At 38.9% G+C, this 230,686-nt stretch carries 193 protein-coding genes, 3 tRNA genes and 2 pseudogenes (1 of these 198 cut by a window edge); 126 read left to right on the top strand and 72 right to left on the bottom strand.

Annotated features, from left to right (window positions below; translation table 11 throughout):
- Together EL17_RS09350 and EL17_RS09345 are read right to left on the bottom strand one after the other, a co-directional pair.
- Nucleotides 1-355, bottom strand: partial view of a glycoside hydrolase family 16 protein gene (locus tag EL17_RS09350; RefSeq protein WP_035072943.1) — the 5' portion only. It extends 509 nt beyond the left edge of the window; only the first 355 of its 864 coding nucleotides appear in the window; the start codon lies at nt 353-355; its stop codon lies beyond the left edge, outside the window.
- Nucleotides 356-566: 211 nt separating this feature from the next.
- Nucleotides 567-1,709: a hypothetical protein gene (locus EL17_RS09345; protein ID WP_035072941.1), complete on the bottom strand. Its 1,143-nt coding sequence runs from the start codon at nt 1,707-1,709 to the stop codon at nt 567-569.
- Between the two features lie 243 nt (nt 1,710-1,952).
- Here EL17_RS09345 and EL17_RS09340 point away from each other — a divergent pair, with 243 nt between their 5' ends.
- From EL17_RS09340 to EL17_RS09305, 8 genes are all read left to right on the top strand, one after another.
- On the top strand, nt 1,953-4,916 hold the full coding sequence (locus EL17_RS09340) for a SusC/RagA family TonB-linked outer membrane protein (protein ID WP_035072939.1): 2,964 nt from the start codon (nt 1,953-1,955) through the stop codon (nt 4,914-4,916).
- 13 nt (nt 4,917-4,929) lie between these two features.
- Complete coding sequence (locus EL17_RS09335; protein ID WP_164675022.1) at nt 4,930-6,603, top strand: RagB/SusD family nutrient uptake outer membrane protein; 1,674 nt, start codon at nt 4,930-4,932, stop codon at nt 6,601-6,603.
- A 192-nt stretch (nt 6,604-6,795) separates the two neighbouring features.
- Nucleotides 6,796-8,007, top strand: a complete 1,212-nt coding sequence (locus EL17_RS09330; protein ID WP_035072937.1) for a DUF2264 domain-containing protein — start codon at nt 6,796-6,798, stop codon at nt 8,005-8,007.
- Nucleotide 8,008: 1 nt separating this feature from the next.
- Nucleotides 8,009-9,322, top strand: coding sequence for a BNR repeat-containing protein (locus EL17_RS09325; protein ID WP_035072935.1), 1,314 nt, complete (start codon nt 8,009-8,011; stop codon nt 9,320-9,322).
- Nucleotides 9,323-9,482: 160 nt separating this feature from the next.
- Nucleotides 9,483-10,679, top strand: a complete 1,197-nt coding sequence (locus tag EL17_RS09320) for a glycoside hydrolase family 88 protein (protein ID WP_035073460.1) — start codon at nt 9,483-9,485, stop codon at nt 10,677-10,679.
- Nucleotides 10,680-10,697: 18 nt separating this feature from the next.
- A complete protein-coding gene (locus EL17_RS09315) occupies nt 10,698-11,915 on the top strand; it encodes a DUF4861 domain-containing protein (RefSeq protein ID WP_035072933.1) in 1,218 nt (405 codons plus the stop codon).
- Nucleotides 11,916-11,948: 33 nt separating this feature from the next.
- Nucleotides 11,949-14,027 carry a family 43 glycosylhydrolase gene (locus EL17_RS09310; RefSeq protein ID WP_035072931.1) on the top strand — a complete coding sequence of 693 codons (2,079 nt, stop codon included), beginning with the start codon at nt 11,949-11,951 and terminating at the stop codon, nt 14,025-14,027.
- A 409-nt stretch (nt 14,028-14,436) separates the two neighbouring features.
- Nucleotides 14,437-17,568, top strand: coding sequence for a glycoside hydrolase family 2 TIM barrel-domain containing protein (locus EL17_RS09305; protein WP_035072928.1), 3,132 nt, complete (start codon nt 14,437-14,439; stop codon nt 17,566-17,568).
- A gap of 247 nt (nt 17,569-17,815) precedes the next feature.
- On the opposite strand, the gene EL17_RS09300 is transcribed toward EL17_RS09305, so the two are convergent.
- Complete coding sequence (locus tag EL17_RS09300; RefSeq protein WP_051719904.1) at nt 17,816-18,415, bottom strand: C40 family peptidase; 600 nt, start codon at nt 18,413-18,415, stop codon at nt 17,816-17,818.
- Nucleotides 18,416-18,615: 200 nt separating this feature from the next.
- Here EL17_RS09300 and EL17_RS09295 point away from each other — a divergent pair, with 200 nt between their 5' ends.
- The gene (locus EL17_RS09295; protein ID WP_035072927.1) at nt 18,616-18,849 is read left to right on the top strand and encodes a DUF2905 domain-containing protein; all 234 of its coding nucleotides are present in this window, start codon (nt 18,616-18,618) and stop codon (nt 18,847-18,849) included.
- 16 nt (nt 18,850-18,865) lie between these two features.
- Here the strand turns inward: EL17_RS09295 and proC are convergent, their stop codons facing one another.
- Nucleotides 18,866-19,669 carry a pyrroline-5-carboxylate reductase gene (gene proC, locus EL17_RS09290; RefSeq protein WP_035073456.1) on the bottom strand — a complete coding sequence of 268 codons (804 nt, stop codon included), beginning with the start codon at nt 19,667-19,669 and terminating at the stop codon, nt 18,866-18,868.
- 400 nt (nt 19,670-20,069) lie between these two features.
- On the opposite strand from proC, the gene EL17_RS09285 reads away from it, so the two are divergent.
- Nucleotides 20,070-20,651, top strand: coding sequence for a hypothetical protein (locus tag EL17_RS09285; RefSeq protein ID WP_051719903.1), 582 nt, complete (start codon nt 20,070-20,072; stop codon nt 20,649-20,651).
- Between the two features lie 3 nt (nt 20,652-20,654).
- Here EL17_RS09285 and EL17_RS09280 read toward each other — a convergent pair whose 3' ends face one another.
- Nucleotides 20,655-21,518: a sugar phosphate isomerase/epimerase family protein gene (locus EL17_RS09280; RefSeq protein ID WP_035072924.1), complete on the bottom strand. Its 864-nt coding sequence runs from the start codon at nt 21,516-21,518 to the stop codon at nt 20,655-20,657.
- A gap of 319 nt (nt 21,519-21,837) precedes the next feature.
- On the opposite strand from EL17_RS09280, the gene EL17_RS09275 reads away from it, so the two are divergent.
- The 3 genes from EL17_RS09275 (at nt 21,838) to soxC (ending at nt 24,698) form a co-directional block, all read left to right on the top strand.
- Nucleotides 21,838-22,332: a hypothetical protein gene (locus tag EL17_RS09275; RefSeq protein ID WP_035072922.1), complete on the top strand. Its 495-nt coding sequence runs from the start codon at nt 21,838-21,840 to the stop codon at nt 22,330-22,332.
- A gap of 323 nt (nt 22,333-22,655) precedes the next feature.
- Nucleotides 22,656-23,288, top strand: a complete 633-nt coding sequence (locus EL17_RS09270; protein ID WP_164675021.1) for a c-type cytochrome — start codon at nt 22,656-22,658, stop codon at nt 23,286-23,288.
- A gap of 150 nt (nt 23,289-23,438) precedes the next feature.
- Nucleotides 23,439-24,698 carry a sulfite dehydrogenase gene (soxC, locus tag EL17_RS09265; protein ID WP_035072920.1) on the top strand — a complete coding sequence of 420 codons (1,260 nt, stop codon included), beginning with the start codon at nt 23,439-23,441 and terminating at the stop codon, nt 24,696-24,698.
- A gap of 141 nt (nt 24,699-24,839) precedes the next feature.
- On the opposite strand, the gene EL17_RS09260 is transcribed toward soxC, so the two are convergent.
- The 10 genes from EL17_RS09260 to EL17_RS09215 form a co-directional block, all read right to left on the bottom strand.
- The gene (locus EL17_RS09260) at nt 24,840-25,514 is read right to left on the bottom strand and encodes a LytR/AlgR family response regulator transcription factor (protein WP_035072918.1); all 675 of its coding nucleotides are present in this window, start codon (nt 25,512-25,514) and stop codon (nt 24,840-24,842) included.
- Nucleotides 25,507-26,937 carry a sensor histidine kinase gene (locus EL17_RS09255; protein ID WP_035072915.1) on the bottom strand — a complete coding sequence of 477 codons (1,431 nt, stop codon included), beginning with the start codon at nt 26,935-26,937 and terminating at the stop codon, nt 25,507-25,509. The genes EL17_RS09260 and EL17_RS09255 overlap by 8 nt, the downstream gene beginning before the upstream one ends.
- A gap of 75 nt (nt 26,938-27,012) precedes the next feature.
- Complete coding sequence (locus EL17_RS09250; RefSeq protein ID WP_035072912.1) at nt 27,013-27,207, bottom strand: hypothetical protein; 195 nt, start codon at nt 27,205-27,207, stop codon at nt 27,013-27,015.
- A gap of 140 nt (nt 27,208-27,347) precedes the next feature.
- Nucleotides 27,348-28,160: a cytochrome c oxidase assembly protein gene (locus tag EL17_RS09245; RefSeq protein WP_051719902.1), complete on the bottom strand. Its 813-nt coding sequence runs from the start codon at nt 28,158-28,160 to the stop codon at nt 27,348-27,350.
- A gap of 10 nt (nt 28,161-28,170) precedes the next feature.
- Nucleotides 28,171-28,644, bottom strand: a complete 474-nt coding sequence (locus EL17_RS09240) for a DUF2243 domain-containing protein (RefSeq protein ID WP_035072910.1) — start codon at nt 28,642-28,644, stop codon at nt 28,171-28,173.
- Between the two features lie 368 nt (nt 28,645-29,012).
- Complete coding sequence (locus EL17_RS09235; protein WP_035072907.1) at nt 29,013-30,347, bottom strand: Gfo/Idh/MocA family protein; 1,335 nt, start codon at nt 30,345-30,347, stop codon at nt 29,013-29,015.
- A gap of 24 nt (nt 30,348-30,371) precedes the next feature.
- Nucleotides 30,372-31,133 (bottom strand): 3-keto-disaccharide hydrolase, encoded by a 762-nt coding sequence (locus EL17_RS09230; protein ID WP_164675020.1) that lies wholly within the window; start codon nt 31,131-31,133, stop codon nt 30,372-30,374.
- 171 nt (nt 31,134-31,304) lie between these two features.
- Complete coding sequence (locus tag EL17_RS09225; protein WP_035072905.1) at nt 31,305-31,664, bottom strand: cupin domain-containing protein; 360 nt, start codon at nt 31,662-31,664, stop codon at nt 31,305-31,307.
- A 210-nt stretch (nt 31,665-31,874) separates the two neighbouring features.
- Nucleotides 31,875-32,393: a hypothetical protein gene (locus tag EL17_RS09220; RefSeq protein ID WP_035072903.1), complete on the bottom strand. Its 519-nt coding sequence runs from the start codon at nt 32,391-32,393 to the stop codon at nt 31,875-31,877.
- Between the two features lie 111 nt (nt 32,394-32,504).
- Complete coding sequence (locus EL17_RS09215; protein ID WP_164675019.1) at nt 32,505-32,861, bottom strand: hypothetical protein; 357 nt, start codon at nt 32,859-32,861, stop codon at nt 32,505-32,507.
- A 372-nt stretch (nt 32,862-33,233) separates the two neighbouring features.
- Between EL17_RS09215 and EL17_RS09210 the strand changes: the two genes are divergently transcribed.
- From EL17_RS09210 to EL17_RS09160, 11 genes are all read left to right on the top strand, one after another.
- Nucleotides 33,234-34,397, top strand: coding sequence for a pyridoxal phosphate-dependent aminotransferase (locus EL17_RS09210; protein ID WP_035072899.1), 1,164 nt, complete (start codon nt 33,234-33,236; stop codon nt 34,395-34,397).
- A gap of 14 nt (nt 34,398-34,411) precedes the next feature.
- Nucleotides 34,412-35,545 carry an AEC family transporter gene (locus EL17_RS09205; RefSeq protein ID WP_051719901.1) on the top strand — a complete coding sequence of 378 codons (1,134 nt, stop codon included), beginning with the start codon at nt 34,412-34,414 and terminating at the stop codon, nt 35,543-35,545.
- A 280-nt stretch (nt 35,546-35,825) separates the two neighbouring features.
- Nucleotides 35,826-38,600: a M14 family metallopeptidase gene (locus EL17_RS09200; protein WP_051719900.1), complete on the top strand. Its 2,775-nt coding sequence runs from the start codon at nt 35,826-35,828 to the stop codon at nt 38,598-38,600.
- Nucleotides 38,601-39,441: 841 nt separating this feature from the next.
- Nucleotides 39,442-40,209, top strand: coding sequence for a DUF547 domain-containing protein (locus tag EL17_RS09195; protein ID WP_035072897.1), 768 nt, complete (start codon nt 39,442-39,444; stop codon nt 40,207-40,209).
- A gap of 3 nt (nt 40,210-40,212) precedes the next feature.
- Entirely contained in the window at nt 40,213-40,908 is a 696-nt protein-coding gene (locus EL17_RS09190; RefSeq protein WP_035072895.1) for a glycosyltransferase, read from the top strand.
- 17 nt (nt 40,909-40,925) lie between these two features.
- Nucleotides 40,926-42,287 carry an NAD(P)/FAD-dependent oxidoreductase gene (locus EL17_RS09185; protein WP_240485959.1) on the top strand — a complete coding sequence of 454 codons (1,362 nt, stop codon included), beginning with the start codon at nt 40,926-40,928 and terminating at the stop codon, nt 42,285-42,287.
- Nucleotides 42,288-42,293: 6 nt separating this feature from the next.
- The gene (locus tag EL17_RS09180; protein ID WP_035072892.1) at nt 42,294-43,841 is read left to right on the top strand and encodes a 4Fe-4S binding protein; all 1,548 of its coding nucleotides are present in this window, start codon (nt 42,294-42,296) and stop codon (nt 43,839-43,841) included.
- Nucleotides 43,838-45,310 carry a glycosyltransferase gene (locus EL17_RS09175; RefSeq protein ID WP_035072889.1) on the top strand — a complete coding sequence of 491 codons (1,473 nt, stop codon included), beginning with the start codon at nt 43,838-43,840 and terminating at the stop codon, nt 45,308-45,310. Before EL17_RS09180 ends, EL17_RS09175 begins: the two co-directional genes overlap by 4 nt.
- A gap of 25 nt (nt 45,311-45,335) precedes the next feature.
- The gene (locus tag EL17_RS09170; protein ID WP_035072887.1) at nt 45,336-46,025 is read left to right on the top strand and encodes a glycosyltransferase family 2 protein; all 690 of its coding nucleotides are present in this window, start codon (nt 45,336-45,338) and stop codon (nt 46,023-46,025) included.
- Between the two features lie 191 nt (nt 46,026-46,216).
- Nucleotides 46,217-47,113 (top strand): hypothetical protein, encoded by an 897-nt coding sequence (locus tag EL17_RS09165; RefSeq protein WP_035072885.1) that lies wholly within the window; start codon nt 46,217-46,219, stop codon nt 47,111-47,113.
- Between the two features lie 219 nt (nt 47,114-47,332).
- A complete protein-coding gene (locus tag EL17_RS09160) occupies nt 47,333-48,343 on the top strand; it encodes a succinylglutamate desuccinylase/aspartoacylase family protein (protein WP_051719899.1) in 1,011 nt (336 codons plus the stop codon).
- 399 nt (nt 48,344-48,742) lie between these two features.
- On the opposite strand, the gene EL17_RS09155 is transcribed toward EL17_RS09160, so the two are convergent.
- From EL17_RS09155 to EL17_RS09140, 4 genes are all read right to left on the bottom strand, one after another.
- Nucleotides 48,743-50,008 (bottom strand): DUF3526 domain-containing protein, encoded by a 1,266-nt coding sequence (locus EL17_RS09155; protein ID WP_035073432.1) that lies wholly within the window; start codon nt 50,006-50,008, stop codon nt 48,743-48,745.
- On the bottom strand, nt 50,008-51,438 hold the full coding sequence (locus EL17_RS09150; RefSeq protein WP_035072882.1) for an ABC transporter permease: 1,431 nt from the start codon (nt 51,436-51,438) through the stop codon (nt 50,008-50,010). The genes EL17_RS09155 and EL17_RS09150 overlap by 1 nt, the downstream gene beginning before the upstream one ends.
- Nucleotides 51,439-51,491: 53 nt before the next feature.
- A complete protein-coding gene (locus tag EL17_RS09145) occupies nt 51,492-53,909 on the bottom strand; it encodes a TonB-dependent receptor (RefSeq protein ID WP_164675018.1) in 2,418 nt (805 codons plus the stop codon).
- 67 nt (nt 53,910-53,976) lie between these two features.
- Nucleotides 53,977-54,672, bottom strand: a complete 696-nt coding sequence (locus EL17_RS09140; RefSeq protein WP_035072878.1) for an ABC transporter ATP-binding protein — start codon at nt 54,670-54,672, stop codon at nt 53,977-53,979.
- A 364-nt stretch (nt 54,673-55,036) separates the two neighbouring features.
- On the opposite strand from EL17_RS09140, the gene EL17_RS09135 reads away from it, so the two are divergent.
- From EL17_RS09135 to EL17_RS09090, 10 genes are all read left to right on the top strand, one after another.
- Nucleotides 55,037-56,644 (top strand): beta-N-acetylhexosaminidase, encoded by a 1,608-nt coding sequence (locus EL17_RS09135; protein WP_035072876.1) that lies wholly within the window; start codon nt 55,037-55,039, stop codon nt 56,642-56,644.
- A gap of 213 nt (nt 56,645-56,857) precedes the next feature.
- Entirely contained in the window at nt 56,858-57,511 is a 654-nt protein-coding gene (locus EL17_RS09130; RefSeq protein WP_035072873.1) for an RNA polymerase sigma factor, read from the top strand.
- A gap of 209 nt (nt 57,512-57,720) precedes the next feature.
- A complete protein-coding gene (locus tag EL17_RS22610) occupies nt 57,721-58,797 on the top strand; it encodes a FecR family protein (protein WP_051719898.1) in 1,077 nt (358 codons plus the stop codon).
- A gap of 189 nt (nt 58,798-58,986) precedes the next feature.
- Nucleotides 58,987-62,319 carry a SusC/RagA family TonB-linked outer membrane protein gene (locus EL17_RS09120; protein ID WP_164675017.1) on the top strand — a complete coding sequence of 1,111 codons (3,333 nt, stop codon included), beginning with the start codon at nt 58,987-58,989 and terminating at the stop codon, nt 62,317-62,319.
- An 11-nt stretch (nt 62,320-62,330) separates the two neighbouring features.
- Nucleotides 62,331-63,740, top strand: a complete 1,410-nt coding sequence (locus tag EL17_RS09115; RefSeq protein ID WP_035072869.1) for a RagB/SusD family nutrient uptake outer membrane protein — start codon at nt 62,331-62,333, stop codon at nt 63,738-63,740.
- Nucleotides 63,741-63,872: 132 nt separating this feature from the next.
- Entirely contained in the window at nt 63,873-64,337 is a 465-nt protein-coding gene (locus EL17_RS09110; protein ID WP_035072867.1) for a DUF4843 domain-containing protein, read from the top strand.
- Nucleotides 64,338-64,412: 75 nt separating this feature from the next.
- Complete coding sequence (locus EL17_RS09105) at nt 64,413-65,459, top strand: serine hydrolase domain-containing protein (RefSeq protein ID WP_164675016.1); 1,047 nt, start codon at nt 64,413-64,415, stop codon at nt 65,457-65,459.
- Nucleotides 65,459-67,024, top strand: a complete 1,566-nt coding sequence (locus tag EL17_RS09100; RefSeq protein ID WP_035072862.1) for a glutamate racemase — start codon at nt 65,459-65,461, stop codon at nt 67,022-67,024. Before EL17_RS09105 ends, EL17_RS09100 begins: the two co-directional genes overlap by 1 nt.
- Before the next feature lie 176 nt (nt 67,025-67,200).
- Nucleotides 67,201-68,754, top strand: a complete 1,554-nt coding sequence (locus EL17_RS09095; protein WP_164675015.1) for an N-acyl-D-amino-acid deacylase family protein — start codon at nt 67,201-67,203, stop codon at nt 68,752-68,754.
- A gap of 413 nt (nt 68,755-69,167) precedes the next feature.
- A complete protein-coding gene (locus EL17_RS09090; protein ID WP_035072860.1) occupies nt 69,168-69,854 on the top strand; it encodes an SDR family NAD(P)-dependent oxidoreductase in 687 nt (228 codons plus the stop codon).
- 365 nt (nt 69,855-70,219) lie between these two features.
- On the opposite strand, the gene EL17_RS09085 is transcribed toward EL17_RS09090, so the two are convergent.
- The 7 genes from EL17_RS09085 to EL17_RS09055 all read right to left on the bottom strand — a co-directional run bounded on the left by EL17_RS09085 (nt 70,220) and on the right by EL17_RS09055 (nt 80,844).
- Entirely contained in the window at nt 70,220-70,564 is a 345-nt protein-coding gene (locus EL17_RS09085) for a zinc ribbon domain-containing protein YjdM (RefSeq protein WP_035072858.1), read from the bottom strand.
- 436 nt (nt 70,565-71,000) lie between these two features.
- Complete coding sequence (locus EL17_RS23080) at nt 71,001-72,743, bottom strand: XdhC family protein (RefSeq protein WP_084166162.1); 1,743 nt, start codon at nt 72,741-72,743, stop codon at nt 71,001-71,003.
- Nucleotides 72,744-72,750: 7 nt separating this feature from the next.
- Nucleotides 72,751-73,905: a cysteine desulfurase family protein gene (locus EL17_RS09075; protein ID WP_035072853.1), complete on the bottom strand. Its 1,155-nt coding sequence runs from the start codon at nt 73,903-73,905 to the stop codon at nt 72,751-72,753.
- Between the two features lie 565 nt (nt 73,906-74,470).
- On the bottom strand, nt 74,471-75,541 hold the full coding sequence (locus EL17_RS09070) for an SDR family oxidoreductase (protein WP_035072848.1): 1,071 nt from the start codon (nt 75,539-75,541) through the stop codon (nt 74,471-74,473).
- A 114-nt stretch (nt 75,542-75,655) separates the two neighbouring features.
- Nucleotides 75,656-75,919: a winged helix-turn-helix transcriptional regulator gene (locus EL17_RS09065; protein WP_051719897.1), complete on the bottom strand. Its 264-nt coding sequence runs from the start codon at nt 75,917-75,919 to the stop codon at nt 75,656-75,658.
- A 343-nt stretch (nt 75,920-76,262) separates the two neighbouring features.
- On the bottom strand, nt 76,263-78,065 hold the full coding sequence (locus EL17_RS09060) for a hypothetical protein (protein WP_035072845.1): 1,803 nt from the start codon (nt 78,063-78,065) through the stop codon (nt 76,263-76,265).
- A 1-nt stretch (nt 78,066) separates the two neighbouring features.
- Entirely contained in the window at nt 78,067-80,844 is a 2,778-nt protein-coding gene (locus EL17_RS09055) for a DEAD/DEAH box helicase (protein ID WP_051719896.1), read from the bottom strand.
- Nucleotides 80,845-81,001: 157 nt separating this feature from the next.
- Between EL17_RS09055 and EL17_RS09050 the strand changes: the two genes are divergently transcribed.
- The 4 genes from EL17_RS09050 to EL17_RS09035 all read left to right on the top strand — a co-directional run bounded on the left by EL17_RS09050 (nt 81,002) and on the right by EL17_RS09035 (nt 83,625).
- Nucleotides 81,002-81,427 (top strand): MarR family winged helix-turn-helix transcriptional regulator, encoded by a 426-nt coding sequence (locus tag EL17_RS09050; RefSeq protein ID WP_035072844.1) that lies wholly within the window; start codon nt 81,002-81,004, stop codon nt 81,425-81,427.
- A gap of 36 nt (nt 81,428-81,463) precedes the next feature.
- A complete protein-coding gene (locus EL17_RS09045) occupies nt 81,464-81,901 on the top strand; it encodes an organic hydroperoxide resistance protein (protein ID WP_035072841.1) in 438 nt (145 codons plus the stop codon).
- Nucleotides 81,902-81,986: 85 nt separating this feature from the next.
- Entirely contained in the window at nt 81,987-83,009 is a 1,023-nt protein-coding gene (locus tag EL17_RS09040) for an LLM class flavin-dependent oxidoreductase (RefSeq protein WP_035072838.1), read from the top strand.
- Nucleotides 83,010-83,034: 25 nt separating this feature from the next.
- The gene (locus EL17_RS09035; protein ID WP_035072835.1) at nt 83,035-83,625 is read left to right on the top strand and encodes a glutathione peroxidase; all 591 of its coding nucleotides are present in this window, start codon (nt 83,035-83,037) and stop codon (nt 83,623-83,625) included.
- 549 nt (nt 83,626-84,174) lie between these two features.
- Here EL17_RS09035 and EL17_RS09030 read toward each other — a convergent pair.
- The 3 genes from EL17_RS09030 to EL17_RS09020 form a co-directional block, all read right to left on the bottom strand.
- Nucleotides 84,175-85,920 (bottom strand): M56 family metallopeptidase, encoded by a 1,746-nt coding sequence (locus EL17_RS09030; protein WP_084166161.1) that lies wholly within the window; start codon nt 85,918-85,920, stop codon nt 84,175-84,177.
- A gap of 3 nt (nt 85,921-85,923) precedes the next feature.
- Nucleotides 85,924-86,292: a BlaI/MecI/CopY family transcriptional regulator gene (locus EL17_RS09025; RefSeq protein ID WP_035072833.1), complete on the bottom strand. Its 369-nt coding sequence runs from the start codon at nt 86,290-86,292 to the stop codon at nt 85,924-85,926.
- Nucleotides 86,293-86,482: 190 nt separating this feature from the next.
- The gene (locus EL17_RS09020) at nt 86,483-87,232 is read right to left on the bottom strand and encodes an acyl-CoA desaturase (RefSeq protein WP_035072831.1); all 750 of its coding nucleotides are present in this window, start codon (nt 87,230-87,232) and stop codon (nt 86,483-86,485) included.
- Between the two features lie 186 nt (nt 87,233-87,418).
- Between EL17_RS09020 and EL17_RS23075 the strand changes: the two genes are divergently transcribed.
- Nucleotides 87,419-87,781 carry a phage holin family protein gene (locus tag EL17_RS23075; protein WP_084166160.1) on the top strand — a complete coding sequence of 121 codons (363 nt, stop codon included), beginning with the start codon at nt 87,419-87,421 and terminating at the stop codon, nt 87,779-87,781.
- Here the strand turns inward: EL17_RS23075 and EL17_RS09010 are convergent.
- Entirely contained in the window at nt 87,755-88,228 is a 474-nt protein-coding gene (locus tag EL17_RS09010; RefSeq protein WP_035072827.1) for an AlbA family DNA-binding domain-containing protein, read from the bottom strand. The two genes, EL17_RS23075 and EL17_RS09010, sit on opposite strands and share 27 nt — an antisense overlap.
- Before the next feature lie 148 nt (nt 88,229-88,376).
- Here EL17_RS09010 and EL17_RS09005 point away from each other — a divergent pair, with 148 nt between their 5' ends.
- The 5 genes from EL17_RS09005 to EL17_RS08985 all read left to right on the top strand — a co-directional run bounded on the left by EL17_RS09005 (nt 88,377) and on the right by EL17_RS08985 (nt 93,369).
- Complete coding sequence (locus EL17_RS09005; RefSeq protein WP_035073424.1) at nt 88,377-88,943, top strand: hypothetical protein; 567 nt, start codon at nt 88,377-88,379, stop codon at nt 88,941-88,943.
- 43 nt (nt 88,944-88,986) lie between these two features.
- Nucleotides 88,987-89,889, top strand: a complete 903-nt coding sequence (locus EL17_RS09000; protein ID WP_035072825.1) for a histone deacetylase family protein — start codon at nt 88,987-88,989, stop codon at nt 89,887-89,889.
- A 155-nt stretch (nt 89,890-90,044) separates the two neighbouring features.
- The gene (locus tag EL17_RS08995; protein ID WP_035072822.1) at nt 90,045-90,656 is read left to right on the top strand and encodes an OmpH family outer membrane protein; all 612 of its coding nucleotides are present in this window, start codon (nt 90,045-90,047) and stop codon (nt 90,654-90,656) included.
- 100 nt (nt 90,657-90,756) lie between these two features.
- Nucleotides 90,757-91,728 (top strand): deoxyhypusine synthase family protein, encoded by a 972-nt coding sequence (locus EL17_RS08990; RefSeq protein ID WP_035072821.1) that lies wholly within the window; start codon nt 90,757-90,759, stop codon nt 91,726-91,728.
- Between the two features lie 3 nt (nt 91,729-91,731).
- Complete coding sequence (locus tag EL17_RS08985; protein WP_035072819.1) at nt 91,732-93,369, top strand: OmpA family protein; 1,638 nt, start codon at nt 91,732-91,734, stop codon at nt 93,367-93,369.
- Between the two features lie 105 nt (nt 93,370-93,474).
- Here the strand turns inward: EL17_RS08985 and EL17_RS08980 are convergent, their stop codons facing one another.
- From EL17_RS08980 to EL17_RS08965, 4 genes are all read right to left on the bottom strand, one after another.
- Nucleotides 93,475-94,707: a DEAD/DEAH box helicase gene (locus EL17_RS08980; RefSeq protein WP_084166159.1), complete on the bottom strand. Its 1,233-nt coding sequence runs from the start codon at nt 94,705-94,707 to the stop codon at nt 93,475-93,477.
- A 140-nt stretch (nt 94,708-94,847) separates the two neighbouring features.
- Nucleotides 94,848-96,446: a gamma-glutamyltransferase gene (gene ggt / locus EL17_RS08975; protein WP_240485958.1), complete on the bottom strand. Its 1,599-nt coding sequence runs from the start codon at nt 96,444-96,446 to the stop codon at nt 94,848-94,850.
- Between the two features lie 122 nt (nt 96,447-96,568).
- Nucleotides 96,569-98,929 carry a S9 family peptidase gene (locus EL17_RS08970; protein ID WP_035072817.1) on the bottom strand — a complete coding sequence of 787 codons (2,361 nt, stop codon included), beginning with the start codon at nt 98,927-98,929 and terminating at the stop codon, nt 96,569-96,571.
- 122 nt (nt 98,930-99,051) lie between these two features.
- The gene (locus EL17_RS08965; RefSeq protein WP_035072814.1) at nt 99,052-99,390 is read right to left on the bottom strand and encodes an Hpt domain-containing protein; all 339 of its coding nucleotides are present in this window, start codon (nt 99,388-99,390) and stop codon (nt 99,052-99,054) included.
- Between the two features lie 537 nt (nt 99,391-99,927).
- On the opposite strand from EL17_RS08965, the gene EL17_RS08960 reads away from it, so the two are divergent.
- Both EL17_RS08960 and EL17_RS08955 read left to right on the top strand, forming a co-directional pair.
- Nucleotides 99,928-100,386, top strand: coding sequence for a DUF2452 domain-containing protein (locus EL17_RS08960; protein WP_035072812.1), 459 nt, complete (start codon nt 99,928-99,930; stop codon nt 100,384-100,386).
- A gap of 4 nt (nt 100,387-100,390) precedes the next feature.
- Entirely contained in the window at nt 100,391-101,041 is a 651-nt protein-coding gene (locus EL17_RS08955) for a DUF7255 family protein (protein ID WP_035072809.1), read from the top strand.
- A gap of 9 nt (nt 101,042-101,050) precedes the next feature.
- On the opposite strand, the gene EL17_RS08950 is transcribed toward EL17_RS08955, so the two are convergent.
- A complete protein-coding gene (locus tag EL17_RS08950; RefSeq protein WP_035072807.1) occupies nt 101,051-101,668 on the bottom strand; it encodes a deoxynucleoside kinase in 618 nt (205 codons plus the stop codon).
- A 116-nt stretch (nt 101,669-101,784) separates the two neighbouring features.
- Complete coding sequence (locus EL17_RS08945; protein WP_035072806.1) at nt 101,785-102,675, bottom strand: 3-hydroxyacyl-CoA dehydrogenase family protein; 891 nt, start codon at nt 102,673-102,675, stop codon at nt 101,785-101,787.
- 288 nt (nt 102,676-102,963) lie between these two features.
- On the opposite strand from EL17_RS08945, the gene EL17_RS08940 reads away from it, so the two are divergent.
- Nucleotides 102,964-103,791 (top strand): CvfB family protein, encoded by an 828-nt coding sequence (locus tag EL17_RS08940; RefSeq protein ID WP_035072805.1) that lies wholly within the window; start codon nt 102,964-102,966, stop codon nt 103,789-103,791.
- 277 nt (nt 103,792-104,068) lie between these two features.
- The gene (locus tag EL17_RS08935) at nt 104,069-104,992 is read left to right on the top strand and encodes an ROK family protein (RefSeq protein ID WP_035072803.1); all 924 of its coding nucleotides are present in this window, start codon (nt 104,069-104,071) and stop codon (nt 104,990-104,992) included.
- Here the strand turns inward: EL17_RS08935 and EL17_RS08930 are convergent.
- The gene (locus tag EL17_RS08930) at nt 104,982-105,368 is read right to left on the bottom strand and encodes a hypothetical protein (RefSeq protein ID WP_035072801.1); all 387 of its coding nucleotides are present in this window, start codon (nt 105,366-105,368) and stop codon (nt 104,982-104,984) included. The genes EL17_RS08935 and EL17_RS08930 overlap by 11 nt on opposite strands.
- Before the next feature lie 296 nt (nt 105,369-105,664).
- On the opposite strand from EL17_RS08930, the gene EL17_RS08925 reads away from it, so the two are divergent.
- The 13 genes from EL17_RS08925 (at nt 105,665) to rplT (ending at nt 121,379) form a co-directional block, all read left to right on the top strand.
- On the top strand, nt 105,665-106,153 hold the full coding sequence (locus tag EL17_RS08925) for a hypothetical protein (RefSeq protein WP_035072799.1): 489 nt from the start codon (nt 105,665-105,667) through the stop codon (nt 106,151-106,153).
- 29 nt (nt 106,154-106,182) lie between these two features.
- Nucleotides 106,183-108,078, top strand: a complete 1,896-nt coding sequence (locus tag EL17_RS08920) for a DNA topoisomerase IV subunit B (protein WP_035072797.1) — start codon at nt 106,183-106,185, stop codon at nt 108,076-108,078.
- A gap of 24 nt (nt 108,079-108,102) precedes the next feature.
- Nucleotides 108,103-110,709, top strand: a complete 2,607-nt coding sequence (locus EL17_RS08915) for a DNA gyrase/topoisomerase IV subunit A (RefSeq protein WP_035072789.1) — start codon at nt 108,103-108,105, stop codon at nt 110,707-110,709.
- A gap of 549 nt (nt 110,710-111,258) precedes the next feature.
- Nucleotides 111,259-111,672: a hypothetical protein gene (locus tag EL17_RS08910; protein WP_035072787.1), complete on the top strand. Its 414-nt coding sequence runs from the start codon at nt 111,259-111,261 to the stop codon at nt 111,670-111,672.
- A gap of 44 nt (nt 111,673-111,716) precedes the next feature.
- A complete protein-coding gene (locus tag EL17_RS08905; protein WP_035072785.1) occupies nt 111,717-112,775 on the top strand; it encodes a class I fructose-bisphosphate aldolase in 1,059 nt (352 codons plus the stop codon).
- Between the two features lie 113 nt (nt 112,776-112,888).
- Nucleotides 112,889-113,623 carry an HAD family hydrolase gene (locus tag EL17_RS08900; RefSeq protein ID WP_035072783.1) on the top strand — a complete coding sequence of 245 codons (735 nt, stop codon included), beginning with the start codon at nt 112,889-112,891 and terminating at the stop codon, nt 113,621-113,623.
- Nucleotides 113,624-113,741: 118 nt separating this feature from the next.
- Nucleotides 113,742-114,545, top strand: coding sequence for a trehalose-phosphatase (otsB, locus tag EL17_RS08895; protein WP_035072779.1), 804 nt, complete (start codon nt 113,742-113,744; stop codon nt 114,543-114,545).
- Nucleotides 114,546-114,585: 40 nt separating this feature from the next.
- Nucleotides 114,586-116,994 carry a glycoside hydrolase family 65 protein gene (locus tag EL17_RS08890; RefSeq protein WP_035073418.1) on the top strand — a complete coding sequence of 803 codons (2,409 nt, stop codon included), beginning with the start codon at nt 114,586-114,588 and terminating at the stop codon, nt 116,992-116,994.
- Nucleotides 116,995-117,019: 25 nt separating this feature from the next.
- Entirely contained in the window at nt 117,020-117,976 is a 957-nt protein-coding gene (locus tag EL17_RS08885; RefSeq protein WP_035072776.1) for a 1-phosphofructokinase family hexose kinase, read from the top strand.
- Between the two features lie 145 nt (nt 117,977-118,121).
- Entirely contained in the window at nt 118,122-120,068 is a 1,947-nt protein-coding gene (gene thrS / locus EL17_RS08880; protein ID WP_035072772.1) for a threonine--tRNA ligase, read from the top strand.
- A 91-nt stretch (nt 120,069-120,159) separates the two neighbouring features.
- Nucleotides 120,160-120,711 carry a translation initiation factor IF-3 gene (gene infC, locus EL17_RS08875; RefSeq protein WP_035072765.1) on the top strand — a complete coding sequence of 184 codons (552 nt, stop codon included), beginning with the start codon at nt 120,160-120,162 and terminating at the stop codon, nt 120,709-120,711.
- Between the two features lie 26 nt (nt 120,712-120,737).
- Nucleotides 120,738-120,935 (top strand): 50S ribosomal protein L35, encoded by a 198-nt coding sequence (gene rpmI / locus EL17_RS08870; protein WP_035072756.1) that lies wholly within the window; start codon nt 120,738-120,740, stop codon nt 120,933-120,935.
- 99 nt (nt 120,936-121,034) lie between these two features.
- The gene (gene rplT, locus EL17_RS08865) at nt 121,035-121,379 is read left to right on the top strand and encodes a 50S ribosomal protein L20 (RefSeq protein ID WP_035072754.1); all 345 of its coding nucleotides are present in this window, start codon (nt 121,035-121,037) and stop codon (nt 121,377-121,379) included.
- A 441-nt stretch (nt 121,380-121,820) separates the two neighbouring features.
- Here the strand turns inward: rplT and EL17_RS08860 are convergent.
- Nucleotides 121,821-121,894 (bottom strand) — tRNA-Met (locus tag EL17_RS08860).
- 207 nt (nt 121,895-122,101) lie between these two features.
- On the opposite strand from EL17_RS08860, the gene EL17_RS08855 reads away from it, so the two are divergent.
- The 8 genes from EL17_RS08855 to bshB1 all read left to right on the top strand — a co-directional run bounded on the left by EL17_RS08855 (nt 122,102) and on the right by bshB1 (nt 130,820).
- On the top strand, nt 122,102-122,497 hold the full coding sequence (locus EL17_RS08855; RefSeq protein WP_035072750.1) for an START-like domain-containing protein: 396 nt from the start codon (nt 122,102-122,104) through the stop codon (nt 122,495-122,497).
- Between the two features lie 81 nt (nt 122,498-122,578).
- A complete protein-coding gene (locus EL17_RS08850) occupies nt 122,579-124,348 on the top strand; it encodes an LptF/LptG family permease (RefSeq protein WP_035072749.1) in 1,770 nt (589 codons plus the stop codon).
- Nucleotides 124,349-124,423: 75 nt separating this feature from the next.
- A complete protein-coding gene (gene rpsO, locus EL17_RS08845) occupies nt 124,424-124,699 on the top strand; it encodes a 30S ribosomal protein S15 (RefSeq protein WP_035072748.1) in 276 nt (91 codons plus the stop codon).
- A 113-nt stretch (nt 124,700-124,812) separates the two neighbouring features.
- Nucleotides 124,813-126,954 (top strand): polyribonucleotide nucleotidyltransferase, encoded by a 2,142-nt coding sequence (pnp, locus tag EL17_RS08840; protein WP_035072746.1) that lies wholly within the window; start codon nt 124,813-124,815, stop codon nt 126,952-126,954.
- An 86-nt stretch (nt 126,955-127,040) separates the two neighbouring features.
- A complete protein-coding gene (locus EL17_RS08835; protein ID WP_035072745.1) occupies nt 127,041-127,904 on the top strand; it encodes a sigma-70 family RNA polymerase sigma factor in 864 nt (287 codons plus the stop codon).
- A 190-nt stretch (nt 127,905-128,094) separates the two neighbouring features.
- A complete protein-coding gene (gene trxB / locus EL17_RS08830) occupies nt 128,095-129,039 on the top strand; it encodes a thioredoxin-disulfide reductase (protein ID WP_035072744.1) in 945 nt (314 codons plus the stop codon).
- 9 nt (nt 129,040-129,048) lie between these two features.
- Entirely contained in the window at nt 129,049-130,080 is a 1,032-nt protein-coding gene (locus EL17_RS08825) for a M23 family metallopeptidase (RefSeq protein WP_035072743.1), read from the top strand.
- A gap of 23 nt (nt 130,081-130,103) precedes the next feature.
- Nucleotides 130,104-130,820: a bacillithiol biosynthesis deacetylase BshB1 gene (gene bshB1 / locus EL17_RS08820; RefSeq protein WP_035072741.1), complete on the top strand. Its 717-nt coding sequence runs from the start codon at nt 130,104-130,106 to the stop codon at nt 130,818-130,820.
- A 9-nt stretch (nt 130,821-130,829) separates the two neighbouring features.
- Here bshB1 and pdxH read toward each other — a convergent pair whose 3' ends face one another.
- Nucleotides 130,830-131,465, bottom strand: coding sequence for a pyridoxamine 5'-phosphate oxidase (gene pdxH / locus EL17_RS08815; protein ID WP_035072739.1), 636 nt, complete (start codon nt 131,463-131,465; stop codon nt 130,830-130,832).
- Between the two features lie 99 nt (nt 131,466-131,564).
- Here pdxH and EL17_RS08810 point away from each other — a divergent pair, with 99 nt between their 5' ends.
- From EL17_RS08810 to EL17_RS08770, 9 genes are all read left to right on the top strand, one after another.
- The gene (locus tag EL17_RS08810) at nt 131,565-132,134 is read left to right on the top strand and encodes a YqgE/AlgH family protein (RefSeq protein WP_035072737.1); all 570 of its coding nucleotides are present in this window, start codon (nt 131,565-131,567) and stop codon (nt 132,132-132,134) included.
- Nucleotides 132,135-132,188: 54 nt separating this feature from the next.
- Nucleotides 132,189-134,234 carry a DUF349 domain-containing protein gene (locus tag EL17_RS08805; RefSeq protein WP_084166158.1) on the top strand — a complete coding sequence of 682 codons (2,046 nt, stop codon included), beginning with the start codon at nt 132,189-132,191 and terminating at the stop codon, nt 134,232-134,234.
- A gap of 123 nt (nt 134,235-134,357) precedes the next feature.
- Nucleotides 134,358-134,430: transfer RNA gene (locus EL17_RS08800), tRNA-Thr, on the top strand.
- A gap of 13 nt (nt 134,431-134,443) precedes the next feature.
- A tRNA-Thr gene (locus EL17_RS08795) sits at nt 134,444-134,519 on the top strand.
- A gap of 166 nt (nt 134,520-134,685) precedes the next feature.
- Nucleotides 134,686-137,154, top strand: coding sequence for a PIG-L family deacetylase (locus EL17_RS08790; protein ID WP_164675013.1), 2,469 nt, complete (start codon nt 134,686-134,688; stop codon nt 137,152-137,154).
- Nucleotides 137,155-137,253: 99 nt separating this feature from the next.
- Nucleotides 137,254-138,969 (top strand): sodium:solute symporter, encoded by a 1,716-nt coding sequence (locus tag EL17_RS08785; protein ID WP_035072733.1) that lies wholly within the window; start codon nt 137,254-137,256, stop codon nt 138,967-138,969.
- A 101-nt stretch (nt 138,970-139,070) separates the two neighbouring features.
- Nucleotides 139,071-140,414, top strand: a complete 1,344-nt coding sequence (locus EL17_RS08780) for a porin (RefSeq protein WP_035072732.1) — start codon at nt 139,071-139,073, stop codon at nt 140,412-140,414.
- Between the two features lie 12 nt (nt 140,415-140,426).
- Complete coding sequence (locus EL17_RS08775; RefSeq protein WP_035072730.1) at nt 140,427-142,022, top strand: BCCT family transporter; 1,596 nt, start codon at nt 140,427-140,429, stop codon at nt 142,020-142,022.
- A complete protein-coding gene (locus EL17_RS08770; protein ID WP_035072728.1) occupies nt 142,015-142,875 on the top strand; it encodes a universal stress protein in 861 nt (286 codons plus the stop codon). The genes EL17_RS08775 and EL17_RS08770 overlap by 8 nt, the downstream gene beginning before the upstream one ends.
- Nucleotides 142,876-142,901: 26 nt before the next feature.
- Here EL17_RS08770 and EL17_RS08765 read toward each other — a convergent pair whose 3' ends face one another.
- Nucleotides 142,902-143,714 (bottom strand): DUF2911 domain-containing protein, encoded by an 813-nt coding sequence (locus EL17_RS08765; protein ID WP_394332159.1) that lies wholly within the window; start codon nt 143,712-143,714, stop codon nt 142,902-142,904.
- A gap of 135 nt (nt 143,715-143,849) precedes the next feature.
- Between EL17_RS08765 and EL17_RS08760 the strand changes: the two genes are divergently transcribed.
- Genes EL17_RS08760 through EL17_RS08750 form a run of 3 tightly spaced genes read left to right on the top strand, consistent with a single transcriptional unit; the run spans nt 143,850 to nt 146,229 of the window.
- On the top strand, nt 143,850-144,458 hold the full coding sequence (locus tag EL17_RS08760) for a DNA-3-methyladenine glycosylase (RefSeq protein WP_035072725.1): 609 nt from the start codon (nt 143,850-143,852) through the stop codon (nt 144,456-144,458).
- A complete protein-coding gene (locus tag EL17_RS08755; protein WP_035072723.1) occupies nt 144,455-145,375 on the top strand; it encodes a 2-hydroxyacid dehydrogenase in 921 nt (306 codons plus the stop codon). Before EL17_RS08760 ends, EL17_RS08755 begins: the two co-directional genes overlap by 4 nt.
- A gap of 14 nt (nt 145,376-145,389) precedes the next feature.
- Nucleotides 145,390-146,229, top strand: a complete 840-nt coding sequence (locus EL17_RS08750; RefSeq protein WP_035072721.1) for a universal stress protein — start codon at nt 145,390-145,392, stop codon at nt 146,227-146,229.
- 4 nt (nt 146,230-146,233) lie between these two features.
- Here EL17_RS08750 and EL17_RS08745 read toward each other — a convergent pair whose 3' ends face one another.
- Nucleotides 146,234-146,914, bottom strand: a complete 681-nt coding sequence (locus tag EL17_RS08745; protein ID WP_035072719.1) for a tetratricopeptide repeat protein — start codon at nt 146,912-146,914, stop codon at nt 146,234-146,236.
- A 126-nt stretch (nt 146,915-147,040) separates the two neighbouring features.
- On the opposite strand from EL17_RS08745, the gene holA reads away from it, so the two are divergent.
- The 9 genes from holA (at nt 147,041) to trmB (ending at nt 157,577) form a co-directional block, all read left to right on the top strand.
- Entirely contained in the window at nt 147,041-148,063 is a 1,023-nt protein-coding gene (gene holA / locus EL17_RS08740; protein WP_035072717.1) for a DNA polymerase III subunit delta, read from the top strand.
- Between the two features lie 27 nt (nt 148,064-148,090).
- Complete coding sequence (locus tag EL17_RS08735; protein ID WP_035072715.1) at nt 148,091-151,075, top strand: tetratricopeptide repeat protein; 2,985 nt, start codon at nt 148,091-148,093, stop codon at nt 151,073-151,075.
- 30 nt (nt 151,076-151,105) lie between these two features.
- Complete coding sequence (locus EL17_RS08730; protein WP_035072713.1) at nt 151,106-152,758, top strand: TonB-dependent receptor; 1,653 nt, start codon at nt 151,106-151,108, stop codon at nt 152,756-152,758.
- A 96-nt stretch (nt 152,759-152,854) separates the two neighbouring features.
- A complete protein-coding gene (locus tag EL17_RS08725; protein ID WP_035072710.1) occupies nt 152,855-153,580 on the top strand; it encodes an SPOR domain-containing protein in 726 nt (241 codons plus the stop codon).
- A gap of 1 nt (nt 153,581) precedes the next feature.
- Nucleotides 153,582-154,274 (top strand): MotA/TolQ/ExbB proton channel family protein, encoded by a 693-nt coding sequence (locus EL17_RS08720; RefSeq protein WP_035072708.1) that lies wholly within the window; start codon nt 153,582-153,584, stop codon nt 154,272-154,274.
- A 1-nt stretch (nt 154,275) separates the two neighbouring features.
- Entirely contained in the window at nt 154,276-154,668 is a 393-nt protein-coding gene (locus EL17_RS08715; protein ID WP_035072706.1) for an ExbD/TolR family protein, read from the top strand.
- Between the two features lie 7 nt (nt 154,669-154,675).
- Nucleotides 154,676-155,629 carry a hypothetical protein gene (locus EL17_RS08710; protein WP_035072705.1) on the top strand — a complete coding sequence of 318 codons (954 nt, stop codon included), beginning with the start codon at nt 154,676-154,678 and terminating at the stop codon, nt 155,627-155,629.
- A 3-nt stretch (nt 155,630-155,632) separates the two neighbouring features.
- Nucleotides 155,633-156,910 (top strand): bifunctional folylpolyglutamate synthase/dihydrofolate synthase, encoded by a 1,278-nt coding sequence (locus EL17_RS08705; RefSeq protein WP_035072703.1) that lies wholly within the window; start codon nt 155,633-155,635, stop codon nt 156,908-156,910.
- Nucleotide 156,911: 1 nt separating this feature from the next.
- Nucleotides 156,912-157,577, top strand: coding sequence for a tRNA (guanosine(46)-N7)-methyltransferase TrmB (gene trmB, locus EL17_RS08700; RefSeq protein WP_035072701.1), 666 nt, complete (start codon nt 156,912-156,914; stop codon nt 157,575-157,577).
- A gap of 190 nt (nt 157,578-157,767) precedes the next feature.
- On the opposite strand, the gene EL17_RS08695 is transcribed toward trmB, so the two are convergent.
- Nucleotides 157,768-158,394, bottom strand: coding sequence for a beta/alpha barrel domain-containing protein (locus EL17_RS08695; protein WP_035072699.1), 627 nt, complete (start codon nt 158,392-158,394; stop codon nt 157,768-157,770).
- Between the two features lie 480 nt (nt 158,395-158,874).
- Between EL17_RS08695 and EL17_RS08690 the strand changes: the two genes are divergently transcribed.
- The 10 genes and pseudogenes from EL17_RS08690 to EL17_RS08645 all read left to right on the top strand — a co-directional run bounded on the left by EL17_RS08690 (nt 158,875) and on the right by EL17_RS08645 (nt 171,218).
- Nucleotides 158,875-159,111 (top strand): hypothetical protein, encoded by a 237-nt coding sequence (locus EL17_RS08690; protein WP_164675012.1) that lies wholly within the window; start codon nt 158,875-158,877, stop codon nt 159,109-159,111.
- Complete coding sequence (locus EL17_RS08685; protein ID WP_051719893.1) at nt 159,098-160,525, top strand: S8 family peptidase; 1,428 nt, start codon at nt 159,098-159,100, stop codon at nt 160,523-160,525. Before EL17_RS08690 ends, EL17_RS08685 begins: the two co-directional genes overlap by 14 nt.
- 153 nt (nt 160,526-160,678) lie before the next feature.
- The gene (rpe, locus tag EL17_RS08680; protein ID WP_035072695.1) at nt 160,679-161,332 is read left to right on the top strand and encodes a ribulose-phosphate 3-epimerase; all 654 of its coding nucleotides are present in this window, start codon (nt 160,679-160,681) and stop codon (nt 161,330-161,332) included.
- Nucleotides 161,333-161,472: 140 nt separating this feature from the next.
- Nucleotides 161,473-161,991, top strand: a complete 519-nt coding sequence (locus EL17_RS08675; RefSeq protein ID WP_035072693.1) for a hypothetical protein — start codon at nt 161,473-161,475, stop codon at nt 161,989-161,991.
- 102 nt (nt 161,992-162,093) lie between these two features.
- Entirely contained in the window at nt 162,094-163,080 is a 987-nt protein-coding gene (locus EL17_RS08670) for a hypothetical protein (protein ID WP_051719892.1), read from the top strand.
- Between the two features lie 97 nt (nt 163,081-163,177).
- Nucleotides 163,178-165,754, top strand: coding sequence for a DNA gyrase subunit A (gene gyrA / locus EL17_RS08665; RefSeq protein ID WP_035072691.1), 2,577 nt, complete (start codon nt 163,178-163,180; stop codon nt 165,752-165,754).
- Between the two features lie 8 nt (nt 165,755-165,762).
- A complete protein-coding gene (locus EL17_RS08660; protein ID WP_035072689.1) occupies nt 165,763-166,971 on the top strand; it encodes a tetratricopeptide repeat protein in 1,209 nt (402 codons plus the stop codon).
- A gap of 80 nt (nt 166,972-167,051) precedes the next feature.
- Nucleotides 167,052-168,293: pseudogene (locus EL17_RS08655) on the top strand (alkaline phosphatase family protein).
- 131 nt (nt 168,294-168,424) lie between these two features.
- Entirely contained in the window at nt 168,425-170,359 is a 1,935-nt protein-coding gene (locus tag EL17_RS08650) for a sialate O-acetylesterase (protein WP_084166157.1), read from the top strand.
- Between the two features lie 394 nt (nt 170,360-170,753).
- The gene (locus tag EL17_RS08645; protein WP_035072687.1) at nt 170,754-171,218 is read left to right on the top strand and encodes a DinB family protein; all 465 of its coding nucleotides are present in this window, start codon (nt 170,754-170,756) and stop codon (nt 171,216-171,218) included.
- A 17-nt stretch (nt 171,219-171,235) separates the two neighbouring features.
- Here EL17_RS08645 and EL17_RS08640 read toward each other — a convergent pair whose 3' ends face one another.
- Nucleotides 171,236-171,718 (bottom strand): hypothetical protein, encoded by a 483-nt coding sequence (locus EL17_RS08640; protein WP_035072686.1) that lies wholly within the window; start codon nt 171,716-171,718, stop codon nt 171,236-171,238.
- A gap of 181 nt (nt 171,719-171,899) precedes the next feature.
- On the opposite strand from EL17_RS08640, the gene EL17_RS08635 reads away from it, so the two are divergent.
- Nucleotides 171,900-172,244 carry a hypothetical protein gene (locus EL17_RS08635; RefSeq protein ID WP_035072685.1) on the top strand — a complete coding sequence of 115 codons (345 nt, stop codon included), beginning with the start codon at nt 171,900-171,902 and terminating at the stop codon, nt 172,242-172,244.
- Nucleotides 172,245-172,338: 94 nt separating this feature from the next.
- Here the strand turns inward: EL17_RS08635 and EL17_RS08630 are convergent, their stop codons facing one another.
- Nucleotides 172,339-174,501 (bottom strand): xanthine dehydrogenase family protein molybdopterin-binding subunit, encoded by a 2,163-nt coding sequence (locus EL17_RS08630; RefSeq protein WP_035072683.1) that lies wholly within the window; start codon nt 174,499-174,501, stop codon nt 172,339-172,341.
- A 2-nt stretch (nt 174,502-174,503) separates the two neighbouring features.
- Entirely contained in the window at nt 174,504-174,962 is a 459-nt protein-coding gene (locus EL17_RS08625) for a (2Fe-2S)-binding protein (RefSeq protein WP_035072681.1), read from the bottom strand.
- A gap of 532 nt (nt 174,963-175,494) precedes the next feature.
- Here EL17_RS08625 and EL17_RS08620 point away from each other — a divergent pair.
- From EL17_RS08620 to EL17_RS24010, 5 genes are all read left to right on the top strand, one after another.
- A complete protein-coding gene (locus tag EL17_RS08620; RefSeq protein WP_035072679.1) occupies nt 175,495-176,640 on the top strand; it encodes a Gfo/Idh/MocA family protein in 1,146 nt (381 codons plus the stop codon).
- A 193-nt stretch (nt 176,641-176,833) separates the two neighbouring features.
- Nucleotides 176,834-177,346: a DUF2911 domain-containing protein gene (locus EL17_RS08615; RefSeq protein ID WP_035072677.1), complete on the top strand. Its 513-nt coding sequence runs from the start codon at nt 176,834-176,836 to the stop codon at nt 177,344-177,346.
- Nucleotides 177,347-177,599: 253 nt separating this feature from the next.
- Nucleotides 177,600-178,238 carry a DUF2911 domain-containing protein gene (locus tag EL17_RS08610; RefSeq protein WP_240485957.1) on the top strand — a complete coding sequence of 213 codons (639 nt, stop codon included), beginning with the start codon at nt 177,600-177,602 and terminating at the stop codon, nt 178,236-178,238.
- 117 nt (nt 178,239-178,355) lie between these two features.
- The gene (hrpB, locus tag EL17_RS08605) at nt 178,356-180,833 is read left to right on the top strand and encodes an ATP-dependent helicase HrpB (RefSeq protein WP_035072675.1); all 2,478 of its coding nucleotides are present in this window, start codon (nt 178,356-178,358) and stop codon (nt 180,831-180,833) included.
- A gap of 329 nt (nt 180,834-181,162) precedes the next feature.
- Nucleotides 181,163-181,546: a hypothetical protein gene (locus tag EL17_RS24010; RefSeq protein WP_240485956.1), complete on the top strand. Its 384-nt coding sequence runs from the start codon at nt 181,163-181,165 to the stop codon at nt 181,544-181,546.
- A 227-nt stretch (nt 181,547-181,773) separates the two neighbouring features.
- Here the strand turns inward: EL17_RS24010 and EL17_RS08595 are convergent, their stop codons facing one another.
- From EL17_RS08595 to EL17_RS08585, 3 genes are all read right to left on the bottom strand, one after another.
- Entirely contained in the window at nt 181,774-182,004 is a 231-nt protein-coding gene (locus EL17_RS08595) for a VF530 family protein (RefSeq protein WP_035072673.1), read from the bottom strand.
- A 362-nt stretch (nt 182,005-182,366) separates the two neighbouring features.
- Nucleotides 182,367-182,969, bottom strand: a complete 603-nt coding sequence (locus EL17_RS08590; RefSeq protein WP_035072671.1) for a hypothetical protein — start codon at nt 182,967-182,969, stop codon at nt 182,367-182,369.
- A gap of 85 nt (nt 182,970-183,054) precedes the next feature.
- Nucleotides 183,055-183,579 (bottom strand): HEAT repeat domain-containing protein, encoded by a 525-nt coding sequence (locus EL17_RS08585; protein ID WP_035072669.1) that lies wholly within the window; start codon nt 183,577-183,579, stop codon nt 183,055-183,057.
- Nucleotides 183,580-183,821: 242 nt separating this feature from the next.
- On the opposite strand from EL17_RS08585, the gene EL17_RS08580 reads away from it, so the two are divergent.
- Together EL17_RS08580 and EL17_RS08575 are read left to right on the top strand one after the other, a co-directional pair.
- On the top strand, nt 183,822-184,529 hold the full coding sequence (locus tag EL17_RS08580) for a hypothetical protein (protein ID WP_035072667.1): 708 nt from the start codon (nt 183,822-183,824) through the stop codon (nt 184,527-184,529).
- A 220-nt stretch (nt 184,530-184,749) separates the two neighbouring features.
- Nucleotides 184,750-186,927 carry a B12-binding domain-containing radical SAM protein gene (locus tag EL17_RS08575; RefSeq protein ID WP_035072665.1) on the top strand — a complete coding sequence of 726 codons (2,178 nt, stop codon included), beginning with the start codon at nt 184,750-184,752 and terminating at the stop codon, nt 186,925-186,927.
- 212 nt (nt 186,928-187,139) lie between these two features.
- Here EL17_RS08575 and EL17_RS08570 read toward each other — a convergent pair whose 3' ends face one another.
- Complete coding sequence (locus EL17_RS08570; protein WP_035072663.1) at nt 187,140-188,075, bottom strand: aldo/keto reductase; 936 nt, start codon at nt 188,073-188,075, stop codon at nt 187,140-187,142.
- A gap of 125 nt (nt 188,076-188,200) precedes the next feature.
- Nucleotides 188,201-189,514 carry an NAD(P)/FAD-dependent oxidoreductase gene (locus tag EL17_RS08565; protein WP_051719891.1) on the bottom strand — a complete coding sequence of 438 codons (1,314 nt, stop codon included), beginning with the start codon at nt 189,512-189,514 and terminating at the stop codon, nt 188,201-188,203.
- A 113-nt stretch (nt 189,515-189,627) separates the two neighbouring features.
- Here EL17_RS08565 and EL17_RS08560 point away from each other — a divergent pair, with 113 nt between their 5' ends.
- The gene (locus EL17_RS08560; protein WP_035072661.1) at nt 189,628-190,857 is read left to right on the top strand and encodes a serine hydrolase domain-containing protein; all 1,230 of its coding nucleotides are present in this window, start codon (nt 189,628-189,630) and stop codon (nt 190,855-190,857) included.
- Between the two features lie 165 nt (nt 190,858-191,022).
- Here EL17_RS08560 and EL17_RS08555 read toward each other — a convergent pair whose 3' ends face one another.
- From EL17_RS08555 to EL17_RS08545, 3 genes are all read right to left on the bottom strand, one after another.
- A complete protein-coding gene (locus EL17_RS08555) occupies nt 191,023-192,405 on the bottom strand; it encodes a DEAD/DEAH box helicase (protein ID WP_035072659.1) in 1,383 nt (460 codons plus the stop codon).
- 18 nt (nt 192,406-192,423) lie between these two features.
- Entirely contained in the window at nt 192,424-192,648 is a 225-nt protein-coding gene (locus EL17_RS08550) for a DoxX family protein (RefSeq protein ID WP_316932654.1), read from the bottom strand.
- Nucleotides 192,649-193,077: 429 nt separating this feature from the next.
- Entirely contained in the window at nt 193,078-194,745 is a 1,668-nt protein-coding gene (locus EL17_RS08545) for a DUF6909 family protein (protein WP_035072654.1), read from the bottom strand.
- Between the two features lie 215 nt (nt 194,746-194,960).
- Between EL17_RS08545 and EL17_RS08540 the strand changes: the two genes are divergently transcribed.
- Genes EL17_RS08540 through EL17_RS08530 form a run of 3 tightly spaced genes read left to right on the top strand, consistent with a single transcriptional unit; the run spans nt 194,961 to nt 196,851 of the window.
- Nucleotides 194,961-195,386, top strand: coding sequence for a hypothetical protein (locus EL17_RS08540; RefSeq protein WP_035072652.1), 426 nt, complete (start codon nt 194,961-194,963; stop codon nt 195,384-195,386).
- A gap of 10 nt (nt 195,387-195,396) precedes the next feature.
- A complete protein-coding gene (locus tag EL17_RS08535) occupies nt 195,397-196,152 on the top strand; it encodes a YoaK family protein (protein WP_035072650.1) in 756 nt (251 codons plus the stop codon).
- A gap of 9 nt (nt 196,153-196,161) precedes the next feature.
- Nucleotides 196,162-196,851 (top strand): TetR/AcrR family transcriptional regulator, encoded by a 690-nt coding sequence (locus EL17_RS08530; RefSeq protein WP_035072648.1) that lies wholly within the window; start codon nt 196,162-196,164, stop codon nt 196,849-196,851.
- 27 nt (nt 196,852-196,878) lie between these two features.
- Here EL17_RS08530 and msrA read toward each other — a convergent pair whose 3' ends face one another.
- From msrA to EL17_RS08500, 6 genes are all read right to left on the bottom strand, one after another.
- Nucleotides 196,879-197,535, bottom strand: coding sequence for a peptide-methionine (S)-S-oxide reductase MsrA (gene msrA, locus EL17_RS08525; protein ID WP_035073402.1), 657 nt, complete (start codon nt 197,533-197,535; stop codon nt 196,879-196,881).
- Between the two features lie 44 nt (nt 197,536-197,579).
- Entirely contained in the window at nt 197,580-197,822 is a 243-nt protein-coding gene (locus EL17_RS08520; protein WP_035072646.1) for a DUF3253 domain-containing protein, read from the bottom strand.
- Nucleotides 197,823-197,859: 37 nt separating this feature from the next.
- A complete protein-coding gene (locus EL17_RS08515) occupies nt 197,860-198,921 on the bottom strand; it encodes a PA0069 family radical SAM protein (RefSeq protein ID WP_035072645.1) in 1,062 nt (353 codons plus the stop codon).
- 39 nt (nt 198,922-198,960) lie between these two features.
- Nucleotides 198,961-199,503: a class I SAM-dependent methyltransferase gene (locus EL17_RS08510; protein ID WP_035072643.1), complete on the bottom strand. Its 543-nt coding sequence runs from the start codon at nt 199,501-199,503 to the stop codon at nt 198,961-198,963.
- Nucleotides 199,504-199,916: 413 nt separating this feature from the next.
- Nucleotides 199,917-201,206 (bottom strand): YaiO family outer membrane beta-barrel protein, encoded by a 1,290-nt coding sequence (locus EL17_RS08505; protein WP_240485955.1) that lies wholly within the window; start codon nt 201,204-201,206, stop codon nt 199,917-199,919.
- A gap of 34 nt (nt 201,207-201,240) precedes the next feature.
- Nucleotides 201,241-201,603: a response regulator transcription factor gene (locus EL17_RS08500; protein WP_035073398.1), complete on the bottom strand. Its 363-nt coding sequence runs from the start codon at nt 201,601-201,603 to the stop codon at nt 201,241-201,243.
- Nucleotides 201,604-201,836: 233 nt separating this feature from the next.
- Here EL17_RS08500 and EL17_RS08495 point away from each other — a divergent pair, with 233 nt between their 5' ends.
- The 4 genes from EL17_RS08495 to EL17_RS08480 all read left to right on the top strand — a co-directional run bounded on the left by EL17_RS08495 (nt 201,837) and on the right by EL17_RS08480 (nt 207,520).
- Nucleotides 201,837-203,519, top strand: a complete 1,683-nt coding sequence (locus EL17_RS08495) for an amidohydrolase family protein (protein WP_035072641.1) — start codon at nt 201,837-201,839, stop codon at nt 203,517-203,519.
- Nucleotides 203,520-203,530: 11 nt separating this feature from the next.
- Nucleotides 203,531-204,907 carry an amidohydrolase family protein gene (locus tag EL17_RS08490; RefSeq protein ID WP_035072639.1) on the top strand — a complete coding sequence of 459 codons (1,377 nt, stop codon included), beginning with the start codon at nt 203,531-203,533 and terminating at the stop codon, nt 204,905-204,907.
- Nucleotides 204,908-204,940: 33 nt separating this feature from the next.
- Entirely contained in the window at nt 204,941-206,242 is a 1,302-nt protein-coding gene (locus tag EL17_RS08485; RefSeq protein WP_035072637.1) for an amidohydrolase family protein, read from the top strand.
- Nucleotides 206,243-206,332: 90 nt separating this feature from the next.
- Entirely contained in the window at nt 206,333-207,520 is a 1,188-nt protein-coding gene (locus tag EL17_RS08480) for a C40 family peptidase (protein WP_240485954.1), read from the top strand.
- A gap of 124 nt (nt 207,521-207,644) precedes the next feature.
- Here the strand turns inward: EL17_RS08480 and katG are convergent, their stop codons facing one another.
- Nucleotides 207,645-209,918: a catalase/peroxidase HPI gene (gene katG / locus EL17_RS08475; RefSeq protein WP_035072635.1), complete on the bottom strand. Its 2,274-nt coding sequence runs from the start codon at nt 209,916-209,918 to the stop codon at nt 207,645-207,647.
- A gap of 324 nt (nt 209,919-210,242) precedes the next feature.
- On the opposite strand from katG, the gene EL17_RS08470 reads away from it, so the two are divergent.
- Complete coding sequence (locus EL17_RS08470; RefSeq protein WP_035072633.1) at nt 210,243-212,336, top strand: M28 family metallopeptidase; 2,094 nt, start codon at nt 210,243-210,245, stop codon at nt 212,334-212,336.
- 22 nt (nt 212,337-212,358) lie between these two features.
- Here EL17_RS08470 and EL17_RS08465 read toward each other — a convergent pair whose 3' ends face one another.
- Nucleotides 212,359-213,525, bottom strand: a complete 1,167-nt coding sequence (locus EL17_RS08465; protein ID WP_035072632.1) for a THUMP domain-containing class I SAM-dependent RNA methyltransferase — start codon at nt 213,523-213,525, stop codon at nt 212,359-212,361.
- Between the two features lie 355 nt (nt 213,526-213,880).
- Between EL17_RS08465 and EL17_RS08460 the strand changes: the two genes are divergently transcribed.
- From EL17_RS08460 to rlmF, 5 genes are all read left to right on the top strand, one after another.
- Nucleotides 213,881-214,189 carry a hypothetical protein gene (locus EL17_RS08460; protein WP_035072630.1) on the top strand — a complete coding sequence of 103 codons (309 nt, stop codon included), beginning with the start codon at nt 213,881-213,883 and terminating at the stop codon, nt 214,187-214,189.
- A 417-nt stretch (nt 214,190-214,606) separates the two neighbouring features.
- On the top strand, nt 214,607-215,815 hold the full coding sequence (gene mnmA / locus EL17_RS08455) for a tRNA 2-thiouridine(34) synthase MnmA (protein ID WP_035072628.1): 1,209 nt from the start codon (nt 214,607-214,609) through the stop codon (nt 215,813-215,815).
- A gap of 114 nt (nt 215,816-215,929) precedes the next feature.
- Nucleotides 215,930-216,649, top strand: a complete 720-nt coding sequence (locus EL17_RS08450; RefSeq protein WP_035072626.1) for a pseudouridine synthase — start codon at nt 215,930-215,932, stop codon at nt 216,647-216,649.
- Between the two features lie 236 nt (nt 216,650-216,885).
- A complete protein-coding gene (locus EL17_RS08445; protein ID WP_035072624.1) occupies nt 216,886-218,385 on the top strand; it encodes a M28 family peptidase in 1,500 nt (499 codons plus the stop codon).
- Nucleotides 218,378-219,250, top strand: coding sequence for a 23S rRNA (adenine(1618)-N(6))-methyltransferase RlmF (gene rlmF / locus EL17_RS08440; protein ID WP_051719890.1), 873 nt, complete (start codon nt 218,378-218,380; stop codon nt 219,248-219,250). Before EL17_RS08445 ends, rlmF begins: the two co-directional genes overlap by 8 nt.
- 193 nt (nt 219,251-219,443) lie before the next feature.
- Here the strand turns inward: rlmF and EL17_RS08435 are convergent, their stop codons facing one another.
- From EL17_RS08435 to EL17_RS08420, 4 genes are all read right to left on the bottom strand, one after another.
- The gene (locus EL17_RS08435) at nt 219,444-220,379 is read right to left on the bottom strand and encodes a DUF4097 family beta strand repeat-containing protein (RefSeq protein WP_035072623.1); all 936 of its coding nucleotides are present in this window, start codon (nt 220,377-220,379) and stop codon (nt 219,444-219,446) included.
- Nucleotides 220,372-220,755 (bottom strand): TM2 domain-containing protein, encoded by a 384-nt coding sequence (locus EL17_RS08430; RefSeq protein WP_035072621.1) that lies wholly within the window; start codon nt 220,753-220,755, stop codon nt 220,372-220,374. Before EL17_RS08430 ends, EL17_RS08435 begins: the two co-directional genes overlap by 8 nt.
- Nucleotides 220,748-220,972: a DUF2752 domain-containing protein gene (locus EL17_RS08425; protein WP_240485971.1), complete on the bottom strand. Its 225-nt coding sequence runs from the start codon at nt 220,970-220,972 to the stop codon at nt 220,748-220,750. Before EL17_RS08425 ends, EL17_RS08430 begins: the two co-directional genes overlap by 8 nt.
- Before the next feature lie 185 nt (nt 220,973-221,157).
- Entirely contained in the window at nt 221,158-222,264 is a 1,107-nt protein-coding gene (locus tag EL17_RS08420; protein ID WP_051719889.1) for an oxygenase MpaB family protein, read from the bottom strand.
- Nucleotides 222,265-222,318: 54 nt separating this feature from the next.
- Between EL17_RS08420 and EL17_RS08415 the strand changes: the two genes are divergently transcribed.
- The 4 genes from EL17_RS08415 to EL17_RS08400 all read left to right on the top strand — a co-directional run bounded on the left by EL17_RS08415 (nt 222,319) and on the right by EL17_RS08400 (nt 225,709).
- Nucleotides 222,319-223,215 carry a TolB-like translocation protein gene (locus tag EL17_RS08415; protein WP_035072617.1) on the top strand — a complete coding sequence of 299 codons (897 nt, stop codon included), beginning with the start codon at nt 222,319-222,321 and terminating at the stop codon, nt 223,213-223,215.
- Nucleotides 223,216-223,313: 98 nt separating this feature from the next.
- A complete protein-coding gene (gene tyrS, locus EL17_RS08410; protein WP_035073388.1) occupies nt 223,314-224,606 on the top strand; it encodes a tyrosine--tRNA ligase in 1,293 nt (430 codons plus the stop codon).
- Between the two features lie 78 nt (nt 224,607-224,684).
- Nucleotides 224,685-225,389: a TetR/AcrR family transcriptional regulator gene (locus EL17_RS08405; protein WP_035072616.1), complete on the top strand. Its 705-nt coding sequence runs from the start codon at nt 224,685-224,687 to the stop codon at nt 225,387-225,389.
- A gap of 101 nt (nt 225,390-225,490) precedes the next feature.
- Nucleotides 225,491-225,709 carry a hypothetical protein gene (locus tag EL17_RS08400; RefSeq protein WP_164675011.1) on the top strand — a complete coding sequence of 73 codons (219 nt, stop codon included), beginning with the start codon at nt 225,491-225,493 and terminating at the stop codon, nt 225,707-225,709.
- A gap of 23 nt (nt 225,710-225,732) precedes the next feature.
- Here the strand turns inward: EL17_RS08400 and EL17_RS08395 are convergent, their stop codons facing one another.
- From EL17_RS08395 to EL17_RS08370, 7 genes and pseudogenes are all read right to left on the bottom strand, one after another.
- The gene (locus EL17_RS08395; protein ID WP_084166179.1) at nt 225,733-226,770 is read right to left on the bottom strand and encodes a YihY/virulence factor BrkB family protein; all 1,038 of its coding nucleotides are present in this window, start codon (nt 226,768-226,770) and stop codon (nt 225,733-225,735) included.
- 71 nt (nt 226,771-226,841) lie between these two features.
- Nucleotides 226,842-227,399 (bottom strand): 1-acyl-sn-glycerol-3-phosphate acyltransferase, encoded by a 558-nt coding sequence (locus tag EL17_RS08390; protein WP_035072614.1) that lies wholly within the window; start codon nt 227,397-227,399, stop codon nt 226,842-226,844.
- Nucleotides 227,400-227,412: 13 nt separating this feature from the next.
- Entirely contained in the window at nt 227,413-228,195 is a 783-nt protein-coding gene (locus EL17_RS08385) for a patatin-like phospholipase family protein (protein ID WP_035072613.1), read from the bottom strand.
- Nucleotides 228,185-229,030, bottom strand: coding sequence for an MBL fold metallo-hydrolase (locus EL17_RS08380; RefSeq protein WP_035073384.1), 846 nt, complete (start codon nt 229,028-229,030; stop codon nt 228,185-228,187). Before EL17_RS08380 ends, EL17_RS08385 begins: the two co-directional genes overlap by 11 nt.
- 58 nt (nt 229,031-229,088) lie before the next feature.
- Entirely contained in the window at nt 229,089-230,036 is a 948-nt protein-coding gene (locus EL17_RS08375) for an acetyl-CoA carboxylase carboxyltransferase subunit alpha (RefSeq protein ID WP_035072612.1), read from the bottom strand.
- Nucleotides 230,037-230,343: 307 nt separating this feature from the next.
- Nucleotides 230,344-230,409, bottom strand: a pseudogene (locus tag EL17_RS23465).
- Nucleotides 230,395-230,652 (bottom strand): GIY-YIG nuclease family protein, encoded by a 258-nt coding sequence (locus EL17_RS08370; RefSeq protein ID WP_035073382.1) that lies wholly within the window; start codon nt 230,650-230,652, stop codon nt 230,395-230,397. The pseudogene EL17_RS23465 and the gene EL17_RS08370 overlap by 15 nt, the downstream one beginning before the upstream one ends.
- Between the last annotated feature and the right edge of the window lie 34 nt (nt 230,653-230,686).

Raw genomic sequence — 230,686 nt, 5'->3', positions numbered from 1 at the left:
TGGTCTTCACACATGAAGAAGTATAGGAGGCATATTCACGATTTTGGCGCCAGTCAGGAGAGCCATCTTTATATTGAGGATTCAAAATTTTTTCTCTGCGACCGGTGATGATGAGTTTACCTTCTTTAACCACTGCATTTTCTTCCTGATAATATTGAAGTTCTTCATTGCGCACAAATCCCGTTTCAAAGGACCAGAATTCAGGATTTGGTGGCCCCTCCTCATCAAATTCATCCTGCCATACTAAAGTATACCCCACTGGAGGTGAAATAGAATTATGTTGGGCCATTGCTTTCATATTAAAAAGCATGCCGAGGCTATATAGTATGTATGTTATATAAAGTTGAGATTTCATCTGTTTATATTTTTTTCTAAAGGTCGTCACTTTTTACGGAACGAATATCAGGGTGGAATTTCGCAAAATATGTAATTATCCCAGTGTTTGATCCCGTAGGTACGGGGCCATGCTCGATTTCATATTTATTGTAATGGATGTGTATAACTTGATTGGTTCCATTTCTTTACCATACATTTTTTAATCATATTACCTGGCAAATGATTGCTTCTTACAAAATTTCCATGAACAATAATTCAAGTTCAAAATTGGTCCTGTTTTTACCTTTGACTAAAAAGACACCTGTAAAATAACTATGATTACCTATCTGGGGCAATAACTGAGATTTCATCCAACCAGCGTCGCTGAATTTTTCAGTGGTTGCTTTTACGCCTATGTCATGGTCGGAGAAAAATATAAATTGCTCAGTATCATTAGGGCCTTTAATCCTGCTGACAATAGCATGTTCATAAACAGATCCATCATCTATGCTTAAACTGATCAAAGTGTCACGGCCAGAAAGACTGTTTTTGTAAAACAGAAAGTTGTTTTCTATCCGGAAGTTTGGATTGGCATCATTAAAGAAATCAATAAACAGGTTCTTATTTTTTATAGGTCCAATGTAGATAGAGTTATGTTTAGATACGTCTTTAGCAGTGGTTTGAGAACTGAACTGAATATCAAAATCCTTATTTTTTTGGTGAAATAGCCTCGAAATGTTCATGGTTCCATTAGCGGCCATTCCGGTGACATAGGGATAATTGGCCGGTGTGACTTCGTCTTTTTTTTCAGGATGATCTTCTACAAACTGGTAATAATCAGATAGATTATTAATATCATAGTCACGGTTCCACCCATGGTGACCTGTGACCGTAGTGCCCATAATTCCAAAAAAATCACCTATGAATAAGGTCGTCTGTTTACTATTGGAGAAAAAAGGCTGCCATAAAAGCACACGTTCTTCGCGTCTTACATACCACCCTGTTATTACTAGGAGTATAACTGTTGAGGCTATAATTAATTTGTTATAGTTTTTGGGTTGAGTGGGCGCATCTTTTTTCCGTTCTTCAAAAGTCACTTGGTATTGACCTTTTTTAATATGCATTCTCCACTGATCATCTTTGCCTTCTTCCAGGTAATATTTGTCAAGCTTTTTTCTGAGGTGGTAAACATTCACCCGGATATGTGCATCACTTTTTTCATCAGCATAGTTTTTCCCGAAGAGTTCCATGGAGATGGTGGTTTCTTTAAGATCTTTATTGTTTAGTGTAGCTTCTACTAAAAATTTGAGAAGCACACTTGAAGAGGGGGCCCTGACAAATGTTTTACTGCTAAGAACTTTTTCCAAACTTTCCAACTTCTCTTGCTTTTCCATTTGCACCTCAAAATGTATTGTTTATTATGAAAATAAGCCTGATTTAACAGTTACAAATACCGTTAAATGGTCGTTAAATTTACTATAATATTTTTTAATCTCCATATTGAAATCGATTTAAATACCTGCTTCAGCTTATTTATTAAAATCTAACTGATGCTTTTCTTCTAATTTCAAAAAGTAATAAAAGAAGGAAATACAGGTGCTTAAAATAATTATTTCTAACATTCAAACCCAAAAATTATGAAAGAATGGTTACTAAAATGGCCAGGGACATTTATCCTTCTCTTGCTATGTATCACCCAGGCTATAGGCCAAAATACTCCGAGAACTGTGGAAGGCACCATAGTGGACCAGTCTGAGAATTTACCTCTTCCTGGGGTAAGTGTTTTGGAGAAAGGAACTACCAATGGTACGGTGACAGACCTCGATGGCAGGTTTACCCTTAACCTCCGGACAGCCAATCCAATCCTTGTACTTTCGTTTGTAGGATTTGACACCCAGGAGATAAATGTTGGCAATCAAAATAATTTTGAGATTGTTTTGAGAGAAGATATAAGTCAACTAGATGAGGTGGTGGTAGTAGGTTATGGTACGCAGAAAAGATCAGATATCACCGGATCAGTAGCTTCTGTTCCAAAAGACAGATTATCTAACCTCCCCGTCACTGACATTACTCAAGCTATACAGGGTACCACAGCAGGGCTTAACGTCACCCAAGGATCTTCTGTACCGGGTAGTCCAGGAGGAATGCAAATAAGAGGGGTTAATTCTATTAATGCCAATACAAGTCCGTTTCTGGTAGTGGATGGTTCTCCATTTTTTGGTAGTATCAATGATATAAGCCCCAATGATGTAGAATCCATAGAAATACTTAAAGATGCCTCAGCTGTAGCTATTTATGGTACGAGGGGTGCTAACGGTGTGATTTTGATTACCACCAAAAGAGGAAATGTAGGGGAGGGTAAACCACGAATAAACTATAGCGGGTATACAGGTTTTGAGGGATTTGCGAATATGCTTACTCCTATGGGGCCAGACCAGTATGTTCAAAAATATGAGGATTTCCTTATTGCAAATAACTTGTCCAGAACCCAGGTATTACCAAATGCTGCAGAGGTGGACAATTATAATGCAGGTATTACCACTGACTGGATGGATGTCGCCACGCAGCAGGGAAGAATCACCGAAAATAACCTTAGCATATCCGGAGGAACAGAGAATGTGCAATATTTTGTATCTGGTAGCCACTTGGATCAGCAGGGAGTCATTAAAGGATTTGGTTTTAAGAGAACCAGTATCAGATCTAATATCGATGCCAAAATCAATGATTACATATCTGTAGGAACTTCGGCATTTTTTACTGATAGGAACCAGGACGGAGGTAGGGCTAACCTTTTACAGGCTTCTGCTATGAGTCCTTATTCTGTTCCTTATGATGAAAATGGCAACCTTATTGTTTGGCCGATGGCTCCGGAGCAATTGTTCGTCAATCCATTACTGATGACCACTGCAGATAGACAGGATAGGCAAAAAACACTATCAGGCGGTGGGTATGTGGATATTAAACCAGGCATACCGGGCCTTAATTATAGGCTGAACGGTAATTTCGTCTATAACATCAATAGATTTGCACAATATACCGGAAGGCCCGCCAATGATCTATTTGGGACTGCTAATACAGATAATACAGAAAGACAAAATTGGGTACTGGAAAATATTCTTACCTATTCAAGGGAATTTGATAAACACAGAATAGATTTTACCGGACTTTATAGTGCACAAAAAGTCGATTTTTTTAGAAATAGAGCCCAGTCTAGAGGCTTTACCAATGATGCCCTTTCTTTTTATAGAATGGAGGCAGGTACTACTCAGCAAGCATGGTCAGAAGGCAATAGTTATACACTTCTTTCTCAGATGGGGAGAATGAACTATTCTTATGATAGTAGATACCTGGTCACCGTGACCGCCAGACGTGATGGATATTCTGCCTTTGGTGCCAATACCTCTAAATATGGATTATTCCCTTCTATTGCATTGGGATGGAATATTCACAATGAAGGGTTTATGTCAAATAATAATATAGGAGAATTGAAGCTGAGGATATCCCATGGACAAACTGGCAACCAGGCTATTGACGTAAACCAAACTGCTTCAGTAGCTAATACAGTACTTCAGCCATTTAACGGTACTGCACAAGTAGGGGTGCTTTATGATAATATGGGAAATGCCAACCTCAACTGGGAAACCACTACGGCTACCAATATAGGATTGGATTTTGGGATCGTCGAAAATAAAGTAAGGGGTTCGATTGAAGCCTATAAAACAGTGACCAATGATATCCTTTTACGTAGAAACCTACCTACCACTACCGGATACAATAATGTATGGGCAAATTTAGGCAAGATGCAGAATGTTGGTTTGGAATTTACGCTACATACAGTAAACCTTACAAGAGGGGATTTTGTATGGGAAAGTTCCCTGAATTACTCTCAGTACAGAAATGAGATTTTGGAGCTGTATGGAGACGGTAGAGATGATGTAGGGAACAACTGGTTTATAGGTCATCCACTGAGGGTAATTTTTGATTATGAGAAACTGGGCATCTGGCAGGTAGGTGAAGAAGTGGCAGGCCATGATCCCGTATCAAGACCCGGGGACATCAAATTTAGAGATCAGAACGGGGATGGTGTAATCAATGCAGATGACAGAATTATTCTGGGGCAAAGAGACCCTAGATGGATAGGTGGCCTTACCAATACATTCAGATACAAAAACTTTAATTTATCGATTTTTGTGCAGGCGGTAAGAGGTGGACTTAGAAGTAACAATGTCCTTACTTATGCAGATGAAGCAGGAAGAAGGAATATTCCGGAAGACATAGGATACTGGACACCAGAGAATCCAAGTAATTATTGGCCTTCATTAGGAGCCTTCAGGAATTATAGAGGTTTCCAGTTTGCAGAAGATTTCAGCTTTGTGAGAATAAAAGATATAAGACTGGGGTATAATGTTCCTTCCGTATTGCTTACACGGTTCGGGATACAAAACCTTACCGTCTATATGGCGGGTAGAAACCTTCATACTTTCACCAACTGGGTAGGTTGGGATCCTGAGGCAGAATATATTCAGAGAGGTTCTGATAATTATCAGAATAATTACCCACTAGTAAGAACTGTCTCATTTGGTTTGAATGTCACACTATAATATCCACTAAATCATGAAATTAATATATAAATATATTCTTACGGTTTTGGTAGGCTGTACCCTATTGTTTTCTTGCAGTGATTCTTTCTTGGAAGAAATTGTATTGGATAGGTATGCCCCTGAATCTCTAAATGACAGGTTAGGTTTTGATGCTGCAGCTATAGGTTTGTATCATCACTTTCACTGGATGAGTACTACAGACCAGGATCAGACTCTTATTGGTATTTGGCATCTTGGGACGGATATACTTTGGGCTCCATCAGGCAGATCAAATGGAGATGCAAGGCCGTACTTTGATTATGCCCAGATGAATTCCATGGATCCGGCAGCCCGTAAGGTATGGACTGCTTTATACAGATTAATCAACAATGCCAATATATTGATCCAAAATGCTGAAGGCGGACAGACTACTGGTATGAACCAGGCAGAATTGGATGCTTTCAATGCTGAAGCAAGATTTTTTAGAGCTTATGCGTATAATATGCTGGTTACCTTATATGGAGATGTACCTTTATTGACAGAGGCATTGACTGCACCTAAAACCGATTTTGTAAGAACACCTTCAGCGGAAGTGAATGCAGTGATAGTAGAAGATCTTTTATTTGGTGTGCAAAGTCTTCCTTCTCCGGGTAATGCGAGCTTTGAAAGCCGGGTGAACAAAGCAATGGCACATCAGCTATTGGCGGAAGTATATTTACGAATAGGCCAACCCGTCGAGGCTGAAGCCCAGGCAGACGCTATTATCAACAGCGGAAGATATTCACTCGTCACCGGAAGATATGGAGTAAATGCCAACCAGCCTGGTGACCCCTTTTCTGATATGTTTTTAGAGGGAAATCTAAGAAGAAGCCAGGGCAATACTGAGGCCATCTGGGTAATGGAAGCGGAAAACCCATCTGATGTAACTGGAGGCAGTTCGTCCAATCCTCAACAAAGGAGGCTATGGGTGAGTGGATATTACGACATTCCAGGAATGGAACCTACAGATTCTTTAGGGGGCAGAGGTATTGCACGGGTAAGGTTAAACAATTGGGTGCTTTATGACCTATATGAGGAACAGGATATGAGGAATTCCAAATATAATATCAAAAGGCAATTATACTTCAACCATCCCGGAAGCAATTATAATAATATCAGGGGGCAGGCAGTCCCATATGGTCAGAATTCCGAGTTCACATTAGTAAATGGTAATACCATCCGTATATTCCAAGCGGATACCATATGGAGGATGACTCCTTATAGCACTAAGTGGGGTCATTATGATGATAGGGATCCATTTGGCTTTGGACAGTGGAAGGATCATATGAGAATGAGACTGGCAGAAACTTATCTCCTTAGAGCTGAGGCGAGGTTTCTTCAGGGGGATCTAGGAGGAGCCGCAGCAGATATCAATATGTTAAGGGCCCGAGCCAATGCAAGCCCAGTTTCGGCGGCTGATATTAATCTTGATTTTATATTAGATGAAAGAGCAAGAGAACTTTTGGCAGAGGAAAACAGAAGAATGACCCTTGTCAGGACCGGGACTTTGGTGGATCGTGCAAGAAGACTTACAGGAACTGTGCCTTTGGCAAATGGAGAAATAGAGACTACTAATGGCTTGCAGGATTTTCATATGAAAATGCCTATTCCTCAATTTGAAATAGATTTGAACAGGGATGGTGAATTGACCCAAAACCCAGGTTATTAATATTAAACACCTATCCAGTGGAGTTTACCATCCACTGGATAGTTTAATTTTAAAAATCCAATAAGCGCTACCTAAGCAGAAAATCATCTTAAAACTCAATAAAATAAGCTAAATTCCAGCAGATGTAATTAAATTGTACTATCAATTTTTAAAGCATTGCCTGGCCAGACCAAATCAACCATTAAACCCAAAATGTATAAAATAAAAACATTAGGCTTAGCCTGCCTGCTGATATTTATAAGTTCAGCTACTATAGCCCAATCCGATCCTGACCGTGAGTATTACATATCTGTACTTACTAAGATAGCTGATCCTGTCCTGCAAAATCTCAGCCAGGGTACCCTAAAGCAAAACATGCCCATAGAAACAGCTCCCAATGCCTATGGAGACAGGGATAAAGTAACTTATCTGGAAGCATTTGGCAGACTCCTTTCCGGCATGGCTCCCTGGCTGGAACTAGGTGCCGATGAGTCGGAGGAAGGGCAGTTGAGGGAAGCATACATCATCATGGTTCACCGGTCTTTGAAAAATGCTACTGATCCCAACTCCCCTGATTTCATGAACTTCAGTGAAGGCGGACAGCCTTTGGTAGATGCAGCATTTTTAGCCCAAGGTCTTCTGCGGGCCCCTACACAACTATGGGATAGGCTGGATGCCACTACACAATCCAATATCATCACCGCCTTAAAGTCATCTCGTCAGATTAACCCTTACTATAGTAACTGGCTACTTTTTACAGCTATGGTAGAAGCTGCCCTACTGAAATTCGAAGGTGATGGAGACATGGTAAGGATAGCCTATGCCATGAATAAACATAAAGAATGGTACCTTGGAGACGGGATGTATGGAGACGGTCCGGAGTTTCATTACGACTATTATAACAGCTTTGTGATCCAGCCGATGATGCTGGATATTTCAAAAGTACTGGTAGATTTTGAAAAAGGATCTCTTAAAGACCACGAACTATTTATAAAGAGAGCAAGTAGGTATGCAGCGATACAGGAAAGGTTAATCTCACCTGAAGGTACATATCCTATTATCGGCAGGTCTATGGCGTATCGGTTTGGCGCTTTCCAGTCTTTGGCGCAGATAGCCCTTTGGGAAGAGCTGCCAGAAGATGTGTCTCCTGCACAGGTAAGGGGAGCTTTGGGAGCTATCATAGCCAGACATCTGGAAGCATCAGATATGTTTGATAAAGGGGGATGGCTTACCTTGGGATTTTATGGACACCAGCCTGAGATTGCAGAACCATATATTTCCACCGGCAGTCTTTATTTGTGCTCACAAGTATTTTTGCCTTTGGGCTTATCGCCTGAAGCCCCATTTTGGTCACTTCCTGCAGCGGAGTGGACCCAAAAGAAAATCTGGGGAGGAAAAACACCTATAATAGACAAAGCTATCTGATATGGGCGGCAAAATATACCTGTCTTTACTGATTTGCATTTTGCTGGTCTTCACCTGTAGAGCACAGGGGTTGGAAGATAGTCCTGTTACTTTTTCTACAGTAGGAGAGGGCTGGGCCAACAACTCGATTAACACCGTCATCTTTAGAAGAAATTCTCTGGATTCCGATCATGAATATCAGTTTACTGCTTTTTATGATGGTGATGGGAATCTGGTATTGGGCAAAAGAAAACTTGGGACAGGTGAATGGGAAACGAAAGTCACGCCTTATCACGGCAATGTCAAAGATGCCCACAATACCATCAGTATCACCTTGGACGGTGATGGTTACCTGCATGTATCGTGGGACCATCATGATAATCCACTCCGCTATGCAAAAAGCAAAGATCCTCTCAGCTTAGAACTGGGAGAGAGGATTTCTATGACCGGTAAAGAGGAGGAAAAAGTTACCTATCCGGAATTTCATAAGCTGCCTGATGGTAATCTTATCTTCTTATATAGATCGGGTGCTTCCGGTAGAGGAAATCTGGTGATGAATAAATATGATATAGTAAAGGGAGAATGGTCCCAACTTCACAAAAACCTCATAGATGGAGAAGGGGAAAGAAACGCCTACTGGCAGGCATATATAGATAGTCAGGGCACTATCCATTTGAGCTGGGTGTGGAGAGAAAGCTGGGATGTGGCTACCAATCATGATATGGCCTATGCCAGATCTACTGATGGGGGTATTACCTGGCGTAGATCCTCTGGTGAAGCTTATACACTTCCTATCACAGTGTCCACAGCGGAATATGCCTGGATGATCCCTCAGAAAAGTAGCCTGATCAACCAGACGGCCATGGCTGCCGATGAGGAAGGTAATCCATATATAGTATCCTACTGGGCGGAAGACAGCATACCTCAATACCACATCATCTACCATGGTCAGCAGGGATGGAAGAAAACCAGTCCGGGAAATAGAAAGACCCCATTTTACCTAGGCGGGGGAGGAACCAAAAGGATTCCCATATCCAGACCGCAGCTACTGATCAACAGTGAGGAAAGGCATGTCAAAGCATATATCATTTTCAGAGATGAGGAAAGAGACAATAAAATAACGATGGCTTACTGCAATGATCTTGAAAATGAAGACTGGATAGTAAAAGATCTGACCACAGAAGGGGTAGGCCAGTGGGAACCCACCCACGATATATCGCTCTGGAAGAATTTCAAACAGCTTCATCTTTTTGTCCAGAAAGTAGAACAAAAAGATGGTGAAGGAGTGGCAGAAGGCCTGACCACACCCATTCATATACTTCAATTAGAAAACTAAATCAACAGCAAAAAACACCATTATACAACATGAAATTTAGCCTGCCTTACGGCAATCAGGCATGAGAAAAATCTCATAGACCGGGATGATTATAAACAAGCGAGATCCCACCTGTCTGCCGGTAGGCAGTTCTGATCAACAAAAAACAAAATATAAACTGATGAAAAAGCTTTTTAAAAACCTGTGTATAGCAGGAAGTTTACTATTGTCTGCATGCCAACAGGACCACATGGTGGGCCAGAAGGACGATTTGATTACCAAATTGGATCATGCACTGGAGCGGGGCGAAGTGCAGTACCACCATATGAAGAACCTATTGCCTGAAACCCGTTTCCCAAAAACCTACCATGCCAGCGAGGACAGGCTGGAGACCTCTGGGTCCGGCTGGTGGTGCAGTGGCTTTTATCCCGGTTCCTTACTTTATCTATATGATCAGAACGGTGATGAAGCCTTGCTTTCAGAAGCTGAAAGGATTATGGAAGTATTGGAAAAAGAAAAATACAATACCACTACCCACGATCTGGGATTTATGATGTTCTGCAGCTTTGGCAATGCTTTAGAAATAGCACCAAAGGAAGCATACAGGGATATCCTGGTCCAAAGCGCCCAATCTCTCAGCACCCGTTTTGATGAGACCACAGGTGTGATCAAATCATGGGATTCTAAAGAAGGAGATTACCTGGTGATCATCGATAACATGATGAACCTGGAGCTGCTCTTCTGGGCTACCCAAGAGACGGGCGATAGCACTTATTATAATATTGCCATCACACACGCGGATAATACCATCAAGAATCATTTTAGAGAGGACTACAGCTCTTACCATGTAGTCAATTACAATCCTAAAACAGGAACTGTAAACCAAAAGAGAACTGCCCAGGGATATTCAGATGATTCTGCATGGGCCAGGGGTCAGGCTTGGGGTTTATACGGTTATATAGTAATGTACCGATTTACAAATGACCAAAAGTACCTTGATCAAGCGGTAAATATTGCAGAATTTGTCCTTAATCACCCTAATATGCCGGATGATAAAATTCCATATTGGGACTTTGATGCACCGAACATTCCGGATGCATTAAGAGACTCCTCTGCAGGAGCAATTCTGGCATCGGCACTGCTCGAGCTGTCCCAGTATGTGGGACAGGAAAAATCAGATAGGTACATCAGTGATGCAGAGTCGATGCTCGCTTCTTTGGCCTCTTCCGAATACCTGGCAGAGCCTAATACCAATGGAGGTTTTCTGCTAAAGCACGGTGTCGGCCATATACCTGAAAACACAGAAGTGGACACTCCTTTAACTTATGGTGACTATTATTTTATAGAAGCTATTAAAAGATATAAAGCCTTAAAATAAATTGAATATCAATATATTATGAAAACTTACTTAAATTATAATCTAAGGTCTTACTTATGTTTACTGGTACTGACAATGGTGGTCTTATCCTGTCAGGAATCAGCTGTGGAGGGTAAATACATCAATGTATCCAACACTATGGATATGGAAAGAAAAAGCGAAACAGTAGAGGTAGATTTAAGCAGGACAGGACTTGATTTAAGTAATAATAATGCTGAAGATTTAAAAGTAAAAGACGCAGATAGCGGAGCCATACTGCTCAGTCAACTAATGGATCTAGATGAAGATGGGAACTTTGACCTTTTGTTATTCCAGGTGGATATGCTGCCAAACCAAAACAGACGATTTCTTTTGACTTATGAGGAAGTAGGAGAAGATGTATCACAAATCGGTAAGAGTACCTATTCGAGATTTGTTCCTGAAAGGACTGATGATTATGCGTGGGAAAATGACCGGGTGGCATTCAGAACCTATGGTCCTGATGCGCAGCGGCGGGCAGAAAATAAACTTCCGGAAGGCACACTGTCCAGTGGCGTAGATGCCTGGCTGAAAAAGGTGGACTATCCCATCATAGATAAATGGTATGCCCAACACTTGCAAAGGGACAGCTCTTACCACGTAGACCATGGGGAAGGTTATGATCCATACCATGTTGGCTCGAGTAGAGGAATAGGCGGAGTAGGGATATGGATAGATGATTCCCTACACATCTCCAAAAATTTCATTTCTCACAAAACACTGGTTAACGGACCTATCCGTACAGTCTTTGAATTAACTTATGCCCCCAGGGAAGTGGATGGTGTCCGGTTTAATGAAACCAAACACATATCCCTGGATCTAGGAAGCCATTTGTACAGAAGTGAAGTGTTACTGGATGGCGGTCATATGCTACCAAACCTTACCGTAGGCATAAGCCTGCATGATAAAGAAGGAGAAGTTAAGACATCTCCGGATGAAGGATGGTTCAGGTACTGGGAACCGATGGACGGATCGCAACTTGGTCTGGGGATAGTAGTAGATCCCAAGGTGGTCCAGGCATATAAAGATCATCGGGTGGATTACCGGGATGGCAGCCAGTTACTCGTAATGACAGATGTAAATAACGGAAAAGCTGTTTATTATGCCGGGTTTGCCTGGGATCAGAGTGGACACTTCATTGATGCTAATTCCTGGGACAACTATCTGAAGGAATTCAGTAGAAGATTACAGCAGCCATTGGAAGTGAGCTATGAATAAGAAACGCTTAAAAGCTTCAAAAATATTAATAAAATGAAACAAAAATTAAATAAGATTTCAATTTTACTACTGCTTGGAATTATTTTCTGTACCGGTGCCTGGGCACAGGGAGAGAAGCCGGAGGCCTATCTTTTTTCCTATTTTATAGGAAACGGACCGGGAGAGGAGGCTGTATTTTATGCTATCAGTAAAGATGGGTTTACCTACTATGGATTAAATGACCATAAAGCGGTCATACATCCCGATAGTATCAGCCAGCAGGGAGGAGTGCGCGATCCCCATATTTTAAGAGGAAATGACGGAAAGACCTTTTACATGGTCCTAACGGATCTTTATGTACCTAATGATGGCTGGCAAAACACCGGGATGGTGATGCTGAAGTCCACCGATCTGGTAAACTGGGCCCATTCTAAAGTACAAATTCCGGAAGTTTTCCCCAACAAGTTCGGAGAGGTCAGAAGGGTATGGGCACCACAGACGATCTATGACCCAAAGGTCGATCAATATATGTTATATTGGTCGATGCAGTTCGCAGGTGAGCCGGACATCATTTATTATGCCTATGCAAATGATGACTTTACCGGACTCGCCACAGAACCAAAGCAACTTTTCTATCACCCTGAAATGAAATCGACTATAGACGGAGACATTGTCTACCATGATGGAAAATACCATCTTTTTTTCAAAACTGAAGGCCATGGTGACGGAATAAAGAAAGCTGTGTCGGATCAGCTTACGGAAGGCTATGTGATGCAGGACCGGTATCTTCACCAGACCAAGGAAGCGGTGGAGGGGTCAGGCATATTTAAACTGAATGATTCAGATAAATATATCCTGATGTATGATGTCTACAAAAAAGGTTCTTATCAGTTTACTGAAAGCAACGATCTGGAAAACTTCACCATAGTGGATGATCAGATCAAGATGGATTTTCATCCTCGTCATGGATCGGTATTACCTATAACGCAGTATGAAACTGCCAGGCTTCTAAAAACTTTTGGAATCCCTGAAGGCGCTGCTTTCCTTGCAGCTGCTTCCGGGGAATTGAAAACCCATAAAGTAAAGATAGAAAAAGGAGAAGCAAAACTTCTTGCTAAGGATGGAGCGGATATTTCTTCTTTAGATCCCAAACTGAAAGTTTTGCCAGGCTTGAGCATCAGTCCTCAGGGCCCACAGGATTTTTCCGGCGGGGCTGTTGATTATACTATCCAAGTTCCTGAAGGGATTTCCCGGCAAGTGAAGGTGGGTGTTCAGAGAGAAAACAACCCTGTTTTGCCTGATGTCTACGCAGATCCGCATATAGCTGTCTTTGGAGATACTTATTATATTTATCCTACTACCGATGGATATGAAGGTTGGGCTTCCCATTCCTTTACCACCTGGAGTTCCAAAGATCTTAAAAACTGGAAAAGCGAAGGGGTAATTCTAGATCTAAAGAAAGACATTTCCTGGACAGATGAGCGGGCATGGGCTCCCGCCATCGCCGAAAAAAATGGAAAATACTATTACTATTTCTCTGCAGATGTGAATATAGGAGTAGCAGTAGCTGACAGTCCGACCGGACCTTTTATAGATCCTCTGGGCAGGCCATTGGTATCAAGGGGAGAATTTCCCAATCAGATGATAGACCCCATGGTATTGGTAGAGGATGATGGATCGGCTTATCTCTATTGGGGACAGGGTAAATGTCATATGGTAAAGCTTAACGATGATATGATTTCATTTGATAAATCTAAAGTGATTGTCTTTAAACCGGAAGGATATAATGAAGGTGCTTTTGTATTTAAAAGAAACGGGACATATTATCTGATGTGGTCGGAATATGATACCAGAGATCCGAGATATTCGGTAGCCTATGGCACATCAGATTCTCCTTTGGGTCCATTTACCAAGGCTGCCGATAATCCGGTGCTCAAAGGGAAGGGCATTATAGAAGGTGCAGGCCATCACTCTGTAGTACAGGTGCCAGGTAAGGATGAATGGTACATCGCCTATCACCGATTCAGGGTTCCGGACGGAAATGGCTATAATAGAGAAACCGCTATTTCACCGATGAGGTTTGATGAAGAGGGCAGGATATTGCCGGTAGATGTGTTTGAGAGCGTGGATTAGGCAGTGATATAGCGATAAAAGTCAGAGTTGGACGGAAGGGCCTGCAGACTGTCACATAAGTACGGAAGCTATCGACATAGATGTGAATAATTAATTGGCAAAAGGTGAAAGGTAAGAGGAGGGAAGTTAGACTGATTTGTAGGATGTTGGATGACTGGTGATCTTGATTTAGCTTCGGAACATAGGGTAGAGGGGGTAGCAAAAGGGACCTCATCAAAGCATGATCCTTTAAAATAAATAAAATGTGTAAAATCTAAATGTTTTGGCTAAGGATGGGGGCGGTACAGCCTAGGCTTTCTTTCAAAACAGATAGCTGAAAATTGTTAGATAAAGTACGAGGTAAGAAGAAAATAAATAAGAATGGGGAGTAGATGTCACCGGAATAGATTTTAGTAAAACAATCACACAGATGAAAAAATATATAATAGGTTTATTGATGATGGGTATGACATGGTCTGCTGGTGCTCAAGGACAGAAAAATGAATGGGAAAACCCCACTATCCTTGACCGTAACAAGGAAAAGGGAAGGGCATTTTTTATCAGCTATGATGCTGAAGATAAAGCTATAGATAATGATAAAAACCACAATCATTTATACCAAAGTTTAAATGGGAATTGGAAGTTTAGTCTGGTGAAGAAACCTGCGGATAGACCTGAAGATTTTTATAGGACAGAGTTAAATGACAGTGAATGGGATGAGCTGGAAGTGCCTTCCAACTGGGAACTGAAGGGGTATGATATACCGATTTATACCAATGTAGCCTATCCTTTTCCTGCCAATCCACCTTTTGTGGACAATGAATACAATCCTGTTGGCAGTTACCGAAAAACATTTAGCCTTCCCGATGGCTGGGATGATAAAGCAGTAATGCTACACTTCGGTTCCATATCCGGCTATGCCAAAATCTATGTAAATGGTCAGGAAGTGGGAATGACCAAAGCGGCAAAAACACCCGCAGAATTTGACATCACCTCTTATCTGACGCAGGGTGATAACCTGCTGGCAGTGCAGGTTTTTCGCTGGCATGACGGTAGCTATCTGGAAGACCAGGATTTTTGGAGACTAAGCGGTATTGAAAGGGATGTATTTTTGCAGGCCATGCCGAAGGTAGCTATCTGGGATTTATTCATCAAAGCTGATCTGGATAAAGCCTATAAAAACGGAATTATACAAGGAACAATAACCTTAAGAAATTTTGGCCAAAATGCGGGTGCTGGCAGTCTTTCATTTGACGTTTACGACAAAGCCGGAAGTAAAGTCTTCAGCCAAAAGCAAAAAATATCCGGTGCTGATCAGGAGGTGAAATTCAATGGTGAGGTAAAAGGGGTACAAAAGTGGACTGCAGAAACCCCCAACCTTTACAGATATGTACTGACGCTGACGGATGATAAAGGTGAGGTCCTGAATGTGGTTACCAATAAGACAGGATTCAGGAAAGTCGAGATCAAGGATGCCCAGCTGATGGTAAACGGTGTGCCCCTTATCGTAAAGGGAGTAAACCGCCATGAGCACCATGAGACGCTTGGCCATGTACCAGATATGGATATCATGATCAGGGACATTCAGCTGATGAAACAAAACAATATCAATGCTGTGCGGATGAGCCACTATCCCCATGATACCAGGTGGTATGAGCTGTGTGACGAATATGGACTTTATGTAGTAGATGAAGCCAATATCGAAACCCATGGCATGGGAGCAGAGTGGCAGGGTACGTTTGACAAATCTAAGCATCCTGCCTACCTGCCGGAGTGGGCTCCTGCACACCTGGACAGAATAGAAAGATTGGTGGAGAGGGGAAAAAACTATCCCTCTATCATCATTTGGTCCCTGGGTAACGAAATGGGTAACGGACCGGTGTTTTTTGAAGGATACAATTGGGTAAAGGAGCGGGACAATACCCGGTTGGTACAGTCTGAACAAGCCGGAGAAGCAGCAAATACAGATATAGTAGCCCCTATGTATCCTTCGCTATCCAATATGAAAAAGTATGCTGAAGATGAAAGTAAACAAAGGCCTTATATCATGTGTGAGTATGCCCATGCCATGGGAAACAGCACCGGAAACTTTCAGGAATACTGGGATATCATCAACAGCAGCAAACACATGCAGGGCGGTTTTATCTGGGATTGGGTGGATCAGGGACTTTTGACCGAGGATACCAATGGCAAAAAATTCTGGGCCTATGGGGGAGATCTTGGTGGCTTCCACCTTCAGAATGATGAAAACTTCAATGCCAATGGAATCATTGCACCTGATCGAACCCTCCATCCCGGTATCTATGAAGTAAAGAAAGTGTACCAAGATATAAAATTTGATTATGACAATGGATCTCTGACGGTAAAGAACGAATTCGGATTTACCAATATCGCCAGATATGCTTACTCCTGGGAGCTGGTTAAAAATGGAAAGGTAGATAAGGTAGGAGAATTTAAAGTAGATCTGGCGCCAAACAAATCAAAAACAGTAAAACTGGGACTGCCGAAATATGACGGAGGAGAATACTTTCTAAATGTATATGCCCATACCATGGAGGAAACGGAGATGATCCCATCCGGACATGAAATAGCCAGAGAGCAATTCAAACTTACATCATCAGATTACTTCGCAGATGCATCTGCTGCAGAAGGCAATCTTACACATGAGGTGAAAAACGATATACTTCATTTTACCAGTGGTAATGTAAAAGGTGAATTTGATCTCAAAAAAGGGGAAATCAGAAGTCTAGGCTTGGATAATGATAGTCAGCGAATGATCCAGCAATTTCCGCAGCCTTACTTTTGGAGAGCTCCCACCGACAATGATTTCGGTAATCATATGCCTGTTAGGCTCGGCATATGGCGGACAGCACATGAGAATAGAAAAGTGAAAAATGTGCAGGTTGGAGAGGTGACCAATGACGGACTGCCTATCAAAGTAGAAATGGAATTGACAGGCATAAATGCACCTTATACGATAGACTATCTTATCCAAAATAATGGATCAGTAAGAATAGTAGCCAGTTTGGATATGAATGGACGTGAGCTTCCTGAACTGCCAAGGTTCGGCATGAGAATGATTTTACCAGGCCAGTTAGAAGATTTGGAATACTATGGAAGAGGGCCATGGGAAAACTATCGGGACAGGAAGACTTCTGCTTTCGTCGGCATTTATGAAGACAAGGTGGAGAATCAGTTTTACTGGGATTACATGAGGCCACAGGAGTCAGGCAATAAAAGCGATACCCGCTGGCTCCGATTGAGTAACGCAAAAGGTCAGGGTCTACAGATACAGGGGCTTCAGGCTCTCAATTTCAGTGCACTGAATGTATCTGTGGAAGACCTTGATCCAGGACTGACCAAAAAGCAGCAACACCCTACCGATATCCGTCCGCAGGACAGGATATTCCTTCATATAGATCTGGAACAGCGCGGACTGGGAGGCGACAACAGTTGGGGAGCTATGCCCCACCAGCAATACCGGCTTTCCGATAAAAGTTATTCATATGGATATATCATCAGCATCATAGATGAAAAAACGGTAGCTGAAGAGGTAAATTGATTTGAAATGAATTGAGGTTATGGGGAGGTGTCTTATGATGCTTCCCCTTAGTTTTTATATCCACTACTTACCAGACAATAAGTGAAATCGCCTATCATATTGGTTTTGATTATCCACAGGTTTTTGATAATCTATTCGAGATTAAAACCAAATTGCCACCGATTCAGCATAGGCCACCATTTAATAAATATTAATTTGGGACAACTATCAGTTTTAATTTTTTCAGGAATACTTTTATCTACATGCATTAAAGCACCCCGTTATAGCTTATATTGAAATTGTCCTCCGAGGGATTAATCAATCTTTTGGCCCCTAAGAAGCGCTTGCGGTAGCCAGGATGGTCCAGATCGTTTACAGTTACCCCTTTGCCGCCGCCAGCAGAGGAACTATGGGCAAACTTGATCCCATCCTCTGTAGAAATCACAAAGCCTACATGACCGACCCTTTTGTTTCTCCTATCTGTTCCTGTAAAAAACAGCAGATCACCCTTTTGGATATCCTTTTCAGCAACAGGTTCTCCGAGTTGATATTGATTGGCAGATCCGCCGGGTACCTCTATCTCAAATTTATTATAAACATGATAAATGAATCCGGAGCAATCAAATCCTTTCATCGTTTTACCACCCCACTTATAAGGAATACCCTCCAGCGAAAGGGCATAGTCTATCATTGAGTCTACCTTGGAATCAGTATGTAGGGTATCTATAAATGAAAAACCGGAAATATTAGAAGGTCCTATCCGGTATTTTTGAGCCTGTGATATATTTTGGGCCAATATGGTCAACAATATTACAGCCACTGAAAAATTAAATAAATTAAGAAACCGTTTTATAGCTTTTTTATTCATTCCCCCTTTTTGATGATGAAGTCTGTAAAAGCTTTTCTTGGAAATTTTAGTTCAATAAATAAAAATTTTAACATATTTTAAGAATTTCCTTAATCGTTTTAATAAACTTCCCTATCCAATAGCATTTGGTAAAATGATTTGAGTTGTGAGTTTATGATTAATACCATATTATTGGAGTTAAATCTTAACTAAATCTTTGTATGGATAACGGTCTCCCTTTATTAGCTAAAATTTTGATTTATGCAGGAGTACTTTTGATCATAGGGGGACTGGTAGTATGGAGCCTTTCCCGATTTACTGATTTTAGGTCCATGCCCGGTGATATGGTGTTTAAGCGGGAAAATTTTTCTCTTTATTTCCCGTTAGGCACCAGCATTCTCATTAGTGTTTTGCTTACTTTAATATTGTTTTTATGGAGAAAATTCAGTGGATAGCTTTATAGGCTAGATCTTATATCTTTTCTATTTTCTGATAGGATGCCAGCACCCCCCTTACCAAAGCGGCACTGAAGCCCTGATGTTCCATTTCATTCAATCCCACTATGGTACAGCCTTTAGGGGTAGTGACCTTGTCTATCGCTTCTTCAGGATGTATCTGTTTTTTGATCATCAGCTCTGCTGCTCCTTTTACAGTCTGATTTACAATGGTACTGGCTGTCTTGGCATCAAATCCTATCTGTATCCCACCCTGGGTCATAGCGCGCATAAACCGGAGGACATAAGCTATACCACATGCTCCTAAAACAGTAGCCGCTTCCATCAGCGATTCATCTATAGTGATAGAACAGCCAATGCTGTCAAAAAGGTGCTTCACCTGTTCGGTATGATAGGGACTTTCATTTCGCCCGCAGATACAGGTCATGGACTCCTGGATATCCGCAGCTATATTGGGCATGGCCCTAAAGACAGTAGTATTAGGTTCCAATTCTGCTAATATCTCATCTAATGTGATGCCTGTGGCAAGTGACACAATGGTCTGCTTGCCGGGTGTGATCACAGGCTTTATCTCAGCTAGTACCGTTTTTACATTATATGGCTTTACACCAAGGATAATGATATCAGAAGCCTCGGCAGCTATGGCATTTTCAGCATGAACCCTTACCCCTATATCCTGCAGAGGTAACAGATTTTTAGGATTTCTTTTAGTTACTTGTAGGTTATGAGGCTGAAAACCTTCCATTTCCAGTATACCATGAGCTATGGATGTTCCCAAATTGCCACATCCGATGATGGTTATTTTCAAATCATTGATTATCATTTTCTACTTTACTTCTATAGGTATTAAATCTTATAAACTAATGCCAATTGCCTATCTACTTTTAGCAAAAATTATGACTTCACTTTACTGTAAATTACCATATAGATAAACAACAGGGTAGATAATGGATAAAGTTATAAAAAAAGTTATCTAATTATGAATAAGTTGCAATTAATTATGGAATCATGCTTGAATACATTCTTAATGTTTTTTTAAAACATTTCAACAGCTTCGATAAAGCTATAAAGCTTATAATACTTTGATATCCTTTTCCTATCTATAAGGCCTCACTTCCTTTGTATGGTATAGTCACTGCTATTTAAATTATTATTTATGATTTGAAATGTATTACAGGCATTTTTCCTACATTGGATATTGGTTATATTAGAAAATACAAATGATCAAGCGACTCCTTATTTCATTTATTGGCTTTGTTTTATTTCCGGTTTTTACGGCAACGGCCCAAGAAAAAATTCCTACCCAATCTGTTTATGTAGAACTGGGAGGTGCAGGCTTACCTTTTTCTTTTAATTATGATTTCCGGTTTGATAAGGAAAAAGTGGATTCCTGGGGTATGCGGGTAGGAGCTGGAGGATATGCCCTTTCAGGCGGGGATTCTTTTTTTTCACTGCCGATTATGGCCAACAAACTTATTGGAAAGGCACCTCATTATTTTGAAATAGGGGCAGGGGCTACCTTGATTGCTTTTAAAACAGCGTCTTATAGTTATTGTTCAGATGGTTATTATGACCAGAATGGAAATTTTATTTGCAACAACTATATTATATCCCCAAATGATGAAACCAGTTTTATACTGGACATAAATGGTTCCCCCAGTCTTATGGGTACATTCAATATCGGCTATAGAAAAATACCAATTGATGGAGGCTTTACCTGGAGAATCAATATAAGCCCTATCTTCAATGATAATGGATTTTGGCCATTATGGTTAGGAGTAAGTTTTGGCTATGCATTTTAGTGTTTATAATACATAGGGTGCTTCATTGAGGTAATTAAAACTCTGTCTTACACTTTCCAAAGGTTCGAAATTATACTGTTCTACTTCTACAAAATAGTAGTCCAGTCCTTGTTTATAGGCAGCTTCAAATATCGGCTGATAATCCATATCCCCGCTTTCTCCCAGTTCTTTTTCATCTTTGATGTGGAGCAAAGGAAACCTACCTGCGTGTTTATTAATAAATGTAGCGGGATCCTGCCCGCCTTTTTTGCACCAGTACACATCCAGTTCAAAACAGACTGTAGCGGGATTGGTGTTTTTTATCATGTGTTCCAGCATGACTTCACCTTCAATTTTCTCAAACTCCCGGGCATGATTATGAAAGCCGAATTGTAAACCTGCGTCCTGGGCAATATCACCTATAGCATTATAATAGTCATTCCAAATGTCAAGTTCCTTTAATGTAGCAGGTATGGGCATAGAAGGTTTGATAATGTATGATGCTCCCATATGATGATGATCTGCTACGGCTGTTTTCCACCAGTCTATGGACTCTTCCTTCTTCTCAGGAACATATCTAGGGCCACCCAAATGTGCACTTCGGAGCTTAAGTCCTATGTCCTCTATATACATTTTGAATTCTGTAGGAGCCATACCATATATTTGGCCATCAGTATAACTGGCAGATTCCAGATGCTTATAACCTATATCGGCTACATTTTTTAAAGTGCCTTTTGGATCAGATTTAAAATCATCCCTGAGTGAATATAGCTGTAACCCTATGGGTTTTTCAGCTCTTTTTGGCTGGGCAAGTAGGGATAATGGATTTAACATACTGCCTAATGCCAGTGCTCCCGAAAATTTTAGAAATGCTCTTCTATTGGTCATTGGATTGGATTTTTTTTAGTAGCCTTTAAATTATTGTGCTGTGGTCTATCTGAGTGGGAAAAGCATGCTTTCTAAATTATTTGAATTTTAGTCAAAGGTTATATAGTTAATACCTTTTAAATTGAGATAAAACTCCACGATATTAAGAAAACCAAACCTTTTAGATAAATTGGGAGATGTATTTTTTGCCTTCAATCATTGTTTGTTGGGTTTATTGTATGTTATTGGTTTTAATAGTTCAATATAAATTAAATTTTCGAAATATTATCTAAATTTAAGCTGTCAAAGCACATGAGCTTATTAAAAGATCGATAAAAATATGAAAGGGTGCACAGTAGCTTTACTGATATTAATTTGCTCTACACTGAGCTGCTTCTCCCAAGAGCTGCAGGCCAATAGGGCTTTGTTTATAGAAGGACTTGGAAACGGTTTGACTTATTCTTTAAATTATGATACCAGATTTGGGCCGGGACCCAATGGTCTGGGCGGAAGAGGTGGCATTGGGTTTATTTCCGTCCAGGGTGTAAATATCACATCTGTTCCATTTGTATTGAATTATCTTTTAGGTTATTCTGGCCATTATGTCGAATTTGGGATTGGTGCCACCATACTTGCTATAGGAACCGGGGAAGAAGGAGCTATATCCAGGAGTGAATTTGATCGGGCTACTGGTATTGGCGCTACCTTAAGTTTAGGCTATAGGTATCAGCCGCTGGATGGTGGACTAATGTTCCGAGCGGGTTTGGCCCCTATTTTTGACAGGACTGGATCTTTGCCTTTTTGGCCTCAGGTTTCTTTGGGATATGCATTTTAATGAAATAATAGAAAGCTTGATGCCTAATTGTTTACCTTTGATGGGTTTGTAAACCTAGGAATTATTTATATAAATGTTCATTGCTGAAATTATGGACCCAATACATATGAGGGTTACGTAGGACATATATAAATCGACAACAACCGAAGTTAAATTGCCAGGTTTTTGAAAAAGTATCTGCTGCATTAAAAATAAAATTTAAACCTTTACAGCCAAAGACATTTGGAGGATATCTTATTTCAGTCAATAAATCGGAGCATAGGAAATGTTATGGTAAAAATTCTTACATATTATGAGGGTTTTAGGAGTACTATGATAGCGTTATGATAGAAAAAATAAATGGGCACCTACTTCTTTTATGCTTGCTCTTGGTGATCATAAGTTGTAATACGCCCAGCGATGTGGAAAATAATAATGATTACCGTATTCCTGAAGATTCTTATGAAACCATATATGAAGACCGTTCAGATTGGCCAGATAGCTTTGGATGGGGGAGACCGGCTAGCCAAAAAGAGATAGACAGCCTCTCCATAGCCATTAAACCAGATGGAACAGGGCTGCCCCAGGGATCAGGGACAGTAGCTGAAGGCAGGACGATTTATGCCGGTAAATGTGCGGCTTGTCATGGCCCGAATGGAGTAGAAGGCCCTGAGGATGTACTGATAGGAACTGAATCATTATTTCAGCAAGATATAACCATACGAAAGACCATTGGAAATTATTGGCCATACAGTACTACCATATTTGATTATATCCGTAGGGCAATGCCTTTTAATGCACCGGGTTCACTTTCGGATGAAGAAGTGTATAGCTTGACTGCCTATTTACTGTTCAAGAATCAAATCATCGATGAGGGTAAAGTGATCGGTCCAGAATCTTTACCCAAAATAGAGATGCCAGCTAAGAAATTCTTTGTCAAAGATGATAGAACTGCTGGAAGTAACCCTACCTATTGAACATCATGAAAGTAAGATGAAGTCGAACCTGACAAAACCGGCTTTCAGAACAAATTCTCCTCTATAGGTATCTGGGGTAATGGGGAATATAAAAGCTTTCATACTGACCTATGGTACTTGACAAATAATGACGATAAAAAAAATATACAAATGAAGGAGGGTGACAAAAATCCCAATTCTAAGCAGGCATTACCTACCCTAGAATCTAGCAATCGCAGAAAATTTCTGTTAGGAGGAGCTGCTGTTGCGGCTACATTCTTGATCAAAAACTCGCTTTTTGGTACGGTGCAGACATCCTTATCCGAAATGGATATCAGTGGCATATCGGATCCAACAAAATTGCCGGGGTTACCGCCGGGGGAAATCGGTAGTAGGTCGGTATACGAAAACCTTAAGCTTCTTCCATTGCCAGCCTCTTCACGGTCTCCTATACAGGATTTTCATGGGATGATTACACCCTCTGATTTGCATTTTCAAAGACATCATGGCGGTGTTCCTGAAATTGACCCAAATCAATTTGAGCTGCTCATTCATGGAATGGTATCTAAGCCAAAGGTTTTTAAGCTGAAGGATCTGAAGAAGTTTCCTTCCACTAGCCGGATTTTGTTTCTGGAATGTTCAGGTAATTATCAGGGTGGTCGGGAGGACCTGAGTCCCCAGCAAGTGGCCGGAATGACCAGCCAAAGTGAATGGACAGGTGTCATGCTGAGCACACTGTTTAGAGAAGTGGGTGTAGATCCCAAGGCAAAATGGTTTCTGGCGGAAGGATCAGATGCTGCTGTCATGACCAGAAGTGTGCCATTGGATAGGGCGATAAAGGAAGGTATGCTCGTTTATGCGCAAAATGGAGAAGCATTAAGGCCAGAGCAAGGATATCCGTTAAGGCTAATCTTACCAGGTTGGGAAGGTAATATTTCAGTGAAATGGCTAAGGAGAATTGAGTTTTCAGATGCGCCTTTTATGACAAGGGAGGAAACCTCAAAATATACCGAACCGGTAGGCAATAAGGTAAGACAGTTTAGCCTCGAAATGGATGCCAGATCTATCATTACCTATCCATCCTATCCCCAGCGTGCAGAAAAGGGATATATAGAAATAAAAGGTCTTGCATGGTCGGGCAGGGGGGCTATCATCGGTGTGGATATTAGTACTGATGGTGGTAAAAGCTGGAATCCAGCTGTGATCCAACAACCTGTATTGGATAAAGCTCATGTCAGATTCAGGTATCTTTGGAAGTGGGATGGTAGGGAAACAGAAATACGGAGCCGAGCTGTAGATCAGACAGGATATGTACAGCCCACGCCAAAACAGCTACTGGCTGTTCGTGAAAATACACGTTACCATTTCAATCCAGTGACCGGGTGGATATTAAAGCGTGATGGAAGGGTTTTGTTTAATGATGATTTTTAAAGAAATGAATTGAAACACAGGTTGCTGCTGCCTGTAAGCTTCATAGAAAACATACACAGTAATAATCAGCTTTTGGTCTAAAATAGCTTTTTATTTTTAAGAAATAGCATAAGCTATCATCATCCACGCTGCCCAATTATACTAATTTATTTTTTCTAATACGGCTTCAAAATAGGTGCTGCTTACAGGAGCGGTTTTATTGGTTAAAGTAACCTGGTGGCGCTCGATTTTGGTTATTTTGGAGCTGTTGACAATAAATGATCTGTGGGTCTTAACAAAACCCTTTGGCAGGAGGTTTTCTACCTCGTTCAGGGTCATTCGGCTGAGTAACTTTTCATCGGACAGGTGAAAGGTGACATAGTTACCATTGGCTTCACAAAACAGCAGCTCTTCAAAATTCACCTTTACCTGGTCGTAACCTGTTTTGATAAACACCGAACCGGATTTTGTATCGTATCTTAGATCATGGAGTTCCTGTGCTTTTTGACAGGCTTTGAGGAAACGGCCCAGGTGGAATGGTTTAAGGAGATAGTCCACCGCATCCAATTCAAAACTTTTGACAGCATGCTCGGAATAGGCCGTGGTGAATACCACCATGGTTTCTTTAGGGATAAGGGCTGCCAGTTCCATCCCAGAAATATCCGGCATCTTAATATCGAGAAACAGCAAGTCGATGTTATTTTCCTTCAGGTATTCCAGTCCTTTGATGCCATCTGTAAAAACTGCTTTTAGTTCTATAAAGGGCACTTTGGCTGCATGGGATTTTACCACCTCCAGGGCCATGGGTTCATCGTCTATAGCAATAGCTTTAAGCATGTAAGTTTTTATATTTAATAGATAAATGTACAAAAAATTCCAGGTCATTTTCTCTTATGATCAGCTCATGCTCATCTGGATACAAAAGTTTTAGGCGTTGGCGCACATTTTCCAATCCTATTCCTGAAGCTTTGTATTCGGGATCTTCCTGGTCTTTTCGGTGGATGCTGTTATTTACATCCAGATGAACCGAACCGTCCAGGCATCTCAGACTGATTTTGATCCATGATTTCTTCTGAAAACTGATACCGTGCTTAAAGGCATTTTCGACAAAGGGCACCAGCAACATGGGGGCTATCATACCTCCGATAGCAGCCTCGTTTCGATTGAAGGTGATTTCGATATTTTCCTGATCTTTGATCCGCAGCATCTGCAGGTCCACATAATTGACCAGATATTCTTTTTCTCTTTCCACTGGAATATTTTCCTGATTGTTTTCATGCAGCATAAATCGCATCATGTCTCCCAGTTTTTGTATACCTTCTCCTGTGCGCTCTGCGGTTTCTTGCAGGGCTGTTCCGTATAGGGTATTTAGGGCATTGAAGAGAAAGTGGGGATTGATCTGGGAGCGGAGAAAATCCATATTGGCTGTTCCCTGGTTTACCTTTACGGATAGGGTATTGATTTGGCCCAAAAATTTATCATATTTAGCAAACATGGCATTGGAAGCCGGAATAATGACAAATATCATGACAATAATCACAGCTATGCCTACCAATAATGCAGTCCCAGATCGTATATTGATCGCCATAACAATAAAAATTGTAGCAAAGAGTGAAGCTAACAGCCAGTAATAAGCTCTAGCTTCACTCTTTCTTCCAGCTTTTTTATAATTATAAATAAGGAAGTAATTATATATTACCACAGCCACTATAGCGGGTATGACCATAGCATATAGGATCAGCACCAAGTCCTGATGGAATTTTTGAGTGCGGAATAGAAAAACCATTACCAGAACATATAGTGTAATAAGCCTTATGATGTTGTATATGGTAAAATCACGTATATCTTCTGCTATGATGATTTTGTTATAGATATATACCAAGATGAAATAAGAGAGGTATAAGGCCACTGTAGAAAAATAAAATGGCATAAATGGATGGTCACCATAATCAGCACCGATATAAAAAGTGGTGCAAATGATCACTGAAATAAAGAAGACCAACAAGGAATAGATAATGAGTTTGGCCTTTTTACCATCCCTTGAAAAGTTTGGGATGATTTTCATATGCATAAAATAGAATGCACCAAATAAGGTCAGAGGGATAACTATGTTAGCTATATGCCTGAATACGACACTTTCGGAAGCCCTTGAAATATAATCAAAGTTGATATTTAAAATATTGGTAAGTATGATGATCAAGAACAGGATGGACATCAGCCACCATTCGATCTGCTTGAATGGTAATGGTTTTTCTTTCATATTAAGTAATGATAATTGAAGCCACATCATCTCCAATGTATAGTGAGGCGATGTTTTCGGAGTACAAGTTGGTATTTATTTCAGTGATTTTAAGTATTCTGTAGCAGAAGTATCTTTCAGATTAATTTGATCAGTCATAGTCACCGTTTTTATTAACGGTTTGTGTGGTTCATTTGCTGAAGGCTTTTCCTGCTGGTACAGGTATAAATTATAGATCAGACCACAAAAGATGATCAGGTACATTTTATGTTTATGGCCAAAAGTTTTCATTTTTTCCTTATTTGTTAATGATTATACAAGAGTAAGCAAGGAATAGAAAGCCAACAATAAAAAGTGACGAATCACTAAAAGTATGGGATGGATGATCAAAAAAATCCCTTACATAAATGTTACAATACTCAGATAGGGAATCAACTCCACTTCAGCAGTGGAGAAAGGTCATAACCCGGACGTCCCCGCTTATAATACCAAAGCGCAAAAAGTATGATGATCAGGATGAATTCTGATAGGTCACCCCAGTAATACATTAGTTTAGCGGCTTCCTGTATCTCCTCCTTACCATGGGGAGAGTTCAGTGGATAGAGATGCGCATACATCAGTTTGCTTAAAAAAGCATGGGCAGCAATGCTGGCAAATAAGACCGCCAACCTGGTAACCAGTCCTGGCCTGGCAGGAGCAGGATCTGGTCCTATGATAGCCCATGTAAACAGATATCCTGCCATCAGAAAATGGATATGGATGGCATGGTGCAGTATGGGGTATTCAATGGTGGCATTATAGATAGGTGTGAGGTAAAGCACATACATACCTCCTAAATTCAGAAACATAGCGGTCAGTGGATGGCTGATAATATGAAAAAAGAAACTCCGCAATAAATAGGTAATTCCTTCAGCTATATTTTTTGAACAGGTTTTGAGTGCCAAGGTTACCGGTGCCCCCATGACCAAAAAGATGGGAGCAAACATGCCGATCAGTAAATGCTGCACCATATGTCCCCTAAGGTCATGGTGTGCCCACTTTACCAAATCTGGCCACATGGCTATAAATAGCAGCAAAGTTCCTATCAAAAAACTTATGCCCCTAGCTGAATTCCAGTTTCTTTTTTTCCAGATAACATAGGCCCAACCAAAACTGTATAATAACCCTACAAAAACAATTATAACAAGCGGGATCCAATCTCCGATGGATGCAGGGGGCATATGATGTGAGGGGTGATCATGCATGGCATTCGGATTACTGAGTGCTATTTAATCCAGACAAATGCCGCTCATGACCATAATATATATAGGTACCGATGGCCAATAAAACAAGGGCTGTGACATTCCACACAATATCATAAGGCAGCACATTGTCCACATATCTGATCTGGTGCAGCCTTAAGACTTTGTGGTTTATAAGGCCGTCAAAAAGCTGGAATCCTCCCATTCCCAAAAAATATCCCGCCCATGCTCGTTTTTTGACCATTGCTTTATTTCTCCTTAAATCCAGGAGTATAAAGAATCCCGCTACAAGGGCTATCAGTTCGGCTGAATGTAATATCCCATCGCTCAAAAGCGCCACTTCAGTGGTAGATAGATCGTAGAAATGGTGCCATGAAAGGATTTGGTGAAAAATTATGGTATCTACAGCAGCCATTACGCCTATGCCGATCAGGACAGCACCCCATAGTGATTTTGTAGGATTGGGTGTTTTGTGTTGGTTATGCATGATGTGGTATATATAGTTTTAAAAATTATTGGAATTGTTATAATTGCAATTTATACAAAAAAGCATAAAAACCAGAAATGAAGTTTAACAATTATCTTAAATATGATATAGATATTTAATACGGACTGCTCTGGTATTATTAGGATAGAATAGTATGAAATATTTCATATGTACCAGTTCTAAAAATTATAAAAATTTATAATAAATTATATACTTTATAAAAGTACCAATAGTTAATTAAGCTGAATGGGATTTAAATTAATTAATTATAAAAAATTTAATCTATTCAAAAAATCATGTAGTTTATAAGCACCACAGATGGATCAATAGATTCAATATGAATCAATATCAATCTGTGGTGCAGAATTTTAACTTATTTTTGGTAATTTCCAACCGTTGTGGTAATCGGCTTTAATCAGTTTATTGGCTTTACTGCTGGTAAACTGACCTTTATCTGCATTCCAGTAAATTTTTTCACCTGTTTTGTAAGCTATGTTACCCATATGGGCATTGATGGCGGCTATGCTTCCTGTCTTGATACCGCAGTTTAGTTTAGAGGCGTCATTAGCTGTGATGGCCGCTACAAAGTTTTCAGTATGTTTGTCCAGTGCTGAGGCTCCATCAGGTTTGACCCTGGACATGTCTGCTATCAGTGGTTTGCCATCTTTTCGTTCCGCTATGATCTCCCATCCACCTCGGTTTACGACCAAAGTGGCATTATTGCCTATAAATGCAATCCCTTCATTATAGCCGAAGTTTCCGCTGTCTATGCCTGTGCCGTGTTCCCATAGCATATTAAATCCATCATATTCATAGACAGTCTGAAGGGTATCTGGAGTTTCGGATGCATCTTCCGGATAAGCCAACTTACCTCCTGAGGCCATGATGGATTTAGGTGCAGTGACACCCATGGCGTGAAGCGCTATATCGATCTCATGTACTCCCCAGTCTGTCATCAGTCCACCTGCATAGTCCCAAAACCACCGGAAGTTAAAATGAAAACGGTTTGGATTAAAAGATCTTTTGGGTGCCGGCCCCAGCCACATATCATAATCTACGCCCGGAGGCACTTTTCCATCCGCTGCTACGGGCACAGGTTTCATCCAGCCTTGGTATGCCCAGCATTTGACCAGACGTATGTTGCCAAGTTCACCCGATTTTACAAAATTAATGGCATCGGCATATTGAGAGCCGCTACGTTGCCATTGGCCTACCTGGACCAGCTTCCCATAGCGTTCTTGTGCTTTAACCATAAGGTTACATTCTTCTATGGTATTGGCTAACGGTTTTTCTACATATACATGTTTTCCTGCAGAGAGGCTGTCGATAAGGTTCAGCGCGTGCCAATGATCGGGTGTGCCGACGATGACCACATCCACATCTTTATCTTCTAGCATCTTACGGTAATCATTATATAGTTTAGGCTTTTTACCTCGTAATTTTTCTACATCAGCAGCTCTTTCATTCAATACCCTTTCATCGATATCAGCAATGGCCGCACAATGTATCTGGGGCATTTTCAAAAAGGATGACATATTAGACCAACCCATGCCTTTGGCCCCAATGAGACCAAAATTAAGGCGATCATTTGGACTGATTTTTCTTACCAGGGCATCCAGTTGGGAGGCATTGATAAATGAAGGAATACTAAGCCCAGCAGTGGCCAGCAATGATTTTTGTAGGAATTTTCTTCTGGAGTTCATGATGGTTTTTTTGTCGCTTAGGATTTAGTTTAATTTTCTGACCCAGATATTCCTGAAACTTACCAGATCCCCATGGTCCTGAAGATGGAAAGGCAGTTCTGCCTCATGCTCTTTATAATTAGGTATACCGATGTATTCCGTCGGCCCCTTTAGCTCCACTGCATTTTGTACTACTATGCCGTTATGAAAAACAGTGGCTTTGGCAGGACTTATGACCATTCCATCACTGTTAAATCTAGGAGCAATAAAAATAATATCATAAGTGTTCCATTCTTCAGGTGACCTCATGGCATTCACCAGAGGCGGATGCTGCTTATAAATGCTGCCGGCCTGACCATTAGAGTACGTCCTGTTATCATAGGAGTCCAATATCTGTATTTCATATTTGCCCATGACAAGCAGGCCACTGTTGCCCCTTCCTTGGCTTTTACCTTTAACTACATCAGGGGCAGACCATTCTATATGAATCTGAACATCCCCAAATGATTCTTTTGTTTTAAGGTCCCCACTTCCTGGTACCACAGTAAATGTACCGTTATCTACCTTCCATGGTGCAGTTCCCCCATCTTTTATACCTAAAAATTTATCAAGACTGCTGCCATCAAACAATACAATGGCGTCTGAAGGGGGAAGATGGTTTTCATTGGCTGGAGTGACTACTCTCGGTTCTGGTTCCCAAAATTCAGTAGCTTCTGGCGGAAGTTTAATGTCCTGCTGCTGCGCTAATATGGGGAAAGCTGCCAAAACAGCGATTACCGTGATACGGCAAGTTAATTTAATGTTCATAGTTTTAGGTTTAATGAGGTTTATTATCAGCATCCAAGATAAATGATTTGTGCTTAAAATCTTATACCACCAGAAAAAAAATATTAAGTTAAATGGTTTTAGCTATAATTTTGGCTGCTTTCAATAATTTGATCGAATAGCATTCATTGGGGTGATATTATAATTACTTCATTATATTTTATCTAATTTTTCTCTGGTCATTTCCCCATATTGATTGCCGGTATTGAGGGTAGTGGCTGGTTCAAACAGCATGACAGCGACTTCTTCTTTGGCTACTGGCCTATGTTCTGTACCCTTTGGCACTATCAGGAATTCATTGTCTTTTAGTATGACTTGCCTATCTCTAAACTCTATTATCAACTCACCTTTTATAATAAAGAACAATTCATCTTCGTCTTCATGTGAATGCCATACAAATTCGCCTTTCAGTTTTGCTACCTTTACCAGTTGGCCGTTAAGTTCACCAACGATACGTGGGTTCCAATGATCGCTAAATAGGTTGAGCTTTTCATTTATTTTTACTTTTTCCATAAGAAGATATCATTTAAGTTTAAATATAGCGAGACATCTTAATATTTTTAAGAATATGAAATGCCAATAATTGACAATATACCTGAACATGTTTGATAAGCGCTTTCCTTATAACAGCTTCCTGCTATAATCATATTATTGGTTATAAATAAGATTTAGCGTTTCCGTATAAAGCAATAACAGGGAAGGAGTAAACCCTTCCCGTTATAATTAGGCCAATACTGCTGCCTTTTGGACCGGTCTATTTTGAATGATTGTCTTAATATGGGCGTACCATTCATCGAGGAGTGGCTTTTCATTTTGGACATCTGAAAAGACTTCACTGTCATAGAAGCTAAGCTTGTATCTTTCCTGTTTTGCCCCCAATAGGATAAGGTCCAATCTATCGATTACCTTATAGCTTTCTTTTCCAGTGCCATTCAAATGATGGTTTTCATGGATGATCACCTGGTTTACCTCATTCAGGTCAATGAATATTTCCTGAGGTTCGCTTCCGGTATTTATAAAGATTAATTTTCTGGCCTCATGGTCTATGGCAATGGCATACCTGTGTCTCCAGCTTTCTATCTTATGAACTTTCAACCCATGTTTTAAGAAAGCATTTTCCATCTGCAACAGGAGTGCTTTTTGGGTTTTATTGTTTTTTCTAATATTAAGTATTATAGGTGTCATAAAGGCAAACAATAGCACCATGGATATTGCCAAGCCTATAAAATTAATTTCAATCATGTTATATAGGTAGATGTATAGGATTGTACTGAGCGTATCTGTATGAAAGCTTCAATCCTATGAGTTTAAACTTATTTTTACTGCCAATCAACAGGGGTAATAAAATAGAATCTACCAGAAATAAGCAAAAGGAAATATGATGTCGGATTTGGTAAACTGAAGATTTACCTGATGAGTCAATACCCACTGAATGACTGATCGACTGCCATGGAATGCATCCAATGAAAAAGTGGGCAAAGTGTAGAAAAGTGTACTCCCCAAGTCAATCCGTGAGGAATAGGTATCTAGATATTCAATACATATCCCGTCAGTATTTAAATAATCTACGCCAAGATGGGACTGATGAATGGATAGATCGTCTTGGGGCCGATCAAGATTGCCATTTTTATATGCCGTAGGTAGGCAGATCTGAACTAAAATAGTCAGACACAGCAACCATATAGATATAAACCTCGCATTTTTCATCATATAAAATTACATAAAAATTAGGCCAGAATTTGAGCTTTTGCACCAATATTAAAGAAATCAATACAATTCCATATAACAGTTACTAATCACCCTCTGGTTATAAAACCATAATTAACCGAATATTAGAACTAAAAAACCTATTTGAATCGTATATTTTTAATTTAATGGTTTAAATTTTAACTATATTTTATTAATTTGACATAATAATTGAAATAAAAGGTATAAATTTAACCCTGTATTTGAAATAATCGAAATTTTTGTTTTTAATCATTGTATCAGCAAAGGACTTGATAAAACATGACCCCAACAGAAACTCACTATGTAATAAGCCAATTGTAGTCTTAATCTATCAAACCTCTATTAATCAACAATATGTTAAAAAAAATAAACCGCAGAGATTGGATCAAGTCCAGTATGTTAGCAGCAGGAGGGGTAGCTTTCTCTCCCTTAATGGGCTATGCCAATATGACTACCACATTGATATCCAAAAGTGTACTTTTGGAAGAGTTGCCAAAATTCGTAGTCGATGAAGCTAAATTAGTGGCTAGGCTTTCTGCCAATGAAAACCCTTATGGACCGGCACCAAAAGTAGTCCATGCGATCACCAATGCAGTTATCTCCGGCAACAGGTATGGGCATGGCGATGCAGCTACCCTGATTGATATGATCGCAGAAAAAGAAGGGGTAACACCTGATCACATCATGCTGGGGCCAGGATCCACAGATTTGCTGGAAAAGACGGCCATAGTCAGGTTTAAAGAAGGAGGTAACGTAGTTTCTGCAGACCCTGCTTACATGTCTTTGATCAATACAGCTCAATCTATGGGTGGGAGCTGGAAACCAGTTCCTTTAATGAAAGATTTCTCCCATGACCTGGACAAAATGACAGAAGCAGTAGACAAGGAAACCAAATTGGTCTATATCTGCAACCCAAACAATCCTACAGGTTCAATAACAGACGCAGGCAAACTGAAGAAATTCTGTGATAAAGTTTCAGTGAAGGCTCCCATATTTGTAGATGAGGCCTATCTGGAATTTATGGATAATCCCGCATCACAGTCGATGGTAAGCTTAGTAAGAGAAGGTAAAGATGTGATGGTAGCCAGGACATTCAGCAAAATACATGGTATGGCAGGCCTTAGGATCGGCTATCTGGTGGCTACACCGGAGCGTATAAAAAACATCTCCAGTATGGTAAGAGGTACCATGGGACTATGTGTCACATCTCTTCAGGGAGCTATAGCGAGCATGAAGGATGAAGCTTTTCTGACAGATTGTAAGCATAAAAACCAAGAATGTAGAGCATATACTATGTCTTCTATTTCTGCTCTTGGATATGAGATCATACCTTCTGTTGCTAATTTTTTGATATTCCCTATCCGCATGGATGGGCAGGAATTTTTAAAAGAAATGTATGACAGTGGAGTGGGGATTAGAGTGTTCAATATAGGGGATAAACCATGGTGCAGGGTCAGTATGGGAACTATGGATGAAATGAAACTATTTGTCAGTACATTCAAAAAAGTTACCGCCTAAATAATAGATCACATATGAGTATAGCTCTACAAAAAACGCTTTCCTTATTGCTCCTAATAGTAATAGGGTTTCTATTAAAGCAAAAATTAATAAAAGAAGATCATAAAAAAGGCTTAAAGACTATTATATTGGATATAGCGCTGCCTGCGATGATATTTGTAGCATTGCTTAAAATAGAGATTAATCCTGACCTATTGATGCTTCCTATTCTAGCTTTAGTCTTTAATGTTATCATGATATTAGGGATCAGGTATGTTCTTCCGGTTCTTGGGATAGAAGCGAATACTCCTTCCATGAGAACCTTGATGTTATTACTACCATCACTGGCTCCAGGGTTATCCTGTTTTCCTTTTTTAGTGGAATACTTAGGGGATGAAGTATTGGCCTGGGGAGCTTTGGCAGATATAGGCAATAAGTTATTTGTCCTATTGATATCTTACCTTTTGGCAATGCACTGGTTTTACAAATCACATCATCTCACAGCTATCTCAAATGGACAGAGAATAAAAGAGTTAGTGATGGCAATGGTAAAGGAACCTATCAATATGGTGATGTTGGTAGCCATTGTGCTGTTGTCATTTGGAATAAGATTAGAGACCATGCCCTTATTCCTGAGTGAATCCATTATCATGTTAAAAAACATGATGACCCCGTTGGTTTTGTTGTTTATAGGGGTAGCGGTAATATTTAAATGGGATCAGTTAAAGATGATTACATCTTTACTCATTTTCAGATCGGGTATTACCTTCCTATTGAGCGGTATCTTTGTACTTCTTGTCCCTTTGCCGTCTGAAGCGGCTGTTATGTTGGCTGTGGTATTTCCTCAGAGCGCCTGCAGTTTTTGGCCATTTGCCCATATGTCAGCTATAAGGGCTATGGAGCTTGAAAAGGATAGTTTGAAAAAGAACATGACCTTTGATCTTGAACTTGGTATCAATGTGTTGGCTTTATCCCTTCCTTTTAGCACTTTGCTTATATTGGGTATCTTTACTTCCGGGTCTTATTTCATGAATCCTTTTCACATACTCTTGGTAGGTACTATTTTACTGGGAGTGGCTTTAGTTCCGAAAATACTCACTTGGGCTAGAAATGCGGATACCAGATGGGATTCCATATTAAAAACATCAAAGCAGTCTATGGAGGAATAGAATATACTTACACCTATTACTGACGATCCCTTTTTTATATAAGATGATTAAATTGATTTTTTTGAGAAATGTTATCCCAAGTAAAACCTTGGGGTAACATTTTTTTTATACATATATAAGTATCAGGTTGATTTTGTATTTTTATGTTCTGCTGTTATAAACCATGCACCGCCTACATAATATCTACTAAGGTTTTATATAAAATCCTCTAAATTAAAAACGCATTATCAATAATAACATTAGGAAGTCCATATATTTCTTTTACCCCTAAAGCTAATCAATGATGTTTTATAACAAGCTAAAGTTTCTGGTGCTATATGTTTTTCTAAGTACTTCGGCTATGGGCCAGGAACTGCCTTCCCCCAAAACGTTTTTTGGCAGTGATATAGGGACTGATTATACTTTGGTCAATTTCACCCAGGCCGAAGCCTATTTTAAAACACTGGCATTATCTGAACGCGTGGAGTGGGTGGATATAGGGCTTACAGAAGAGGGAAGACATCAGCCCATGATGATCATTACTTCCCCGGAAAACCATAAAAACCTCGATAGATTTAAGGAACTTTCCCAGAAACTGGCAAGAGCAGAAATATCGATGGAGCAAGCTAAAATCATGATTTCAGAAGCCAAACCGATTATATGGATTGATGGGGGGCTGCACGCTAACGAAACGGTGGGCACCCACCAGTTGATAGAAACCTATTACCAGTTGGTGACCAGAAATGATGAAGAGACGCTTAAGATTCTTGACGATGTCATCATCCTCTTAGCTCATGCCAATCCTGATGGGCATGAAATGATTTCCAACTGGTATATGCGGCCTAATGATCTAAAAAAGCGGGATATGAGCATTCCGGCACTTTATCAAAAATATGCAGGCCATGATAATAACAGAGATTTTTTTATGAACAACCTGAAGGAATCGACCAATATTTCGCGACAGCAATATATAGAGTGGATGCCACAGATCATTTATAATCACCACCAGACCAGCCCTGCTGGTACAGTAGTGGCCGGTCCTCCCTATCGTGACCCATTCAACCATGCCCTGGACCCCATGCTGATCACTGGCATAGATGGCGTTGGGGCAGCCATGATCAATGGACTATATGCGGAAGGTAAACCAGGTTACACACGGTTGGGCGGTTCTCCCTATTCTACCTGGTGGAACGGAGGCTTAAGGACTACTCCTTATTTCCATAACATGATTGGTATATTGACGGAAATCACCGGTAACCCTACTCCTTCTGCCATACCCTTTGTGCCAAGCCGGCTATTGGCTAATAATAATACACCTTTTCCAGTTCAGCCTCAGCCCTGGAGCTTCAGGCAGTCTATTGATTACTCGGTTTCCTTAAATTATGCCGTACTGAATTATGCAAGGTCAAATGCCCATAACCTGCTTTTTAATATCTATAAGATGGGTAGAAATGCAATAGAAAAAGGCAATCAAGACACTTGGAGTCCTTTGCCAAATTACGTAGAGCGCATCGAAAAACAATATGCAGCTGACAGAAAAGAGGGGAAAGTAAATCAGGACGATGATTTACCGTATAATAGGAGGGGAGGAGTTCCCAATTCTTATTATGAAGCTGTATTTAAAGATAAGGACTTAAGGGATCCGAGAGGTTTTATCATTCCGGCAGACCAAAGTGATTTTCCTACCGCAGTTGATTTTGTCAATGCTTTGATCAAATCCGGGATACAGATTCATCAGGCCACTTCTGACTTTACGGTTGGCGGTAAAAATTATCCCATAGGTTCCTATATAATAAAAACAGCACAGGCCTTTAAGCCTCATATATTAGATATGTTTGAGCCACAGGATCACCCCAATGATTTTCAATACCCTGGAGGCCCTCCTATCAGGCCTTATGATGCGGCTGGTTGGACTTTGGCTTTTCAGATGGGGATAGTGTTCGACAGGATACTTGACGGTTTTGAGGGTCCGTTTCAGGAACTGCCATACGGAGCGGTTCAAAAGCCACATACTCCCCAAGTAAATGAATCCCAAGGTTTCCTTTTAGATGGAGGTGCCAATAATGCCTTTATGGTAGTAAATAGATTATTGAAAAATGGTGCCCAAGTTTACCGTGTGGACCAAATGATAGATGGGGCGGCCATTGGGTCATTTTATGTATCTGGAGATTACAAGGATATATTAGAAGATGCAGCAAAGGAATCGGGAATAAAACTGATTCCCGTCAATACTGGTATTCCTATGACAGCGACTGAGGTAAAGTCTTCTCGTATAGCGCTGTACGATTATTATGGTGGATCCATGCCATCGGGCTGGGTGAGGTGGATTATGGAAAAATATCAATTTGACTATGAAGTAATATTTCCGCAGGATATAGACAGGGGCAATCTTAATAGCAAGTATGATGTAATACTGTTTATCAGTGGAGGTATACCCCGCACCCTTAGCAGTTCTGATGATTCGGGGGGCAGACAGCCGGAAGCAGAAAATATACCTAAAGAATTCCACAGCATGCTGGGTAATATCTCTTCCGACAAATCACTTCCTGAACTGGTAAAGTTCTTGGAAAATGGAGGGAACATAGTGACAGTCGGCAGCAGCACCCATTTAGCATATCATCTGGACCTGCCTATTAAAAATGCCCTTACTGAAATTGATAAAGATGGTAAAGAAAAACAGCTTCCAGGAGAAAAATATTATATCCCTGGAAGTATACTGATCGCGAGGATCAATCATGAACATCCATCCAATTATGGTATGGAGCAATACGCAGATGTCATGTTCAATAACAGCAATGTGTTCAAATTAAAGCCGGAGGCCGGAAATGCCGGCATAGAGCCGCTGGCATGGTTTGACCGGCCCGATCCTCTAAGGAGCGGTTGGGCATATGGGCAATCTTATTTGGAAGATGGGGTTTTGGCTTTTCAGGTACCTGTTGGAAAAGGGACCTTCATAGCTTATGGTCCTGAAATCACCTTCCGGGCTCAGTCCTTTGGTACATTTAAGATGCTGTTCAATCATCTGCTGAAAGCTTCAGATAAGATGAATATAGAGACTGTTCATAGGTCTGAATGAATACCTTATTCAAAGAATAATATAGGCGTATATTATGCGCCTATACCTTTGTGTAAAAAATTCCTCACTGATTACCAACGTAGGTACATTCGGTAAATAAACTGGGGAAAACATATGCTTCAGATTTATCTAGTACTAGAGTGGTAGGCCTAAAGCTTTTATAACGTACATATAGCTTTTATCTAAGTTTTGGCTGCCTATACCTAGCTACTTATATGGCTATTACTTAGCTGTTACTTGCCTTTAATACATTGGTTTTTTTCTTATAATCATGTATATATATGATTTTCAAAATATTAAGTGGTATGAATCTGGGTTTTATTTTTAAAATAAGCTCAATTTTTGAGTAACTCGTCATAATTTTTTTTCGGTATCTTTCAGAAAGGATCAACCGGTAATATGGATATATAATGTTAAAATCTTGAAAGAGGGGAATACCTGTAGAAAAGGATTAGTCTTTTTAAATAGCATTGAACTTCTACTACTATTCTTATCATTAGGATTGGCATTATATAGTAAATTACTATAGTTAAAAATCATGCTATGCCCAACTTTTCAATCTATCAGTTAAAACCAAGAAGGTGGAGTATGTAATTAATGATGTACAGCACAAAGACTCCTTGATGAAACTAGTGGATTATAAATGGTAAAATATGTAAAAATTCACTTACAAATCATGTCTTTCAAATTAAAATCCAATTTATTAAAGACCTTTACCTAGTACTATTCATTTCTCGAATCTGCTTAAAATTATTAATCTTATATACTGGGGAGATTAAAATTATAAGTAAAATTGTTTTATTAAATTACCTATAGAAAAAGAACATTATTCTTTCCTCCAATGACTTACCTTCTCAAAATAATTTCAATCACTTTATTGATTGGCATCACTTCGGGTTGCCATAGCTCCACCTTGGGAGCAGATGGTGCTTCACCCCCTTCCCATCAGCTTTGGAATGAACTACTTAGCCTTTATGTGACGGAGCAGGGGAAAGTGAATTACAAAGGTCTTATAAAAGATAAGCCTAAACTTGAACGCTATCTTTACACTCTCAGCAGTTCCCCACCGGATAAAAACACCTGGTCGGAGCAGGAACAACTGGCCTATTGGATCAATGCCTATAATGCCTTTACCGTAAAACTGATAATAGATCACTACCCTGTAAAAAGTATTCAAGATCTTCATCCAACCTTTAAAATACCATTGATCAATACCGTCTGGCATAGGAAGTTCTTTCAAATAGGTGGGGAGGATGCCAGTCTGGATGAGATAGAGCATAAAATTCTCAGAAAGGAATTTGATGAGCCCAGGATTCATTTTGCTATCAACTGTGCTTCGGTTTCATGTCCTCCTTTGAGAAACGAAGCTTATGAAGCAGCTATACTGGAACGGCAACTGGATGAGCAGGCACGGATATTTATCAACCATACCAGATATAATAAACTGGGTACAGATAGGATTGAAATATCCCCCATTTTCAGTTGGTTTAAAGCAGATTTTACCACCCAAAGCAGCCTTATTGACTATTTGAACAAATATGCCAAAAACCGGATCCATCCAAATGCAAAGGTAACCCATATGAAGTATAACTGGGATCTGAATGAATAGCCTATGCGTGAAATAAGTTTGATCATTCCTGTCTATCGGGATAAAGAGGCTCTGATAAAATTGCTGATGCATCTCAGAAATGCTGCTTACAATGAGCACCTTGATATCATAGTGGTCCAAGCGGATGAGTCATTTGATTTTTCACAAAAGGCAGCTTTAAAATTAAAGGTATTAAATTCCCATAAAGCAAGCCGGGCCCTTCAGATGAACCTAGGTGCTGCCGAAGCCAGGGGGGAGATTTTATATTTTGTCCATGCAGATGCACTTCCCCCGCTCAGTTTAGTCGAGGATATCAATCTGGCTATCGACAAGGGGTACTTAATGGGTGGGTATAGGTTGAAATTCGATCCAAATGCTATTTTGCTAAACCTCAATGCCTATATGTCCAGGTTTCAAACTTTTTATAGCGGAGGAGGAGATCAGACCCTTTACATTCCCAAAAAAGTGTTTTCAGAACATGGCGGTTATGACAATAATTTCTGTATCATGGAAGATTTTGAATTTGTACATAGACTAAAAAAGAAATATGGATATTATATTATCCCAAAAGAGGTGATAGTTTCTTCCAGAAAATATAGATGTAACAATTATTTTCTGGTAAATTACACGAACTACAGGGTATTTCAAATGTATAAGAAGGGAATAGCTTCTGAAATAATAAAGGCGTATTATTATGCTGCTTTAAGCAGAGAAAAATAAGTATAGCGATCAATACAGTGGCCCAAATTAATCAAAATCAAAAGCATATTGTAATCATAGGTAACGGGATATCAGGAATCACCTGTGCCCGTCATATCAGAAAGCAGGACAGCGATATCCGGATTACGATCATATCCGGGGAAACAGAACATTTCTATAGCAGGACTGCGCTCATGTATATCTATATGGGTCATATGAAGTACCACCATACCAAACCTTATGAAGATCATTTTTGGGGAAAAAACCGGTTAAACCTGGTGCATGATTGGGTGACGGAAATAGATATTGACAATAAGAAGTTAAATCTAGAGCAATCACCACCCATCGAATACGACCTGCTTGTATTGGCTTTGGGTTCAAAGTATAATACATTTGGATGGGAAGGGAAGGATCTTAAGGGGGTACAGGGATTGTATAATTATCAGGATCTTGAGGATATGGAAGCCAATACCAGGAACTGTCAAAGAGCGGTAATCGTAGGGGGCGGACTGATCGGGATTGAGATGGCAGAAATGCTACGAAGTCGTCATATACCGGTTACCTTTTTGGTACGGGAAAAGGAATTCTGGAACAACATCCTTCCAGAGGATGAAGCCAGACTGGTGGGAAGGCACATTAGAGAACATCATATAGATCTTCGACTGGAAACTGTACTGGATAAAATCATAGATGACGGAAACGGTAAAGTTAAAGCGGTTATCACTCAATCAGGGGAAGTAATTCCCTGTCAGTTTGTAGGACTCGGAGTGGGCGTGAGTCCTAATATATCCCTGATCCAAGATACACCCATAGAAGTGGATAGAGGTATCTTGGTAGATGAATATTTTGCTACCAATATCGAAGGGGTATATGCTATTGGGGATTGCGTACAGTATAGAAATCCACCGCCAAGCCGCCCAAAGGTAGAACAGGTCTGGTATACCGGAAGGATGCATGGAGAAACCCTAGCCTATAATCTGACCCACAAGCCTGTGCCATACCAACCCGGTCCATGGTTCAATTCGGCCAAGTTTTTGGATATTGAATACCAGACCTATGGTGTGGTACCCTGTGTATGGAAGCATCCTTTAGATTCTTTTTATTGGGAACATCCTGAGGGAAAAATTTGCTTTCGGGCTTTATATGACGGTAATAGCAGACAGTTAAAAGGAGTAAACAGTATGGGGTTCAGGTTACGTCACGAATACTTCGATGTCTTGCTGAAGAGAGGTGGAACTATAGAAGAAGTCATTTCATCGTTACATGAAGCTAGCTTTGACCAGGAATTTGCTGAAGATCATCATCAGCATATCCTCCATGCCTTTGAATCCCAAACAGGGATTAAACTGTACCCAATTAAAAAGAAAAGGAAAGGGCTGCTTGCCCTGTTCGGATTATAATCAGAAATGAAAAATATACAAAAACTCGGACTTTCACTGTTTTTTTTAGCCTTACTCATCTTCAATGTTATCCTTTGTCTGGGTACGTTCCAGCTTACTGAAGAGCGACTGGAAGAGATTGCCAAGGATGAACACTTGGAAGTGCTTAGAAAGGAGTTACGGCCTATGTTCGGAGTAAAGTATACGAACAGCTTTGCCTTTGTATACAACTTTAACAATTACTTGGATGGGTATAATGACCTACAAAAGGATGAGCAGAATTGGGACAGGGTAATATGGGATGATTATACATTGGCAGCGGCAAGGGTATCTAGCGATGGCTTTGTAGCTAATAACCGCTTGGTTCTTTTATTCATGACCTTATTCATGGGGTCTTTCGGTGCTTTGATCTATATCCTGCCACTTTACCGAGGTGAACCAAAGGGAATAAAGCACAATGGTTTGATGTTATCTTCCAACAAAAGAAGGGGTATCATAGGCATTACAGTAGGAATCTATCTAATACTCATATATATATTACTTTATTGGTATCCGGCCTATATCGTCAATTGGGTACTGATAACAGACCCTATCAGTAGGAAGATATCCGGAGGCCCTGCAAGTCAGTGGTTTATGTACGGGGTCATTTATACCCTTGCTATTCTGGTGATGGGCATCCGCATGTTCCGTAAATATTGGGGTAACAGATACCAGATGCTTAGAACGGCCTCTGTGATGTTTTTTCAGTTAAGCTTTGCATTTTTATTACCTGAGATTTTAATGCTATTCAATCAGCCTTACCATAATTTCATCAATATCTGGCCGTTGGATTACACCTTCTTTTTTGACTATAGAATAGACGATATGCTCAGCAGTGGCGCCATCGGTATGCTGATGCTGATCTCAGGAATACTGCTGATAGTGATAGGGGTGCCGCTGATGACTTATTTTTATGGCAAGCGCTGGTACTGCAGCTGGGTATGTGGCTGTGGGGGGCTGGCAGAGACAGCAGGTGATCCTTACCGTCACCTTTCTGATAAGTCTGTTAAATCCTGGAAAATAGAACGATGGATGGTGCACAGTGTATTGGTTTTTGCGGTGGTGATGACAGCTTTTACCATAGTGAATTATTTCACAGGATATGAATGGCTAGGCCATAGCACTGACATGCTGCATGAGTGGTACGGTTTTCTTATAGGGGCTGCATTTGCCGGGGTGGTAGGAGTGGGTTTTTATCCATTTATGGGAAATAGGGTATGGTGCCGATATGGCTGCCCTCTGGCTGCTTACTTGGGCATTGTTCAAAGATTTAAAAGTCGCTTCAGAATTACCACAAACGGCGGACAATGTATATCTTGTGGCAATTGTTCCACTTATTGTGAAATGGGCATAGATGTACGCTGGTATGCCCAGCGGGGACAGAATATAGTGAGGGCCTCCTGTGTAGGCTGCGGAGTATGTTCTTCTGTATGTCCTCGTGGAGTACTTAAGTTGGAAAACGGCAACGAAGAAGGTAGGATATCCGACATGCCGATCATCATAGGCAATAAATCCGTTACGATCAAAAATCAATGATATTAATATATCCTTTTATAGCCGTATATGTAATGGCGATGCTGTTTGTATTTTTTTACAGCCTGGCACAGGCCCACCTACTTTTCATTTTTTTAAAAAAGAAAAAAAACCTTAGCCCAATAGTAATAGCAGATATCGAAGCGTTGCCTTACGTGACGGTTCAGCTGCCTCTCTTCAATGAAAAATATGTAGTGGATCGGCTGATCCATGCAGCTGCGGCTATCCGTTACCCTGCTGCCAAGCTTGAAATCCAGCTATTGGATGACAGTACCGACGAAACAGTACAGATGGTTCAATCCTGTATCCGGCTATATCCTCAATTTGATATTGTACATATACAAAGGGATGATAGAAAAGGGTTTAAGGCAGGTGCGTTAAAAAATGCTTTAGGCTCTGCTAAAGGGGAACTTATAGCTATTTTCGACGCAGACTTTGTACCTGACCCTGATTTTCTTATCAAGACCGTTGGTTTTTTTAAGGATCCCAAGGTTGGAATGGTACAGTCCCGATGGACCCACCTTAATGAAGACTATTCCATATTGACCAGGCTTCAGGCTTTTGCACTGGACGCCCATTTCATGGTGGAACAGTTGGGCCGAAACTGTCAAAAAGCTTTTATTAATTTTAACGGGACCGGTGGTATATGGAGAAAAGCATGCATACTTGATGCCGGCAACTGGGAAGATGATACGCTTACGGAGGATCTTGACCTAAGCTATAGGGCCCAGAAAAAAGGCTGGGAATTCATATACCGTCCTGATATAGCTTCGCCTGCAGAACTCCCGCCGGTGATGTCTGCCATCAAGTCACAGCAGTTTCGATGGACCAAAGGGGGGGCAGAGTGTGCTGTTAAACACCTTAAATCGGTTTTTACACTTCCATTGCCATGGAAAACTAAATACCATGCTACCGCCCATTTGCTGAACAGTTTTATATTTATAGCGGTACTGGTGGCGAGTATCAGCAGCATTCCGATATGGTGGGCGTTTTATGATAACTGGATACCCGAGTATTATTTTCAGGCGGCTGCAGTATTTCTATTAAGTTTTATCGTCATTGCCCTTGTTTACTTCTTTGCCAATCTTAGCCTTTTGAAATTTAGGTTTAAAGGTACTCTACAGTTCCTGTATGAACTGCCGCTTTTCCTTTCTGTATCCATGGGCCTTTCTCTGCACAATTCCCAGGCAGTATGGGAAGGACTGACAGGAAGAAAGTCCCCCTTTATCCGTACGCCGAAGTACAATCTGAAACAGGGTAAGAACAGCTGGCAAAAAAATGTTTACCATCAAATAAATATCCCCCTTACCACCTATGGAGAAGGTTTACTTATGATAATATTTAGTTGTATGGTGATATTGTCTATCTATACAGCTACTTATGAGATGATCATTTTTCATCTTATGTTAGCGATAGGTTATGGGACTGTAGCCATCACTTCCTTGAGATCATATAGAACCGGTTCCATATAAAAATTTATTTGCCAAAGGCACCCTTATGAAAAATCCAATTATAGATATCTTGATGCCGGCTTATAATGAACAAAACAGTGTGCAGCAAGTAATTATGGAGATTCCTGACGTGGTGCGGCATATACTGGTTGTCAATAACAATTCAAATGATGATACTAAAACGTATGCACAGCAGGCCGGAGCAATGGTAATAGACGAACCTCAACGAGGGTATGGAAAGGCTTGTCTTAGCGGTATAGCCCATATTGCTACATTTAATACAGCACCTGACATACTGGTGTTTTTGGATGCTGATTATAGTGACTATCCCGCCCAGCTGAAGGATTTGATCAGGCCGATCATAGAAGATGACTATGATCTGGTGATAGGTTCAAGGGCCAAAGGGAAGCGTGAAAGTGGATCGATGACCCTTCCCCAGCTGTTTGGCAACTGGCTATCAACTACTCTGATGAAATGGATTTATAAAACAAACTACAGTGATCTGGGACCTTTCCGGGCAATTAAGTGGGATAGATTACAACAGCTCTGTATGGAAGATGAGACATTTGGCTGGACCATAGAAATGCAGATCAAAGCTGCCAAGTTGGGGTTCAAAACCACCGAGGTTCCGGTAGATTACCGCCAGAGAATAGGGATATCCAAAATCAGTGGGACGGTCAAAGGGGTATTTGGCGCAGGGTATAAGATTCTTTGGACGATATGGAGGTACAGATGAGGGATGTAGGGTTAGGTAGAGTGTAGGTCGATGACCTGTGTACGGTTAAAATAATATCGCATAGTATAAGTAGGATGCCTATGTATCAGGAAAAATCGAGTTATCTTATTTGAAACTAAACCGGATGTTAAGAGTATTAAATTGATTTATAAATATATTACAGACTTTACTTAAAGTTAAACATCTACTATATGAAAAGAATATACCATCAAATTTTAATGATGTGGGCTATTCTCCTAATGATTTCCTGCGGAAGGCCGGAGCAGCGGGAGAATATTGATTTTGAGAGGTGGGGAAGTTATTGGTTTCAGGGAAATGCTGAGATAAGCAGTTTTGACCTTATGCAATACCGGTATGGTGAAGCTCGGGAGGGGACTGCCGTACTAGTATACGTTACGGAAGATTTTTCTAGAAATAATCAGGTAAAATTAGATGATCCTCGGGGTGCTGGAAGGGATGCGCAGACGGTTTTGAAACTTAACCAGACCCGTAATTTCATCACCGGTATATATCCATATAGCATGATGACTTCCGTATTTACTCCCGTGAGGGAACTGTCGCAGGCCGTTAAAATTACCTCTAGTGTTCAGGAGTGGTGCGGCCAGTCTTTCATACAACTGAATCTTAGCTCTGGAAATAGCTATACGGGACAGCTCCATTCTTATTTTGAACAGGAAGGTGATGAAAGCTTTGCCATATCTGGGTTGGCTGAAGATGATCTATGGAACCTCATACGTATAGATCCGGACCAGATCCCTATAGGTGGAATCAATGTTTTTCCATCGATGATGTATCAGCGTTTTACCCATCAGCAATTGACTTCGGAAGAGGCTTTTATCCGTATCCAGGATATCACCCCGCAAAGGAGGCAGTTGGAACTTACTTATGGCTCGGGTAAGAGAACGCTGAAAATAGATTTCAGAAAGGAATTTCCCCACGAGATCATGGCTTGGGAAGAAATAGAAATAATGTCGAACGGACAGCAAGAGGTGAGCAGAGCTGAAAGAAAAGCTGTAAAGGTCATTGACTATTGGACCAGGAACAGTCTGGAAGATGAATACCTTAGAAGAGAACTTCAGTTACAGTAACCATGCAGATTTTGAAGGGAATGATATCATATATGATAAATTATCAGGAAGAACATTATGTACGTATTTATATTAAATGTCAAATAAGGCTGAAAAATCAAAGCTTTTTGCCAAATTGCAATTTAGTTGCGCATTACTAGCCGCTGTTTTATTTATACTTACTATACTTAAATTGTAATGACCTTATATTCAAAGATTTCTTCTTTATGTTTGCTTTTAATGTCTTTTTATCATGTGGTGAATGCACAGAATGATTCCTTTCATTTTGTAGGAAATGAAATAAAAGCAGGGGAGAAGATGGAGCTACTGCTGCCTATAAAAAGCGGAAATGATAGTACCGTCATTCCCATTACTGTATTTAATGGCATAGACAAGGGGGCTGTGCTAGGTATTACAGCAGGAGTACATGGCTTGGAATATGTACCTATCATGGCGGCCCAAAATCTTTCAAAAAAGCTGGATCCTATACAAATGAAAGGAACTGTCATTCTCGTTCATTTAGCTAACGTTCCTTCTTTTTTGCAGCGCAGCCTTAGGGTAAATCCTATGGATGGTAAAAACCTAAACCGCGTATTTCCCGGTAAGGAGGACGGCACCATAACTGAAAAGATAGCCTGGGTCATTTCCAATGAAATTATAGCGAAATGCGATAATTTTATAGATGTGCATGCAGGAGATGCGAATAATGATTTAAGGCCTTATTCCGGATATTATAATTATTTTGATCTACCAGAAACATCTGCCAAAGCAAAGGAAATGGCTTTAGCGTTAGGTTTCGACTACATAGTGCAGTTTGGTAACGAAGAAAGCCTTCAGGAAGAAGCCATTTATTGCTCAAGAGAAGCTACCAAACGCAATATACCTGCTGTAGATATTGAATGTGGGAGAAAGGGAATGGTAGAAGAAAAATACGTGATACAGGCCGAAAATGCCTTAATGAACCTTCTCCGGCATCTAAAAATTCTGGATGGTCCAGCAACCTACGTGGAAAATCCGGTACTGGTAGCCAATCGTACCTCTGTCAGCAGTGATCATGATGGATTTTTCTACAGTACACTGACGAGTGGGGATTATGTAAAGAAAGGTATGAAGCTAGGGTATATTACTGACTTTTTTGGAAATCACTTAACCGATGTCCACTGCCCTGTGGATGGACTTATTCTATACATGACCTTCAATCCACCTGTGGCAAAAGGGAATGGATTATTTAACATTGGACATATAGAGTAAGTAAAGTAGACTGGAGGAAGGAGAAAGTCCAAAGAGGATGATCAATAATTCTTTATTTATATAGTACTGTTTCTTTTAACCAGGAATATACAGAAGTATATGCTCCATACATCTTTTCCGAATTGCGAAAGGTTAACCACAGATTTTGCCAAATCTAACAGATAGGATAGATAGTAGGCATCAGTAGTGAAATGAAGATTAAGAAATAGACGACGCTGTCTTATAATCCAATTCAAGAACCTCAGATTTGGCTGAATAAAAATTGACTCAGATACCGACCCAAATACAACAGAGGCTGTCCATAGTTATGAGACAGCCTCTTTTAAAAACGTATGTTTCACTTGTATTATTTACTTGACTTCTTAACTAACTCCAGGCAAATCTATAATCTGTTAGCTCCTAATTTCTAGAATATTTTGGCACCAGATCCCAGTCTAATTCAGCAGGTAGGACCGCCTCAAAGACATACGGATAGAAAAACTCCGAGATTTCCCGGTGATATGCTTTTACTGATCTAAGGTAATTTACATGGTCTTCCAGATCCGTTTTGGCTATCCTATTAAACTGGTTCTGAAGAAATAAACTGGGAACAAAAAAGCCGATCTTAATACCCAGTTCCTGTCGTTTGGCCAGCTTGTCAAATAAGACAGCACTACTATTATTTGCTTCCTTATCTGCTGCAAACATCATGGCATAATACCACCCATAGGAAAATCTGTCTTCGGGAATAGGATAGTGGCTGTATTGCGGATAGGAAGTAAAAAAGGGGTCCATAACAATATTTTTTGGCATATCCCATTTTTCATGATACGCTTCACGCTGAACTACCGCAGTGGCCAATGCCTCTGGAATAGGGACAAGACTTGACACCAGGACATTGGCAAAAGCAGGAATTAATACCACTAAAAGCAGCCACACACTCAGCAATGTGACTGCATTAAAATTTGAATGCTGCCTAAATAAAACGATGATATATACGACCAGAAACCAGAAAATTATATAGGCAGTGGACAGGGTAAATATCAAAAATAAAGGTTGATCAATTGGTAGATTTAAAATTAAAACGGATAGGGTCAACAATAACCCCATCAATATAAATATGGGCAGGAATCTGACAAGAAACTTCATTAACAAAACCTTCATTTCAGATACCGGTTGAGAGGCTACCAGTGCCCAGATACCCGACTCCTGCTCTCCGGAAAGGATATTAAAGCAAAGTGAAATAATAAGCAGTGGAAATAAAAATATAATAACAAAACTCAAATCGAGATTACCTGAAAGAAGGGTGTTAGGATTAGAAAGTTCCGTATCATACAGCTGACCTTCTACGGCCAGCATTCTGACCTTAAGTGTATAGGCATTGATATCACGCTGCCCCACAGAGAATGCAGCCCACTTAGAAGGTTCGTTTTTGGTGTAGAAAAACTGATAATATAAAAGTGCCCCCACTTCTTGGTCAGCATTGTGTATAATGTGGGTACGGAGTTGATCCTCCTGGACAGCATCTACCTGATTGATTACTTTTTGTTGCTCAGCTATCAGTATTTTTCCATGAAATATAGCATAAACACCTATGATAAAAACTATGGCAAAACCCAGCCAAGTAATGCGACTGCGTACAAATTGTTTGCCTTCTAGAGTGAATGTTTTTTTGAATGGGGTCATTATATAGCAGAGGATTTATTAGCGAGAAATGAAGTAGTACCCAATAAAAGTGATATCCAGAATATCAAAGATGCTACTGTTAAGGCCTTGTTTTCAGCTGCCCATGATATAGACCTGGATTGATAGCTAAAGGTATCATATTCTTTAAAAAGGTCATTTTGGACCCGTTGGGCTTTATCGTTTTGGGCTTTTATTTCATATGTATGTATATGGTTTAGCCACTGAGTCTGCTGATACCGGTATGCTTCAGCTTGTTTCTGGAAATCGACATAATGTTCCAGGTCCGTACCTGCTACCAGAATGGAAGCGTTTCGTATCATCAGATAAGGGTTAATAAAGCTCAATATTTCGGCAAAGCTGTTCTGATTTTGATAGGTATGGATAAGTCTGTCAAAGTGCCTGTTGAATAGGGATGCAGAAATTCTTTCCCCTTCCGCCATGACATACCCTGAGTAATTAAAGGGGAGTTTGTGTACCGAATCTACGCCATATTCTGCGAGGGTAGCTGCTTTGAAGGCTGCATAATGTGGGTCATCTGGATTATGCGAATCTCCTTCTTGGCTAAGGTCAGCCTCTATTTCCCTTTCAAATTCCAATTTGGAAATAGAAGGATAAAGTTTAGTTCCTATGGTTTGGGCCATTTTAGGCATGATGACCGCACTGAACATCCATATGAGAATCAAGCTTATCAATGCATGTCCTGCTTTTTTGGAATGGGCGGAAACCAGTACAGCCGTACTTGAGCAGATGCCAAAATAAACAGCATACAGCAAAAGGATTGTTCCACCTCTGATAAAGATATCTGTAGATACTGATTGGGAATTCCATAACAGTTCGCCTATAAATCCAATTAAAATTAAAGGCAGAAACACAGCTGCTGTGAAAGAGAAAACCCCCACGATTTTACCCCAGACGATAGTCTTCATAGATATGCCTTGGGTGAGCATTATTTTTAGTATTCCGTTTTCCCTAAGGCTGGCCACGGTACTGAAACCTATGAAAAATATAAAAAGTGGTGTCAATAACTGCAATACCATTGCCATACTCAGTTCACCAAACCGTAGCATACCATTAGAAAAACCTGCTTCACTAAGGTTGACAGTGTTTTGACGGTGTGCTTCCAAAAACACTGAATTGCCAACAAAGCTTTCAATACCAAAATCAAAAAAGCTCAATGCTGATTTTTCTCTAAAAGCCAAATATCCATAATGGGCTACCCGGTGGGGATGTCGGTCGGGTTGTGACATCCATTGGTCTTGGACTTCAAGCTGATATTTCTGACGTACTTCGTTTTGCTTACTGGTCAGATCTAAACCTACATAAGCGGCTAATAGTAATATTCCTGAAAAGACCATGATCAGGAACACAGCAATTTTATTTCTTGCCAATATTTTCCATTCGTTTTTAGCGATAATCAATATTTTTTCCATAAGATATTTTTCAAGGAAGGGAGAGACCTATAGTGCAGTCCCTTTCATACATATTAGAAGTTGTAAGTTACGTTCAGCATGGCGTTTCGCGGCGCAGCAGGATATAATCTGGTATAGTTAATAGCTCCCAACCAGTATTCTTTATCAAAGATGTTGTTTACATTGAGTGCCATCTGCATGTTTTTCACGCTATAATAGATAGCTGCATCTGCAACAGTGTATGCGGGGATCGTGAAATCTCGTGTAAACCAAGGGATTTTTTCTCCTACATGATTAGCTCCAAACCCAAATCCCAGACCTTGGACAGAAGGATGAACAAAATCATATCTACCCCATAAACTGAAATTGTTGGTAGGTGTATTTTCTTTTCTCAATCCCATTAAAGCGTCCACATCTTCAATAATCCTGGCATCTATATAGGCATATGCCACATTTACCTGAAGATTGGGTAGGATGTTACCGATGATTTCTGTTTCCGCACCCTTATAGCGTTCTCTTCCCCGCTGTCGGAGTAGGTTTACATTGCCTGGATCGTTGGCACTGATCAAAATGTTTTGCTGATTGATTTCAAAAACAGCTAAATTCCCTTGTAATGCGCCACCAAACCATGTTGTTTTGGTCCCAAATTCAATCATATTGCTCATCAAAGGATCAAAAGGGCCCCCTGCTTGGGGGTTAACAAGGCTAGCTGTAGACTGGGGCAGATAACTCTCCGTATATACCCCATATGCATTGATGTTATTACTTGCCAGATACGTAAGGCCTATGCGTGGCAGCAATGCCTTTTGGGTAACTTTATCTTCGTTGGACAACCGGTAGTTTATTAAATCCGTATAATATTCCTGCCTCAATCCTAAGTTTAGGATGAACTTGTCTATACGACTTTCATTCATCACATAAAACCCATTGCTAAAATAAGCCGTAGGAGCAAAATCTGACCTTTCCAGAAAATAATCACTCATGTTTTTTATCAGGTATTCAGGATTTTGAAGATCAAAGTAGGGTACATTTGGAATAGGAGCCCTGACCCCTGCAAAAGTCCCATATTGATATAATTGGGGGGTTGATGGGTCATATGTATTGATGGCTCCTGTACCATCGGCATTAATAAATCCTCTGCCAATATTTTGAGCAGCACCTCTAATTACATGATAATGGATGTAATCCGTTCCCACCACCGTATTGTTCTTAAGCTTTCCAACTTCTTTCTGAATATTGATAAAAGCATTCACGTTATTCGTATACCACTTTTGCTGTCTTTGAAAGAACTGCATATCCACCAGAGAAGGGATGCTGTTTCCAGAGGAATCTCTTGCAAATATATTTGATGTCCGGTGCTCAGATAAGTCTTCATTCCATCCCTGTTTCATATAGGAAACATTCAAGGATGCTTCTTTGGAAAATTCATGTACCAGATTCAGCATGAAAGAAGTTTCCTGTGTGTGGTAATGGTCATTGGAAGCACCAATGGCAAAACTTAATGGTGTACTGTTTAGGTTGGTAACCCCGGCCGTTGCCCCAAATATTGGCTGGCCCCTATCCAATCTGGAATTGTCCTGACTATAAGTCATTTCCAGGTTTATTCTTGTTTTGTCATTGGGCACATAAGAAAAAGAAGGGGCTACTAATATGGCTTTTTTAAATTGTAAATCCCTATAACTCAAAGCATCTTCATATCCTATATTTAACCGGTATAGGAGCGTCTTCTCTTCATTAATAGGGCCTGTGAAATCCATGGCTCCCCGCATGGTATTAAAACTTCCTGCGGTCAAACTTACTTGTTGACGGGCTTCTACCAGGGGCTTTTTAGTTACCATATTGATACTGCCTCCAGCATCTGTATTTGAAAATGTCATAGATGCTGGTCCCTTGATTACTTCGACTCTTTCAATATTGGTGCTGAGTGGCTGATTGAAGTAAATCTGGGAAGTCCTCATTCCATTGACCAGACGATTTTCTATACTGACTGCGTTTTGAGTTACACCCCTTATGGCATAGTGATTATAAAAACTTACAGTAGATACACCGCTTACATTTTTCAATACTTCGCCTAACCTGAATGCCTGTCTATCGGCAATCAGTTCTTTGGTAACGGTGGAAATGCTCTGGGGAATTTCTGAATTTCGGGTAGCAATTTTCGTAGCGGAGAAGTTATAATCACTGTTATACAATTTGGAAACACGCCCGGTTATCTCTACAGTCTGTAGCTGGGTCACTTCAGGATGAAGCAGTATTTCCAAAAAATCACCATCAGGATAAACTATTAATTTTTTGTATCCTATATAGGAAATTTGGATAGGGCCGTGACCCTCCAAATTAAAATGACCTTCTGTATCGGTCACAGTGCCGTTATCTGAATGAAGCAGCTGTATGGTAGCGCCGATGATCGATTCTTTGGTAACTGCGTCTGAGACTTTACCTGATATGATCTGCTGTCCCTGTAGGTAGAGGGGAGCAGATAATAAAAACATGAATAGAAATTTTTTCATATGGCTTATAGGAGCCTAAATACATTAAGCTAGTCCTGGGAGAATCGTATTAGACTGTCTGTAAGTAGAGTTCTTCCAGTTCGTTTGCAGTGATATCTTTGGACTGCATGGTAGACACCATCTTTCCTTCTTTCATGATGCCTATGCGGTGTGCTACTTCTTTGGCTCTGAAGATATCATGGGTAGCCATAAGGATGGCTGTTCCGTTGGCTGCAAGCTCTTTTAATATCAATGAAAATTCATTTGAAGCTTTTGGATCTAAACCTGATGTAGGTTCATCCAGAAGCAGAGCTTTTGCTTTTTTGGCTATAGCAATGGCAATCCCTACCTTTTGCCGCATACCTTTTGAATAGCCTCCTACCATCTTATGGTAGGCAGTCTTTTGTAGTCCTGTTTTGGTTAAAAAATTGCTTAGTTGTTCTGTAGTGTACCTAAAGCCAGCTAAAGAAGAAAAGAATTCAAGATTTTCTATGCCTGAGAGATTAGGGTAAAGCATTACAGTTTCAGGCAAATAAGCGATATGCTTTTTCGTTTCCAGTGCATTTTCTGAAACTGTAATCCCATTTATGCTCGCACTACCGCTGCTAGGCGCTATAAAACCCAGAAATAAGTTTATGGTGGTAGTTTTACCGGCTCCGTTTTGTCCTAAAAGGGCAAATATTTCCCCTTCATTAATGGTAAGATTTAGTTCTTGTAGGGCAGGATGGCCAGAATAATTTTTAGTAAGATTTTTAGCGTGTAGCATAACGTAAAAAAAGGGTTTGCAATTTTGTTGCAAAAATATAGGTATAATTTTTAAAAACAAATGGTTTTAAGGGTGTCACCGGAAATATATTGATTTATCTACTATTAAATCAATAGGCCTATAAAACAGATGATATCATCTGTTGATATTTTGTTTTCTAAAGGTCAGAGTGATTCCGCTTTGGCCGATAACCATCCCATTATGTAAGCTTTTACCCATGCGGCGATTTCATATATTTTATTCAACATAAATAATACCTTTTAGATAGAGATCATCTTCAGTTATGTAAAGTTGTTTAAAACTTTTTATGAATGATAGATTATTTAATAAATTTTTTGTCTAAGTTTAGGTAAATTTTATTCCTATGATTTTCAGAAAGCTATTATTGATCATAAATATCATTTTTGTGAATGTTGCATATGGGTCAGAACCTATAGTCAATTTGGACCAACACGCTATAATTCCACAACCGAGATCTGTTATTGGTAAAGGAGGCACTTTCCAAATAGACAACAAGACCAAAATAGTGGTTGACGGAAACGAGGAAAGGATAGATTATGCAGTAGGATTTTTTCAACAGCTTATCAAAAGATCTACAGGATTTACTTTGCAAAGAAGCAGTGATAAGAGGGCAAGGAATAATGTTATTTATTTTAAAATAGACGCTTCTTCGGGCATACCAGTTGATGGTTATACCTTAGATATAGACGATAACCATATCAACATTATAGCCTCCACATCTTCCGGGCTTTTTAATGGCGTACAGACTTTGAGACAGATTATGCCTAGTGATATAGAGCGTGGAAAGACTTCAGGAAAGAAGAAGTGGGTCATACCGACGGGAACCATAGAAGACGCTCCTGAGTATGGATATAGGGGAGCGATGTTAGATGTGGCCCGGCATTTTTTCTCAGTTGAAGACGTAAAACATTTTATAGATCAGATTGCTAAATATAAGATCAACAAGCTACACCTTCATTTATCGGATGATCAGGGCTGGAGAATAGAGATAAAATCCTGGCCATTATTGACAACTGTAGGCGGCGCTACAGCTGTGGGCGGAGGAAAAGGAGGCTTTTATACGCAGGAGGAATATAAAGATATAGTAGCCTATGCCCAGACCAGGTTCATCACCATTATACCTGAAATAGACATGCCGGGTCATACCAATTCTGCCTTGGCAGCATACGGTATTTTGAATCCGGGAATTACGGTACCTGAAGATGGTATACAAAAGGTAGACCGAAGAGCAATGGGAATAAAGGATGATGAAGATGCCACACATCTGTATACAGGTATGAAGGTAGGTTTCAGTACCCTTGATACTAAAAAAGACATTACTTATCAATTTGTCGAAGATGTCATTCGCGAGTTGTCTGCTATAACTCCCGGTCCATATATTCATATTGGTGGGGATGAATCACATGTGACTAATATGGAAGATTATATACCTTTTATAGAGCGGGCTCAGCATATAGTAGGCAAATTTGGAAAGAAAACAATAGGATGGGATGAAGTAGCCCATGCCAGATTGGAGCCATCAAGTGTCGCCCAATATTGGGCAAAATCAGAAAACGCGAGAAAAGCCGCTGATCAGGGAGCCCAGATATTGATGTCACCCTCTACCAATGCTTATTTGGATATGCAGTATGATACCACTACACAGCTAGGCTTGCATTGGGCTGCCTATATAGAGATAGATGATGCCTACAATTGGGAGCCAACCACCCTGGTAGAGGGCATCTCCAAAGAACAGATTATCGGGGTAGAGGCACCATTATGGACTGAAACCATTACCAATAGGGAGGAACTGGAATATATGGTATTTCCCAGAATCACTGCTATAGCGGAGATTGGGTGGACCAAAACTTCTTTGCGTAACTGGGAAAGCTATAAAACCAGACTTATACAGCATACCAAAAGGTGGGATATAATGGGCATCAACTATTATAAGTCGCCACGGTTACAATAATTCTACCATAAACCAAACAGTGCCTAGGCCATCTATATCCGAAAGATTAGATGGCTTTTTCTTTGATAGTTCCCTTATATTTTTTTTTAAGGTATTGTTAATTTTCCTTGATATTTTGTTGGCAAATGTTAAATTTACAGATACTTTTTATTACTGATTCATACGCTTTTCGAATTATTAACAAACATAGGGGTACAATCAAGAATATATGGAATGACAAAAAATAATGATGATGGTAATAGTTTACTATGGGAGAAAATTAAAACCGGCGATAGAACAGCTTTACGTTCTCTCTATGAAATGCAGTTCAAAAACCTTTTAGCATATGGTCTATATATCTGTGATAAATCAGATTGGGTAGAAGATGCCATTCATGATGTATTTGTAGACATATATCAATATAGAAAAAATCTAGCACCTAATGTTAATATAAAGTTTTACCTGTTTTCATGTCTTAGAAGACGGTTAGTAAAGTTAAGCAGCCGAAAGGTGACCGTAGATATCGATAATCTGAACGAGCTTGACCATCCATCTTTTTCGACGGATAGCAGTGAAGTATTTTTGATAAGAAAGGATACCGAAGAGCAGGTCTTATTGGCCTTAAAAAATGAATTTAACGCTCTCACCGAACATCAAAAAGAAATCATGTATTTGAGGTTTGTTCAAAATTTAAGCTATGAAGAAATTGCTAAAGTAATGTCTATATCGCCATCATCGAGCAGGACATTATTATATAGATCCATAAAGATATTAAGAAGTAAATTACAGTTTTTAGGGTTGGATACTTTGCCTAATGTAGAAATGTCTGGATTGAAAAATGCCATATTCTATATTATTGGTGGTTTTTTTATTCTACTTAACTTATAAAGTAAATTCGCTTTAGGCATCTGCTCATTTTAAGCAGCAGAAACATTTCAATAGGATTACTATAGAATTCTGGATTTGCACTTATGAATAGCTGTAAATCAATCAGCTAAATTATTGAAAAAATTATTTCATTTTTTTTTTAAATCAGTGTCTACATAATGCCATAAGCGTACTCTCTTATATTATAGAGGTTAATAAACAGCATATAAATGGCCATAGACCCAAATCATTCAGACAGGGAACCCAACTTTGGGAGGTATAAAGACTACTTTTTGGACTTATTTAAACATCCACTGACAGAAAAACAGGTTCAAACCAGTCATGATAAAACCTGGCAAAGGATTGAAAAAACATTAAACAAGAGCAATAAACATAGGAAGCTCATTCCGCTCAGCATAGCAGCATCTGTATGCATACTTATCGCTTCATCCATTTGGATATTTTATCCCAGTTATTCTGGTGATTCGTTGGAAGCATTGGCAGAACAGTTTTCTATAGACGGACTACAGCAGACGCAGCTAATCTTCTCAGATGAAGAACCCATATTTATAGATGAAGATGAATCTCAGATACGCTATTATAGCAATGGGGAAATGTCTATCAATAATAAATCTAATGAAAAGGCTAATGCTATAAATTCCTTAATCGTCCCATATGGCAAACGATCAAATATAGTACTCGAGGATGGGTCTCGTGTATGGATCAATTCAGGCTCTAAATTAATCTACCCAGCAGTATTCTCAGATAATAAGCGGGAGGTTTTTCTAGATGGGGAGGCTTATTTTGAAATACATGAAGATGCTTCTAAACCATTTATAGTGAAAACCAAAGCAATGGATGTCAGTGTATTGGGGACGGGCTTTAACGTCAGTGCTTATGGCAATGATGATAAAATATCTACCGTGTTAGTCCATGGCAGTATAGCATTTAGTACTAGCAAAAAGGCTTTTTTTAACAAATCCCAACTTTTAAAGCCTGGCGAAAGGGCAATTCTCAATACTGTCGACCATACTGTGAATATAAAAAAGGTGGATATTGAATATTATGTTTCCTGGAAGGAAGGATATATGAAATTTAACAATAATAAGTTACAGCACATAATAGGGAAACTGGAAAAGTACTATGATATAAAAATCAGCATAAAAGATCAGGCCATCCTGGCCCAAACTTTTACGGGAAAACTGGATTTAAAACAGGACATCGAGGAGGTAATCAATATTATCTGCTCTACTTCTGCACTTACTTATTCCAAATATGAAAGGAGGTTTATCCTGGATAGAAAATAATGCTATAATATAAACCAACATACGGGAAAGTGCGCCAACACCTCCCCGTATGACCTTCCTGACTCTCTAACCGGCAGTGAAGGGAATTAACTTATGTTCAACACAAGTCAATACCAATTTATGAAAAAATTCTATCAAAAACCTTACCCTAAAATAAGTAATGGGTCAAGGTGCAAAATGTTTTTAACCATGAAGCTTACTGTTCTGATCCTTTATTTGGGGATATTGGGAGTTTCTGCAAAATCCTATTCTCAGGATAACAAAATAAGTCTTAAAATAGTAGAGGGAACATTGTTTGATTTGTTTGCAGAAATAGAAAACAAAACCAATTTTTTGGTTTTCTATCAGGATGAAATCCTACGATCCCATCAGGGGAAAAAAATCAACCTAGAGGTAAATGATGTAGCGATTTCTTCAGTTTTAGAAAACATCTTAGGTGAGAGGCTACTTTCCTACAGGATGATAGGTAGGCAAATTGCTATCTCTAAACAGGCTTCACAGATAGGAAATGGAGCAAATCAAATTAATCCTGAGGATAAAAGGCAGCGGATAATAACAGGTACCGTCATAGATGAAACCGGAGAACCCTTACCAGGGGTCACGGTAATGGTACGGCGTAGTACCATCGGTACTGTGACAGATATAGATGGTAGATATGCTATAGATGCACCAGATAATGCTACATTGGTATTTACCTTTATGGGGTACAGGAAAGAGGAAGTTACTCTGGCCAATCAAGCCGTCATCAATGTCACCTTAACCCCGTTGGTTTCGGACCTTAACGAATTTGTCATTACTGGATATGGGGTTCAGGAAAAAAGGGCCATTACAGGGGCCATAGCCCAGGTATCAGGAAATGAAATTGAAAATTTACCCGTCCAGTCCTTTGATAAGGCACTGCAGGGAAGGGCCGCAGGAGTCTTGGTCCAATCCGGAAGCGGTGTGCCAGGAGGTCAGGTTAATATCAATATCAGAGGTCAGGGATCCATCACAGCAGGTAATCAACCACTGTATATAGTGGATGGGGTTCAAATCAACGCTGAAAGTGTGGGTACTAACAGGACAGAAAACAATCCCCTTGCTTTTTTAAATCCCAATGATATTGAATCAATGGAAGTATTAAAAGATGCTGCTGCGGCATCTATATATGGCGCCCAAGCAGCCAATGGTGTGGTTCTCATTACCACTAAAAAAGGTACTGCCGGTAAAACTAAATTTTCACTGAACTATTACAAGGGAATAACTGAACCGATGCCTAAGGTTCAAATGATGAATTCACAGCAATTTATCAATGCCAGGATAGAAGCCATGACCAATAGGTATCCTACCCGTACCGCTGAAAATATTCGTAGTGGTGTATTGGACCAGCTTCGCCTTCCTACCGATCTTTCAGACGAACAGATAGCCAATCTACCCACTTATGATTGGCAGGACATAGGGTTTAAAACCGGCGTGGTGGATAATATAGAACTTTCTGCTTCAGGGGGCAATGACAGGACCAGTTTTATCATGTCCGGCTCTTACAATTTCCATGAAGGCAATGTAGTGGCCATAGATTTCCAGAGAGCTACTGCTAGGATGGGCATTACGCATAGGGCTAATGAAAGACTCACTTTGGAGATGAGTGCCAATCTTAGTTCAATTGTACAAAATGGAAATGATGGGGTAGGTACTACAGGCTTATTCGCAGCACCTCAATTTGCCTCTCCTATGATCGTCCCTACAGAACCCTTTTATTTAGAGGACGGGTCTTATAATGCACCTCTGGGAGGATTGCCCGGCACCTTGAGGTATAACCCTGTCCATACGGCAGAACTTAACACTGCCCAATCCAGGAGTAAATCTGCCATCGGAAGTTTTACCGCTAATTATAGAATTTTGGATAATTTAGTGTTTAAATCTTTTTATGGAATTGATTTTAGACTGATTACTTCTGAATTTTATATAGACCCACGTACAGAAGGAGGTTTTGGCAGGCAGGGTTTTTTACAGGCAGATAATATACAGAACACCAATTTTATCACCAATCAAACCTTAAATTATAATACCAGTTTTGACGGGGGCCATAGCTTTTCAGCTTTGGGAGGAGTCGAATATAGAAGTGATACCCGTGAGCGACAGGGAGGTACCGCAGAAGGGTTTCCCACCCACCAGTTTAGAAACATGTCTTCTGCATCTACTCCGCTTACTGTGTTTGGCACATGGACAGGTTTTAGAAGATTTGGCATCTTTGGTCAGGCCAATTACGATTTTCAGAAAAAATATTTTATCAGTGCTACCGCCAGGTATGATGGTTCTTCCAGGTTTGGTGCAGATAATAAGTTTGGGTTTTTTCCGGCTATATCCGCGGGATGGGATATTTCCCAAGAATCATTTTTAATCGATAACAGCAGTATTGATCAATTAAAAATAAGATATGGTTATGGAGAAACTGGTAATGATCAGGTAGGGAATTTTGCTTCCCGAGGGCTATATGGTGGTACGGGTAACTATGGGGGAAATCCAGGGATACAGCCCAGCGGTGTAGCAAACGTAAACCTGGGTTGGGAAAGAAATGTATCTTCCAATTTGGGCGTGGATTATTCATTTTTCGAGAGGAGGATATTCGGTTCAGTAGATGTTTTCCATAGGACCAGTTCCAACCTACTGCTGAATCAGCCACTTCCATGGATCAGTGGTTATGGAAATATTACCAATAATATAGGAGAGGTAGTGAACAAAGGGATAGAATTTCAGATCTCTTCGGATATCATACGTTCTCAAGACTTTCTATGGAATACCAGCTTTAATATTACATTTTTGGATAATGAAGTTACCCAACTATTTGACGGTCTTCAGGTACTTCCCGGTAATCAATCTGTTAGGGTAGGTTATCCTTTAAATACCAATTTTGAAGCTCAATATGCGGGCGTAAATTCTGCCACAGGCAGGCCGATGTGGTTTGATGCCAATCAAAACATTACTTACAATCCGCTTAATCCATCAGATTATATTGCATTTGGAAGTGAACTTTCAGATTACTTTGGAGGGTGGAGCAATAATTTTACCTATAAATCATTAACACTGGATATATTTTTCACCTATGATATGGGTAGAGAATATTATAACCAGGCTAATTTTGGGTGGTATCAAAACGGGAATAACGTAAGAAATTCTTTGGAAAGGGTTTATCTCGAAAGATGGACCACACCAGGTCAAATAACCCCACATCCGCGACCTATACAAGGTCTAGCTGAAACTAACGGGGATTCCTATCTGAGAAGCTCCAGCCGTTTTCTGGAAGACGCATCCTTTATCAGGCTAAAACAGATTACTTTAGGCTATAATGTTAACCCTAGACTATTAGGAAGGATCGGACTTACCAATGCCAGGATTTATGCCCAAGCAATGAACCTTTTGACCTGGACAGAATGGACTGGATATGACCCAGAGTTTTATTCGGATGGTAGCACATTTACCAATAATCAGGGTGTGGTTCCGCAGACCCGAAGTTATACGTTTGGAGTACAATTAGGATTTTAAATCAGAATAAAATGAAAAAAATCATATATATATATTCACTATTATTTTTGACTGTTTATACCAGTTGTGAAAGTCTGGTTTCAGTAGATCCCAGGCAGTCTATAGATGCAAATGATGCATTAAATAGCCCGGAAGCCATCCAAGCGGCTACCAACTCTGTTTATTCCAGGTTACGATTGGTAAGCCAATATGGAAGGGATATGATCGCTATACCTGAAGTCCTATCAGATAATTCTACACCAGCTGGTACAGGTATCAGACTAGTGGCAGAGGCCAATAACCAGGCAGGTGCTCATTTATCTATTTGGCAGTCATCTTATTATGCTATTAATGAAGCTAATTTGATAATTAGAGCTTTGGGTGAGATATCTACATCAGCTGAATTCAAAAATCAAATAGAAGGCGAATTGAGGTTCTTATTGGGGCTGTATTACCATAATTTAATGAGGGCCTATGCCTATGACCCCACTGCGATAATAGAAGCATCTAATAGAGGAGGTGTTCCTTTGTTGATTAATGGGATAAGGGCTACAAATGAAATTGTACTTGAAGGAAGGGCGAGCATTGAGGAAGTATATGGGTACATCTATGAGAACCTAGAGCGTTCTCAGCAGCTTCTACAGAGTGGTTCCAATGCCAGAGCTCCCCATTATGCCACAGCTGGTGCTGCCGCTGCACTATTTACCCGGGTGGCTTTGTATAACGGCGATTATGAACGGACTATTTTGGAGGCCGAGAAAGCCCTTTCTTCCGGAGTAGGTTCATTTCAGTCAAATAATGATTATATAAGTTCCTGGAGAAGGGAGGTACACCCAGAGTCAATGTTTGAGGTAGTATTTATGACGGATGAAAATGTGGGCCAGAATGAATCTTTGAGGGCTACATTTACCACTAGGTTTGACGGATCGGCTACTACCGCCACTTCCCAGGGATTAGCTGTAGTGAGTGATGCTCTTTACGGAGCATATGATGAGGATGACATAAGAAAAGAACTCATTTGGAAAGGCCTGGGTGATAATAGGAATGAAAATGAAATGACGAAATTCTTTAGCAGAAGTGGGATCAATAATCTTGATAATGTACCTGTGATCAGAATATCTGAAATATACCTGAACAGAGCTGAAGCATATGCCCGGTTGGGGAGAACCCGAGAAGCCCAGGAGGATTTAAATCTTATAAGAACGCGAGCCGGATTGGAGGTTTCCACACTGCAGGGAGAGGCATTAATAGAGGAAATTTTACACCAAAGAAGAGTTGAATTTGCTTTTGAAGGTCACCGTTCCTTTGATCTCAAAAGGCTTGGGAGGAGTATTGTCAAAGAAGCCAGAACAATACCCTTTGATGATTTTAGGACTTTAGCCAGAATACCTATCAGAGAAGTGGAAATAAATTCCAATTTAGAACAAAACCCGGGTTATTAAGAAATCGATCTTTATGCAATCGACCATGACTAAGGGTTTCATATTTTAGAATGATCTGATAGCCGCGATGATTATCATCGGGTAAAATCATGTAAGATTCCATCTAGCTTAAATAAAACAATTTACAAAAAGATGAAAAAACATACCTATTGGATAGCGGTAATATTGATTACAATAACCTCATCCTGTTTTGAAAATTATGAAGAGCGATACCTTTTTACTGATCTAAGAATAGAGTTTCAGGAAGCAGTGGTCAGGAACAATGCGGCCGGTAGAGACTATCCTGTACTTCCTTTGCAGCCAGTAGGAGAAAGAGGATATCAGGTGAACCTATTTGGCGGACAATTAAGGGCCGCGGAGAATCTCGCATTTAGAGTAGATGAAGAGGCATCTACTGCAGTAGAGGGAATACATTATTCTTTACCTAATGATACTTATTTTCAGCTGGAAGCGGATTCTAGTTTTGGAGAAGTAGTGGTAGAAAAATTATCTTTTCCTTCCGTACAAGGTCAGCTTATATTAGTGCTAGAACTAATCGGAAACGAAAATATAGTAGCCAGTGAAAACCACAAAAGGATAGGGGTAAGGTTAAATTAAACCTATTATTGCATCATAAGCCCCGGTAATTTGGCTAAGAATGCCGGGGCATTTGTCAATTATAAAAGCATTTATATGACTTTCAAATATTTAAAAATATTCATTTTTATTTTTATCACTCCCTCCCTCGTCAATGGTCAAAAACTGGTCTCTGATGAGCCATCGAAGTTTGGCTGGGATGAATCCGCTATAAACATGATCCATGAGCGGGCCACTCAGATGGACAGGCTTAACAGCCTCTTAATTTTAAGAAGGGACACGCTTGTCTATGAGAAATACTATAACAAGTTTACAAAGGAAGATTACAGTAATATCAAATCAGCATCTAAAAGTATACTTAACCTGCTGGTCGGAATAGCCGTAGAAAAACAATACATCGCCTCTATAGATGAAACGATATTTGCATACCTACCTGAATTATTCGATGACACTTCAGATTTAAAAAAACAAGAAATCACCATCCGACACCTTATGCTCATGCAGTCTGGGTTAAAGCCTACTAGCTTAAGTAATTATGCTCCCTGGGTGGCCAGTGAAGACTGGCTGCAATATGCAATAGATCAGCCTTTGGAGGCTCTTCCAGGAGAACTTTATGGATACAGTACCGGAGATACGCACTTATTGGCAGCTGTGTTATCTAAGGCCAGTGGTATGACTGCCTTACAGTTTGCCGAAAAATATTTATATACTCCGATGGGTATAACTATCCAAGAATGGTCCACTGACCCCAAAGGTAACCATGAAGGCGGCAATAATGTATACATTAAACCTATAGATTTGGCAAAAATAGGGGTGATGGTTAGACAGGGAGGTCTCTATAATGGTGAACAAATTGTATCAAAAGACTGGATATCGGAAAGTACAGCTTATCAAGTTGAGCCACAGGGAATATCCAGGCCATTTGAAATCAATGGGTATGGTTATCTTTGGTGGTTGGTTAAAGCCCTTAAATATGATACGTATAGTGCTATAGGGTTTGGTGGCCAATACATGATGACCATTCCGGAGCTGGATGTTATCATAGTGCTAACATCTCAATATAAAGGAAGTGCTCCCAATAGCCATTTTCAGTCTATTGCTGATTTAATAGAAAATCACATATTAAAATCTTTAGAATTATAATGGAAAATCTGCGTTTTGCTTTACGAATACACCCATCCTATATACCTGCGTTGGTAAGTGCATGTGTATGGTGGATGACCTCATGTGATACGGCCAGCACATCATCCGTTCAGGCTGATCTGGATAGGACACCTATAGAAACTGCCATACTGGATCAAGAGGATAATTTTTATTACATTGATTTTAAAAAATATCCTTATACTGACAATACACTCCCGATAGGTGTATTTGATTCCGGCACAGGCGGGCTGACCATTCTTAATACATTATTGGATTTCGATCAGCATGATAATGAAAGTGGGCTATCAGGGGCGGATCATCAGCCTGATTTCAGTAAGGAGAATTTTATATACCTTGCTGATCAGGCCAATATGCCCTATGGGAATTACTATGCAGAAAATAAATCAGATCTTTTGATTGAGCATATTATAAAAGACGCCCAATTTTTATTAGGTCATAAGTATTATCTGGAAGGGCAAAAGGATTACCAGGAAGATAAATTACCAGTCAAAGCCATGGTCATAGCCTGCAATACTGCTACTGCCTATGGCAAAGAAACATTGGAGCAGTTTATATCCAAAACAGGAGTTCCCCTCAAGATAATAGGTGTGATAGACGCAGGTGCCAAAGGGGCTTTATCTCATTTTGATAAGGATGAAGATGGCGCTATAGCTGTGTTTGCTACGGTAGGTACCATAGCATCAAAAGGATATGAAAAAACAATATTGGATAAGGCTAATGCACTAGGGTATAAAGGAAACATACAGGTATATAACCAAGGGGGGCATGGTATAGCAGAGGCTGTGGATGAGGAGCCAGATTATATACAGAGAGATCTGAAAGCACCGCGAAAAGATTATCGCGGACCGGCCCTCGATCATCCTGATTTTCCCATTGATAAAACGCTAATGGATGTTTATAACTTTGATTTTGATCATCACAGCATGCTATGTGATGCTGATAATACCCAGGATTGTCAGGTGCTTCAGATCAATAGTTCTGAAAATTATGTGAGGTACCACTTGGTTTCAATGATGGAAAAAATCCGCAAATCCGCCCATCCAAAACCCCTGAAAGTAGTCATGTTGGGATGTACGCATTATCCATATTTAAGCGAGGAAATAAAAGATGTTTTGGCTGAATTATACGATTATAAAAAGGATAATGCATATGTATATAGGCCATTTATGGCAGAAAATATAGCTTTGGTAGATCCAGCTGTAAATGTCGCGGAAGAATTATATGATTATTTGAAAACCGGGAATATGTTTAATCAGAAAGGGGATATAAATAGCAGCGAATTTTATATCAGTGTCCCCAATAGGAATAATCCAAGAGTAGCCATAGATGATAAAGGCCGCTTTCCGTATGATTATAAATACGGGAGATCAGCGGGGGAAGTGCAGGAATATGTGCAGGTAGTACCTTTCAGTGCAGTAAACATACCTATGGAAACATTGGATAGATTGGAAGCTGCTGTACCCACTACTTACGGAATCATCAAAAAATTCACCAATGAAAACGACAAAACAAAGGGCTTGTCTAAAACTTCCAAAATAAGATAATTTCAAACATCAAGAGTAAGGTTCATATTAGGATATCCCTTAAGTTACCAAACAGCAGGAATCAGTAGTGTTAAGGGAGTGTCCCACGAGCCCGAATTACGGGAGAGCACTATACGAGATTCCTTTTCGTCGTTTGGTAAAAGACAATTATGACCATTAAAAAAACAAGTAATCAGATGAGATATTTATATTTATGCATTTTTTTCTTTATTATTTCTCAGTATTCGTACGGCCAAATCCCATCTGTAGATATCCTATTTAAGGGAGCTACTGTTTATGATGGTACCACTTCTGAAGGAAAGAAACAAGATGTAGGGATCAAGGGTGACAAAATCATATTTGTAGGCAGGTATAAGAAGTCTAAAGTAAAAGCTAAGGAAATAATAGATGCGGATGGTTACGTGCTAGCACCTGGGTTTATAGATCCTCATACACATATAGAAGCAGATCTCAGTCATGAGGAGCGGAAAGCTAACCTACCTTACCTGATGCAGGGTGTCACCACTGTAATTGGCGGTAATGATGGATCAGGGCCGTTACCGATAAGCAGAAAGCTGGAAGAATGGGAAAGAAATGGGATAGGTACAAATGCAGGCTTGTTTGTAGGGCACGGCACTGTAAGAAGAATGGTCCTGGGTAATAGGGATATAGCACCATCTGAAGAAGATTTGGAGGAAATGAAAAAAATAGTGGCACAGGCTATGGAAGATGGAGCTATAGGTTTATCCACAGGATTGTTCTATGCCCCCGGCAGTTTTGCAAAGAAAGACGAAGTCGTAGCTTTGGCCAAAGTAGCTCATGGATATGGAGGTATTTATGATACCCATATGAGAGATGAAAGCAGTTATAGTATAGGATTGATCAACTCTGTTAAAGAGACACTAGAAATTGGGGAAGAATCGGGCATACCTGTTCATTTTTCACATATCAAAGCACTGGGTGCAGATGTATGGGGAAAGAGTTCAGAGGTTATAACACTGATAGAAAAATCCCAGGCTGAAGGACTGAAGGTGACTGCAAACCAATATCCATATGAGGCTTCTCGGACCTCCCTCATAGCAGCCACTGTGCCAAGATGGGCGGAGGACGGTGGATATGAAGCATTGTTAGAAAGGATAGCCAATCCTAATTTGAAAGATACATTAAGGAACGGTATAGCAGAAAATATAAGGAGGAGAGGGGGGCCAGCTTCTTTAATTTTAAGTACTTCCGATCATCCTGAATGGGATGGGTATTCGATAGAAAAAATGGCCTCGGACTGGGAAGTTGATCCTGCTGAAGTAGTGGTGGAAATTCTAAAAAAGAGTTCAGAAGTTAGAGTGGTTTCCTTTAATATGAGGGCGGATGATATAGAAAATTTTATGAAGCAGCCATGGGTAATGACAGGGTCGGATGGAGTAGTGGGCCATCCTAGAAAATATGGAAGCTTTACCAAAAAGATAACCGAATATGCTCTGGAAAAAGAAATATTGCCACTGCACATTGCCATACACAGTTCTTCCGGTAAAACAGCATTAACTCTAGGTATTTCTAAAAGAGGATTTATAAAGGAAGGATATTTTGCGGATATCATTATGTTCAAACCTAAAGCACTTATAGATCATGCCGATTACCTTCAGCCATCGGCTTTATCCACAGGGATGACGCATGTGTTAGTAAATGGTCAATTTGCTGTTAAAGATGGGCGATTCACAAGTATCCTAGCAGGAAAAGCCATTAAAAAAGATTAGTTTGAATAAAATTTAATGGTAATGACCATATCTTGAGAGGAATTGTTTTATTCTTTGGTTTTCTTCATTGCCATATATTGATGGGGAGTACCATTTTTTTTCCGTTAGTTTATTTTGTAATCCTTGGGTAAAATCAATTTGGTGTATTAAGTATAACCTATGATATCTGACACCTACTATTAATTATTCAAACAATTTATGATAAAGTGACGATTATTATAGCTTAAATCTTAAAATGGAAAAATTATGTGAAATTATTTTATGGGTTTAAAGCCTTGTTCAAACGTTTTCATAAAAAAAATAAAATTTAATACTTTTTAAAGCATCAGAAAGGTGTTAAGTTTGACTATAGTAGTTATCAATAAATCCACTAATGAAACATTAGCAACTAAAATTTTATAGAAACACTACCTATGGAATCATTAAAAGGAAAGACAGCTTTAATTACTGGTGCAGGTAAGGGTATAGGACGTGAGGTTGCGTTGGGACTTGCCAAAGAAGGAGTAAAATTAGGATTGTTATCCACTTCACCTGTCCAGTTACTAGATATAGAAAATGAACTGAAGACATTGGGTTATTCCATATCAATAGTAACTGCAGATATCACAGACATCCATTCTGTTATTTTGGCAGTAGATAAAATAGAAGAGGAGTTGGGAGCGATAGATATATTTATTAATAATATGGATGCAACTATAGCAGGTCCCTTCTATGAATTTGACCCAGTTACCTCAGAAAATAATCTAAAGATGAACCGTCTCGGGTTTTATTATCTCACTCAGGCAGTTATGCCGTCTATGATGCTTAAAAGTACAGGGGATATCATCACTATATCTTCTAAAGGTAAGCTGATGGATTCGGATGCAGTCTATAATTCATATCCTTTACCGGAATCTATATTGGAAGAGGCAATGCGACACAATATTAGATACAAATCATTTACTGCGGAAGATGTAAAATCATTTAACTTTTCAGCTACCGAAGATCTGGTTGACAACACACTTCAATTTCACTTGGCTGAATACGTTATTACCCAACTTAAACAATTTGGTGGTTTAAACTTACAGGATTCAGTATTAACTTCATCTAATCCTATATAACTCATACATATATACCTGTTATACTGACTTTAGAATCATGAAAAAGAGGTGGTATGGCTATAAAATCGTATTGGTATTAAATATAATATGTAGGTATTCATGCTACTGATGAAATTTTGGGCGAAGCTTATATTTACCTATAAAATGCCCAGGCAAATATTAGCCTGGGCATTTTATATGCGCTCATTTGTAATGAGTAATATAAAAAGCAATCCCCTATCCAATAGGAGCACTTTCTCCAATGTAGTAAGGATAAGAAAATAGCTGTGGCAACAGTTTGGATTAATATTAACCCTGCCGAACATTAATAAAAGGATTTATTAATTATTTCTTAACTGCTAATAAAGTTTTATTTATCCTTCTCATTATGCCTTTTTTACAAACTCTGATTTTAAAGCCATAGCGCCAAAACCATCTATCTTGCAATCAATATTGTGCACGCTATTATTGAGCCGAATATTTTTCACTTTTGTACCGGCTTTTATAGGTTGGGGAGATCCTTTGACCGGCAGATTTTTTATAACCACTACGGTGTCCCCATCGGTTAATAGGTTTCCATTTGAATCTTTGATTTCTAAATGGTTATCATTTTCAGTTTCATTGAGATGAGCGATTGTCCATTCGTAGGCACATTCAGGACAGATTATTTTACTGTCCATCTCATAAGCATAAATAGATTTACAGGCAGGACAAGGGGGGGTATTTTCCATCCTGTAAAGATATAAATTCAAATGGTAGACTTAAGAAAAATTAGCCTCTATATTTTTTGTCTGGAATAATTGCTTTTAATCAGTTTAAAGAAAAGATCCATCTGAGTTATACATATCCAAGTATGAGTTTTGACCCTGTCAATTTTTAATTTGATATTTGTAATACTAAACCGGGTGGTCTTATACTACTGATCTCAAACAAACATTTAGGTAGATAGAATTACATTTTAGCCAGAAGTCGGGATATTCGATTTTTCTTTGCCCCTAATTCCTAAAATATACTTCCAAATGTTCCTGTTCCTTTCTTCTAAGAAAAGTTTTAGTTCATACTGACTGCTTATAGATTAATAACCCGTTATAGGGTGTAGTATTCTATGTCTCTATGTGCAAAAAATCCTCTAAGAAACTTTGATTCTAAATTCTGATCTTCATGTAGCTAATCCCTAAGTTGCTCCCTGGCCTTATTAGTATCAACATCAAAGGCAGCCAATGGAAAAGCCACACTTACTACTTCATTATCCAAGCTTTCAATGAGGTTTTTGGCACCTATATCTCCCCGCAGCTCCAGGAGATGGGGGAATAGGGAGCGATGAAATAGGGTGGGAACGCCTTTTCTGCCTTCGTAAAGGCTGGCCACCACCTTTTTGCCTGTTTTCTGCTGGGTATCGATCAGGGTCTGCAGGTGGGCGCTTTCTACATAGGGCTGGTCGCATAGCATGATCAGCAGGTACTCCACATTGGGGTAAAATCGATTGATATGGTCCACACCAGTTCTAATGGAACTGGCCATCCCCTCCTTATAGTCCGGGTTTTCCAGGATCACTGCATCAGTCTGATTCAGCAGATCCTTTAAGGTTATATCCCCTTGGGAAATAACGGTCAGACTTACCGCGGTTTTGAGGGAGGAGGCCTGGTGGTGGGCGTGCTGTATAAGGGTGGAACCTTTGTAGGCTATGGTCTGCTTTGGTGTACCCAGCCTTTTGGATTCACCAGCTGCGAGTAACAATACTCCATATGACTTTTTGGATAGCACTATTCCCATGTTTCTATGGTGGATATGTCCTTTAAGGTTTCTCAATGGTCCACCATGGGTTTCGGTAAGGGATGCCTGGATTTCTGCTATGATGGAAAGGGCTATTTCTTCAGCACTTTCCGCGCCGATCTGCAGGCCAGTGGGCGCATATAGGCTGGTGGGGATCTCTGTGTCTTCGGGGAGCTGGAAACCTTCCTGAATTAATTCCTTCAGGATCCTGTCTCGCTTTTTGGTGGGGCCGAGCAGACCGATATATTTGACAGGGGTATAAAGGATATTTTTCAGCACCGCTTTATCATAATCATAATTGTGGGACATAAGCACAAAGGCTGTCCTTTCATCGAGTTTGATGTGCCGGATGGCTTCTGCCGGTTCGGACAGTACGAGTTGGCAGCTGGGGAATCGGTTTTCATTGGCATAAAGGGGACGGCCATCCACGATAGTGATTTCCCAGCCGAGGGTTTTAGCTATTTCCACTACGGGGAAAACATCATTACCTGCTCCGGCTATGACAAGGGCAGGAGCTGGCTCCAGGTATTCCAAAAACGCATTATAGCCGGAAGTATTTTCATCTGTGACTGGATAAGCTATAAACATGGCATGTTTTTGCTTCCAGGCGGTTTGGATATCAGGCTCTAGTGCTGAAAACCCTGGCCCCTTTCCTTCTTTTGATTGATGTACACCTGTTGGTGTAAAGAGCATTTTGGTACCCTGGCCAGCGTCTTTTTTTGCATTCAGTGAAAAAAGAGTGACCAAAATAGAGCGATGTCTTTTTTCCACAGCTAATTTCAGCAGGCTGATAGGATGGTAAGGATTGTCTTCGATAATGGGTTCCAGTAGCACCCTGATGATACCGTTACAGCCAAGGTTGACAGTGATGACGCTGCTTTCCTCGTCGGAAGTATCATAGCTGACCAGAAGGGGCTTTTGGGTAGTCATGACCATCAGTGCCTTTCGCAGGATATCTCCCTCCAGGCACCCTCCGCTGATGGCCCCTGTAAGGGAACCATCTTCCGTCACCAGCATCCTTGCCCCAGGTGCCCGGTAAGATGAGCCTTCTATGTGCACCACTGTGGCCAGTACGGCACCTTTGCCTCTGGAGCGGGCGGCATTATAGGCGGTGATGATCTGTTTGATTTCCTTCATTTCAGACTTAATGTTCTTTATTTGGAGTTGTTTTTTTAACTGCTTCGGCCAATATATTTATTGCCTTCCCCACCTCATCAGCGGTGGTAAATCTGCCGATGCTGATTCTTACCGCGCTAAAGGATTGGGATTCACTAAGGCCCATAGCCTTCAGTACATGGGAAGGCTTCTGCACATTGCTTGAACAGGCACTACCGCGGCTTATGGCAAGTTGCTGGGAAAGGGAGAGCAAGAGGTGCTCAGCATTGATGTTTGAAAACCGAATATTACTCACCTGCGGCAATCGCTGCGACCGCACATTCAGTTGTACACCGGGAATATTCAGCAAGGCCTGCTCCAGTCTGTCCCGCAGTCTCTCCAATCTAGAAGCTTCGGCTGCCAATCCAGTTTTGCAGAGCCTGGCGGCTTCACCAAAGCCTACTATACCAGGTACATTTAAAGTTCCGCTTCTAAGCCCCTTTTCATGGCGGCCACCATGGAGGTAGGGGGGGATTTTGGCATTTTGGCCATTCTGGCAGATGTATAGTGCCCCGATTCCTTTAGGCCCGTACATCTTGTGAGCAGAATAGGCCATCATATCGATCCCTGCTTCTTTTACATTTACTGGTATTTTGCCTACTGCCTGAGTGGCATCACAGAAAAATGTAAGGCCATGTCTTTGGGTAATATTGGCTATTTCCTTTACCGGATGAATGGCACCAGTTTCGTTGTTGGCCCACATAAGAGAGATGCAGCGGGTATCTATTTCTATGGCCGCTTCTAGGGCTTCCAGGGAAATTTGTCCCTCAGAATCCACTTCTAAATAAGTAATCCTGCAGCCTTGGCTTTCCAGATAGGCACAGGTATCGAGTACCGCGGTATGCTCTGTTAGGCAGGTGATGATGTGGTTGTCAACATTATTAGCTACCAGACCCTTCAGCGCCATATTGACTGATTCGGTAGCCCCGGCTGTAAAGATGATTTCATCAGCCTTTGCCCCGATCAGTCCAGCCAAGTGCTCCCTTGCCTCTTCTACGGCATCATCAGCCTGCCAGCCATAGAAATGGTCCCTGCTTGCCGCATTACCGAAGCGCCCAGTGAAATAAGGGAGCATAGCTTCCACCACTATGGGGTCACAGGGGGTGGTGGCATTATAGTCGAGATAGATGGGGAGATGGTTCATAATCTAAAGGCTGAAGAACAAAGAACAGACATAAAGTTCTGTTCTCCTTTCGGGAAAATTGATAGGTTTTAATTTTTAAATATCACATTCGATTACTGAAATTCAAAGTACTTGTATCAACATGTTTCTATAGAAGTAATTAAAATTCCTCTATTTCATGGATGTTGCGAGCATAGGTACTATAGTGTACGTATCAGTTGCCATGAATGAGGAGTATCTTGGATTACTGTAGCATACTGCATATGAAGAAGGGTGAAATGATTAAGGTGGCTTCCTTTAAATCTGTGAAGGAGGTTGGCTTAAACAATCAGGTCAGCCAATTTCCAAATAGAGCTCAAGTCAAATGTTAGGATAGCCACCGTCAACAGGAAAGTGCCTAGAATAATTCATAAAAATTTAAATGGTGGTGAGCTGATATTTGGCAGATATATCCTCATTTTTGAACAATATTATAGGCGTGGAAAGTCAAAAGCATAGTCCATAGAAATATTTACCCAAGACTATGTTTTTTGGATTTTTAAATTAAGGGTTTTGTTTGGTCAAAATAATTTATTAGCCAAGTTGACTACATAGAAATTAAGCGGTCCGCACGCAATTGATCAAAGAGATCAAAAAACGATTCTTCCGTACTTTGGTATACGGTAAAACCCAGCTTGCGGCTCTTCGTCATATCGGTCATCACCTCTATCGGACGACCCAGATCCAAGTCTGTGTGCCATGGTGAAGCCAGTTTATTCAGATCCGATTCTACCAAACCGTGCCTTTCTGCGATTTCACGCCAGATAGATGCATCCTGTGCCATCTCAGCTTCAAGGGGATGGATGGTACCATCAAAACCAACAGCTTCTATCCCAAAATAGCCAGCAAGTCTTTCCCAAAGCCATTTCCATCTGAAGTATTCCCCATTGACCACATTGAAGGCTTGGTTGCTAGCATGCTCAGTCGTAGCAGCCCATGCTAAATGTTTGGCCAGTACCCTCACATCCGTCACATCCGATAGACCGTTCCATTGAGCTTCGGAACCCGGCCATCTAAAGGGGCGCCCGGTTTCCTTACATATGCTGGCATATATGGCAAGCGTGGTACCGAGGTTCATGAGGTTACCAACCGCCTTGCCTATGACTGTATGGGGCCGATGGATACTCCAGGTGAACCCATCCCGATCTGCAGCAGCATACACTTCATCTTCCTGGGCATAGTAAAAATTCTCTATTTCCAGTCGTGGCTGCTCTTCGCGTAGCGGTGTTTCAGGTAAAAACCCTTCCTTCGCATAGGCTTCAAATGGCCCCAGGTAGTGTTTAAGACCTGTGACCAAGGCCACGTGCTGCACGGATTTCGTTGGAGATAACGCGTCCAGAAGATTTCGCACCATGGTACCGTTTACCCGTATATTCTCGGCCTCTGTTTCCATCCGCATCCAGGTGGTGATGAACACATGGGTGGGAGCTATATCAGCCAGGGCAACTTTTAGATCCTCTGGACGGAGCAGATCTGCTTGGACAGGTTGGAGGTCTTTTATATTATTGTTGGGGTTACGGGACAGACCATAGGTGGACCATCCCTGTGCTATCAGTTCTTCAGCTAGGTTGCTACCGGTAATACCGCTGGCACCCACTATCAATGCATTTTTGTTCATTGGGGAAAATTAAGTGAAATAAAAGCTTTCTTTAATAAGAAGCCTTTATTCAATGGAAAGGTTTAGCAAACCAAAGCATTCCCTTTTGAATATCTTATTCTTATGATTTGGACCCTAATCTTTTAAGGCATAAATAATAGGTGTTAATGTGTCGGCATAAGGTTCCGGTTTATCCAGGATCTTGACCGGGTAATCTTCTATTATTATTCTTTTGATCAATTGGTGCTGTTCTAGTTCTTTAAGTTCCTTAGCCAAAACTTTCGGGGTAATTCCGGGAATACTTTCCTGTATCTCTGTAAATCGCTCATTGCCAACAGTAACAGAGATGATGAAAGGCAATTTCCACTTACCGTTGATTACATCCAGTGCATCCCGCACGGGCTTTACTGTATCGAGACAGGATAGATATTTTTTTTACTGCCATAGGTTTTCGTATGCTTGTTTTCCACTTTCCATTAGGGTAGTACTATATATAGCAATTTAAAAGAAAATATAACATTAACTAGGATATTTTGAAACAGATAATATAGGCAGCATTCTTGCTGGAAAATTATCTAAAGCAGGCATCAAGTGAAAGTAACCAATACCAGGGATATAGCTATCCTCGCAGATATAGCTGTCGGTTTGGATAATAAGGAACTTTAACTGATCTGATTTTTAAAATTCCCGGTATACGAAAACGGATCAATATTCCATGCCATCAGGTATTTCCAATTTATTATTAAGGCATCAAGTAACCCAGACTTGATAAGCGTGATTTCAAGATGGATTTATCCTTTTCTTTTATGAAGAAATGGTAGTCTTCTGCCTTGATGAGGATATTTTTAAGTACTTCATCCCGGGCTATCAATGATGCCAGTGCTTTATGTTGTGGCGGAATTTTAAATATCTGATAGGCACTAACCTTATGAATGGGATTATACCGGGTAAGTATGTCATCGAAAAAATCCAGCCATAGGGGAGGCAGGTCGGATTTGATGATCTTTTTAAACTGAACTATCTTATTATGTATATCATCCTTCAGCTTACAGTCCTTTAGAAAAGAGGCATAATCAACTTTATATCTTTTTTCTCCACTCTTTACCGCTATTTTATCCAGAAACATTTCAATTATTTTATTATCTCCAGAAAAACTGATCAGTAAATGTTCTTCGTGGATATCCAGTGTGTAATTTTGAATTTGCTCCGGTACCGTATATTCTTTTTTCAAACCCATGACATAAGCTCCCAGATCCGTTATCCTGATTCCGGAAAGTCCGTCATAGGGGGAAATAAAATCTCTGTTGACCTGGTTTATACCTTGGGGCTCATCAGGTGGATAATCATAACTGATTTCCAGCAGCCCCAGTGAGGCGAGAAAAAAACAAAAACCCTTGATCAGTGGTTTTCTGATCACCAGATCATAATGGTCTGTACTTATATATAGTCTATCATAATATTTAGACCCTCCGCTGGCATCTAGATAAAGGTGGTTAGTAGCTGCATATTGCGTTACAGGCTCTAATTTAGGGAAATTAAGGTTGATGTATTTTTCGATGTTTTTATAAGAAAACCACTCGCCGGTAGGTATATTTTGTACCATTTTGAGCATCATGAAAATTACGGTATGGTCTTCATATCCATTTTTGACATGAACACTTCCCTTAATATATCGGAGCCAATGGTAAAGCGGAGAAATGTGGTGTGTGTTAATCATTTTGGTTAACCCTTTGATCAATATATCAGGGACCTCTTCCGGCATGGGAGGATCTTTTTTTTCAATTAAGGGTAAAAATTCTGCCAAAAAGATAGTTCTTACATTGTTTAACTCTTTGTCATCTGTATCAAAAAATTCTTGAATATTACCTGCCTTCCTCAATTTATTAAGAGATCCTGCCTGCGCCTTAAAATGATTATTATATTTTATGTCCCCTTGTAGGTAAGTGCTTATAAAAAGCGGTAAGTCTGAAATGATAGTTGCTTCGGCATTCAAAATGAATTCATTAGCGGATGGCCCCTTTATAGGTTTTAACTTATATTCCTCGGGAATGGGAATAAGAGTTAACCAATGGGTGCGGATTTCATAAGGTATATGGAAATACAGATTAGGAGACCTATTGCTCCATGCATAGGCATGGTAGTCTTCTTTTTTGTGAGGCAGGATCAGGCATTCCGGCTCTATAATGAGGTTCTCTCCAACTATTTTACAATGTCCTTTAAAATCCGGAAATTTTTCTACCAACTCTTTATACTCCTTAGCCCCTTCAAACAGGAGAAAATGAAGTATCTTATTGATGGTTTTGGGCAAGTAGGAAAGCAGCTTATCAAATATTTCCCGGTTGTATAGGATATAGCTAAAGAGAATAAGGAAATCTTCTTTCACTAACTTTTTCTTACTTAAAATATCTAGCTTTAATCCTTGGTTTTTTATAAACGATTCATTTTCTAAAAGGAAATGAATGAGAATATTTTTATAAAATGTTTCCAGGGACTGTCTGGAGTAGTTTTTATCTATACTTAAAATAAATGCTTCAGAGATTTTCATTTTAGCCTAATATAAATTCTACATCCTTTTCTGTGAGTGATTTGATGGAAGCACTGTCGCTGGAGACGATACTTTCCAGCAGCGCTCTTTTCTTTTCCTGCAAAAGCAGGATTTTTTCTTCTATCGTTCCTTTGGTGATCAGTTTATAACTCATTACCGTATTGGCCTGTCCGATACGGTGTGCACGGTCAATTGCCTGGTTTTCTGCTGCCTTATTCCACCATGGATCAAAGATGAAGACCATATCTGCTGCAGTAAGGTTAAGTCCTACACCTCCGGTTTTCAGGGTCATTAAGAACACCTTGCACTCTGTTTCATTTTGAAACCTGTGGACCAATGCCTGTCGGTCCTTGGTAGCACCCGTCATACTGACATAGTCTATACCTGCATTTTCCAGTTCTTCGCCGATCACCTCTATGGCCGCTATAAAATTGGCAAAGATCAGGATCTTATGCCCGTTGGCGGCGGCATCCAGTACCTGGTCTATCAGCACTTCCCGTTTGGGAGAGATAATCTGACCATCTGTTCTTGATTCTGGAATGGAGGCTATCTGTCTCAGTTCACTTAGGGCCTGTAGGATGAGAAACTGAGATTTCTGAACTCCCTGTTCCGTGATCTGGTTTTTGACGGATTCAAAATAATACCTTCTTCGATGTTCATATAATTTTTTCTGATCTTCCCCCATCTCGATGATGATGGTCTGCTCCATTTTATCTGGAAGTTCTGTCAGGACCTCTTTTTTCAGTCTTCTTAAGATAAAGGGATATATTTTTTTCCGCAGCTGCTCAATAGCATCCTTATCATTGTTTTTTTGGATCGGCAAAGTATAATGGGTATTAAAATCATTTTCTGAGCCAAACATGGAAGGGTTTAGAAACCGGAAAAGGGAATACAGTTCCGTAAGGTTGTTTTCTATGGGAGTTCCGCTCAGCGCCAGTCTGTGCTTACTCTGAAGCAGCATGACCGCTTGGGCTGCCTGGGTATTGATGTTTTTGATATGCTGCGACTCATCCAGGATCACATAATAAAACGGCACCTCTTTTAATCCTTCTATCTCATTTCTGGCCATGGCATAAGTGGTCAGGATAAGATGGTGTTTTTGGGCTTCTTCCAGGTCTCTGTTATTTCCGTAATAGGTATATAAAGTGATGTTCGGGTTAAATTTAGCCAGCTCATTCTCCCAGTTGAAAAGAAGGCTTTTTGGCATTATTATAATGGTAGGGAGTTGCTGCTTGGGATAGATTTTGGACAGCAGGGTGATGGCCTGAAGGGTTTTACCCAAGCCCATATCATCAGCCAGGCAGCCTCCCAGCTGCTGTTCGTGTAAATACTCCAGCCATTTGAATCCCTGTTCCTGATAGGGACGGAGCGTGGCATTTACTTTGGGCAGTTTTGCTTTTTTGGCACCCAGCAGATTAAACCCTTCAAATACTTCCCGTGATTTTTTGAATACATGGTTTTCGTGATTTTTATCCAGCAGTTCCTCTACAAGTGGAAGATCGAAAAAAGATAGTTTTACACCCTTTTTCTGTTTTTTGAAAATCCGTTCCAGTTTTTTGATGTATTCTTCCTGTATGAGACCGTTTGAACCATCACTCAGGGCTATATAAGCATTTTTACGGAACTGGTTGATGGCCTCAAATAGACCGAACTTTTCCCCGTCAATATCCAGCGTGACATCACCTTCCAGAAAATCAATCCCATAGCTCAGGTCTATGCTCAGTTTGGGGACCACAGGCCGGATTTTGTACGTCTTTAGTTTTTCTGCCCCAAAGAGCTCATATTTACCCAATAGCCCGGGCAGATCCTTGGTGATAAACTCTTTTGCAATGGATTCATCGATGATCAGCAGGTTTTCATCGGTTTCGTAATCCATTGCTTTTTTCTTCCTGGCATGTTTGCCCAGCATTTTACTGATCTCTATCATGAGGTCGGCATTATCCTGAACATATATTTCATTGATGTAAATGGTCTTCTCCATTTCATTTAACCTTGCCAGGTGGCTGATTTCGTATTTGTCTAAAAGGTCTATGTCGAATCCCTTGATGGTATAACAGACTTTCAGATACAGGGAATTGTCCGAATCTATTTTTTCAAAAATAAGACTGGGTAGGGCAGTAATGGTTTCTTTGGCCGGTTTTACTTTATAATCCAAATATTGTATGGTCAGATTTTCAAACATGCTCCATGCCAGGCTAAGGAATTTTTCAAGGTCCTGTTTGAGCAGTGTGGTTTCGAAATATGCGAGATCCATAAAATTCATCCCTATGGGGGTAATTTCATAGATATAACCTGAAGCATAAAGGTGATTTTCATTCAGAAACCGCTTGGAAATTAAAATATCTCCTTCATGATGCATTTTTAATACACTGCTTAACCCTGTTTCGGTTTGGGATATCTCCAAAGTCATATGGCCAAGGCCGGATTTAAAAGATAGTTCTACACCATCTTCCGATACAATATTGTTGCAGTCCTTCAACTGGCGGATAAGAAAGTCATGGTCTGCCAAATAGATGTTTGATGATGATTTTTCCCAGTCTATCACAAAATCATTCTTCACCTGAATAGTTTCAATCGAACGTAATACTTCTCTTACCGCTCCTGAATAATTGGCAAATCCGGCGTCTATAGGATTGCTCTTTTCATCTACTACCTGTATATATGCACCATACTCATCAAACAAAAGCATAAAAAAAATCTCTTTTGCCTTCTTGATTTTAGTGGGAGTGAAGGTTTTTTTCTGAAACCTGGCGAAAAGACCGGAAGATAAATCTGTCATTCTTTTTTACATTTTAAAATATTAAATATAAGGGCAAAATGAATAAATCGGAGTATTTAGCCAAAATTTCTTGTAGGGCTATTTAGATCTTCAATAAAGGTTATTAATTGTGGTAAATTAAATTGTGTGCAATTTAAATTTTTGTTAACTTTGCCATATGGATAAGCTTTCACTTAAAAACCAGTTGTGTTTTAAACTATATGCCCTTTCCAGGCATATTACTTCATTATATAGGCCCATTTTAGAGGAGCTGGATCTTACCTATCCCCAGTATCTTGTGTTGTTGGTGCTTTGGGAGAAAAACAGGATATCCGTAAAGGAGCTTGGCCATCATTTGATGTTGGATAGTGGGACACTCACTCCATTGCTCAAAAGAATGGAATCCAAAGACCTCATACATAGGCAAAGAAGTATGTTAGACGAAAGGGTTGTGGAAGTAAGCTTAAAAGAAGGGGGAACGGCTTTAAAACAAAAAGCCCTGTGTATACCTGAACACTTTACCCAGTCAGTCACCATAGATGCCCAGGAGTTAAAACAATTTGCTGCAACACTGAGCAGATTAATGGATCAAATACCGGAATAAACTAAATTATTATATTTTAAAAAAAAATCAAATATCATGAATATATTATATAGTACATATGCTACTGCCACGGGAGGCAGAAATGGTAAAGTTAAGTCTGAAACAGGTGCACTTGACGTAGAGGTCCGCTCCCCGGAATCATTGGGGGGACCTAAGGGGGACTACCTTAATCCTGAAATTCTTTTTGCGGGCGGGTATGCAGCCTGCTTTGACAGTGCCCTTAATTTGGTGATCAAAAACAAAAAAATAAAAACAGGAACCACAAGTACCACTGCCCACGTAAAATTGGGGAAATCTGAGGATGGAGCATTTGGCCTTTCTGTTACGCTGGAAGTAAAAGTACCGGGTGTGGATCAGCAGACAGCAGAGCAGCTGGTCGCTTCGGCCCATAAAGTATGTCCTTATTCCAACGCCACCAGAGGAAATATAGAGGTGGAACTTCTAATCAAAACAGGAGAGGATGAAGGGGCTTAAAACCTACATTTTTTAGTTTCATTCGATAGCCTATTCATTTTATTAAAGAGCGCCAATAATGCTCGTATCTTAATATTTAACCAATATGACAGCAACCCATAAAAAAATTCCGTATTCTATATTAGAACTGGCTGGAGTAAGCAGCAATACCACTATAGAGCAGACTTTTAAAAACAGTCTGGACCTGGCCCAAAAAGCGGAAACATTTGGATACAACAGGTTTTGGCTAGCGGAGCATCATAATATGATCAGCATAGCTAGTTCAGCTACTGCTATCCTGATAGGCCATATAGCTGGGGGTACCAAATCTATAAGAGTAGGTTCAGGAGGCATCATGCTGCCCAACCATTCACCGCTGATCGTATCTGAGCAGTTTGGCACTTTGGGAAATCTATATCCAGGCCGCATAGATCTAGGACTGGGCAGGGCACCCGGTACCGATCAGGAAACTGCACATGCCATCCGGTCTGACAGGATGAAGTCGGTATTTAAATTTCCGGAAGAGGTAAGGCAGATCCAGCAGTATTTCTCAACAGAAAACCGTATTTCAAAAGTAAGGGCCACGGTGGCAGAAGGAGTAGCCGTACCTATATACATTCTAGGATCAAGTACAGATTCCGCCCATCTGGCTGCCAAGCAGGGACTTCCCTATGCTTTTGCCAGTCATTTTGCCCCAGGGCAGCTGCATGAGGCACTTAATATTTATTACAACCAGTTTCAGCCGTCCAAGTATCTCAAGGAACCCTATACCATCGGGTGTATCAATGTAATAGCGGCTGATACAGATCAAGAGGCAGAGCGACTATCCACCACGATGATCAGGATGATGCTGGGAGTACTGACCAATCAAATGGACTATATGCAACCTCCGATTAAAATGACCCAGGAGTTAAAACAGATCTCACAGGATCCTACCTTCCAGAGGATGATGAAATATGCCTTTGTCGGAAGCAAATCTACAGTGGAGCAACAGACTAGCCAGTTTCTACAAGATACGGGTGTGAATGAACTGATGGTGGCGTGTTATGTATATGACCATGAGGATAGGGTGGAATCCTACAGAATTTTTTCCGATATAATGAAAGAAAAACAATTGGTTTCCCTATAGGAATACCCCTAAAATAATGTAAAATATGAATTTTAAACAAAAGCTACTTAAAAAACTATATCCTGTGATCATGCGGGCAAGCAAGTCATCCGGAGAAAAAGGTAGAATGATCAGCAACGATACAAAAGCTAAACCAATTGTTCCATTTCACCAACTGAAAGTCCAACAGAATGATGGCAGGGAGCTTGATTTTAAGGAATTCAAGGGTAAAAAGGTGCTTTTGGTCAATACCGCTTCCAATTGCGGATATACAGGTCAATTTGAGGAGCTACAGCAATTGCATGAAAAACTACAGGATACCATTGCAATTGTAGGTTTTCCTGCCAATGATTTTAAGGAACAGGAAAAAGGTAGCGATAATCAGATATCGGAATTTTGTAAGCTGAACTATGGTGTGACATTTCCACTGTCAAAAAAGAGCAGTGTAGTAAAAGGGGAGCAGCAAAATCCTATATATCGGTGGCTGACAGATCCCAAACAGAATGGCTGGAACAGGCAGCAGCCTGACTGGAACTTCAGTAAATATCTGATAGATGAAAACGGTGTGCTGACGAACTATTATGGTCCGGCAATATCACCATTAGACCCTTTAATGTTAGAAGATCTAAGGAAATAGCATCTAATGAAATTGGAATTCAAATCTTTATAGAATGTATAAGCATTAAAATTTTTATTGGATCATCCTATTATTAATAATACCATTTATAATCTTATAAAGCTCAATATACCGGTAAGAGGAACAAAATATATAGGAATATAGATTCTTTTGTCAAAGACAAGAATCCTATTAATAAAAATTAATGAGAAGGGGATGGTCCATATTAATTTAAAATATCGAGGAAATATCTCGAAACTACATGACTATCAGTCAAAATATTGATTTTTCCTATTTCGTTATTTTTCGATCCGTATCCAGTTACAGTGATTATCGGAAGGGTATTGGGTACATCACCTAAATCGATTTGTTGCCGATGATGTTTACTATCAGCTATTTTAAACTCTATTGGAAACATCATATTTACATTGACAGGCTTGCCATTGAGTGTGCCGGGCTGCCAGAATGGTGAACCGTTGACAAGCCAACACCATAACCCAAGCTCTTTATAAATTCCGGATTAACTTTTTCTCCTTCTTCGATTACTGTAAATACGATATATACAAAATCCTACTTACTATTTTCCCTAGCTGAAACAGGATATTTTAAATTTTTTGATAGATATCTATTCCACGCTTCTATACCGCTGAAAAGGATAGGTGGCTCCTGTACCACATCATAAATAGGTTCGCCCCTTAATGTTCTCTTACTGATTTTCCCCTCAAAAACTTGCAAATCTGAAGAGATATCTTCACCTGGGAAAAATGAGTGTACCTCAGTAGGATGGTTATGAGTGATATATTGTAATTCAGTTGTAACTACCACGGCTACATTCCGATTACCGATTTTACCTGGTAACCATTTTGGAGCTTCTTGGCTGATAAGAGCACTTAATAATTTTTCATCCAATCCCCCTCCAAAACTTTTCTTTATCACTGGATTGGATATAGTACCATCTATGTTTACTATAAATTCCATTTCTATAGAATTTGAAAGCCCTAATTTTTTTTCTTTTTCGGGTATAGGCGCCTTTTCGTATAGATATTTATTCCAGTCTTCAGTTCCCTGTATTTTAGGGATTTCGTCTACTTGATGGACTTTGTATATTCCATCATAATTTTTTGAAATTGATGAATTTAAACGTAATGAGGCCAGTAACCCCATTGTTTTAATGTATTCTTCATCTGAATTTATATTCGTTATTTCATATACTAATTCTCCAAGTTGTGCCTTTAGGACACCATCCTTTAAGGGACTTATAAATTCATAGTGTTTGGGATTGGTTATTTTCCTTACTTTGATTCCCACTTCAAGAGAATCCTGGGCCATACGTAGTTGCCTATCAAGTGTTGCAATTGAAATATCCTTTTTTTCCTGTTCTGATAGGATTGGTTCATTGGATTTCATGGATACCAGCGCTAATAGCATGAAAGTCAGCGGTATGACCATCAATGATTTCACCCAATTAATTTTAGATGATTTTTTCATCATTAAGATTCTTTTTAAAGTAGTAGATCTGATGAAATGATTCCCGATAGGAAGATCCAGGCCTTTAAATGCTATTTTGATAATCAACTTCTTATAATTGTCTTTGTCTGCAGTGACTTGCAAGACTTTTTCGTCAGCTAGGTATTCATGGATATCTACTAATGCCGTCCGCATTAGGTGAATGGCCGGGTTGAACCAAAACAGGATTGATAATCCCTGATAGTATATTACATCATATGAATGGCCCTGGCGTATATGTTCGTTTTCATGTTGAATGATCTGGTTCTTTTCTTCAGGCGCTAGTTGCTCAGTATTGTCCCAGAATAACTTATTAAAAAAAGAGAAAATAGGGGATAGACCGAATGTGGGGACGAGTAAATAATTGCCTTTCAGAATAAATACAGATTGATACCAACCTTTTCTGGTGAGCATCTGTAACTGGGTAAGCTGCCAAACGAGCCTTATTGTAAGAAAAAATACTACGATAATGTAACCAAATAAAATATAATCTTTAATCTCCCATAAGATAGGCAATCTGGTACTCCTGACGGTGATTTCAGGTAAGCCATATTGACCGGCTATTTCTACAGGTGCTTCCTGTACAGAAAGCACCTGATAGAAATTTGTGTTTTCAAGAGAAATGCTTGGTTTTTTAAAATCTACCGGGATCTCGATCATTGGAAAAAGCAGTGCAAGGATCGGGGCAATTAATATAAATATCCTTGTAAATGTGAAAACTTTCTCGTCTTTTAGAAAGCACCAATAAATTCCGTAAAGGAACAATAAACAAAAGGTGCTCTGCCAAATATAGTCGATGATCCCAGCCATAGATTATTGATTTACCACATCTTCTTTCACTTCATCCATAAGTTTTTCCAATTCCTTTACATCCAAGTTCTCATCTTTAGCGAAAAAAGAAGTAAGTTTTGTAAAAGAGCCACCAAAGTATCCGGTAAGTAAATTTTTGATAGAAAAGCTTCTGTACTGGTCTTTGGTTACTATAGGATAGTACTCATGAGATTTACCGTAAGCCTTATGCTTAACAAAACCCTTTCTCTCCAATATACGGATAATGGTAGAAACGGTGTTGTAGGCAGGTTTTGGCTCAGTCATTTTAGCCAGGACATCTTTGACAAATCCTTTGTCAATGTCCCATAAAATCTGCATAATCTGTTCTTCTGCGCGGGTTAATTCTCTCATACTATTTTAATTTGTTTGGTTTGTCCGTCAACTTAATCAGTTAGTTTCAATAAAACAAGTAAATGTTATAATCTTTCTTACAACTTTTTAAAATTAATAAAAATACCGAAAATAAAAAAGAATTAGTTAAAATAATTAAAAATTAGTTGACTAGGGTAAAAAAAACCGCCAAGGTATGGCGGCTGGAATTTTAAGCTGGTCTGAGCTTTATGATTTTGGTAGCATGAAGCAATTTAACTATGGGATAGGTAGGATCAAATTCATACCATTTAACTGCAAAATTTACTCTTTTGGGCAGTTTATGGTGATTGTTCTGAAACAATTCGCCTAACATAAGAAAGTCAAGCAGTAATGAGTTTTTAGATTTATCATTATTATCAAAATTGGCATATCCGTACTTATGCCCGCTCCAGTTGACAATAGCACCGTGAACAGGCCCCATCATAAAATGGATAGGAAGTAAGAAATACATGGCCCAATGCGTGCCCGGCAATTCAAATATGCTGATGCTTAATACATAAATTAATACATAGAACAATCCCCATCCAACTCGGGCCACCATAGAATCGGCCAAAAGATCGAATTTGTTCCAATCGGGAACATCTTTTGAAAACCTTTCTTCTGGCTTCAGTCTGAACGAAAAATACTCGTTATAAATGTTTTTAGTTTTCCACATCATGGTAAAAAGGTTTTCCGTGTGATGCGGGCTATGAGGGTCTTGTGGGGTATCACTATAGGCATGATGCATCCTGTGCAGTACAGCATAGGCCCTGGGTGATAAATAAGAGCTACCCTGGCAGATCCAAGTAAAGACATAAAAAAACTTTTCCCAAAACTTAGTCATGACAAACATCTGGTGAGCGGCATATCTATGTAGGAAGAAGCTTTGACAAAACAAAGAGAAATACCAGTGCAATAAGAAGAATACGATTAGGATCACTTAATTATATTTTATGTAAAACTGCTGTAAAGATACTTTCAAAATCCTTCAAAATTAAAATACCGGAGGGTAAATTTTAACAGCCATGACAAAAATCAGGTTTCTTCTGTTATTTTTGGAGGATAATTTGTTAACGACAAGTAGGGAGGTAATAATTCCTATAACTGAATATAATTTTAAACGAATATGAGTAGATCCAGAGATACGATGGGAATTTTGTTACAGTTAGTAGTCGCTGCCCTGGCGGTTTTGATCACTGCTTTTTTATTGCCTGGTGTGGCTGTAGACGGATACCTGACTGCATTGGTAGTGGCAGCAATGATCGCGCTTTTAAACATTACAGTCAAACCGATATTGATTTTCCTTACAATTCCTATAACGGTAATAACATTAGGACTTTTTCTTCTGGTCATCAACGGATTGATTATTCTTATCGCAGCAGAAGTTATTCCTGGATTTGCAGTGAGCGGCTTTTGGTGGGCCTTACTCTTTAGTTTTATACTTTCACTTATCAATTCATTACTAGGAGTTTCGCTGGGGGGGCGTTAATCCGTGTGAATCAGGACGGTTTGATGGCAAAGATTTATCACCAATCCTATAATATAGGGTATTGTGATTTTTATCGCCAATTATCATATGAGGTTTGGATGAGCTTTCCGGAATATTCACTATTAAAATAAATAATGGGTCATTTAATTGGTCATCTTCTATGTATTCTATTTCATATACCTCAAAATTTAACCTGATAGGGGGTGTGATGTATTTGCGATTAGCTTCTTCTATCATGAACATCTCTTCTTCATAATCTATTCCCACCACTTTCTTTTTATCTGAAACACCTATGATCAATCGCCCCCCAGAAGTATTGGCAAAAGCAGCCATGGGTTTCGATATTTTAAACTGGTTAGTGATACTCTGTTTGAAGTCCAGGTGTAGACCCTCTTCAGATTTTAATAATTCTTTCACATAATCCTTATCTTTTTTTATCGAAATCATTTTATTTTAATATTTAATGTTGTAATTTAATTAATTGATTTTATTTCCGAACAGTATTTAATTATGAGCTGGTATAACCTTATTATTAGCCAGTATGAAATCCAAATTTATGACCACGATTAAACAACACATAAACACCATACCACTTATGCACTATCAAAACGATGGATTCAAGCCGGAAACTATTGAAAGTTTGAAACAAGAATTACAGTCCATTGGCAAAGAATATAAAATTATGCCCAGCGAAGATAATTCTGATGAATTTTATCATTTTAGATTTATAGGCCTATATGAAAATAAAGAAGTAATCTATGATGCAGCCTTATATACACTTAGATTACATCATGCCAGTGAGATCTACGAACTGGCAGAACACAAGGCTGCCCAAAAATTCCCTAATTTTAAAGGAATTCATTATGAAGAAGATGAAAACGGCAATTTAAAACCGCTCAGTAGTGATGAAGAGGAGATAGGATGGTTTATGACAGAAATGATCATGGACCTGGAAGAAGAAGAAGCTGTCAAGGTGCAGGAATTTATCGATATAGACACCCATCATGAATTTGGTATAGGACTCGATGCCGCGCTTAATGTAGAATATATAGATGAGAAAACAATCAGGAAATTTGTAAAGGAGTTTAATGAAGATACTATTCAGTTAGATGAAACCCTGTATGCCTTTCAATCTGAGGAAGAGGATATAGAAGGGGAATAAATGGGGCTTTACGAAATTATGGTTTTTTTTAGATTCTGAATCCATGCTAAAAATAGCCTGGTCGCCTATATATGCGCATCCACTTCCTCCCGGGCATAGATTTCCAATGGAAAAATATGATCTGCTACCTGAGCAATTGCTTTATGAAGGGACTATTGCTAAAGAGAACTTATTTGAGCCCCCAAAATTGATAGAAAGATGGATCATCAATACCCATGATCCATCCTATTTTAAAAAATTGAAAGATTTGCAGTTGAGCAAATCCGAAATCAGAAAAACAGGATTTCCAGTGAATGAACTGCTAGTAAAGCGGGAGATTCATATTATGTCAGGTTCAGTCCAAGCGTGTTTGTACGCTCTTGAGTATGGAATTGCTTTTAATATAGCGGGTGGTACTCACCATGCATTTACGGACAGGGGAGAAGGGTTTTGTTTGCTTAACGACATCGCCATATCTGCCAATTATTTGCTGGAGAATAATTTAGCAAATAAAATTTTGGTGATAGATCTAGACGTACATCAGGGAAACGGTACAGCAGAAATTTTTAAAGAAAGGGGTGAAGTTTTTACTTTCAGTATGCACGGTGCACATAATTATCCATTGCATAAAGAAAAATCCGATCTGGATATTCCATTGCCGGACGGGACAGGGGATGAAGCCTATATGGGTCATCTCAGAAAGCATTTAGAACCTTTATTTATCGATTATGCCCCTGATTTTATCATATATCAATGTGGTGTAGATATTTTAGCTACCGATAAGTTGGGAAGACTTAATATTAGTATGCATGGGTGCCGTGAACGTGACAAAATCGTGTTAGAATCAGCTCGTGAAAAAAACATACCTATTATGTGTTGTATGGGCGGCGGCTATTCCGAAAAAATAAACCATATCATCGAAGCACATGCCAATACCTATCGCTTGGCCCAGGATATATTTTTTTGAAGACCTTCTTTACGCTGGGCTTTTTTACAAAAAGGGGCTCTTGATTTCAGGAAAATAATTTGTTAACCATAATTAACATCATTCAAATAAATTATAATTTGTGAAAAGAATAGTTTGACTATATTTGCCCCAAGTTGAATAAATAAAAAACAGACGTGAAAAAATTTAGTAAAGTATTAGGTGTTTTAGGTGTTGCAGCATTGGCATTTACAGCCTGTGATAATCAAGGAAATACAAATTCTACTGCCCCATCTGCCACCACAGCGGATTCAGAAGTTTCCATTGCTGACATGAAAGTAGCCTATATTCATACTGATAGTGTTATCAATAATTTTGAATTTTTCAAAGAAAGGTCTGCTGAAATCGCAGATAAGGGCAAGAAATACGAAAGCGAATTATCCAACAGAGCGAAAGGATTTGAACAAGAAGTGGCAAATTTCCAACAGTCTGCCAATTCAATGACAATGAACCAGGCTAGGGCCAAGGAAGAAGAACTTGTCAAGAAAGAACGTAACCTGGTTTCTTATAGAGATAATCTGATGCAGGAATTGTCTGCAGACGAAAGCAAATTATATAACGATGTATATGACAGGATTCAGGCCTACCTAAATACGTATGCTGAGGAAAACAATTTGGAAATGATCCTTTCCTATACCAGAGGCGGTGGGGTATGGTATGCTAAAGGCAACCTCGACGTAACAAATTCAGTGATAGAAGGCATCAATTCAAACTATAACGCTACAAAGTCGACAGCAGAGAAAAAATAATTCATACGCTGCAAAAAGTATTTAAGCCTGGTTTTTGCCAGGCTTTTTTTTGTCCCATTAAATTTTGGTAAATTTGTTAATTAAACCCACTATATAGAAAATGAATGTAACTACATTTCTTAAACATAATTTCAGACACTTTAATGCAGCTGCACTTATAGATGCGGCGGAAGGTTATAAGACACATTTGGACAACAATGGAAAAATGATGATCACATTGGCTGGGGCGATGTCCACTGCAGAGCTCGGCATATCTTTAGCAGAAATGATCAGACAGGACAAAGTTCAGATCATCACCTGTACAGGAGCCAATCTGGAGGAAGATGTGTTTAATCTGGTAGCCCATGATTATTATGAAAGAATTCCCAATTACCGTGAACTTTCCCCATCACAGGAGCAAGATCTTTTGGACCGGCACATGAATCGGGTCACAGATACCTGTATCCCCGAAATGGAAGCGATGAGAAGGATTGAAAACGTAATCTTGGAAGAATGGGAAAAAGCAGATCAGGCCGGAGCGTCCTTTTTCCCACATGAATTTTTTTATAAAATTTTACTATCAGGAAAACTGGAAGAGTCATACCAAATCGATCCAAAAGACAGCTGGTTACTGGAGGCTGCCAAAAAGAATCTACCACTTATAGTACCGGGTTGGGAAGATAGCACATTGGGTAATATGTACGCAGGTCATGTGATATCCGGAGATATTAAAAATGTACATACTGTAAAAACAGGTATTCAGTACATGATTTATCTCGCGGACTGGTATACTAATAATGCTAAAGACGACAGTACCATAGGATTTTTTCAGATAGGAGGCGGTATAGCAGGAGACTTCCCTATATGTGTGGTACCAATGTTGCACCAGGATTTGCAAAGAGGTAATGTACCGCTTTGGGGATACTTTTGTCAGATTTCTGATTCTACTACTTCATATGGTTCTTACTCAGGAGCAGTACCAAACGAAAAGATCACTTGGGGCAAACTGGGACTGGAAACACCAAAATATGTGATTGAGTCAGATGCGACAATAGTGGCCCCACTTGTATTTGCAATTGTACTTGGCCAATAAATAATGATCAAAATCAGTAAATCGAATTGTTTAAAAGCAGGCATAGTCACTATGCTTGCTTTTTGTTCTTTAGATAACATTTATGCCCAGCGGGAATTGACTAATGTAAATTCTATCTATGATGAACAGCATCCTGTCCCACATCCCAATGGGGATCTATACTATTCTCTAGGTCTTCATCCTCAAAATATTGGAGGACAACAAGATTTGGGTGATATCTGGAGAAGTCCTAAAACTGGAGTTTCTGAATGGGGTAGTCCGGTGCATCTAAAGGGTATTTCTACGGGAGGCAATGATGTGGTAGTTGGTTTTACATCAGAAAATACCATGCTGGTTTACCATGACGGTACAAGTAGAAAACAGGGGATTCATCAATATGTGTTGAGTGGGAGTACTTGGGCCTATGAGAAAGCATTGAATATGGGGAGTTTTAGGAACAACTCCAGGCATTTTAGCGGAAGGCTTAATGAAGCGGGAAATATCATGGTCTTATCCCTGGAATCATTTGGTTCGTATGGCAATGAAGATATTTATGTTAGCTTCTTACAATCCAATGGAAGCTGGTCTTCCCCTCAAAATTTAGGCCCTACCATCAATACATATAAACAGGAGATGACACCATCCCTGTCCAAAGATGGCCTTACTTTGTATTTTTCCTCCAATGGTCACGGGACTACGGGAGGTAGAAACATATTTTATTCCCAAAGGCTGGATCAATCTTGGGAAAGATGGACTGCACCTGTACCCTTATCAGACATAAATTCTCCGGGAGTAGAATTAGCATATATAGAACTGGGTGATATGGCAATGTTTACGACCACTCAAAACAGTGAAGGATTTGGTGATATTTTACTCATTAGCAAAGTGTCTATAGCAGCTGCAGACACTACAGAAGATCCGATCTACCCGGAAGAAGAAGAAGCAGGTCCTGATATGGTAAACGAAGTGACCCAGGAGATAAATGTAGGTGAAGTAGAGGAAGCAGTAGCATTGGATGTAAAGGAAGTCACTCCTCCTAAAACGCCGCCTGTAATCATAGAAGATGACAGGGTATCCGAACCTGAAAAAATGGTAATTGGAGACATAACAGTTTTGGATATTAACACTTTGGAAGAAATACCTTATACTACCTCAGTTGTAGATGAATCAGCTAATACAGGTCAAACAGAAGCGGGTTCAGTTTATTCTGAAGATATTGATATTAGAATCAGCGCCAAAGGCTATTTTCCACAGGTATTAAACGTTCGGGTTTTACACCAAATGACAGAACCCATTTACCTTACTCCCATCGTAAAAGGTGCCAGCATCGTATTGGACGATATTTATTTTAAAAAAGGGACTTCAGATCTGGCAGATGATAGATCAACGGCAAACCTTCAAAAAATAGCTGAGTTCCTTAATGATAATCCTGATATTAAGATTAGGCTTGAAGGCCATACAGATAATTTGGGTGACCCTCAGTTAAATAAAGAACTGTCGATGAACCGCGCAGGCCAGATCAGAAATTTTCTGGTAGAGCAAGGTATTTCTTTTGAAAGAATAAGGGTATCAGGGTGGGGAGGATCCAGGCCGGTTGCCAGTAATCAGACCGAAGAAGGCAGAAATAAGAATAGGAGGGTAGAAATGGTAATAGAAGAGTAAAATGATGGTGGAGATTTTTCTCTATCTGATACAATAAAGTCCATTTCTATCAGAAAAAAACTCATCCAAAATATTGGATGAGTTTTTTTTAGGCATAAAGCTTAATTACTGTTTCTTAGATCTCCAGCCCCGGTTAGACTCATCGGTTTTTCTGCGGGCCCTGGGAAGAGGTTTTTCTGCTGTTTTGATATGGCCCTTATTGGTGCTAGGGTATGGATGATCTCCTATGACAGGAATTTTTTGCCCTATCAGTTTTTCAATTTTCCTTAGGTATTCTACTTCTTCTCCTTCACAGAAGGAATAAGCTGTACCTTCTCCACCGGCCCGGCCTGATCTGCCAATCCTATGGACGTAAGTTTCTGGAATATTTGGAATCTCATAATTGATAACATACCCTAGATTATCCACATCAATGCCTCTAGCAGCTATATCTGTGGCGACCAATACCCTTGTCTGTAGCGTTTTAAAATTGTTAAGGGCCCTCTGTCTGGCATTTTGAGCTTTATTACCGTGTATGGCTTCCGCTTTAACCCCGTTTTTAATAAGTACTTTAACTACTTTATCTGCCCCATGCTTAGTTCTGGTAAACACTAAGACTGATTTGATTTCTTCGTTTGCAAGAAGGTCCATCAAAAGGTGGTTTTTGTTTGGCTTATCTACATGGTATACATATTGATCTATGGTCTCAGCTGTAGTAGAAGCAGGGGTGACTTCTACTCTTTCAGGATTAACTAATATGGTGTTTGCTAGCTTTGTAATCTCCGGAGGCATAGTCGCAGAGAAAAACAGGGACTGCCTTTTATTCGGAAGTAGGGCAATAAGTCTTTTTACATCATGGATAAAGCCCATATCTAACATCCTATCCGCTTCGTCTAGGACAAATATTTCAATTTTTCCCAAATTGATTATGCCTTGATTGATAAGATCCAACAACCTTCCCGGAGTGGCTATCAGTACATCTACCCCCCGGTTGAGGGTTTTTACCTGAGAATGCTGGTTTACTCCGCCAAAGATCACGGTATATTTTAAATCAGTAAATCCACCATACACTTTGAAGCTTTCTTCGATCTGAATGGCTAGTTCTCGGGTAGGAGTGACGATAAGAGATCTTATATGGTTTTTGGAAGTATTGTTATTTTTATTTTGAAGAAGTAATTGGATGATTGGCAGCGCGAAGGCAGCAGTTTTTCCTGTCCCAGTCTGGGCACAGCCTAATAGATCTTTTCCTCTTAATACTACTGGGATAGCCTGGGCCTGAATTGGAGTAGGAGCTGTATAACCTTCTTGAGCTAATGCTTTTAGTATTGAAGGAATTAATGATAATGATTCAAATGTCATAAATGATATATAATGTAAAATTTTATTAGGCGTAATGCAAAAATCTTATGCAAGATACGATATTTAAGGCAAATACCTGATGTGAAAAAATTATAACAAGAACCAAGGCATACTTGGTTCTTGTTTAGTTTTAATATTTACTAAAAACCTACGGCAGTATCCATTCCCCTTGGGTCTGCTCCCCCTTCCAATCCATTAGGGGTAATGAGTATAGCATCCACCCTTCCTATTGGTCCACGTTCCTGAAATTTATGGCCTTTACTTTCCATTTTATTTTTTAGGTTTTCATCTAGACTTCCTCTTTCATAAAATATATGATCAGGTTTCCATTGGCTGTGGAACCTACGGCTGGAGACAGCTTCCTGCATGCTTAAATTAAATTCTATAACATTGACTATCGTTTGAAAAACTGATGTGGGTATCGTGGATCCCCCCGGAGTACCTACCACCATATAAAGAGCTCCGTTCTTCTCCAGTATCGTGGGCGTCATAGCGCTAAGCATTCTTTTACCAGGCTCTATCTTATTGGCTTCACCCCCCAGTAGACCATACATATTAGGAAATCCAGGCTTAATAGAAAAATCATCCATTTCATTATTTAAAATAAACCCTGCCCCATCTACTACTACATAAGATCCCATGAAGCCATTGATGGTCGTGGTGGCAGAAACAGCATTACCTTTGGGATCAACTATGGAGAAATGAGTGGTTTCTTCAGATTCAGCCTGCATGATTCCTTCCATAATGGCGGATGAAGGAGTGGCTCGATCAGGATTATAATCCAAAAATCTATTTTTCAAATAATCTTGAGAAAGCAATTGCTTCACTGGAACATCATAGAAATCCGCATCACCCATATAAGCAGCCCTGTCTGCATAAACTCTCCTTTCCAGTTCGGTCTTTAGGTGTAGGTATTGGTCATATTTTTCTGGATTAATATCTAGATCGTATTTTTCCAGCAAAGCCAGCATCTGTAGGATGATGATGCCGCCACTACTGGGAGGACCCATGGTGATGATTTTATAATCTTTATATTTTCCTACCAGTGGCACTCGCCAGACACTTTCATAGCTATCCAGGTCCTTTTGCGAAATAATACCACCACCTCTTTGCATTTCCTCTATAATATATTCAGCTACAGGTCCGCTATAGAAGCCGTCTCTTTTATGCTCCTTTATCCTCTTAAGTGTCCCTGCCAGCTCACGCTGAATAAGTCTATCGCCTTCTTTCCATTCTTTTCCTGTAAACTGGATAGGATCTATGCTTGAATATTCCCTGAAGGTATTTTTGGTATTGTTAAATTTCTGAGCCTCATCTTCGGTTAATAGAAATCCCTCTTCCGCTAATTTGATGGATGGATCAATCAGTACTCCCCATGGTAAAGATCCGAATTTTTCATATGCCTTTAACATCCCATCCACTGCTCCGGGAACGCCAGCTGCTAAAGCGCCCCTCTGGCTTTTCATTTCCATGGCTTCACCACTTTCATCGAGATACATATCCCGGCTGGCATTCATAGGAGCCTTTTCCCGGAAGTCTAAAGTATGATAGTTGGCATTGCTTTCCCGGATGACAAAAAAACCTCCACCGCCGATGTTACCAGCCTCTGGAAATACCACTGCCAAGGCAAACTGTACCGCTATGGCAGCATCAACTGCGTTACCCCCTTTTTTCATGATGGCCACACCTACTTCAGAAGCCAGAGGATGGGCGGATACCACCATAGCTGAATCAGCCATGGGGCCAATTTGTCTTTCGGACTGAAGACCAATTTGCCTAGTAAATGTACCTGGCTGATTGCAAGATAATATACTGGATACAAGTAATATATATAAAGATATTTGAAGTATTTTTACAGGTCTCATTTCAGTAATGTTTCATTAAATAGTTTTAATATCCTTTTGTATTCATCCGTCCAGCTGCTGGGTTCTACAAAGCCGTGGTCCTCTACGGGATAAAGGGCCATTTCCCAGTTATCTTTTTCCAGTTCGATCAGCCTTTGGGCTAATCTTACCACATCCTGAAAATGAACATTTACATCGACCATACCATGTGCTATCAAAAGATTCCCTTCTAAACCTTCTGCAAAATAAATGGGAGACGACCTTCTGTAAGCTATAGGGTCATTATATGGCTCGTTTAAGATATTAGAAGTATATGGATGATTATAATGCGCCCAATCTGTAACAGATCGGAGAGCAGCTCCAGCTTTAAAGGTGCCCGGTTCATTGAAAAGTGCCATAAGTGTGATAAACCCTCCATAGCTGCCACCATATATTCCTATTTTATCCGGATTTACATTATAATTTGAAACTAAATGTCTTACTCCATCCACTTGGTCAGATAAGTCTTTTCCACCCATATGTCTATAAATCCCTGTTCTCCAATCCCTTCCATACCCTGCACTTCCTCTATAGTCAATATCAAGAACCGTATAGCCCAAATCGGTCAATAAATTATGGAACATATATTCTCTAAAATAGGAGGACCACCATTTGTGCACATTTTGTAAATATCCTGCCCCGTGAACAAAAATTACCGCTGCCCCATTTCTTTTATCTTCTGCTGGAACATAAAGTCTGGCAGGAACCATGGCTCCGTCCTGTGCTTCAAATCTTATCAACTCGGGCTTCCGCCAGTTATAAGCTTTGAATTCTTCTGTTTGGCCGCTTGTTAGTTGGGTCGTCTGCTGTTTGTTTATAGGCTGGAGATACAGTTCCCATGGATTGTTACTGTCAGAAAACAATATGGCAAGGTGCTTTTCATCTGGTGATAGTGCCACGTTATTATTACCCTCCATCGTCGTCAGTTTCTCTTTTCTGCCTCCCATTAAGGGCATCCTATAGAAGTGCCGTTCACCAGGATGAACCTCCGAGCTGGTAAAATACCAAGATTTACTATCTAGTGAAATAAATGGATCAAAAACTTCATAATTTCCTTCAGTAAGTGCTTTTTTGGTACCATTGGTCACGTCTATTAAATATAAGTGAGAATATCCACTCTCCTCTGACTGAAAGTAAATATGTCTGTTGTCAGGTAACCAGCCAAAAGTGCCTCCACCCATAGAATAGCCTAAACCGGGGCCTGCTATCCACGCTTCATCACGCTGCCTGTCCAAAGTATTTATTTCTCCGTTGGCCATATTTAAAGATGCTATCCATCTGTCCTTATTATCCTGAGATCTTATGCTCAATACCGCATATTGACTATTGTCGGAAAAGTAAACTTTTGATGGAATAACTTTTCTGGCCTCCTTTTTCCACTCCCTATCCGGGTAATCCGTCACATAATCAGGAAGGTCTTCTATGCCCTGGAGCCCATTTAAGTCAGCCATATAAACGGTATCTCTTTTCAGATCATAAATGGCAAGTTCTATCTTCACAGGTTCTTCCCCTACTTTTGGCCTCGAAGGTAGATTGACTGTATAACTGGAAGCGTCTGTATAATCAGGTACATTGGTTCTCTTGGTATCTGTATCTCTGGATACCAGAGCAAAGGTTACATAGGCAGTATCGGGAGAAATGCTCATATTGGTAACACCCCTTTTACCGGTGAAGAAGGTATATGGCTCCTTTTTGGCCACAGCCTTCCGGTAAGATTCTGAATCCTCTTTTTTCTCTTCCCGCTCTCTTATTACAGCAAGTAGATCAAGGTTATCTTTTTTCAGCCAACTTTCCTTTTCTGACAGTTCGGACTCTTTTTTCTTAGGTTCATCTCCTGATTTAATATTTGTTAGTTTTCGTAAGTTACCTTCGTCAAGATGATATAAGTAGATGTTGTTTTCAGATTCAAATGCTACCAAATTACCTTTTCCTAAAAACTGTGGGTTGCTAATAGATGAGTTCCAATGAAGAACTTCGGAAGATTGTTGGGTTTTAACATCCAGGGACATCAACCTTTGATCGGATACATATATTTTTTTTGTACGGTCTTTGTTAATTACACTCGAAGAGGGGATTAGGTTGTGCCTTTCAGAAGTTCCGACTTTACTGATCTGGTCAGTATTTTTTAGGCTAATTTTGTACAAAGAATCCGCAGGATCTTTTTCTTTGTTGTAGTTAAAATAAATAGTTTCTCCTTTTTCATCCCATCTGATGTTTGAAGGAAAAGTACCCATCCAGGCCGGGTCTTTCATTATCTTTGGTACGGATAATTCACTTTGAGAAAATCCATATTGGGTCCAAAGTAAAGTAAAGAAAAATAAAGTAAAACATTTTTTCATAAATATAATTTTTAGTTTATGTCCTATTATCAGTCAGATATAGACAAAATAATAGCCCAATTTGGGCTAAAATTGGGCTATATACAATAATTATTTTGTAAAAGGTAAGGAGCAGGGATTGACTACCCTTTTTGTTCATCTAAAAAATTCTGGAGCTCTCTTTCCAATATCTGTAGATAATGGTGTAATTGGTCTTTGTGTAGTGGATACATGTTTTTAGGGTCTTTTTCTATTTCTTCCAGAAGTTTTCTTACTTGTAATGCACCTAAATAGCTCATGGTGGATTTACCTTTGTGACATCTTGTTTTGATTTTTTTAAAATCTTTTTGAGCAAAAACTGTTGGAAGGTTCATTAGATCTTTTAAATTGGTTTCCATAATAATTTCCACCATTTGGACTGCCATTTCGTTGTCATCTCCGAAATAGTGAAAAATTGTTTCTTTATGAATTAAAGTGTACATATTTGGTAAGCAATAATGAGAATATAGTAAGCTGTAAAATTTATGGATAAAAATGTATTATAAAGGTAGTATTTTGTATTTGAAATACGTGAATAATATTGTATTATTTTTGATAATTTTTTAACATTTAAGCAATAAGCATGAATCAAAGTTGCCCTTTACCGTTTTCCTATTTATTCAAAAGCATGATAGATCAGTATTGCGGAAGATGACTAGCGAATTCCCAGTATTCCTTATAATGGATATAAAATACCAGTAAATCAGGTATATAAGAATTAAACGGGTAATTAATATTTATAATTGTACATACATTAAATAAATAAAATCTTGTTAATTTTAGATTTTGAAAACTGATTTATAAAAATTGGAGTTAGATAAATTCAATGAGCAAAAACAAAAAGATATTTCTGGTAATAGGTGGGATATTTTTAATTATAGTCATCATAATAGGGATAGACATATCCTCCAGAACCACATTTCCGGGTTCAAAAGGTAACTTGAAGGAGAGAATGGCCCCAGCAGATACGATTAACAGACATGACCAAAAAAAATAAGATTGACATCAGCAGCCTTGATCTGGAGAAAATGAAAGAGATGACAACTGATAAACCAGGCTTACTTCCCTATGCCCATCATTCCGGAGGAGCCATTATCAGACCAGAAGACAAGGGTAAAATTACAGGCAGGGCTTTGGCTGCTATGGAGAGCCAGACCGATATGCAGATGTCCCAGATTTATCAGCAAATGCAACTCTTGGCTAATCAGGCCAAATCTATTCAAAACCGTGTAGAGATTTCTCAACGCATATATGAGGCTACAATAAATTTTGAACCTATCATTAACCATATATATTATCTTTACCATAAAGATTCTGGAGAAGATGTATTAAGCATGGTAGCTCCTGATGAATGGGGAAGGAAAAATAAACCCAACTTTATAGCCGAAGTAAAACTTCTGGCTGATCATACCTGGGAAATATTAAAAAAAGTAAATTAAAGCTGTGCACCATTCGAAAATAAATAAGCTGGTCAATCTTCTTCTGGAGCAGGATTTAGAAGTAGAATCCTCCTTTACGCTTGATGTTGCCCCATCTATTTTAGATCAAAGAGCTAGCGACCTGATGCAGGATGTTTACCAAAAATTAGGAGGTTTACATCAGCCTATACTACTGAACAAGGTTAAATTTGATTTTAAAATCGACCATTATGTATTTGTTTATGATAATGAAAATCACTTTAATAGATATAGGTTATCCTCATTAAAATCAAAGGTTTACAATACATTTTCGTTTATTTGGAAAGACGCTTACCTACGGCTATGCCGTACTTATGAGCGGGATTGCCTGAAATCAGGTATGCAGGAAAGGATCTGGAATGGTCCACCAATTGCTCAAAAACACTTTGGTGCTTCAGAGGAACCCGGGGACTTATCAGGAAGCGGTGCTGCCGGATGGAAACTAAATGCATACAATGATGCACAGATAGATCTATATAGCAGGCTACTTGGGTACAAGCTGATTAGGATTCCTAAATATGAAAATATTATGATAGGGGGAAGTCTAAAAATGATTGACCAGTTACTACTTTCTCCCAATAAGGGCAGTGCCTTAGGTATAGCAGCCTGGGTAAAAAGAAAATGCGAGAAATTATAACCATCACTTTCAGATAAATAAACCGTTGATTTCACGGTCTATCTTATTAACGATGCTGGCAAAATCCTCTGGATTCGCTACAAAATCGAGATGGTTAACATCTATTATGAGCAGCTTTCCTTTGTCATAGGTCGCGATCCACTCTTCGTAATGGATGTTTAAGTTTTTAAGATAATCTATACGTATGGCATTTTCATAATCCCTGCCCCTTTTTTCTATCTGCCCTACCAGCTTGGGGATATCTGCTTTCAAATATATGAGAAGATCCGGTGCTTTGACATACTGGATCATGCTATTAAATAGCTGCAGATAATTCTGATAATCCCTTTCCGATATCAGTTTTGATTTTTTGAGGTTTGCCGCAAAAATATAAGCATCTTCATAAATGGTCCTGTCTTGGACTACAGACATATTACTTGCCCTTATTTTCTGTATCTGGTTGAACCTGCTGTTCAGAAAATACACCTGTAAATGAAAGGACCATCTTTCCATATCCTCATAAAAATCCGACAGATAAGGGTTATTGTCAACTGCTTCAAATTCAGCTTTCCATCCGTAATGTTTGGCTAATTTTTCGCTTAGTGTAGTTTTTCCTGAACCGATATTTCCTGAGACTGCTATATGCATGATCTAGATATAGAGATGATATTTAAGGGGTCAAATGTAAAAAAATAATGCAGTAATAAACATAAAAATAGCCTGCAAAGACTGGATGCAGGCTATCAGTCTGAACATTAGCCCGTTTATTTTTTAAATCTTTCAGATACCGTAACCTCTTTACTTCCTTTGGTATATTTGTAGAATCCTTCCCCTGATTTTGCTCCTTTATATCCTGCCTCTACCATATTGGCCAGAAGTGGGCATGGAGCATATTTGGGATTACCAAATCCGTCATGCAATACTCTTAATATAGAAAGACATACATCAAGACCTATAAAATCAGCCAACTGCAGCGGTCCCATCGGATGCGCCATTCCGAGTTTCATCACGGTATCTATTTCTTCTACACCGGCTACTCCTTCATAATATGTATAAATGGCCTCATTGATCATCGGCATCAATATTCTATTGGCCACAAAACCAGGATAGTCATTTACTTCTACAGGGGATTTGCCTAATTTTCTAGATAAATCCATAACCTGATCAGTCACTTCATCGGTGGTAGCATATCCACGGATAACTTCTATTAACTTCATTACCGGCACCGGATTCATGAAGTGCATCCCGATCACTTTTCCAGGCCTTCCTGTTACAGCACCTATTTTAGTAATGGAGATACTGGAGGTATTGGAGGCTAATATGGTTTTATCAGGGCATATTTTATCCAGTTCCCTAAATATACTAAGCTTAATTTCAACATTTTCTGTGGCGGCCTCTACGACAAGATCAGCTTCATATACCCCATTTTCCATCTGGGTATACGTATGGATGTTTTGAAGCGCTTTTGCTTTACCCTGTTCATTTATCACACCTTTATCTACCTGTCTATCAAGGTTTTTTTCTATGGTAGATAAAGCTTTATCTAAAGCATCCTGATTGATATCAATAAGAGCGACTCTATAGTCATGCTGGGCAAAAACATGAGCGATACCATTGCCCATTGTACCAGATCCAATTACAGCTATGTTTTTCATTTTTTATATTTTGGTTAAGGTATTGTAAACTGTGCCTGTTTGCACCGTTTTTTCTATGTATAGTTTAGATATAAATCTAGGATGATAATCCTTCTCATCCAATTTTTTCAAAATATTTCCAAATAATGTTTGGTGCCTATCATAGTGCATATAAACAGAATCTAATAGAGGTATTCATTGATTGATGAAAGATTAACGTAATAATTTGTAAATTTACTTTTCATGGCCGGGCGTTTTAGGTAGGTAGCACACTAAATTGTCCTTTATAAAAAATCTTTACAAAACCATATGAAAGAATTAGGCATTATAAGCAGTTTATTGATCAATAGATTTTCACCAAACGGAGCTTATCTGGCATTACGGGACGGGGATGAGGTACTTTTGCCACAAGGGTATCTTAAAGGTGATGAAAAAGAGGGGGAAGAAATAGAGGTGTTTATTTATACAGACTCCGAGGACCGTCCGGTAGCCGTGACCCAGCGGCCGGTGGCGATAGAAGGTGAATTTGCGGTAATGGAAGTTAAGGAAATGACTAAATTTGGGGCATTTATGGATTGGGGATTGCCCAAAGATTTATTTGTACCCAAGTCAGAAATAGGTAAACCTATGGAAGAAGGTGGCAAATACCTGATCCGGGTCTGCATAGACCATAGGACCAATAGGCTTATAGGTGTTTCAAAATATGAGGATTTCTTGATGACGGACACCCAAGGGTTTCATCAGGGGGATGAAGTGGATGCTTTGGTATTTGATCAGACCGATCTGGGATTTAAAGTACTGATAGAGGGGAAGTTTGAAGGCCTGATATATAAGAATGAAATATTCAAAAGAATTGAGTTAGGGGACAAATTTAAAGCCTATATTAAAAAAGTCAGAGAAGATGGTAAGTTGGATCTGATCATTACTGCTCCTGGGCGAGAAAAATACGATGAAGGGGCACAAAGAATATTAGATACACTTAGTAAACATTCTTTTTTGCCACTTCATGATAAGTCTTCTCCCGAAGAAATCAAGGGCGTACTGGGCATGAGTAAAAAACATTTTAAACAATCCATAGGTCAGTTGTATAAAGATCGTAAAATTATCCTATTACCGGATGGAATTAGTTTGGCTTAGACCTATTGATAGCTATATGACAACCTTCCATTTTTTGGACAGGGTTCATGTTTAAATTCTAAAATACCGAATTACTTATTCAAAATGATGGAGGAAACATATAGAATCAAATCTTTGGAAGACATTTAGGTCAAAGGGATTACTTTTAGCTTAATTATTAGGTTAAAATCCACTTTTTCACATATATCTGAAGAATTTTAAAGAGTTTTGTCCAATATTTAGGAAGAAAGCAAATCTCTTTAGTATTTTAGAGACTTCAACCTATTAACTTTATATTATGAATAAGCAAGGCGACCATTTTTTGGGTGTAGATGTAGGTGGCACGCACCTGAAAATTGGAGTAGTAAACCGAGAGGGTGAAGTACTTCACTTTTTCAAAGAAGATACCATGCCGTACAGGGATCACCCTGATGGATTTAACATTTGTTTTTTGAAAGTCATCGGTAAATACCTTCAGCAATATCCTCAGATCAAGAATGTAGGGATAGGACTGCCTGGCCTTATTTCAAAAGATAGGACTACGCCATTGGAAATACCTGCTATCCCAAATCTAAATAATTTTAACTTAAAAGGTGAATTAGAAAAGTTGTATCCTGAAGTTAAATTTTGCCTAGAAAACGATGCCAGTGCAGCAGCCCTAGGGGAGCTTAAATTTGGATCGTCTAAAGCATCTCCAAACTTTCTTTTCATCACTATGGGTACCGGTATTGGAAGTGCTACGGTTCTTGATGGTAAAATATTTAAAGGTGGAAGAGGAAATGCCATGGAAATGGGGCACATGCTCTCTAGAGGAAATGAAGGTCTGGAAAAGTTGATCGGGCGTAATGGTATTTTAAGAATAATGGAAAGAATGATCCATGCTTATCCAGAAAAAGCCGGTGATTTAATAGATCAGGAATTAGGCACCCACTTACTGGTAGACACAGCAAAAGAGGGAAACGCTGTGTCTTTGATGGTATTTGAAGAAGCGGGAAGAATAATCGGAGAAGCCATAGTATCTACTGTGAGAATCTTGGATGTGAATGAAATTTATTTTGGAGGGGGGATATCGGCCGGTCTGGAATTTATGATGCCGGCTATAGAAAAAACTGTAAGACAGTATCTTACCAAATATTACCTTCATGACATCAAGATGTCCAAAGCTACACTTGAAAATAATGCAGGTACTTTAGGAGCAGCTGCTCTTTGTTTTACGGATTAAGGTTTGTAATAGTCACTTCACTTACTTTACTGATCGCATTGAACCGAAAAAGGACCTTTAGGGGTTCTTTTTCTATTTCTACACCTGGGCAGCTTGAGGAGGGTTCCAAAAAATAAAAGAAAAAACTTTGGCTTTTATCTACTAACTCGACCCTATCAGGTCTTCCAAATGTAAGGATGATTTCTTGGTTATTTTTCCCAAGGAAACTGTTCTTTAAAGCTTTGATTTCATCTATATACTGCATTCTTAATCCTGAACAGCCATACCGGTCTTTTTTCCAGTCATCTGTATTTATATTTCCGGTATCCAATTTTCCAGAGCAGCTATTTAATAAAAAGGATAAGAAAATTATAGTAGACAATTTACAAAATGACATGTAGGAAGCAGTTTTACTTTTAAGGGAGCAGGCATTGCCTGAAGTGTTTCATTCAAAATCAAAAATAAGCGTAGATCTTTTAATAATCGATAAAGTAATAGTAAATCTTCACAATAATTTTAACCGATAGGATCCATACTGTTAAATCTTAATATTCAGATATATTTGTGTTTTTAAACGGTACCATAATTTTATAAACTAAGGAGGTCAAGGGGGAAAAAGAATTCCCAATGTGGAATTATGACCTTTTCTCTGACCATAAATCTTTATATTAGCAGCTAAAATTAAAAAACAACATGTATAGGAGATTTGCTAAAGCCTTCCATTTATTATCAGTCTTGTTATTTGTGTTCTTATTTATGTATATCTATGCAGCCTTGCCGGAAAATGTGGCATATCAGATAGACGAAAGAGGCTTTCCTTTGATAAGCATTTCCAGGGATTCGTTTTTCTATATAGGGATTACTGTATTTTTATTTTTAAATTTCCTGCTGATCATTCCGGCAAAACTAATAGATAAGCAGGCTACTTTAAATTTAAAGAAACTTTTTCCCAAATTTGAGCCGTTCACTGACCATATGTTGGGCTGGTTTTATTCATTTGCTGGGGTACTTAACATTACGGTGGCCATTGTGGCATTGCATATCCATGGAATCAATAACCAGAATGAAATCAATTCATCTGATTTCAGCCTGTTTTATTACATGGTTCCCTTGTTTTTTATAGTTTGGATCATCATGCTCTTTGTTATATTAGGAAAAAAGTTAAAACAAGTAAGGTCTTAGTAGGTATTCTTTAGATTAAAATTAAACAGATGGCAGGAAACGCACAATATACCGAAGACAGTATTAAATCACTAGATTGGAGAGAGCACATCAGGCTTCGCCCCGGTATGTATATAGGTAAATTAGGCGATGGTAGTGCTCAGGATGATGGGATTTATGTTTTGGTAAAGGAGATATTGGATAATAGTATCGATGAGCATATGATGGGGCATGGCCGCACCATAGATATCAAAATCAGTGAACTTAAAGTCGAAGTAAGGGATTACGGCCGGGGAATTCCATTGGGTAAAGTTATAGATTGTGTCAGTAAAATAAATACCGGGGGAAAATATGACTCAGGTGCCTTTCAAAAATCTGTAGGATTGAATGGAGTAGGTACCAAGGCGGTGAATGCACTTTCTGATTTTTTTAAGGTACAGTCATACAGAGAGGGACAGTGCAAGGTGGCTTTGTTTGAGAAAGGTATTTTGATAGAAGACCGAGAGGTGGTGAAAAGTTCGGAAAGGAACGGCACCAAAATCACCTTTAGTCCAGATGCTTCGGTTTTCAAAAACTACCATTTTATACCGGAATATCTGGAGAACCAAATATGGAATTATGCCTTTCTGAATGCAGGTCTTACGATTAACTACAACGGTAAAAAATTCTTTTCAGAAAGAGGGCTATATGACCTGTTGGATAGAAAGGTGGACGATGACAGGAGATATCCTATTATCCATCTAAAAGGCAACGATATAGAAGTGGCCATTACCCATAGCAACCAGTACGGTGAAGAGTACTATTCATTTGTAAATGGGCAGTTTACGACTCAGGGAGGGACACACCTTGCGGCTTTTAGAGAAGCCATTGTCAAATCTATCAGAGAGTTTTATAAAAAAGATTATGATGCTTCAGATATTCGGCAAAGCGTGGTAGCATCAATTGCTGTAAGGGTACAGGAACCTGTATTTGAATCTCAGACCAAAACCAAACTTGGCTCCCAAAATATTGGTCCCGATGGTCCCACGCTCCGGACATTTGTCAATGATTTTATCAAGACAGAACTGGATAATTACCTTCATAAAAACCCAGAAACGGCCAATGCTTTACTGAAAAGGATACTCCAGTCAGAAAGAGAACGTAAAGAGATATCCGGTATAAAAAAGCTGGCCAACGAGAGAGCCAAAAAAGCTAATCTGCACAATAAAAAATTGAGGGATTGTAGAGTCCACTATGATGATCCTAAGGCAGCAGAGGATGTTAAAAGTGAGACCATGCTATTTATCACAGAGGGTGATTCCGCCTCCGGTTCCATTACTAAATCCAGAAACGTACAGACCCAGGCAGTTTTTTCTCTCAGAGGTAAACCTTTAAACTGCTATGGCATGACCAAAAAGGTAGTGTATGAAAATGAGGAGTTCAATCTTTTGCAGCACGCACTGAATATAGAGGATGGAATAGAAAATCTAAGGTATAGAAAAATAGTCATCGCTACAGATGCCGATGTAGACGGTATGCATATTAGGCTGCTGATCATGACCTATTTTCTTCAATTCTTTCCGGACCTGGTTAAAAACGGGCATCTCTATATACTAGAAACCCCTCTCTTTAGGGTAAGAAATAAAAAAGAAACTATCTACTGTTATTCTGACGAAGAGAGACAGAGAGCCATCCAAAAATTGGGAAACAAACCGGAAATTACCCGTTTTAAAGGTCTAGGAGAAATTTCTCCTGGTGAATTTGGTGGGTTTATAGGTGAAGACATAAAACTTGAACCTATCATTTTAAGAAAAGAGACAAAAATCGCTGATCTGCTGTCTTTTTATATGGGAAAGAATACGCCCACCCGACAGAATTTCATTATCGATAATCTGAAGATAGAGAAGGATATCATCAATGATGAACCAAACAGGGAAGTGGAAGTAAAAGAACAAGAGACAGCATAAATATATTTAGAGTTTTCCATTATCATGAGTGATTTAGAAAATAATGACCCTATAAAGAATGACGATGCCCTGCATGTTTCTACACCTGTGACAGGCATGTATGAGGACTGGTTTTTAGATTATGCCTCATACGTTATCTTGGAAAGGGCTGTTCCCGCCATAGAAGATGGGTTTAAACCCGTACAGCGGCGTATCCTTCATGCGATGAAGGAAATGGATGATGGCAGGTTTAATAAAGTAGCCAATATCATAGGACAGACGATGCAGTATCATCCACATGGTGATGCTTCTATAAGTGACGCGATAGTCCATATCGGTCAGAAGGAACTGTTGATAGAAACACAGGGCAATTGGGGAGATAACCGAACCGGGGATGGTGCAGCCGCAGCTAGATATATAGAAGCAAGACTATCAAAGTTTGCTCTAGAAGTAGTGTTTAACCCTCAGACCACCACCTGGCAGCTATCCTATGACGGAAGGAAAAAGGAACCTGTCACATTACCTGTAAAATTCCCACTGTTATTAGCACAGGGGGTGGAAGGTATAGCTGTAGGGCTTTCTACTAAGATCCTTCCCCATAATTTCCGCGAGCTGATCTTGGGGTCTATAGAAATTCTCAACGGAAATACCCCTACTTTATATCCTGATTTTTCTACTGGAGGTTATGGTGATTTTACAGAATACAATGACGGTCTCAGGGGCGGAAAAATTAAAGTAAGGGCTAAAATTGAAGAAGAGGATAACAAGACTTTATTGATAAAGGAAATACCCTTTGGCACTACCACTAATTCTATCATAGAATCCATTATCAAAGCCAATGATAAAGGTAAGATCAAGATAAAGAAAGTAACGGACAATACAGCCAAGGATGTAGAGATCCAGGTACAGCTGGCGCCAGGTCAGTCACCAGATATGACTATAGATGCACTATATGCCTTTACGGACTGTGAAGTGTCCATCTCTCCAAATGCCTGCGTCATCATAGAGGATAAACCTATATTCCTTACGGTCACTGAAATACTCAAATACAATACTGTCCAAACCAAGAACCTTCTAAAAAAAGAACTGGAAATCAGAAGGGATGAGCTATTAGAAAAACTGCTTTTTTCTTCATTGGAAAAAATATTTATCGAAAACAGGATTTACAGAGATATAGAGGAATGTGAGACTTGGGAAGCAGTGATTGCAACTATAGATAAAGGCTTGGAGCCTTACAAACCTGAATTCTACAGAGAGATCACTACGGAAGATATCGTAAGGCTTACCGAAATCAAGATTAAAAGGATATCGCGATTTGATGCATTTAAAGCAGACGAGCTGATGCGCAAACTGGAATCAGAGCTGAAGGAAGTTAATTACAACCTCAAGCACCTCACCCAGTATGCCATAAAATATTACAATGGTCTTCTCGAAAAGTATGGTAAGGATAGGGAAAGAAAAACAGAGATTAAAACTTTTGACACCATACAGGCTACAGTAGTGGCCGCTAATAATGCCAAGCTATACGTCAACAGAGCAGATGGATTTATAGGGTACGGGTTAAAGAAAGATGAATATGTCTGCGAATGCTCAGATTTGGATGATATCATCACATTCAAAAAAGACGGTACCTGTGTAGTGAGCCGGATTCAGGATAAAGTTTTTGTAGGAAAAGATATTATTCATGTAGCGGTATATAGAAAAGGTGATGAAAGAATGGTCTATAACCTCATCTATCTCGACGGAACATCGGGGAGGTCTATGGTGAAAAGATTTCAGGTATTGAGTGTGACCCGAGACAGGGAATATGTGCTGACTAAGGGAGCAAAAGGGTCGAAGATATTGTATTTTACAGCTAACGCTAATGGGGAAGCTGAGATGGTAACTGTATATCTGACACAAGGTAGCAAAGCCAGAATAAAAGTCTTTGATTTTGACTTCAGTACAATCGAAATCAAGGGTAGGGGAGCGGGAGGTAATATCCTTAGCAAACATCCTATCCGAAAAATCCAGTTGAAAATGGAAGGTGTATCTACTTTGGGCGGGTTGGATGTTTACTTTGATGATTCCATAGGTAGACTAAATACGGATGGAAGAGGGAAACTTATAGGTAACTTCCTAGGAGATGATAAGATAATTGCATTCTATAAGGACGGCTCTTACGAGCTTACTACCTTTGAAGTAACCAACAGGTATCAAATAAATGATTTAGTTATATTGGAAAAATTCAATCATGAAAGACCAATATCAGCTATATACTTTGATGGGATCAGCAAAAACTACTATGTAAAAAGGTTCCTTATCGAGACCTCTACCATCAATAAAAAATTCAACTTTATCAGTGATCATAAAAACAGCTTTTTAAAGATTGTATCCACAGATAAGCAGCCCCAGATAAAAGTGGATCTACTAAAAGGAAACAATGTGGAAGAAGTAGAATATGATGTGGATATGCTTATAGATGTAAAAGGATGGAAAGCAGTTGGAAACAAACTTTCCAGTCATACCATAAAGGATATTACCCTTTTAGCATCTGCCCAATCTGGAGAAACAAATTCACAGGAAGAATTAAAAGTTGGAGATGAAATAGATCTTAAAATAAATAAAGAAGAAGATGATGAAGATGATGACCAACTAGGGTTGTTCAAGTAACTGAGAGAGGCTGTCATATAAATCAATTTAAGAGCATAAGATTCGGCTGTATGAAAATTGACTCAGTTACACACCCGAATAAATATGAGGCTGTCCCTACTTAAGGGACAGCCTTTTTTTTCTTTTTCTACTTTCAAGTTTTTTTACTGCTGCAGTATATAGATATATTGAAAGAAATTAATGATGGTAGATAGAAATAATTAGATTCATTTATAGGATAGGTCTAAATTATGAGACTTATTGAGAATAAAGATGTTTAGCATTTCATTTATGCACAGGACTTTTATATCTGCTATCAATAAAATCTTTATGCAGATTTATTACCATAAAAAAGACCAGATATTGAATTTTGTTTATATAAATTGACTTTCAGTTAAATTTATATGTGGTGGTTATTTTATACTGATAGCTTCTAGTTATCAAGATTTTATGTTTTCAAATCGAAATAATATAATATTCTCATAACTGTGCACCGAAAGATGAGTTTATATCATAAATACAGGAGAAAGTCTCTAATCATGTAGATATTTTAATCTAAATCACTGAATTATGGAAATCTTTGGAGCGATCATAGTGGCATTAGTAATTTCGTCAATTTTTTATTTTGCAGTAGATGTGCGTGGACCGTGGGGGTCATTTTGGACCTTCTTTATCATTGTACTTTTAGTGGTATGGGCTGCATCTTTGTGGATTGTGCCCTTTGGGTATATTTATTGGGAAATAGCCTGGATTCCACTTTTCTTTATAGGCCTGGTCATAGCTTTTTTATTAGCGGCACTTACATCTACTCCACCAGATAAGTTAAGAAGTAATTCAAAAGGTAGCGATATAGTAAATACAGAGAAAGAACCAGAGAGGACATATGCAGCTATTGGTTTATTGTTCTGGGTTTTCATAGGTCTGATGCTGGTCGCGATCATCGCTGGCTATGCTACAGATCCCAGGGTCAATGTTACTTTTTGATATCCTATTCACCTATTTGTAACTATAAATAAATCCTTAAGATAATGAGCAGCAGTAAAATAGAAGAGCTTTTAGGAAGTGAGGCCGAAAGGTTGTTAAAACATCAATGTCATACCATTAGTAAAGACCTGCTATCAAAGCCCTCACCTGGATTTATAGAAAAGGTTTTTCAAAACAGTAACAGAAGTGCTCAGGTCTTAAGAAGTTTAGCTTCGCTTTATAACCATGGTAAGCTATCAGGAACCGGGTATCTTTCAATTTTACCGGTCGATCAGGGTATAGAACACTCTGCTGGCAGTTCATTTGCTGCCAATCCGATATATTTTGATCCAGAAAATATCCTCAGGCTGGCCAGTGAGGCAGGGTGTAATGCTGTAGCTACTACTGTGGGTACGCTCGGAATCTTATCCAGAAAATGGGCACACAAGATTCCCTTTATTGCTAAAATAAACCATAACGAACTGCTTACTTATCCTAATAAATATGAACAGATCATGTTTGGATCGGTAGAAAATGCCTGGAATCTGGGCGCGGCTGCAGTAGGGGCTACGGTGTATTTTGGGTCCGAGGGTTCTAATCGACAGATTATGGAGGTCTCGAGTGCATTTGAGCGCGCACATGAATTGGGAATGGCTACAGTACTTTGGTGTTATGTCAGAAACAATGATTTCACAAAAAAGAAGGTTAACTATGAAACAGCAGCTGATCTCACGGGACAGGCCAATCACCTTGGAGTGGCTTTGCAAGCTGATATAGTCAAACAAAAACTGCCGGAGCATAATGCCGGATTTACAGCTATAGGCTTTGGAAAAACAGATCCGGCTATGTATGATAAATTGACATCTGACCATCCCATAGACATGTGCCGGTATCAGGTAGCTAACTGTTATATGGGAAGAATAGGGCTTATAAACTCTGGTGGCTCCTCCCTAGGTGAGGGAGATTTAGAAGCGGTAGTAAGAACGGCAGTAATCAATAAAAGAGCTGGAGGCACTGGACTTATAGTAGGCAGAAAATCATTTCAGCGTTCCATGGAGGATGGAATAGCACTGATACAGATGATTCAGGAAGTTTATCTGGATAAATCTATCGATTTGGCCTGATTAATGAAGCGATAATCTGATAACGCATAAATTTTTAAAGCTTAAGCCTTACAGACTCTGGATAAATTATCCTGGATAAATAGTATTTAGAAATATTAGTTTCACATTGCTTTATGGATCAGAACAAAGATTTATCTTTTCAGGCGGTCATATTAGATATGGATGGGGTAATTACCCAAACTGTAAAATTGCATATGAAAGCTTGGAAGCAGACGTTCGATCAGTATCTTCAAAAAAGAACAGGTAAAGATTTCCACGGTTTTCAAACTAGTGATTATAAAAAGTATATTGATGGTATTCCCCGTTTTGATGGAGTCCGCAATTTTCTAAGATCCAGAGATATAGAGCTAGAAGAAGGAGGTCCAGAAGATGAGTCAGATGATGACACTATCTATAGTTTGGGTATGATAAAAAATACAATCTTCCTTGACTTACTGGAAATTGAAGGCATAGAAGTTTTTCCGGATACCTTGAAGATGATCAATAAATGGAAAGAGGATGGAAAGCTATTAGCGGTAATTTCTTCCAGCCGTAACTGTGAACATATTATAGCATCAGCAGGACTGACTGATATGTTTGATGTAAGGGTAGATGGTGTCACTTCTGAAAAAGAACACCTTAAAGGAAAACCTGAGCCTGACATTTTTAGAAGAGCAGCTGCGTTATTGGGTGTAGCGCCTAATGATACCATAGTGATAGAAGATGCTATTTTAGGAGTGCAGGCTGGCAAAAAAGGAAAATTTTTATTAGTAGTAGGTGTAGCAAGAAACGGAGAAGATGAAAATTTGGAGAAGGCAGGTGCGGATATCGTAGTGCATAAATTAACAGAACTGGACCCAAACAGATAATATATGTTTTCAGATTGGATATAAACCATACTGTGAGATTCCTTAAGGCTTCGGATGAATTTGATGGCCACATGTAGGCTATAATTTATAAAATCCAGAAAAAACTAAACATAAACAAATGAAAATTAACAGAACTAAAGATCTTCCTCATGCTTTAAAAAATATTAATGAAATCATATCTAAGCTGGAAAATAAAATCCCATCCTTGTTTCTGGACTATGACGGAACATTGACTCCCATAGTATCTGATCCAGAAAAGGCAATTTTGTCCGAAAAAAACAAAAAATCCATTATAAAATTAGCCCAAATCATCCAGGTAGCTGTAATCAGTGGTAGAGATAGGGCCAATGTCGCTTCAAAGATAGGATTAGAAAACCTCATATATGCCGGCAGCCATGGCTATGATATTACCGGTCCCAATGGTCTTGATATGCAATATGGTCCGGGCCAGGAAACATTGCCTCTTTTAGATAAAGCTGAAGAAAATCTTAAAAGAGTTTTGGCAGAAATACCTGGTGCCATGGTAGAACGAAAAAAATATGCCATAGCAGTCCACTATAGAAATGTGGAAGACAGTAAGGTGGAAGTGGTCCAAAGCATTGTGAATAAAGAATTAGGCAAATATAATTCACTTAAAGAAGGCTTAGGAAAGAAAATAATAGAACTTAAACCCGATCTGGATTGGCACAAGGGTAAAGCATTAAACTGGATACTGGAAAAGCTTGACCTTCATTCACAAAAGTATATCCCTATATTTATTGGAGATGATGTCACTGATGAAGATGCTCTTGAGGTGCTTAAAGATGATGGTATTGGCATAATAGTAGGCAATCATGATGAGACCACGTACGCTAATTATATATTGGATAATACAGATGAAGTCTCCGAATTTTTAGAACAGCTTGCTGACCATCTATCCTAATAAGGCAAAGCTAAACCATATAATAAAAGACCCTTTCCCCATGAGATTTAGTATAACCTATAATGAATGGATTCCCAAAGAACAAAAATTAAGAGAATCCTTATGTACTTTAGGAAACGGATATATAGCCACACGTGGTGCAGCCGAGGAGTGTGTAGCAGATAAAATTCATTATCCGGGTACCTATCTCGCAGGTGGGTTTGACAGGGCGGTGACCAAGATTGCAGATAAAGATATTGAAAATGAGGATTTTGTAAATTTTCCAAATTGGCTTTGCCTAAAATTCAGGCCGGAGGGTGGAGAATGGATAGACCTGGACCAGATGATAATCCATCATTTCCAACAGGTATTGGATATGAAAAAAGGACTTCTCATCAGGTCTTTTACAGTAGAAGATAAAAAAGGAAGAAAAACCAGCATCAAAAGCTCTAGGCTGGTAAGCATGCGGGAAAAACATTTAGCTGCTATAGCATGGGAACTCACTGCTGAGAACTGGTCAGGTAAGGGGGAAATATGCTCAGCACTGGACGGAAGGGTGATCAACGGCGGAGTTCCCAGGTACAGTGATTTGGAAAGCCACCACCTTGAACCTAAATACACCCAGGAGCAAAAAGATAATAGCATACTATTGGTAGTAGAGACCAAACAGTCCAACCTGGTGATGGCACAGGCATGCTCGACTAATGTTTATTTAAATGGGAAAGAAGCACCTATGCAATTAAACATAAATCAGGAAAAAAATTATATAGAGCAGATGATCAGCTTTGATCTTGATGAAGGCCACCAATACAAAGTTGAGAAGATAGTCAGTATATACTCGTCCAGAGATAGGGCCATCACTGAACCTTCCCATGAGGCTTGTATGGCTATAGAAAGAACAGGACGTTTTGAGGAAATAGCTTTTAGGCATTTTCAAGCATATGAGCGACTATGGCATAAAGCCGACATAGGGATAATCGATGGGGATAAAAACCAACTTTTAATCCGCTTGCATATTTTCCATATTCTACAGACAGTATCGTTAAATACTATAGGACTAGACGTAGGTGTACCTGCCAGAGGGCTTCACGGAGAGGCATATCGAGGCCATATATTTTGGGATGAACTTTATATTTTTCCTTACCTGAATCTCCGCTTTCCCGAAATATCCAGAAGTCTTTTAAAATATAGATTTTTTAGATTAAAGGAGGCCAGGTACATCGCTAGCGAGCGGGGTAAAAACGGAGCTTTATTTCCCTGGCAAAGTGGTAGCAATGGAAGAGAAGAAAGTCAGAAGATGCACCTTAACCCTGAATCAGGAAATTGGATCCCAGATAATACGCACTTGCAGAGCCATATTAATTCTGCCATTGCTTATAATATCTGGCATTATTATCTGGCTACTGAAGATCAGCATTTTTTATCCTTTTTTGGCACAGAGATTTTCTGCAGCATAGCCTGTTTTTGGGCCAGTATGGCAGAATATAATGAGGCAAAAGAAAGATATGAGATCAAAGGTGTGGTAGGTCCTGATGAATACCATACTGCCTATCCCGGATCAGAAAACCACGGACTTGATAATAATGCTTATACAAATGTAATGGCCGCTTGGGTATTACAGAAGGCAATAGTAATACTGGATCTGATAGAAAAAAGCCGAAAGCGAGAGCTTTTGAAAGAACTGGATATCTCAAACACGGAAATAGAAAAGTGGAAAGAAATAAGCGAAAAAATATATGTCCCTTTTTTGGAAGATGGAATTATAGCCCAATTTGATGGATATGATAAACTGGAAGAGTTTCCTTGGGAGGACTATTCAAAAAAGTATGGAGATATACATCGCCTAGACAGGATACTAGAGAAGGAGGGAGACGACGTAAATAAATATAAAGCCAGTAAACAGGCAGATCTATTGATGCTCTTTTATTTATTTACCCCATCGGATATTAAAGAGATATTTCAGAAGCTAGGTTATGAGTTTAATGACAGCATGATATACAAAAACGTCCAATATTACAATGAAAGAACCTCCCACGGTTCTACATTGAGCAGATTGGTGTTTTCTTGGATCCAGTTGAGGTATGATAAGGAAAAATCCTGGCAGGACTTTGAACAGGTACTCATCAGTGATTTTGAAGATATTCAGGGAGGTACCACAGCAGAGGGTATACACCTAGGAGCTATGGCCGGTTCCCTTGATCTGGTACAGCGGGGGTTTTTGGGGATAGAGGTAAATGATAAAGCTCTGTGGATCAATCCTGATATTCCAGAACACATAAAAAAAATCACCCTTCGGATCAAATACCGTAAGCATTGGATATCCATATCAGCCAATCACCATACACTCAAAATTTCATTTGAAGAGGGGTGGAGCAATATGGTCCATATAGGTGTCATAGATAAAATGTATGAGTTTAAACAGGGAGAAGTGAGGGAGTTTTCAATATCCTCTTCCTCTCCGGTAGAATAGTTTTTTAAACATAAAAATAGAAACAATGAAAATAGTAACACTGACACTTAATCCATCTTTGGATAAACATACCTATACAGAAAGACTGCTACCTGATAAAAAACTGCGCTGTGATGAACCGGTATATGAAGCGGGGGGCGGTGGTATAAATGTATCCCGGGCCATTAAAATAATGGGCGGCGAATCTCTTGCTATTTATGTGGCTGGTGGACCAGCCGGGGAGCAGTTAGAGAAATTGCTCCGAGAAGAAGGTATAGAACAGTACATTATCAAAATTGAGCAGCCTACCAGAGAAAATCTGACCGTAATCGAAAAATCTACTGCAAACCAGTATAGATTTGGAATGCCCGGAAGTGAGGTGGGAGAAGCTGCATTGAAAGAATGCATCAGTGTCATAGAAGAACTTCCTGACGAGGTAGAATTTTTAGTGGCCAGTGGCAGTTTGCCCCCCGGTGTAGCAGAAGATTTTTATGCCCAGTTGGCTGAAATAGCTAACAGAAAAGGCATCAAATACATAGTAGACACTTCGGGTAAAGCACTGGAAAAAACTGCCGATAAAGGTGTCTACTTATTAAAGCCAAATCTTGGTGAACTTAGTCAACTGGCTGGTAAGGAAGAAATTTCTGCTATTGAGCAGGAGGCGATTGCGCAGGAAATCATCAGTAAAGGAAAGGCTGAAATACTGGTAGTTTCTCTGGGGCCGAGAGGGGCCATGTTGGCCACCAAAGATCAGGTTGAATATGTGGTGCCACCCACCATAAAACAAAAAAGTACGGTAGGAGCAGGAGATTCGATGGTAGCCGGTCTGGTATTAGCACTGTCTCGAGGTGAAAATCTTAGGGATGTGGTCCAAAGAGGTGTAGCAGCCGGTACAGCTGCCACCATGACAGCGGGTACTGAACTTTGCAGAAATGAAGATGTGGAGACTATACTCGAATGGCTGAACAAAACGGATGAAAAGGGTGGCGGTATTGACCATTAATCCTCAGTACATAAATTAAGGGCACCCAATAAATGATCTTTTCGGTGTTAAATTTCAGTTTTAAAAGGAACTTATTCATATTTGTATTCTTATGGGGCGCCTGTTTGTAAAGGTGCCATGTTTTACTTTTGTATAAAATTATAAAATGTCTGAAAATCAAATTAAAATTACCCTCCCGGACGGGTCGGAAAGACAGTATGAAAAAGGTGTTTCCAGCTATGAGATCGCTCTTAGTATCAGCGAGGGTTTAGCAAGAAATGTCCTGGCCTCCAAAGTTAATGGTAATGTATGGGATTCCTCCCGACCTATCCACCATGATGCACAGGTTCAGTTGTTAACCTGGAATGACACAGAAGCTAAAGGTACTTTTTGGCATTCATCAGCACACCTGATGGCCGAAGCTTTGGAAGCATTGTACCCCGGTGTAAAGTTTGGCATCGGACCCAACATTGCTACTGGATTTTATTATGATGTAGATTTTGGTGAGAGAACTTTTGATGGATCTGAACTGGAGAAGATTGAGAAGAAGATGCTGGAGCTGGCCAAACAGAAAAGCGAATACATCAGAAAAGATGTTTCTAAAGCCGAAGCAGTAGCTTACTTCCAGAAAAAAGGGGATGAATATAAACTGGACCTTTTGGAAGGTTTAGAAGATGGGTCCATTACATTTTACGAGCAGGGCAGTTTTGTAGATTTATGTAGGGGCCCGCATATTCCCAATACAGGATTTATCAAGGCGGTAAAACTGCTCAACGTAGCCGGGGCGTATTGGAGAGGAGACGAAAAAAACAAACAACTTACCAGAATATATGGGGTCACTTTCCCAAAAGCCAAAGAGCTTCAGGAATACCTGCATATGTTGGAAGAAGCAAAGAAGAGAGATCACCGAAAACTGGGACGAGAACTTGAACTGTTCACTTTTTCTGAAAAAGTAGGCATGGGTTTGCCTTTATGGTTGCCCAAAGGAACTTTGCTTAGAGAGCGGCTGATCAATTTCATGAAAAAAGCCCAGGACAAATCCGGATACCAGCAGGTAGCTACGCCCCATATCGGGCATAAAGCTTTATATGAGACTTCTGGCCATTATGAAAAATATGGTAAGGATTCTTTTCAGCCTATCGCCACACCCCATGATGGAGAAGAATTTCTATTGAAACCAATGAACTGTCCCCATCACTGTGAGATATATAAGCATAAGCCAAGGTCTTATAAAGATCTTCCCATTCGTTATGCGGAATTTGGTACAGTATACCGGTACGAGCAGAGCGGTGAGCTTCATGGGTTGACCAGAGTACGTGGCTTTACCCAGGATGATGCACATATATTCTGCAGACCAGACCAGGTGAAAGAGGAATTCATTAAGGTGATAGACCTTGTCTTGTACGTATTCAAAGCATTAGGTTTTCAGAACTATACTGCGCAGATATCATTAAGAGATCCAGATAACAAAGAAAAATATATTGGCGAGGATGCTTTATGGAATAAAGCAGAATCTGATATCATAGAAGCTGCAAAGGAAAAAGGATTGGATACCGTAACAGAGCTCGGAGAAGCCGCATTTTACGGACCTAAGCTTGACTTTATGGTAAAAGATGCCCTTGGCAGAAGCTGGCAATTGGGAACTATCCAGGTGGATTATAACTTACCGAACCGGTTTGAACTGGAATATGTAGGCTCTGATAACCAGCGCCACAGACCGGTAATGATACATAGGGCGCCATTTGGTTCACTGGAGAGATTTGTGGCCGTACTGATCGAACACTGTGCCGGCAATTTCCCCTTATGGCTATCCCCGGAGCAGATCAATATCCTTCCGATATCAGAAAAGTACGGTGAATATGCGGAGAAGATCAATGCTATTTTTGCGGAGCATGATATAATCGGATCTATAGATAACAGAGATGAGAAGATCGGGAGAAAAATCAGGGATTCGGAAATGAAGAAAGTGCCTTTTATGATCATAGTAGGGGAGAAAGAGCAGGCAGAAGGCAAACTGTCTATCAGAAAGCATGGGGAAGGGGATCTTGGAAGTTTTACACCTGAAGAATTTATCCAGCATTTCAGAAATATCATTTCTGAAAACTTAAAATGATAAAATAAATGAGGAAAAAAGTACTTGATTTTTAATAATTCAAAATTATTGCGATATTTGCAAACTATTTCATTAAACAACCATAACTATTTTGAGAGGAAAAAAACCGTTTAAACCGAGACAAGAAGAACCATATAAGGTAAACTCTAGGATTAGAGCCCGTGAGGTAAGAGTAGTAGGAGATTTTGTAGAAGGCGGTAATGCCGTATTGCCTACAGAACAAGCCATAAAACTTGCCAAAGAAAATGACCTTGATCTCGTCGAAATTTCTCCAACTGCTGTCCCACCTGTATGTAAGGTAATAGATTACGCAAAGTTCAAATATGAGCAGAAAAAGAAGCAGAAAGAGATAAAAGCCAATGCTGCCAAAACTGTTCTAAAGGAAATCAGATTCGGGCCTAATACAGATGACCACGATTTTGATTTCAAATTAAAGCATGCCATTAACTTTCTTAAGGAAGGTGCAAAAGTAAAGGCTTACGTACACTTTGTAGGTAGGACTATTGTATTTAAAGAAAGAGGGGAAATGTTACTGTTGAAATTTGCTCAGGCATTGGAGGAATACGGTCAGGTGGAGCAACTCCCAAAAATGGAAGGAAAAAGAATGAACATCTTTGTCGCTCCCAAAGGAAGTAAGAAATAATTTCAACTAATATAAATACAGCAGTTATGCCAAAAGTAAAAACCAAATCAAGTGCAAAGAAGAGGTTCAAATTATCAGGAACCGGAAAAATCAGAAGAAAACATGCTTTCAAAAGCCACATTCTGACCAAGAAATCCACTAAGCAGAAGAGAAATCTTACTCAGATGGGTAATGTTCACGAGTCAGATGAAGGAAGAGTAAAAGCGATGTTAAGAATCGGATAATCCGTTCCTAAAGCTTCTATTAATTAAATTAAGGTTATTGTATTCACCAGATGCTTGGTATAAAGACCGAGAGGCACCAAGAGTCAAAAATTAAAAATTATGCCTAGATCAGTAAACGCGGTAGCGTCCAGAGCAAGAAGAAAAAAAGTATTAAAAGCTACAAGAGGTTATTTCGGAAGAGGTAGCAACGTATGGACAGTAGCTAAAAACAAGTATGAAAAAGGTCTACAGTACGCTTACAGAGACAGAAAAGCAAAGAAAAGAGAATTCAGAGCTTTGTGGATCCAGCGTATCAATGCCGGTGCCAGACAATTTGGCGTTTCATATTCACAATTAATGGGTATGCTTAAGAAAGCAGAGATCGATCTTAACAGAAAAGTTCTGGCTGACTTAGCGATGAACCACCCAGAAGCATTCAAAGCTGTAGTTGAAAAAGTAAAATAAGTAAGCACTGAACTTATTTTATATATTAAAAGCTGTTCCTTAATAGGGGCAGCTTTTTTCGTTATTGGAATTGAGGTAAAACTGAATTTCTTATACACTGCCTGCCTTTTCCTGATTTTGGTTCATTTTCTCTTGATTGCTAACGACATATTTTCAAAAAACTCCCCATGTACATAGAACCATGGATGGTACTTTTTGGAAAGCCTGCTGTGGATTTATAGGTATGGAAATGGAAGTCGGTACGCCGGTGTAAAACTTGTCGGCCGCATAGGAGTAGAGGGTGTGGACGGTGTAGGCCATGTGTATTGATCAAAAAAAAAGCTGTTAATTAATATAACAAAATAAAGACCTGAAATAGCAATCATAAATCAAAAAGCAGTCTGCCGGGGATATGTATCCTATGCATATATAATAAAAAAGGCTTCCCATGGGGAAGCCTAGTAGCGAGAAGCAGAATCGAACTGCCGACCTCAGGGTTATGAATCCTGCGCTCTAACCATCTGAGCTATCTCGCCGTAATTTTTAAACTAGGGTAATCAATTAGATATTTTTACAAATATTTTCAATATAAGTTATGTTTATATGAAATAGAAATGTATTTTTATCCAATTCGCCTTTTTGGACGTTTCCAAATCGGAATGCAAATATGTAGGGTTTCTTATATAAAAACAAGCGTAGGCAAATAAAAAAAGTAATTTTTATAGAAATGAAATTTAAATAAAATGGTGAAGAATAAGTTTGTTTCTGACTATCAGATAAATACCTCGAGAAAAATAATTTTCCCTTATTTAAGTACTGCCAGTGGCCTTTCTCAGTGGTTTGCGGATGATGTGTCCATTAATGAAGACCGTAATTATGTTTTCAGTTACGATGGAGAGGACCATATTGCCAGAATAGCATCAATCAGGAGTAATCAAAGCATAAAGTTCGAATACTTTGACCCAAACGACCCCGAAAATAAAGATAATTCATATATAGAATTTAAATTGGACGAAAATGAACTTACGCAAACCCTCTTTTTAAAAATAACAGATTATAGTGACGCATATGATGATGAAGAGCAGGAATCTATTTGGGAAAGCCTGATCATGCACCTTAAGGAAATAATTGGGGGTTAAATTACTTGGGAACTATATTATTTAATATAATATTATGACCTTTGTAATGTCAAACTAAAGTACGGGGCGCTTCTGCACTTCATGAAAAAATTAGATAAGTTAATACTAGGTTCATTTATAGGGCCATTCTTACTCACCTTTATAGTAGTTGATTTCATTCTGCTTACTGTCAATATGCTCAGATATTTCGATGAAATATTTGGCAAGGGATTGGGCTTTATGATTTATGTTGAATTAATCAGCTATTTTGTTATCAGTATTTCCCCCATGGCGCTTCCATTGGCTGTACTCCTTTCAGCTTTAATGACATTCGGTAACTTAGGGGAACACTTTGAGCTTACTGCCATTAAGAGCAGTGGTATTTCCTTATTGAGAGCGCTATTGCCTATCGGGATTTTTGTAATCATTCTTTCTTTTTTTGCCTATTTATCGAATAATTATCTAGTTCCAAAAGTTAATCTGAAAACCTTCAGTTTGCTATATGACATCAGGATGAAATCACCTGCATTGGATATTCAGGAAGGTGTGTTTTACAATGGCATTCCTAATTATAGTATAAAAGTAAATAGAAAGCTCGATGACGTTACCTTAATGGATATCATAATATATGACCATACATCTGGGCAGGGCAATACAAATGTCATATTAGCTGATTCTGGTAGGATGGAACCGTTTTTTAATGATAGATACATGCAGCTTTCATTATTTAATGGGTATAGTTATCAGGAAAGTAGCACTCAGAGGCCGATCAGAGAGAAACCTGCAGACTTCAGTAGGACGAGTTTTTCCCAGAATAGGATGATCTTTAGTCTAGATGCATTCAACCTGAACAGAACCACTGATGACCAATGGTCAAACAACAGAAGTATAAAAAACATAGCGGAGATACGTAATGACCTGGATTCAATGGATAGAGATATCAATTCATTCCGTTATTATAATTACATCAACACAGAATCCAACTATTCCTATTTTTCCCGGTTGAGAAAACTTTCTCCTCCTGATGACATATTAAATAAAAAAGCGATCGGGGATTCTATACGAAATGCCAAATGGCAGGAGAAGATGATGGCGGATAGGAGCGAAGTGGATAGTATGGACCCTATGGATGAAGATGATTCTCAACACCTGGAACAACAATTAGACGGTCCTGAAGACCACATACTGGAATTTTATCAGGAGCAAGATTCATTACATGGTGCTGAAACTTTTGATTCAATCATTATCAATAATGATACGATTACTGAAGCTATCGTATCATTAAATGATCCTGTTCATGACTATATGGGAGAACAATCGGATCGTTCACCCTTAGAAACAGCAGATCTATCCACAATAAGCCAAGAAAGAATAGACAAACTGGATTCTATATTCAACTCTAGGGAAGCCAACGTAAGAGCTTCATCCATTGCATTAAATTCTGCCCGTACGCTGAAAAATCAATTTAATATACAAAAAACAAAAATCGACAACCTGGAAAGAGAATTCAGGAGATTTGAAATAGCTTGGTATCAAAAATATACGCAGGCATTTGCCTGCATCGTCATGTTTATGATCGGTGCACCTTTGGGCGCTATCATTAAGAAAGGGGGTCTTGGTATGCCGGTACTCTTCTCCATTATATTTTTCATTATATTTTATATGCTGACTATTACAGGAGAGAAATGGGCCAAAGAAGGGATCACAGACCCTATATTAGGGACCTGGTTTGCCAATTTGTGTTTACTCCCCGTGGGCATGTTTTTTTTGAAGCAAGCAAGGAAAGATGCAAGGCTATTTGATGCTGATCTTTATCATTCCCTTTTCTTAAAAATTAAAAAATACTTTACAAAAGACAAAGGGAAAAAGTAAATGATATTTTACTATTAAAAATAAAACATCTATCTTTGTAGCTGTTTTATAAATAAATATAATAATTAACTAAGCATGTATTTAACATCAGAGAAAAAATCGGAGTTGTTTCAAAATCATGGTAGGTTAAAATCTGACAAGGACACTGGGTCTCCAGAGTCACAGATCGCTTTATTCACATTTAGAATCAAGCATTTAACAGACCACCTTAAAACCAACAAAAAAGATCATTCGTCTAGATTGGGTCTTTTAAAATTAGTAGGAAAGCGTAGAAGTTTACTTAACTATCTTATCAAAAACGATATCGAAAGATATAGAGCGGTTCTAGTGGACCTAGGTATAAGAAAATAAAATTTTATTATTGTAAGGTTCTTCTATGGAAGGACCTTACTTTTTTTTGATTTATCCCCCTATATTAAACCTTATTTTTAAATCTAAACAAGATATATTCTTAACACAACTGTATGTTACCAAACGTCATTTCAAAGTCCATTAAATTAGAGGACGGTAGAGAAATCATTATAGAAACAGGTGCTTTAGCTAAACAAGCTGATGGTGCCGTAGTAGTAAAAATGGGCAATGCAATGTTGCTCGCCACTGTAGTTTCCAAAAAAGAAGCAGGTGAAGGTGTAGACTTTCTACCAATGTCAGTTGACTATCAAGAAAAATTTGCTGCTTCAGGAAAGATTCCAGGTGGATTTCTGAAAAGAGAAGGAAGACTTTCTGATTATGAGATATTGATCAGCCGTATAGTAGACAGGGCAATCAGGCCTATATTTCCTGATGATTATCATGCAGATACCCAGATTGCCATTACTTTAATGTCAGGTGATGAAGATGTGTTGCCTGATGCTTTGGCAGGACTGGCAGCCTCTGCTGCATTAGCTGTCTCCGATATACCTTTTAATGGTCCTATATCGGAAGTAAGGGTAGCTAAAATAGATGGAAAACTTACCATCAACCCCACGCCAAAAGAATTGGAAAAAGCTACATTAGAACTAATAGTGGCAGGTTCTCTTGAATTTATACTAATGGTGGAAGGTGAAGGTGACGAAGTTTCTGAAGACGAAATGGTAGAAGCCCTTCAATTTGCCCATGAAGAAATCAAAAAGCACTGTCTCGTGCAGAAAGAACTTACCATAGCTGTAGGTAAAGAAGAAAAGAGAGAATACAGTCATGAGAAATCAGATCCGGCTTTGTTCGAAAAGATGAGATCAGTTCTCTACGATATGTTATATGAGATTGTAGGTAAACAATTGGCTAATAAATCAGAAAGGTCCAGCCTGGTAAAAGAAGTAAAAGAAGCTTTTATCAACAATTTAGGGGAGGATCATGGATATGAAGCAAGCTTAATAGGACCCTATTTCAGCAAAATACATAAAGAAGCTGCCAGAAATTTAACGCTTAACGAAAAGAAAAGGCTAGATGGTAGAAAACTTGATGAAATCAGGCCTATCTGGTCTGTAGTAGACTATCTTCCTTCCGCTCACGGATCGGCAGTATTTACCAGGGGAGAAACCCAGTCAGTGACTACTTGTACTTTAGGCACAAAGATGGACGAGCAAATGGTAGATGGCGCTACGATTTCAGGTTATAATAAATTTTTCTTGCACTATAACTTCCCAGGTTTTTCTACAGGAGAGGTAAAAATCAACAGAGGGCCTGGCAGAAGGGAAGTTGGACATGGTAATCTTGCAATGCGAGCCCTTAAAAAAGTACTGCCTTCAGAGGCTGAAAATCCGTACACCATAAGAATCGTTTCAGATATCTTGGAATCTAACGGATCATCCTCTATGGCTACGGTATGTGCCGGATCATTGGCCCTGATGGATGCTGGTATCAAAATTAAGTCGCCTGTCACTGGTATAGCCATGGGGATGATATCTGATGCTACGACTGGTAAATATTCCATACTTTCGGATATTTTGGGAGATGAAGATCACCTGGGCGATATGGATTTCAAAGTTACCGGTACAGCTAAAGGTATCACAGCCTGTCAGATGGACCTAAAAGTAGAAGGTCTGGATTATAATGTGCTTAAAGAAGCCCTTTACCAGGCAAAAGAAGGCAGGCTTCACATTTTGAACGAAATTAACAAAACACTTTCTGCCCCTAAACCTGACTATAAACCACATACTCCTAGGTCATATAATATGATGATCCCTAAGGAACTGATAGGTGCGGTCATTGGGCCAGGCGGTAAGGTAATCCAGGAAATCCAAAAGGATACTGGAGCGACTATTATCATCGAAGAAGTGGACAATGCAGGTAAGATAAATATTTTCTCAAATGACCAGGGATCTATGGATGCTGCCATTTCAAGAATAAAAGGAATAGTAGCCCAACCTGAAATAGGAGAGACCTATACTGGGAAAGTGAAAAACATTATGCCATTTGGTGCCTTTGTAGAATTCATGCCGGGCAAAGATGGCTTGTTGCATATTTCTGAAATTAAATGGGACCGTTTAGAAACGATGGAAGGAGTCCTTGAAACAGGTGAAGAGATCGTGGTTAAACTGATTGACGTTGATAAGAAAACAGGTAAATTCAAGTTGTCCAGGAAGGTTTTGTTGCCTAAACCTGAGAAGCCTGAGAAAAAAGATTAAGTTAAATTAAACTATTCCGGTATTTTGAACTTATTTTCAATATACATCTGTTATATCACCAGTCTTTACAAAATAAATCAAATTGAATGAGGCAACTTAAAATTAGCAAACAGATTACCAATAGAGAGAGCCAGTCTCTAGACAAATATTTACAGGAAATAGGTAAGGTAGACCTTTTGACAGCGGATGAAGAAGTAGTTCTTGCCAAGAGGATCCGTGAAGGCGACCAGCTAGCTCTTGAAAAATTGACTAAAGCGAATTTAAGGTTTGTGGTTTCTGTAGCTAAACAATATCAAAATCAAGGACTCTCTTTAGGTGATTTGATCAATGAAGGCAACTTAGGTTTGATCAAGGCAGCTCAGCGTTTTGATGAAACCAGGGGGTTTAAATTCATATCTTATGCTGTATGGTGGATTAGACAGTCCATTCTTCAGGCTTTGGCCGAACAGTCCAGGATAGTCAGGCTTCCTTTGAACAGAGTAGGGTCTTTGAACAAGATCAGCAAAACATTTTCTGAACTTGAGCAAAAATTTGAAAGAGAACCTTCTCCTGAAGAATTAGCTGAAGTATTGGAAGTGACGGCTGGGGAAGTAGTAGATACAATGAAAATATCAGGCAGACATGTATCCATGGATGCTCCATTTGTGCAAGGTGAAGAAAATAGCCTATTGGATGTACTGGAGAATGACGGGGATGAAAAGCCTGATGATGGCCTGATGAATGATTCATTACGTAAAGAAGTACAAAGGGCCCTGTCAACCCTTACTCAAAGAGAAGCTGATGTAATCACGCTTTACTTCGGTCTCAATGGTGAACATGCCATGACACTCGAAGAGATTGGTGAAAAATTCAATCTGACTCGGGAAAGAGTTAGACAGATTAAAGAGAAGGCTATCAGGAGATTACGACACACAAGTAGAAGTAAGACACTTAAACCTTATCTTGGATAAGTTTTAAAAGAATACATATTACATCATAAAAGGGGTTTATTCCCCTTTTTTTATTAGGCGATAATTCCAAAATATAAAATAATTTGTATTTACAAGAAGTACTTATTATTTATAAAATTTTAACTTATTGTTATTTTGTTTACATAGATAAAATTTTAAAATTTGCCCACCTGAAATTTTATAGTTTACCATGAGTCAAGAGAAAGAAAGAATTAAAGTTTTAATCATAGGGTCAGGCCCAGCAGGATATACAGCAGCAATTTATGCATCTAGAGCAGGTTTACAGCCAGTACTATATACTGGAGGTCAGCCTGGTGGACAGCTTACCATAACCAATGACGTAGAGAATTACCCAGGGTACCCCGATGGGGTAAACGGTCCGCAGATGATGGAAGATTTTAAAAAGCAGGCCGAAAGATTTGGGACTGATGTAAGGTATGGCTTGGTTACGGACGTTGATTTTTCATCTTCTCCCCATAAAATAACAGTGGATGGGCAAAAAGAAATTGAGGCGGATACGGTTTTGATATCTACAGGAGCTTCTGCTAAATGGCTTGGTCTTGAAAGTGAGACCAGGTTAAACGGGAAAGGCGTCTCAGCCTGCGCCGTCTGTGATGGATTTTTCTTCCGGGGCCAGGAAGTAGCTATTGTGGGTGCAGGAGATACAGCTTGTGAGGAAGCTAGTTATCTGTCAAATATCTGTAGTAAAGTATATATGATTGTGAGAAGAGACGAGATGAGAGCTTCTCAAATCATGCAAAAAAGAGTCAAAAACAATCCCAAAATCGAAATCATCTGGAATACTGAGACCAAGGAAATATTAGGGGAAGAGGAAGTCACAGGTGCCCTTTTACTAAATAGAAATACCGGACAAATATCAGAGATCAAAGTCACTGGCTTTTTTGTGGCAATAGGACACGAACCGAATACGGGTATATTCAAGAAATATTTGGATATGGATGATTCAGGTTATATAATCACTAAATCAGGAAGTACACAAACTAATATTGAAGGGGTTTTTGCTTGTGGCGATGCTCAGGATCACATCTACCGTCAGGCCATAACTGCTGCGGGTACCGGATGTATGGCTGCTCTGGATGCCGAAAGGTATTTAGCTGAAAAGGAGTTGTCTTAAAGCAAACAAATGAAAAGCCAGATTACAAAGATTTTATTGTGTTTATTTTTATGTATGTGCACATTTTGTGTGCATGCACAAAAACTTCCAAGGTTAACCAAAAAGCCTAAGGCACAACCCATCGAAGCTCCTGGCTCAAGAAATATTCAGACCATCGATGTACAGCAGTATTTGATGGATTTGAGGAAAGAAACTGATTCCCTTATCTACAAAGACTATGTGGATCTGAGAAGAAGGTTGTCTCCCGTAAGTGAAGATACGCTTTCTATCGTATGGGCACCTACCAATCAGTTGGTTAAAGTATCCGAAAAAATCATGATAGATAGCATATGGGTGACTGCATTTGAATATTTTGCCTCTTGGGACAGTCAGAAAATCAATATTTATGATTTCAATCCCAAGAATTTTAAAGATACAGTTCAGGTAAAATTGTATGATCCTTTTTTTGGATCAAAGTGGAACTCGCCTTTAAAAGAAACCCGGATCACCTCTGAATTTGGTTTTAGAAAATTCAGGTGGCACCATGGTACAGATCTTAAATTAAATACCGGTGATTCTATTTACAGTACCTTTGACGGTATAGTAAGGATAAAATCCTATGATAGAAACGGATATGGATATTATGTAGTAGTAAGGCATAAAAATGGTTTGGAAACGCTCTATGGTCATATGTCGAAAATTCTTACAGAGGTAGGCCAGGAAGTAAAAGCAGGGGATGTCCTAGGGCTGGGAGGAAGTACCGGCAGAAGTTCAGGTCCTCATCTACACTATGAGATCAGGTATCAGGGGTTATCTATTAACCCTACCGAAATTTTTGATTTTAATATCGGTAGGATTAAATCAGATTCCTATACTATCACGGCTTCCAGTTTTGATCATGTGGTACAGACACAGCAAACTGTTTATCATAAAGTCAGGAGTGGGGAAAATTTAGGGGTGATAGCCAGAAAATATGGGGTTTCTATCAATCAAATTGCCAGAATGAATGGGATCTCCACAAGATCTGTCATCAGAGTAGGCCAAAATCTTAAAATTAAATAAGTTTTTTAACCCACAATTATCATATGAAGCTTGATATATTAGTGATAGCAGCGCATCCGGATGATGCAGAATTGTCCTGTTCAGGTACCATTGCCGCTCATATTGCCAATGGATATAAGGTTGGGATATTAGATCTTACCCAAGGGGAAATGGGGACAAGGGGAACACCCGCCATAAGGCTGGAAGAGGGTCAGAGGTCTGCCAAAATACTTAATCTATCAGCCAGAGAAAACCTTGGTTTCAGAGATGTTTTTTTTGTTGATGACGAACAGCATCATTTAGAAATCGTAAAGATTCTCAGAAAATATCAGCCAGATATTGTGCTGGCTAATGCAGTAAGTGACCGCCATCCTGATCATAGTAAAGGAGCGATTATCGCTTCTAAAGCCTGCTTTATGAGTGGACTGAGAAAAATTGATACCTTAATGGATGGTAAGATACAAGAAGCATGGAGACCTAAACATATATACCATTATATTCAAAATAATTATATCCAACCGGATTTTGTAGTAGACATATCAAAATATTGGGATGTAAAGATCCAAAGTATCAAAGCCTTTAAATCTCAGTTTTACGATCCTACCAGTAATGAACCGGAAAGCTTCATTTCAAGGCCTGAATTTATGGATTTTGTCGAAGCCCGAGGCAAGGAATTTGGACACAGTATAAATGTTCAATATGGTGAAGGCTTTACTGTAGAAAAAATGATAGGAATTAACAGTCTTTTTGATCTTAAATAAACAGACTGGCTAAGGAGCCAGTCTGTTTATTGACCAATTACCGGTTTCATCTAATTCATATTTTAACCTATCATGCAGCCTACTGGGCCTTCCCTGCCAAAATTCTACTGATAGTGGGACTACACGGTATCCTCCCCAATGTTCAGGCCGGGTAATTTTTACCTCCTTAAATTTTGCCTCTATTTTCTCCTGCCTTTCTTTAAGAAATATCCTATCAGGTATCACATGACTTTGAGGTGATGTCCATGCACCTATCTGACTGGCCAATGGGCGGGAATAGAAATAATCATCAGATTCTTCGTCGGTTACTTTTTCCACATATCCTTCTATCCTTACTTGCCTCTCCAGCTCAGGCCAGAAAAATGTAAGGGCAGCATATGGATGTAAGGCCAGTTCCTGGCCTTTATTACTTTGATAATTGGTGAAAAACAAGAATCCATGATCAATGCCCTTCAATAGCACCACCCTAGCCGATGGTTTGTTTTCATGATTGATGGTGGATATAGTCATAGCATTCGTTTCTAAAGTAGAAGCAGTAAGCGCTTCCTGAAACCAGGCTTTAAATTGAATTAAAGGAGAAAGGGCTATGTTTGATATATCTAATGATTTTAATGAGTATTCTTTTCGTATGGCAGCTATATCCATTTCGTAGTTCGTTTTGTTAATTATATTATAAATTTAATATTGTTATTGAATTTATAAAATTTTACTATAACTTAAGCACTGATTATAAACTTCATATTGATGGAATTAAATTCTAGAAATAACCCACAATCTGGCGATCTTTTGATATCCGAGCCATTTTTACAGGATGAAAATTTTGTAAGATCAGTTATTCTCATCTGTGAAAATAATGAAAGTGGTACTTTTGGGCTTATTTTAAATAAACTTTCCATTCTTAAATTAAGTGATGTCATTGATAGGTTCCATCATTTAGATCAAACTGTATTTGTAGGGGGGCCAGTGGAACAAAATACATTGCATTTCATATACCTGGGTAACCAGTTATTTGATCACAGCATCTCTTTGGGGAATAATCTTTGGTGGGGTGGGGATTTTGATGAATTAAAAGATAAATTATCATCCAATGAAATAGATCTGGACTATTTTAGGTTTTTTTTAGGCTACAGTGGCTGGTCAGAAGGTCAGTTAATGGAGGAGCTTGAAACAGACACATGGATTGTATGTCAACTAAAAGAGAGCAAAAATATATTTACTTCATCTCCAGACGATCTTTGGAAAATTATATTAAAAAACATGGGTGGTGAATTTAAGCACTTGGCAAATTATCCGATAGATCCAAGACTAAATTAGGTATAATTGATTACTTTTATAACGGTAAAGGATTTTAGATTATAGTAATGTATTATGGACAAGGATAAGGAAATGTCAGAAGAAGAAAAGGTGACCCACGCAAAAGAAACGAGTGCAGAGGGTAGGCAAGAAGTTAAAGTATCAGAAGCGGATTCAGATAAAAGAGAAGTGGAACCTGCTGACACATCTTCCAATGAAGACAATTCAGCAGCTGTAAAGGCAGAGGCTGAAGACAATACGAAAGCTGAAGCAGATAATCTTGAAAAGATAGCTGTTGATGATGCTGTATTGCCCGGATCAGATGCTTCTGCCGGTGGTTCAGAGCCGAAAATGGAAAGTAAAGATGATGAACCAAAAGAATCTGTAGAAGAAGGCCAAGAGGAAGATGAGCACCAAATAGACTTTTCTAATTTTTCTAAAAGACAACTGATAGAAGCACTCAAGGAAATAAGCCAAAAAGATAACCTTATCAAAGAAGATAATATAGTCCAGGAAATAAAAAATCACTACGATGAATATTACCAAGCGGAGAAAGCAAAAGCTAAAAAAGAGTTTTTAGATCAAGAAGGGGATCCAGATGAGTTTCAATACAGACATTCTGAGGAAGACCGAGAATTTTTTAAATTACACAACGACTTTAAAGCAAAAAGAATACATCAGATAAAAGAGCTTGAACTTTCCAAAGAAAAAAATCTGGCAGCTAAAAATCAGCTCTTACAACAACTAAGAGATTTGGTAGATAGCGAGGAAACCACTTTAAGTATTAATACAATCAAATCTATCCAGAAAGATTGGAAAAAAATAGGACCTGTGCCCGCCGCTCAGAATAAAAACCTTTGGGCTTCCTATAATGCATTGATGGATAGATTTTATGATAACAGATCCATATATTTTGAGCTCAAAGAACTTGATAGAAAGAAAAATCTTGAACATAAGCTGGAAATATGTCAAAAAGCTGAAATGTTAGATCAAATCCCCGATCTGAAAGAAGCCATTAGGGCATTAAATGAACTTCATGAAGAATTTAAACATATAGGCCCGGTACCACTAGATGAACAGGAAGGGGTTTGGCAGCGGTTTAAAACTGCTTCTGATACCATATACGCTAAAAGAAAGAATTATTTCGATAGTCAAGTGGAAGTCTTTGGTGAGAACCTGAAGAAAAAAGAAGAACTCATCACCAGACTGGAACAATACCAGGATTATAAGGCAGATAAAATAAAGGATTGGAACCTAAAAACGAAAGAAATACTAGCTATTCAAAAAGAATGGGAAACAGTAGGGCCAGTGCCAAGAGATAAGGGAAAGGAAATAAACAAGACGTTTTGGGGACATTTCAAACAGTTTTTCCAACATAAAAACCAGTTCTTCAAAGAACTGGATGAGTTGAGAATTGTAAACAAAGAAAAAGCAGAAACATTAATAGAAAGAGCTCAGGCATATGCAGAAAGTACGGATTGGCAAAAATCTGCCAATGAGTTGATACAACTGCAGCAGGAATGGAAAAATATAGGCCCCACTCCCGAAAAGGTCAGAGACGATCTTTATAAAAGGTTTAAAAATGCCTGCGATACCTTTTTTGAAAATAGAAGAAAGGCCAATAAGGAAATCAATAAAGAATTTGATACCAACTTATCTGCTAAAAAGGATATATGTGTCCAAATTAAAAAAGAAGCTGAAACAGGCGATACTTCTGTAGAAAAATTAGAGGGTTTTATTGATCAATTTAATGAAATTGGGTTTGTTCCCAGAAAGAACATTAAAGAGATAGCTGCTACATTTAAAGACGCGGTGGATGCCTATGCCAATAAGCTGGGTGTAGAAGGTAAGGGTAAGGAAGAATTTTTATTCCGTTTAAACCTTACCAAATTACAGGGCGATCCAAATGGGGATAAGGTTTTGAATAAAAAAGAACATGGTATCCGTAAGCAGATTTCAGATTTGGAAAACAATATCACTCTCTGGAAAAACAATCTTGAATTTTTTGCGTCATCTAAGACGGCTGATAAATTGAAAGATCAGTTTGACGAAAAAATAGAAAAGGCAGAACAAGAAATCGATAAACTTAAAAAGAAACTTTCCATAATAAGGGAATTTTAATACACTCATAGATAGGGAGATAATTTTTTCTCCCTATTTTTTTGCGCAAATCATTTGTGTGGCACAAGTGATCATCCTATATTTGCACTCTCATTAAAGGAAACGCCTTTAAAATAAAAATAAGCCTCCTTAGCTCAGCTGGTAGAGCAACTGACTTGTAATCAGTAGGTCGTTGGTTCGATCCCGACAGGAGGCTCTTTTTACATATTGCCTCCTTAGCTCAGCTGGTAGAGCAACTGACTTGTAATCAGTAGGTCGTTGGTTCGATCCCGACAGGAGGCTCCATTTAAGGCAGTCCATGACTGCTTTTTTTTTGCCCATCATCAGAGGATTATCCTTACTTTTCTGGTTATTATTTTTTGAATATGGAAATTTTGTCCATTTATATAAAATACTTTTATTTTCTAAGCGGATTAGGTTAGCTTTAAAACTTTATTAACCAAGTAACATTATGTCGTACAAGTGGCTTTCTTATGTTTTTGCTTTTTTATTGGTCAATACAACTATTTTAGCCTCTCCCACAAATGAACCCAAATCATCTGCTGAAATTTATCATCAGGTATTAAAGCTGAAGGAAACTAAACGCGTATTATATGTAGCTGCTCATCCTGATGATGAAAATACCCGCCTTATTTCGTTTTTGGGTAATGAAATAAAAGCCGAAGTAGCCTATCTTTCCTTAACAAGGGGGGATGGGGGCCAGAATCTTATTGGTAAAGAGCTGGGCATTGAACTGGGCATGATCAGAACCCAAGAATTGCTCAAAGCTCGTCAGATAGACCGTGGCAGACAGTTTTTTAGCAGGGCTATTGATTTTGGATTCAGTAAACATCCCGAAGAAACCTTTAAAAACTGGGAGAAAGACAAGTTGTTAAACGATGTAGTCTGGGTGATCAGAACATTTCAGCCGGATATTATTATCACGCGGTTCAACACCGAACCAGGCAGTACACATGGGCATCATACCGGTTCAGCGATTTTAGCCGGTGAAGCATTTTCCCTGGCTGCAGATTCATCAGCATATCCTGGACATTTACCATACACTACTCCTTGGCAAAGCAAGAGGATATTTTGGAATGCTTATAATTGGGGAGGAGCATATGAACCTGAGGAAGGTAAATTATATCATCAATACCCGGTTGGAAATTTTAACTCATTGCTCGGCATGTCCTATTCCCAAATGGCTGCTGATAGCAGGACGATGCATAAATCACAAGGTTTTGGATCAACGGCCCAAATTGGAAATAGCGAGGACTACCTACAGATGGTAGCAGGAGAGAGGTTTACATCTGATCCATTTGAAGGAGTCCAAAACCGGTGGGAATCTATCAAAAACGGAAAAGTTATAGAGGGAAAAATTGACAGGTTGTTAGATACTTTTGATCATAGGATACCTTCACAAAATATACCTCAGTTGATATCCATAAAAAAAGAACTGGACAAGATCAATTTAAAGGAGGCTTGGATAATTGAAAAACAGTCCCTTATCGATGAAATTATACTCAACGCTATGGGTATCATAGCTGAGTTTAATTCCAATAAGGAGTTGTCCTATCCGGGGGAAGTATTCAAAACTCAGCTGATTTTCAACAATCCAAGTTCTAAAGAATTAAAATTGATTGATTTTTCTATTTTAGACAAAACCATTCCCATAGATATAGATTCAAAAAACAACCAGACATATAAACGGGATATAAACATAACTTTGCCCAAAGATTACCCTATATCCCAGCCATACTGGTTGGAAGACGAAAATGACGGTAATCTATTTAAAATAAGCAATCAGCAGGCTATTGGAAAACCATTTAATGAACCTGCAGTAGCCGGCGTATTGAATGTTGAAATTGAAAAACAATTATTAAGAATAGATCTTCCATTAAAATACAAATACAACGATCCTATAGACGGGGAAGTAAATCAGCCCTTTACTATAATTCCGGAAGTATCTGTTAAAGTCAAAAAAAACAACCTCTTTCTCATCAAAGGTCAATCTAATCATATAGAAATAGAAGTGGGTTTCCAAGGTGATGTACATGAAGGGAATATAATTATTGATGGATTAAAAGACAGCGAATATAAGGTTGTAGATCAAAGGACTGATGAAGATAAAGCAAAAAAGATATTCACTGTAGAGGTATTTGGTAAAAATGACAACGCAGAAAAAATCCAAGCAAAAGCTATATATGTATTGAATGATGGGATTTCATACGACCAAGATATCAGAAGGATAAAATATAAACATATACCCAACCTTACTCACTTTCCAGCCAGCCAGTTTAATATCCTTAATCTGGATATAACACTATCGGCACAGAGAATAGGCTATATACCTGGAGCAGGTGATGAGGTACCTGAGGTTTTAAAAGAATTGGGGTATGAAGTAACTTATCTGGAAGAGGGGAGCCTTCAGTTAAACAATTTAAAATCATTTTCTACGATCATTACTGGAATAAGGGCATTTAATGTAAATGAAGACCTGGCCAATCATATGGATCAGTTATTAAAATATGTACATGAAGGTGGAAACCTGATCGTGCAGTACAATACGAGTTCCCCTCTGTTAACTTCTAGATTAGGTCCATATGATATTACATTATCCCGAGACCGAGTGACAGTGGAAGACAGTCCGGTAGAAATAGAAAAAGGGCATAGCTTATTTTCTGAACCAAACCAGATATCGGATGCTGATTTTGATAACTGGGTTCAAGAAAGAGGCCTTTATTTTCCTGGTGAATGGGATGAAAGATATAATACTCCTCTAACGCTACACGAGCCTGGCGAATCTTCAAAAGAAGGCTCTTTGCTCATCAGTAATTATGGAGAAGGTACTTATAGTTATTCTGGCTTGAGTTGGTTTAGGCTTCTACCGGCAGGTGTGCCCGGTGCTATTAAATTATTTGTCAATCTGATCGAACAATAGTATGGAGAAAAACACCAACTGGACCAAGCTATATGTATTATTAATCTTTAATTTGGGAGTTCTTATAATGCTGTTTTATTGGTTGACCCAGTATTTTTCATGAGTACTTTAGATTGGATCGTACTTTTTGGTACATTGATTACCATAGTAAGTTATGGCGTCTATAAAACTTACGGCCCAAAAGATATGGAAAGTTATCTGAAGGGTGATAAAGATATGAACTGGTGGACTATCGGTTTGTCCATTATGGCTACACAGGCTTCAGCCATTACCTTTTTGAGCACACCTGGTCAGGCTTTTGAAGATGGTATGCGTTTTATCCAGTTCTATTTTGGACTTCCTATCGCTATGATCATCCTATCAGTTACTTTTATTCCTATTTATTATAGGCTTAAGGTATACACTGCCTATGAGTTTTTGGAATCTCGTTTTGACTTAAAAACAAGAATGCTTGCAGCACTTTTGTTTCTGGTCCAAAGAGGTTTGGCTGCAGGGATCACCATTTATGCCCCTGCCATAATTCTGTCTACTCTACTGGGATGGAACCTTACATGGACCAATATATTGATCGGCTGCCTGGTAATCGCCTATACTGTGTCCGGTGGTACCAAGGCTGTATCCATCACGCAGAAGCACCAGATGGGAGTGATGATGGGAGGTATGATATTGGCCGGTGGCTTGGTAATTTACATGCTTCCTATAGGTTTTATGGATGCGTTACATGTAGCCGGAAAAATGGAAAAGCTTAATGTCATAAATTTTGATTTTGATCTGTCAGACAGGTATAATTTCTGGTCCGGCATCACCGGCGCACTGTTTTTATTCTTATCATACTTTGGTACCGACCAGTCTCAGGTACAGAGATATCTTACCGGAAAGTCATTGAAAGAAAGCAGGATGGGCTTGATTATGAATGGATTTCTTAAAGTCCCAATGCAGTTCATCATACTGTTTATCGGTGTAATGGTATTTGTATTTTACCAATTTTATCAACCCCCCATAGTTTTTAATCAGGTACAGACAGAGAAACTATTAAATACGCCATATCAAGCAGATTATAATACCCTTGAAAATCATTTCAGCATAAATTTTCAACAAAAAAATGCAGATATCATGTCCATGCTTGGCGCTATTGAAAGGGGAGATGATCAACAGGCTGATGACTATAGACTAAAAATAAAACAAACCAATCAGGAACAGGAACACATAAGAAATGAAGTAAAGAATTTAATAAAACAAAATGAACCTTTGGCAGAAACCAGAGATACTGATTATGTATTTATGCGGTTTGTTATGGATTATCTTCCCCCAGGGATTATTGGGTTATTGTTTGCTGTCATATTTAGTGCTGCCATGTCTTCCACAGCTTCTGAACTAAACGCACTGGCATCAACCAGCACAGTGGATATATACAAAAGATCGGTTAGAAAAAATGAAAGCTCAATTCATTACATGCGATCTTCAAAACTTTTTACGGCACTTTGGGGATTATTTGCAATACTTTTTGCCACCTATGTTTCCCTCTTCGAAAACCTTATCCAAGCGGTTAACCTTCTTGGATCACTGTTTTATGGGACTATTTTAGGTATGTTCCTTGTTGGATTTTATATGAAATGGGTAGGGGGAAATGCTGTTTTTATAGCAGCTGTTATTACCGAAATTATTATATTGCTTATACATTGGTTCAATGGAGGAGAGGTATTTGGTATTTCTATTGATATTGGCTTTTTATGGTATAATGCTATAGGGTGCCTACTGGTAATGATCCTCTCCTCAATTTTTCAAATTTTGGGATTAGAAATATTTAAAAAATAGACATACCGGTCTTTATTCTTCTTTATATGAAAATTCAATTAGGGAGTGGCCTGCGGTAGATAATTTTAAGGAGCGTTGTACATTCATATAAAACCAACAACATGAAAAAAACTATACTTTTTTTGACTTTTAGTTTTCATATAATAGGGTTTGGAAGTTCGGCTTTTACAGTGCTCAAAGACAGTCTATCTATGCAGCAGATTTCTGGTATATTTGGAGAAAAAAACTATGGCTTTACAAAAAACACTTTAGAATTTGGAAACTGGGCATTAAGGGAAACCAACAGGGATACGGCATGGGTAAAGGTAGGAGGGGCATTTAGGTTAAATACCATTTATACCTACTATGAAGGCCAGACGTTTCCATTGGGCACAGAACTGCGAAATGATTGGACCTGGGATACGTGGAGATTAAATATAGACTCCTATTCAAAAGGTTTGCAGTTTTCTTTTGAATACCGGTTTTATCCTACTTTCAATACGCATTTCATCAAATATGGGTGGATAGGCTACCGTTTTAAGGATGAAAGCAATTTACAATTTGGCATCACTCAAGTACCATTTGGATTATTGACCTATGCTTCTCATAGCTGGTGGTTCCAGACGCCGTATTATGTAGGACTGGAAGATGATCATCAGATAGGATTTAACTATTTATATCCTCTGGGAAACTGGATGTTTAATGTGGCCTATTTTCCTCTTTCAGAACCACGGGGCACCAATGAAACTAGTTTTGGTGAACTCTCCTCTGCCCGTTATTCCTACGATGTCATACCTGTAGAAGGCAACTCAAATATCGAAAGGAACCAGTTTAATATGAGAGCAGCATATAAATTAACATCAGGCGAAATAGGTGTTTCCGTTCAAAAGCTGCAGATATATAATCTGGCAACAGAAAATTTAGGCAGTCAGACTGCATTTGCTGCTCACTATGAGCAGGATTATGGAAGGTGGAATTTGAAATCCGAGGTGCTATATTATAATTACAATAATGTAAGGAACAATGATGGGGATTTACTCGAGGTAGTCCAAATGGGGGCTTATGGTTTTGGAAGCTATGATGTAGCTTCCGAAGCCGCCATGTATGTAGTGGGACTGGCCTATAACCTACCTGTAGATTTAGGTCCAGTAAGCCATGTTCAGTTTTATAACGATTATACTTATACGCAAAAATTTAGTACCACTCTCATCAATGAGCAATCCATGAAGTTTGCCCCTACCCAGCAAAACGTACTGGGTGCCCTTGTGACAGCTGGGAAGATCTTTGCCTATTTTGACATAGCTGCAGGTTACAATCATCCCTGGATTTCCGACTCTTTTGGTGGTAATGCCCTTGGGTCAGGACGGGGGGAAGATTTCAGAGAGGCTATCGGCGACCATAATCCCATTGCCGGTAATCCTGGCTGGAACATTCGTTTCAATATTAATCTCGGCTATTATTTTTAAATTAAAAATTTTATGATCAACAAGAAATATTTTGATGTCCATAAGCCAGTATTTTGGCCATCAACCATTTTAATTATAATTTTTATTACCATCACCTTGGTAATAGGTCAACCCATGGAAGATGTTTTTGAAGATATTAAAACATTTATCACAGAGAAAACAGGTTGGGCTTTTATCATAGCGGTAAATGTTTTTATAATTTTCTGTTTCTATATAGGATTTAGCAAGTATGGGACCATAAAACTTGGAGGCAGTCAAGCTGAAACAGAGTTTTCTACAATAGCCTGGTTTTCCATGTTGTTCAGTGCTGGTATGGGCATTGGGCTTTTGTTTTGGGGAGTAGCCGAACCAGTGTCACACTACGCCAATCCTCCTTCAGGTGAAAAATTTTCAATACCCTCCGCTACCAGGGCGATGAACCTTTCGTTTCTGCATTGGGGATTTCATGCCTGGGCTATATACGCAGTTGTCGCACTTTCACTGGCCTTCTTCAGCTACAATAAGAAACTTCCTTTAACCATACGTTCCGTATTTCACCCTATTTTGGGAGATAGGATATACGGCTGGATGGGGGATACTATAGATGTATTTGCCGTTTTGGCGACCCTGTTTGGTCTGGCCACTTCATTAGGCTTAGGGGTAAAGCAGATAAGCGGGGGGTTGTCTTTTCTTTTTGGATTACCGAATACTTCAGGTGTTCAAATTTCACTTCTTATCGGCATTACATTGATAGCGACTATCTCTGTATTTTCAGGTATTGAAAAGGGGGTTAAATTTCTAAGCGAATGGAATGTCCGAATCGCCGGCATACTTTTATTATTTGTATTGATCGTAGGTCCAACTATGTTTATTTTCAAGTCTTTTATCCAAAATATTGGGAACTATATCAATAATATTATTACGGTATCTACTTGGGCAGAGGCATACCAGGAAGAAGGTTGGCAGGGAGACTGGACCTTGTTTTACTGGGCTTGGTGGATTTCATGGTCACCTTTTGTGGGCATGTTCATTGCCAGGGTTTCAAAAGGCCGGACTATCCGAGAATTTATCTTTGGTGTACTTCTTATACCTACCCTACTTACTTTTTTCTGGCTAACGACATTAGGTGGATCTGCCATTTATATAGATATGCAGCAAGAGGGGCATCAATTGGCGGAAAGAATAGTGGCAGATGAATCTACAGCTTTGTTTGTATTTCTGAATGAATTCCCTTTTTCTACTGTGGGTAGCATAATTGGAATTCTATTAGTGACTAGTTTCTTTGTGACATCCTCTGACTCTGGGTCGTTGGTAATAGATACCATCACTTCAGGAGGTAAGACGGATGCGCCTGTAGGGCAGAGGATATTTTGGGCACTTTCCCAAGGAGCTGTAGCAGCAGTATTGATCTTTGGCGGGGGGCTCTTGGCTTTACAGACAGCAGCCATATCAACAGGTTTACCCTTCTTATTTATACTATTGCTCATGGTTTATTCTTTATATAAAGGATTAAAAATAGAATATGCCCGAACCCTTGTGATCAGTAAATCACATGACAGAAAGAACTATGAAAAACGGCTATCTGACGTCATATTAAAGAACCTTTCTAAAAAGAACAAAAATGAATAAGCTAAAGAAAATTGCGCTCTTTGTGGATCTTTCAGAGATGGATACATTGATGCTGGACTATATAAAAAGACTGGATGATATTTTTGATTTTCAGGAGCTATATCTGATACATTTCATACAGATGGAAGGTATTTCCCAGGAAATTCTTGATTTAATGCCCTCCTTGGGCCAACCTCTCACAGGGTTGATTGAAGAAGAGGTGAGAGCATCTGCTGTAGAGTCATTTGGCAGAAAAAATGAAAATATTAAGGTATATATCCAACCAGAAAATGATCTGGAAGCTCTGATAGAATGGTTTGACCGTCAAAAATTCGATCTGGCCATTTTGGGACTGAAATCCAATAAAAATGGTTCTGGTATTTTTAGCAGGAAAATAGTTAGGCTGACTAACTGCAGCACGCTATTCTTACCTGAATCGGCTAAACCACATTTTAAAAAGATTGTAGTACCTATAGATTTTTCGCCTTATACAGACAAATTGTTACCTATAGCAGAAAAGCTTTCGAATATGGCTAACAGTGATATATACCCTGTTCATACCCTTAAGTTAAGCATTCAATATTTTCCATTCATTCAAAATAGCAATAAAATCCAAGATACACTTGTAAAAGAAGCAAGTTCAAATTTCAAAAAAATAAAGACCAAATATCCTTTTTTAAATGATATTACTATTTTAAACCATCATGAGGAAAAAATCAATGTTCAGATTGATGGATTTATTGAAAAAGTAAATGCAGACTTGATCATTATTGGCCAAAAAGGAAAGACCAGTGACAGTGAATTGCTGATAGGAAGTGTAGCTGAAAAATTAATTTCAAATGGTAAAAACTATCCAATTTTGGTAGTGAAATAATAAGGGAGCAATTTAGCTCCCTTATTTTATCTTATAGCCTTAATCAATCTTTCATTGAGTCCTACATAATCCATGTTTTTTGCTTCACGTGCCATTTCCATTGATTTATTGGCGCTGGCGATCGCTTCTTTCTTTTTGCCGAGGCGTTCTTCTATTTTAGCTTTAAGGTGCATCGTCCAGAATTTAGGATCTTCATCTACTGATTTATTGATCCATACCAATGCCTGATTAAGATCTTTGCCATTTTTGAAATAATAATCTGCTGCCTGATAGTATAGTCCTGGATTATCAGCCTCTGTGTCTATAACCATATCTTGTATTTGCTTCATGACAATAGGATCTACTTCTGTTTCTATTCTGAATTTGGCACTGGTATTTTCCCATTTGGTACTCAGGGAAGCACCTGTATCTGTCATATCTACAAAGGAGATTTCCATCGTTTCATATTTACTGCCTGTTTTGCCCGGCTTTACCTGAAATCTAATAAGATCTTCCTCGGCATCATAACCAGTAGCACCCCAAAGTTTAGTGTTTTTAGAGAGGATAAAAGTCCATTCATTTTTTTCAGGTATAGAATATAAAGCATAGCTTCCTTGTGGCACATCCTTGCCTTCCACTTTTACGTCGGTAGAAAATGTCACTATAGTAGCTGCATTAGCTCCGGTTCTCCATACCTGCCCATAAGGTACCAGTTCTCCAAAGATTTTTCTATCTTTAGTACTCGGTCTACTGTATTCCACTTTCACATCTGTAAGCCCTACCTTCTGCACAAGGGTGGCCTGGGGACTTGCTTGGGGCATCTGGATCTGCTGAGCAAGAGAAAGGTTTGTTAACATCATTAGGGTTATTGATGCACAAATAAATAATTTTGATTTCATAAAATTTTTCTATTAAAATTAATTTTGACTAATTTAGCTATTGTTATATTGTTTATAATTCTATTTATTCTTAATTTAAGCCTAGTTTTTAATTGAATGCATCATATTAAAGTACTTCCTAAATCTTTCTTTTTAAATGGAGATGTTACAGCCATCTCGCAAAATTTATTGGGTAAAATATTGGTGACAAATATAAATAATCAAATCACAATTGGAAAAATAGTGGAGACAGAAGCTTATCATGGGTCTAAAGATAAAGCTTGTCACGCATATCTCCATCGAAATACAAAAAGAACTTCAGTGATGTTTAAAGATGGGGGACGAAGTTATGTCTATTTATGCTATGGGATTCATTTTCTGTTCAATGTAGTGACACATGGAGAAGGGGAACCAAATGCAGTATTGATCCGATCACTGGAACCTATAGATGGACTGCCCATAATGAAACAAAGAAGACAAATGGACAATCCAAAAACCCTATGCAATGGCCCCGGAAAACTGGCTCAAGCTATGGGAATAGATAAAGTAGTAAATGATACCGTACTCTATGAAAAAAATTCTCCAATATGGATAGGTGATGTAGGTACAGGGGAGGACTTTGAGACAGTGACCACTACACGGATAGGAGTGGATTATGCCGAAGAAGATGCTCTTTTGCCATGGAGATATTATATTAAAGGAAATTCTTATATCAGCAAAAAATGAAAGTAGCTATTATAGCTCCAGGCAGAAATGTGGCTGTCTGGAAAAAAATCATAGAACAGCATAACCAAATGGTCCAGGTAGAAATATATCCGGACATATCCCATCGTGATGATATAGAAATGGTCATGTTATGGCAACATCCTTCTGGCATACTTAAAGATTTTAAAAACCTAAAATTTATAAGCTCTATGGGGGCAGGGGTTGACCATATATTGAAAGATCCGGATGTTTCCTCAGATATACCTATTACCAGGGTCAAAGATGACCAACTTACGTTTTCCATGACAAATTATGTAATCATGGGCATACTGAATCACCATAGAAGGTTAAACCATTTTGCAGACAATAAAAAAAATAAAAACTGGGATATGACTATGCCTGAAGTTGATGTAAAAATCGGTGTAATGGGCGTAGGTGAACTAGGAGGAGATGTCCTGGATAAGTTAAAATATATGGGCTTCAGAGTGGCTGGCTATGGCTATAGTAAAAAAGCGTCCATACCCTATCCATACTATTATGGGGATCAATTGGCTGATTTTCTGAGGCAAGTAAATGTAGTGGTATGTCTATTGCCACTTACGCCGAAGACGGAAGGCATAATGGACAATAAATTTTTTGAGCAATGCCAGACAGGGACATATATCATAAATGTCGCCAGGGGCAAACACCTTGTAGAAGAAGACTTAATGGAAGCGTTGGTTAGCGGTAAGATATCGGGGGCGTTACTCGATGTATACAGAAAAGAACCACTACCTGAAACGCATCCTTTTTGGGAACATCCCGCTATTATGATGACCCCCCATATAGCCAGCGTGACTAACCCAGAAGCGGCTGCCCCTCAAATAGCAGAAAACTGCAGCCGCTTTTTGGCCAATAAACCTCTCAACAATATAATTGACAGAAATAAAGGATATTAATATAAAATACATTTATGAGTACTTTTAAAATTTTATGCCCTACTGATTTTTCGGAATGCTCGTTAAATGCAATAGAGTACGCTGCTAAATTAGGAGAAAAGTTTAACGCTAAGCTGACATTATTCCATGTACCTAATCCAGAAGATTACCAGAAGCTGTTTTCCAGAAATCAGGTATCTATAGACCTATTGACATTTGCGCAAAAAAAACTTGACAGTTTAGTTGAAGAAGTCAAAACAGAGAGTATTCCTAAGGGACTGCAATCTTGTGATGGTATTATCATTGAGGGAAAAACTAGCAGTACCATATTGGATTATGCTGAGGCAAACCATATTGACCTCATCATCATGGGTACGGAAGGTGTAAACGATTTCAAGAAAAACTATATAGGAACACGGACCAGTAAAGTAGTTTCTAAATCAAATATTGATGTAATGGTCATTCCAAGAAAAGTATTTTTTAAGCCAATAAAAAAATATGTCTATGCCACAAATTATATGGAAGAAGATAAGCAAGCCATTCAAAAAGTGGTAAAAATGGCAAACTTTTATGACAGTGAAATAGACATTGTACATGTAGGGACAAAAAAGAAATCTATAGATAGAGCCCTGCATCATACCATGGTTACAGAAATCACTCCATTCATAAATTATGACAAAGTGAACTTTATACTGAAATCATACAGAGATGATCCAGGATTAGGTCTGGAAAATTATCTGATTACATCTAAAGGTGATATGCTGATTACTTTGAGCAAAAAAAAGAGCTGGTTCGACCAACTCTTTACCAATAATTTATCCAAGAAAATGTCTTATTTCATTAATAAACCATTATTTATAATAAAATCTATATAGATGATTAATGACGCTTCCTTTTGAACACAAAGTCCATAAATTCCCTACGAGTAGCTTTATCAGTGAATACATTTTTCAAGGTTTCAAAATAAGATGTAACTGTAAGAGGCGTATCATTGATTTCTTCTTGGGGTATCATGGGTTCTTTATCTATTGCTGGAAGTTTCTCTTTACGAGGTTCATAACCTGCTAGTTCATCAGCTTTACGTAAGCTTTCCTGCGCACGGTTTTTATATCCAAGCTTTTCTTCGACAATGCCCTTATTATTATAGGAGACAGCATCTTCAGGATCTATCGACACTGCTCTTTCATAATCTGCAATAGCCCCTTCTAAATCTCCAATTCGGTCTTTGAAATATGCCCGGCTTGAATACCGATACGGGTTTGACCCATCCAATTCTATAGCGTAATCAAATGCGCGAAGGGCTTCATCGTTTTTTTTCAATAAATGTAACACCACAGCCCTGTCACTAATAAAGTTAGTATTCTGCGCATCGATATTTATCAATGCATCAAAATCCGTTAATGCTTCTTCTAAACGGCCGAGTCTGGATAATATCCTTCCCCTATACAATAAAAAGTCTGTTTCTGTAGGCTTATTGGCCAAAAGATTATTGAGAATATCCAAGGCTTCCTGGAACTTGCCTTCCTTATAATATATAATTGCTTTATCGAAATCGTTCACAACAAATTGTAGGTTTGTTAATAATACAAAAATAAGCCCTGTAAAGTTTAAAATTGTTATTTACCATCAGGAATATAAATTTTATTAAACATTAAAATTTATATATTTGGGGACAAATTTGATTCCATGCCCACTAGACCCGATGAAGTATTAAAAGATTTAAAGGCTGGTAAATATGCACCTGTATATTTCCTACAGGGGGAAGAGCCTTTTTTTATAGATCAGATAGTAGATTTCATAGAAAAGAATGCCATTCCTGATCATGAAAAGGGGTTTAACCAGGTAATGATGTATGGAAAAGATGCTTCTATGAGTGCCGTACTGACAAATGCCAAACGGTTTCCCATGATGGCGGACAGACAGCTGGTTATAGTAAAAGAAGCCCAGGCAATTCCAGACCTTGGAAAAGAAGCTGGTGACAGCTTACTAAGTGCTTACATCCAAAATCCACTGCCTAGTACCATTCTGGTTTTTTCTCATAAGTACAAAACTTTGGATGGGCGCAAACCACTGGCAAAAGAACTGGATAAGAAAGCTATATTGGTAAAATCTGACAAGGTGCCGGAATATAAATTATCTCCATGGATTACGGATTATTTAAAATCAAAAGGCTTTGGCATTAATGTAAAGGCGGCTCAGGTAATAGCTGAATCCATCGGAAATAACCTCGAGGTCCTGACCAATGAAGTAGATAAGATGCTGATCAACTTCTCTGAGCCAGTAGAAATCACCACCCAGCATATTCAGCAGTTTATAGGAATCAATAAAGAATATAATAATTTTGAATTGACCAAGGCCATTAGTTTCAGAGACATACTTAAAGCTAATACCATTATCAATCACTTTGCCCAAAATCCAAAAAACAATCCACTTATACCCATCATTGCTTTATTATATTTACATTTTAGCAGAATACTGATGGTACATGGAAATAAAGGAGAACCTGATTCAGTATTGGCATCTAAACTTAAAGTAAACCCCTACTTTGTCAAAGAGTATATCATCGCTGCCAAAAATTATCCCTTAGGCAAGGTTATTGATAACGTGGGATATCTAAAAGAGGCAGATCTTCGTTCTAAAGGCATCGATACCGGCGGAATGGAGGATGCTGAAATCCTGAAAGAACTGGTATTTAAAATCACCCATTAAAAACATAAATTTCTGTTTAATATTAGAATGAAGAAATCTTCACTGATACTGTTAGCCTGCATATCCATGTACCAGGCTAATGCCCAGTCAACCTTATATCAGAATAGCATAGATAAAAAGTTTGATGACGGACTAGAGCTTTTCCATAAAAACCAATTTAGCGCTTCCAAATTTCATTTTGAGCATTTAAAAAGCAGACTACTGGCTGACAACCAGCAGGTGGAATCTGAATTTTATCATGCTGTATCCGCTTTAAAACTTGACAATCCAGACGGTCCCAGCAGACTTATTGATTTCACAGGTAGAAATCCGGATCATCCCATGGCAAATGAAGCGGGGTATGTTTTAGGAAACTACCATTTTGAAAATAGGGACTATAGATCAGCTATTACCAGTTTTAACAGGGTAAACAGAGGGCAGGTAGATGATGAACAGCTGGCAGATATCCTTTTTAAAACTGGATATTCTTTCTTTCAGCTTAAGGATTATAAAAATGCCAGTTCCTATTTTGAACAGGTAAAACGCATGCGTAGTGATTATACCCCTGACGCCTATTATTATTCAGGGTATGTGGCTATGGAAACCGGGAATTTTGATAAAGCCATAGCGGACTTTAGAGAAGCTGATAAAACCAGGTTTTATGCTGATAAAGTACCTTATATGCTTTCTAGCTTGTATTACCGCCAGGGTTATTATGCTGAATTAATAGCATATGCAGGCCCTATAGTAGAGACACGAGGAACCCTGGACCGTAAGGAAGAGATATATCTTTTACTGGCTGAAGCATATTTTGAAAAAAGGAATTTTCCCGAAGCAGCCCGGTTTTATGATGCTTTTTCAGCTGCCCGAAAGGGCACTATGAGTCGGGATCAAAAATATAAAGCAGGCGTAGCACAATTTGAAGTGACCAATTATGATAAAGCTACAAATTATTTTAAAGAGGTAGCCCTTGAAAATGATAGATTGGGTCAGGTATCCAGTTATTATTTGGGACATTCATATTTAAAGGTTAATAACCCTCAGTTCGCAGTAAACAGTTTCAGTGCAGCTTATAAGAGTGACCATGATGACAGGATAAAGGAAGAAGCCCTATTCAATTATGCAAAAGTAAGCTTGGAAAGAGGGGTATTTCAGGATGCTGTAATGGCACTTGACAATTATTTGGACAATTACCCAAGAGGTTCTCATGTGAGAGAAGTAGAAGAGCTGCTGAGTGATGCTTTAGTCAATACAAATAACTATTTGAGGGCTATTGAGCATATAGAAAAGCTGCCTAGAAAATCTGATAGAATAAAAAGTGCCTATCAAAAAGTAGCTTATTATCAAGGAATCACTTATTATAATGATTCTAAATTTAATCCGGCCATTAATTATTTTACCAAATCTCAGAGTTATCCTATGGATAGAGAACTGGTTCACCAAGCTGATTTTTGGAAAGGGGAGTCCTATGCTGCTCAGAACAAACTACCGGAAGCTATCAAAGCATATGAAGCGGTAGTGTCCAGCGCCAGAGGCAGTGATCCAGCATTGGTAAAGACACATTACGGACTTGGATATGCTTATTTTAATACCCAGCAATATGACAAAGCCGAGCGCCAGTTTAGAAGTTTTGTAGATAAAGTTAACCAAAATGCAGAAAGGGAGAACTATGAAGATGCCCTGGTACGTCTAGGTGATACCTATTATGTACAAAAAAAGCAGGCTGATGCCCAGTCTACCTATCAGCGGGCTATACAGGAGCGCAGTCGCTATAGTGATTATGCCCATTTCAGGTCAGGAGTGGTATTGAACTTTCAAAACAGAAATGCAGAAGCAATCAGAGAGCTAAATCAGGTAATCGAAAGGTATGCCAACAGTAATCATTTGGATGATGCTATCTTTCAGAAAGCTCAGATCAACATGGAAGAAACGAGGTACAACGATGCGGTAGAAGGTTTTACCCGTCTGATAAATACCAGGCCAAACAGTCCTTTCATCCCATATGCACTAGAAGGACGGGCGGTGGCTAATTATTCCCTGAAAAATTACGACAATACCATAAATGATTATAAGAAGATATTGGACACCTACCCAAATTCTGCTAATGCGGATGCTGCTTTAGTTGGTCTGCAGGAAGCACTGGCTCTTCAGGGCAGATCAGGTGAGTTTTCGCAGCAGCTCGGAAAATACAGGGCTTCCAATCCTGATAATAAAAGTCTACAAAACGTAGAATTTGAGGCCGCTAAAAATCTCTTTTTCAGCCAATCCTTCAAAGAATCTATAAGAGCATTTGAAGATTATTTGAGAAATTATCCCACAAGTGCTCAAAGCGGTGAAGCTAAATACTTTATAGGGGACGCTTATTTAAGACTCGGGGACAGAGACAGTGCTTTGCGGACTTTCTACGATTTAGAAAAATCAGCCACCTCTGTTCAGAAAGTACGCGCTATCCAAAAGATAGGTGAAATCGAATTTGACAGAAATAATTACCAAAGAGCTATCCCTTATCTTATTACATCTGCTAAGAATGCACGAAATAAAATAGAGGAATATGAAGCTTTCAGACGGCTAATGTCTTCCTACTATGAAACAGAAAAATATGATTCTGCCAATCATTATGCAGACAGGGTGATTTCTTTAGGTAATGTGACTGCTGAAGCCACCAGTCTGGCCAAACTTTTAAAAGCAAAGTCTTTTAAAAAGAAAGGGGATAAAACCAGGTCTGATGACATGCTGATGGAACTGGTAAATGAAGCCAGAAACGCGCAGGGTGCAGAAGCCCTTTATCTCTTAGCTTTGAGTTTTCATGAGAGGGGTAATTTTACACAGTCCAATGAAACGATTTTCGATTTCTCTTCACCATTTGGTGCGTATGATTACTGGTACGGAAGGAGTTTTCTCTTACTGGCTGACAATTACCTGAAAATGGGTGAAAAATTCCAGGCCAAAGCTACTTTAGAATCTGTAGTAGAAAGATCTGCCAACGAGGAAATCAAAAATGAAGCTAGGAAAAAACTAGCGGCAATCAATTAATTTTATTTAAGGTATACATTTTAAGTTGAAATGAATAAAAGACTTGTTTTTATATTTCTATTTCTGATCAATCAGATTTCTTCAACTCTGGCCCAAGATACGCGCGGGGAAGTAAAAGATCAGGAATTTGTCATCCGAAAGGACCGTGTGCTTACCCTGCCGCCTCAGCCCAGGAACTTTATGCGTACACCTGCGCTACCTGAAAGTCAGGGTGTGGGTAGACTGAACTATCAGGTGCAGCCTTTCTTTCTAAGCCTGCCTCCCGTGGAGACCAATACTCAACCATACCAGAGAAGATTTGATAATTTAAAACCTGAATTATACCATAGTTATGCTAAAGTAGGATATGGAAATTATAACTCCCCATTGGCTGAAATTTATATAAACAATGTAGAAAGTGATTATAGGAACTTTGGTGCTTATATTCATCATCAGGGATTTTACAATGGCCCAGTAGATGGATCAAACTCTGCCGAAGACCATACAAATATCCGGTTTGATGGAAGTATGTTTATGGAAGGCATGGAAGTATATGGTAAAGTAGGGTATGATAGAGATAAATATCATTTCTATGGCTATACCCCTGGACTTGAAGTAAACAGAGATACGATAGGACAGATCTTTCATACCCTATATGGAAACGCAGGAATCCGAAACATCAATCAGACACAGTCTTTTAATTATGATGGAAATCTTTCATTGAGACTATTTAATGATAATCTTATCGCTAGGGAACATGAACTGGGCTTAAATGCGAAAATGGGATTCCGGGCAAACGATAACCTACGCGCTGAGGTGAAAACTGATGGTTATATAACTTCGCCCTCTGACCTGTTTTATAATAATATAAACAGAAACTATTTGAGAATTAACCCATTTGTGGAATATATTCGCGAAGGCTTAAGGGCAAGGGCAGGTGCAAATATGGTTTTTGAAAATGATATTACTGCCAATAAAAATTCGGATTTCCATATATTCCCAAACATACATGCATCATATAACTTCACAGAGGAACTGGGGATTTTTATAGGTTTGGAAGGAGATGTGATGAGGAATACATATTATGATTTTGCTATGGAAAACCCATGGTTAGGTCCCAGTACCCAACTACTGAATACTATCCAAAGCTATCAGGCCAGCGCGGGAGTAAGGGGTAATATCAATGATGAATTCACCTATACTGCCGGTATTAAATTTGGTCAGTTTAGAAACATGCATTTTTATGGAAATAATCAAATGGATAGTACCAGGTTCGAATTGATGTATGATGACCAAACTGAAGTTTTGAATTTCAATCTAGGGGCGGGATGGAAGTATGAAAATTGGTACCGGTTACAACTTTCTGCTGACTACTTTCAATACAATTTATCTAACTTAAACGGTGCATGGCACCGGCCGGAATGGGAATTAAAAATAAACAATACATTTACCCCGACCGATAAATGGTTTATCTCGGCAAATGTGAATGCCATGGGCGGCATAAGGGCTATTAATTTGCAATCCGGAAGTACTGCAAATTTAAAACCTTTGGTAGATGTAAGTACTAGAGTGGATTATGCGTTTCATGATAGATTTTCAGTATTCATGATGGGAAATAATTTATTAAATCAGAACTATCAAAGGTATTGGAACTATAGGGTCCGTGGGATCCAGGGCATTGGAGGTGTAACATTTAAGTTTTAGGTCGCCGGTGATATGTAAATATGAACTGCAATATTGGCTAATTAAAGCTTTTGTCTTAGCTTCGTAGATTAATTAGCATGTACTTATTATTCAAAAATGGCTTATAAAGATAATCAGGACAAACATTCAAAAACCGACGAAGACAAAGATTATGGCCTTCCCAAGGTGGAAATAGTACCTCTTTCCTCCAGAAGTCCTCAATCTGTGTCTGAGAACGATAATAAACCTGATTTGGTTAAACCCAAAACAATTATAGCTGACGAAGAATCTGTAAGTTCTAATGAACCCATCATTCATGAAACTGTAAAGTCTAAACCTGCTTTCAAGGCACAGCCTTCTTTGGAAGCCAGGGAAAAACAATCTAACTATCGAGTATGGATTATTTTAAGCCTGGTTTTATTGCTGATATTTGCAGGTATATTTTGGTATTGGAATAATATCGCAGAACAGGACACGCGTCAACCTGAGCCTATCACTACTCCAATAGAACCGGAAAAAGTTCTGGAGCCAGAAATAGTAGAAGATGATGCTGAAACAGTGGAAGAGGTACCTGAAACTTTTACTTTGACCACGATAAAATCTAGGGCAGCTGCACCACGTTATTTTGTCGTTGTAGGAAGCTTTATAGACGAAGATATGGCCTTAGATTATTCCAATAAATTAAATAGACAGCAAAAAAACACTTATTTGGTATATCCATATGGAGAAATAGCATATTATAGATTAGCCATCGGGGAGTATGAATCACTCGTACAGGCTGTAGAAGTGCTTGAAGCACATCAGGAAAATTATAAAGAAAATTTATGGGTATTGAAATATTAATATGATCTTATTACAGACTTTAACTACAGACAGCCCAATAGCTGTCGACACCTTGGCTACTGCAGAATCTCCTAATTCCGCCATTGGTCTTTTAGACCTATTAATTGCCGGCGGGTACATGATGATTCCATTATACTTATTGTTCATTTTAGCTATATTCATTTTTGTTGAGCGGCTTATTACTTTGCGTAAAGCAGCGAAAACACCTAAAGGACTAATAGACCAGGTTAAAATGATGGTGCAGGGCGGAGATATACCTCGGGCCAAAATGGTTTGCCAGGGAGAAAATACCCCGGTGGCGAATATGATATCCAAAGGACTTGACAGAATAGGTAGTCCATTAAAAAATATTGAAGTAGCTATAGAAAATGTAGGTAAAATAGAAATCTATAAACTTGAAAAGAATTTGGGATTATTAGCGACCGTTTCTGGAGCTGCGCCTATGATTGGTTTTTTGGGAACTGTGGCAGGTATGATACGGGCCTTTATAGGAGTAGCCCAGGAAGAGGGAATGGTGTCACCAAAACTTTTATCTACAGGTATCTACGAAGCTATGATCACAACCGCTACAGGTTTAGTGGTAGGTATCATAGCGTACCTTGGTTATAATTATCTGGTGGGCCAGGTTTCTAAGCTGATCCATAGCATGGAATATACGACTATAGAATTTATTGACCTTCTGCAGGAGAAATAATATGGCATTACAATCAAAAAATAAAATAGAAGCATCATTTAGTATGTCCTCCATGACAGACATCATATTTCTGTTGCTAATATTTTTCATGTTGACCTCATCATTTATTACTCCGTCCGGATTACCGGTTAACCTGCCCAGCAGTGAAACTTCCGATATTGTCATGCAGGAAGTAACGGTTACGGTTACAAAGGACCTTCGATTTTCTGTTAATGACAGAATAGTTAGCCGTAATGAAATTAAAAACGAACTTTCGGCGTTATTGCAAGAAAAGAAGGGACAGGTAGTACTCCACATTGATAAAGAGGTTCCTGTAGAATATTTAGTGGAAATAGGAGGGATAGCTGCTTCATTGGAAGCGAATGTTTCTATAGCTACCACTCCTTATAAATAAGTATAATATGGCTTACTGGGAAGTAAACAAAGAAGAGGCAGACAGCAATAAAAAGGCATTGGCCATCACCATCATCACAAATGTGCTCATACTTGTGGCCATGTATTTTATTGTGGTATGGAAACCGGCCATTCCACCTATTCCTCAGTTTGGGTTAGAATTAAATCTGGGTTTCACAGAAGTAGGAAGTGGCAATACCCAGACCACAGCTCCTCCTTCTCAGGCAGAGGTAGTACAGCAGGAAGCTCCTGCTCCAGGTGATCCCGCTCCTCAGCCTACTGCTACAGCAGCACCTGTAGCGCAGCCTGAAACCAAGACTGCTAAACCTGCTCCAAGTAAATCGAAGACTACTTATGAAACCCAGTCAAAAGCTCCTAGTCCTCTAAAGGGAGGAGAAAAACCCACTGAAGTCAAAAAAGAAAGTACTGCCACAGCTAAACCTTCCACTCCCGTAACAGAACCTTCTAAAAGCGAGGCAGAGAAAACTGCCCAGAAAGCGGAAGAAAAGCCAAAGGTTGATCCTAGGGCCATATTTGGTGCCGGAGGAACCGCCGGTTCAGGTCAACAGCCTACAGCAGGAAGTAATCAAGGATCATCTTCGACCCCCGGAGACGAAGGCAAACCCCAAGGAACTGTGGACGGAAGGTCCATTATGCAATCCGGTCAGGGGAATGCAGGACCGGGAGGGGGATATGCCCTTGACTTGGCAGGATGGGATTTTGCATCTAAACCTAATATTAGGGATAATGTCTCATCCAGAAATGGTCGAATTGTTTTTAAAATAACTGTAGACGATAACGGCAGAATAGTCCAGGCGATTCCATTGGAATATAATGTACCTAATGAAGTGCTTGCTTATTACCGTACAGTGGTAAACCAGCTTACCTTTAAAAGGCAAAGTGGAAATCCTTCTGCAGATTACTCCACAGGTAAAATTACTTTCGTAATCAGAGTAGATTAATCAATGACTTATCAGGAAACATTGGACTATCTGTTCAATGCACTGCCAATGTTCCAGAGAATAGGAGCTTCTGCATATAAAACAGATCTGAATAATACGCTGGCACTATGTGAGGAGCTAGGTAATCCACACCTCAAATTTAAATCCATACATATAGCAGGCACCAATGGAAAAGGAAGCACTTCTCATTCCTTGGCTGCTATCTTACAGTCAGCAGGATATAAGGTAGGTCTGTATACATCTCCACATTTAAAATCATTTAGAGAACGTATCAAAATAAATGGACAGGATATAACCGAACAGGCTGTCATACATTTTGTCCAAAGCAATAAAAGTTATATTGATTCACTTCAGCCCAGTTTTTTTGAAATGACCGTAGGCATGGCTTTTTCGTATTTCGCTGAAGAAGCCGTAGATATCGCGGTAGTGGAAGTAGGTATGGGAGGGAGGCTGGATAGTACTAATATTCTGAAACCTTTACTTTCTATAATCACCAATATAGGAATGGACCATATGCAGTTTTTGGGAGATACACTTCCAAAAATAGCAGCAGAAAAAGCAGGAATAATAAAATCAAACACACCTGTAATCATCTCCCAAAGGCAAGCTGAAACTACAGAAGTATTTACCCAACTAGCACAACAACGAAATGCAGAAATCACTTTTGCTGAAAGATCGTATACTATTAAACATCAGGGGAATATAAAAAGTGGATTATGTGAATACCTAGTGAATGGAAAAATAATTTTAATGGATTTGGCAGGAAAATACCAAGAAAAAAACCTGGCAGGTATCCTTACTGCAGTGGATAAACTAAGATCATTGGGTATTCATATACCCCTTAAAGCACTTCATTATGGACTGGCAAACGTAACATCACTCACTGGACTCAAAGGAAGATGGCAGAAATTGAATGATCAACCTCTAGCTTATTGTGATACAGGACATAATATAGATGGTATAGCCTATATCATTTCACAAATCCAAACTTATTCATTCAATCAACTATACTGCGTCATTGGAATGGTGCAGGATAAGGATGTGGATGCGATACTGAATTTGTTTCCAAAAGATGCAGCTTACATTTTTTGTCAACCTTCTATACCAAGGGCCATGCCAGCCCATGAACTGGCATCAAAAGCTCTCGATATGGGTATAAGAGGTGAAATCATTTCTGACGTTAATAAGGCCTACCAGTCGGCATTGGATAAGGCAGGTAAAAATGATTTTATATTTATTGGAGGAAGTACATTTGTAGTCGCAGATTTAGATATTATATAGCATGGGAAGGAATAAGCTCGTAAGGTTTAAACAAAACGAGGAAAGTAAAAATGTAATCCAAGAAGGCAAACCACTTTTTGAAAAGATTAAGGGAAATTGGAATGCTTTACAATTTGAAAATGATCATCCTATTGTGGTTGAACTGGCCTGCGGCAGGGGGGAATTTACCGTAGGGTTAGCAAGGGAAAATGCAGCCCATAATTTTATCGGTATTGATATTAAAGGTTCCAGAATCTGGAAAGGTAGCACGATAGCAGCAACTGAAAAACTAGAAAACGTTGCATTTTTAAGGACTCAAATTGAGCAGTTGGAAAAGTATTTTGGGGAGTCAGAAATCCATGAGCTGTGGATTACCTTTCCTGATCCTCGACCTAGGGATGGTGATGAAAAAAAGAGATTGACATCGCCGCGGTTTTTAGAAATGTATAAACCACTATTGGATAAGGGAGGAATCATCCATCTAAAAACTGACAATACAGGTTTATTTGAATATACCCTCGAGGTTTTGAACCTACGAAAAGATCTGGAAGGGCTAGAATGGACCTTTGATTTTTATGCTTCCGAATATCAAAGGGAACATTTAGGAATCAAAACCAGATATGAAAAAATATTTTCCGATAAAGGTGAAAAAATAAAATATTTGAGATTCAGGTTTAAAAAGGATTAATAACTTCATTCTCATTTCCTATGACAATCGATCACCTGTCTATCATACCTAAATATAATATATAAGCGCCTGAACTTATGGGTACAGGCGCTATATATCTTCAGGCAAATTTATTTGGCATTTACATATATAAAGCAAATGGGAAAGTCATAATTTCCGCAGATAAATATAGCCTGATGCGGTAGGCTATTTAATCTTCCACTTCCAATAATTCCAAAATATCAGCAAGTCCATCAAAATCTTTAAAACCTGGTTTGATTTCATTCCCACCTTTAAGGGATATGCCTTTGACTAGGCTTTCATTTAGTAGTCGTTGGACACTTTCCTGATCAATATCAAACCCTACCAGAACATCACAGAAACGTGATACTTGATCAATTTTTTTTATAACATTCAGATCTAACGTTAATTCGTCAGAATCTATCAATAACGTAACACCTCCTTCTTTTAGGGATTTGGCTATGCCGATATAATAATCAAAATCAACTATATTATTAAGCTTGGTCTTCCAGATCAAACTATAAGAAGTATTCATAAGTAATTGAATATGAGACTCTTCTTCTATTTGAATAAAAGTAAAACCTTCATAGTCTTTCAAGGTGGTTAAAATTCTTTCGGGATGCGTACTTTGAAATTCAGCGACAAATTCTACCCCTGAAATCCAATCCGTGATTTCTTTAAATTTTTGGGGTGTTACATGATTTTCGTTTTGCTCTTCCAAGCTGAATCCCATAATATTTACATACATTCCAGCACAATATCTGGCATCGCTTAAATTGTTGACATTGCTGATCTTGACGAATGTTTTTAAAGCCATTTCCTTTATCTTATATTTAGTGAATCAATATCAAAGATAACCAGAATTAGATTTTTTGCCATGTAGAATTTCAATTTATTGAAATGCAGTTGGATATTATAATTTAAATGGGAATGAATGTTTTCAAATTGGTATATAGCTTGAACAGAATTTTTTAATTAAATTATGGTTAGAAGAAGGGATATTAATTTACTTATTTCTGGCTTTTATAGTTTTACTTCTGTCAGCTAACAGATGACGTGCCTTTCGAAATGGGTGTAGATTTCCAGGCAATGCGGCAGGGCCTGACATGAAAATCTATGTTATTGGAGAGTAATTATTTTTTTATTGACACATTTGAAAATACCTCATATATATTTCTGATACCATCGTTTCTTCAATCAAAAACGAAACTGGATTAGAAGTGTATTGGGTATAAAAAAAGAAATCATATCATAGTAAAGATTGGGAATATCACTGTACTTAATAATACAATTAAATGTGTATTCAATTTCCCGAAGAATGTACAGGAATGTATTTGCGGTAATTTATGTAAAAACAGATGAACCAATGCTAGGTGAAGAAATAAAATATGAGATATTTGCTAAGGATATAGGTTTAATAGAAACCTTCCATGAAAAAATCACCTATTGCATGATGAATAACTGCTTTGGGGAACAAAGGATTGAATCAGCCCGTTTAGAGCATGTAAAGTTGCTTAAATATGAAAAAAATTAAATTTACTGCGGTTTTGATGATGTGCATGAGTCTGGCTCATCTTACCATGGGCCAGGATAGATATGCTATCCAATATAAATATAAACCTCAAAATACCTATTCATTAGATGATCCTGGCAAATTTTTAAGTCAAAAAACCGTCGATAGGAGGATTAAAGAAAACAGCCCCATAGATAGTACTGACCTACCAGTTTCGGAAAAATATTCCAACAAAATAATGGAATATGTGGAGCAGGTCCAGTATCAGAGTAAATGGTTAAATTCTTCGGTAGTGATAGCCACAGAAGCCCAGATAGAGGAAATAGGTCAGTTTCCATTTGTTGAAAAAATAGAACTGGTGGCAAGAGGTTTTTATGATTCGAGTCATTCAGCCAAAAAAGAATCCAAACCATTCCCATTCAGATTTAACTTTTTAAAAAAATCAGTGAGTGCGTATGAGTTTCAAAATGAGCTTTTGGGCATTCCAGCTATGCATAAAGAAGGCTATACCGGAGATGGAATCAGTATAGCCATATTTGATGGCGGCTTCTTATATGCAGATAAAATTCCTGCGATTAAGCATTTATTTGATAATGAGAAAATTATAGCTACAAGAGATTTTGTTTTGCCACATTCTGGTACTGTTTTTCGTTCGGATACACACGGTACAGGTGCACTATCATTAATAGGATCTAATGAGATGGCCTCACTGGTGGCTGGTGCCTATGATGCTGATTTTATACTTTGTATTACAGAAGATGTCAGATCTGAATACCGGGTAGAAGAATACAATTGGGTGAGAGCAGCTGAATTTGCGGATAGTTTAGGAGTGGATATAATCAACAGCTCATTAGGCTATAATGTGTTTAATGATCCACAGATGAATTATTCAAAAGATGCACTAGATGGTAAAACAGCTATCATTACCAAAGGAGCTGCTATGGCAGCAGAAAAGGGTATTTTGGTGGTAACGAGTGCTGGAAATGAAGGCTCCGGAAATTGGAGAACTATTACTGCGCCATCGGACGCGGAAGGTATATTATCTGTGGGAGCCATTACCAATAGTATGAGGAAATCTAGTTTTAGTTCCGTAGGGCCTACAGCTGATGGCCGCATTAAGCCAGAGGTTACTACTTTGGGAAGTAGCGTATCTTTATGGCGCACGCCCAGTGGAGTAGGGACAGCTAGCGGAACATCTTTTTCGGCGCCTCAGGTAGCGGCCATGGCTGCTGGCCTATGGCAGTCTAAACCAGCCCTTACCCGGAAAGAATTATTGAACCTAATTCTCAATACCGCAAGTCAGGCAGAAACACCCGATAATGATTTCGGGTACGGCATCCCCAATTTTTCCAGTGCCTATCATGGATTGTCATCAGATACCAATGACCACCATACGGATGATTATATTTTGGATCCCGAGGAAACAATAAAATAGCCATATATTCTGCACATGAGCATCTTGTATTTTATCGGCTTTTCATAGTTATATTTGCCCTATGTCTCTAAAATCATTTTAATGTCTTAATCCATATTTTATTTTAAAGACTGCGTTTTTTTACATAACTTAAATTTATTCACCAAACAGACCATGAGTATATTAATAGCGCCCTCAGTATTGGCAGCAGACTTTGCCAACCTCCAGCAGGAAGTAGAAATGTTGAATAAATCCGATGCGGACTATATTCATGTAGACATTATGGATGGTGTTTTTGTCCCCAATATATCTTTTGGCCTCCCTGTAACAGAGGCTATAAAACGGCATGCGCTTAAACCGCTGGATGTACATTTGATGATCATAAATCCTGACCAATATTTAGAGGCCTTCAAAAACGCAGGAGCTGCTATCATATCAGTACATGTGGAAGCATGTAACCACCTGCACCGTACTTTACAGGCGATAAAAGACTTGGGGTGCCAGGCTGGTGTAGCTATTAATCCACATACTTCTATAGAAACTATCAGGAATGTGATACAAGATATTGATATGGTATGCATCATGTCTGTGAATCCCGGATTTGGGGGGCAAAAATTTATAGAACATACCTATACTAAAATTAAGGATTTGAAAAAAATGATATCCGAGACTGGTGCAAATACAAAAATAGAAATAGACGGCGGGGTAAATGCTAATAATGCCCAAATGCTTAAAGATGCAGGTGCAGATGTGTTGGTAGCAGGTAATTTTGTCTTTTCAGCAGCAGATCCTAAGCAGGTTATAGCAGATTTAAAAGTATTAAAATAATCATAATAATAATGGTTTAAATGTTTTTTAAGGGGTTTTAACATTTAAAATGGCTCATTTTTTGTACAATTTCTTGTTATACTGCCAAGAATCTGTTTAATTGAATTTTGAAACCTTAAATCTAAACTAAATTATAAAATATGAAGCGATTATTTGTCTTAGCCATTATGATGGCCGGTCTATTAAACCTTAATGCTATTGCACAGGAAACTGCAGCCCCTTCTGATGAGATTACAGAAGAAGAGTTGGAAAAATTTGCTATGATGGAAGACTCTGTTATGTCATTTTACGAATCAAAAAATGCTGAGCTTGTAGATATGATCAAAAACAATGAAGCTATCGATGGAGCAGGCAGATACAATGAAATAAAAGCTGCTTGGGGAAACGAAGAGAAAATGGAAGCCGCTAATATCACTGCTGAAGAGCAGGCAGCATACCAGGAAATATTGGATTTTACAGAATCTTTAGCCGATGAAGTAAGAACTCTGAAAACAGATCTTATTATGGACAAAGATTTCTTGGGAGCTTCCACTTATAACAAAATCAATAAAGCTATGAAGGAAGATCCAGCTGTAAAAGAAAGAGTGGACAGTAAAATAGCTGAATTGAAAGACCAAAGAGAGAATGATAATGAATTAGCCGATGGCGTTGGCAGATAATTGAATTATTATCATTTTAAAAAGCCTTCCAAATAATTGGAAGGCTTTTTTGTTTTATATTTATCGCCAATAAGAGACTTTAGATCTCGTTATACCCTTACGATGAAAAATATTTACATTTCCCAAACAGTCCTATTTTGTATTATCCTGATAGGGATATCCCACACCAGTTTGGCCCAAGGCGATATATTCGGAATAGATACCAAAGCTAGAAATCCAAAAAGCTCCAGTGCAATAGGCAATTTTACGCGTAATGTGCTTAGCAGCATCAGTTTTAATGTTTCTGCAGGCATGTCCTATCACACCTATCAAATGGATTTCTTAAGTAATAATGTAAGTAGTTATCCTATATCATATCTGTCAGCAGATGGTGCAGGTTTGCCATTTGAGCCCGAGGGAGCCACGTCCTTCAAGGGAAGTGATTTTGCTGTACCTATCAATGCGGGTGTGACCATAGATCTATTTGGCTTTGCTACGATAGGGGGAGGGTATGGGCGTGAGTTTGGAAGAATAGGTCCTGCAGATTTTCAGGATTATTCTTTTGCATTTGAAGGGGGAGCTTACACTTTTGACAAACTTTATGGTTCATTTGGACTGATCCTGTATGATGCCAGAAGGCGGGCTAAAGTGCTCAATTGGCAGTATAGAAACTATTCAGGGAACAATACCTATATGCAGGCAGAAAAAAAGCTAAGGCTTAGGCAAAATTACCCTTGGCGGTTTATTTTGGAAGGTGAAGCAGGTAAAATCTTGATCAGGAATTCTTTTGATTTTCATCTTACCTCCGATGAGCCATTTTATGGAATAGGTTTAAAAATAGAAAGAGAGCTGTCCGAATATGCGAAGGTTTATTTAAAACCTAATTTTGAAAGGAGAACTTTTGGATATGACCGCCCTGATCTCCCAGAATTGCAGGTCATGAACCAGCACCTGTTTACATTAAATGCCGGCTTCTCCATAAGAATGCCAGGTAATAAAAGATGCAAAGTAGCAGGATGCGGTGTGAAAATGAGACACATACATGACGGGGTGGAATATAGGGGAAGTTCGATCTGGAACATGCAGAACCGTAAGGTAGGTCAATGGTGACATTATTGTCATAAAATAGGTTAAATCCTATTTATTTACTGTTTTAAAAGCCTATTCTTTTTCTTATCTTGCAACCTTATATTGAGAAATTATAATTATGGCTCAAGGAGAAAACGAGAACATTATACCGATTAACATTGAAGAGGAAATGCGTGGGGCATACATCGATTATTCGATGTCCGTTATTGTTTCCCGAGCATTGCCAGATGTCCGAGATGGATTAAAACCAGTTCACCGCCGCATCCTTTACGGTATGCAGGAACTAGGAGTAGCACATAACAAACCATATAAAAAATCAGCCAGAATAGTAGGGGAAGTACTTGGTAAATATCACCCGCATGGTGACTCCGCTGTATATGAAACCATGGTTCGAATGGCCCAGCACTGGTCCCTGAGATATCCATTGGTAGACCCTCAGGGTAACTTTGGGTCTGTAGATGGTGATTCACCGGCTGCGATGCGTTATACCGAAGCCAGATTGAAGCGGATAGCGGAAGAGCTATTAGTAGATATCAATAAGGAAACGGTAGATTTCCAGCTTAACTTTGATGACTCTTTAAAAGAGCCTTCCGTATTACCGGCCAAAATCCCTAACCTTCTACTAAATGGTGCTTCCGGTATAGCTGTAGGTATGGCTACTAATATGGCTCCCCATAATCTGGGAGAAGTAGTAGATGGTATCATAGCTTATATAGATAACCGGGATATAACCATAGCAGAACTGATGGAGCATATCATAGCGCCAGATTTTCCTACAGGTGGTATTATCTATGGTTATAACGGCGTCAAAAATGCCTTTGAAACAGGTAGAGGCCGTGTAGTAATGAGAGGTAAAGCTTCTGTAGAAACGAAGGATTCGGGCCGCGAGATGATCGTCATCACTGAGATCCCATATATGGTCAATAAAGCAGGTATGGTAGAAAAAACCGCCCAGCTTATCAACGAAAAGAAACTAGAAGGAATCTCCGCCATCAGAGATGAATCAGACCGTCAGGGGATGCGCATTGTGTATGAACTGAAAAAAGATGCCATTTCAAATGTAGTATTAAACAATCTTTATAAATATACCGGGCTTCAAACTTCATTCAGTGTCAATAATGTGGCACTGGTCAAAGGAAGACCTCATACACTGAATCTGAAAGACCTCATCATACACTATGTCAACCATAGACATGAAGTGGTAGTCCGCAGGACAGAATATGAACTGAGAGAAGCGGAAAAAAGAGCCCATATCCTACAGGGATATCTTATAGCGCTCGATCACCTGGATGAGGTGATCACACTGATTAGAAGCTCTAAAGATCCCGAAACAGCCCGTACCGGGTTGATGGAGAGATTCGAGTTAAGTGAACTTCAGGCTAGGGCCATTTTGGATATGAGACTTCAGCGGCTTACCGGTATGGAGCGTGAAAAGATCCAGAATGAATATGATGAACTCATGAAACTTATCGAAGAGCTAAAAGAAATTTTGGCCAATGAAGATAAAAGAATGCAGATCATCAAAGATGAACTGCAAGAAATGAAGTCCCGCTATGCTGATGACAGAAGAACGACCATTGAGCATGATGCTGAAGACTTTAGTTATGAAGATATGATTCCTAATGAGGAGGTAATCATTACCGTTTCTCATCAAGGGTATATTAAAAGAACCGTACTTACCGAATATAGAACCCAATCCAGAGGAGGGGTGGGAGCTAGAGGGGTTTCTACTAAGCAGGATGATTTTACCGAATACCTCTTCACAGCCTCAACTCATAATTATCTGTTGATCTTTACTGATAAGGGAAAACTTTTCTGGTTAAAGACTTATGCCATTCCGGAAGGCGGAAAGACTTCCAAAGGAAGACCGATACAGAATCTTATCAATATTGAAAGTGATGATAAAATTAGATCGATCATTCAGGTAGCAGATCTGGGGAATGAGGACTATATTAATAATAATTTCCTGGTGATGGTGACCAAGCAGGGGATAATCAAAAAAACTACCCTTGAGCAGTACTCCCGTCCGAGAACCAATGGTATCATTGCCCTTAATATAAGGGAGGATGATCAGCTGATCAATGTGGAGATGACCAATGGGGATACACATATTATAATAGCAGCTAAATCTGGTAGAGCCATTCATTTTCATGAATCTACTGTAAGACCTATGGGACGAACCGCTACAGGTGTAAAAGCGATGAAACTGGCGGATGAGAATGATTATGTGGTTGGCATGGTTTGTGCTTTACGCGAAGACGCGACCCTATTGGTTGTTTCTGAGAAAGGATACGGCAAAAGATCTGCACTTGATGCCTACCGCATAACCAATAGAGGAGGCAAAGGGGTGAAGGCCATGAATGTAACTGAAAAGACTGGTAGTCTTGTAGCCATTAAAGAGGTAGTAGATTCTGATGATTTAATGATTATTAACAAATCTGGAATTACAATCCGAACTCCTGTAGCTGATCTTCGTGTTATGGGTAGAGCCACACAAGGCGTCAGGCTTATTAAGTTAAGTGAAACTGATGAAATATCTTCCATAGAGAAAATAGAAAAAATAGATATAGAAGAAATATTGGAAGAAACACTTCCAGCGGATCAAGCAAGTATATCTACAGAGGAAGTTAATGACAACCTTGAAGATGGTTCAACAGATGAAAATCAAATAGATAAACCTAATAATTTAGAATAAATAGAACGATGAGAAAATTAATTTTATCATTTACCTTGGTTGCCCTGACCACAGTAGCATTTGGTCAAAAGAAGGTGGTAAGATCCGCAGAACGTAGCTTAAAAAAAGGAGATTATCAAGAGGCATTGACTGATATAGATGCCGCTTTAGAAGATGCTGAAACAGGTGAGGACCCTAATACGCATATGGTTAAGGGGAAAATCAAAACGATGATGTTCAGCTCTGATGAGAGCAACGATAATTCAACGGTCGCTACCGGTAGGGAGGCATATGCTGCATTTGAAAGAGCCATGCAACTGGATGGTAATGACAGAAACAGTAAAATTGGTAAAGAAATTTACAAAGATGTGCTTCCAGGCATGCCGGAAAATCTTCAAGGCGAAGGTTTAATGAGATTAAAGGCTTCTTCTATGGATAAAGCTATAGAAAGGTATGAAGATGACGATATGGATTTAGCCCATGCCTTTTTCGCATTGGCAGCAGATATTGATCCTGCAGATACTTCTATAGTGTTTAATGCAGGTTATACCGCCAATATGATTGAAAATCATGAAGCTGCTAAGAAGTATTTTACGCAATTAATAGAAGATGAAGAATATAATAAATTAAATGCTTATTATTTCCTAATTCAGATTGCCAGTGGTACTGATCAGGATCAAGACGAAGCTTACAGATTGGTAAATGAAGCAAGAGCGGTTTATCCGGAGGATAAAGGCCTACAGGAATTTGAAATACAGTTATTGCTACAATTGGAAAAAATGGACGAAGCGTTGGCTTCTATAGAGAAAGCGCTGGAAGAAGATCCAAATGATAACGCCATCAGATTAAGATATGGTTACCTTAAAGAGCAATCAGGTGATTTAGAAGGGGCTTTGGAAGAATATAAGAAGACTGTTGAAACAGATCCTGAATTTTTCGAAGGAAACTATTATACCGGTGCTATATACTTAGATAGAGCAAGAGGAATAATTACCGAAGTAAATAATTTAGCTGATGATGAGTGGGAAAAAAAATCTGAGGGCTTATTAAAAGAAGCAGATGATTTGTATAAAAATTCAGTCCCTTATTTTACCAAGGCTTCTGAATTAAAACCAGAAAATACCGAAATTTTAGAAATTCTTTTTCAGATCCACACACGATTGGATAATAAAGATAAAGCGGAAGAGTACAACCAGCGTCTGCAGGCCCTGCTAGGACCTGATTGGATGGAAGGTTAATATAAATTTAAGGCCACTGTTACCAGTGGCCTTTATTTTTTCATATCCTTTTGCCAAATTGCATGCTTAAATAATGTGCCATGAGTAAATGGAAATACCCATTCCTATTATTTTTTTTTAATACCATCATCCTTTTAGCTCAGAAAAATGAGCAGTACGTAATCTTGATTTCTCTGGATGGATACCGATATGATTATACCGAGAGGTTTCAGCCTAAAAATATTCAGCGTATAATAGATCAAGGGGTAGAGGCTTCCTCTCTTATTCCTTCTTATCCGACTAAAACTTTTCCTAATCACTACAGTATAGCTACGGGTATGAAACCTGAAAATCACGGCTTAGTGGATAATGCTTTTTATGCACCTGAACTCGATGAAATTTATAGTATAGGAGACAGAAAAGCCGTAGAGAATCCTGCATGGTATGGTGGATTGCCTATATGGGTTTTGGCTGAGCAACATGGCATACGCACTGCCAGCTATTTCTTTGTAGGTACAGAAGCACCAGTGCAGGGTGTGCAGCCAACTTATTTTTACAGTTATGATGCAAAGGTCAGTAATTTAACTCGGATTGGTAAAGTTTTTGAATGGTTGGAACTTCCGGAGGAAGAAAGACCTAGATTGATTACTCTATACTTTTCCGATATGGATGATGTAGGCCATGCATATGGACCAGACAATGACAGCAAAATATCTACCCGGTTAAAAACATTGGATGCCCAATAAGGAGCATTGTTTCAGGGTATTAACAGTTTTGACCTGGATATCAATATAATCTTAGTTTCGGACCACGGTATGACTAATGTGCTACCAAAGAACCTGATAAACTTGGATTCTGTAGTACATGGATTACCAATTAAACCAATCAATAATGGAGCTTTGGCCCATGTCCATATAAATGATGTAAAGCAGAAGAAAACTATTTTGGAAGCCCTAAGGCAGAAAGAAAAACACTTTAAAGTGGTGGATATAGAAGACCAAACAGGGTATTTAAATATAGAAACCTATAGGGGACGTTTGGGTGAACTTTTAATTTTGCCTGAAATAGGATACTACCTGGTGAATACAGGAGGAATATTAAATTATCAAAAAAGGGCTGCATTGTTCAAGACCGAGGTATTTGGAGAGCATGGGTACCATCCATCACATCAAGACATGCATGGTATATTTTATGCAAAAGGACCAGCAGTTAAAAACAATATAAAGATTGGAGCTGTCTATAATATAGATATATATCCTCTTATTTGCCATATTTTGGATTTACCTATCCCTGAAAACATAGATGGGGATCTGGAGCGGGTAAAAGAACTGTTTACTCATTAAGATTAGCAATATGATATTTTAACAGTATGATATTCTATATCCAAAACTATAGGAAAGAATTCTGAATTGTAATGAAAATTTAATCTAAAATCATTTCTTATCTGTTGTAAATTACAATTGACTATTAAAGTATGCATAAATTAAAAATCCTGTTTATAGTTGTATTTGCACTTTTTACGCAAACCATAAGTTTTGGTCAGGTATTCCTGCCAAAACTCATCAGTGATGGAATGGTACTGCAAAGAGATGTTGACCTTAATATATGGGGTTGGGCTTCCCCCGGAGAAAAAGTGACTTTACATTTTATTGATCAAGTGTATCGTACCGAAACAGCTATAGATGGCAAGTGGTCCATCTCATTGCCGCCTCATCCTGCCGGCGGGCCATATGAGATGAGGATAGAAGGTGTTAATCTAATGATCATTAATGATATTCTTTTGGGTGATGTATGGATAGGCAGCGGACAATCCAATATGGAACTTACTATGGATAGAGTAAAGGACAAATATCCTGAAGTAATTTCCTCTGCAAATAACAGTTTTATCCGACAGTTTGAAGTTCCGGATACTTATAGTTTCACTGGACCCAATACTGATTACAAAATTGGAAGTTGGATAAAAGCCGATAAAAATAATATTTATAAATTTTCAGCTATCGGATACTTTTTTGCACAGGAGCTCTATCAAGAATATAAGGTTCCGATCGGTTTTATAAATGCCGCACTGGGGGGGTCTCCTGCGGAAGCTTGGTTAAGTGAGGAGGCTTTAAATAACTTCCCAGAACATTATGCTTCCCTTAAGGAATTTAAAAATCCAAATCTCATTAAACAGATAGAATCAGATAACAAAAGGATAACAAAAGAGTGGTATGAAGGATTAGACTGGAAAGATGCAGGTATAAGAAATGACTGGAGCAAAGCGGATTTGGATGACGAAGACTGGGATCAGATGGATGTACCGGGATATTGGGCGGACAATGACCTGGGCCTGGTTAACGGAGCCGTTTGGTTTAGGAAAGAAATTAATATCCCTGCGGATAAGGCAGGTAAAAAAGGGCAAGTGGTGCTGGGAAGGATAATAGATGCAGATTCTGTATTTTTGAATGGTGAATTTATAGGTACCACCGGTTATCAGTATCCACCGCGTAAATATGCCGTACCGACAGGTATATTAAAAGAGGGAAACAATGTAATAGCCGTGCGGATCATCAACCAATCAGGAAAAGGCGGATTTGTATCAGATAAACCGTATAATTTAGTTATAGAAGGGGATTCAATAGATCTGAGTGGTATCTGGAAATATCGTTTGGGTGGAAGTATGGAACCCTTGGCCAGTCAGATAACGGTCCGCTGGAAGCCCGGTGGGTTATATAATGCTATGATAGCCCCATTGTTGGGTTATCAGGTGAAGGGAGTGCTTTGGTATCAAGGAGAGTCCAATACAGATAATCCAAATGAGTATGAGGATCTGATGCAAACTTTAATCATAGATTGGCGCGAGAAATGGCAACAGGAGGAGGTTCCCTTCTTCATTGTACAACTTGCCAATTTTATGGAAGCTAAGGAAAATCCTGAGGAAAGCAACTGGGCAGCAATAAGACAGGCTCAATTGAATATTTCAAATTTACCCAATACAGGGTTGGTAGTGGCTATAGATGCTGGAGAATGGAATGATATTCATCCTTTGGATAAGAAGGTAATAGGTGAGCGTCTTGCCCTACAGGCTAGGAAAATGGTCTATTATGAATTGGATCTAATAGCATCAGGTCCGAAAGTGGAATCTGTAAGGCGTAAAGGGAATCAGCTCATATTAGCATTTTCAGATATTGGCAGTGGTTTATTAGCCTTAGGACATAAAGATTTGAAACATTTTGCAGTTGCAGGTGAAGATGGAAATTTTGTTTGGGCAAATGCCCGGATTTCTGGTGATCAAATAATCGTATGGAGCGAAAATGTCTCCAGCCCAAATCGCGTTAGATACGCCTGGGCTGATAATCCAGAGGGTGCAAACCTATATAACAAGGAAGGTTTACCGGCATCACCATTTGAGGCCTTTATAGAGGAATAGAGGATGAGCATAATGAGTGCATATCGATATCAAATATCAATCCTTAAAAACTGGAAACAAAAGAGCACTTTTTTCTATTTAACATAATATAAATTATATAACATTTAAATGATGGTTATTATTTTAAGGTTTTGAAATTTGTCTCATACTTTCATATGAAAATATAAGGCAGTATTGACACAATAGTTTTTCGAGAATCTATAGAAATTTAAATGCATCTTAATCACGCCTGGTATCAGTTTTACTGAATGCTCTGAATAAATATAAACATGGTCCGAAGGAAGAATTCCTAGTGGGAAGATGCAAATTTATTTACGATTTAGAAGAACTTTATAAAAATTATCCAGTTGTATAAAGGTGATTGACCACAATTAAAACTAATCTTGATATTAATATGATATCTTATGCAGAATTGCTTATCAAGCATATATTGGGAGGTAATGCCTATATTGAATTAGAAGAAATTCTCAAAAAAATTGATTATCATAAAATAGGGATAAAATACGGAGGGCTTCCCTACTCTTTTTGGCAAATATTGGAACATATGCGGATTGCTCAAAAAGATATTTTGGATTTTTCTGAAGGTACTGATTACAAAACATTAAAATGGCCAGATGAATATTGGCCGGATACTACCACACCACTTTCAGTGGAAGATTGGGAAAATACTAAAAATGATTTTTTTAAAGACAGGAAGAGATTTAATACGCTTTTAAGTTCCCACAATGAAAATCTTCTTACACCATTCAATCACGGAGAGGGCCAGAATTTATTTAGAGAAGCACTTTTGGTTATAGAGCATAATGCCTATCACACCGGACAACTGATGCTTCTCAGCAGGATATTAGATGAAGTGTGATAAGTCATAGCTTGATTTCAAATGTATTTTTTTAATACATCTATCCTTTCCTGATAGTCATACTGAAGATCTTCATGTAAAGCCATTTGTAATTTTTCTATTTTTCCCACCTGAACTCTGAATAGATTTTCAATTACCTGATGACGATGGCGTAGGTATCCGTTTTCCACCATTTTTTCGCAGAAAAATGCGATGACTTCGAGTTGGGTTGCTTTATCCTTATTATACTTTAGAAGTTTATTCATGATCCTTCGAATCTTCTGGGAGGCCTTTTTAGCTGAATGATAGTTATAAGCATTGGCTTTTTGAAACTCAAGTTCCAGCTCTTCTTCTACCATTTCTGAATACAGATTGGGGTTTTCACGTCCATATAGTTGAAAGAATAAAAACTTTTTGTTATCCACGTTAGCTTTTGCCAAAAGGGTTATCAGCTCTATCAGTTCTTTTTCACTTAATTCTTTTAAATTCTTTTTAATCTCTGCCAGACTAGCTATTTTCATCTATAAAATATGTTTTAAAAAATTAAATTTAAAGTATTATAGGCTTTGTTGTCAAGTTAATTTGATTTCTTTATAGGAATACTGCCCACATTTTCCATTGTTATAGTATTGACGCCCGTATTCTAGTTATATTTATTGCCCCATGAATTTAAGTTATCCTAAAGTTGTTTAATATCATGTTATGCAAGAAAGCTGGAAATTCATTATTGACTCTAAGTCAGCTGTGGCTGATGAACATATTATCCGTAATTTGATAAAGGAGCATTCACGAGAAATGGGTATATTTTTATCTTATTATTTTAAAAATGAAGGGGCCGTAGTGGAGAATGTGACATCTGATGAAGTGAAAATTTCAATACCGGGTAAAGGGAAAGTTAAGGTTATATTTGATCTCATTCATTATAATGCTTGCCTTAATATCAATGATCAGCGAAAGGATCAAATGAAAATAGATTACTTAATTGAAAATAACAAGGTGATTTTAACAGGCCCTTATTGGCCTGAAAGAGGCCAAGATGAAATTTAAATAGGCTTCCTCTCATTCTTAAAGATATAATAAGGCTTAGATATATTTAGTATTTGTGTTTTGATTGCTCTTCTTTAACATCAACTATCCATCATTAGGACCTACCTATTCTCATCTTAGTATCAGGAAACTCCATTTGCTCAATAAACGGTTGGCTGCGGAGTCTTTTCCCAGTAGCCTGAAAGATGGCATTGGCAATCGCTCCTCCCGTAGGTGGAAGGGCCGGTTCACCCAGACCGGTGGGATCGATGCCATTGTTTACATAGTGAACATCTATTTCAGGTACCTCTTTCATTCTGATCAGCCTATAGGTATCAAAGTTTTTCTGTTTGGACACACCATTCTCAAATGTAAGATTACCAAACATGGCATGGCCCATACCGTCTACTATACCGCCTCGAACTTGGTGATTGGCTCCGGTCGGATTCACAACTATTCCGCAGTCAGTTACAGCAGTAATCTTTTTCAATACGGGCTCATTGTTGTCCATTTCGATATCCGCCACTTGGGCCACATAGGATCTATGGGAGAAATATACGCTAAATCCTTGTTTAACATTTGATTTTTGACCCCAGTTTGATTTATCAGCTGCCATCTCAATGACACCTATCATTCTGTCTATATCATAATTCACGTCTCCTACCGGAGACCTTTTACCTTTATTCAATAAATCTAATCTAAACTGAACTGGATCCTTACCTGCAGTATACGCTACTTCATCTAAAAATGCCTGTTCTGCATAAGCCAGAAAATTGGTAATCGGAGCCCTCCAAGGATTAGTAGTTATAGGTGATTTATGTTCAATGGTGTCTATAAGCAGATTATCGACACATCCTGAAGGAAAATTATCCTGACGGGTCGAATTTCCGGCATTGATACCTGCCCCTCTTAATTTATAACCCGTCATATTGCCACCTGCATCCAGTGAGGCTTGGAACCGATACCGCACCGCAGGTCTGTAAGCACCCCCAGTCATATCATCTTCCCGACTCCATGTGAGCTTTACAGGTGCATTGAGCAACCTTGAAAGTTCTACTGCTTCTATTACAAAATCAGCTGCCAGTCTACGGCCAAAGCCGCCTCCCAGCCGGGTGATCTGCACCGTAACGTTTTCCGGTTCTATCCCCAACAGTTTTGCAGTTTCCATTCTGGCTCTTTCCGGTGTCTGGGTAGGTCCTACCAATTCTGCCGATCCATTTTTCACATGGGCAAAGAAGTTCATCGGCTCCATCGGAGAATGCGAAAGGAAAGGGCATTGATATTCGCTGGTGACTATCTGCGCAGCGTTTCTGAATGCTTTGTCCACATCTCCATCCTTTCTCATAGAAGTGGCTTCTTTGCTATCCAGCATTTCTTTAAATAACCGATCATGGTCCTCGGTGCTTTCTACCAGCCCGTCCGGTTCATAGCTTATCTTCAATAGCCTTTTTGCTTTCATCAATGGCCAAGTAGTTTTTCCAACCACAGCTACATTGTTATTAAAAACCACGACATCATCCACGCCTTTTACGGCTTTGGCTTCGGAGTCATCTACAGATTTGATTTTCATGCCAAACGGGGCACGCTGTATCATGGCATTAAGCATTCCCTGGCGGTAAAAGTCCAGTCCATATAAAGGCTTACCGGTAAACATGGAGGGATTGTCTACATTTTTGACGGGGGTCCCGATGAGTTTAAAGTCTTTGGATTCCTTAAGGATCACCTCTTCGGGTGCATCGATTTGCGAGGCATCTTCAACTAAATCACCATAGCTGATGGTCTTACCACTTTCCCTATGTGTAACCATACCATTGGAGGTTAATAAAGTGCTGGCTTCTACATCCCATTTTTGGGCTGCGGCTGCCACCAGAAGATATTTGGCAGTAGCTCCTGCTTTTCTCAGTCTTTCCCATGAATGGGGCATTGCCCCACTCCCACCGGTGACCTGTCTTTCAAAATGCTCTGTATCCAGGTTTGCTTGCACTACCCTCACACGGGACCAATCTGCATCCAGCTCTTCTGCCACCACCATGGGGAACGATGTCTTGATGTTTTGTCCAAGTTCAGGATTCGGTGAATAGATGATGATATCTCCTGAAGGAGATATCGATAGGTAGCCATTAAAATGTTTAGACTGAGCTAGTACCTCTTCATTGGTCAGTACCTTCATCTTAGGTGAATCACAGCTGGACCATGAAAAACCTATAAACAGTCCTCCTCCAGCAGTTGCTGCTATTTTGAGAAAATCTCTTCTACTTGTTTTATTTAGGTTGGCCATGATTATTTGATTTTAGATGCCAATGCTACGGCCTCACGGATTTTATGGTAAGTGCCGCACCGGCAAATATTTCTGTTCATTCCATTTTCTATCTCCTGGTCAGATGGGGATGGATTTTTTTTAAGCAGTGCTGCAGCACTCATGATCTGACCTGCCTGGCAGTAGCCGCACTGGGCCACATCCACTTCATCCCAAGCTCTTTGGACAGGGTGGTCGCCATTGATAGATAGTCCCTCTATTGTGGTCACTTCGTCCTCACCAATATTGGATACCGGCATCACACAGGAAATAACGGTCTCTCCATTAATATGAACCATACAGGCCCCGCATTGGGCTATGCCACAGGAATATTTAGTACCGACCAGTCCGAGATGGTCTCTCAGCACCCAAAGCAGAGGGGTATCTTCCTCTACCTCAACCTCATGTTTTTTTCCGTTGACTCGCAGATTGTAAATGGCCATTATATTTTCTATTGTAGTTTTAAAATGATAATATAAGTAAATATCTTTTTAATTTATTATAAATGCATGAATATTTGACTGGCTGCTGTACTGGGCTTTAAATGGAAACAATTACATCGAACAAGTATTAAATGCTCATAATTCCTCACTTAAAGACCTAACAGCATAATGTCATGCTAAATGTGAAAGTACAAAAGATGTGGTCAGTAACTTTTATTTAAAAAGGTTACCCAAGGAGACATAGGTATTTGAATATGGTCTGAGGGTAACCATAAGGGCCAGTTTTCTATGGTATTACCAATAATATCCAAAGGAAGTATGCTCCGGAATTCAGCAGCCATTCGGAAGGATTAACAAAAATAGTAAAGTAATTGGCAAAATAATTCGAAAATTCTTCAATAAATGGATAAATATTTAAAGAGAGGTAAGTTTCTTTCAAAATTTCTTTTAATAAAAACATTTGAGGCTAATCATATATCCGTAAATTAGCTTTTATCTAACATTTCAATCCAACAAACCTAATTAGATCAAAATGAACAAAATTAAAGTAGCCGTAGTCGGTACAGGCTTTATAGGCCCAGCTCATATCGAAGCCATCAGAAGAATTCCTCATGTCGAAGTGGATGCACTCTGTGAAGTGACCCTCGAGCTGGCCAAAGAAAAAGCCCTTTTACTGGGCATACCCCATGCTTATACCTTTGAGGATATGCTTAAGCAGGAAGAAATCGATGTGGTACATATCTGTACGCCTAATTTTCTCCACTTTCCCCAGGCCAAAGCAGTACTGGATGCGGGTAAACATGTCATTTGTGAAAAACCCCTTGCAACTAAAATTGAAGAGGCCGAAGAACTCGTAAAGCTGGCCCAAGAAAAAGGACTGATCAATGCGGTCCATTTCAACCTTCGTTATTATCCGATGGTACGCCAGATGAAATCATTGAGGGAAAAAGGTGAGCTTGGTGATATCTATACCGTGATGGGATCATACCTACAGGATTGGCTGATTCTACAGACCGACTATAACTGGAGGTTAGAGCCTGATAAGTCAGGAGATTCAAGAGCCATTGCAGATATCGGTTCTCATCTTTTAGATATAACGGAATATGTCACAGGCTTGGAAATATCTGAGGTATTGGCTGATTTTTCAACTGTCCATAAAACCCGCCTGAAGCCAAAAAAAGCCATAGAAACATTTACTGGTAAGATTTTGGAAGCATCTGATTATGAAGAAGTCCCTATCAATACCGAAGACCATGCCAGTGTACTGCTAAGGTTTAGCAACGGACAAAAAGGTTCTGTTACTGTAAGCCAAATATCCGCTGGAAGAAAAAATAGGTTGAACATAGAGATTTCAGGATCAAAAGCTAATTTGGAATGGAACTCAGAAAGACCTAACGAACTTTGGATAGGCAAAAGGGAAACGGCAAATGCCCAGCTGATGAAAGATCCTGCCTTATTATATCCAGAAGCAGCTGGTATCATCAGCTTTCCCGGTGGACATAATGAAGGCTTTCCGGATACCTCTAAGCAGATGTTTAAGGAAGTATACCAATGCATTAAAGAGGGCAAGGTACCAGAGGCACCACTTTACCCGACCTTTGCAGATGGACTCCGAGAATTAATGATCTGTGAGAGGATCGTAGAGAGCCATAGGAAGCAAGCTTGGGTGAAGGTTTAGGTTAAGGCAGCGAGCAGCAGGAGGCATAAAGTTGTGCTAATCATTTTATATCTCCTGCTCTTTAATCCCTAAATACGGGTTTCAGCTTACATACTGGAGCGGTCGTCAGACATATTCTACATTTTACTCTATAAACCAATTGCATTATTTAAATTACAGCCAATATTTTCACTATTAACCAACTAATAATTTCATGAAAAAAACATCGTTATTAAAAACCGGCATTTTATCTGCCTTTTTGAGCCTTTTTGCTATAGCGGCCATGGCACAGGAAGAAAAGCCGAGTCCTGCTAGAACCGCAGAAGGAACTATTAATAGTACACAGGTTACTATCAAATATAGTAGCCCGGCTGTAAAAGGTAGAACAATATGGGGCGAAGTAGTTCCAATGGGTAAAGTCTGGAGAGCAGGTGCCAATGAAGCTACTATTGTTGAATTTGGAAGTGATGTCAGCGTTCAGGGTCAGGCCCTCCCCGCAGGAAAATACAGTCTTTTCATAATACCTGATGCGGGAGAAAGTACCTTCATCTTCAATAAGCAAACCGGTCAGTGGGGAACTCAGTACGATCAGAGCCAAGACCAGTTGAGGGTAAAAGTGGCTTCACAGGAAAGCAGCAGCTTTGAGGAGAGACTGGTATATGAGGTAAAGTCCAGCGGAATTGAAGTAAGATGGGCCGAGGCTAAAGCTATGGTAAGAGTGGAATAAGCCTAATCTCATGTATAAAATTCAACCATCGCTTAACTTATGAAGCGGTGGTTTTTTTATGCAAAAATTGTGGATTTACAATTTAGCTTTGAAGATTCGTTTTTCAATTGTATGCTGTAAATGATTTATGAGGATTATATATGAGTGTATTTTAGTTAGATAAAAACGGATAAAGACGCTGAGAATATTTTATTATTGGCTTAAATATAAGTATATTACATAAAACATCCACTGTAACCAAAATTAACCCAATATGAAAAAGGTAAATTTACAATTATTCGGTTTAGCCTTACTGATCACCTTGCTACCGGTCATTTCAGCTACGGCACAAATTGATAATATAAGAATAGGAAATCCGGTACCTTATTGGAAAATGGATTTTGCTTCAGAAAAACCCCAATATAAAAAATTTGAAAATACTGTCCGTGGGTACTACTCTCCTCCCATTTTATTGCAAGAAAAACCCAGTCCCGCCAGAACTACGGATGGTAAAGTTGGTGATGCAAATATCAAGATTGCCTATAGCAGTCCGGCTATAAAGGGCAGAGAGGTTTGGGGAGGACTGGTGCCATATGACAAAGTATGGAGAGCAGGAGCTAATGAAGCCACTATTTTTGAAACTGATAAAGATATTAAAGTAGAAGGAAAAGAATTAAAGGCAGGTAAATACAGTCTTTTTGCCATTCCTACTAAAGGAGAATGGACCATGATTTTTAATAAACAAACCGGTCAGTGGGGAACGCAGTATGATGAAGCCCAAGATGAAATAAGGGTGAAAGTAACTCCTAGAAAATCTGATAAAATGAACGAGCGGCTTTCATATGAAGTAAAAGACAATAAAGTAATTATGTTTTGGGAACAAATGCAGATCCCAATGTCCATCAGCAAATAACATAAACTAAATCAACGATCTGGAGTCGCCTACCTCAAATAGGCGGCTCTTTTTGTATATGGCAATCCAGAAAAGAATTGTTAATTTAGCACCATTAAAATTAATACCTCCCTTATTTTGACTTTTGACCACACCAAATTTGATCTTCCTATAGTAGAAGTAGTCGCCGAATTAAAAGCGAAACTAGCCATATCTAATACTTTAATCCTCAATGCTCCAACAGGAGCAGGCAAAAGTACTCTTCTGCCGCTGGCGCTGATGGAAGAGACCTGGCTGGAAGGAAAAAAGATTCTGATGCTGGAGCCTAGAAGATTGGCTACCAAATCAATAGCGATGCGTATGTCCCAGCTTCTGGACGATCCCATTGGGCAGCAGATTGGCTACATGATCAGGTTCGAAAACAGGACCTCTGCCCATACCAAAATTACTGTACTGACAGAAGGGATACTTACCCGCATGCTTCACAGTGATAATGCCCTCACTGATATCGGACTAGTGATTTTTGACGAGTTTCATGAGCGAAATATCCATGCAGATGTGGCCATGGCACTATGCAGAGAAACACAGCAGATACTAAGGCCAGACCTTAGGATATTGGTTATGTCTGCAACATTGGATATGCCACAATTGAGTTCGTTACTAGATGCGGATATCGTAGAGAGTAAAGGTAAGCAATATCCTGTGGATATAAAATACCTGGAAGATACAGATCCATATATGATTCCAGAGGCTGCCAGCAGGGCAATCATCAATGCGGTAAAAACTATCGAGGGAGATGTGTTGGCTTTTTTACCGGGGCAAGGTGAAATACTTCAATGCGAAAAGATGCTAAGATCAGCACTACCTGATTTTGCTATAAATACCTTATACGGTCAGCTTTCTTTTCAGAAGCAGCAGCAGGCCATCCTGCCTCATAAGACCAAAAGAAAAGTAGTTCTGGCCACCAGCATAGCGGAGACCAGCTTAACCATAGAGGGGGTCACCATAGTGGTAGACTGCGGATATGGCCGCACATCAAAGTTTGACCCCAAGTCAGGATTAACCCGCCTGGAAACTATACAGATCACTAAAGATGCTGCAGATCAGCGAGCCGGGCGGGCTGGAAGAATTGGTCCCGGGATATGTTTTAGGCTTTGGACCAAGGCTACCCATGAGAAACTCGCTCCTTTCAGAACTCCTGAAATATTGGAAGCAGACCTGGCCCCGTTGGTACTGGACATGGCCAAGTGGGGCATCCAAAACGTGGCGGAGATGACTTGGCTAAACCCTCCTTCACAGGGCGCTTTGGCTCAGGCAGCAGAAATTCTGCAAAACCTTGAAGCCATGGATGAGGGTAAACTTACACCACATGGTCATCAGATACATCAACTGGCCTGTCATCCCAGGATCGCCCATATGTTGATAAGATCAAAAGAACAGGGCACCCTTCACTTAGCTATTGATATAGCAGGTATATTGGAAGAAAAGGATCCAATGGAGAAAGGTGCCGGAGTGGATTTAAATATACGTATAGAAGAACTGCGAAGGCTTCGAAAGGCTAAAAATGTCCATGGGAGATTTAGGAAAATAGAAACAGTAGCAGCCAGCTATCGCAGGATATTTGGTATAGAAGAGGATAATGCATTCTTTGATGTATATGAGACGGGTGTGCTACTGGCTTATGCATATCCGGAGCGGATCGCATGCGCGAGGCCTGGAAACAATGCTCAGTTTCAGTTATCTAATGGAAAGCTGGCTATGATCGGGCATAAAGATGATCTGGCACATGAGCCATGGCTAGCGGTGGCACATGTCGATGCCAGAGATGGCATGGGTAAGATTTTCCTGGCGGCACCTATCAACCCAAAAGACCTTGCTCCTATGGTAAAGGAAAAGGATACTATTTTATGGGATACAAAAAAGGCTGGTCTTATAGCCAAAAGGGAATTGAGAATCGGCGGAATAATACTTCAGTCCAAACCTCTGCCAGCTCCTGATGAATCCCAAAAGGTTTCTGCTATCAGTCAAGCCATCAGATCTGAAGGAGTCTATCTCCTGGATTTTAATGAAAGGGTCATCCAATGGCAAAATAGGATTAATAGTTTACGGATTTGGAATCCCGCAGAAGATTGGCCAGATGTCAGCACTACCTCCCTCCTGCAGACTAATGAGCAATGGCTAGCCCCTTACCTCATCGGAGTCAAATCTGCTGATGATCTCAAAAGATTGGACTTGGTTACGATTCTCAACGGTATGCTTACCTATGAACAGCAGACTATGCTGAACGATTTGGCACCGGCAAAAACTGAGGTGCCCAGTGGCTCCCAAATAGTAATCAAATACATGCCTGACGGGGAACGTCCGGTACTGGCTGTCCGTCTTCAGGAAGTATTTGGCATGATGGAAACACCCAAAATAAATAGAGGAAAAAATCCTGTAGTGATGCATTTGCTATCGCCAGGTTTTAAACCGGTACAAGTAACCTCAGATTTAAGAAGTTTTTGGCAAAACACTTACTTTGAAGTAAAAAAAGAACTAAAGCGAAGATACCCTAAGCATTCTTGGCCTGAAGATCCCTATAAGGCGGTGGCAATAAGAGGAGTAAATAAGAAATAAATTTAAAGATTTTGACATAAATTCAAAATTTAAACGAAATCTTTAGCAAAAAAGTTAGGATATATTAGGAATTAGGCCTCAGTTTTTTCAATATTAGCCCCCAACTAATCCTATTATTATTAGTTAATTTCCCTAAAAATGGCGACATTTGTCATTGTAAAAAATTTCAAGGTATTTCTTTCTGGAAATTCTCTATTGTCCCCTTAGATTCTATTTTTTGAATGTTGTATGTAGAGAGGTGAATACTAGCCTCTTATCTATTATATCATCATTTAGATTTAATGTCACAGCTCTGAATACCTTGAGGATGTATAACTAAAACCACTTATATGGGAAGATCGAACAATAGTTTTATAAAAAAACAAAAAGCAGACAAAAAAGCAAAGAAGAGAAAAGAAAAATTTGAAAACCGTCTCGAAAGAAAAGGTCAGGAATCCAGTGGGAAGCTGGAAGACATGATTGCTTACGTAGATGAGTTTGGCAATATCTCCGATACTCCTCCTGAAGAGCCTAAGCCTGTGTCCAAAGATGATAAATCCAAAGCACCAAGAAGGGAAGCTCACGTAAAAGGAGATGAGAGAACTTTGCGTACAGCTGCTAGACCCACCCCTACTTCCAGAGAAGGTGGGGCAAGAGAGAGGGACGCTAGGGATACAAGAGAAAATCGTCCAAGCAGAGATAGTGATTCTCGCAGAAACAGTGATAAAGATTAATATATAACCCTATCAGATAGGGTTTTTTTTATGTCCAGAAAAAAAACCTCATGTTCTTAACTTAAATATATTTTATATAGATAATGAATTTCTACTTTCCGTAATCAGGTTATGGCAGATCATTCATGCAAAGCTGTAAACATTACAAAACCTTCTTAAAACTAAAAACCCTTTTTACAAAGTTTTTTTTCAATCAGGTAATAGCTCATTTCGTTCATGTAGATAGCTCACCTACTTTTCACCATTTTCAAGTAAAGGGCTTCAACCTTTTCCCTTGCCCAGGGAGTTTTTCGGAGAAATGTCAAGCTGGACTTTACACTAGGGTTATCATTAAAACAGCGTATATCGATCCTTTGGCCTAGATCTTTCCAGCCATAGTTTCCAACCAGCTCCTTGATGATGGTTTCTAGGGTGATCCCGTGAAGGGGATTGTTAGGTTGAGTAGATTCTGCTTTCATATTATAAATTTATGAATTAATAGCCATAATAAGGCCTGCAATGAGATAAAAGCCTAAAAATTTTTATCTCTCTATATTGAAATTTATCAATTATCTTAAGTAAATTTCCTTAGGATTTGATCAATCATCTCAAATAAAGAGATGATAATTTGATCTTTTAGTTAATAAAAGTCTTATTATCAAATTACACCCTAAATCTAGAACTGTATGTCAAAGGAGAAAAGTGCCAAGAAAGAAACCAAGAAGGAACCTGCCAAAAACCTGAAGGAAAAAAGGTTGGCCAAAAAGGCCAAACAGGATGATAAGAAAAAATCAAGCTGATGGATTATAAACCGGTGCACTATTCAGTGCACCGGTTTTTTTTAGTTACTATTACTGTTTTTTGGCGGAGTAATCATGATATGGGCCCTATGGGTTTCAGGATCCATTATCCAGGGCATACCGGGTGCTTCAGGACTTAATGGTAAGCCTGTACTTTCTACCGTAGCGTAGGGGATGTAAACTACATACCTGAATTGTCCATTTATAACTTCCCCAGTTGCGGGATTAAAATCATCTTCATCTGCAGCGTACACAAAAAGTGTGACTCCGTCTTTGGGCATTTTAAGCTTACCTGACTTGGCTTCTTCCTCCCTTATATCAAATATTTCCCTAAAAGTTTTGCCTTCTTTCTTTAATTCCCGTCCTCTTTCCATAAAAGTATCGAGGTCCTTATGGTAACAGGAAACATTAAGCCCTGCAGACTGTGGATCATCAGAAATGCATATCATATCATTGTTGCCTTCCTTCAGTAGGGTCCACTCCCCTTTCTCACTATATCCATATACCGTCGCTCCATCTTTGAACTGTTGCGGTGCTGCCATCTTTGCAATTTTGATCTGTACATCTCTGGAAGGAATTTTGTTTTGGGCATTCCCCTCGTGTACCATCAGAAGTGTTAACATAACAATAATATAAGTTTTCATATCCTAATATAATTAGTGTACCTGTACTTAATTTAATTATAATAAAGATAGAAAACTAGATATAAACTGAGTTATCAGCTCTGCCTTATTCTTCAAACATGGCCTTTATTTCAGAAAGAATCTCTTCCACCTCTGCTTTCTTGATTTCAAACCCCTCATCATTTTTGCTGTTGTTGATAAAGTGTTTCCAGTGTTTCTCAACCTTTTTGATTACCCTGGGGGTTACATCAAATTCTACATAATCTAGGTATTCTTTGGCAAGTAAGGATGATTTGAAATTACCAAACAGATATATTCTAAAAATATCAACGAATTTTAAACTTAAGTCAAATCCTTCCAGAGCCTGTACCAATGCCCCATTTTGATGGCGGTTTCGATTATCGTGGATGGCTTCCATAATCGTATCCAAGGCTGACTGGTTGTTATCAATATTTGCCAGTGCACGCGCAGCCAGGTGTACACATTCTATATCATCACTTTTTACGAGTTCGATCAACTTATTTAAAATTTCATCGCCCCCTATTTCCGCCAGCTTATCGGCATACTTAAAGGCTTCCTCTTCCTGCTTGTCACACATTTTGGCAAACAGATTTTCTGTATTATTATCCATTACTATAATTTCTGGTGTAGTTTTACAAATATAAGCTAATGATTGATAATTTTTTTAACCAAATTGATCGTTAGAAAACACAGCGATCAAAGAAGTAGTTTAATATTCTAAAACTGTTTCAGTAGTAGGAAAAATCCACACATTAGACAGTATATGACCTGTATATTTATAATAAAATTTTAATATAACACAGTGCAAAACAGTAAAGCAACCTTTAAATTCTGAGGCTAAAGACTTTCTTTATGAAGAATAAGATTATAAGCAATAGTCAATGTTTGATTTTATTGAATCATCTAGAAAATGGCGAATTCGATAAAACTTTCATACCTGATAAAAACAAATGGGTAATCTACAAAGATCAGGAAGCTATATTGCAGCTTAGATTGCCCATTACTTATGAGCTGGATAAGCATGGTAGATTAATCGGTGAAGAGGGTGTGAATTACGTATTGCTGATGATACGGTCTGGTATTGCATCTATAGGATATTTTGAGCGAGGGGTTAATCTGGACCATAAGGTATTTCGTGCTTATATGGTTAGAAAAAAGCAGGGAACAAGTCAGATTAAACATCTAAAAACCAAAGGAAAAAGCCGCGCCGGTTCACGGGTCCGATTAGCCGAGACACTGGATTTTTTTGAAGATATTAACATCAGGATGCAGGGATACTTTTCCATGCACAGGATTGATAGAATAGGGATCAGCTGTGCCACCACCCTCATACCTTATCTATTCGGCTCTAAAACAGCAACAGCCTTCGATAAAAATGATCGCAGGATATTGAAAATACCCAAGCATGTCCAGAATCCAACTTATGAAGCCCTCTTAGAAGTAAATGAATTCCTGAAGAAAGGGGAATTAAAATCCTCAGATTCGGGTGAGGTACTCTTTGATCAATTTGTCAATAAGATTACAGAGACTGATGCAGATGTGGATACAGATGATTGGTGAATAATTTTCTGACTGTGGTTCAACTTTGTCAATATTATGATTAAGAGCTGAAATCGTTCAAAGTCGACTGCCAACCGTCTCCTGTGGACTTACTTTGTATCCACTTAACATACTATTAAGCTACTTTCCGGTAGTAATAACTGTTAATTAAAGAAATGGACATACACTCTATTTGGATAATGGATAAACCTTGGCGAAATTTGTGCAAAGATAAAATTTTGTGAACCAGCATATCCTCCTCCTTACTCCCCCCTTCACCCAGCTCAATACCCCCTATCCTGCTACTGCGTACCTGAAGGGCTTTATCAATTCTCTGGAACTATCTTCAGACCAGGCAGATTTAGGAATAGAAATAATTTTACATTTGTTTTCTCGCAAAGGTTTAATTTCCTTATTTGAAAGTATTGGCAGTCAATCAAATACAAAGTTATCTAAAAATAGCCAGCGTATAATAAAATTGCAAAAAGACTATCTCAATACTATAGATGCAGTTATTAAGTTCCTTCAGTACCGCAACCCTACTTTGGCATACAATATCTGTGATGAAGATTTTTTACCACAGGCCAGAAGGTTTGAGCAACTTGAGGACCTGGATTGGGCTTTTGGAACCATGGGCATTCAGGACAGGGCCAGACACCTTGCCACTCTTTATCTGGAAGATCTTTCTGACCTGATTCAGGAAGCAGTGGATTCACATTTTGGATTTAGTAGATACGCCGAAAGGCTCGGTAGGTCCGCCACCGACTTTGAACCACTCTACCAAGCTTTGGAGGCAGCCCCCTCATATATAGACCACATACTTTTTAAACTTTTAGCTCCAAAATTGGAAAATGTAACTATAGTTTGTCTAACTGTCCCCTTTCCAGGCAACCTATATGGGGCACTGCGGTGTGGAAAATATATAAAAGAAAACCAACCCCACATCAAAGTGATTATGGGAGGAGGTTATCCGAATACAGAACTCCGTTCGTTAAAGGAACCAAGGATATTCAAGTACATAGATTATATCACCCTAGATGATGGCGAAAAACCCTTGATGAACCTTTTTGACCACCTCGATGGAAAACTTCCTAAAGGAAGCTTAAAACGGACTTTTTATCTCGAAGGTGGGGAAGTGGTATACCAACGTGGCATCCATCAGGATATTCCTTTCAGTAAAGTAGGCACTCCTGACTACACCGGCCTACCTATCCAAGATTACCTGTCTGTAATAGAGATAGTCAATCCTATGCACCGTTTATGGTCAGATGGCCGATGGAATAAATTAACCATGGCACACGGCTGTTACTGGAAGAAGTGTACCTTCTGTGACATCTCCCTTGATTATATTAAGAATTACGAACCTATAAGTGCGAGTCTTATCTGTGACCGGATAGAAGAACTGATTAGCCAGACCAAACAGACCGGCTTCCATTTTGTGGATGAAGCCGCCCCTCCTGCCCTGATGCGTGAGCTGGCCATAGAATTACTGAGAAGAGACTTAAAAATCACCTGGTGGACTAATATACGATTTGAAGAAAGGTTTACCTATGATCTTTGCAGGCTATTAAAAGCATCAGGCTGTATAGCTGTTTCTGGTGGATTGGAAGTCGCATCCGACCGCTTGCTGCACCTGATGCAGAAGGGAGTCACCGTAGCGCAGGTAGCACGTGTGGCGCATAACTTTACACAGTCTGGTATAATGGTGCATGCCTATCTCATGTACGGTTTTCCCACTCAAAGTGCAGAAGAAACCATCGATAGCTTAGAAATGGTACGCCAGCTCTTTTATAATAATGTGCTTCAGTCCGCTTTCTGGCATTTATTTGCGATGACGGCACACAGCCCGGTGGGAATGGCTCCGGAGAAATTTGGCGTAACCAAAAGCGGTCCGGTACAGGGGCTATTTGCAGATAATGACCTAATTCATGATGATCCTGAGGGAACAGAGCATGAATGGTTCAGCGATGGACTGAAGAAAGCGCTGTTCAACTATATGCACGGAATAGGATTTGAATATGACCTGCAGGAATGGTTTGATTTTGAAGTTCCGAAAACTTCCGTTAAAAAAAATTTCATTGAAAATGCTATATTGAATGAACCGGCGGCAAAGGTTAAGGAGAGCACTAAACTAATTTGGCTTGGTAATGCCCCAGAGTTTATATCCCAGGGAAAAAAATCTGATAAAATCCTATTGTACATTGAAAACAAATCCACTTCAATTGAAATCAAATTTACTAAAAACCTGCTACCTTTCATTAAATGGCTATTTGTAGAAAAACTTGAAAACAAGTCAAACAACCTAACGATGATTCAGATTAAAGAGAAATATGAGCTATTGGGATTTAATGATTTTGAGGCATTTCTTCAAACATCTTTGTGGATAAGACTGAAGCATGAAGGATTGCTGATGGTTTAATTTTATATTTTTTTTATTTGTGAAAGAATTCATGGCTATTAATTCGAAATTGGGTCAGAAAACTTACCTTTATCAAAGTGCATTACCAGTAGAAGGATGAAAAAAATATGACAGGAAATGAAATTTCCCGTCATATTACATACTTAATTGATACCAGAATTAAAAATCCAAAAACTCAATAATAATTCTTTCTTTCAATAAACAGTTTAATTCTACCACAAATCATCTAAACTATAGGGACTTCCGTCAATGGTCCATAATGTGCCATCCACAAATCTGTGCGGGCCTTCAAGATCTGCAAGTAATTCCATGTCTACCTCTTCGAGTTTAACATAGATGCTATCATAATTTTCTTTAATTCTTTCTTTATTAACTGACTTTGGGATTACAACCGTATTTCTGCACATACCCCAGGCCAATAGGATCTGAGCTGAAGTTACACCGTGCTTGTGGGCTATCCTTTTTACTATATTGTCTTCAATAAGATTAGGTCTGTCTTTTTTAGAAGGATCATAACTGCCCAGCGGGGCATATCCTGTTACCTGTATACCATTTTCATGGCAATACTCCACCAATTCATTTTGAGGCAACATAGGATGCAGCTCAATCTGATTCATTTCTGGGGGAAATTCCGCGTGGTCAATTATTTCATTTAACTTATGAATATTAAAATTAGATACGCCAATATGATAGGTAAGTCCTTCGTTAAGGGCTTCCTCCATTCCTTCCCAAGTCTTTAAAATGGGGATTTCCTGTAATGATATAAAATCATCTGGACTGGTAATGTTTATCTTTTCCGGTTTTTGGGCGATCGGCCAATGAATAAGATATAAGTCAACATAGCCAAGCTGAAGGTCTTTTAAAGAGTTTTTCAATGCCGGAATCACATCTGCTTTCTTATGGGCATTGTTCCATAATTTTGAGGTGATAAACAAATCTTCCCTTTTTACCATCCCCTCATCGATAGCTTTTGCTATAGCCTGACCTACTTCCTTTTCATTATTATATATAGGGGCACAGTCTATGTGCCGATATCCGGTTTCTATGGCACAGATCACTGCCTCGTAAACTTCCCCAGGCTTAGCTTTCCATGTTCCCAAGCCTATTTTAGGCATTTCGTCACCATTTTCAAATTTTACAGTGTTCATTAGTATAAGGTTGTGTGGTATGTGTAGATATTTGAAAAATTTGTTAGCCCAGAAAGCGGTATTTGCAGTTGGTCTACCGTTCTGGATACTATTTTATTTATGAATATAAATTCGTCATTTACATATTAACTTTGCACCTCCATGCCCGATGTGCTTATAGGACCCAAATATTCAGGTTTACCTACACTGTCATTGAGAATAATGGCTTCAGCTGCTCTCCTTCCTGAAATCATGGCACCATTTAGCGAAGCATTTACCAAATGGTCTCCCGCCAAATAGATATGTTTATCCAATTGAACTTGGGTAGGAATGAAATCATACGTAGGGGATACGATTTTCGGAAGTGCTTTTTTTATTTTATAAGTATGGATATGTTCAAAATATCGTGAGTCTACACCCGATAATTGTTGTAATTCATCTGCTATGGTTTCTTCCAGATCATTAATAGTACTTACATCATTAACTATGGATACAGACAGAAGTGCTTTCCCGGTGGTAGAATAAGCTGCACTGATATCAGTGGGGAAATGTAGATTATTGATCAGGAAATTCTCACCCGGTACTAAACCTATGATAGGTTGCGCTATGAAAGAGCGCTGTATAGCATAATATATATTAGTTACCTGATTGTATTTTCCATCGTGATAATTTATAAATTTATTTTTTAATTCATCACCGAGGTAATCTGGTTTACAGGCACATATGATCTCATCCGCATCTATAGCATCTTCATTTTCGATGGTTATTTTTTTACCTTCGATATTAATTACTTTTGTATTTAGCCTAAGTTCTGTTTGTTTTAACCTGCTGTATAGTTGGTTAGGGATTTCCTGCATCCCTAATTCAGGTACAGCAGCCTTACCTTTATTAAACATTTTAAATACAAATTCAAACATGTTTGAGGAAGTGGTCAACTTCTCTTCTAGGAATATGCCTCGGTAAAGTGGATTTAGGAAATTAAAGATAATTTCAGGAGAGAAACCTTTTGCTAAAAAGAACTCCTCTGTAGTAAGATCAGGCTGGGAAAATATTTCTTCATCAGATTTGCTTAATACACTTGTGACCATCTGAAGCAGTTTTATTTTATCTTTTATATTTCCCACCTTGGAGAAGGCCATAGATATTATGCCAGCAGGATTTTTAAGTGGATCGGTGACATGTATGGTTCCATCTGTCCTTAATATAACCATATCCCCGTCAAAATATTTCAGATTTAATGTATCATAATTCAGATACTTTTTAGCTTCACGATATCCTGTCAAAAAAATCTGGAATCCCCTATCCAAGAGATAACCATCTTTTACATCAGTTTTCAAACGCCCCCCTATCGAAGAAGAAGCCTCCAATATGACCGGCCTGTATCCTACTGCTTCCAATTCATATGCTGCGACCAGACCAGATATTCCCGCACCGATGATGTAAACTTTTTTATCGTTCATTATTAAATGGATTATTTTTTTATATTACCTATTAAATAAAAAATTGTTTAATTATCTAAATCGAAACTTAGCTTTAAGTATAATTTGACTTAAGCAAAACAACTTATTTCTTTATGAAAATCTTTCCGATATTTATAATTGCCATGGTTCTATTGAATGCAGAAAGCTTCAATCTATGCGCACAACAAAAAGCATATTTTCCTGATAAAAACGAATGGCAATCTCAATCACCTTCCAGCCTCAAGATTAATGCCGAGAAATTATCCCGAGCCATAGATTTTGCAAAAAATAATGGATCAGACGCAGATCCCAATCTAAAAATTGCCCATTATGAAAGTGGTTTTGGAAGGGAGCCTTTTGGATATCCTATAGGCCCTATGAAAACACGCGGTGAAGCTTCTGGTCTTATCATTAAAAATGGGTATATCGTAGCTGAATGGGGCACTCCGGAGAGAGTAGACCTGACCTTCAGTGTTGCTAAAAGCTTTGTCTCCGCGACGGTTGGTTTAGCAGTAGACCGCGGGATAATCAGCAGTGAAAACGATATAGTTTATCCCTATATGGCTCCTATTATCCCATATAATACTGTCAGGCCTCAGATGAATAAAGCAGATCACCTATATGAAGAGGATATTTTTGAATTATTTGATACAGAACATAACAGGAAAATCACTTGGGATCATCTGCTAAGACAGACATCAGACTGGGAAGGTGTGCTATGGGGCAAACCAGACTGGGCAGACAGACCTGAAGGTCCATCCAATGAATGGCGTTCACGTGAAAGAAACGAGCCTGGATCAATTTATAAATACAATGACACCCGGGTAAATGTATTGGCCCTGGCCAGTATGAATGTGTGGAGGCGGCCGCTTCCAGTGGTACTAAAGGAGCACCTTATGGACAAGATAGGTGCCAGTGATTCATGGAGATGGACAGGATATGAAAATTCTTTTGTCATTATAGACGGACAGGTCATGCAGGCTGTCAGCGGAGGGTCACATTGGGGCGGCGGCATGTTTATAAACGCATATGACCAGGCCCGCTTCGGATATCTAACCCTTAGGAATGGATGGTGGAAAGGTGAGCAGATCATTTCCGAATCCTGGCTTGAAAAATCCAAAACACCGACGACAGCACAGGATACCTATGGTTTTATGAACTATTTTATCAATACGGACCAGAAGCTACTGCCTTCTGCCCCTGCTTCAGCATTTTATCACCTAGGTGCAGGCGTGAATATGATATATGTAGATCAGGAAAATGATCTGGTAGTGGTAGCAAGATGGCTTAAAAGCCATCATATGGATGACTTTATAAAGTTAGTTTTAGAAAGTATGGAATAAGTAAATTATTTTTATTTAAAAAATCAAATCGGGATTTCTTATTCATGCTGCCGTTAAGCAAATACCTTAAATAATTTATAATCAACACATTGGATATATTAAGCTAGAAAAGAAATATAGACCATAGTTACTTCTTACTATGGTCTATCCATCTGCTACTTTATTTTATCCATTATCCTGATCAACATTTTTTCTCTGTTTAAATCTATTTATCTTACTTGGACCAGAGGTATTTTCTGTTTTTAGGGGGGGTGATGTACTGACTGCATTGGATGCAGTAGGCTGGCGTGAAGCAGATTTTTCGTTATTAGTTTTTGGTTTAGTAGCAGTACTTCTGTTTCCTGTTTTTCTTTTATTAGATTTGCCTGATGACTTACCGGCAGACCTTTTATTACCTCTTGATGAAGGTTTGAAAGTAGGTGCTTCACCTATATGTTGGGGAAGTTCTAGTTTGGTGATTTCCATACCGATAAGCTGTTCAATGTTATTGAACTTAAATCGGTCTTTTTCATTCACAAATGTGATGGCTTCACCTTTACTGTCTGCTCTGGCTGTCCTTCCTACTCGGTGAACATAGTCTTCAGGGTCATTGGGCGTATCATAATTGATCACCAGTTCAATACCCACTATATCGATTCCTCTGGATATAATGTCTGTACCTACCAGGATCTTCAAAGATCTGCTTTTAAATGCGGACATGATCTTTTCTCTTTCTACCTGTTCCAGATCAGAATGAAATGCTTCTATTTCATAATCTTTTTTCAAGCCCTTATACAGACTTTTCACTTTATCTTTGGTAGAGGCAAATATGATGACTGCTTCGTAGTTCTTTTGGTTCAGAATGTGTTTTACCAGTTCTTCTTTTTGGTTATCATAAACCATATAACTACTTTGGGTCACACCTTTAGCTGTTTTCCCTAGTGCGATATTGATTTCTTCCGGCTCATTCAATATCTGTTTAGAAAACTGCCTGATCTTATTGGGCATGGTGGCAGAAAACATAATTGTCTGCCTGTTTTTTGGAAGGTATCCGACTATTTTTAATAGATCATCAGAAAATCCCATATCCATCATCCTATCGGCTTCGTCTAGTATCAGATGTTCTAATGTAGAAAGATTGATCTTACCTCCTGCCAAGAGTGCGATAAGCCTACCCGGTGTAGCTACCACTATCTCAGCTCCCTGCTCTAAAGCTTTCTTTTGCTGTTCCCACACTATGCCATCACCTCCCCCATAGATTGGGATAGAGCTTATGCCGAGAAAATAAGAAAAACCCTGGATCTGCTGGTCAATCTGAATAGCCAGTTCACGGGTGGGTGCCAGAATCAGGGTGTTCAGCCTATTGGAGCCATCTTTGGCTATTTTGTTCAAGATAGGAAGAATAAATGCTGCAGTTTTGCCTGTACCAGTCTGAGCGGTGGCAATGAGATCTTTGCCATCCAATATGGCAGGAATAGCCTGCTCCTGGATGGGTGTAGGCTTATTAAAGCCCATAGCATCCAATCCCTCTTTAAGGGACTCTTCAAAATTAAATTTATCGAAACTCAAAATTCAAATGTTTTTATTTTAAATATATAAATAAGCCCAGCCTATCAGGACAAACTGAATGGGAAGCCTCAAAGCCAACATCCAGGTAGGGATACCTTTGGTTTTTTTCTGATACATGTACAGATTGGCTGGAAATACGGCTATTAATAATAATATGATACCAAATGCCGCATAACTTCTGGTACTATCAAATAACAAACCTAATCCAAGAACAATTTCAGCTACCCCTGCAATTTTATTCAACAATGTGGGATTTGGGAAATATGGTGGGATAATACGAATATAAATCTTTGGCTTAATGAAATGCATGATACCGGCCAAAATATATACCGCCGACATTAAATAAAGGGAAACTTGGCCCATTCATTTTATTGGTGTGATTAACTATTTAAAAATATCATAAATATCTATGGAAACAAAACTATCTATCATTTTTTTCCATATTTTATTTAATGACAATATAAAATCTGCCTTACATAGGTCATATGGCCATTTGATCTTTATCACACTGATGACCGGAAAGCAAAACTACAATATATAAGCAAATTATTGCTGATTGCCAATGGCATTGATTTTGAAGTAGATTATAAAAGTCCGAAGGTTCGTTTTAGATTTGTGTTAAGTATACGGGAAGCAGTAAATCTAAGTCTGTGGATCTTCGGACTCTTCTTATTAACTGAAAATTTTTTCCAGAATTTTGTAAGTGATGAGATAGGTAGGTCTTACTCCATCCAGTCCCAAAGCCCCGGAAGCCAAAGTGCTACCTGTCTCCAGGGGGTTATCAGATGCATAATATGCATACAATACTTTTACATCCTCTCGTATGCTATGCCGTATTTTACTGGCCGCTTGTATAGCTTTCTGATAGTGGGCGCCTTCCATTTCCAGTCCTGCAGCTTTCCAGCTGGACTCCATGAAATAGGAAAGTACATCCCGGTTTTGTAAGGATGTACCCAATACAGTAATCATAGGCCCGTCATATACCCCTAGACCATAGCCTTCAAAATCCGATATGGTCAGTTCATTTACCAATGGGTAATTATCTGCAGTTCCTTCAAATACATGGCTATTAGGAATCATAATATCCCCTTTGTTCCCTTTTAGAATACCGGCTTTGCCCATTATAGAAATAGACACTACATCCAGTGAAATGTTCTGTCCGTTTTTTTCATATGTCTTAAGCAGTTCATCCATACACTCATATGCCTGCTCGCCAAAAGCATAATCCATTACTACGATCACAGGTTTATTTTTCTTTTCTTTTGGAAGTTTGATGCCAGGTATAACCGTATCATGGCTCATTTTAGCGGTATCAAAAATCTGTACACCGATATTAGTTCCCGAAGTATCTGGCAGATTGATATATCCATGCCTATGGGCATAGTCAGTGATTTCTTTTGCCTTGTTCATCTTTGCCGATACGGATATGTCCATAGCCACCCCTTCTATAGTCTCATAAGATCCTAATGCCAATGCCTGATGACCATATATAATATTCAGAACACTATGCAGATTAGCAGAAATAATATGAATGGGTCTATCGAGAAGTTTCTCTTCATCTAGTACAGCTTTTATTCTGGAAGCCCATAGCTCGCCATATACATGATGCCCTACCCTCTCTCTTAATGTGGCAGAAAAAGATATTTCTCTGTCTTTATCATATAATGCCTCTTCAATAGACAATTTTCCCAAATTATAAATGATAGCAAAAAGGCTGTTGCTATTATTGGAAGCTTCAAACTTTTTGACAGCAGTGACAGTTTCTGCAAAGGTCCTCCCTGTGATGTGGCTGAGATAAGAACAAGCTGCCTCATGGTCAAAATCCTCCCCTTTGGCTTCTTTTTCCACTATCTCAGATAGCATTTTCCAGTTAAGATTTTCTTTCCCTTTATGATCAGTACTATTATATCTGATGATTTCAGATTCAATATATAAAAATGTAAGGTGGGTCAGGATATCATATATGTCACTTTTCCCCCGGGTCATTTCTACATACATTTGATGCTCATCCACCCGGTAACAGTTCCGCTTCCTTCTTACTGGGACTAGCGTGTCAAAATCTGAATTTTCATAGCCTTCACGGCTGATCAATCTTACAAATCGGCATTCTTCTATGCCTTTTGGTAAGCGCTCCATGATATATAAAAGTCCATCGAGTTCTATTTTTTCCTTTTCGGTGACCAGTCCATAGATCTCTGGGCTCAGTACCAATAAAGAACTGATCAGGGATTCACCCGACACTCCCATAGGTTTATAGGTGCCACGAGTAAATAAATGTCTCATGGTTATATAAAGCTTTTCTATAGCTGCTCTGGATTCCTGTGCTCTCGTTCTTTTCATATTTTTTCTAATCGTTTAAATTTGGCAAATTTAACAAAATAATACCTATTTAGCTGTATCCTTCTTTCATTAACTCACTTTACTAAAATATTAAGAAGAGGGAAAAGAAGGTTTTTTGATGTAAATTCGCATTGACAGTCAACCTATTTTTGATTTTAACGTTATGTTGAGCCATAAGCACAAGTAATACTATCAACTCTGAAAGTTTTAATTAGATGTTCAATTTCAATTCACTTATTATATCAGTAGGCATTTTACTCCTTACTGTATCTGTGGTATTAGGTTTTACTACTACCAGCCCAGAAAATATATTGTTAGGCGAATGGTCTGAGGATAGCTGGACATATGAAAAAGCAGATTCCCCTTCTATGTTTTATTATGACCTCAGCTCTGTAAGAAAACATGAAGCTGAGCATTGGTTATTCCAGGATGATAATACTGTATTGTTTCTGAAAGAGGGGAAAATGATAGGTAAAGCTAGCTGGATAATTAAAGGCCGTGGGCACATACTGAGGCTAACCCATGAAGATGGTTTAATCGAGCGGTATGATATTAAAGAATTGAATCACCATGAACTGGTGCTGAATTTTGACATAGGTATGGAGTCAAGAGGTATAGCTAAACTGACATTCACGAAATAAATTATTGACAATGCTAAGAAATGATATTACCAAGAGATTAACCAAGGACAATTTACTTTTAGCCGGATCCACGGCCATAGCAGCCGGGATGGTGAATGTGGCCAGCGTAATCGCATTTTTTGCATTTACTTCAAATGTTACCGGGCATGTTGCCGTTTTTGCAGAAGAGATAGTGAAAGGTCATTGGCATCAGGTATTTATTGTTTTGGTATGGCTACTACTGTTTTTGGCGGGTGCATTCATAGCTAATTATATCATTAATTCTGTAGCGGTCAAAGGTACCTATGTAGCGCATTCCGTTCCTGTAATCTTAGAGATTGTAATTTTAGTGGCCATTGCATTTTATGGCCATCATTATTACAGTGAGACACTACAGGAGACAGAGTTTTTGGTGGGAGCTCTTCTGTTTTGTATGGGGCTTCAAAACAGTTTGGTTTCTACCATTACAGGAGGGGTAGTAAAAACCACCCATGTTACAGGATTATTTACTGATTTGGGAACGGAATTATCCCAATGGTTTCATCCTAAAACAGAAAAGACCAAAATTTTAAAAGACAGACTTACGCTTAGATTTACCATTTTGTCCTTTTACCTATTTGGTGGAATAAGTGGGGGATGGATTTTTTTGAGGTATGATTTTATAGTATTTTATGTAGTGGCAGTAGTGATGCTATTTGTAGCATATTATGACCTTACAATGGTCGTCACCAAGAAAACGATCATGAAAATAAGAAGGCCAGCTCATGAAATCCAGGAACAAAATTAATAGCAGATAATGGAAATAGACATTCATTTTCCCAGTAACGATAAACTGTATCTCAAAAATCCAGAGCAAAGTAAGTTGGGCCAAAAAATCATAGCCAAAAGCACCACATTGATCAAAGATCTTGGCATTGAAGAATTCACGTTTAAAAAACTGGCGGTTGAAATTAATTCAAATGAAGCTTCTATATATAGGTATTTTGAAAACAAGCACAACCTATTGGTTTATCTTATTTCATTTTATTGGGAGGTACTGAACATGAAAATTCAGTTTTCCATATCATCAATTTCAAATCCCAAAGATAAACTTTCGAAACTTATCGACGTGCTGGTAAACATTGAAGAAGCAGGCCCAGTGGTTAAAAACAAAGATCTCTCTACGCTTCACGAGATAGTCGTATCAGAATCTGCCAAAGCTTATTTGACTAAAAAGGTCGACAAAGAATGTCAAGCTGGATTTTTTCAGAGCTATGAAAAGTTGGTGGACACTATTTCAGGTATCTTCATGGAAGTTAACCGGGATTACGAATTCCCCCGAGCGTTAGCCTGTAATCTGGTGGAGACTACCTATGAACAATTTTATTTTTCAGAGCATTTTCACGGTCTAACGGAACTGCAAGAACCAGCAGGTAGTCTACCACTGGTCAAAAGATTTCTCCAATCATTGATGTACTCGGTATTACTTACTGATACCCAAAACTAAAAAAGAGGAGTTAAACTCCCCTCTCTTTTATTTCAGTTTTTCCGCAAATGCCTTCTTAAATTTTTCCACCTTAGGTTTGATCACATATTGGCAGTAACCCTGATTAGCATTTAATTTATAGTAGTTTTGATGATATTCTTCCGCTACGTAAAAGTTTGAGAAGGGAGTTATTTCAGTTACTATAGGTCTGTCAAATGCTTTTTCTTCTTCAAGCCTTTGCTTAAAATAGGTTGCTTCCTCCTTTTGCATCTCATTATGATAGAATACTGCTGACCTGTATTGAGGACCGACATCATTGCCCTGTCTGTTTAGTGTAGTGGGATCATGGGTAGCCCAAAATATCTCCAATATTTCTTTAAAAGTAATTATTTTTGGATCATAAAAAAATTGTATTACTTCAGCATGGCCACTGGTACCAGATACTGCCTGCTGATAACTGGGACTGGCTACATGGCCACCACTAAAACCAGATTTCACATTTTCAATTCCCTGCACATCCTGATAGATAGCTTCTATACACCAAAAACACCCACTACCAAGTGTGGCAACTTCGTATCCTTGAGGTATTTCTATTTCGGTTTTTGGTAATTCTGTCATTTTGTTTTGTTTTTTTTGATTATCAGCCTGACCGCATGCTGCGAAACTTAATGCTGTGAACATTATTAATAAACTTATGTTTTTCATGATATTTATTTTTGGGTATTTGTAGGACGAAAGCATGGATTTGATCAGCGAAATACCTTTATTCTCACAGGTCCCTTAGGTACTTTTCCCTTTTCTACGGGTTCTCCTTTCTGCATTACCATGATTTTGCCTTCATTATGGAGGCGCATCATTTCCTGCTGGATATCAGGCATAAATTTCTTCCAATGCTGTGGATACAACCACCTTACTATTTCTGAAGGGCAAAAATTGTTTCCCTGTCTCTGTCTACCCATCTCCATTATGGCTTTTTCCAGAATTGTTTCCATATTGTCGGCATTACATTATACTCATGACTTATAACCCCTATCTATCAAATATGTTAAGTTGTCCAGATGGTCTAAAAGCCTGAAGGTTATATTCAGGCATATTTCTGTCAGATAGATATTTCTTTTTTGCTTGTGTAAATAAACCTTTGATTATATCCGCTATAGGACCTTCTCCTTTGATCCTTCTTCCCCATTCCGTGTCATTTACTTTACCTCCGTGCATTGAAGCGATCTGGTGCAATACTTTTTCCTTTCGTTCAGGAAAATTTTTAGTGAGCCAATCTTCAAATACTTCCTTAATCTGACCGTTTAATCTGATTACGGTATAGCCGGCAGTTAATGCGCCAGATTCAGCTGCTTTTTGTATGATACTAGTAATATCTTGGTTATTTAATCCGGGTATGATGGGCGCTACCATGATACCGACTGGTATGCCTAGATCTGTAAAGCTCCGGATAAGCTTCAGTTTCTTTTCAGCGGTGGCAGTACGAGGCTCTAGTACATTCTTTAAACTGGTATCCAAATGATTTATTGAAAAGTATACATGTACCAAATGTAAAGCTGACAGTTGAACCAGCAGGTCTGCATCACGTTCCACCAAAGTATTTTTAGTAATGATACTAATAGGATGCCTATAGTCCAGACAGGTTTTTAATATCTGTCGGGTAAGCTGAAACTTCTTCTCAGCTGGCTGATAACAGTCGGTGTTACCCGATAACATGATAGGTAGCACCTGATGATTCTGTTTTTGAAACTGCTTGCCCAACATGACAGCTATATTTTTTCTTACAACGATGTTGGTCTCAAATCCTAAACCTGCATCAAATCCCCAATAAGTATGGCTATTGCGGGCATAACAATATATGCAGCCATGCTCACATCCCTGATAGGGATTGATCGAATAATTAAGGGCAAGATCAGGACTAGAATTTTTACTCAATGCGCTTGTCACATCTTCAAAATGAAATTTTGAAGATGGATGCGCTACATATTTTTCTTCATCAATTCCTTCTAGGTGTTCAGTTACCTCAGCTCTTTTTATAAAAGGATTATGAGGGTGGATATGTGATCCCCGACCTTTAAATTTATTATCTTCCATCTGTCTGCCTCTATTAGTATAAAGGAAAAAGAAGGCGTTTTAGTTGCAGATCATAATAAATGCAGGTGGAAAATTTTTTAAGGTAAAGCTGGTATGGATATGTGGGAAATATTTTGCAAACTGAAATCTTAAAAGATAAGAGTAACAGATCTGAATAAATTTACCTTGTACAGATAAATTGGTTTTACTTTTTTCATAGATCTTTTCTCTTTCTTCACGGGCGATCAAACTGAATGGTAAAGAAGAAAGAATAAGATCTGCTTTTCCTCCCGCTAGGTAATTTTCTATATTACTGGCTGAATCACATATAATGTGTACGTTTTCGGATACAAATTCTTTTTCCAATGCATCACAAAACGCTTGGCTTATTTCAAAAACATACAATACTGCATCAGGGTCCATTCTTTCTAATATACCTCTGGTGATGCTCCCATCCCCTCCTCCCAATTCTACTATTGTTTTGGCACCTGTAAAATCGGCATATGATAACATCTTATTTACCAATGATTTAGAACTGAAAGTGATGGCACCTGTTGTCTTCAAATTCGAAAACAATTCCTTATGAAGGCTATTTTTATTCATTATATTTAATTTTTGCAGTTTTTTGAGTTTGAATAAATGTAAGCAAATTATTTAATTATATTAATATGTTACCATTTGGCTAATTTTTAATGAACCTTTATAAAGAGGTTTTAAAATGCGTTCTGAATACCTTAAAAGTTTAAATTCCAGTCCATTCTAAATGGCACTCCGTTTTTCTATTAGATTTTGTTTTTATATAATAAAAAATAAATAAATCAATTTGATCATAAAAATTATTTCTATAATCCTTATTCGGATAGCAAATGAAATTTTATATCCAAATTGAACCATCGGAAAATTCTTTTAATGACAAAGTGTAATCCTAAATAAAACAGATCAATAAAAGATTATAAGAAATCACACGATTGAATGGTAGCATTAGGATAGATAACCAAAATAGACAAAATATAGTTTTAAAATTTGAACTGCAGCATGAAAAAAAGCTCGAATTCATTTTGAATTAGGCCTGGAAGAAGTTCTTGGTGATTATAAGTAAATTGAGTTCCAGTTAAAATGTGTTTGTTCCATAATCTAAAATACCCCAGTCCTGCCCGATAACTATCCATGGCTACTCTAGATTCAAATTGATTTAATGTGGCCCTTTCGTCAGGGGAGGTACCATATCCGGCTATAGCCTGAATATAATCAAATCTCGTATTAAAATAATAGCGGGATGTAAGTGTAAAAGCAGGATAATAGTTGGAGGATTCATTCTGAATAAAACTCCGACCGTTTATCCAAAAGGATCCTATATATTTTCCGATGCCTAATAATCCAGATCGAAAATTCCTTCCTCCCATTTCTACATATCTTACTCCCAGCTCCGATTCCCAGCCATTTGTATAATTATGAAAATAAGTGAGACCCAAACGTACCTTAGGAAAAACAATACTATTACTATATGCACCAGATAAATAGGTGTATCCATTCCGGCCGGTAAAGACGTAAGAATCAAGCTCATATTGCACGCCGCTGCTTATCGATTCCCCAAAGGACTGACGATCTGCATAATTAATACGTCCAATAAGCGTTCCCCATGATCGCTCTCTGATATATTGGAGGCCTGTTAAATGCCAGGGACCTACTCCATCTCTATCAAATTTGGTAAAACTGTAATTAACTCCTATTCTGTCTGAGTTGTTTCTAGTTTCAAGGAGATATAAACGCTGCCTGAATTCAGAATTATTTGGAAATTTCGCTAAAGCTGATTCTATAAAACGCTGCTCTTCATTTAGTTTTTCCTGTAGTTGAAGAATAGCCATTTTTTTCATATAGAGCGATTGCTCTTCTGGGTGATACGCTATTGCGTCATTTATATAGCTCAAGGCCAAAGGAAGATCCCCCTGTTGGACTTCCATATCTGATAAGTAAGAAAATGCTTCTACATATGCGGAATTATTATCAATAACATAATTCAAATAATACCTAGCACTGTCTATTTCCCCTGACATCTGATATAGCCTTCCTAACAGTAGATGAAAGTCCAGATACTCTGGTGCTACCTGTACACCTAGCTTTGCTTGTTCTAACGCGATACGGGGATCTTTTTCATTTAGTGCCTTAAGTAATAAACTATCAGTATTTATATCTTGACCAAATAGGATTGGAACCTGACAGAATATGGAGACTACCAGGAACGATAAAAATCTTATATGTTTGTAAAATATGTCCATTTTCTCTATCCCAAACATACATATGACCATACTTTAACTATTTGGAGAATTAAAATACTTTAAATTAATTTTTGAATAGCGATTTCACTCTAAGAGAAAGTTCATTGGGATGAAACGGCTTGGGTACAAAGTCCGATACACCTAAATTAAATGCCTCTATTAGTGTTAATTCTTCTTCACTCAATGAACTCAGTACTATAATCGGACAGCCAGGCTGATGCTCCTGTGCGTATGTTATAATTTCTAAACCGCTTTTACTGCTCATCACTATATCAGTAATGATCAAATCAGGAGTGCTGTTTTCAATAGCCGCAATGCCAGCAGTACCGTCATCTATAACGGTAATATTATAGCCATCTTTATTCAGACGCATTTTTACCATTGTTGCAATCATAAGATCATCTTCTATAACTAAAATATTTTTCATATTTTGCAGCATGAGGCACATTATTCTAATGCAATATTGGAACAAAAATAATACAATAAAAAATATTTTTTTTATCCTCGAACTCAATAGAAAATTTGTAAATAATTAAATGATTTTGAAAAATCCTTTAATGCCGTTCCTCATAGAATTATACGCTTAAAAAAAAATCATTATTTCCTCTACAATTCTTTTATTAGATTACCAACCGAAAATAATAACTAACCTAATTGCATATGAGTATAATTTACAAGAAAGCCTACTGGTGGACTTTTGCAGTATTTATAGGTTTTATTATCACTGATGTGGCAAAAGCACAAAGTGATAATACTGGTGAAAGAAGAGTCACCGGAACTTATATCATTACAAATGCCAACGTAGCTTATCCTTCGGGAAAGATCCAGTCCAACACATCTATACTGGTAAAGAATGGAATGATCACCGCAGTAGGAAAAAATATAGCATCGCCTTCAAATGCACACCACATTAAAGGAGATTCACTTTTTATCTATCCTGGTTTTATAGACGGTGGCAGTACCGCTGGAGTTACCAAACCAAAAGATCCCGAAAGGCCTTCTAATTTTAATTCTGCCTCACCTCCTGATGATATAGCTGGTATCACGCCATATAGAAATGCATTAGATTATTTCGATTTAGGAAATGCTCAAGTAAGTGAGTGGAGAAAGGCAGGGTTTACCATGGCGCAGATTTTACCTGAAGGAGGTATGCTTCCAGGCCAAACAGCCCTGGTGATATTTGGCGATAAAACATCCACCAATATATACAGTGAAAACACAGCTCTTTATGCCACTTTCAATGCTTCTCGGGGCATGTATCCAGGGACCCTCTTAGGTGTAATGGCTAAATTTAGAAGTTTATATCGCAATGCCGAATTATCATCCCAGCACAGCGCTTTGTTTGCTTCCAATCAGGGAATAAACCGTCCAGAAAGAGACAAAGTTCTGGAAGCTTTTTATCCCACTTTAGATAAGAGCTTACCTATATTATTTGCCGTCGAAGATGATCTAACTGTCCGTCGGGCACTTGGGCTTCAGCGTGAACTTGGATTTAGAATGATCTTATCAGGGGCTTCCAATGTAGAAGAGATCATCCCTATATTGAAAGATAGCCAGACTGCTGTTTTTTTAAGCCTGAAACTGCCTGAAGATAAAATTTCAAAAATAAAAGAAGATGAAGAGTCTGATTTCGAAAGAAAGGAACGTATAGACCGGATCAAATCATCCTATACAAAGGCACTGGAGGAAGCCGGGAAATTTGAAAAAGCAGGTATAGCCTTTGGCTTTTCATCCCAGGGAATCAAATCAGCTGATTTGATGAAAAACATTAGATTAATGATAGCCAATGGCTTATCAGAAGAAGCCGCACTGGCAGCCCTTACCCTTAATCCGGCGAGAATTTTGGGTATTGACAGATATACTGGTACCGTCGAACAAGGTAAGCTGGCAAATTTAGTCATCACTACAGATTCACTTTTCAAAGAAGATAGCCAGGTAAAATATGTTTTTGCCGATGGATATTTGTTTGAATATGACACTAAGGCAAAGAAGACCAGGTCAGAAACTACAGACGAGGTAGATTTAGCCGGGACCTGGACATATGTAGCCAGATCTCCGCAGGGCGATTCCCAAGGTCAGATGGTTATCGCTAGAGAAAGTAATGTTTATACAGGAGAAATCACCCTGGATAATCCCGCTGGTTCTGGACAGATAACTACGGCTATGAACAATATAGAATATAATAATAACAGGTTAAGATTTGAATTTTCGATAGACCTTGGCGGTAATTATCTGACTTTCTCCGTTTCGGGAGATATTGACGGAGATGAATTTGATGGTGACCTTTCTGTTACAGACCTAGGCAGTTTTCCTTTTAAAGCTACTAAACAACCGGGGGCTTAAATCTTTAAAAAATGAGAAAATTAATATTTATATTTTCAGCTTTTCTAATCTTTGGAACAGCGTCAGCACAAACCAAAAAAGGAGATTTGCTCATCAAAAATGCCACAGTCATTACAGTGACAGATGGTATATTGGAAGACACCGATATTTTGGTAGAAAATGGATTGATCAGACGTATAGGTAAGGGCTTGTCCGGGGGAAATGGTACTACTATCGATGCCAAGGGTAAGTATGTAATGCCCGGAATCATAGATGCCCATTCTCATATAGCATTGGATGTGGTGAATGAAGCCACCAGTCCCATCACATCAGAAGTCTGGATGGGTGATGTAATAGATCCTTATGATATAGGCATTTATCGGGCTCTGGCCGGAGGGACCACCATCTCCCACGCAATGCATGGATCCGCCAATGCCATCGGGGGTCAAAACGTGACGCTGAAACATCGCTATGGAACAAGAAATCCAGAAGACCTTATCATGAAGGAAGCTCCACGGACCATAAAATTTGCACTTGGCGAAAATCCTACAAGGGTTCACGGTAGAAACAACAATATCCAGCCCCGGACCCGTATGGGTGTGGAAGCTGTGATTAGAAATGGATTCAGTGAAGCGCAACAGTACAAACGCAGATGGTCTGAATATGACCAGGCACAAAAACAAAGAAACAGTACAGCTGTGCCGCCAAAGTATGACGCCCGATTACAGACCCTGGTAGATATTCTTGATGGAAAGGTTATTATTCACTGCCACTCTTATAGAGCAGACGAAATTTATATGCTTATCAATGTTTGTAAAGATTTTGATATCAAAAACATCGTATTCTCCCATGTCAATGAGGGTTTCAAAGTAGCACCTGAACTGGCAGAATATACCATGGGTGCATCGGTATTTGCAGACTGGTGGGCTTATAAATTTGAAGTATATTATTCCACTGCTTTTAATGCCGCTATTCTCAACAGGAATGGAGTAGTTACCTCTATTAATTCAGACAGTGGAGAACTGATCAGACACCTGTATCACGAAGCAGCTAAAACCCAGCGATATGGTGGTCTTACCGATCAAGAAGCGCTTGAATTGATAACCATTAATCCTGCCAAACAGCTTGGGATTGCTGATAAGGTTGGATCTATTGAAGTAGGTAAACAAGCTGATTTGGTAATATTTGACAGTCATCCCCTATCTGTGTATGCCATTCCTCAGATGACCTTTGTAGACGGTGTAAAATACTTTGATATCAATGAGGATAATCATGACCAGCGCATCAGGGTAAGTGCCACTGAAATGGTAGAGCCTATTTACCTTAAAGAACACGAACATAAGTGCATGCATAATGTGGATTTCTTGTTTTCAAATTTCGGTAGAAATTTATTTGATCACAACCATTGATAATCTACTGAATTATAAATAATTATATATATAATGAGAAAATTTAATTTAATTCTATTCGCCTGTACTTTTACTCTTTTACCCTTATGGGCAACCGCCCAAATAGATGGTGAAGTAGTCAAACCTAGATCTGGAACCTTTCTGCTAAGGAATGCTACTGTGGTTACTGTAAATAAAGGGATACTGTCCAATACCAGTGTATTGATATCTGAAGGAAATATTACTGCGATTGGTGAAAACATCAGTTCAACAGATGCTGAAATAATAGATTGTTCTGGAAAATATATCTATCCAGGCATGTTCGATGGTGGTACCAAATTAGGGATGGTAGAGATCAATTCAGTAGCAGAGACTAATGATAATGCAGAATTAGGCAATGTAACACCTAACATGCAGGCGCTTACTACGATAAATCCCAACGCAGTAGCCATCCCGGTTACCAGAGTCAGTGGTGTTACTACCACCTTGGCTGTTCCTTCAGGAGGCCTTTTCCCAGGTACTGCAGCTCTGATAAATTTGAATGGATATACACCTGACCAGATGTATGCAGGATTTAAAGGTGTGGTAATGAATTTCCCCAGCTCCGCCAGAAGAAGTACGCGTGACCGTAGAAGCGACGACGATATAAAAAAGGATGCCGAAACAGCCATGAAAAACATTAATGAGCTGTGGCAGAGAGCTACTATGTTTCAATCTTTCAGAGAAGCTGAAGCTGAACTGGATTACTATCCAGAAATGGAACATTTGTCAAAAGCGGTCTCAGGTGAACTACCGCTATTGATAGAAGTAAACGCTGCCAAAGATATCACCAATACGCTAGAGTGGCTGGCTGATAAGCCAAATGTAAGGGCGATCCTTACAGGTGTAGCAGAAGGCTGGAGGGTAGCGGACAAAATCGCTGCTGCTGGTATACCAGTCATCACTGGACCTATGTTATCTATTCCTACCAGAGAATCTGACCGATATGATGCGGCTTATACCAATCCAGGGAAATTGTTAGCTGCTGGAGTAAAAGTTGGTTTAAGGACCAATGATACAGAAAATGTAAGAAACCTTCCTTTTAATGCTGGTTTTGCAGCCGCTTATGGTATGGGTAAAGATGAAGCTTTAAAAGCAGTGACCTTAGTGCCTGCAGAAATATTTGGGGTAGCTGATAGACTTGGATCCATTGAGCAGGGCAAGTCTGCTACCTTATTTGTCTCGGATGGAGATCCTTTTGAAACCAAGACCCAAATTCTACATGTATTTATAGACGGATATAAGATACCTATGACCAATAGACATATTCAACTTTACCAAGAATTTCTAGAAAGAGATCCGGGCTTAGTCAAATGATCATTAATTTAATGCAAATATTAGCCCCATTTCTAAAATCATGGGCTTTTATTATTGAGTATAAAACATTTCAATTTAAAATATATGCATTTGAGTTATTGCTTTTATCAATTCAAGTCTAAAATAAGTATATATACCTGCTTAGCGGCCATTTTAAGTTGCTACCTTTTTTTAGCATGTGAAAGATTAGATTCACCTGAATCAGGCAGTTTAATTGAAGAAACCAGAACCGAATTCGCACCGGATAAAAGAGTTGCTTTATTTGATATATCCTTTGAAAATAATATACTTTCTGGAGAAACAAATTTACCTGAAGCTCTGGAAACCCTCAAGAACAGATTTGAGGAAAATGGTATAGCGTATACAGATCAGGTGACGGTATTACCTATGTTGGAAGGTAAACATTTTGGAGTAGTCACCATATCAGTAGCTAATATTCGCAGTCAGCCAAAGCACAGTGCAGAGCTGGCCACTCAAGCTACCATGGGAACTCCACTAAATGTTTTAAAACAAGATGGTACATGGTATCTGGTTCAGACACCGGACCAATACATCTCATGGATAGATGCGGCAGGTATCCAACTGATGGACCAAGAGGAGTTTCAGCAGTGGGACCTATCAGAGAAGGCTGTTTTTACTTCACTGATAGGCTATGTATATGCTGATGAAAATCAAATCGAAATGGTTTCTGACCTTACCGCGGGCAATGTTCTCGAAGTAATCGGCAGAAAAACGGATTTCTATGAGGTAAAATTGCCAGATGGCAGAAAAGGATATGTAAATAGCAGTAGTATGGAGCCTCTGGGTGACTGGATAGCCAGCAGAAATCCATCTCATGAAAATCTCATAAGTACTGCTAAAAGCATGATGGGTATCCCGTATCTTTGGGGAGGTACATCTATAAAGGGAGTTGATTGCAGCGGTTTCACCAAAACGGTCTTTTTTCTTAATGGTCAGATCATACCTAGGGATGCCAGCCAGCAGATCCACGAAGGTGAAGAAGTGGATAAGGACAAAAACTGGGAAAATCTTCAGGTTGGAGATTTGTTGTTTTTTGGTAAACCTGCTGCAGCAGATTCACCAGAAAAAGTAATACATGTAGGTATGTGGATCGGAAACAATTCTTTTATACATTCTAGAGGAAGGGTTAGGATAAGTTCATTTGACCCTGATAGTGAGCATTTTGATGAGTATGAATTAGATCGTTACTTGAGAACAAAAAGAATATTGGGCAAAGAAAGTCAAAATATCCTCGCTGTTGAAAAATTTATTAGATGATAATGCTTTCAGCAATTAAAAAGCAAAGGGTTTCAGCTGGCACGCCTGAACTATAGCAGACAAAACTTAAAACTTTGTAACATAAAATCCATCCTCTTGAAGGATGGATTTTATGGTTTTATACTTAAGGATGCTGATCCTGTTTCTTATAGGTGAGATCAAACCGGTCTAGTTCCATTACTTTGGTCCATGCTGCAGCAAAGTCATTTACAAACTTTTCTTTGGAATCTTCTTGTGCATATAACTCAGACAAAGCTCTCAGCTCAGAATTAGAACCAAAAATAAGGTCCACTCTGGTAGCAGAAAATTTGACGTCACCAGTTTTTCTGTCTCTTCCTATGAAAATCTCTTTAGTATCATCAGCAGCTTTCCATTCTGTGCCCATGTCCAGAAGGTTGACAAAGAAATCATTATTGAGCATATCTCTATTATTGGTAAATATCCCATGCTTAGAGCCATTATAATTGGCATTAAGTGACCGCATCCCTCCTACTAGTACCGTCATCTCAGGTGCAGTCAAGGTCAGCAACTGAGCTTTGTCTATTAAAAGCTCTTCCGTAGATACAATATATTTTGTTTTAAGATAATTTCTAAATCCATCTGCCATAGGCTCCAGCAGTTCAAAAGATTCCATATCAGTCTGTTCGGCCAAAGCGTCCATTCTCCCAGGTGAAAAAGGAATCTGAAGTTCATGTCCGGCATTTTTGGCGGCTTTTTCTACACCAGTATTGCCTGCTAAAACTATAAGATCTGCTAAAGAAACTCTTTTAGATCCTGCTTTAGAATTAAATTCATCCTTGATCTTTTCCAGTGTAGTCAAAACTTTATCAAGTTTATCAGGATTATTCACTTCCCATTTCCTCATAGGTTCTAACCTTATCCTAGCACCATTGGCCCCTCCTCTTCTATCGGACTCTCTATAGGTAGAAGCAGATGCCCAGGCGGTAGTTACCATTTCAGTAATACTAAGTCCTGACTGATTAATTTCCTCTTTTAGTGTCCTAATGTCACTTTCATTGATAAGGGTATGGTTAAGGGCAGGTATCGGATCCTGCCAGATCAGGTCTTCCTTTGGTGCTTCAGGACCTAAGTAGGTACTGATGGGGCCCATATCCCTGTGGGTTAATTTAAACCAGGCTTTTGCAAATGCATCATTAAAAGCATCCTGATCTTCAAGGAATCTTCTTGATATTTTTTCGTATTCCGGGTCAAATCTAAGAGATAAATCTGTGGTCAACATGTAAGGGGGCTGCTTTTTATTGACATCAAAAGCATGTGGAATGATATCTCCGGCATTTTTAGCCACCCATTGATGAGCGCCAGCAGGACTTTTGGTAAGTTCCCAATCAAACGCAAACAGAAAGGTAAGGAAATCGTGGCTCCACTGTGCCGGTGTAGAGGTCCAGGTGACTTCCAGCCCGGAAGTGATGGCATCTGCACCCTTACCTGTTTTATAAGTACTGGTCCAGCCGAAGCCCTGTTCTTCTATAGCTGCTCCCTCCGGTTCTCTTCCTACATGTTCGGCAGGACCTGCTCCATGGGTTTTGCCCAAAGTATGGCCTCCTGCGATCAAAGCCACAGTCTCTTCGTCATTCATTCCCATCCTTCCAAATGTTTCCCGTATGTCATGTGCCGCCAAAACAGGATCGGGATTTCCGTTTGGTCCTTCAGGGTTTACATATATTAATCCCATTTGTACAGCTGCGAGCGGCCTTTCCAATTGTCTGTCGCCAGTGTACCGCTGGTCATCCAGCCAGACGGTCTCTTTGCCCCAATATACATCCAATTCAGGTTCCCATGAATCCATTCTCCCCCCTGCAAAACCATAGGTTTTAAATCCCATAGATTCAAGTGCCACATTTCCGGTCAGCACCATAAGGTCAGCCCATGATATCTGGTTGCCATACTTTTGCTTGATCGGCCATAATAATCTCCTGGCTTTGTCGAGGTTAGCATTATCTGGCCAGCTATTCAGTGGTGCAAAGCGCTGCTGCCCTGAACGTGACCCGCCTCGGCCATCTCCTGTTCGGTATGTTCCAGCACTATGCCATGCCATTCTGATAAACAGTCCTCCATAATGACCGAAATCTGCTGGCCACCAATCCTGTGAGGTGGTCATTACTTCTCGGATATCATTCTTCAGGGCTTCATAATCTAAACTGTTGAACGCTTCGATATAATCAAAATTTTGACCCATCGGATTGGAAAGCGAGGAATGTTGTCTTAAAATGCCTAAATTTAATTGATTAGGCCACCATTCACTATTTTGGGTTGTTTTAGCTACACTGTGACTTTTTTTAGTGGCACCGGAATACCCGTCCACCGTTGGTTTTTCCTGCGCGAATCCACTATATAGAGGACTGATCACCAGAGAAAGTAATAGTATGATCCTTTTCATATTCAATTATTAAACTAAATGTTGAGGGTTGTATAATCGAGGGCAAATATATGAGCTAGTATTAAATGATAGAAATAGTTAATTTCTATCTGGAATAGACATTTTCTATATAGGGTTTTAGATTTTTATACAAAGGGGCTGAACTAACTTATGGTCAAGATGCTAGAAAAAACCTACGATGGTTTGGTAACGGTTACTACCGATACAAATAAATAGTGATACGGTACTTTTTTTTAAATGGAAGCCCTGATTTGATAAAACTGGGTATATTGTAATCCAAATTTCTTACAAAATCTTTTGAAGATCATTTTATATTTGCATAATATGAAAAACACGTTCTTTTTACCTCTCCTATTAGGTTTAGGCACCTCACTGCAAGCTCAGCAGTACATTGGTTTTCAGCAGCAATCTGTCTCTGTCCAGCAGCAATCCGAAAAGCGATTTTTAGATGGTGTAGACTACGGCAGATTTAAAACTCACCTGACCAGACTTACAGCGGTCCCCCATGTAGCTGGAAGTGCCGCAAATGAAAAAGTAAAGGATTATTTAATACAAACCATGGAAGCAGCAGGATGGTCCACAGAAGTATACCCATACGATGTGTACATGTCCAAAGAGCCAGGACATTCAGCTGTGGAGATTGTAACTCCTATAAGAAAGCCCTTAAACCAGAAAGAGTTTATTCTAGAAGAAGATCCTTATTCTGATCATCCGGATCTTTGGAAAGGCTGGAATGCCTACTCAGGCAGCGGGGATGTGACAGCAGAGGTTGTCTATGCCAACTACGGCACTAAGGCGGACTTTGAAAAGTTAAAGGAACTGGGTATAGATGTCAAAGGAAAAGTTGTCCTTGCACGATATGGAGGTAATTTCCGAGGGTATAAGGCCAAATTTGCAGAGGAGAACGGTGCTGCGGGGCTCCTGATCTATACGGATCCAAAAGATAGTGGCTATGCTAAGGGCCTGGTATACCCCGAGGGCATCCATTATAATGAAAGTGCCATTCAGCGGGGATCTTTGCTTACAGAAAATTTTACGGGGGATCCGTTGACTCCCTTTGAGCCTGCTTTGCCCAGAGATGGTAAAATAAAAGTACCCCGACTGGATCCGTCAGAAACGGCCCTCCATACAATACCCGTAACTCCTATCCCTTATGGTGCTGCCAGAGAAATCATGGAGCTGATGCAGGGAATACAGGCAGTACCCTCTTCTTGGCAGGGAGGACTTCCCTTCCCCTATAGACTAGAGGGAGGCAAAAACTTAAAAATCCGGGTCATGGTAGATCAAAAAAGGGACTTTGTTCGCGTGCATAACGTAATAGGTACACTAAAAGGATCAGAAAGACCTGACGAGTGGATCATACTTGGCTGCCACTATGATGCATGGGGCCATGGTGCCACGGACCCTAATAGTGGTACGGCCATGCTATTAAGCCTTAGTGAAACTTTGGGCAAATTGACAGACAAACCAAAAAGGTCCATTTTAATTGGCCATTGGGATGCTGAAGAGCATGGTGTCATAGGATCTACAGAGTGGGTGGAGCAGATGAGGGATGAGTTGAAAGCAAATGCTGTAGCATATATCAATTTAGATGCAGCTGTATCGGGAAGAAATTTCGGAGCTGCATCCTCTCCCACTCTTAAGCAGCTGATCATAGACTCTTCCAAAGAGGTTCAGTTTCCTGACTCTGCCAAATCAGTTTTCGAGGTATGGGCAGGTCAAAAGAAAGAACCCAGCATAGGCAATCTAGGCGGTGGATCTGATCATATCGCCTTTTATATGCATGTGGGTATTCCTTCAGTAAGCGGCGGAACGGGAGGCCCTACTTTGTACCATACCAATTATGATAATATGCATTTCTATGAAAAATTTGTTGATCCAACCTTTAAAATGGGTGGTGCAGTGGAGCAATTGATAGGGCTGATGACACTTAGACTGGCAAATGCTGAGGTGATACCCTATGATGTACCCCGATATGCGGAAGATCTTAATATGCATTTTGAACAAGCGGTAAAGGGGGTAAAAGAATTTCATCCAGAATTCAATGGTTTTGCAAAAACACGAACAGCTCTTAATTACCTTAAAGCTTCTTCTGATAACTACAGCAAGAATTTGGATAATAAGCTCGATAGCGGATTGGAATCCAATATATTGAATGATATAAATGCCAAGCTCCTTGAGTTGGAAAAAAGTTTCATAGATCCGAAAGGTATGTACTTTGGTAGCTGGTACAGGTCTCTATATGCATCTACAGATCCATATAGTGGTTATGCCTCCTGGATGCTTCCCGGAATCATGTATGAGATCGAAAATAAAAATACAGATAGGTTGACAGAATGGGACGAACGCTACAGTGCAGCCATAAATGAACTGAACCTCAAAGTGTCTGAACTTAACCGTATATTAGAACATAATTAAGCAAAATGTGGGTAGGGAAAATCTATTGTTTTTCCCTGCTCCCTTTATATAGTTCATATTTAAGCAACCTGCAATCTATGGTACCGTTATAAAACTCCATCCTTCTTTTTGCTTTCAGACCTATTTTTTTGGCGAGTTCAAGATTACCCGTGAAGATAAAACCTGTATATCCCTCTCCCTTTTGTTTCAAGAAATCCCCTATTCGTTTATAGGTTTCCTCCAGTTCTATTTCCTGACCGAGTCTTTCTCCATATTCCGGATTAATGAATATGATTCCATCTTCTGTCTCAGGCAGTGGGATATCAGCAAAATCTCCTTTCACAAATGCTATAAGATCATTTACGCCGGCTTCCTTGGCATTTTCCTGACTGATCAGCTGCGCCTGGTCACTGATGTCATTGGCTATGATCGTTGCAATAATATTGTCATTAATTTTGGAGAAAAGGTCTTCTTTGTAATCCCGGTACACTTTATCATCATAACCAATGAAAAATTGAAAGGAATACCTGTCTCTGTAAAGCCCTGGGTAACGGTTGCTCGCAATCATAGCTGCTTCTATGGCAACAGTTCCTGATCCACACATAGGATTGACCAATACACCTTTGCCATCCCATCCAGCTGCCATTAAAGTAACGGAAGCTAGGGCCTCCAACATAGGCGCTTGCCCAGGAATTTTTCTATAACCATGTTTGGCTATGGTCTCTCCTGAAGTATTGATATAAAGTGAAGCTTGGGTATCTTTCCAAAATAGTTGAAATACAGCTCCATCATATTCTGAGCCACTATTAGGTCTTACTCCTGAATTTTCTCTAAATCGGTCCACTATGGCATCTTTGATCCTAACATTCACAAATAGCGGATTATCTACACTTTCATTCTCCACATGGCTGGATACAGAAAAGTAGGTTTCGTTGGTTATATACTGTTCCCAAGGAAGCGCCTTTACTCTACGGTATATATCATCAGCATGTCTCAAATAAAATGATTTGATCTCAAAAAGCACATGACTGGCAGTACGTAAGTGAAGGTTTAAAAAAATGCATTCATTAAGAGAAGCATACAGCTCTACTCCTGTTCTAAATACTACCTTGGGTTTAAAACCAAGTGTAACCAGCTCCTGTTCTAAATACGGGGCAAACCTGTCTTTGCAGGTAATGACAACTTTTCCTTTTTGACCAAAATCATTCATAGATAGCAAAAATAGGTAATTTTTATGAATTAGGTGTGATGGTCGATTGAACGCATAGCGCTACGATTATATAATTGCATAATGGCCATTGTTTTGATCCCTATATATAATATTTTATCTCTGGAAATGTTGTGATAGATTGTACTAGAAAGAAACAGTATGGCTCTATTATAATAATTTAATTTAATATACATACATTTTAAACACTTACTTCATACTATGTATTTATGCTATTACATAAATACAACCACTTAAAAAAGGCTCTTACTTATGACATAAACATTAAAGAAATATAAATCCTCTATTTTTCGGCAAAGCATTTGCAATAAGTATTTTCAATCAACCTCAATATAAAATGGCTTACAATAGACAAGATGCAAAGGAAATGTGCAATGCTACGGAACTGGAACTTTACGATCAAAGCCAGCCTCCTAAGCTTTTTAAACTCAATCAAGAAGATCTAAAAAAAAATATTAAAAGGTCACGGGATTTTAGAGACAAGAATAGGGATCTCTTCAGAAGGCAGTCTATCGAAATGGCAGATACTACGGGGAACAAACGGGGAAACTCCTTGATAGCAAACCAGCGAACAGAAATGAAAGCCGAACTCATGTCGGAAATGCTGGAGCGGTTTGAACAGCAGCTTGACAATACCAGTGAATAGATTTTTTCCTATTATTTTTTATTGATTTATATCGTTATTTGCTGTTTCCATCATTCAAAGTATACGATCAATTCACTGGTAATTCATCGTATACTTTTATGCCATGGATGTTCCATTGATTCAATTTAATAATCTCAGTGCATACAGCATCAGCTAAATTAGTCGTAGCGGCTAAAAATATTGCAGCTAAAACCACATTTTATATATATCTCCCTTCCAAAGTTTATTTTATTAACGTTTGTATAAATATTCATGATAAATGATCATTTTTAAGTAAGCGTACATTGTCCCAGCATTTTCTTTGACAAATAAAACCCTCCTTCTACAAATTCCTACCTATCTTTGCGAACCAAATGGCTGACCGCAGCTGTTAATCGTGAAACCTCATGGGCCTTGACCCCATGAAAATATACAGAAATGACATTAAGAAAAAGAGTAGTAGTCGGCCTCTCCGGAGGAGTGGACAGCAGTGTGGCAGCGAGCATCTTGCTGGATCAAGGGTATGAAGTGATAGGCATGTTTATGAAAAACTGGCATGACGAAACTGTCACCATCTCCAATGAATGCCCATGGATGGAAGATAGCACCGACGCCATGTTGGTAGCAGAAAAACTGGGAATCCCTTTTCAGGCCATAGACCTTAGTGAAGAATATAAAGACAGAATCGTGGATTATATGTTTGCCGAATACCAGGCAGGAAGGACACCCAATCCGGATATACTATGCAACCGCGAAATAAAATTCGATATCTTCTTAAAAGCAGCCAAAAAACTGAAAGCCGATTATGTAGCTACCGGTCATTACTGCCAAAAGGAAACAATAAATAAAGACGGTAAAGAAATCCAAAGGCTTATAGCCGGAGCTGATACGAATAAGGATCAAAGCTACTTCCTCTGCCAGTTAAATCAAGAACAGCTATCAATGGCGCTATTTCCTATAGGCCACCTTCAAAAACCAGAAGTAAGGGCTATAGCCAAGGAAAGAGATCTGATCACTGCTGATAAAAAAGACAGTCAGGGGCTATGCTTTATAGGTAAGGTGAAGTTACCAGATTTCCTACAGCAGCAACTAAAACCAAAAAAAGGGGAAATAAAAGTTATACCGGAAGACTTATCCTATTATAAGATGCAAACCATTCCCGGTACAGAACCTGACACTTGGGACAGACAAACTTTGGATACCCTATGTCTACCTATCCAGTATAAGTCAGAACAGGGAAAAAATATCGGAGAACATAACGGTGCCCATTATTTTACTGTAGGTCAAAGAAAAGGATTAAATGTAGGCGGTACAGGTAAACCTCTTTTTGTAATCCATACTGATACTAAAGATAACATCATCTATACCGGTCTAGGAGAAGACCATCCTGGATTGATGCGAAAAGGACTTTTTGTTTCTTTGGAAGATGTGCATTGGATCCGTGAAGATCTAAAGCTAATCCCGGACTCATCAGCTAGGTATCTGACCAGGATCCGGTATCGGCAGCCGCTCAGTATGGCTACATTGATCATGAAAAAAAATGGTCTTTATGTTATCTTTGACCATCCTCAAAAAGGAATTGCATCAGGACAATTTGTGGCTTGGTATGAAGGAAATGAGTCAATAGGATCCGGTACTATTTATTGATTTTATGAATGAATGTCGGAAGCTTAAGAATACCTTTTAGGCTTCTGATATTTATATAATTTACATCAAGATTTAGACCCCGTTTTAAAATTTACATATAACCCAATCTTCGTGATGCTTGAAATATTATTTGAGGATGATCATTATATAGCAATCAATAAACCTGCAGGTCTACTGGTCCACCGTACCAAAATAGCCAAAAACGATGATGCCACCTATGCGATGCAATTACTGCGTGACCAAATCGGAAAATGGGTATATCCCCTTCACCGCATAGATCGCCCTACCTCTGGTATTTTACTGTTTGCCAAATCTTCCGAAGATGCTTCACTGTTTACTACACTGTTTACCGAACATAAGATAGAAAAACTATACCTCGCCACAGTGAGGGGATATCTAAAAGAAGATCAGTTTGTTAGCGATTATCCATTAAAAAAAGATTTAATTGGCGATCTACAGGAAGCCCGTACCAGTTTTTGGAGTTTAGCAAAGATAGAATTACCCTACGCTTCTTCTCCTAAGTTTGCCACTAGCAGGTACTCACTGGTAAAAGCATTTCCACAAACGGGTAGGATGCATCAGATCAGGCGGCATCTGGCGCACGAACGTAACTACCTTATCGGGGATACCACCCATGGAGAAAACAAACAAAATAAGTTTTTTAGAGAAAAATTCAGTCTTCAAAATATCCTGCTCCACGCCTGGCAGGTGAAGTTCATCCATCCCATATCCCATGAAGAAGTAAATATTCAGGCACCTTTACCTGATCATTTTTTAAATATCATTCATAAGTTAGGTTGGAAAGATACGGCTTCAAAATTAAATATAGTATAAATAGTACAAGGTAGGGTGGTTTAAAAAAAACTGTGCTTTATTCCATTGTCATAAAATATGGATAGTCACCAAAATAAATTTATAAAGTCGACTTAGTGTCAACTGAATAAATGGTTCATCCTTCCTCATATGGTAAACCCTATATTAATCACTCTTGGTTATTACATACTTTTAGGAATGTAACCAAACAGAATTTATTATCTTTAAACTTTGTTAGCACATCCCAAATAATAATCATGATTCATAAATATCTATTGCCGCTTTGCTTTCTCCTTACCGCTTTGTCTGTTACCGCACAGGAACCTAAAAACCAGATTGAAGAAGCCATTGATGACCGAGAAGCCCTATCTCATTTTAGATACCTTGCCTCTGACGAGATGATGGGCAGGGATCCCATCAGACCTGAGATCAACCTTGCTGCCAGATACATAGCGGAGCAGTTTTGGAAATACGGTGCTAAAGAGATCGATGGTGCTAAGGATTACTTTCAAAATGTCCCTTTCAGGGTTTCTGGCCCCCCCGCTGACGCAAATGCAGTTTTTAGTACCCAAACCTTTACTCAAGGAGACAATATGCTTGTTTTAGATGGGGGCGATATCAATGGCAAATATGAACTTCTGGCAGCAGGTCATGGACTGGATGAAGATCTGAAGGGAGTAGATGTGTCTGGCAAAATGTTAGTGGTAAAAGTAGGAGCCCCCGATCAGTTAAGTCCTTCCGAATTATTTTCTCTCGGACGTAAAAAATTAAGACTGGCCAAAGAAAATGGGGCGATAGGTGTAATCGAAATGTTCAATGCGCCTACTACACCCTGGAATATGCTGGTCACCTATCTAAACAGGACGCAGCTGACGATAGACCAAAATCCTGATGAAACCCAATCACTACCCTACATTTGGGTAAAGGACATGACAGGCGAACTATATGCTACCGTAAACAAAAGAGAAACTACATCTGTCAGCCTATCAGTGTCAGGTAAGACAAATCGCCAGATCCAAGGAAGAAATGTGGTAGCGGTAATAGAAGGCACCGATCCGGAATTAAAAACTGAATACGTTATGCTGTCTGCCCATTACGATCATATAGGTGTAGGAAAACCTAATTCAGAGGGCGATTCTATTTTCAATGGTGCTAGAGATAACGCTGTCGGAACAGTAGCAATTATTAATGCTGCCAAGTATTTTGCTAAGCATCCACCGAAACGATCCATCCTATTATGTGCCTGGACAGCTGAGGAGAAAGGTTTGCTGGGAAGTGGTTATTTTGCAGACCACCCATTGATTCCGCTGCAAGACATTATATTTAATATGAATATTGATAATGCAGGCTATAATGATACCTCTCTGATCACTGTCATCGGTTTGGGTAGGACTACAGCAGATGAAAGAATAGCTGAAGCCGTATCTGCGTTTGGCCTGACGGCTCAGTCAGACCCCGCTCCAGAACAGGGGCTATATGACCGGTCTGATAATGTGAATTTTGCAAGGAAAGGGATACCTTCTCCGACCTATAGTCTGGGTTTTACGGCATTTGATGAGGAGGTAGCTAAACATTACCACCAGCAGTCTGACAGGGTCGATAATTTTGACCTTGATTATGCTTTGTTATACTGGAAATCATATATTTTGTCTGCCCAATATGTAGCGGATATGGATGAGGCTCCATTTTGGTTTCCCGGTGATAAGTATGAAGAAGCTGGCAGATCACTTTATGGAAAAGTGAATGACAATGACTGATAACCCAAAGGCGGGGCTTCATCCCCATAATATTCACCGGTTCGGATATGATTTTGAAGCGCTTATACAAGCTGACCATGGTCTAGGGGTTTATGTAAGGCTTAACCCCTATGGTAATCTATCCATAGACTTTACTGATCCCAAAGCAGTGTTAGCTTTGAACAAAGCCATTCTAAAATCCGACTATGGTATTCAACACTGGGATATACCAGCTGGAAACCTCTGTCCACCCATCCCGGGTAGAGCAGATTATATATATTATCTAGCAGAACTTTTGGATACGGGAGTAAGCAAAGGTCTGACAGGTTTGGACATAGGAACAGGTGCAAGCGGAATTTATCCGCTGATAGGGGCTAGTAAATTTGGGTGGAAATTTATCTGTACCGATATAGATCCATTATCACTATCCAATGTATGCTCTATTCTAGATCATAACCCATCTATCAAACCTTTAATAACCTGTAGGCTCCAGCCTCATACCAGTCGCATATTCCGTAATGTCTGGCACCAGGGTGAAAAAGTGGATTTCACCATGTGCAATCCACCTTTTCATGCTTCAGCTAAAGAGGCAGCCCAGGCTACTCATAGAAAGAACAGAAACCTTTCTATAAATTCCAACAATAAAAATTTCGGTGGTAATAAAAACGAATTATGGTTCCCTGGTGGAGAACAGCGATTTGTATCAAATATGATCCAAGAAAGCATATTTTATAAAATGCAGTGCAGGTGGTTCACTTCTTTGATCTCCAAAAAAGAATCATTGCCACTGCTTTATAAAAAACTTCAAGAAATAGGTGCAAATTATAAGGTTATTGAAATGGCACAAGGACAGAAAAAAAGCCGAATATTAGCTTGGCACTTTTAAATCGTCAGATACCTATGCAATAATATATAAAATCGAAAGAAAGCCTGAACCTATTTTTGTTCAGCTGAATACATGTTGTTATTGGAGCATATCTGCTATATTTATATATATAGGTTATCCTATCGGTTTATTCCTGCCACTGCTCATTTTTGTCATATGCCCCTACTCCTTCTACCATCACCTGTTTATTACCTCAATTAGTAATACTTATTTTACCTGAACTCACCCTTCCTTTTACAGTGGCACCGGCATTATTATCTATGATCATGTTCTTTCGGCCCTTCTGGTTGCCTACAGTCATACTACCGCTACCACCGGATAAATCAAAGTTATAATCGGCCAGATCATCATTGGTCTGAATATTTATGCTACCTGAAGAAGCTTTAAGTTCTGTATTCTTACCTAAACCTACTCCGGTGCCTTTTATTCTACCGGATGATACAGAAGCATTCTCGAGTTCATGGATATTTTCTAATGTAACGCTTCCTGAGCTCATGCTCGTATTTACCCTGCCCTGGACATTTTTTACGGTAAACTTTCCACTGGATCCATTGAGTGTAACATTGCCATCTACATTTTCCAGATTTACTGATCCCGATGAAATAGAGCAATCGATATCACCTCCTAGTAAGTGTCCATCTATTTTTCCTGAAGAGGCTGTGATGTTTATATGGTCCACCATCAGGTTTTTCAAATCAATTTTTCCTGAACTACATTTAAAAGTTGCCTCCTGATATGTGAGGCCACTGATAAACATCCTTCCTGAGCTATTGGTTACCTTTAACCTGACATTTTCTGGTCCTGTGAGACTGATAAAACCTGAGTTTGTATTATTGCCTCCAGATGATCGAATCTTCTTGAGTTCCACTTTAAGTTTATTTCCATCCACCCGATAGATAATGTCGTAATCATTTTTTCTTGTAGATTCCAGATAAGCATTGAGAAATACCTCTGTGTCGTTTTCTTTACCTTCATAGGTTATTTCTAAAAAACCTCCATTGATTTCTATTTCTTCTATACCGGTAAAACTCTTTTCTACATCTACTGCAGTTTCCATTTGGGAAAAACCACAGGATGGAAAGATAATCATAGCTAAAGCTATATAGAAAAATTTAATTATTTTACACATTTGCTTCAGTGTTTTGATTAAATCCATACCCGTTGGACATCATATTAAGTGTTTCGTGGGCTATCCTGACATTGTATTCATAAGCTAAACTTTTATAATTGACCAGATCTACTATGGTACCTATAAAACACAAACCAGCAGTCAATAAATAAAGAATGCCCAGGCCGATTTGTCCCAATATAAAGCGATGTAATCCTGCAAAGCCAAAGAACCCTATCAGAGTGAGAATAAGGATCATCTGACTATCTTTTCTTCGAGCTCTGTAAACCTGGGCAAACATGTTGGCTTGTTCGTCATTCATATTTTTTAATATACCCTGAATATATCCTAATTCCATACCTTCCAGTTCCGGAAGATGTCTTAATACATTAGCCATAATAATTGAAGTTTTTAATGTTTTTTATTAATTGTATAATTCGCCATATAATCACCACGATGGCCAAACCAGCCAATGGATGCATAGAAAATGATGCGGAAAAATGTCCATGTAACATTAAATTAATAGCCCGTCCCAATCCACATCCTGGACACCATGAAAAACCAATGTAGGATATTGGACATAAGGTAAAATGATGGTCATGTCCGGGTTTCATCAGTGCCAGACTGATAAGGGCCCCCAGCCAAAAGATCAATTCGACAGGTAGTTTTTCTTTAATATTTAGAATTTTCCTAATCATTTACAGCTAAAAGTACGAAAAGAATGCCATGTGCAAAAAAGTCCCCCTTCATGATTTAAAAGGGGTTTACGCATTACTGAATGTCCGCAACAGACACATGTTTATGTCCGTTTATGAACAACATTTTCGGGCATGGAAGGAATAACCGGAATTTGAATGGATGCTTTCCCGCCATACTCCTGGTCTACCACTTTTTTAAATCCACTGGCTAAGTGAGCATAAGAAGCCGAGTTTGATCCTTGGATTTTGAAATTATATTTTAAAACCTGGGCGAAAATAGATGGAGGTAAATCATATCTTTTGGAGATAGCCAAACATGCTGAAGCTTTTTCTCCTATTAAATAAGCGATCATTGTTTCCACAAAATTGGAAAGCTGTGGAGGTACAGATTTTTTATAATAACTTACCAGGCTATTGATGAGTTTGATTCCTGCATCTGAATGCTTCATTTGCCTTCCCCTGATGAGTTTTTCTAAATATATTGCTTCTTTTGCATCAGTAGGCCAATAATCAATATTTATACCCATATAGTAGCCTATTATTTTCCAGTAATGCAGGAGTGCATCCACCGTAATCTGGTCCAGGTGCTGATTTACTTTTCTAAAGCCCCTGATCACCAGATAACTAAAGGCCAGGTTTGTACCTATCATGTCTTCCTGATTGATAGGGCTACCCCATGATTCATCCCATGTACTGTCATGCCGGTCAATAAAATACCTGGCAAAAGCATGGATCAACCGTACCTTTGCGATTACCAATAGAGAAGAACTATCCCACATAAATGAGTTGGGCTTGAATGATTCTAGCACAAAACCTGCAGTTTCTATCAGCCTTTTGCCCTGGTCCTCAAGGATACGCTTAGACCTTACCAATACCTGCGCTCCATCCCCAAATGCATAGCAATACGGTAATGAATAAAACCCTAATAAACCTAAATATGTATTTCCCTTTTTTGAGAAAAAATCCTGGGACCGGTGTACCTTGCTCAGATCGAGTTGATTTGGAACTGTGCTATAAAATTGCCAAAACTGTACCAGATCTATGGGAAAGGTTTCAGGTAAAATGGAAGGTATGCTTTTCCAGTTATTGATTTCTTCGGCCAAAGAAGGTTTTGCTATCAATACTTTTACGGCAAGGTCAGCAATTGGGTCTTTTTGATGTCTCAGGTTATCAAACGCCTTGTCGGTATATAAATTTAATTTACTCACTGGAAATTAACTGGGTTTGTGTAATTTAGTTTTTTAATACTGCGTTAATAATTTATGAAATTGACTACCCTCTATGTTTTATTGCTTTCTATACTGCTTCCAGTAGCCTCTCATGCTCAGGGATCCTTTGATATTATATCCTTAGACACTAAATCGAGGTTTGGAAGATTTCAGATAGTCCCCCATTCTGCCAGTAAAATAACGGACAGAATAGGTTATGATAACCAGCCGAATTTTATAAATGAAAAACAGCTGGTATTTTCAAGCAAGCCTGACCAGGGACATCATGATATTATTATGTATAATTTTGAAACACAAAAATTTACCAATATCACACGTACGGATAATAAAAGCGAATTTTCTCCTTCTTTGACAGATTGCGGATTATATGTATCGGCTATTACTGTCGAAGAAGACAGTACACAAAGGCTATGGCTATATCCTATAAATATGGGAGAACCTGAATTACTCTATGATAATATTTATCCAGTAGGATACTATGACTGGTATGATAATAAAGCAGTGATGTTCGTACTGGGCAGTCCAAATAAACTTATCTACCCCTATAGCCGGGATGAAGTAGATACATTATCTCAAAATGTGGGTAGATCTATTAAGAAAAGGCCCGGTACCAGCCAGATGGCTTATATCTCCAAAAATAACAATGTAGTAGTGGATGGTAAACCCGTGTATGAAATGGTATCTTATGACCTTAAAAAAAAGGAAATCAAAAATATAGGACTCACCCTCCCCTATTCTGAAGATTTTATCTGGGTGGGCAAAAACCACATATTAATGGCATCAGAACAAAGTATCTACATCAAAAATGTTCGTAAAAATAATTCATGGCAAGAAATCGCTAAAGTTTCCCTTCCAGGATACGGAAATATATCCCGTATGGCAATCAGTCCCAAATCAAAAAAACTTGTAGTGGTAATGGAAAGAAACTAAAGCTGAACCATATTAAGGAAAACTACTAGGGCAAACCTTTAATTCTAATGCTGCAAACGCTATATTTGCAGCTTTATTTATTGACACTGATTCAGATTATGAAAACCTTTATAGAGGAATTAAAATGGAGGGGCATGCTACAGGACATGACTCCGGATATAGAAGCACATCTTAAAAAGGGAATGGCCTCGGCATATTTAGGTTTTGATCCTACGGCGGACTCGTTGCATATAGGCCATCTGGTAGGTGTGATGACACTACTCCATTTTCAGCGTGCAGGACATAAACCTTTTGCTCTGGTCGGAGGTGCCACCGGTATGATCGGGGACCCATCATTTAAGTCTGCCGAAAGAAATCTATTAGATAATGAAACACTAGCTAAAAATATAGAAGGGATCAAAAAGCAGCTTTCTAAATTTTTAGACTTTGGCCAGGAAAGTGCCAATAAAGCTGAACTAGTCAATAATTTTGACTGGATGTCAAAATTTTCTTTTCTGGATTTTATACGGGATGTGGGCAAACACATTACCGTAAACTATATGATGTCCAAGGATAGTGTTAAAAGAAGACTAGAAGAAGGCAATGGACTTTCTTTTACCGAATTCACTTATCAACTTATCCAGGGCTATGATTTCCTTCATCTATGGAAAAATAAAAATTGTACCATACAGCTGGGAGGCTCAGACCAGTGGGGAAATATCATCACAGGTACCGAGCTTATCAGAAGAATGGAGGCTGGAAGTGCTTTTGGCCTAACTGTACCACTAATTACCAAATCAGATGGTACCAAATTTGGAAAAACGGAAGGAGGCAGTGTATGGTTAGATCCTGAGAAAACGTCTCCTTATGCATTTTATCAGTTTTGGCTAAATGTATCCGATGAGGATGCTGCAAAATATATCCGCATTTTCACTACCCTGGATGAGGAGACTATTCTATCTTTAGAATTAGAACATGCATCTGCCCCTCATGTTAGGGTGCTGCAAAAGGAGATAGCGAAGGCAATTACCATAATGGTCCATAGTGAAAAAGATTACAAGATGGCACTGACAGCTTCCGATATACTCTTCGGAAAATCTTCCACTGAAGATTTAAGCACATTGGATGAGAGGACTTTTTTACAGGTTTTTGATGGAGTACCTCAGGTTGGTGTCACTAAAAGTGATTTTGAGAAGTTGGAAGATGTCTTAGAACTTTTGGGAGAAAAGGCACAAGGGGTAATATTTTCATCCAAAGGTGAAGCCCGTAAGATGATTCTGGGAGGAGGGGTTAGTATTAACAAAATAAAAGTTAATGATCCTTCAGATAAACTTACAGTAAATCTTTTGCAGAATAAATATTTACTGGTTCAGAAGGGAAAGAAAAACTATTTTATTATCAATGTGGTATAATATTACAAACAGACTATTTCACTCTACTTAACTAAGATTCAATTTTTTTGATCTATATTTAACAAAATTATCGGTTCGATGGGCGTCTACGAAAGACAACAAAAAGAGAAGGATATATTAGCGGCAGCGATCAAGCTTTTTTCAGCAAAAGGATATGCAACCTGTAAAATGGATGATGTGGCCAAAGAAGCTAAAATGAGCAAGGGTTTAATTTATTTTTATTACAAAAATAAAGAGGATCTTTATATGGCGGTGACCAGAAAGGCATTTGAAGAGCTTAAGGACCTATTTAGCAAAACTTTGATTAAAGGGAAAGGCAAAAAAGGTATTGAGGTAATCACTGACCTTGTTGAAAATTATTTTATCTTTACCCAACAACATAAAATGTATCATGAATCCATATTGAATTTCATGAACATATTAGGAATGTATAATGATCCTTCACTTCGCAAAAAGATTGACCCTTTGATATTGGAGAGTACCAATTTTGTTAAACTGACGGAAATTCAATATGAACCTGCCAAATACGGCACCCAGATGATATCTTTAGGGGTAAGGGACGGCAGCATGCGGCCTGATTTACAACCTGAAATAACATTTTATACTGTCTGGACTATGATGATCGGATATGAAAAGTTAAAGGGACCGATAGATTATGAAAACAAAGAATTGAAAATAAGTGGTGAAAGTTGGAAGCATGGCTTTATAAAATTACTCCATGATATGCTGAAAGGTACTGTTCAGGGTCAAAAGCCACAGGCAGTCCAAGGAAGCTTATTTTAATAGAAACGCTACTATTATAAATTCCGATAATATTAGGCATTTTTATTGCTATTTACGATAATGACTTAAATCAAAACGTTTTACTATATAAAGTATAAATTATGTCAATGTTCTTAGGTGCTCTTATAATTTTAGGGATAGCCCTTGTTTTATTTTTCATGTTCAAAAATATTTTCACCAAAAAGAGAATGTCAGGAAAAGAAGTCCTTGATAAGGAAGTTCATCATTTCGATCATAAGACAGGTGATGAGAAAGTGGAAGGTAAAGATGAAAGCAAACCTCAGATTGAGGAAGCTGATGATAATAAAGAGATAAAATAAAAAAGGCGGTTATACCGCCTTTTTTATTTTAAAGATCCATTTTCTTTGTTTTCTTTTTGAATAGCTTCTTGTTCTTCCTTTTCAGCTCTTTCAAGATCTTTTTTTGTGTCCTTGGCTGAGGCTGGCTTAATGACTTTGCCGTCTGCGTCTACTTCCATAAGCTGTACCCGTACTGCTTCTTTATACGGGGAAATACTTCCGCCTGTCTTTTCGGCGATATAATAAGTGATCTGAGCCCCAAATAAGAATATAATGACAGAATAATAAAGCCATATCAATATAAACACCAAAGACCCAGCAGTACCATAAGCTCCCCCTACATCAGAAGTTGCCATATAGATGCCCAGAAGGTATTTTCCTGTAGCGAAAAGTATCATAGTCACAAAGGAACCTAACCATACATCTCTCCATTTTACTCGAGCATCAGGCAGAATTTTATACATCAGTCCAAATACCAGTACTACAATTCCCTGTGCTACCACAAAGTTAATTATACTGGCAAGCAAAAAAGTTTCTCCATTGAACAAGTTTGATAGATGCCTGAAAACAATTACCAAGATAGCATCAGCTATCAAAGAAATAATCAATACAAATCCTATAGAGGCAACCAATGAAAAACTTAATAACCTATTGATGATAAATTTTACTAAACCTCTTTCTGGTTTCGCCTGTATATGCCAGATATGGTTTATGCTATTTTGAAGGCTGACAAATACAGTAGTAGCACTGAATACAAGGACAGCCAGTCCCAAAATTTTTGCCCATAGGCTCTGTTCGTCGATTCTGGCATTTTGGATGATGCTATCGAAGGTCGATGCACTGTCGGAACCTAAGGTATTGGAGACCTGTTCCAACAGTTCTTCCCTTACAGCTCCCTCACTATAAAAATAAGCGGCTATGGAAACAACAATAATAAGTAAACCCGGCAGACTGAAAATGGTATAAAATGCCGTACATGCAGCAAAAGTCATGGCATCATTTCTGCCAAAATCCTTCACACTTTCCAGTATTATCTGAAACGAGGTAAGTTTTTTTAACCTTTTAAAGTTCTTTTTAAACATATTCAAAATTTTTAAAGGCCACATATGCCGCTAAGTCGTAGGGATACTATACCGATCTAAAGATCCTAAAATTATCTGATACCCTGATCAGGATATTTGGCAGTAATAGTCCTGCCAAAAGCCATCATTTCTTCGATCTGTTCAAGTATCATACCATCTGGCTGCGTTACTGGACCTATTCCCGCCAGTTTCCTTTTGTAATCCAAATAGCCCACCACTATGGGTACTTCTGCTCCTAAAGCAATATGGTAAAATCCAGTTTTCCATTTCGGTGCATAGCTTCTCGTTCCTTCAGGGGTAACCATGATCACTAACTCATCCCTATTTTTTAGCATATTGATCATTGCTTCAGTATAGGTCTGCTTTTTTTTGCCTGGAAGTCTTTTCCTGTCTATAGCAATCCCACCCAAACCTTTGATTAGCCATCCCAGAGGGCCTACCATGATTTCTTTTTTAATAGTAAACCTGACAGGAACATCCATGATGAAAAATGCGGCCCTGGCATACAACAAATCCCAGTTAGAGGTATGTGGTATAGCTATCAATACAGCTTTTTTCAAACCTTCGGGCCATCCACCCGCTACTTTCCAACCTGTAATCCAAAATAAAAATCGTGCTAATAATTTCATTTCTACTATACTGTTATTTTATTGCTAATTGCTGTAAAGCTTTATTTCCCTCAATAAATGTCAAAGTTTCATTATACCCAGCTTCAAATATTTCATCTGCTTTTTTAATATCAAACACTCCAAACCTGGCTAGACCTTTAGGTTCTATAAAAAAATCACATTTGTTCTTTCTACTATAGACATTAAAGTTCATAGACATGATAACAGTCCGTTCAATTAGTTTCTTAATATTGGTAATATTGAGCTGTTCTGGCAAGTGATTACAGTTGACTCCGATGATATAGTCACATACACCATCCAAAGGTTCTACGGGTAAGTTGTTCAATACCCCCCCATCGACTAGAAAGTTGCCATCGACCATTATAGGATCAAACATGCCTGGAATACAGGTGCTGGCCATCAATGGCAAGATAAGTTCTCCTTCAGAAAAATATACTGCCTTTCCTCTACCGATATCTGTGGTGGCTATGGTCAAGGGTATTTTTAAATTGGAAAAACTGTTATCTCCTAAGTATTGACCATAAAGAGACTGTAATATATCCATTTTAAGAAGTCCTGTCCAACTGATGGCTGGCCTTAAGAATTTCAGGTAGTTGGTATCTTTGATGATCTTAAATATTTCATCAGGACTATATCCATAGCAATACATCGTCCCTACTATGGCACCAGCACTGGTTCCGGAAACCCTGGTGGGGTATATTCCAGCCTCATTGAGTGCTTTCAAAACGCCCAAATGTGAAATACCCCTTACACCCCCCCCAGATAAAGCTATACCTATATTTTTCTTAGAGTTCACTCAGCAAAAATGTTTGATCTAACCTTACACCTTTTTCTGTCATCTTCACTGTACAGCATTCATTGATTGAATCATGTTCAAGAAAAATGATATAATGATTTTCTGCCGCTTCTATTAAAAATTTTTCTTTTTCCTTAAGTGTAAGCAAAGGCCTGGTATCATATCCCATAACATATGGAAGGGGAATATGGCCTACTGAAGGTAGAAGGTCAGCCGCAAAAACAAGGGTATGCCCTTTATACTGAATCTTTGGGATCATCTGTTTATCTGTATGTCCATCTGCACAGAAATAATCGAAACCGTCCATAAATTCATTTTCATCTACAGGAAGGAAATGGAGCTGACCGCTATCTTTCATAGGCAGTATATTTTCCTTCAAGAAAGAAGCTTTTTCTCTGTTATTAGGCGATGTGGCCCACTGCCAGTGATCTTGGTTTGTCCAATATTTAGCATTGGGAAAAACGGTTTCTATGATATTGTTATTGCCTTTTTTATATGAAAGGCCTCCCCCACAATGATCAAAATGCAGATGAGTAAGAAAATTATCAGTTATATCATGAGTAGAAAATCCTTTTTCCTGTAAAGAATTTATAAGTGTATCTTCCCCATGTAGGTAATAATGGCTGAAAAATTTTGCGTCCTGTTTATCTCCTATCCCGTTATCTATCAACACTAACTTATCTCCGTCTTGCACCAACAGGCATCTCATTGCCCATGTGCATAAATTCTTTTCATCTGCTGGATTTGATTTTTCCCAAAGTATTTTAGGCACGACGCCAAACATAGCGCCTCCATCCAATTTGAAAAATCCGGTATTGATCACATGTAATTCCATATTTTGCATAAAAAAACCCCTGCAGAATACAGAGGTTTGGTTTGATATATCAACTATATTATTCTTTTACTACCCCCATGGCACAGAATTTATCTATCCTCATCTCTATGCGTTTATCTGCTTCCAGTTTATCAAGTTCTGACAGTGCTTCCACTATAGTCGCTTTTAATGTGGTAGCCATCATTTTGAGATTCTTATGCGCTCCTCCCAATGGTTCTGAAATAATACCATCTATCAGTTTGTTTGAAAGCATGTCTTTTGCGGTAAGTTTTAAAGCCTCAGCCGCCTGCTCTTTATAATCCCAGCTCCTCCATAGTATAGATGAACAGGATTCAGGTGAGATAACAGAATACCAGGTGTTTTCCAACATAAAAACTTTATCACCAATGGCTATACCTAGTGCTCCACCTGAAGCTCCTTCCCCTATAATGATACAGATGACAGGAACCTTTAATTTAAACATCTCTTTTAGGTTTCTCGCTATGGCTTCTCCCTGTCCCCTCTCTTCAGCTTCCAATCCGGGAAAGGCTCCTGGGGTATCTATCAAAGTAACGATAGGTTTACCAAACTTTTCAGCCATCTTCATCAACCTAAGCGCTTTGCGATACCCTTCCGGATTTGCCATCCCGAAATTTCTTTCCTGTCGCTGCTTGGTATTCCGGCCTTTTTGTTGTCCTATGAACATCACAGTTCTACCATGGATATCTCCAAGTCCACCTACCATGGCCTTATCATCTTTTACATTCCGGTCACCATGTATTTCTATAAAATCATTTGTGATCTCATGAATATAGTCCAACGCATAGGGTCGGTCAGCATGCCGTGACAATTGAACCCGTTGCCACCTGGTTAAATTTTCAAAAGTTTCTTTTTTGAGTGTCTGGATTTTGTCTTCCAACGACTGGATATCTGCAGATAAATCAATGTTTTTTCCTTTGGCCAAATCCTTCATTTCCTGAAGCTTTTGCTCCAAATCGGCTATTGGTTTCTCAAATTCTAATACCATAATAAAGTTTTATTGCTAGTACAAAGATAAAAATATATTTCTAAGTATAATGTTTTCTGCAAGAATGGAGCAAAAAACATATCAGTGGTAAATTATTATTGAAATAAGTTCATATTCTGCCTAAGCCTACCTTTTAAATTTTCTTTCAATTATGGTTTATGTTTAATATTCATATAAAAAGATCCGTCTTTAGCTGATTGGAGGATGTATACAAAGTAATCCATTGGAAAAATAATTGGCGTAAAACAAAAAAAGCCTCAGAGATGTACTCTAAGGCTTGCGGAATAGCCTGTCCCGAGCATCGGGAGACGGGACTCGAACCCGCGACCTTCCCGAGCTTGGGCTCGGGACAGGCATTCTAACCAGCTGAACTGCCATTGATCAGTTTTAGGATAAAGTCTTTACTTTTCATTTTTTTAATGTATTGCTCTCGCTTCTGTGCTTCTGCTTTAGAATCAAACTGTTCTGTATATACAATTTTCCAGGGTTGTTTTCTTCCCGTATATCCTGAATGTGGCCGGTTATGCTTTTCTAGTCTACTCGATGGATTTTCTGAATAGCCAATATAAAAAGATCCGTCTTTAGCTGATTGGAGGATGTATACAAAGTAATCCATTGGAAAAATAATTGGCGTAAAACAAAAAAAGCCT

Source organism: Anditalea andensis (genome assembly GCF_000714815.1).
Lineage (GTDB): Bacteria > Bacteroidota > Bacteroidia > Cytophagales > Cyclobacteriaceae > Anditalea > Anditalea andensis.
Note: the sequence above shows the minus strand (reverse complement) of the source record. Positions and strands in the feature narration are given on the sequence as shown.

Excerpts from the sequence above, each read along its gene's own strand:
- EL17_RS09345 (WP_035072941.1), bottom strand. The coding sequence starts at position 1,709 with ATGGAAAAGCAAGAGAAGTTGGAAAGTTTGGAAAAAGTTCTTAGCAGT.
- EL17_RS09340 (WP_035072939.1), top strand. The coding sequence starts at position 1,953 with ATGAAAGAATGGTTACTAAAATGGCCAGGGACATTTATCCTTCTCTTG.
- EL17_RS09335 (WP_164675022.1), top strand. The coding sequence starts at position 4,930 with ATGAAATTAATATATAAATATATTCTTACGGTTTTGGTAGGCTGTACC.
- EL17_RS09330 (WP_035072937.1), top strand. The coding sequence starts at position 6,796 with ATGTATAAAATAAAAACATTAGGCTTAGCCTGCCTGCTGATATTTATA.
- EL17_RS09325 (WP_035072935.1), top strand. The coding sequence starts at position 8,009 with ATGGGCGGCAAAATATACCTGTCTTTACTGATTTGCATTTTGCTGGTC.
- EL17_RS09320 (WP_035073460.1), top strand. The coding sequence starts at position 9,483 with ATGAAAAAGCTTTTTAAAAACCTGTGTATAGCAGGAAGTTTACTATTG.
- EL17_RS09315 (WP_035072933.1), top strand. The coding sequence starts at position 10,698 with ATGAAAACTTACTTAAATTATAATCTAAGGTCTTACTTATGTTTACTG.
- EL17_RS09310 (WP_035072931.1), top strand. The coding sequence starts at position 11,949 with ATGAAACAAAAATTAAATAAGATTTCAATTTTACTACTGCTTGGAATT.
- EL17_RS09305 (WP_035072928.1), top strand. The coding sequence starts at position 14,437 with ATGAAAAAATATATAATAGGTTTATTGATGATGGGTATGACATGGTCT.
- EL17_RS09300 (WP_051719904.1), bottom strand. The coding sequence starts at position 18,415 with ATGAATAAAAAAGCTATAAAACGGTTTCTTAATTTATTTAATTTTTCA.
- EL17_RS09295 (WP_035072927.1), top strand. The coding sequence starts at position 18,616 with ATGGATAACGGTCTCCCTTTATTAGCTAAAATTTTGATTTATGCAGGA.
- EL17_RS09285 (WP_051719903.1), top strand. The coding sequence starts at position 20,070 with ATGATCAAGCGACTCCTTATTTCATTTATTGGCTTTGTTTTATTTCCG.
- EL17_RS09280 (WP_035072924.1), bottom strand. The coding sequence starts at position 21,518 with ATGACCAATAGAAGAGCATTTCTAAAATTTTCGGGAGCACTGGCATTA.
- EL17_RS09275 (WP_035072922.1), top strand. The coding sequence starts at position 21,838 with ATGAAAGGGTGCACAGTAGCTTTACTGATATTAATTTGCTCTACACTG.
- EL17_RS09270 (WP_164675021.1), top strand. The coding sequence starts at position 22,656 with ATGATAGAAAAAATAAATGGGCACCTACTTCTTTTATGCTTGCTCTTG.
- soxC (WP_035072920.1), top strand. The coding sequence starts at position 23,439 with ATGAAGGAGGGTGACAAAAATCCCAATTCTAAGCAGGCATTACCTACC.
- EL17_RS09260 (WP_035072918.1), bottom strand. The coding sequence starts at position 25,514 with ATGCTTAAAGCTATTGCTATAGACGATGAACCCATGGCCCTGGAGGTG.
- EL17_RS09255 (WP_035072915.1), bottom strand. The coding sequence starts at position 26,937 with ATGAAAGAAAAACCATTACCATTCAAGCAGATCGAATGGTGGCTGATG.
- EL17_RS09250 (WP_035072912.1), bottom strand. The coding sequence starts at position 27,207 with ATGAAAACTTTTGGCCATAAACATAAAATGTACCTGATCATCTTTTGT.
- EL17_RS09245 (WP_051719902.1), bottom strand. The coding sequence starts at position 28,160 with ATGCATGATCACCCCTCACATCATATGCCCCCTGCATCCATCGGAGAT.
- EL17_RS09240 (WP_035072910.1), bottom strand. The coding sequence starts at position 28,644 with ATGCATAACCAACACAAAACACCCAATCCTACAAAATCACTATGGGGT.
- EL17_RS09235 (WP_035072907.1), bottom strand. The coding sequence starts at position 30,347 with ATGAACTCCAGAAGAAAATTCCTACAAAAATCATTGCTGGCCACTGCT.
- EL17_RS09230 (WP_164675020.1), bottom strand. The coding sequence starts at position 31,133 with ATGAACATTAAATTAACTTGCCGTATCACGGTAATCGCTGTTTTGGCA.
- EL17_RS09225 (WP_035072905.1), bottom strand. The coding sequence starts at position 31,664 with ATGGAAAAAGTAAAAATAAATGAAAAGCTCAACCTATTTAGCGATCAT.
- EL17_RS09220 (WP_035072903.1), bottom strand. The coding sequence starts at position 32,393 with ATGATTGAAATTAATTTTATAGGCTTGGCAATATCCATGGTGCTATTG.
- EL17_RS09215 (WP_164675019.1), bottom strand. The coding sequence starts at position 32,861 with ATGATGAAAAATGCGAGGTTTATATCTATATGGTTGCTGTGTCTGACT.
- EL17_RS09210 (WP_035072899.1), top strand. The coding sequence starts at position 33,234 with ATGTTAAAAAAAATAAACCGCAGAGATTGGATCAAGTCCAGTATGTTA.
- EL17_RS09205 (WP_051719901.1), top strand. The coding sequence starts at position 34,412 with ATGAGTATAGCTCTACAAAAAACGCTTTCCTTATTGCTCCTAATAGTA.
- EL17_RS09200 (WP_051719900.1), top strand. The coding sequence starts at position 35,826 with ATGATGTTTTATAACAAGCTAAAGTTTCTGGTGCTATATGTTTTTCTA.
- EL17_RS09195 (WP_035072897.1), top strand. The coding sequence starts at position 39,442 with ATGACTTACCTTCTCAAAATAATTTCAATCACTTTATTGATTGGCATC.
- EL17_RS09190 (WP_035072895.1), top strand. The coding sequence starts at position 40,213 with ATGCGTGAAATAAGTTTGATCATTCCTGTCTATCGGGATAAAGAGGCT.
- EL17_RS09180 (WP_035072892.1), top strand. The coding sequence starts at position 42,294 with ATGAAAAATATACAAAAACTCGGACTTTCACTGTTTTTTTTAGCCTTA.
- EL17_RS09175 (WP_035072889.1), top strand. The coding sequence starts at position 43,838 with ATGATATTAATATATCCTTTTATAGCCGTATATGTAATGGCGATGCTG.
- EL17_RS09170 (WP_035072887.1), top strand. The coding sequence starts at position 45,336 with ATGAAAAATCCAATTATAGATATCTTGATGCCGGCTTATAATGAACAA.
- EL17_RS09165 (WP_035072885.1), top strand. The coding sequence starts at position 46,217 with ATGAAAAGAATATACCATCAAATTTTAATGATGTGGGCTATTCTCCTA.
- EL17_RS09160 (WP_051719899.1), top strand. The coding sequence starts at position 47,333 with ATGTCTTTTTATCATGTGGTGAATGCACAGAATGATTCCTTTCATTTT.
- EL17_RS09155 (WP_035073432.1), bottom strand. The coding sequence starts at position 50,008 with ATGACCCCATTCAAAAAAACATTCACTCTAGAAGGCAAACAATTTGTA.
- EL17_RS09150 (WP_035072882.1), bottom strand. The coding sequence starts at position 51,438 with ATGGAAAAAATATTGATTATCGCTAAAAACGAATGGAAAATATTGGCA.
- EL17_RS09145 (WP_164675018.1), bottom strand. The coding sequence starts at position 53,909 with ATGTTTTTATTATCTGCTCCCCTCTACCTACAGGGACAGCAGATCATA.
- EL17_RS09140 (WP_035072878.1), bottom strand. The coding sequence starts at position 54,672 with ATGCTACACGCTAAAAATCTTACTAAAAATTATTCTGGCCATCCTGCC.
- EL17_RS09135 (WP_035072876.1), top strand. The coding sequence starts at position 55,037 with ATGATTTTCAGAAAGCTATTATTGATCATAAATATCATTTTTGTGAAT.
- EL17_RS09130 (WP_035072873.1), top strand. The coding sequence starts at position 56,858 with ATGACAAAAAATAATGATGATGGTAATAGTTTACTATGGGAGAAAATT.
- EL17_RS22610 (WP_051719898.1), top strand. The coding sequence starts at position 57,721 with ATGGCCATAGACCCAAATCATTCAGACAGGGAACCCAACTTTGGGAGG.
- EL17_RS09120 (WP_164675017.1), top strand. The coding sequence starts at position 58,987 with ATGAAGCTTACTGTTCTGATCCTTTATTTGGGGATATTGGGAGTTTCT.
- EL17_RS09115 (WP_035072869.1), top strand. The coding sequence starts at position 62,331 with ATGAAAAAAATCATATATATATATTCACTATTATTTTTGACTGTTTAT.
- EL17_RS09110 (WP_035072867.1), top strand. The coding sequence starts at position 63,873 with ATGAAAAAACATACCTATTGGATAGCGGTAATATTGATTACAATAACC.
- EL17_RS09105 (WP_164675016.1), top strand. The coding sequence starts at position 64,413 with ATGACTTTCAAATATTTAAAAATATTCATTTTTATTTTTATCACTCCC.
- EL17_RS09100 (WP_035072862.1), top strand. The coding sequence starts at position 65,459 with ATGGAAAATCTGCGTTTTGCTTTACGAATACACCCATCCTATATACCT.
- EL17_RS09095 (WP_164675015.1), top strand. The coding sequence starts at position 67,201 with ATGAGATATTTATATTTATGCATTTTTTTCTTTATTATTTCTCAGTAT.
- EL17_RS09090 (WP_035072860.1), top strand. The coding sequence starts at position 69,168 with ATGGAATCATTAAAAGGAAAGACAGCTTTAATTACTGGTGCAGGTAAG.
- EL17_RS09085 (WP_035072858.1), bottom strand. The coding sequence starts at position 70,564 with ATGGAAAATACCCCCCCTTGTCCTGCCTGTAAATCTATTTATGCTTAT.
- EL17_RS23080 (WP_084166162.1), bottom strand. The coding sequence starts at position 72,743 with ATGAAGGAAATCAAACAGATCATCACCGCCTATAATGCCGCCCGCTCC.
- EL17_RS09075 (WP_035072853.1), bottom strand. The coding sequence starts at position 73,905 with ATGAACCATCTCCCCATCTATCTCGACTATAATGCCACCACCCCCTGT.
- EL17_RS09070 (WP_035072848.1), bottom strand. The coding sequence starts at position 75,541 with ATGAACAAAAATGCATTGATAGTGGGTGCCAGCGGTATTACCGGTAGC.
- EL17_RS09060 (WP_035072845.1), bottom strand. The coding sequence starts at position 78,065 with ATGAAAATCTCTGAAGCATTTATTTTAAGTATAGATAAAAACTACTCC.
- EL17_RS09055 (WP_051719896.1), bottom strand. The coding sequence starts at position 80,844 with ATGACAGATTTATCTTCCGGTCTTTTCGCCAGGTTTCAGAAAAAAACC.
- EL17_RS09050 (WP_035072844.1), top strand. The coding sequence starts at position 81,002 with ATGGATAAGCTTTCACTTAAAAACCAGTTGTGTTTTAAACTATATGCC.
- EL17_RS09045 (WP_035072841.1), top strand. The coding sequence starts at position 81,464 with ATGAATATATTATATAGTACATATGCTACTGCCACGGGAGGCAGAAAT.
- EL17_RS09040 (WP_035072838.1), top strand. The coding sequence starts at position 81,987 with ATGACAGCAACCCATAAAAAAATTCCGTATTCTATATTAGAACTGGCT.
- EL17_RS09035 (WP_035072835.1), top strand. The coding sequence starts at position 83,035 with ATGAATTTTAAACAAAAGCTACTTAAAAAACTATATCCTGTGATCATG.
- EL17_RS09030 (WP_084166161.1), bottom strand. The coding sequence starts at position 85,920 with ATGGCTGGGATCATCGACTATATTTGGCAGAGCACCTTTTGTTTATTG.
- EL17_RS09025 (WP_035072833.1), bottom strand. The coding sequence starts at position 86,292 with ATGAGAGAATTAACCCGCGCAGAAGAACAGATTATGCAGATTTTATGG.
- EL17_RS23075 (WP_084166160.1), top strand. The coding sequence starts at position 87,419 with ATGAGTAGATCCAGAGATACGATGGGAATTTTGTTACAGTTAGTAGTC.
- EL17_RS09010 (WP_035072827.1), bottom strand. The coding sequence starts at position 88,228 with ATGATTTCGATAAAAAAAGATAAGGATTATGTGAAAGAATTATTAAAA.
- EL17_RS09005 (WP_035073424.1), top strand. The coding sequence starts at position 88,377 with ATGCACTATCAAAACGATGGATTCAAGCCGGAAACTATTGAAAGTTTG.
- EL17_RS09000 (WP_035072825.1), top strand. The coding sequence starts at position 88,987 with ATGCTAAAAATAGCCTGGTCGCCTATATATGCGCATCCACTTCCTCCC.
- EL17_RS08990 (WP_035072821.1), top strand. The coding sequence starts at position 90,757 with ATGAATGTAACTACATTTCTTAAACATAATTTCAGACACTTTAATGCA.
- EL17_RS08985 (WP_035072819.1), top strand. The coding sequence starts at position 91,732 with ATGATCAAAATCAGTAAATCGAATTGTTTAAAAGCAGGCATAGTCACT.
- EL17_RS08980 (WP_084166159.1), bottom strand. The coding sequence starts at position 94,707 with ATGACATTTGAATCATTATCATTAATTCCTTCAATACTAAAAGCATTA.
- ggt (WP_240485958.1), bottom strand. The coding sequence starts at position 96,446 with ATGGCTGATTCAGCTATGGTGGTATCCGCCCATCCTCTGGCTTCTGAA.
- EL17_RS08970 (WP_035072817.1), bottom strand. The coding sequence starts at position 98,929 with ATGAAAAAATGTTTTACTTTATTTTTCTTTACTTTACTTTGGACCCAA.
- EL17_RS08965 (WP_035072814.1), bottom strand. The coding sequence starts at position 99,390 with ATGTACACTTTAATTCATAAAGAAACAATTTTTCACTATTTCGGAGAT.
- EL17_RS08960 (WP_035072812.1), top strand. The coding sequence starts at position 99,928 with ATGACCAAAAAAAATAAGATTGACATCAGCAGCCTTGATCTGGAGAAA.
- EL17_RS08950 (WP_035072807.1), bottom strand. The coding sequence starts at position 101,668 with ATGCATATAGCAGTCTCAGGAAATATCGGTTCAGGAAAAACTACACTA.
- EL17_RS08945 (WP_035072806.1), bottom strand. The coding sequence starts at position 102,675 with ATGAAAAACATAGCTGTAATTGGATCTGGTACAATGGGCAATGGTATC.
- EL17_RS08940 (WP_035072805.1), top strand. The coding sequence starts at position 102,964 with ATGAAAGAATTAGGCATTATAAGCAGTTTATTGATCAATAGATTTTCA.
- EL17_RS08935 (WP_035072803.1), top strand. The coding sequence starts at position 104,069 with ATGAATAAGCAAGGCGACCATTTTTTGGGTGTAGATGTAGGTGGCACG.
- EL17_RS08930 (WP_035072801.1), bottom strand. The coding sequence starts at position 105,368 with ATGTCATTTTGTAAATTGTCTACTATAATTTTCTTATCCTTTTTATTA.
- EL17_RS08925 (WP_035072799.1), top strand. The coding sequence starts at position 105,665 with ATGTATAGGAGATTTGCTAAAGCCTTCCATTTATTATCAGTCTTGTTA.
- EL17_RS08920 (WP_035072797.1), top strand. The coding sequence starts at position 106,183 with ATGGCAGGAAACGCACAATATACCGAAGACAGTATTAAATCACTAGAT.
- EL17_RS08915 (WP_035072789.1), top strand. The coding sequence starts at position 108,103 with ATGAGTGATTTAGAAAATAATGACCCTATAAAGAATGACGATGCCCTG.
- EL17_RS08910 (WP_035072787.1), top strand. The coding sequence starts at position 111,259 with ATGGAAATCTTTGGAGCGATCATAGTGGCATTAGTAATTTCGTCAATT.
- EL17_RS08905 (WP_035072785.1), top strand. The coding sequence starts at position 111,717 with ATGAGCAGCAGTAAAATAGAAGAGCTTTTAGGAAGTGAGGCCGAAAGG.
- EL17_RS08900 (WP_035072783.1), top strand. The coding sequence starts at position 112,889 with ATGGATCAGAACAAAGATTTATCTTTTCAGGCGGTCATATTAGATATG.
- otsB (WP_035072779.1), top strand. The coding sequence starts at position 113,742 with ATGAAAATTAACAGAACTAAAGATCTTCCTCATGCTTTAAAAAATATT.
- EL17_RS08890 (WP_035073418.1), top strand. The coding sequence starts at position 114,586 with ATGAGATTTAGTATAACCTATAATGAATGGATTCCCAAAGAACAAAAA.
- EL17_RS08885 (WP_035072776.1), top strand. The coding sequence starts at position 117,020 with ATGAAAATAGTAACACTGACACTTAATCCATCTTTGGATAAACATACC.
- thrS (WP_035072772.1), top strand. The coding sequence starts at position 118,122 with ATGTCTGAAAATCAAATTAAAATTACCCTCCCGGACGGGTCGGAAAGA.
- rpmI (WP_035072756.1), top strand. The coding sequence starts at position 120,738 with ATGCCAAAAGTAAAAACCAAATCAAGTGCAAAGAAGAGGTTCAAATTA.
- rplT (WP_035072754.1), top strand. The coding sequence starts at position 121,035 with ATGCCTAGATCAGTAAACGCGGTAGCGTCCAGAGCAAGAAGAAAAAAA.
- EL17_RS08855 (WP_035072750.1), top strand. The coding sequence starts at position 122,102 with ATGGTGAAGAATAAGTTTGTTTCTGACTATCAGATAAATACCTCGAGA.
- EL17_RS08850 (WP_035072749.1), top strand. The coding sequence starts at position 122,579 with ATGAAAAAATTAGATAAGTTAATACTAGGTTCATTTATAGGGCCATTC.
- rpsO (WP_035072748.1), top strand. The coding sequence starts at position 124,424 with ATGTATTTAACATCAGAGAAAAAATCGGAGTTGTTTCAAAATCATGGT.
- pnp (WP_035072746.1), top strand. The coding sequence starts at position 124,813 with ATGTTACCAAACGTCATTTCAAAGTCCATTAAATTAGAGGACGGTAGA.
- EL17_RS08835 (WP_035072745.1), top strand. The coding sequence starts at position 127,041 with ATGAGGCAACTTAAAATTAGCAAACAGATTACCAATAGAGAGAGCCAG.
- trxB (WP_035072744.1), top strand. The coding sequence starts at position 128,095 with ATGAGTCAAGAGAAAGAAAGAATTAAAGTTTTAATCATAGGGTCAGGC.
- EL17_RS08825 (WP_035072743.1), top strand. The coding sequence starts at position 129,049 with ATGAAAAGCCAGATTACAAAGATTTTATTGTGTTTATTTTTATGTATG.
- bshB1 (WP_035072741.1), top strand. The coding sequence starts at position 130,104 with ATGAAGCTTGATATATTAGTGATAGCAGCGCATCCGGATGATGCAGAA.
- pdxH (WP_035072739.1), bottom strand. The coding sequence starts at position 131,465 with ATGGATATAGCTGCCATACGAAAAGAATACTCATTAAAATCATTAGAT.
- EL17_RS08810 (WP_035072737.1), top strand. The coding sequence starts at position 131,565 with ATGGAATTAAATTCTAGAAATAACCCACAATCTGGCGATCTTTTGATA.
- EL17_RS08805 (WP_084166158.1), top strand. The coding sequence starts at position 132,189 with ATGGACAAGGATAAGGAAATGTCAGAAGAAGAAAAGGTGACCCACGCA.
- EL17_RS08790 (WP_164675013.1), top strand. The coding sequence starts at position 134,686 with ATGTCGTACAAGTGGCTTTCTTATGTTTTTGCTTTTTTATTGGTCAAT.
- EL17_RS08785 (WP_035072733.1), top strand. The coding sequence starts at position 137,254 with ATGAGTACTTTAGATTGGATCGTACTTTTTGGTACATTGATTACCATA.
- EL17_RS08780 (WP_035072732.1), top strand. The coding sequence starts at position 139,071 with ATGAAAAAAACTATACTTTTTTTGACTTTTAGTTTTCATATAATAGGG.
- EL17_RS08775 (WP_035072730.1), top strand. The coding sequence starts at position 140,427 with ATGATCAACAAGAAATATTTTGATGTCCATAAGCCAGTATTTTGGCCA.
- EL17_RS08770 (WP_035072728.1), top strand. The coding sequence starts at position 142,015 with ATGAATAAGCTAAAGAAAATTGCGCTCTTTGTGGATCTTTCAGAGATG.
- EL17_RS08765 (WP_394332159.1), bottom strand. The coding sequence starts at position 143,714 with ATGATGTTAACAAACCTTTCTCTTGCTCAGCAGATCCAGATGCCCCAA.
- EL17_RS08760 (WP_035072725.1), top strand. The coding sequence starts at position 143,850 with ATGCATCATATTAAAGTACTTCCTAAATCTTTCTTTTTAAATGGAGAT.
- EL17_RS08755 (WP_035072723.1), top strand. The coding sequence starts at position 144,455 with ATGAAAGTAGCTATTATAGCTCCAGGCAGAAATGTGGCTGTCTGGAAA.
- EL17_RS08750 (WP_035072721.1), top strand. The coding sequence starts at position 145,390 with ATGAGTACTTTTAAAATTTTATGCCCTACTGATTTTTCGGAATGCTCG.
- holA (WP_035072717.1), top strand. The coding sequence starts at position 147,041 with ATGCCCACTAGACCCGATGAAGTATTAAAAGATTTAAAGGCTGGTAAA.
- EL17_RS08735 (WP_035072715.1), top strand. The coding sequence starts at position 148,091 with ATGAAGAAATCTTCACTGATACTGTTAGCCTGCATATCCATGTACCAG.
- EL17_RS08730 (WP_035072713.1), top strand. The coding sequence starts at position 151,106 with ATGAATAAAAGACTTGTTTTTATATTTCTATTTCTGATCAATCAGATT.
- EL17_RS08725 (WP_035072710.1), top strand. The coding sequence starts at position 152,855 with ATGGCTTATAAAGATAATCAGGACAAACATTCAAAAACCGACGAAGAC.
- EL17_RS08720 (WP_035072708.1), top strand. The coding sequence starts at position 153,582 with ATGATCTTATTACAGACTTTAACTACAGACAGCCCAATAGCTGTCGAC.
- EL17_RS08715 (WP_035072706.1), top strand. The coding sequence starts at position 154,276 with ATGGCATTACAATCAAAAAATAAAATAGAAGCATCATTTAGTATGTCC.
- EL17_RS08710 (WP_035072705.1), top strand. The coding sequence starts at position 154,676 with ATGGCTTACTGGGAAGTAAACAAAGAAGAGGCAGACAGCAATAAAAAG.
- EL17_RS08705 (WP_035072703.1), top strand. The coding sequence starts at position 155,633 with ATGACTTATCAGGAAACATTGGACTATCTGTTCAATGCACTGCCAATG.
- trmB (WP_035072701.1), top strand. The coding sequence starts at position 156,912 with ATGGGAAGGAATAAGCTCGTAAGGTTTAAACAAAACGAGGAAAGTAAA.
- EL17_RS08695 (WP_035072699.1), bottom strand. The coding sequence starts at position 158,394 with ATGGCTTTAAAAACATTCGTCAAGATCAGCAATGTCAACAATTTAAGC.
- EL17_RS08685 (WP_051719893.1), top strand. The coding sequence starts at position 159,098 with ATGAAAAAAATTAAATTTACTGCGGTTTTGATGATGTGCATGAGTCTG.
- rpe (WP_035072695.1), top strand. The coding sequence starts at position 160,679 with ATGAGTATATTAATAGCGCCCTCAGTATTGGCAGCAGACTTTGCCAAC.
- EL17_RS08675 (WP_035072693.1), top strand. The coding sequence starts at position 161,473 with ATGAAGCGATTATTTGTCTTAGCCATTATGATGGCCGGTCTATTAAAC.
- EL17_RS08670 (WP_051719892.1), top strand. The coding sequence starts at position 162,094 with ATGAAAAATATTTACATTTCCCAAACAGTCCTATTTTGTATTATCCTG.
- gyrA (WP_035072691.1), top strand. The coding sequence starts at position 163,178 with ATGGCTCAAGGAGAAAACGAGAACATTATACCGATTAACATTGAAGAG.
- EL17_RS08660 (WP_035072689.1), top strand. The coding sequence starts at position 165,763 with ATGAGAAAATTAATTTTATCATTTACCTTGGTTGCCCTGACCACAGTA.
- EL17_RS08650 (WP_084166157.1), top strand. The coding sequence starts at position 168,425 with ATGCATAAATTAAAAATCCTGTTTATAGTTGTATTTGCACTTTTTACG.
- EL17_RS08645 (WP_035072687.1), top strand. The coding sequence starts at position 170,754 with ATGATATCTTATGCAGAATTGCTTATCAAGCATATATTGGGAGGTAAT.
- EL17_RS08640 (WP_035072686.1), bottom strand. The coding sequence starts at position 171,718 with ATGAAAATAGCTAGTCTGGCAGAGATTAAAAAGAATTTAAAAGAATTA.
- EL17_RS08635 (WP_035072685.1), top strand. The coding sequence starts at position 171,900 with ATGCAAGAAAGCTGGAAATTCATTATTGACTCTAAGTCAGCTGTGGCT.
- EL17_RS08630 (WP_035072683.1), bottom strand. The coding sequence starts at position 174,501 with ATGGCCAACCTAAATAAAACAAGTAGAAGAGATTTTCTCAAAATAGCA.
- EL17_RS08625 (WP_035072681.1), bottom strand. The coding sequence starts at position 174,962 with ATGGCCATTTACAATCTGCGAGTCAACGGAAAAAAACATGAGGTTGAG.
- EL17_RS08620 (WP_035072679.1), top strand. The coding sequence starts at position 175,495 with ATGAACAAAATTAAAGTAGCCGTAGTCGGTACAGGCTTTATAGGCCCA.
- EL17_RS08615 (WP_035072677.1), top strand. The coding sequence starts at position 176,834 with ATGAAAAAAACATCGTTATTAAAAACCGGCATTTTATCTGCCTTTTTG.
- EL17_RS08610 (WP_240485957.1), top strand. The coding sequence starts at position 177,600 with ATGAAAAAGGTAAATTTACAATTATTCGGTTTAGCCTTACTGATCACC.
- EL17_RS24010 (WP_240485956.1), top strand. The coding sequence starts at position 181,163 with ATGGGAAGATCGAACAATAGTTTTATAAAAAAACAAAAAGCAGACAAA.
- EL17_RS08595 (WP_035072673.1), bottom strand. The coding sequence starts at position 182,004 with ATGAAAGCAGAATCTACTCAACCTAACAATCCCCTTCACGGGATCACC.
- EL17_RS08590 (WP_035072671.1), bottom strand. The coding sequence starts at position 182,969 with ATGAAAACTTATATTATTGTTATGTTAACACTTCTGATGGTACACGAG.
- EL17_RS08585 (WP_035072669.1), bottom strand. The coding sequence starts at position 183,579 with ATGGATAATAATACAGAAAATCTGTTTGCCAAAATGTGTGACAAGCAG.
- EL17_RS08580 (WP_035072667.1), top strand. The coding sequence starts at position 183,822 with ATGAAGAATAAGATTATAAGCAATAGTCAATGTTTGATTTTATTGAAT.
- EL17_RS08570 (WP_035072663.1), bottom strand. The coding sequence starts at position 188,075 with ATGAACACTGTAAAATTTGAAAATGGTGACGAAATGCCTAAAATAGGC.
- EL17_RS08565 (WP_051719891.1), bottom strand. The coding sequence starts at position 189,514 with ATGAACGATAAAAAAGTTTACATCATCGGTGCGGGAATATCTGGTCTG.
- EL17_RS08560 (WP_035072661.1), top strand. The coding sequence starts at position 189,628 with ATGAAAATCTTTCCGATATTTATAATTGCCATGGTTCTATTGAATGCA.
- EL17_RS08545 (WP_035072654.1), bottom strand. The coding sequence starts at position 194,745 with ATGAAAAGAACGAGAGCACAGGAATCCAGAGCAGCTATAGAAAAGCTT.
- EL17_RS08540 (WP_035072652.1), top strand. The coding sequence starts at position 194,961 with ATGTTCAATTTCAATTCACTTATTATATCAGTAGGCATTTTACTCCTT.
- EL17_RS08535 (WP_035072650.1), top strand. The coding sequence starts at position 195,397 with ATGCTAAGAAATGATATTACCAAGAGATTAACCAAGGACAATTTACTT.
- EL17_RS08530 (WP_035072648.1), top strand. The coding sequence starts at position 196,162 with ATGGAAATAGACATTCATTTTCCCAGTAACGATAAACTGTATCTCAAA.
- msrA (WP_035073402.1), bottom strand. The coding sequence starts at position 197,535 with ATGAAAAACATAAGTTTATTAATAATGTTCACAGCATTAAGTTTCGCA.
- EL17_RS08520 (WP_035072646.1), bottom strand. The coding sequence starts at position 197,822 with ATGGAAACAATTCTGGAAAAAGCCATAATGGAGATGGGTAGACAGAGA.
- EL17_RS08515 (WP_035072645.1), bottom strand. The coding sequence starts at position 198,921 with ATGGAAGATAATAAATTTAAAGGTCGGGGATCACATATCCACCCTCAT.
- EL17_RS08510 (WP_035072643.1), bottom strand. The coding sequence starts at position 199,503 with ATGAATAAAAATAGCCTTCATAAGGAATTGTTTTCGAATTTGAAGACA.
- EL17_RS08505 (WP_240485955.1), bottom strand. The coding sequence starts at position 201,206 with ATGGTCATATGTATGTTTGGGATAGAGAAAATGGACATATTTTACAAA.
- EL17_RS08500 (WP_035073398.1), bottom strand. The coding sequence starts at position 201,603 with ATGAAAAATATTTTAGTTATAGAAGATGATCTTATGATTGCAACAATG.
- EL17_RS08495 (WP_035072641.1), top strand. The coding sequence starts at position 201,837 with ATGAGTATAATTTACAAGAAAGCCTACTGGTGGACTTTTGCAGTATTT.
- EL17_RS08490 (WP_035072639.1), top strand. The coding sequence starts at position 203,531 with ATGAGAAAATTAATATTTATATTTTCAGCTTTTCTAATCTTTGGAACA.
- EL17_RS08485 (WP_035072637.1), top strand. The coding sequence starts at position 204,941 with ATGAGAAAATTTAATTTAATTCTATTCGCCTGTACTTTTACTCTTTTA.
- katG (WP_035072635.1), bottom strand. The coding sequence starts at position 209,918 with ATGAAAAGGATCATACTATTACTTTCTCTGGTGATCAGTCCTCTATAT.
- EL17_RS08470 (WP_035072633.1), top strand. The coding sequence starts at position 210,243 with ATGAAAAACACGTTCTTTTTACCTCTCCTATTAGGTTTAGGCACCTCA.
- EL17_RS08465 (WP_035072632.1), bottom strand. The coding sequence starts at position 213,525 with ATGAATGATTTTGGTCAAAAAGGAAAAGTTGTCATTACCTGCAAAGAC.
- EL17_RS08460 (WP_035072630.1), top strand. The coding sequence starts at position 213,881 with ATGGCTTACAATAGACAAGATGCAAAGGAAATGTGCAATGCTACGGAA.
- mnmA (WP_035072628.1), top strand. The coding sequence starts at position 214,607 with ATGACATTAAGAAAAAGAGTAGTAGTCGGCCTCTCCGGAGGAGTGGAC.
- EL17_RS08450 (WP_035072626.1), top strand. The coding sequence starts at position 215,930 with ATGCTTGAAATATTATTTGAGGATGATCATTATATAGCAATCAATAAA.
- EL17_RS08445 (WP_035072624.1), top strand. The coding sequence starts at position 216,886 with ATGATTCATAAATATCTATTGCCGCTTTGCTTTCTCCTTACCGCTTTG.
- rlmF (WP_051719890.1), top strand. The coding sequence starts at position 218,378 with ATGACTGATAACCCAAAGGCGGGGCTTCATCCCCATAATATTCACCGG.
- EL17_RS08435 (WP_035072623.1), bottom strand. The coding sequence starts at position 220,379 with ATGTGTAAAATAATTAAATTTTTCTATATAGCTTTAGCTATGATTATC.
- EL17_RS08430 (WP_035072621.1), bottom strand. The coding sequence starts at position 220,755 with ATGGCTAATGTATTAAGACATCTTCCGGAACTGGAAGGTATGGAATTA.
- EL17_RS08425 (WP_240485971.1), bottom strand. The coding sequence starts at position 220,972 with ATGAAACCCGGACATGACCATCATTTTACCTTATGTCCAATATCCTAC.
- EL17_RS08415 (WP_035072617.1), top strand. The coding sequence starts at position 222,319 with ATGAAATTGACTACCCTCTATGTTTTATTGCTTTCTATACTGCTTCCA.
- tyrS (WP_035073388.1), top strand. The coding sequence starts at position 223,314 with ATGAAAACCTTTATAGAGGAATTAAAATGGAGGGGCATGCTACAGGAC.
- EL17_RS08405 (WP_035072616.1), top strand. The coding sequence starts at position 224,685 with ATGGGCGTCTACGAAAGACAACAAAAAGAGAAGGATATATTAGCGGCA.
- EL17_RS08400 (WP_164675011.1), top strand. The coding sequence starts at position 225,491 with ATGTCAATGTTCTTAGGTGCTCTTATAATTTTAGGGATAGCCCTTGTT.
- EL17_RS08395 (WP_084166179.1), bottom strand. The coding sequence starts at position 226,770 with ATGTTTAAAAAGAACTTTAAAAGGTTAAAAAAACTTACCTCGTTTCAG.
- EL17_RS08390 (WP_035072614.1), bottom strand. The coding sequence starts at position 227,399 with ATGAAATTATTAGCACGATTTTTATTTTGGATTACAGGTTGGAAAGTA.
- EL17_RS08380 (WP_035073384.1), bottom strand. The coding sequence starts at position 229,030 with ATGGAATTACATGTGATCAATACCGGATTTTTCAAATTGGATGGAGGC.
- EL17_RS08375 (WP_035072612.1), bottom strand. The coding sequence starts at position 230,036 with ATGGTATTAGAATTTGAGAAACCAATAGCCGATTTGGAGCAAAAGCTT.
- EL17_RS08370 (WP_035073382.1), bottom strand. The coding sequence starts at position 230,652 with ATGGATTACTTTGTATACATCCTCCAATCAGCTAAAGACGGATCTTTT.